The sequence below is a fragment of the Saccharopolyspora sp. ASAGF58 genome, from assembly GCF_012277335.1.
In the GTDB taxonomy this organism is placed as follows: domain Bacteria; phylum Actinomycetota; class Actinomycetes; order Mycobacteriales; family Pseudonocardiaceae; genus Saccharopolyspora; species Saccharopolyspora hattusasensis.
This window is the reverse complement of sequence record NZ_CP040605.1, coordinates 6,193,232-6,421,105: the sequence shown is the minus strand read 5'-3', so window position 1 is coordinate 6,421,105 and position 227,874 is coordinate 6,193,232. Positions and strand designations below refer to the sequence as shown.

General features: G+C 66.8%; 228 protein-coding genes, 1 tRNA gene and 10 pseudogenes (2 of these 239 only partly in view). 132 read left to right on the top strand and 107 right to left on the bottom strand.

All coding sequences use genetic code 11. The features are described from left to right. From FDZ84_RS30020 to FDZ84_RS39560, 3 genes are all read right to left on the bottom strand, one after another. Positions 1–183, bottom strand: the 5' portion of a protein-coding gene (locus tag FDZ84_RS30020; protein ID WP_246868535.1) for a hypothetical protein. It extends 39 nt beyond the left edge of the window; the window shows 183 of its 222 coding nt (coding positions 1–183); its start codon is at positions 181–183; the stop codon falls past the left edge of the window. A 97-nt stretch (positions 184–280) separates the two neighbouring features. Then, positions 281–901, bottom strand: coding sequence for an L-threonylcarbamoyladenylate synthase (locus FDZ84_RS30015; protein ID WP_168588609.1), 621 nt, complete (start codon positions 899–901; stop codon positions 281–283). A gap of 181 nt (positions 902–1,082) precedes the next feature. After that, entirely contained in the window at positions 1,083–1,328 is a 246-nt protein-coding gene (locus FDZ84_RS39560) for an SHOCT domain-containing protein (RefSeq protein WP_246868534.1), read from the bottom strand. 259 nt (positions 1,329–1,587) lie between these two features. Here FDZ84_RS39560 and FDZ84_RS30005 point away from each other — a divergent pair, with 259 nt between their 5' ends. Both FDZ84_RS30005 and FDZ84_RS30000 read left to right on the top strand, forming a co-directional pair. Further along, positions 1,588–2,598 (top strand): NAD(P)-dependent oxidoreductase, encoded by a 1,011-nt coding sequence (locus tag FDZ84_RS30005; RefSeq protein WP_168588608.1) that lies wholly within the window; start codon positions 1,588–1,590, stop codon positions 2,596–2,598. After that, positions 2,595–3,605, top strand: coding sequence for a DUF1015 family protein (locus tag FDZ84_RS30000; RefSeq protein ID WP_168588607.1), 1,011 nt, complete (start codon positions 2,595–2,597; stop codon positions 3,603–3,605). Before FDZ84_RS30005 ends, FDZ84_RS30000 begins: the two co-directional genes overlap by 4 nt. 156 nt (positions 3,606–3,761) lie before the next feature. Here FDZ84_RS30000 and FDZ84_RS29995 read toward each other — a convergent pair whose 3' ends face one another. Next, positions 3,762–4,703 carry a LysR family transcriptional regulator gene (locus tag FDZ84_RS29995; RefSeq protein WP_168588606.1) on the bottom strand — a complete coding sequence of 314 codons (942 nt, stop codon included), beginning with the start codon at positions 4,701–4,703 and terminating at the stop codon, positions 3,762–3,764. Positions 4,704–4,833: 130 nt separating this feature from the next. Here FDZ84_RS29995 and FDZ84_RS29990 point away from each other — a divergent pair, with 130 nt between their 5' ends. Continuing rightward, entirely contained in the window at positions 4,834–6,090 is a 1,257-nt protein-coding gene (locus tag FDZ84_RS29990; protein ID WP_210435208.1) for an aromatic ring-hydroxylating dioxygenase subunit alpha, read from the top strand. After that, the gene (locus tag FDZ84_RS29985) at positions 6,087–7,160 is read left to right on the top strand and encodes a hybrid-cluster NAD(P)-dependent oxidoreductase (protein ID WP_168588605.1); all 1,074 of its coding nucleotides are present in this window, start codon (positions 6,087–6,089) and stop codon (positions 7,158–7,160) included. The genes FDZ84_RS29990 and FDZ84_RS29985 overlap by 4 nt, the downstream gene beginning before the upstream one ends. A gap of 83 nt (positions 7,161–7,243) precedes the next feature. Here FDZ84_RS29985 and FDZ84_RS29980 read toward each other — a convergent pair whose 3' ends face one another. The 3 genes from FDZ84_RS29980 to FDZ84_RS29970 form a co-directional block, all read right to left on the bottom strand. Further along, the gene (locus tag FDZ84_RS29980) at positions 7,244–7,627 is read right to left on the bottom strand and encodes a TraR/DksA C4-type zinc finger protein (RefSeq protein ID WP_168588604.1); all 384 of its coding nucleotides are present in this window, start codon (positions 7,625–7,627) and stop codon (positions 7,244–7,246) included. Positions 7,628–7,887: 260 nt separating this feature from the next. Further along, the gene (locus FDZ84_RS29975) at positions 7,888–8,574 is read right to left on the bottom strand and encodes a DUF2064 domain-containing protein (RefSeq protein WP_371812926.1); all 687 of its coding nucleotides are present in this window, start codon (positions 8,572–8,574) and stop codon (positions 7,888–7,890) included. Continuing rightward, entirely contained in the window at positions 8,568–9,212 is a 645-nt protein-coding gene (locus FDZ84_RS29970; protein WP_168590446.1) for a glycosyltransferase family 2 protein, read from the bottom strand. The genes FDZ84_RS29975 and FDZ84_RS29970 overlap by 7 nt, the downstream gene beginning before the upstream one ends. A gap of 152 nt (positions 9,213–9,364) precedes the next feature. Between FDZ84_RS29970 and FDZ84_RS29965 the strand changes: the two genes are divergently transcribed. Both FDZ84_RS29965 and FDZ84_RS41150 read left to right on the top strand, forming a co-directional pair. Further along, a complete protein-coding gene (locus FDZ84_RS29965) occupies positions 9,365–10,690 on the top strand; it encodes a hypothetical protein (protein WP_210435207.1) in 1,326 nt (441 codons plus the stop codon). Continuing rightward, complete coding sequence (locus FDZ84_RS41150; RefSeq protein WP_371812705.1) at positions 10,579–10,866, top strand: ATP-binding protein; 288 nt, start codon at positions 10,579–10,581, stop codon at positions 10,864–10,866. The genes FDZ84_RS29965 and FDZ84_RS41150 overlap by 112 nt, the downstream gene beginning before the upstream one ends. Here the strand turns inward: FDZ84_RS41150 and FDZ84_RS29955 are convergent. Then, on the bottom strand, positions 10,828–11,892 hold the full coding sequence (locus FDZ84_RS29955) for an NAD(P)-dependent oxidoreductase (protein WP_168588602.1): 1,065 nt from the start codon (positions 11,890–11,892) through the stop codon (positions 10,828–10,830). The genes FDZ84_RS41150 and FDZ84_RS29955 overlap by 39 nt on opposite strands. 137 nt (positions 11,893–12,029) lie before the next feature. Here FDZ84_RS29955 and FDZ84_RS29950 point away from each other — a divergent pair, with 137 nt between their 5' ends. The 4 genes from FDZ84_RS29950 (at position 12,030) to FDZ84_RS29935 (ending at position 15,899) form a co-directional block, all read left to right on the top strand. Then, positions 12,030–13,550, top strand: coding sequence for a molybdopterin-dependent oxidoreductase (locus tag FDZ84_RS29950; RefSeq protein WP_168588601.1), 1,521 nt, complete (start codon positions 12,030–12,032; stop codon positions 13,548–13,550). A 682-nt stretch (positions 13,551–14,232) separates the two neighbouring features. Next, positions 14,233–14,541, top strand: a complete 309-nt coding sequence (locus tag FDZ84_RS29945; RefSeq protein WP_168588600.1) for a hypothetical protein — start codon at positions 14,233–14,235, stop codon at positions 14,539–14,541. 186 nt (positions 14,542–14,727) lie between these two features. Next, complete coding sequence (locus FDZ84_RS29940; RefSeq protein ID WP_246868533.1) at positions 14,728–15,573, top strand: endonuclease/exonuclease/phosphatase family protein; 846 nt, start codon at positions 14,728–14,730, stop codon at positions 15,571–15,573. Positions 15,574–15,653: 80 nt separating this feature from the next. Beyond that, positions 15,654–15,899, top strand: a complete 246-nt coding sequence (locus FDZ84_RS29935) for a hypothetical protein (RefSeq protein ID WP_168588598.1) — start codon at positions 15,654–15,656, stop codon at positions 15,897–15,899. Between the two features lie 198 nt (positions 15,900–16,097). On the opposite strand, the gene FDZ84_RS29930 is transcribed toward FDZ84_RS29935, so the two are convergent. From FDZ84_RS29930 to FDZ84_RS29915, 4 genes are all read right to left on the bottom strand, one after another. Beyond that, positions 16,098–17,141, bottom strand: a complete 1,044-nt coding sequence (locus FDZ84_RS29930; RefSeq protein WP_168588597.1) for a 2,3-butanediol dehydrogenase — start codon at positions 17,139–17,141, stop codon at positions 16,098–16,100. Positions 17,142–17,320: 179 nt separating this feature from the next. Further along, on the bottom strand, positions 17,321–18,139 hold the full coding sequence (locus FDZ84_RS29925) for an APH(3'') family aminoglycoside O-phosphotransferase (protein ID WP_168588596.1): 819 nt from the start codon (positions 18,137–18,139) through the stop codon (positions 17,321–17,323). A 142-nt stretch (positions 18,140–18,281) separates the two neighbouring features. Further along, positions 18,282–18,731 (bottom strand): DUF3574 domain-containing protein, encoded by a 450-nt coding sequence (locus tag FDZ84_RS29920; protein WP_168588595.1) that lies wholly within the window; start codon positions 18,729–18,731, stop codon positions 18,282–18,284. 74 nt (positions 18,732–18,805) lie between these two features. After that, positions 18,806–19,609: an alpha/beta fold hydrolase gene (locus FDZ84_RS29915; protein WP_371812704.1), complete on the bottom strand. Its 804-nt coding sequence runs from the start codon at positions 19,607–19,609 to the stop codon at positions 18,806–18,808. Positions 19,610–19,787: 178 nt separating this feature from the next. Between FDZ84_RS29915 and FDZ84_RS29910 the strand changes: the two genes are divergently transcribed. The 6 genes and pseudogenes from FDZ84_RS29910 (at position 19,788) to FDZ84_RS29885 (ending at position 26,233) form a co-directional block, all read left to right on the top strand. Next, positions 19,788–19,949 (top strand): hypothetical protein, encoded by a 162-nt coding sequence (locus tag FDZ84_RS29910; RefSeq protein ID WP_168588593.1) that lies wholly within the window; start codon positions 19,788–19,790, stop codon positions 19,947–19,949. 276 nt (positions 19,950–20,225) lie between these two features. Beyond that, positions 20,226–21,656 carry an NF041680 family putative transposase gene (locus FDZ84_RS29905; protein WP_210435628.1) on the top strand — a complete coding sequence of 477 codons (1,431 nt, stop codon included), beginning with the start codon at positions 20,226–20,228 and terminating at the stop codon, positions 21,654–21,656. Between the two features lie 13 nt (positions 21,657–21,669). Continuing rightward, on the top strand, positions 21,670–23,343 hold the full coding sequence (locus FDZ84_RS29900; protein ID WP_168588592.1) for a hypothetical protein: 1,674 nt from the start codon (positions 21,670–21,672) through the stop codon (positions 23,341–23,343). A gap of 100 nt (positions 23,344–23,443) precedes the next feature. Further along, positions 23,444–23,661: pseudogene (locus FDZ84_RS29895) on the top strand (acyl-CoA synthetase); the annotation flags it as partial. Between the two features lie 158 nt (positions 23,662–23,819). Further along, positions 23,820–25,394 (top strand): apolipoprotein N-acyltransferase, encoded by a 1,575-nt coding sequence (gene lnt / locus FDZ84_RS29890; RefSeq protein WP_246868532.1) that lies wholly within the window; start codon positions 23,820–23,822, stop codon positions 25,392–25,394. 53 nt (positions 25,395–25,447) lie between these two features. Next, entirely contained in the window at positions 25,448–26,233 is a 786-nt protein-coding gene (locus FDZ84_RS29885; RefSeq protein ID WP_168588591.1) for a polyprenol monophosphomannose synthase, read from the top strand. A 55-nt stretch (positions 26,234–26,288) separates the two neighbouring features. On the opposite strand, the gene FDZ84_RS29880 is transcribed toward FDZ84_RS29885, so the two are convergent. The 3 genes from FDZ84_RS29880 to FDZ84_RS29870 form a co-directional block, all read right to left on the bottom strand. Then, the gene (locus FDZ84_RS29880; RefSeq protein WP_168588590.1) at positions 26,289–26,633 is read right to left on the bottom strand and encodes an RNA polymerase-binding protein RbpA; all 345 of its coding nucleotides are present in this window, start codon (positions 26,631–26,633) and stop codon (positions 26,289–26,291) included. A 497-nt stretch (positions 26,634–27,130) separates the two neighbouring features. Further along, a complete protein-coding gene (locus tag FDZ84_RS29875) occupies positions 27,131–28,540 on the bottom strand; it encodes an MFS transporter (RefSeq protein WP_168588589.1) in 1,410 nt (469 codons plus the stop codon). Between the two features lie 104 nt (positions 28,541–28,644). Then, positions 28,645–29,433, bottom strand: coding sequence for a glycerophosphodiester phosphodiesterase (locus tag FDZ84_RS29870; protein WP_168588588.1), 789 nt, complete (start codon positions 29,431–29,433; stop codon positions 28,645–28,647). 68 nt (positions 29,434–29,501) lie between these two features. Between FDZ84_RS29870 and FDZ84_RS29865 the strand changes: the two genes are divergently transcribed. Both FDZ84_RS29865 and FDZ84_RS29860 read left to right on the top strand, forming a co-directional pair. Further along, positions 29,502–29,855: a hypothetical protein gene (locus tag FDZ84_RS29865; RefSeq protein WP_168588587.1), complete on the top strand. Its 354-nt coding sequence runs from the start codon at positions 29,502–29,504 to the stop codon at positions 29,853–29,855. Between the two features lie 76 nt (positions 29,856–29,931). Then, complete coding sequence (locus FDZ84_RS29860; protein ID WP_246868531.1) at positions 29,932–30,570, top strand: VOC family protein; 639 nt, start codon at positions 29,932–29,934, stop codon at positions 30,568–30,570. A gap of 114 nt (positions 30,571–30,684) precedes the next feature. Here FDZ84_RS29860 and FDZ84_RS29855 read toward each other — a convergent pair whose 3' ends face one another. Continuing rightward, positions 30,685–31,650: a tyrosine-type recombinase/integrase gene (locus FDZ84_RS29855; protein ID WP_168588585.1), complete on the bottom strand. Its 966-nt coding sequence runs from the start codon at positions 31,648–31,650 to the stop codon at positions 30,685–30,687. Positions 31,651–31,710: 60 nt separating this feature from the next. Continuing rightward, the gene (locus tag FDZ84_RS29850) at positions 31,711–33,066 is read right to left on the bottom strand and encodes a M20/M25/M40 family metallo-hydrolase (protein WP_168588584.1); all 1,356 of its coding nucleotides are present in this window, start codon (positions 33,064–33,066) and stop codon (positions 31,711–31,713) included. Between the two features lie 124 nt (positions 33,067–33,190). Between FDZ84_RS29850 and FDZ84_RS29845 the strand changes: the two genes are divergently transcribed. From FDZ84_RS29845 to FDZ84_RS29830, 4 genes are all read left to right on the top strand, one after another. Then, positions 33,191–33,276: transfer RNA gene (locus tag FDZ84_RS29845), tRNA-Leu, on the top strand. Positions 33,277–33,387: 111 nt separating this feature from the next. Beyond that, positions 33,388–33,870: an AbrB/MazE/SpoVT family DNA-binding domain-containing protein gene (locus FDZ84_RS29840; protein WP_246868530.1), complete on the top strand. Its 483-nt coding sequence runs from the start codon at positions 33,388–33,390 to the stop codon at positions 33,868–33,870. Continuing rightward, on the top strand, positions 33,867–34,898 hold the full coding sequence (locus tag FDZ84_RS29835) for a site-specific integrase (protein WP_168588583.1): 1,032 nt from the start codon (positions 33,867–33,869) through the stop codon (positions 34,896–34,898). The genes FDZ84_RS29840 and FDZ84_RS29835 overlap by 4 nt, the downstream gene beginning before the upstream one ends. 515 nt (positions 34,899–35,413) lie before the next feature. After that, positions 35,414–37,237: a hypothetical protein gene (locus FDZ84_RS29830; RefSeq protein WP_168588582.1), complete on the top strand. Its 1,824-nt coding sequence runs from the start codon at positions 35,414–35,416 to the stop codon at positions 37,235–37,237. A gap of 222 nt (positions 37,238–37,459) precedes the next feature. Here the strand turns inward: FDZ84_RS29830 and FDZ84_RS39555 are convergent, their stop codons facing one another. The 11 genes from FDZ84_RS39555 to FDZ84_RS29765 form a co-directional block, all read right to left on the bottom strand. Then, positions 37,460–38,023 carry a DUF4277 domain-containing protein gene (locus FDZ84_RS39555; RefSeq protein ID WP_246868529.1) on the bottom strand — a complete coding sequence of 188 codons (564 nt, stop codon included), beginning with the start codon at positions 38,021–38,023 and terminating at the stop codon, positions 37,460–37,462. A gap of 86 nt (positions 38,024–38,109) precedes the next feature. Further along, on the bottom strand, positions 38,110–39,300 hold the full coding sequence (locus FDZ84_RS29815) for a sensor domain-containing diguanylate cyclase (protein WP_246868528.1): 1,191 nt from the start codon (positions 39,298–39,300) through the stop codon (positions 38,110–38,112). A gap of 445 nt (positions 39,301–39,745) precedes the next feature. Beyond that, complete coding sequence (locus tag FDZ84_RS29805) at positions 39,746–41,125, bottom strand: NAD(P)/FAD-dependent oxidoreductase (protein ID WP_168588579.1); 1,380 nt, start codon at positions 41,123–41,125, stop codon at positions 39,746–39,748. Further along, complete coding sequence (locus tag FDZ84_RS29800; protein ID WP_168588578.1) at positions 41,104–42,720, bottom strand: class I adenylate-forming enzyme family protein; 1,617 nt, start codon at positions 42,718–42,720, stop codon at positions 41,104–41,106. The genes FDZ84_RS29805 and FDZ84_RS29800 overlap by 22 nt, the downstream gene beginning before the upstream one ends. Then, positions 42,717–43,484, bottom strand: a complete 768-nt coding sequence (locus tag FDZ84_RS29795; RefSeq protein ID WP_168588577.1) for an SDR family NAD(P)-dependent oxidoreductase — start codon at positions 43,482–43,484, stop codon at positions 42,717–42,719. The genes FDZ84_RS29800 and FDZ84_RS29795 overlap by 4 nt, the downstream gene beginning before the upstream one ends. Then, complete coding sequence (locus FDZ84_RS29790; RefSeq protein WP_168588576.1) at positions 43,481–44,029, bottom strand: TetR/AcrR family transcriptional regulator; 549 nt, start codon at positions 44,027–44,029, stop codon at positions 43,481–43,483. The genes FDZ84_RS29795 and FDZ84_RS29790 overlap by 4 nt, the downstream gene beginning before the upstream one ends. Positions 44,030–44,112: 83 nt before the next feature. Next, positions 44,113–44,640: a hypothetical protein gene (locus FDZ84_RS29785; RefSeq protein ID WP_168588575.1), complete on the bottom strand. Its 528-nt coding sequence runs from the start codon at positions 44,638–44,640 to the stop codon at positions 44,113–44,115. 68 nt (positions 44,641–44,708) lie between these two features. Then, positions 44,709–45,980 carry an ABC transporter substrate-binding protein gene (locus FDZ84_RS29780; RefSeq protein WP_168588574.1) on the bottom strand — a complete coding sequence of 424 codons (1,272 nt, stop codon included), beginning with the start codon at positions 45,978–45,980 and terminating at the stop codon, positions 44,709–44,711. A 25-nt stretch (positions 45,981–46,005) separates the two neighbouring features. Then, complete coding sequence (locus tag FDZ84_RS29775) at positions 46,006–46,713, bottom strand: ABC transporter ATP-binding protein (RefSeq protein WP_168588573.1); 708 nt, start codon at positions 46,711–46,713, stop codon at positions 46,006–46,008. Next, positions 46,710–49,445 carry an ATP-binding cassette domain-containing protein gene (locus FDZ84_RS29770; RefSeq protein WP_168588572.1) on the bottom strand — a complete coding sequence of 912 codons (2,736 nt, stop codon included), beginning with the start codon at positions 49,443–49,445 and terminating at the stop codon, positions 46,710–46,712. The genes FDZ84_RS29775 and FDZ84_RS29770 overlap by 4 nt, the downstream gene beginning before the upstream one ends. 75 nt (positions 49,446–49,520) lie before the next feature. Then, positions 49,521–50,486 (bottom strand): cyclase family protein, encoded by a 966-nt coding sequence (locus tag FDZ84_RS29765; RefSeq protein ID WP_168588571.1) that lies wholly within the window; start codon positions 50,484–50,486, stop codon positions 49,521–49,523. Between the two features lie 214 nt (positions 50,487–50,700). On the opposite strand from FDZ84_RS29765, the gene FDZ84_RS29760 reads away from it, so the two are divergent. From FDZ84_RS29760 to FDZ84_RS29735, 6 genes are all read left to right on the top strand, one after another. Then, entirely contained in the window at positions 50,701–51,231 is a 531-nt protein-coding gene (locus FDZ84_RS29760; protein WP_168588570.1) for a nuclear transport factor 2 family protein, read from the top strand. Between the two features lie 11 nt (positions 51,232–51,242). Next, positions 51,243–52,463, top strand: coding sequence for a cytochrome P450 (locus FDZ84_RS29755; RefSeq protein ID WP_168588569.1), 1,221 nt, complete (start codon positions 51,243–51,245; stop codon positions 52,461–52,463). After that, the gene (locus tag FDZ84_RS29750; RefSeq protein WP_168588568.1) at positions 52,460–53,302 is read left to right on the top strand and encodes an SDR family NAD(P)-dependent oxidoreductase; all 843 of its coding nucleotides are present in this window, start codon (positions 52,460–52,462) and stop codon (positions 53,300–53,302) included. Before FDZ84_RS29755 ends, FDZ84_RS29750 begins: the two co-directional genes overlap by 4 nt. Continuing rightward, the gene (locus FDZ84_RS29745) at positions 53,299–53,781 is read left to right on the top strand and encodes a nuclear transport factor 2 family protein (protein ID WP_168588567.1); all 483 of its coding nucleotides are present in this window, start codon (positions 53,299–53,301) and stop codon (positions 53,779–53,781) included. The genes FDZ84_RS29750 and FDZ84_RS29745 overlap by 4 nt, the downstream gene beginning before the upstream one ends. Before the next feature lie 38 nt (positions 53,782–53,819). Then, positions 53,820–54,428 carry a TetR/AcrR family transcriptional regulator gene (locus tag FDZ84_RS29740; protein WP_168588566.1) on the top strand — a complete coding sequence of 203 codons (609 nt, stop codon included), beginning with the start codon at positions 53,820–53,822 and terminating at the stop codon, positions 54,426–54,428. Positions 54,429–54,647: 219 nt separating this feature from the next. After that, complete coding sequence (locus FDZ84_RS29735; protein WP_246868527.1) at positions 54,648–55,604, top strand: cyclase family protein; 957 nt, start codon at positions 54,648–54,650, stop codon at positions 55,602–55,604. A gap of 52 nt (positions 55,605–55,656) precedes the next feature. Here FDZ84_RS29735 and FDZ84_RS29730 read toward each other — a convergent pair whose 3' ends face one another. After that, positions 55,657–55,938: a transposase gene (locus tag FDZ84_RS29730; protein WP_168588565.1), complete on the bottom strand. Its 282-nt coding sequence runs from the start codon at positions 55,936–55,938 to the stop codon at positions 55,657–55,659. A gap of 253 nt (positions 55,939–56,191) precedes the next feature. On the opposite strand from FDZ84_RS29730, the gene FDZ84_RS39545 reads away from it, so the two are divergent. The 5 genes and pseudogenes from FDZ84_RS39545 (at position 56,192) to FDZ84_RS39535 (ending at position 58,323) form a co-directional block, all read left to right on the top strand. After that, a complete protein-coding gene (locus FDZ84_RS39545) occupies positions 56,192–56,641 on the top strand; it encodes an IS3 family transposase (protein WP_246868526.1) in 450 nt (149 codons plus the stop codon). Positions 56,642–56,691: 50 nt separating this feature from the next. Further along, entirely contained in the window at positions 56,692–57,054 is a 363-nt protein-coding gene (locus tag FDZ84_RS38165; protein ID WP_246868525.1) for a transposase, read from the top strand. Between the two features lie 82 nt (positions 57,055–57,136). Then, on the top strand, positions 57,137–57,835 hold the full coding sequence (locus tag FDZ84_RS29720; protein WP_246868524.1) for a DUF5753 domain-containing protein: 699 nt from the start codon (positions 57,137–57,139) through the stop codon (positions 57,833–57,835). A gap of 137 nt (positions 57,836–57,972) precedes the next feature. Continuing rightward, positions 57,973–58,047: pseudogene (locus FDZ84_RS40190) on the top strand (DUF397 domain-containing protein); the annotation flags it as partial. A 72-nt stretch (positions 58,048–58,119) separates the two neighbouring features. After that, positions 58,120–58,323, top strand: coding sequence for a DUF397 domain-containing protein (locus FDZ84_RS39535; RefSeq protein ID WP_246868523.1), 204 nt, complete (start codon positions 58,120–58,122; stop codon positions 58,321–58,323). 320 nt (positions 58,324–58,643) lie between these two features. Here the strand turns inward: FDZ84_RS39535 and FDZ84_RS29710 are convergent, their stop codons facing one another. The 4 genes and pseudogenes from FDZ84_RS29710 to FDZ84_RS41140 all read right to left on the bottom strand — a co-directional run. Further along, a complete protein-coding gene (locus tag FDZ84_RS29710) occupies positions 58,644–59,315 on the bottom strand; it encodes a TetR/AcrR family transcriptional regulator (RefSeq protein WP_168588564.1) in 672 nt (223 codons plus the stop codon). Positions 59,316–59,391: 76 nt separating this feature from the next. After that, complete coding sequence (locus FDZ84_RS29705) at positions 59,392–60,153, bottom strand: 3-hydroxyacyl-CoA dehydrogenase (protein WP_168588563.1); 762 nt, start codon at positions 60,151–60,153, stop codon at positions 59,392–59,394. 1 nt (position 60,154) lies between these two features. Next, on the bottom strand, positions 60,155–60,334 hold the full coding sequence (locus tag FDZ84_RS41145) for a hypothetical protein (RefSeq protein ID WP_371812949.1): 180 nt from the start codon (positions 60,332–60,334) through the stop codon (positions 60,155–60,157). A gap of 124 nt (positions 60,335–60,458) precedes the next feature. After that, positions 60,459–61,079, bottom strand: a pseudogene (locus FDZ84_RS41140) (NAD(P)H-dependent flavin oxidoreductase); the annotation flags it as partial. Between the two features lie 220 nt (positions 61,080–61,299). On the opposite strand from FDZ84_RS41140, the gene FDZ84_RS29695 reads away from it, so the two are divergent. Genes FDZ84_RS29695 through FDZ84_RS29675 form a run of 5 tightly spaced genes read left to right on the top strand, consistent with a single transcriptional unit; the run spans position 61,300 to position 66,708 of the window. Next, positions 61,300–62,496, top strand: a complete 1,197-nt coding sequence (locus FDZ84_RS29695) for a thiolase family protein (protein ID WP_168588562.1) — start codon at positions 61,300–61,302, stop codon at positions 62,494–62,496. A gap of 49 nt (positions 62,497–62,545) precedes the next feature. Further along, entirely contained in the window at positions 62,546–63,745 is a 1,200-nt protein-coding gene (locus FDZ84_RS29690; RefSeq protein WP_168588561.1) for an acyl-CoA dehydrogenase family protein, read from the top strand. Then, positions 63,742–64,755 carry a phosphotransferase family protein gene (locus FDZ84_RS29685; protein WP_168588560.1) on the top strand — a complete coding sequence of 338 codons (1,014 nt, stop codon included), beginning with the start codon at positions 63,742–63,744 and terminating at the stop codon, positions 64,753–64,755. Before FDZ84_RS29690 ends, FDZ84_RS29685 begins: the two co-directional genes overlap by 4 nt. Next, the gene (locus tag FDZ84_RS29680) at positions 64,752–65,489 is read left to right on the top strand and encodes an SDR family NAD(P)-dependent oxidoreductase (RefSeq protein ID WP_168588559.1); all 738 of its coding nucleotides are present in this window, start codon (positions 64,752–64,754) and stop codon (positions 65,487–65,489) included. The genes FDZ84_RS29685 and FDZ84_RS29680 overlap by 4 nt, the downstream gene beginning before the upstream one ends. Positions 65,490–65,547: 58 nt before the next feature. Further along, complete coding sequence (locus FDZ84_RS29675) at positions 65,548–66,708, top strand: acyl-CoA dehydrogenase family protein (RefSeq protein ID WP_168588558.1); 1,161 nt, start codon at positions 65,548–65,550, stop codon at positions 66,706–66,708. A gap of 179 nt (positions 66,709–66,887) precedes the next feature. Here FDZ84_RS29675 and FDZ84_RS41135 read toward each other — a convergent pair whose 3' ends face one another. Next, on the bottom strand, positions 66,888–67,136 hold the full coding sequence (locus tag FDZ84_RS41135; protein WP_371812702.1) for an IS3 family transposase: 249 nt from the start codon (positions 67,134–67,136) through the stop codon (positions 66,888–66,890). A 178-nt stretch (positions 67,137–67,314) separates the two neighbouring features. On the opposite strand from FDZ84_RS41135, the pseudogene FDZ84_RS29670 reads away from it, so the two are divergent. Continuing rightward, positions 67,315–67,461: pseudogene (locus tag FDZ84_RS29670) on the top strand (RNA polymerase sigma factor); the annotation flags it as partial. 305 nt (positions 67,462–67,766) lie between these two features. Here FDZ84_RS29670 and FDZ84_RS29665 read toward each other — a convergent pair. Then, on the bottom strand, positions 67,767–68,969 hold the full coding sequence (locus FDZ84_RS29665; protein ID WP_168588557.1) for an NAD(P)/FAD-dependent oxidoreductase: 1,203 nt from the start codon (positions 68,967–68,969) through the stop codon (positions 67,767–67,769). A gap of 264 nt (positions 68,970–69,233) precedes the next feature. Beyond that, complete coding sequence (locus FDZ84_RS29660) at positions 69,234–69,440, bottom strand: ferredoxin (protein WP_168588556.1); 207 nt, start codon at positions 69,438–69,440, stop codon at positions 69,234–69,236. A 225-nt stretch (positions 69,441–69,665) separates the two neighbouring features. On the opposite strand from FDZ84_RS29660, the gene FDZ84_RS29655 reads away from it, so the two are divergent. From FDZ84_RS29655 to FDZ84_RS29595, 13 genes are all read left to right on the top strand, one after another. Then, on the top strand, positions 69,666–70,292 hold the full coding sequence (locus FDZ84_RS29655; protein WP_168588555.1) for a TetR/AcrR family transcriptional regulator: 627 nt from the start codon (positions 69,666–69,668) through the stop codon (positions 70,290–70,292). Positions 70,293–70,544: 252 nt separating this feature from the next. Continuing rightward, entirely contained in the window at positions 70,545–71,021 is a 477-nt protein-coding gene (locus FDZ84_RS29650; protein ID WP_168588554.1) for a hypothetical protein, read from the top strand. Beyond that, positions 71,014–71,472 (top strand): MaoC family dehydratase, encoded by a 459-nt coding sequence (locus tag FDZ84_RS29645; RefSeq protein ID WP_168588553.1) that lies wholly within the window; start codon positions 71,014–71,016, stop codon positions 71,470–71,472. Before FDZ84_RS29650 ends, FDZ84_RS29645 begins: the two co-directional genes overlap by 8 nt. Continuing rightward, positions 71,469–73,022, top strand: a complete 1,554-nt coding sequence (locus FDZ84_RS29640; protein ID WP_168588552.1) for an acyl-CoA carboxylase subunit beta — start codon at positions 71,469–71,471, stop codon at positions 73,020–73,022. The genes FDZ84_RS29645 and FDZ84_RS29640 overlap by 4 nt, the downstream gene beginning before the upstream one ends. Next, positions 73,019–74,377, top strand: a complete 1,359-nt coding sequence (locus FDZ84_RS29635) for an acetyl/propionyl/methylcrotonyl-CoA carboxylase subunit alpha (RefSeq protein WP_168588551.1) — start codon at positions 73,019–73,021, stop codon at positions 74,375–74,377. Before FDZ84_RS29640 ends, FDZ84_RS29635 begins: the two co-directional genes overlap by 4 nt. Positions 74,378–74,404: 27 nt before the next feature. Then, positions 74,405–74,620, top strand: a complete 216-nt coding sequence (locus FDZ84_RS29630) for a biotin/lipoyl-binding carrier protein (protein WP_246868521.1) — start codon at positions 74,405–74,407, stop codon at positions 74,618–74,620. Between the two features lie 46 nt (positions 74,621–74,666). Further along, the gene (locus FDZ84_RS29625) at positions 74,667–75,833 is read left to right on the top strand and encodes a hypothetical protein (protein WP_168588550.1); all 1,167 of its coding nucleotides are present in this window, start codon (positions 74,667–74,669) and stop codon (positions 75,831–75,833) included. Next, positions 75,834–76,301: a Zn-ribbon domain-containing OB-fold protein gene (locus FDZ84_RS29620; protein ID WP_168588549.1), complete on the top strand. Its 468-nt coding sequence runs from the start codon at positions 75,834–75,836 to the stop codon at positions 76,299–76,301. After that, the gene (locus tag FDZ84_RS29615; RefSeq protein ID WP_168588548.1) at positions 76,298–77,263 is read left to right on the top strand and encodes a hypothetical protein; all 966 of its coding nucleotides are present in this window, start codon (positions 76,298–76,300) and stop codon (positions 77,261–77,263) included. The genes FDZ84_RS29620 and FDZ84_RS29615 overlap by 4 nt, the downstream gene beginning before the upstream one ends. Continuing rightward, positions 77,260–78,246 (top strand): phosphotransferase family protein, encoded by a 987-nt coding sequence (locus FDZ84_RS29610; protein ID WP_168588547.1) that lies wholly within the window; start codon positions 77,260–77,262, stop codon positions 78,244–78,246. The genes FDZ84_RS29615 and FDZ84_RS29610 overlap by 4 nt, the downstream gene beginning before the upstream one ends. Further along, a complete protein-coding gene (locus tag FDZ84_RS29605; protein ID WP_168588546.1) occupies positions 78,239–78,685 on the top strand; it encodes a hypothetical protein in 447 nt (148 codons plus the stop codon). Before FDZ84_RS29610 ends, FDZ84_RS29605 begins: the two co-directional genes overlap by 8 nt. A 43-nt stretch (positions 78,686–78,728) precedes the next feature. Continuing rightward, positions 78,729–80,249: a class I adenylate-forming enzyme family protein gene (locus FDZ84_RS29600; RefSeq protein ID WP_168588545.1), complete on the top strand. Its 1,521-nt coding sequence runs from the start codon at positions 78,729–78,731 to the stop codon at positions 80,247–80,249. Further along, positions 80,249–81,046, top strand: coding sequence for an enoyl-CoA hydratase-related protein (locus FDZ84_RS29595; protein WP_168588544.1), 798 nt, complete (start codon positions 80,249–80,251; stop codon positions 81,044–81,046). The genes FDZ84_RS29600 and FDZ84_RS29595 overlap by 1 nt, the downstream gene beginning before the upstream one ends. A gap of 70 nt (positions 81,047–81,116) precedes the next feature. Here the strand turns inward: FDZ84_RS29595 and FDZ84_RS29590 are convergent, their stop codons facing one another. Both FDZ84_RS29590 and FDZ84_RS29585 read right to left on the bottom strand, forming a co-directional pair. Further along, positions 81,117–82,268: an acetyl-CoA C-acetyltransferase gene (locus FDZ84_RS29590; RefSeq protein WP_168588543.1), complete on the bottom strand. Its 1,152-nt coding sequence runs from the start codon at positions 82,266–82,268 to the stop codon at positions 81,117–81,119. A 104-nt stretch (positions 82,269–82,372) separates the two neighbouring features. Further along, entirely contained in the window at positions 82,373–83,269 is an 897-nt protein-coding gene (locus FDZ84_RS29585) for a MaoC/PaaZ C-terminal domain-containing protein (RefSeq protein ID WP_168588542.1), read from the bottom strand. Between the two features lie 160 nt (positions 83,270–83,429). On the opposite strand from FDZ84_RS29585, the gene FDZ84_RS29580 reads away from it, so the two are divergent. Beyond that, positions 83,430–85,229, top strand: coding sequence for a GAF domain-containing protein (locus FDZ84_RS29580; RefSeq protein WP_168588541.1), 1,800 nt, complete (start codon positions 83,430–83,432; stop codon positions 85,227–85,229). A gap of 27 nt (positions 85,230–85,256) precedes the next feature. Here FDZ84_RS29580 and FDZ84_RS29575 read toward each other — a convergent pair whose 3' ends face one another. Together FDZ84_RS29575 and FDZ84_RS29570 are read right to left on the bottom strand one after the other, a co-directional pair. Beyond that, positions 85,257–86,195 (bottom strand): SDR family NAD(P)-dependent oxidoreductase, encoded by a 939-nt coding sequence (locus FDZ84_RS29575; RefSeq protein ID WP_168588540.1) that lies wholly within the window; start codon positions 86,193–86,195, stop codon positions 85,257–85,259. Continuing rightward, positions 86,192–87,025 (bottom strand): mycofactocin-coupled SDR family oxidoreductase, encoded by an 834-nt coding sequence (locus tag FDZ84_RS29570; protein ID WP_168588539.1) that lies wholly within the window; start codon positions 87,023–87,025, stop codon positions 86,192–86,194. Before FDZ84_RS29570 ends, FDZ84_RS29575 begins: the two co-directional genes overlap by 4 nt. A 261-nt stretch (positions 87,026–87,286) precedes the next feature. Between FDZ84_RS29570 and FDZ84_RS29565 the strand changes: the two genes are divergently transcribed. Further along, on the top strand, positions 87,287–89,092 hold the full coding sequence (locus tag FDZ84_RS29565; protein ID WP_168588538.1) for an NAD(P)/FAD-dependent oxidoreductase: 1,806 nt from the start codon (positions 87,287–87,289) through the stop codon (positions 89,090–89,092). 49 nt (positions 89,093–89,141) lie between these two features. On the opposite strand, the gene FDZ84_RS29560 is transcribed toward FDZ84_RS29565, so the two are convergent. Further along, positions 89,142–90,518, bottom strand: coding sequence for an MFS transporter (locus FDZ84_RS29560; RefSeq protein ID WP_168588537.1), 1,377 nt, complete (start codon positions 90,516–90,518; stop codon positions 89,142–89,144). Between the two features lie 313 nt (positions 90,519–90,831). Here FDZ84_RS29560 and FDZ84_RS29555 point away from each other — a divergent pair, with 313 nt between their 5' ends. From FDZ84_RS29555 to FDZ84_RS29525, 8 genes and pseudogenes are all read left to right on the top strand, one after another. Continuing rightward, positions 90,832–92,646 (top strand): helix-turn-helix domain-containing protein, encoded by a 1,815-nt coding sequence (locus FDZ84_RS29555; RefSeq protein WP_168588536.1) that lies wholly within the window; start codon positions 90,832–90,834, stop codon positions 92,644–92,646. 273 nt (positions 92,647–92,919) lie between these two features. Next, a complete protein-coding gene (locus FDZ84_RS29550; RefSeq protein ID WP_168588535.1) occupies positions 92,920–93,153 on the top strand; it encodes a ferredoxin in 234 nt (77 codons plus the stop codon). A 42-nt stretch (positions 93,154–93,195) separates the two neighbouring features. Further along, on the top strand, positions 93,196–94,437 hold the full coding sequence (locus tag FDZ84_RS29545; RefSeq protein WP_168588534.1) for a cytochrome P450: 1,242 nt from the start codon (positions 93,196–93,198) through the stop codon (positions 94,435–94,437). Next, positions 94,434–95,153: an LLM class flavin-dependent oxidoreductase gene (locus FDZ84_RS29540; RefSeq protein ID WP_210435204.1), complete on the top strand. Its 720-nt coding sequence runs from the start codon at positions 94,434–94,436 to the stop codon at positions 95,151–95,153. Before FDZ84_RS29545 ends, FDZ84_RS29540 begins: the two co-directional genes overlap by 4 nt. Positions 95,154–95,372: 219 nt before the next feature. Beyond that, positions 95,373–97,202, top strand: a complete 1,830-nt coding sequence (locus tag FDZ84_RS29535) for an NAD(P)/FAD-dependent oxidoreductase (protein WP_168588533.1) — start codon at positions 95,373–95,375, stop codon at positions 97,200–97,202. A gap of 5 nt (positions 97,203–97,207) precedes the next feature. Beyond that, complete coding sequence (locus FDZ84_RS29530) at positions 97,208–98,122, top strand: alpha/beta hydrolase (protein WP_168588532.1); 915 nt, start codon at positions 97,208–97,210, stop codon at positions 98,120–98,122. Positions 98,123–98,166: 44 nt separating this feature from the next. Further along, positions 98,167–98,439 (top strand): annotated as a pseudogene (locus FDZ84_RS41130) (SDR family NAD(P)-dependent oxidoreductase); the annotation flags it as partial. After that, the gene (locus FDZ84_RS29525) at positions 98,358–98,969 is read left to right on the top strand and encodes an SDR family NAD(P)-dependent oxidoreductase (RefSeq protein WP_371812925.1); all 612 of its coding nucleotides are present in this window, start codon (positions 98,358–98,360) and stop codon (positions 98,967–98,969) included. The pseudogene FDZ84_RS41130 and the gene FDZ84_RS29525, both read left to right, overlap by 82 nt. A gap of 392 nt (positions 98,970–99,361) precedes the next feature. Here FDZ84_RS29525 and FDZ84_RS29520 read toward each other — a convergent pair whose 3' ends face one another. Together FDZ84_RS29520 and FDZ84_RS29515 are read right to left on the bottom strand one after the other, a co-directional pair. Beyond that, complete coding sequence (locus FDZ84_RS29520; RefSeq protein WP_168590438.1) at positions 99,362–100,183, bottom strand: ISAs1 family transposase; 822 nt, start codon at positions 100,181–100,183, stop codon at positions 99,362–99,364. A gap of 24 nt (positions 100,184–100,207) precedes the next feature. Further along, positions 100,208–100,447 (bottom strand): transposase family protein, encoded by a 240-nt coding sequence (locus FDZ84_RS29515; RefSeq protein WP_168588531.1) that lies wholly within the window; start codon positions 100,445–100,447, stop codon positions 100,208–100,210. Between the two features lie 635 nt (positions 100,448–101,082). Here FDZ84_RS29515 and FDZ84_RS29510 point away from each other — a divergent pair. From FDZ84_RS29510 to FDZ84_RS29500, 3 genes are all read left to right on the top strand, one after another. Continuing rightward, positions 101,083–103,398 (top strand): LuxR C-terminal-related transcriptional regulator, encoded by a 2,316-nt coding sequence (locus FDZ84_RS29510; RefSeq protein WP_168588530.1) that lies wholly within the window; start codon positions 101,083–101,085, stop codon positions 103,396–103,398. Between the two features lie 185 nt (positions 103,399–103,583). After that, a complete protein-coding gene (locus tag FDZ84_RS29505) occupies positions 103,584–104,018 on the top strand; it encodes a hypothetical protein (protein WP_168588529.1) in 435 nt (144 codons plus the stop codon). A gap of 291 nt (positions 104,019–104,309) precedes the next feature. Beyond that, entirely contained in the window at positions 104,310–104,795 is a 486-nt protein-coding gene (locus tag FDZ84_RS29500) for a hypothetical protein (RefSeq protein ID WP_210435203.1), read from the top strand. A 65-nt stretch (positions 104,796–104,860) separates the two neighbouring features. Here the strand turns inward: FDZ84_RS29500 and FDZ84_RS29495 are convergent, their stop codons facing one another. Together FDZ84_RS29495 and FDZ84_RS29490 are read right to left on the bottom strand one after the other, a co-directional pair. Next, the gene (locus tag FDZ84_RS29495; protein ID WP_168588527.1) at positions 104,861–106,399 is read right to left on the bottom strand and encodes an IS66 family transposase; all 1,539 of its coding nucleotides are present in this window, start codon (positions 106,397–106,399) and stop codon (positions 104,861–104,863) included. 131 nt (positions 106,400–106,530) lie between these two features. After that, positions 106,531–106,848, bottom strand: a complete 318-nt coding sequence (locus tag FDZ84_RS29490; RefSeq protein ID WP_256413587.1) for a response regulator — start codon at positions 106,846–106,848, stop codon at positions 106,531–106,533. Between the two features lie 96 nt (positions 106,849–106,944). Between FDZ84_RS29490 and FDZ84_RS40185 the strand changes: the two genes are divergently transcribed. After that, positions 106,945–107,148 (top strand): amidase family protein, encoded by a 204-nt coding sequence (locus tag FDZ84_RS40185; RefSeq protein WP_168588526.1) that lies wholly within the window; start codon positions 106,945–106,947, stop codon positions 107,146–107,148. A 25-nt stretch (positions 107,149–107,173) separates the two neighbouring features. Continuing rightward, positions 107,174–107,410: an amidase family protein gene (locus FDZ84_RS40180; protein WP_168590436.1), complete on the top strand. Its 237-nt coding sequence runs from the start codon at positions 107,174–107,176 to the stop codon at positions 107,408–107,410. A 145-nt stretch (positions 107,411–107,555) separates the two neighbouring features. Here FDZ84_RS40180 and FDZ84_RS29470 read toward each other — a convergent pair whose 3' ends face one another. The 9 genes and pseudogenes from FDZ84_RS29470 to mftA form a co-directional block, all read right to left on the bottom strand. Continuing rightward, a complete protein-coding gene (locus FDZ84_RS29470) occupies positions 107,556–108,125 on the bottom strand; it encodes a glycosyltransferase (RefSeq protein WP_246868520.1) in 570 nt (189 codons plus the stop codon). A gap of 362 nt (positions 108,126–108,487) precedes the next feature. After that, positions 108,488–108,934: pseudogene (locus FDZ84_RS29465) on the bottom strand (creatininase family protein); the annotation flags it as partial. A 238-nt stretch (positions 108,935–109,172) separates the two neighbouring features. Beyond that, on the bottom strand, positions 109,173–110,414 hold the full coding sequence (locus FDZ84_RS29460; protein ID WP_168588524.1) for an IS4 family transposase: 1,242 nt from the start codon (positions 110,412–110,414) through the stop codon (positions 109,173–109,175). Between the two features lie 46 nt (positions 110,415–110,460). After that, a complete protein-coding gene (locus FDZ84_RS29455; protein ID WP_168588523.1) occupies positions 110,461–110,733 on the bottom strand; it encodes a creatininase family protein in 273 nt (90 codons plus the stop codon). A gap of 73 nt (positions 110,734–110,806) precedes the next feature. Continuing rightward, positions 110,807–111,502, bottom strand: a complete 696-nt coding sequence (locus FDZ84_RS29450) for a mycofactocin-coupled SDR family oxidoreductase (RefSeq protein ID WP_246868519.1) — start codon at positions 111,500–111,502, stop codon at positions 110,807–110,809. A 97-nt stretch (positions 111,503–111,599) separates the two neighbouring features. After that, complete coding sequence (mftD, locus tag FDZ84_RS29445) at positions 111,600–112,775, bottom strand: pre-mycofactocin synthase MftD (RefSeq protein ID WP_168588522.1); 1,176 nt, start codon at positions 112,773–112,775, stop codon at positions 111,600–111,602. A gap of 26 nt (positions 112,776–112,801) precedes the next feature. Next, positions 112,802–113,995, bottom strand: a complete 1,194-nt coding sequence (gene mftC, locus FDZ84_RS29440; RefSeq protein WP_168588521.1) for a mycofactocin radical SAM maturase — start codon at positions 113,993–113,995, stop codon at positions 112,802–112,804. 29 nt (positions 113,996–114,024) lie between these two features. Beyond that, complete coding sequence (mftB, locus tag FDZ84_RS29435) at positions 114,025–114,297, bottom strand: mycofactocin biosynthesis chaperone MftB (protein ID WP_168588520.1); 273 nt, start codon at positions 114,295–114,297, stop codon at positions 114,025–114,027. Further along, a complete protein-coding gene (mftA, locus tag FDZ84_RS29430) occupies positions 114,297–114,404 on the bottom strand; it encodes a mycofactocin precursor MftA (RefSeq protein ID WP_168588519.1) in 108 nt (35 codons plus the stop codon). Before mftA ends, mftB begins: the two co-directional genes overlap by 1 nt. A 78-nt stretch (positions 114,405–114,482) precedes the next feature. Here mftA and mftR point away from each other — a divergent pair, with 78 nt between their 5' ends. From mftR to FDZ84_RS29415, 3 genes are all read left to right on the top strand, one after another. Further along, positions 114,483–115,121: a mycofactocin system transcriptional regulator gene (gene mftR / locus FDZ84_RS29425; RefSeq protein ID WP_168588518.1), complete on the top strand. Its 639-nt coding sequence runs from the start codon at positions 114,483–114,485 to the stop codon at positions 115,119–115,121. Positions 115,122–115,484: 363 nt separating this feature from the next. Then, on the top strand, positions 115,485–115,673 hold the full coding sequence (locus FDZ84_RS29420; RefSeq protein WP_168588517.1) for a transposase: 189 nt from the start codon (positions 115,485–115,487) through the stop codon (positions 115,671–115,673). 97 nt (positions 115,674–115,770) lie between these two features. Next, positions 115,771–116,286, top strand: coding sequence for an integrase core domain-containing protein (locus FDZ84_RS29415; protein ID WP_168588516.1), 516 nt, complete (start codon positions 115,771–115,773; stop codon positions 116,284–116,286). 138 nt (positions 116,287–116,424) lie between these two features. Here the strand turns inward: FDZ84_RS29415 and FDZ84_RS29410 are convergent, their stop codons facing one another. Continuing rightward, positions 116,425–117,783, bottom strand: coding sequence for a helix-turn-helix domain-containing protein (locus FDZ84_RS29410; RefSeq protein WP_168588515.1), 1,359 nt, complete (start codon positions 117,781–117,783; stop codon positions 116,425–116,427). Positions 117,784–118,069: 286 nt separating this feature from the next. Between FDZ84_RS29410 and FDZ84_RS29405 the strand changes: the two genes are divergently transcribed. The 10 genes and pseudogenes from FDZ84_RS29405 to FDZ84_RS29365 all read left to right on the top strand — a co-directional run bounded on the left by FDZ84_RS29405 (position 118,070) and on the right by FDZ84_RS29365 (position 122,566). Continuing rightward, positions 118,070–118,483: an NAD-dependent epimerase/dehydratase family protein gene (locus tag FDZ84_RS29405; protein ID WP_168588514.1), complete on the top strand. Its 414-nt coding sequence runs from the start codon at positions 118,070–118,072 to the stop codon at positions 118,481–118,483. 108 nt (positions 118,484–118,591) lie between these two features. After that, positions 118,592–118,801 carry a hypothetical protein gene (locus FDZ84_RS29400; RefSeq protein ID WP_168588513.1) on the top strand — a complete coding sequence of 70 codons (210 nt, stop codon included), beginning with the start codon at positions 118,592–118,594 and terminating at the stop codon, positions 118,799–118,801. Continuing rightward, positions 118,798–118,929 carry a hypothetical protein gene (locus FDZ84_RS40175; protein WP_256413586.1) on the top strand — a complete coding sequence of 44 codons (132 nt, stop codon included), beginning with the start codon at positions 118,798–118,800 and terminating at the stop codon, positions 118,927–118,929. Before FDZ84_RS29400 ends, FDZ84_RS40175 begins: the two co-directional genes overlap by 4 nt. Further along, the gene (locus FDZ84_RS29395; RefSeq protein WP_168588512.1) at positions 118,926–119,438 is read left to right on the top strand and encodes a hypothetical protein; all 513 of its coding nucleotides are present in this window, start codon (positions 118,926–118,928) and stop codon (positions 119,436–119,438) included. Before FDZ84_RS40175 ends, FDZ84_RS29395 begins: the two co-directional genes overlap by 4 nt. A 5-nt stretch (positions 119,439–119,443) precedes the next feature. Continuing rightward, a complete protein-coding gene (locus tag FDZ84_RS29390) occupies positions 119,444–119,794 on the top strand; it encodes an RNA polymerase-binding protein RbpA (protein WP_246869248.1) in 351 nt (116 codons plus the stop codon). Further along, positions 119,752–119,895 (top strand): annotated as a pseudogene (locus tag FDZ84_RS29385) (helix-turn-helix domain-containing protein); the annotation flags it as partial. The gene FDZ84_RS29390 and the pseudogene FDZ84_RS29385, both read left to right, overlap by 43 nt. Before the next feature lie 35 nt (positions 119,896–119,930). After that, on the top strand, positions 119,931–120,554 hold the full coding sequence (locus FDZ84_RS29380) for a helix-turn-helix transcriptional regulator (RefSeq protein WP_168588510.1): 624 nt from the start codon (positions 119,931–119,933) through the stop codon (positions 120,552–120,554). Between the two features lie 173 nt (positions 120,555–120,727). Next, the gene (locus FDZ84_RS29375; protein WP_168588509.1) at positions 120,728–120,913 is read left to right on the top strand and encodes a hypothetical protein; all 186 of its coding nucleotides are present in this window, start codon (positions 120,728–120,730) and stop codon (positions 120,911–120,913) included. A 563-nt stretch (positions 120,914–121,476) separates the two neighbouring features. Next, entirely contained in the window at positions 121,477–121,770 is a 294-nt protein-coding gene (locus tag FDZ84_RS29370) for a hypothetical protein (protein WP_168588508.1), read from the top strand. A 235-nt stretch (positions 121,771–122,005) separates the two neighbouring features. After that, positions 122,006–122,566 carry an NUDIX hydrolase gene (locus FDZ84_RS29365; protein WP_168588507.1) on the top strand — a complete coding sequence of 187 codons (561 nt, stop codon included), beginning with the start codon at positions 122,006–122,008 and terminating at the stop codon, positions 122,564–122,566. A gap of 151 nt (positions 122,567–122,717) precedes the next feature. Here FDZ84_RS29365 and FDZ84_RS29360 read toward each other — a convergent pair whose 3' ends face one another. From FDZ84_RS29360 to FDZ84_RS29285, 16 genes are all read right to left on the bottom strand, one after another. After that, a complete protein-coding gene (locus FDZ84_RS29360) occupies positions 122,718–123,356 on the bottom strand; it encodes a disulfide bond formation protein DsbA (protein WP_305852021.1) in 639 nt (212 codons plus the stop codon). 53 nt (positions 123,357–123,409) lie between these two features. Continuing rightward, on the bottom strand, positions 123,410–124,039 hold the full coding sequence (locus FDZ84_RS29355; RefSeq protein WP_210435202.1) for a PolC-type DNA polymerase III: 630 nt from the start codon (positions 124,037–124,039) through the stop codon (positions 123,410–123,412). A gap of 159 nt (positions 124,040–124,198) precedes the next feature. Next, positions 124,199–125,161, bottom strand: a complete 963-nt coding sequence (locus FDZ84_RS29350) for a phosphoribosylaminoimidazolesuccinocarboxamide synthase (protein WP_168588505.1) — start codon at positions 125,159–125,161, stop codon at positions 124,199–124,201. A gap of 28 nt (positions 125,162–125,189) precedes the next feature. Next, the gene (locus tag FDZ84_RS29345; protein ID WP_210435201.1) at positions 125,190–125,948 is read right to left on the bottom strand and encodes an HAD family phosphatase; all 759 of its coding nucleotides are present in this window, start codon (positions 125,946–125,948) and stop codon (positions 125,190–125,192) included. Positions 125,949–126,001: 53 nt separating this feature from the next. Further along, positions 126,002–126,874: a thymidylate kinase gene (locus FDZ84_RS29340; RefSeq protein WP_168588503.1), complete on the bottom strand. Its 873-nt coding sequence runs from the start codon at positions 126,872–126,874 to the stop codon at positions 126,002–126,004. Next, the gene (locus FDZ84_RS29335; RefSeq protein WP_168588502.1) at positions 126,862–127,974 is read right to left on the bottom strand and encodes a DegT/DnrJ/EryC1/StrS aminotransferase family protein; all 1,113 of its coding nucleotides are present in this window, start codon (positions 127,972–127,974) and stop codon (positions 126,862–126,864) included. The genes FDZ84_RS29340 and FDZ84_RS29335 overlap by 13 nt, the downstream gene beginning before the upstream one ends. After that, positions 127,971–129,008 carry a radical SAM protein gene (locus FDZ84_RS29330; protein ID WP_168588501.1) on the bottom strand — a complete coding sequence of 346 codons (1,038 nt, stop codon included), beginning with the start codon at positions 129,006–129,008 and terminating at the stop codon, positions 127,971–127,973. The genes FDZ84_RS29335 and FDZ84_RS29330 overlap by 4 nt, the downstream gene beginning before the upstream one ends. After that, on the bottom strand, positions 128,998–129,720 hold the full coding sequence (locus FDZ84_RS29325) for a hypothetical protein (protein ID WP_210435200.1): 723 nt from the start codon (positions 129,718–129,720) through the stop codon (positions 128,998–129,000). Before FDZ84_RS29325 ends, FDZ84_RS29330 begins: the two co-directional genes overlap by 11 nt. Next, the gene (locus FDZ84_RS29320; RefSeq protein ID WP_168588500.1) at positions 129,717–130,544 is read right to left on the bottom strand and encodes a class I SAM-dependent methyltransferase; all 828 of its coding nucleotides are present in this window, start codon (positions 130,542–130,544) and stop codon (positions 129,717–129,719) included. Before FDZ84_RS29320 ends, FDZ84_RS29325 begins: the two co-directional genes overlap by 4 nt. Next, complete coding sequence (locus tag FDZ84_RS29315; protein WP_210435199.1) at positions 130,528–131,034, bottom strand: phosphoribosyltransferase; 507 nt, start codon at positions 131,032–131,034, stop codon at positions 130,528–130,530. Before FDZ84_RS29315 ends, FDZ84_RS29320 begins: the two co-directional genes overlap by 17 nt. Next, positions 131,031–131,786: a 7-carboxy-7-deazaguanine synthase QueE gene (locus tag FDZ84_RS29310; protein ID WP_168588498.1), complete on the bottom strand. Its 756-nt coding sequence runs from the start codon at positions 131,784–131,786 to the stop codon at positions 131,031–131,033. Before FDZ84_RS29310 ends, FDZ84_RS29315 begins: the two co-directional genes overlap by 4 nt. After that, positions 131,783–132,202 (bottom strand): 6-carboxytetrahydropterin synthase QueD, encoded by a 420-nt coding sequence (gene queD / locus FDZ84_RS29305; protein ID WP_168588497.1) that lies wholly within the window; start codon positions 132,200–132,202, stop codon positions 131,783–131,785. The genes FDZ84_RS29310 and queD overlap by 4 nt, the downstream gene beginning before the upstream one ends. Further along, complete coding sequence (gene folE / locus FDZ84_RS29300) at positions 132,199–132,837, bottom strand: GTP cyclohydrolase I (protein WP_246868517.1); 639 nt, start codon at positions 132,835–132,837, stop codon at positions 132,199–132,201. The genes queD and folE overlap by 4 nt, the downstream gene beginning before the upstream one ends. Before the next feature lie 46 nt (positions 132,838–132,883). After that, a complete protein-coding gene (locus FDZ84_RS29295) occupies positions 132,884–134,095 on the bottom strand; it encodes a hypothetical protein (RefSeq protein WP_168588495.1) in 1,212 nt (403 codons plus the stop codon). 130 nt (positions 134,096–134,225) lie between these two features. Then, positions 134,226–134,420: a hypothetical protein gene (locus tag FDZ84_RS29290; RefSeq protein ID WP_168588494.1), complete on the bottom strand. Its 195-nt coding sequence runs from the start codon at positions 134,418–134,420 to the stop codon at positions 134,226–134,228. Between the two features lie 819 nt (positions 134,421–135,239). Further along, positions 135,240–135,575 carry a hypothetical protein gene (locus tag FDZ84_RS29285; RefSeq protein WP_168588493.1) on the bottom strand — a complete coding sequence of 112 codons (336 nt, stop codon included), beginning with the start codon at positions 135,573–135,575 and terminating at the stop codon, positions 135,240–135,242. Between the two features lie 542 nt (positions 135,576–136,117). On the opposite strand from FDZ84_RS29285, the pseudogene FDZ84_RS29280 reads away from it, so the two are divergent. Beyond that, positions 136,118–136,529, top strand: a pseudogene (locus FDZ84_RS29280) (HAD family hydrolase); the annotation flags it as partial. Between the two features lie 270 nt (positions 136,530–136,799). Here the strand turns inward: FDZ84_RS29280 and FDZ84_RS29275 are convergent. The 5 genes from FDZ84_RS29275 to FDZ84_RS29255 all read right to left on the bottom strand — a co-directional run bounded on the left by FDZ84_RS29275 (position 136,800) and on the right by FDZ84_RS29255 (position 140,227). Next, entirely contained in the window at positions 136,800–137,573 is a 774-nt protein-coding gene (locus FDZ84_RS29275; RefSeq protein ID WP_246868516.1) for a transposase family protein, read from the bottom strand. A gap of 95 nt (positions 137,574–137,668) precedes the next feature. Next, entirely contained in the window at positions 137,669–137,986 is a 318-nt protein-coding gene (locus FDZ84_RS29270; RefSeq protein WP_168588492.1) for a hypothetical protein, read from the bottom strand. A gap of 51 nt (positions 137,987–138,037) precedes the next feature. Further along, the gene (locus tag FDZ84_RS41125; RefSeq protein ID WP_168588491.1) at positions 138,038–138,196 is read right to left on the bottom strand and encodes a helix-turn-helix transcriptional regulator; all 159 of its coding nucleotides are present in this window, start codon (positions 138,194–138,196) and stop codon (positions 138,038–138,040) included. 118 nt (positions 138,197–138,314) lie between these two features. Continuing rightward, positions 138,315–139,043 carry a 5-formyltetrahydrofolate cyclo-ligase gene (locus FDZ84_RS29260; RefSeq protein ID WP_168588490.1) on the bottom strand — a complete coding sequence of 243 codons (729 nt, stop codon included), beginning with the start codon at positions 139,041–139,043 and terminating at the stop codon, positions 138,315–138,317. 11 nt (positions 139,044–139,054) lie between these two features. Then, entirely contained in the window at positions 139,055–140,227 is a 1,173-nt protein-coding gene (locus FDZ84_RS29255; RefSeq protein WP_168588489.1) for a transcriptional regulator, read from the bottom strand. Positions 140,228–140,440: 213 nt separating this feature from the next. Here FDZ84_RS29255 and FDZ84_RS29250 point away from each other — a divergent pair, with 213 nt between their 5' ends. From FDZ84_RS29250 to FDZ84_RS29230, 5 genes are all read left to right on the top strand, one after another. Then, positions 140,441–141,295, top strand: a complete 855-nt coding sequence (locus tag FDZ84_RS29250; protein ID WP_168588488.1) for an SAM-dependent methyltransferase — start codon at positions 140,441–140,443, stop codon at positions 141,293–141,295. Between the two features lie 928 nt (positions 141,296–142,223). Next, the gene (locus FDZ84_RS29245; protein ID WP_168588487.1) at positions 142,224–142,616 is read left to right on the top strand and encodes a response regulator transcription factor; all 393 of its coding nucleotides are present in this window, start codon (positions 142,224–142,226) and stop codon (positions 142,614–142,616) included. 151 nt (positions 142,617–142,767) lie between these two features. After that, on the top strand, positions 142,768–143,352 hold the full coding sequence (locus tag FDZ84_RS29240; protein ID WP_168588486.1) for an adenylate cyclase: 585 nt from the start codon (positions 142,768–142,770) through the stop codon (positions 143,350–143,352). Positions 143,353–143,484: 132 nt separating this feature from the next. After that, positions 143,485–143,826: a hypothetical protein gene (locus FDZ84_RS29235; protein WP_168588485.1), complete on the top strand. Its 342-nt coding sequence runs from the start codon at positions 143,485–143,487 to the stop codon at positions 143,824–143,826. Positions 143,827–143,910: 84 nt separating this feature from the next. Next, positions 143,911–145,062, top strand: a complete 1,152-nt coding sequence (locus FDZ84_RS29230; protein WP_168588484.1) for an NUDIX domain-containing protein — start codon at positions 143,911–143,913, stop codon at positions 145,060–145,062. A 161-nt stretch (positions 145,063–145,223) separates the two neighbouring features. Here FDZ84_RS29230 and FDZ84_RS29225 read toward each other — a convergent pair whose 3' ends face one another. Further along, positions 145,224–145,595, bottom strand: coding sequence for a histone-like nucleoid-structuring protein Lsr2 (locus tag FDZ84_RS29225; RefSeq protein WP_168588483.1), 372 nt, complete (start codon positions 145,593–145,595; stop codon positions 145,224–145,226). An 863-nt stretch (positions 145,596–146,458) separates the two neighbouring features. Between FDZ84_RS29225 and FDZ84_RS38160 the strand changes: the two genes are divergently transcribed. After that, on the top strand, positions 146,459–146,815 hold the full coding sequence (locus tag FDZ84_RS38160) for a hypothetical protein (protein WP_210435198.1): 357 nt from the start codon (positions 146,459–146,461) through the stop codon (positions 146,813–146,815). Positions 146,816–147,321: 506 nt separating this feature from the next. After that, the gene (locus tag FDZ84_RS29215; protein ID WP_246868515.1) at positions 147,322–147,780 is read left to right on the top strand and encodes a hypothetical protein; all 459 of its coding nucleotides are present in this window, start codon (positions 147,322–147,324) and stop codon (positions 147,778–147,780) included. A 375-nt stretch (positions 147,781–148,155) separates the two neighbouring features. On the opposite strand, the gene FDZ84_RS40170 is transcribed toward FDZ84_RS29215, so the two are convergent. Continuing rightward, on the bottom strand, positions 148,156–148,572 hold the full coding sequence (locus FDZ84_RS40170; RefSeq protein ID WP_256413781.1) for a WhiB family transcriptional regulator: 417 nt from the start codon (positions 148,570–148,572) through the stop codon (positions 148,156–148,158). A 197-nt stretch (positions 148,573–148,769) separates the two neighbouring features. On the opposite strand from FDZ84_RS40170, the gene FDZ84_RS29205 reads away from it, so the two are divergent. From FDZ84_RS29205 to FDZ84_RS29190, 4 genes are all read left to right on the top strand, one after another. Next, complete coding sequence (locus FDZ84_RS29205; RefSeq protein WP_168590431.1) at positions 148,770–149,189, top strand: helix-turn-helix domain-containing protein; 420 nt, start codon at positions 148,770–148,772, stop codon at positions 149,187–149,189. Positions 149,190–149,414: 225 nt separating this feature from the next. Then, on the top strand, positions 149,415–149,828 hold the full coding sequence (locus FDZ84_RS29200; RefSeq protein ID WP_246868514.1) for an ImmA/IrrE family metallo-endopeptidase: 414 nt from the start codon (positions 149,415–149,417) through the stop codon (positions 149,826–149,828). Next, on the top strand, positions 149,828–151,402 hold the full coding sequence (locus tag FDZ84_RS29195) for an MAB_1171c family putative transporter (RefSeq protein ID WP_371812924.1): 1,575 nt from the start codon (positions 149,828–149,830) through the stop codon (positions 151,400–151,402). Before FDZ84_RS29200 ends, FDZ84_RS29195 begins: the two co-directional genes overlap by 1 nt. A 104-nt stretch (positions 151,403–151,506) precedes the next feature. Continuing rightward, entirely contained in the window at positions 151,507–152,697 is a 1,191-nt protein-coding gene (locus FDZ84_RS29190; protein WP_246868513.1) for an amidohydrolase family protein, read from the top strand. An 820-nt stretch (positions 152,698–153,517) separates the two neighbouring features. Here the strand turns inward: FDZ84_RS29190 and FDZ84_RS29185 are convergent. The 4 genes from FDZ84_RS29185 to FDZ84_RS29170 all read right to left on the bottom strand — a co-directional run bounded on the left by FDZ84_RS29185 (position 153,518) and on the right by FDZ84_RS29170 (position 155,642). Beyond that, entirely contained in the window at positions 153,518–153,853 is a 336-nt protein-coding gene (locus FDZ84_RS29185) for a hypothetical protein (RefSeq protein WP_168588479.1), read from the bottom strand. A 163-nt stretch (positions 153,854–154,016) separates the two neighbouring features. Further along, the gene (locus FDZ84_RS29180; RefSeq protein WP_168588478.1) at positions 154,017–154,193 is read right to left on the bottom strand and encodes a hypothetical protein; all 177 of its coding nucleotides are present in this window, start codon (positions 154,191–154,193) and stop codon (positions 154,017–154,019) included. Between the two features lie 90 nt (positions 154,194–154,283). Continuing rightward, positions 154,284–155,255 (bottom strand): 3-oxoacyl-[acyl-carrier-protein] synthase III C-terminal domain-containing protein, encoded by a 972-nt coding sequence (locus FDZ84_RS29175; protein ID WP_168588477.1) that lies wholly within the window; start codon positions 155,253–155,255, stop codon positions 154,284–154,286. Positions 155,256–155,303: 48 nt separating this feature from the next. Continuing rightward, complete coding sequence (locus FDZ84_RS29170; protein ID WP_168588476.1) at positions 155,304–155,642, bottom strand: hypothetical protein; 339 nt, start codon at positions 155,640–155,642, stop codon at positions 155,304–155,306. 328 nt (positions 155,643–155,970) lie between these two features. Between FDZ84_RS29170 and FDZ84_RS29165 the strand changes: the two genes are divergently transcribed. The 16 genes from FDZ84_RS29165 to FDZ84_RS29090 all read left to right on the top strand — a co-directional run bounded on the left by FDZ84_RS29165 (position 155,971) and on the right by FDZ84_RS29090 (position 169,327). Then, entirely contained in the window at positions 155,971–156,483 is a 513-nt protein-coding gene (locus tag FDZ84_RS29165) for a WhiB family transcriptional regulator (RefSeq protein WP_371812699.1), read from the top strand. A 26-nt stretch (positions 156,484–156,509) separates the two neighbouring features. Next, positions 156,510–157,154 (top strand): prepilin peptidase, encoded by a 645-nt coding sequence (locus tag FDZ84_RS29160; protein WP_168588474.1) that lies wholly within the window; start codon positions 156,510–156,512, stop codon positions 157,152–157,154. A 13-nt stretch (positions 157,155–157,167) separates the two neighbouring features. Beyond that, positions 157,168–157,701: a hypothetical protein gene (locus tag FDZ84_RS29155; RefSeq protein WP_168588473.1), complete on the top strand. Its 534-nt coding sequence runs from the start codon at positions 157,168–157,170 to the stop codon at positions 157,699–157,701. 733 nt (positions 157,702–158,434) lie between these two features. Beyond that, on the top strand, positions 158,435–158,620 hold the full coding sequence (locus FDZ84_RS39515) for a hypothetical protein (protein ID WP_246868512.1): 186 nt from the start codon (positions 158,435–158,437) through the stop codon (positions 158,618–158,620). A 106-nt stretch (positions 158,621–158,726) separates the two neighbouring features. Further along, positions 158,727–159,491, top strand: a complete 765-nt coding sequence (locus FDZ84_RS29145) for a transposase family protein (RefSeq protein ID WP_168588472.1) — start codon at positions 158,727–158,729, stop codon at positions 159,489–159,491. Between the two features lie 152 nt (positions 159,492–159,643). Beyond that, the gene (locus tag FDZ84_RS29140; protein WP_168588471.1) at positions 159,644–160,240 is read left to right on the top strand and encodes an SAF domain-containing protein; all 597 of its coding nucleotides are present in this window, start codon (positions 159,644–159,646) and stop codon (positions 160,238–160,240) included. Positions 160,241–160,275: 35 nt separating this feature from the next. Beyond that, on the top strand, positions 160,276–161,088 hold the full coding sequence (locus FDZ84_RS29135; protein ID WP_168588470.1) for a hypothetical protein: 813 nt from the start codon (positions 160,276–160,278) through the stop codon (positions 161,086–161,088). Next, positions 161,085–162,470, top strand: a complete 1,386-nt coding sequence (locus tag FDZ84_RS29130) for a CpaF family protein (RefSeq protein WP_168588469.1) — start codon at positions 161,085–161,087, stop codon at positions 162,468–162,470. Before FDZ84_RS29135 ends, FDZ84_RS29130 begins: the two co-directional genes overlap by 4 nt. A gap of 47 nt (positions 162,471–162,517) precedes the next feature. Further along, positions 162,518–163,315 (top strand): type II secretion system F family protein, encoded by a 798-nt coding sequence (locus FDZ84_RS29125; protein ID WP_210435194.1) that lies wholly within the window; start codon positions 162,518–162,520, stop codon positions 163,313–163,315. Then, complete coding sequence (locus tag FDZ84_RS29120) at positions 163,312–164,205, top strand: pilus assembly protein TadB (protein ID WP_168588467.1); 894 nt, start codon at positions 163,312–163,314, stop codon at positions 164,203–164,205. Before FDZ84_RS29125 ends, FDZ84_RS29120 begins: the two co-directional genes overlap by 4 nt. Positions 164,206–164,253: 48 nt before the next feature. Further along, positions 164,254–164,487 (top strand): hypothetical protein, encoded by a 234-nt coding sequence (locus tag FDZ84_RS29115; RefSeq protein ID WP_168588466.1) that lies wholly within the window; start codon positions 164,254–164,256, stop codon positions 164,485–164,487. 18 nt (positions 164,488–164,505) lie between these two features. After that, positions 164,506–164,925: a TadE/TadG family type IV pilus assembly protein gene (locus FDZ84_RS29110; protein WP_168588465.1), complete on the top strand. Its 420-nt coding sequence runs from the start codon at positions 164,506–164,508 to the stop codon at positions 164,923–164,925. Next, entirely contained in the window at positions 164,922–165,356 is a 435-nt protein-coding gene (locus tag FDZ84_RS29105; protein ID WP_168588464.1) for a TadE/TadG family type IV pilus assembly protein, read from the top strand. Before FDZ84_RS29110 ends, FDZ84_RS29105 begins: the two co-directional genes overlap by 4 nt. Next, on the top strand, positions 165,353–165,772 hold the full coding sequence (locus tag FDZ84_RS29100) for a hypothetical protein (protein ID WP_168588463.1): 420 nt from the start codon (positions 165,353–165,355) through the stop codon (positions 165,770–165,772). The genes FDZ84_RS29105 and FDZ84_RS29100 overlap by 4 nt, the downstream gene beginning before the upstream one ends. Continuing rightward, on the top strand, positions 165,769–168,714 hold the full coding sequence (locus tag FDZ84_RS29095) for a LysM peptidoglycan-binding domain-containing protein (RefSeq protein WP_168588462.1): 2,946 nt from the start codon (positions 165,769–165,771) through the stop codon (positions 168,712–168,714). The genes FDZ84_RS29100 and FDZ84_RS29095 overlap by 4 nt, the downstream gene beginning before the upstream one ends. Positions 168,715–168,937: 223 nt before the next feature. Further along, complete coding sequence (locus FDZ84_RS29090; RefSeq protein WP_168588461.1) at positions 168,938–169,327, top strand: hypothetical protein; 390 nt, start codon at positions 168,938–168,940, stop codon at positions 169,325–169,327. A gap of 144 nt (positions 169,328–169,471) precedes the next feature. Here the strand turns inward: FDZ84_RS29090 and FDZ84_RS29085 are convergent, their stop codons facing one another. Beyond that, positions 169,472–170,023: a histone-like nucleoid-structuring protein Lsr2 gene (locus FDZ84_RS29085; RefSeq protein WP_246868511.1), complete on the bottom strand. Its 552-nt coding sequence runs from the start codon at positions 170,021–170,023 to the stop codon at positions 169,472–169,474. A gap of 144 nt (positions 170,024–170,167) precedes the next feature. Here FDZ84_RS29085 and FDZ84_RS29080 point away from each other — a divergent pair, with 144 nt between their 5' ends. The 6 genes from FDZ84_RS29080 to FDZ84_RS38155 all read left to right on the top strand — a co-directional run bounded on the left by FDZ84_RS29080 (position 170,168) and on the right by FDZ84_RS38155 (position 175,938). After that, the gene (locus FDZ84_RS29080) at positions 170,168–170,509 is read left to right on the top strand and encodes an Lsr2 family protein (protein WP_168588460.1); all 342 of its coding nucleotides are present in this window, start codon (positions 170,168–170,170) and stop codon (positions 170,507–170,509) included. 699 nt (positions 170,510–171,208) lie between these two features. Beyond that, positions 171,209–172,426: an AAA family ATPase gene (locus FDZ84_RS29075; protein ID WP_168590429.1), complete on the top strand. Its 1,218-nt coding sequence runs from the start codon at positions 171,209–171,211 to the stop codon at positions 172,424–172,426. 40 nt (positions 172,427–172,466) lie between these two features. Further along, on the top strand, positions 172,467–174,224 hold the full coding sequence (locus FDZ84_RS29070; RefSeq protein ID WP_168588459.1) for a VWA domain-containing protein: 1,758 nt from the start codon (positions 172,467–172,469) through the stop codon (positions 174,222–174,224). A 116-nt stretch (positions 174,225–174,340) separates the two neighbouring features. Beyond that, positions 174,341–174,694: a hypothetical protein gene (locus FDZ84_RS29065; protein ID WP_168588458.1), complete on the top strand. Its 354-nt coding sequence runs from the start codon at positions 174,341–174,343 to the stop codon at positions 174,692–174,694. A gap of 195 nt (positions 174,695–174,889) precedes the next feature. After that, a complete protein-coding gene (locus tag FDZ84_RS29060) occupies positions 174,890–175,327 on the top strand; it encodes a hypothetical protein (protein WP_168588457.1) in 438 nt (145 codons plus the stop codon). A 200-nt stretch (positions 175,328–175,527) separates the two neighbouring features. Next, positions 175,528–175,938 carry a hypothetical protein gene (locus tag FDZ84_RS38155; protein WP_210435828.1) on the top strand — a complete coding sequence of 137 codons (411 nt, stop codon included), beginning with the start codon at positions 175,528–175,530 and terminating at the stop codon, positions 175,936–175,938. Here FDZ84_RS38155 and FDZ84_RS29050 read toward each other — a convergent pair. The 8 genes and pseudogenes from FDZ84_RS29050 to FDZ84_RS29015 all read right to left on the bottom strand — a co-directional run. Then, positions 175,901–176,074: pseudogene (locus FDZ84_RS29050) on the bottom strand (IS256 family transposase); the annotation flags it as partial. The gene FDZ84_RS38155 and the pseudogene FDZ84_RS29050 sit on opposite strands and share 38 nt — an antisense overlap. Continuing rightward, positions 176,074–176,373 (bottom strand): hypothetical protein, encoded by a 300-nt coding sequence (locus FDZ84_RS29045; protein ID WP_246869293.1) that lies wholly within the window; start codon positions 176,371–176,373, stop codon positions 176,074–176,076. The gene FDZ84_RS29045 and the pseudogene FDZ84_RS29050, both read right to left, overlap by 1 nt. A gap of 1,191 nt (positions 176,374–177,564) precedes the next feature. Continuing rightward, on the bottom strand, positions 177,565–178,323 hold the full coding sequence (locus tag FDZ84_RS29040; protein ID WP_168588456.1) for a helix-turn-helix domain-containing protein: 759 nt from the start codon (positions 178,321–178,323) through the stop codon (positions 177,565–177,567). Positions 178,324–178,540: 217 nt separating this feature from the next. After that, positions 178,541–179,476 (bottom strand): M23 family metallopeptidase, encoded by a 936-nt coding sequence (locus FDZ84_RS29035; protein WP_168588455.1) that lies wholly within the window; start codon positions 179,474–179,476, stop codon positions 178,541–178,543. Between the two features lie 27 nt (positions 179,477–179,503). Next, positions 179,504–180,535: a replication-relaxation family protein gene (locus FDZ84_RS29030; protein WP_168588454.1), complete on the bottom strand. Its 1,032-nt coding sequence runs from the start codon at positions 180,533–180,535 to the stop codon at positions 179,504–179,506. Positions 180,536–180,622: 87 nt separating this feature from the next. After that, on the bottom strand, positions 180,623–183,112 hold the full coding sequence (locus FDZ84_RS29025; protein WP_168588453.1) for a type IV secretory system conjugative DNA transfer family protein: 2,490 nt from the start codon (positions 183,110–183,112) through the stop codon (positions 180,623–180,625). Positions 183,113–183,161: 49 nt separating this feature from the next. After that, on the bottom strand, positions 183,162–185,051 hold the full coding sequence (locus FDZ84_RS29020; RefSeq protein ID WP_168588452.1) for a VirB4 family type IV secretion system protein: 1,890 nt from the start codon (positions 185,049–185,051) through the stop codon (positions 183,162–183,164). Continuing rightward, on the bottom strand, positions 185,048–186,160 hold the full coding sequence (locus FDZ84_RS29015; RefSeq protein ID WP_168588451.1) for a PrgI family protein: 1,113 nt from the start codon (positions 186,158–186,160) through the stop codon (positions 185,048–185,050). Before FDZ84_RS29015 ends, FDZ84_RS29020 begins: the two co-directional genes overlap by 4 nt. Positions 186,161–186,162: 2 nt before the next feature. On the opposite strand from FDZ84_RS29015, the gene FDZ84_RS29010 reads away from it, so the two are divergent. Continuing rightward, positions 186,163–186,414, top strand: a complete 252-nt coding sequence (locus tag FDZ84_RS29010) for a DUF5372 family protein (RefSeq protein ID WP_168588450.1) — start codon at positions 186,163–186,165, stop codon at positions 186,412–186,414. A 118-nt stretch (positions 186,415–186,532) separates the two neighbouring features. Further along, positions 186,533–188,614: a recombinase family protein gene (locus FDZ84_RS29005; RefSeq protein WP_210435192.1), complete on the top strand. Its 2,082-nt coding sequence runs from the start codon at positions 186,533–186,535 to the stop codon at positions 188,612–188,614. A 29-nt stretch (positions 188,615–188,643) separates the two neighbouring features. On the opposite strand, the gene FDZ84_RS29000 is transcribed toward FDZ84_RS29005, so the two are convergent. The 4 genes from FDZ84_RS29000 to FDZ84_RS28985 all read right to left on the bottom strand — a co-directional run bounded on the left by FDZ84_RS29000 (position 188,644) and on the right by FDZ84_RS28985 (position 192,146). Further along, positions 188,644–189,699, bottom strand: a complete 1,056-nt coding sequence (locus FDZ84_RS29000; protein ID WP_168588449.1) for a hypothetical protein — start codon at positions 189,697–189,699, stop codon at positions 188,644–188,646. A gap of 27 nt (positions 189,700–189,726) precedes the next feature. Beyond that, on the bottom strand, positions 189,727–190,674 hold the full coding sequence (locus tag FDZ84_RS28995; RefSeq protein WP_246868510.1) for a hypothetical protein: 948 nt from the start codon (positions 190,672–190,674) through the stop codon (positions 189,727–189,729). 48 nt (positions 190,675–190,722) lie between these two features. Further along, on the bottom strand, positions 190,723–191,022 hold the full coding sequence (locus tag FDZ84_RS28990) for a pilin (RefSeq protein WP_371812698.1): 300 nt from the start codon (positions 191,020–191,022) through the stop codon (positions 190,723–190,725). A gap of 116 nt (positions 191,023–191,138) precedes the next feature. Beyond that, on the bottom strand, positions 191,139–192,146 hold the full coding sequence (locus FDZ84_RS28985; RefSeq protein ID WP_246868509.1) for a hypothetical protein: 1,008 nt from the start codon (positions 192,144–192,146) through the stop codon (positions 191,139–191,141). Positions 192,147–192,676: 530 nt separating this feature from the next. Between FDZ84_RS28985 and FDZ84_RS39510 the strand changes: the two genes are divergently transcribed. From FDZ84_RS39510 to FDZ84_RS28945, 8 genes and pseudogenes are all read left to right on the top strand, one after another. Then, positions 192,677–193,570 carry a hypothetical protein gene (locus tag FDZ84_RS39510; RefSeq protein ID WP_246868508.1) on the top strand — a complete coding sequence of 298 codons (894 nt, stop codon included), beginning with the start codon at positions 192,677–192,679 and terminating at the stop codon, positions 193,568–193,570. Positions 193,571–193,623: 53 nt separating this feature from the next. Continuing rightward, the gene (locus tag FDZ84_RS28975; protein ID WP_246868507.1) at positions 193,624–194,679 is read left to right on the top strand and encodes a TRM11 family methyltransferase; all 1,056 of its coding nucleotides are present in this window, start codon (positions 193,624–193,626) and stop codon (positions 194,677–194,679) included. Then, positions 194,676–195,206, top strand: a pseudogene (locus tag FDZ84_RS39505) (DNA cytosine methyltransferase); the annotation flags it as partial. The gene FDZ84_RS28975 and the pseudogene FDZ84_RS39505, both read left to right, overlap by 4 nt. A gap of 630 nt (positions 195,207–195,836) precedes the next feature. Further along, on the top strand, positions 195,837–197,471 hold the full coding sequence (locus tag FDZ84_RS28965) for a site-specific integrase (RefSeq protein WP_246869246.1): 1,635 nt from the start codon (positions 195,837–195,839) through the stop codon (positions 197,469–197,471). Further along, positions 197,471–199,558 (top strand): hypothetical protein, encoded by a 2,088-nt coding sequence (locus FDZ84_RS28960; RefSeq protein WP_168588448.1) that lies wholly within the window; start codon positions 197,471–197,473, stop codon positions 199,556–199,558. The genes FDZ84_RS28965 and FDZ84_RS28960 overlap by 1 nt, the downstream gene beginning before the upstream one ends. Then, positions 199,555–201,756, top strand: coding sequence for an integrase (locus FDZ84_RS28955; RefSeq protein WP_168588447.1), 2,202 nt, complete (start codon positions 199,555–199,557; stop codon positions 201,754–201,756). Before FDZ84_RS28960 ends, FDZ84_RS28955 begins: the two co-directional genes overlap by 4 nt. A gap of 1 nt (position 201,757) precedes the next feature. After that, the gene (locus tag FDZ84_RS40385) at positions 201,758–202,192 is read left to right on the top strand and encodes a hypothetical protein (protein WP_168588446.1); all 435 of its coding nucleotides are present in this window, start codon (positions 201,758–201,760) and stop codon (positions 202,190–202,192) included. 735 nt (positions 202,193–202,927) lie between these two features. Then, positions 202,928–203,938, top strand: a complete 1,011-nt coding sequence (locus tag FDZ84_RS28945; protein WP_168588445.1) for a site-specific integrase — start codon at positions 202,928–202,930, stop codon at positions 203,936–203,938. 233 nt (positions 203,939–204,171) lie between these two features. Here the strand turns inward: FDZ84_RS28945 and FDZ84_RS28940 are convergent, their stop codons facing one another. Together FDZ84_RS28940 and FDZ84_RS28935 are read right to left on the bottom strand one after the other, a co-directional pair. After that, positions 204,172–207,708 carry a DEAD/DEAH box helicase gene (locus FDZ84_RS28940; RefSeq protein ID WP_168588444.1) on the bottom strand — a complete coding sequence of 1,179 codons (3,537 nt, stop codon included), beginning with the start codon at positions 207,706–207,708 and terminating at the stop codon, positions 204,172–204,174. 7 nt (positions 207,709–207,715) lie between these two features. Further along, complete coding sequence (locus FDZ84_RS28935) at positions 207,716–208,480, bottom strand: Hachiman antiphage defense system protein HamA (RefSeq protein WP_168588443.1); 765 nt, start codon at positions 208,478–208,480, stop codon at positions 207,716–207,718. A 341-nt stretch (positions 208,481–208,821) separates the two neighbouring features. Here FDZ84_RS28935 and FDZ84_RS41120 point away from each other — a divergent pair, with 341 nt between their 5' ends. Next, a complete protein-coding gene (locus FDZ84_RS41120) occupies positions 208,822–209,409 on the top strand; it encodes a DUF6444 domain-containing protein (RefSeq protein WP_371812923.1) in 588 nt (195 codons plus the stop codon). Beyond that, the gene (locus FDZ84_RS28930) at positions 209,297–209,953 is read left to right on the top strand and encodes a transposase (protein WP_168588442.1); all 657 of its coding nucleotides are present in this window, start codon (positions 209,297–209,299) and stop codon (positions 209,951–209,953) included. Before FDZ84_RS41120 ends, FDZ84_RS28930 begins: the two co-directional genes overlap by 113 nt. Before the next feature lie 391 nt (positions 209,954–210,344). Here the strand turns inward: FDZ84_RS28930 and FDZ84_RS28925 are convergent, their stop codons facing one another. From FDZ84_RS28925 to FDZ84_RS28900, 6 genes are all read right to left on the bottom strand, one after another. Further along, positions 210,345–212,162: a recombinase family protein gene (locus FDZ84_RS28925; RefSeq protein WP_168588441.1), complete on the bottom strand. Its 1,818-nt coding sequence runs from the start codon at positions 212,160–212,162 to the stop codon at positions 210,345–210,347. 150 nt (positions 212,163–212,312) lie between these two features. After that, the gene (locus FDZ84_RS28920; RefSeq protein WP_168588440.1) at positions 212,313–214,457 is read right to left on the bottom strand and encodes an FtsK/SpoIIIE domain-containing protein; all 2,145 of its coding nucleotides are present in this window, start codon (positions 214,455–214,457) and stop codon (positions 212,313–212,315) included. Then, positions 214,447–215,145, bottom strand: coding sequence for a hypothetical protein (locus FDZ84_RS28915; protein ID WP_168590422.1), 699 nt, complete (start codon positions 215,143–215,145; stop codon positions 214,447–214,449). Before FDZ84_RS28915 ends, FDZ84_RS28920 begins: the two co-directional genes overlap by 11 nt. A gap of 32 nt (positions 215,146–215,177) precedes the next feature. After that, on the bottom strand, positions 215,178–215,510 hold the full coding sequence (locus FDZ84_RS28910) for a hypothetical protein (protein ID WP_168588439.1): 333 nt from the start codon (positions 215,508–215,510) through the stop codon (positions 215,178–215,180). After that, the gene (locus tag FDZ84_RS28905) at positions 215,507–215,857 is read right to left on the bottom strand and encodes a WhiB family transcriptional regulator (protein ID WP_168588438.1); all 351 of its coding nucleotides are present in this window, start codon (positions 215,855–215,857) and stop codon (positions 215,507–215,509) included. Before FDZ84_RS28905 ends, FDZ84_RS28910 begins: the two co-directional genes overlap by 4 nt. Next, a complete protein-coding gene (locus FDZ84_RS28900) occupies positions 215,857–216,069 on the bottom strand; it encodes a helix-turn-helix domain-containing protein (protein WP_168588437.1) in 213 nt (70 codons plus the stop codon). Before FDZ84_RS28900 ends, FDZ84_RS28905 begins: the two co-directional genes overlap by 1 nt. A gap of 182 nt (positions 216,070–216,251) precedes the next feature. Here FDZ84_RS28900 and FDZ84_RS28895 point away from each other — a divergent pair, with 182 nt between their 5' ends. The 3 genes from FDZ84_RS28895 to FDZ84_RS28885 all read left to right on the top strand — a co-directional run bounded on the left by FDZ84_RS28895 (position 216,252) and on the right by FDZ84_RS28885 (position 218,728). Continuing rightward, complete coding sequence (locus FDZ84_RS28895) at positions 216,252–216,635, top strand: XRE family transcriptional regulator (protein ID WP_168588436.1); 384 nt, start codon at positions 216,252–216,254, stop codon at positions 216,633–216,635. Between the two features lie 150 nt (positions 216,636–216,785). Beyond that, positions 216,786–218,372, top strand: coding sequence for a transcriptional regulator (locus FDZ84_RS28890; protein ID WP_168590421.1), 1,587 nt, complete (start codon positions 216,786–216,788; stop codon positions 218,370–218,372). Continuing rightward, entirely contained in the window at positions 218,357–218,728 is a 372-nt protein-coding gene (locus FDZ84_RS28885) for a signal peptidase I (RefSeq protein ID WP_168588435.1), read from the top strand. The genes FDZ84_RS28890 and FDZ84_RS28885 overlap by 16 nt, the downstream gene beginning before the upstream one ends. Here FDZ84_RS28885 and FDZ84_RS38150 read toward each other — a convergent pair. Beyond that, on the bottom strand, positions 218,725–220,398 hold the full coding sequence (locus FDZ84_RS38150; protein ID WP_210435191.1) for a transcriptional regulator: 1,674 nt from the start codon (positions 220,396–220,398) through the stop codon (positions 218,725–218,727). The two genes, FDZ84_RS28885 and FDZ84_RS38150, sit on opposite strands and share 4 nt — an antisense overlap. 252 nt (positions 220,399–220,650) lie before the next feature. Between FDZ84_RS38150 and FDZ84_RS28875 the strand changes: the two genes are divergently transcribed. From FDZ84_RS28875 to FDZ84_RS28865, 3 genes are all read left to right on the top strand, one after another. Then, a complete protein-coding gene (locus FDZ84_RS28875) occupies positions 220,651–221,127 on the top strand; it encodes a hypothetical protein (protein ID WP_168588434.1) in 477 nt (158 codons plus the stop codon). Next, positions 221,124–221,330, top strand: coding sequence for a hypothetical protein (locus FDZ84_RS28870; RefSeq protein WP_168588433.1), 207 nt, complete (start codon positions 221,124–221,126; stop codon positions 221,328–221,330). The genes FDZ84_RS28875 and FDZ84_RS28870 overlap by 4 nt, the downstream gene beginning before the upstream one ends. A 289-nt stretch (positions 221,331–221,619) precedes the next feature. Beyond that, positions 221,620–222,156: a hypothetical protein gene (locus tag FDZ84_RS28865; RefSeq protein WP_168588432.1), complete on the top strand. Its 537-nt coding sequence runs from the start codon at positions 221,620–221,622 to the stop codon at positions 222,154–222,156. A gap of 318 nt (positions 222,157–222,474) precedes the next feature. On the opposite strand, the gene FDZ84_RS28860 is transcribed toward FDZ84_RS28865, so the two are convergent. The 3 genes in view from FDZ84_RS28860 to FDZ84_RS28850 are tightly spaced (at most 34 nt apart) and all read right to left on the bottom strand, a layout consistent with a single transcriptional unit that may run on beyond the window. Beyond that, positions 222,475–225,915 (bottom strand): DEAD/DEAH box helicase family protein, encoded by a 3,441-nt coding sequence (locus FDZ84_RS28860; RefSeq protein WP_168588431.1) that lies wholly within the window; start codon positions 225,913–225,915, stop codon positions 222,475–222,477. A gap of 34 nt (positions 225,916–225,949) precedes the next feature. Further along, positions 225,950–227,152 carry a restriction endonuclease subunit S gene (locus FDZ84_RS28855; RefSeq protein WP_168588430.1) on the bottom strand — a complete coding sequence of 401 codons (1,203 nt, stop codon included), beginning with the start codon at positions 227,150–227,152 and terminating at the stop codon, positions 225,950–225,952. Continuing rightward, positions 227,149–227,874, bottom strand: partial view of a class I SAM-dependent DNA methyltransferase gene (locus tag FDZ84_RS28850; protein ID WP_246868505.1) — the final stretch only. 789 nt of this gene lie beyond the right edge of the window; only the last 726 of its 1,515 coding nucleotides appear in the window; the start codon falls outside the window, past its right edge; the stop codon is at positions 227,149–227,151. The genes FDZ84_RS28855 and FDZ84_RS28850 overlap by 4 nt, the downstream gene beginning before the upstream one ends.

The following is a 227,874-nucleotide window of genomic DNA, read 5'->3' as shown; positions in this document are numbered from 1 at the left end:
GTCGTCGTCGGTGAAGCCCTTGGAGCCGATCACCTGGATCTCGAAGCTCCAGATGTAGCGCAGGTCCTCGGTCGGGTCGTAGCCCGCCGTCGCGCCGCAGACCAGGATCTTGCCGCCGAGCTTCACGCAGCGCAGCATCGGCGCCCAGGTGTCCCCGCCGGTGTAGTTGATCACCCGCAGCACCAGGCGCACCGCATCGGGGGCGGCCTGGGCTGGTCAGAGCAATGAAAAACGGCTCCCATCGGATGGCGGGAGCCGTGCACTCGTGGTGTTCGGGGCGTTACTCGAAGCGAGAGGTGTCGCCCGCACCGCGGCGGATGATCTCCGGCTCGGGGCCGGAGAAGTCGATGACGGTGGTGGGCTCGGTGCCGCATTCGCCGGAGTCGATCACAGCGTCCAGGACGTGGTCGAGCTCGTCCTTGATCTGCCAGCCCTGTGTCATCGGCTCCTCCTCGCCGGGCAACAGCAGCGTGCTGGACAGCATCGGCTCGCCGAGCTCGGCCAGCAGCGCCTGCACGACGACGTGGTCCGGGATGCGCACGCCCACGGTCTTCTTCTTCGGGTGCATCAACCGGCGCGGCACTTCCTTGGTGGCGGGCAGGATGAATGTGTAGCTGCCCGGCGTCGACGCCTTGATCGCTCGGAACACCGCGTTGCTGATGATCACGAACTGCCCCAGCTGCGCGAAGTTCTGGCACACCAGGGTGAAGTGGTGGCGGTCGTCGAGGTGCCGGACGGACCGGATCCGGTCTATGCCGTCCTTGTTGCCCAGCTGGGCACCGAGCGCGAAGCACGAGTCCGTCGGGTACGCGATGAGCCCGTTGTCGCGGACGATGTCCACCACCTGGTTGATCGCGCGCCGCTGCGGGTTCTCCGGATGCACGTCGAAGTACTTCGCCATGCACCGAGCTTAGGATCACCCGCGAGCCGGGGACCACCGGCATGGCGGATTCGATCGACCGGCGGGAATGCGACGTCGATGTGGTTCGCCGACCGGCCGCCGATCGCGTCCAGTCCGCCCTGAATCCCCTTGGCCGGCAATGCGCTCGGCCGCCGGAAACCACTTCCGGCGGCCCTCGGGATCAGCCCAGCTCATTGAGTCGCTCGCGGTACTCGTCGGAGCTGATCTCGCCCCGGGCGAAGCGCTCGGACAAGATCTCCTTCGCCCGCTCGACACCGGAGCGGTGCCGGCCGCGAACCGCCAGCCAGATCACCGTGGCGATCAGGGCGACGATCAACAGCAGGAAGAACAACCCGAAGATCCAACCCGGGCCGCCGTGCGCTCCGTGCCAGCCGGGGCCCCACTGCGCCAAGAACTCGGTCAACATCACTACCACCTCCGAAACCGGATCCACTTGCTGCTCAAGCTTCGGTTCGGCGCCCCCGGATGTCGTCGGTCGGCGAGCGGCAATTGGTCTACCGCGCTCGACGTAGTGCGCGTACGCAGGACTACGTGCGCATCACCGCGGCACGACGCCTTCGGTCGGGTGTTGACTGCACTCCGGCCCGACCGCCACCATTGCGCCATACGCAGCACGGTGCGCAATGAGCAACAGTTCCGGGACGCCAGCTGGTTGGGAGTTACCGATGAGGATCCTGCTCGCCGATGCCTTCCCCGCTGCTCACCTGGCCGAGCTGACCGAACTGGGCCACGACTGCGACTACCGGCCGGACGCCACGACCGATCAGCTCGCCGAGCGGCTCACCGGATGCGAGGCACTGGTGGTCCGCAGCACCCGTGTCCCCGCCTCTGCGCTCGACGGCGCCGACGCGCTGCGGCTGGTCATCAGGGCCGGATCCGGCACCAACACGATCGACTGCGAGGCCGCGTCCAGGCTCGGGATCCACGTGTGCAACGTGCCCGGGCGCAACGCCGTCGCGGTGGCCGAGCTCGCCTTCGCCCTGCTGCTCGCGTTGGATCGCAGCATCTGCGACAACGTCGCAGACCTGCGGGCGGGGCGCTGGGACAAGAAGCGGTACTCGCGCGCACGGGGAATCCTCGGCCGCCGGGTCGGCGTCATCGGACTGGGCCAGATCGGGCTGGCGTTCGCCGAACGCGCGGCCGCATTCGGGATGGAGGTGCACGCCGTGGCCAAACCCGGGCGCTCGCAGGAGACCCTGGACCGCGCCAGTTCGATCGGCGTGCACTTCGTCGACGACCTGCACACCCTCGCGCGGACCTGCGACGTCCTTTCGCTGCACGTGCCTGCGACCGACGACACCCGGCACCTGATCGACGCCGGGCTGCTCGCCCAGGTGCGGCCGGGCACGATCATCCTGAACACCTCCCGCGGCGATCTCGTCGACGAGGACGCGCTCATCGAAGCCATGGAGGACAAGGACATCCGCGCCGGTCTCGACGTCTACGCGGACGAGCCCGCGACGAGCACGGGGCACCTCGAGTCCAGGCTCGCCAAGCACCCGAACGTCTACGGCACCCATCACATCGGGGCCTCCACCGAGCAGGCGCAACAGGCAATCGCCGCGGAAGTGGTGCGGATGGTGGAGGCCTTCGCCTCGGGCACGGTGCTGCACTGCGTGAACCTCGACTACGTGCGTTCCCCGCAGCCCGCAACGCATTTCGGCGACGGCTCATGAGCACCACCCGGCAGGGCGCATCGGAGACCACCGGGATCACCGCACGGCCGCCGCGCGTACTGTTGCACGGGAGCACGCTGTCCGAACCGGCGGTCGTGGTGTACCGGTTGGAGACCGATCGGCACCGGCAGACCGGGGTCGTGGTCGAGGTCTCGATCGACGACTACCGGCAGGGCCGGATCCGCCGCCACGAAGCAGCCCAACCGTCCCGCGTGCGGGAACTCGACGAGCAGACCGAGACCACGGGGATCGAGCGGATGCCCGTGATGCTGGTCCACAGAGGACATCTGCACGCCCGGATCGCCGAGATCACCGCCGATGTTCCCACCGCGTGCCTGACCGGCGGCGGCGTCACCCACACCGTCTGGGTCCGGCGCGACGAGACCTGCGCGCGGGCGCTGTGCGATGAGATCGGCCGCATCGGCGACCTCTACATCGCCGACGGCCACCACCGGATGCTGGCCGCAGAACGCTACGCCGCACGGCACGGCCACCTCGGTCCCGACCACCCCAGCGCCTTCACCCTCGCTGCGCTGTTCCCCAGCGACGAGATGCGCATCCTGGGGTACCACCGCTGTTTCGCGCTGACGCCGGGCACGTCCACCCGGGATGTGCTGGATCGCCTCGCCGACCACCCGCTGACCGAGCGGATCGAGGAATCCCCTGCAGCGCAGACGGAATCCGGCGTGGTGGCGGTCGGTCTCGGCGACCGGTGGTACCGGCTGCGGCTGCGCACCGCGGGAGTCCTCGACGCCTTCGCCGTCGAGCAAGACCTCCTGCCGAAGCTGCACGACCTCGTGGACCACCAGATCGAGGCGATGCCGCACTTGCACCACGCCGTGGAAACCTGCTGGTGCAGCAACGAGAACGCGCTCCGGCTGATCCCGCACCCACCGACGGTCGACCAGGTGATGGCGACCTCGGACGCGGGCCGGCCGATGCCGCCGAAGTCCACCTGGTTCGACCCGAAACCCGCCCCGGACCTGTTCCTCCGCCCGCTCACCTGACCAGGCGCGTGCGAAGCGGGTGGTGAACCTGGCGAGACGAGCCGGAACACCCCTACACCTGCGGCGGAAACGGCACTACGATCACGCGTCGGCCGGCGTCGATGGCCACCCCTACGAGTGATCGTGGGCATGAGCTCCGGGACCCCCGCCTCGCCGTCAAAGCGGCGAGTTCGCCTCCGCCGCCGGGACGACGGGCAGAATCCCGGCCGCGGTCTTGGTGATCGCCTCGTGCGCACGGGCGATCGTGGGGTTGTCCCGGCCGCCCGACCGGGTGACGGCGAGGATCCGGCGGGCAGGGGCCGGCTCCCCGTGCAGGCGGATGCGCGCGACCGGCCAATCGCGGTGCAGCCGGGCCAGCCGGGGCACCAGGATGACGCCGAAGCCGTGGGCGACCATGGCAGTGCCGGTGTCCCATTCGTCCGCGTAATGTGCGATGTCCGGGCTGAAGCCCGCCGCCATGCACGCGATGATCACCAGGTGGTGGTAGGTGCTGTCCGGGCGGCCCACGATCCACGACTCGTTCGCGGCGTCGGCCAACGTCACAACCGGGCGAGCCGCCAACGGGTGACCCGCGGGCGTGACCAGGTCGAGCGGGTCGTCGAGCAGCGGCAGCTGGTCGAAGCGCGAGTCCGACAGCGGCGGGGTGTCGGCGGTGACGACCACCAGAGCGAGATCGGCATCGCCGGCGAGCAGCAGGTCGAAGCAGCGGGCAGGCTCGGCTTCGATCAGCCGCACGCGCAGGTTCGGGCAGCTGTCGCGCAGTTCGGCGGCCGCAGGTGGCAGCAGATGCGTTGCAGCGGTGGAGAAACCGCACAGCGTGAACGATCCGCCGGGCTCGTCGGCGACTGCCGCCAGATCGGCTTGGGCGCGCTCCCACTGCGCGAAGAGCAGCGCGGCGTGGTCCAGCAGCGCCCGGGCGGCGGACGTCAGCCGAATCCTGCGACCCTGCGGCACCACCAGCTCCACGCCGAGCTCGGCCGACAGCTGACGGAGCTGGTACGAGACGGCCGAAGGCGTGTAGTGCAGCGCGCGAGCCGCAGCCGTGACGGTGCCGTGCTTGGCGACGAGCTGCAGCACCCGGAGCCGACTGTCAATCATGCAACCAGTTTGCACGATCCTTTGCATGAACGTTTGATTGTCCGCCGGCCGTTCGAGCCCCACGCTTGCGGTGTGCCGGTCTCCGGCAGCGCGTGCTCTTCAACCCGAACGGAATTCGTGAGGAGTAGAAGTGACTGTACTCCCAGACATCGCGGCAACACCGGCGGAACTGATCGATCGCCGGGCCGTCGGGCGCAGCCTGGAAGCGCCTTTCTACACCAGTCCGGAGTTCTTCGACCTCGACGTCGCGGCGATCTTCGCCGAGCACTGGATCTTCGTGGCGACCGAGGCCGAACTCCCCGAACCCGGCGACTACGTCACCATCGCGCTCGGGCCGTACTCGATCGTCGTCGTGCGCGACGACGACGAGAACCTCCGGTCGTTCCACAACATCTGCCGGCACCGCGGCGCACGGATCCTGGAGCAAGAACGCGGATCGGTCGGGAACATCGTCTGCGGATACCACAAGTGGACCTACGGCACCGACGGCACGCTGCTGCACGCGCCGTCCCAGCCGCAGGGCTTCGACCCCAGCTGCTTCGGCCTCAAGCCGGTGCACGTCCGCAGCGTCGCCGGGCTCGTGTTCGTCTGCCTCGCAGAACAGCCGCCTAGCGACTTCCCCGACGTCGCCGCGCGAATCGAGCCCTACCTGCTGCCGCACCAGTTGCGCGGCGCAAAGGTCGCGGCGCAGGTCGACCTCGTCGAGGAGGGCAACTGGAAGCTGGTGATGGAGAACAACCGGGAGTGCTACCACTGCGACGGCCATCCCGAGCTGCTGCGCTCCTTCTTCCCGACCTACGGCTACACCGAGGAGAACCTCCCGCCGCGGCTTCGCCCCGTGCACGAGCGCTACCTGCGGGTGGACGCCGAGCTGCGCCAGACCTGCCAGCGCCTCGGGCTGCCGTACGAGCTGATCGAGGAACTGGACACCCGCGTCACCGGGTTCCGGATCCAGCGCGACGCGCTCAACCTCGCCGGTGAATCCTTCACCGCGGACGGCAAAGCCGCGTGCCGACCGCTGCTCGGCGACTTCCCGACGCCCCGCCTCGGCCACCTGGCGCTGCACCTGCAGCCCAACTCCTGGTTCCACTTCGTCAGCGACCACGCGATCACCTTCGCCGTGCTACCGCTGGCCGCGGACCGGACGCTGCTGCGCACCACCTGGCTGGTGCACCCGGATGCGGAGGCCGGCGTGGACTACGACCCGGACGAGCTCCTCGCGGTCTGGACTGCCACGAACGACCAGGATGCGGAGCTCGTCGCCCGAGCGCAGCGCGGGGTCGGCAGCCCGGCGTACGAGCCCGGGCCATACGCCCCCACCGAGTACCAGGTCGAGGCGTTCTGCAACTGGTACATCACCCGCCTCCGAGCGCACCTGACGCGATGAACGGCGCGCCAGCCTTCCGGTCCCTGGCCGGCCACCGCGACTGGGATGACGCGGCGGATCAGCAGTTGGTCTGCAAGCAGGTCCAGCAGATCACCAGCGACGTCGCAACGTTCGTCCTCGAACCCGCCGAGCCCCGGCTGTTCCGCCACGACCCGGGGCAGCACCTCGTCGTCGCGGTCGAGATCGACGGGCGGGAGATCGAGCGGTGCTACACGATCTCCTCCCCACCGACGCGTCCGCACCTCGTGTCGATCACCGTGAAGCGGGTTCCCGGCGGGCCCGTCTCGAACTGGCTGCACGACCACATGACACCCGGCGCGGTGCTGCGGGCGCGGGGACCGCTCGGCGAGTTCGCGATGGTCCGCCACCCGGCGGACAAGTACCTCTTTCTCTCCGGCGGCAGCGGCGTGACTCCCCTCATGTCGATGACCAGGACGCTGCACGACCTGGCGTCCCCGGTCGACGTGGTTTTCGCGCACAGCGCCCGCACCCCGGATGACATCGTCTTCCGGCAGGAGTTGGCGTTCTTGGCGGCGACCTCGGAGCGGATCCGGGTCAGCCACATCTGCGAGGCAGACGGGCCGACCGAGCGGTGGGACGGGCATCGCGGGCGCCTGACCACCGACGTGCTGCGGCAGATCGCCCCGGACTTCCTCGACCGCGAAGCGTTCGTCTGCGGCCCGGCGGGCTACATGACAGCCGTGCGGCTGATGCTCGCCGAAGCCGGTTTCCCCATGGACCACTACCACCAGGAGAGCTTCACGATCACCCCGCCCGAGCCGGAGCGTGCGGTGCCCGGTGTGGACGAATCCTTCTCGGTGGAGCTCGCCCGCAGCGGGCTGACCATCGAGTGCGCCGCCGGCACGTCCGTGCTCAACGCCGCCGCGCGGTCGGGCATCAGCCTGCCGTCGTCCTGCGGGCAGGGCATGTGCGGCACCTGCAAAGCGACGCTGCTCAAGGGCTCCGTCGACATGCAGCACAACGGGGGCATCCGTCCCCGCGACCGAGCCGAGCAGAAGATCCTCCTCTGCTGCTCCAAACCGTTGGAGGACCTGGTCATCGACGCCTGAGGACCGCCGGTTCCGCGCTGCTCCGGACCGTGAGCACTCCGCCGCACCTTCTCCCGTACTGCCGTCGCGAGCTCGGAAGGTGTTCAGCGGCGGGTTGCGCAAGCAATGCAGGTCGTCGCCGCAGGTAGCGCCTCCAAGCGCTCCGGCGCGATAGGCTTCCCGCAGCGCTGGCAGCTGCCGTAGGTGCCCTTGTCCAACCGCGCGGTGGCCCGCTCCAGCTCGTCGAGCTCCCGCCGGACGTCCGCGAGCAGGCCCTGCACCTGGGCCCGCTCGTACGCGAGGGTCGCACCCTCGGGGTCGTGCTCGTCATCGGTGCCGGTCCACGTCGACACCTCGCCGATGGACTCCAGGTGGCGTTCCAAGGCCTCGATGCGCGCCATCGCACCGGCGCGCTCCTCGGCCAGCAATTCCCTCGCCGTCCGCGGTTCGAGCGGGGACGGCGCGTCCTGCGGCACCCGCTTGCTCATAACGAGGTGAACGCCGCCACTCGGTCGGCTATTCCGCCGGTTCACGCGTTTCCCGGGGCTCGATTACCGCGTCCGCCGACCGCAGGATCCGCACGTCGGCGTCGTCGTCCGTGCTGCTGGCGGCTGCAGCAACGAAGCGATCATCGCATCCGGCCTGTCATGCGACCGGCTGAGGTCATGCGCTGTACCGGTTGATCATCAACGCCCGCACGGGTGGCGGCAACATTGTCCCGGACACCGGCACGGCCGTTCTCCCCGCGTTACCCGTCGGCGACGTTCCGGTACGTCGACGGGGCCGGCAAGCTCGCGACGAATCGCGAATTCGGCACCAGACCCGCGACGCGGACCGCGGCCTCCATGGTGTCCACATCGGTCAGCCGCGGCAGTGCGGCCACGCGCAGACCTGCGGCACGCAGCGTGGCCAAGGTTCGCACACCTGTGTCGGAACGAGACGTGGGAACCCCGCGCAGGAGTTGCGCATCGGCGGCCGACCGGAATCCCGCCACCCACCAGCCGCCATCTTCGGCCGGGCCGAGCGCCGCGTCCGCGCTGTCGAGCGCTTCGGACGCCGCGGCGAGCAGCTCGGGTGTCACCTGCGGTGTGTCCATCCCGATCTGCACGATCGAAAAGCCGGGATGCGCGGCGGCGGTGTCGGCGTGCGCGGCGGCCAACCGCGCGGGGAAACGATCGCCACGTTGACCGAGCACCGTCCATCCGCGCAGCGCGTTGCGCAGCTCAGCCGAGCAGGTGGCCTCCGCCAGATCCCCGGCCAGGGCGACTACTGGCCGGACGCCGGGAGTGCGCCGCACAGCGTCCACTGTGTCCAACAGGCTCGCGGCGGCTATGCGGGCCGCTTCGGCATGCGTCGCAGGCGGGCACAACCGGGTCTTGACCAGGCCCGGCACGGGAGCCTTCGCCACCACGAGGAGCGCGGTCGGGGTCACCAGAGCGCCCCGGCCATGTCGCGGACCGCGCGGACCGTGCCAAGCACCGAGCCGGATACCTTCGACCGGGTTCCCGACGCGCGGGGCCGGTACACGACGTCCAGTTCCCGCACTCGCCAGTCCGCCTCCCCCGCCTTGCACAGCAGTTCGAGCGGGTAGCCGAACGCGCGGTCGGCTACCGCCAGCCGCAGCAGGTCGGTTCGCCTGGCGGCACGAATCGGGGCGATGTCGTGGACCGGCAAGCCCCGACGCCGCAGCAACCCGGCGATCACCGCGTTGCCCACCCTCGCATGCCACGGCCAGGCCTCGGCCGACACCGGAACCCGCCGCCCGACCGCCAGTTCCGCATTCCCCTGACGCACCAGAGCGACCAGCGACGGCAGCACACCCGGGTCCAACGAGCCGTCGCAGTCCAGGAAGCAGACGAATTCCGCGGTCGCCGCCATCAACCCGGCGTGCACGGCGGAGCCGTAACCGCGCCGGGGCTCCCGAACCACGACCGCACCGTGCGCCGCCGCGACCTCTGCGGAGCTATCGGTGGAACCGTTGTCCACCACCAGCGGCCGGAAGCCGGGCGGCATAGCAGCAAGCACTCCGGGCAGCGCGGCCGCTTCGTCCAAGCACGGCAGCACGACGTCCACATCGTCCACGGCAACCAGTGAAACCCAGAGCGGACGACTCGGAAACTCAAGCCAGGCTTAAGGAATCATTACGTCCGAGAAGTTCTTACGATGTTCTGACGGACCGCACCGCCGAGTTGGCCGACAGGCCCGGCGGGATTACCTTCGCAGGGGTGCGGCTCCTCCCCCAGCGCCCCGGAATCCAGTCGGCGCGCGCCGATCTGATCGCGTTCGTCGTCGCAGTCGCCGGCACCGCGGCAGCCGCGGTCGCCGGTGCCCTGCTCAACGATGCGGGCTTTCCGCTGCACGCAGACGCGGCACCGCTGTTCGGGTTCTGGCTACCCCGCATCGGTCCTGGCACACCTCTCGCGGTGGCCACCGCGGGCGTCGCCATCGCTTGGGGACCGCCGCTGGCCGCGCGCCTGCCCTGGAGGAGTCTGCTGGCGGCCGGATACCTCGCCGCGTTGTGCTGGACGTTCTCGCTGGCGCTGATCGACGGCTGGCAGGACGGCATCGCCGGACGACTCACCGACTGGACCGAGTACCTGCACGACGTCCCGCGAGTCACCGACATCGGTGCGATGCTCGGTTCCTTCACCGAACACATCCTGGCCGGACGGCCTGATTCCTGGACGGTGCACGTCTCCGGACACCCGCCGGGAGTCCTGCTGTGCTACGTGTGGCTGGACCGGATCGGCCTCGGCGGCGGCGCGTGGGCCGCGGTCGTGACAGTGCTGGTCGGCACGCTCGCGGTGGTCGCGGTACCGGTCACCGTGCGGGCCCTGGCCGGGGCGACCGCGGCGCGGGCCGTCGTGCCGTTCGCGGTCCTGTTCCCGGGCGCGGTGTGGGCCGGGGTTTCCGCCGACTGGATGTTCGCCGGCATCGTGGCCACCGGAGTGGCGCTGCTGGCCGTCGCGTCCGTCCGGACCGGTCCGGATGCCTGGGCGACTGCGGTGTTCGCCGGTGTCCTGCTCGGATTCGGGCTGTTCGTGAACTACGGCCTGGTGCTGATGTTCCCGCTCGTGTGCGTGGTGCTGCTGAGAACTCGTGGGATTCGTGCGGTACTCCTCGCGTCGGTGGGCACCGCTGGTGTCGTCGCCGCGTTCGCGCTCCACGGGTTCTGGTGGCTCGATGGCTATCACCTGGTCATCCAGCGCTACCAGCAGGGAGATTTCGCTCAGCGACCGTACGGTTACTGGGTAGGCGGTAACCTCGCCGCGCTGCTGATTTCGGCTGGCCCGCTGGCGGCAGTGGCCGTCCGGCGCGCCATCCTGGACCGGGGCGCGGCGGCGTGGCTGGTGTTGGCCGCCGCGGTGGCGGTCCTGGCTGCCGACGTCTCGGGGCTGAGCAAGGCCGAAGTGGAGCGGATCTGGCTGCCGTTCGCGGTGTGGTTCGCTGTCGGGGCCGCGCTCCTGCCCGCCCGGCACCACCGCTGGTGGCTGGCCGGGCAGGCGCTGACCGCGCTGGCTGTGAACCACCTGATCGCGACGAATTGGTGAGCGGATGGAGCACGAGGCCGAGGCGGGACGAGGCGGGCGCCGGGCTCGGCCTGGCGATCGCACGAGGTCTGGTGCAGGCGCACCACGGCACGATCGCCGCCCGCAACGACGGGCCTGGCTGCCGCTTCGAGGTCCGGCTACCGCTCGCCCCCGCCGACCGCGGCGGAATGGCGTAGCGGGGCGTTCGCGAAAGCCTCCACGCCCTCGGCGAAATCGACCGACGCCCGGAACCCCAGTACCCGCGCCGCCTTCGCTGGATCGGCGACAATGTGGCGCACGTCGTTGGGCCGCGCACCGCCCACGACGCGCGGTGCCGGCCCGCCGCAGGCCCGCGCGAGCTCGACCGCGAGTTCGCCGATCGTGTGCGGCCGGCCGGAGCAGATGTTGAGCGCGTCCGGACCGCCTGTCGGCGGCTCGGTTTCCACCGCCGCCACGTTGGCCGCGGCGACGTCGGCGACGTGCACAAAGTCCCGCCGCTGGCGGCCGTCTTCCAGCACGACCGGAGCTTCGCCGTCGTGCAGGGCCGAGCGGAACAGCGATGCGACGCCCGCGTACGGCGTTCCGCTGGGCATCCACGGCCCGTAGACGTTGTGGTAGCGCAGGGCCCACACGCCGCCACCGGTCTGCCGGGCCCATGCCGCCGCGAGGTGTTCCTGGGCGAGCTTGGTCGCGGCGTAGGTGCTGCGCGGGTCGAGCGCCGCGTCCTCCGGCACCAGTTCGGGCGCCAGCGGCGTACCGCAGGCAGTGCATCGCGGCTCGAACTGCCCGGCGGCGATGTCGTCCGCGCGTCGCGGAGCGGGCCGGACCAGCGCGTGCCGCGGGCAGCGGTAGCGCCCCTCCCCGTAGACGACCATCGAAGAAGCCAGCACCAGGCGACGCACCCCTGCATCGTGCATCGCGGCGAGCAGCACCGCGGTGCCGAAATCGTTGTGCGAGGCGTAGTCGGGCATGTCGGACGGGTCGACGCCGTGGCCGACCATCGCGGCCTGGTGGCACACGACATCCACCCCATCGAGCAGCCCGCGCACCACGTCGAACTCCCGCACGTCGCCGCGCACCATCCGGTGGCGCGACCGGGGCTCGATCCCGTGCGCCTGAGGCAGGAACGCGTCGAGCAGCACGACTTCGTGCCCGCGGTCGGCTGCTGCGTCGGCGACGGCCGATCCGATGAACCCGGCCCCGCCGGTTACCAGAATTCGCACGCCCCGAAGGTAAGTGCGATCGGCGCCGACCGGCTCGCCGAGCGCCTCGACGTCATTGTTCCGTCAGATCTTGCCGTTGTCTTACGAAGCCTTTCGGCCGGTCGCAAATGCGGGGCGGGCGGCGTCGAATGGGAAGCATGACCTCGGTACCGATTCCCCGGCTGCGCGCCGCCGTGGCCGGCCTGCTCGCCACGGGCGCCGCGCTTGGCGCGGGACACCTCGCGGCAGGCCTGGCCGGCGGCCCGTCACCGTTCGTGGCGGTGGGCGGCGCGCTCATCGACCTGACACCCGACCCGGTGAAGGAACTCGCGATCTCGCTGTTCGGCACCGCCGACAAGCTGGCGCTGCAGACCGGGATGGTGCTCGTGATCGCGCTGCTGGCAGCGGTCGCCGGGCTGCTGTCCCGGCGGCGCTGGTGGCCGGGGGCGATCGTGATCGGCCTGTTCGGGCTCATCGGAGTGGCCGCCGCGATGTCCCGCCCCAGCGACGGCGTGGCGGCAGCGCTGACGTCATTGGTGGTCGGGGTCGTCGTGTTCTGGTTGCTGCACCACACCGCGGAGATGGCCGGTGAAGCCCCGGCCGAGGTGGACGCGGGCCGTCGGCGGTTCCTGATCACCTCGTCGCTGGTGGTGCTCGCCGCGGGCGCGGCCGGAATCGTCGGCGGGTTCCTGCAACGGGGCGCGGGCGTGATCTCCTCGCAGCTCGCGGCAGCCGCCCGCATCCCGAAGGTCTCAGTGCCGCCCATCCCGCCCGGCGCCGACTTCGTCGCCTCCGGCACACCAACGTTCCTGACCTCGAACCGGGACTTCTACCGGATCGACACCGCGCTGGTAGTGCCGCAGGTCCGCGCCGAGGACTGGCGGCTCCGGCTGCACGGCCTGGTGCGACGGGCACTGGTGCTGAGCTACGACGAACTGCTGCAGCGCCGGGTCGAAGCCCGCACGATCACGATCACCTGCGTGTCCAACGAGGTCGGCGGGGGACTGATCTCCACGGCCACGTTCGTCGGCGTGCCGGTGCGTGATCTCCTGCTGGAGGCCGGGGTTCGGCCAGGAGCGCAGCAGCTGTTCACCACCAGCGTCGACGGCTACACCGCAGGCACGCCGCTGGACGTCCTGCTCGAACCGGACCGGGGCGCGCTGCTCGCCGTCAACATGAACGGCGAACCGCTGCCCACCGAGCACGGTTTTCCGGTCCGCATGGTCGTTCCCGGGCTGTACGGCTACGTGTCGGCGACCAAGTGGCTGGTCGACGCCGAGGTCACCACCTTCGACCGGCAGCACTACTGGGAGCGGCGGGGCTGGGCCCGGCAAGCGCCGATCAAGACCGAGTCCCGCATCGACCGCCCGAGGGCAGGGTCGGTGGTGCCCGCCGGGCCGGTCACGGTGGCCGGCATCGCCTGGGCCCAGCACACCGGCATCGACCGGGTCGAGGCCCGCGCCGACGGCGGCCGGTGGCAGCCCGCCGAACTCGCCACCGACGTGAGCCGGGACACCTGGCGGATGTGGCGCGCCACCCTGGACCTCCCGCCCGGTGGTCACGTCGTGGAATGCCGCGCCACCGACCGGACCGGCAGGACGCAGACGCCGGAGCGCCGCCCGGTCGTCCCGGACGGCGCAACCGGCTGGCACGCCGTGGAGTTCACCTGCACCAGTTGACCTGCTGCCCCAGGAGCTCCCGGGGCAGCGCTGAGCTGGCGGACGCCAAGCGCCTCATCACCGACTGAGCCGCGGCTCACCGCCGTAGTTCGACGCTGGTTCAGCAGCACATCGCATCCGCCCGGTGGCCGTTGATCAGGTCGGCAGTGGCCAGGTCACAGCTGCCGACCACGTTCCGTTGCCGCCTGGTCGCGACGGTGCCGGTGCGCTGTGGCCTCGATTGTCGACACGTCTTCCGCGCCGTTTTTCGGGTTCCGCGCTCGATGAGCCGATTTCACCCCGTCGCCGGGTTCTTCTCATGTCCTGGCGGTTGGCCGGAAAGATTGCATGAACCGAATTTCGGCGCGGGATCCGCTCATTCTCGGTAATCTACTGCTGGTTTGTCTCGTGCTGATCCTGACCGTCTTGGCACTTTTCCTGAAGGTCGACCTCTCGGTTTATCGAGGACAGGCGGGCGGCGGTTGTGTTGGTGTCCGAAATTCGATACGCGCGCGTGCGCGGGCCGATCTGGTTGATCACGTCTCGATGTCACTCTGCGGTGGAAGTCAGTCATTCCGCTGGCAGATATTGGCCGTCGTCGATTCGTGTCAACCTTTTACCGTTCCGGGAACGTCCGGAACGAACGCCTTTGCAGCATATTTGGCGGAAATGTTGCCCTTCAACGGGGAAAGGGAGTGCAGTCATGCCCAGCATTCGCATCGGGGCAGGGTCGACGCAGCCAGGATCCGGTTGGCAGGAACACGGAAACGGTGTCACGCTGCTCGTCGACACCACCAGCGCGAAATTCACGGAAACGCCCACTTACACGATCTCGTTGAGCGGCCCCGGCGGGAACATGTGGATCGCCGGCGGCGGCGCCGCTTCGGTCTACTCGCCGACCGCAACCAGTTTCAAGGTCTACATCCTGCGGTCGGACGGTCAGAAGCTCAGCGTTTCCGACGTAATCAACAACTGGCAGTGGTACATCAACTGGATTGGTGTCCAGGAGTGAAATAAGGACTTCCCTCCCCGGGGAGCACTAACACGCACCGAACCAAGCCCGGCGACCGACATGCGCTTCCTCGGCGGCGGACGGCGAAACTCCGTCACGACTCCGACCACGATGTCAGCACTCGCTAGGTATCGGCGAGGCGAAGTCCACGACACCGTCATCGGGGGCTCGTATGCTGCCGGAGTTGTGACCGCTTCTCGCCGGACCAATGTCGTGATCGCCCTCGCCACCGCCGTGATCGCGCTACTGCCGCAGGCGGCGCAGGCGGCACCCGGCCACGACCTCGACGTCCTCGACTTCAACATTCACACCGGGATCGGGACCGACGGACGGCTCGACCTGGCGCGCACCGCGGACGTGATCACCCGCAACGGGGCGGACGTGGTCGGCCTGCAGGAGGTCGACGTGCACTGGTCGGCGCGCAGCGGCTACGCCGACCAGGCCGAGCAGCTGGCCCGGCTGACCGGGATGCACGCGTTCTTCGCGCCGATCTACGACCTGGACCCGGAGCCCGGGCACACCGAGCGCCGCCGGTACGGCGTCGCGGTGCTCAGCCGGTTCCCCATCATCCGCACCGAGAACCACTGGATCACCCGGCTTTCCACGGTGGACCCCGCTCCGGTGCCGAAACCGATGCCGGGCTTCGCCGAGACAGTCCTCGCCACCCCAGGGGGCCCGACGCACGTCTACGCGACCCACCTCGACTACCGGCCCGACCCGGCTGTCCGGCGGACCCAGGCCGACGAGACGATCCGCGTCCTGGACCAGGACCCGCCCGGCTCCCGGCAGCTCCTGCTCGGCGACTTCAACGCCGACCCCGGCGCCCCGGAGCTGGCACCGCTGCTGGCCCGCATGCGGGACGGCTGGGCCGCCACGAACGGACCGGACGGCGGCCTGACCTACCCCGCATCGGCGCCGCAGAACCGGATCGACTATGTGACCTTCGCCGGGCAGTTGCGCGCAACCCGCGCCGAAGTACCCGACACGCGAGCGTCGGACCACCGACCCGTGGTCGTGACCATCACGAGATAGGTCTTTCCGCCCTGTCCGACCGGCCGCACCGCTGGAACACTCGGCGAACGCCGATGACGTCGGGAGGGGGTTTGGGGGACATGCCCGACGTGCGTGTAGAGCTCAACAACCGGGAACGCGCCACCTTGCGGGCGGTCGCCGCAGGCCGCGTTCAAGTCACCTACAGCTGCGAGCCGGACCTGTACATCGATGGCATGGCGTTCTGCGACCAGCAGACCGCCCACTGGCTCGTGCACCAAGGTCTCGTACGCCCGGCCGTGCCCGGCGAGCCAGGAGACGTGGTGGCCGCCGAGCTCACTGAACCGGGGGCCGAACAACTCGACTGACCGCAAGCCGTCACCGCGCGACGGCCGGTGGCCCCGCGTGAGCGCGTGGAGCAGTTCGACGGTGCACTTGGCCACTCGGCCGCCGGGTGGTCGGCATGCTGACCAGAAGGCCGCGCTGCGCAACGTCGACGGCATGATCGCGATCTGGCTCGGCTGCCTCGTCGCCTGGTGGCTCAGAACGACCCATTGGGCGGGGGCTCACGGGTCGACCAGGACCTTCATCTTCCGGCCGGCGCGCAGCGCCGCGAAGCCCTCCTCGACGACCTGGTCGATCGGGACGTGGGTGACCCATCCGGTGGTGTCGTAGTGGCCGCGGGCCATCAGGTCGATCACCGCACGGTAGTCGTCGGAGGTGTAGCACAGCGAGCCCTGCACCATGGCCTCGCGCATGACGAGTTCAAGCAGGTTCGTGGTCAGCGGATGCTCGTAGATCGCCACCGCGATCAGCCGCTTGCGGGCACCCAGGCAGGAAAGGCCAGCAGCGACACTACTTTCCACGCCCGCAGCGTCGAACGCAGCGTCGACACCCCGCCCTCCGGTGCGCTGCAGGACGTGCCGCACCGGGTCGGTCGCGGTCGGATCGATCACGTCGGTGGCGCCCAACGTGGAGATTGCGTCGCGGCGCACCGGCGATGGTTCGACGATGGTGATGTCCTCGACGCCCAGCCCGCGCAGGGCGAACCAGGCACCGATGCCGATCGGCCCCGCGCCGAAGACCACGGCGGTGTCCCCGTCGCGCGCCTCGCTGAGGCGCACCGCGTGGTAGGCCACCGACATCGGCTCGACCAGCGCGCCGAGCTCCGGGCTGATCGACTCCGGGAGCCGGTGCGCCATAGATGCGGGCACCACGGTGTACTCGGCCATGCCACCGGAGGCCATCAGCCCGTGGAAGCCGATCTGCTGGCAGATGTTGTAGTGCCCGCTGCGGCACGGCGGGCACTCGCCGCAGCGGTACACCGGCTCGATCGCCACGTGGTCACCGACGGAGATGTCCTGGACGCCCTCCCCCACCTCCACGACCGTCCCGGCGAACTCGTGCCCCAACGTCAGCGGCAGCTGCTGCCCGGTCAGCGGATGCGGTTCGGTCGGCACGAAGATCGGCCCAGCGTAGTACTCGTGCAGGTCGCTTCCGCAGATCCCGTTGTGCTCGACTTTCACCTTGACCTGCCCGTACGAGCACGAGGGCTCCGCCACGTCCTGCACTACGACGTCCTCGCGGCCTCGGTATACAGCTGCACGCATGTCTCCTCCAGAAGGCTCCGTTGCCGCCCCTCCAGAAGGCTCCGTGGCCTCTCCTCCAGCACACTCCCTCCGCGCTGCCCGGGCAACCGTTGCAAGACGTTCGGGTCACCGCCGACGAGGCTCGCCTGGTCGGCTGCAGTGCTACGAGGGCGTCGACCGGGCCCGCCGGGTGTTCCGGCTCACCCCCAGGTCAGCGGGTCGAGGTGCAGGTAGAACCGTCTCCGGTCCTCGTCGAGCTCGATCCCGTACCGCCGGGCGAAGGCCTCGTCCGCGACACGGGCTTCGGCTTCGCCCGGCCAGGTTTCCCGGGCGTTGGCGAGCAGCAGCGAGATGTCGGCGTACGGGTCGGCCGTGCCGAGCCGGCCGAGGTCGATGAAGCCCGCGACGTCCAGTGTGCCCGGGTCGAGGATGATGTTGGGCAGGCACAGGTCTCCGTGGCAAACGACGGATTCCGCAGCCTCCTGCTCGAGGCGCTGCTCCAGCTGCGGGGCCAAGCGTGAGAGCAGCAGCACGGGCTCCGTCCCCTGCTGCTCCACCGGCAGGAAGCCGGGACTGACCGCGCCGCGCGCGACGACGTCCTGCGCGGTCGCGAACATCTGCGCCAGATCCCGCGAGAACTGGCAGGTTTCGGCGGGCAGGTCGTGCAGCCGCCGCACGGCCTCCGAGATCGATTCCCATGCCCGGGCGAGAGTCACGGCGGGAACCGCATCCGCGGACACGCCTGCCACCACCCTGGTCACGAGGCATGCGCCCGCGTCATCGGCGTGCCAGTCGAGGACGGTGGGGCCCGGGATGCCGTTGGCGCACAGCCATTCGGCCCGGTCGCGCTCCTGCTGCAGCTCCGCCACCTGATCGATCGCGACGCACTTGGCGAAGCACGAGCCGTCCGAAGACCGGAAGGTGCTGGCGCCCGACTCCCCGCCCAGGACCGGCTGCCACTCGCGGTCGGCCCGGTTGGCGAGGAGGACAGCGGGAGTCGGAACCGGCGAACCAGACATATGCCCGACTGTATCGGCACCCGGCAGCGCCTCATCGCCGCCTCCTCGACACCGTTGTACCGAAGCCCCGGAGCGGCCCGACGCAGTCACCGGGATCCGCGATGTCTGCCACCACGAACTCCGCTGTTACAGCGGCCGGGCCTCAGAAGTCGACGGCGGTGTGGTCGTCGATGCGAGCCACCGATTCCTGGGCGAAGCGCTTCTTGTACTCCTTGCGGATCTGCTCGATCTTCGGGTCGTTGACGTCGTGCTCACCGGCCGGGTAGAGCAGGGTCAGTTCGAAGGAGCGTTCCCGCTCGATCACGCCGTGCGAGTCCCGGTACTGCCCATACCCGTCCTGCACCGTCAGCCCGGCCGGGAACTGCGGCGTGACGACCTCGTCGACGAACACGTGGAACTGCTCGTCGGACACCGGCTCCCCTCCACCGGGCATGGCGGTGCCGAAGAGCAGGCTGGTCTCCAGGTACGCCGCGCCGACCGCCCGCTCGGCCGGCGTCTCCTCGGCGAGGGCGCCGTAGGCCACGGGGCCACCCACTCCGATGAGCCCAGCAGCCAGCACCGCGGCGGTCAGGCGAACAGGCGACTTGATCATCCGGGTCTCTCCATCCACAGTGGATACACGTGTCCGCAGGAGAATATCGACCCGGATGCATCCACGCACCGCGACTACTCGACCCCCGCCAGGAAGGTTTCGATGCTGGTGGCGAGGGCGATCGGGGTTTCGTCGATCGCGTAGTGGCCCGCGTTGCGCAACACCTCTATCTCGCAGCTCGGATACCACTGCTCGAATGTCGCGCGCATCCTCGACTCGCCGAGCGCCGGATCGTGCTCGCCGACGATGACCTTGACCGGCAGTTCGCTGCCCTGGATCTCGCCGTGGAAGTCGGACTTGCCCCACGCCACCAGGTAGTCGCCGAAGGCCTGCGGATCGGAGGTGTCCAGCGAGTGGCGCACCACCGCGTCCAGCCACACCCCGGTCAGCCGGTTGCCGGTCGTGAAGTCGACGATGGCCCGGCGGTTCCCGGCTTCGGTGACCGCACCGGAGAACAGCGCCCAGCCGTCTTCGTCCAACTCCCCGCCGCTGGCCGGCACCGGCGAAACCCCCACCAGGGCCCGAACCCGTTCAGGTGCATCCGCCAGGACGCGCTGCATCACCGCACCGCCCATCGAGTGGCCGACCAGCGAGAATCGGTCGAAGCCGAATTCGTCGGCGAGCGCGAGCACGTCCCCGGCGGCCTCTTCCAGGGTATGCGAACCAGGTTCGGCGATCCTCGAGCCGTATCCGCGGTAATCCGGGAAGACGTACCGGAAACGAGCGCCGTCCAGGTACGGCTGCAACGGCCGCCAAGCAGCCCCGGAGCCGAACCAACCGTGCAAAGCGATGACCGGGTGATCCCCGTGACCGACTTCTTCGAGCCCAGCAGGCACTTCCCACCTCCAACACCGATGTTCCCCAGCAATAACCAGCATGGCGCACCGGTCAACCTCGGGTGGGCGGATCCGAGCTGGGAAAACAGCGTATCCCGTCCACGTAAGTCGCAGAACGGCCAGGCTCACCCCATCCGCGGTCCTGCCGAACGACACGGCCGCACTCCCCGACGTCTACGCGAAAACGCTATTCAACATCTCCAGCGAGCTGCCGCCAACGATGCTGGAGGCCACGGCTGTCGCCGGCTACGAGGTCAAGGCCGGTGCACGGGGCTTCGTCTACAACGCCGAAGCCCACATGGTGGTCGAGTTCCTCGACATCGGAACCCGGGCCGTGACCCCGACCGGGCTCAAGGAGCTCACCGACGGTCGCGAGTCGTAGGTTGCGGGCAGGCATGGGCCTGCGGCTCCACGCTTCGGCGCAGACCGTGCCGAAGCGTGGCCGGATCGCAGCGGAGAACGAAGACAGCGTGTCGTGCGAGATGGGAAGTGGCCGTTTCGCGGTGGCCGACGGCGCGTCGACCTCGGCACGCCCTGAGCTTGTTGTTTAACCAGGTAGCACCGTGGTGGGGCCCCGGTTGATCATAGATGAAGCCCTTGGTTGATCATTCCTCTTGCGACAGATGGAAGATCACAACCAAGGGCTTCGATGATGAGTGTGCACGACACCGGCCAAGCTGATGCGCTCGGGGAGCTGTCCGGGTTCCGCCAACGGTTCTACGAGTGTCTGACCGGGCGGGCGGATGCGTTGTTCGAGCTGACCGACGCGGTGTTATGCAGCGATGGACCGGTCACCAGCCTGGCCGAGCTGTCCCTGGCCGCGGAGCACCGGCGCGGGCATGGCGCCGGCTACGACGCGATCAACCACGGCCGCGTCGAGGTCGACCGGTTACGCACCACCTTGGCCAGGCTGCCATTACCGCGTGCCGCTGACGGGCGGATCACCCTGGCCGTGGACGTCTCGCCCTGGCTGCGCCCGGACGCCGCGTGCAGCCCCGAGCGGCTGTTCTGCCATGTCTATGGCCGCTCCCGTAGCGCCTCGCAGCTCATCCCGGGCTGGCCCTACTCCTTTGTCGCCGCGCTGGAGACGGGGCGTACCTCGTGGACGGCGATCCTGGATGCGGTGCGGCTGGGGCCCGCCGACGATGCCACCGCGGTCACCGCCGCTCAGCTACGTGAGGTCGTGGGCCGGATCATGGACGCCGGACACTGGCGGCCCGGCGATCCGCGCATCCTGATCGTGACCGACGCCGGCTACGACGTGACCCGGTTGGCCTTCGTCCTCGCCGATCTGCCCGTGGAGCTGGTGGGCAGAATCCGCTCCGACCGCGTCCTGCTGCGGCCCGCACCGCCCCGACCGCCGGGTACCGTCGGGCGGCCACGCAAGCACGGCGGCGTGTTCACCCTCGCCGAGGAGAACAGCTGGCATGCCCCCGACCACACCACCGGCACCGACACCACCCGCTATGGACACGCCCAGGCACGGGCCTGGGACCGGCTGCACCCCCGCCTGACCCACCGCGGTGCCTGGCTGGACCATGAGGGCGAGCTACCCCTCGTCGAGGGCACCCTGATCCGCTTACAGGTCGACCACCTGCCCGGAGACCGGGACCCCAAACCGGTGTGGCTGTGGTCCTCGGTCACCGGCGCCAGCGCCGAGTTGGTTGATCTGCTCTGGCAGGCATTCCTCCGCCGATTCGACCTCGAGCACACCTTCCGACTGCTCAAGCAGACCCTCGGGTGGACCCGCCCGAAACTGCGGGCACCCGGCTCGGCCGATCGCTGGACCTGGCTCATCGTGGTCGCCCACACGCAACTACGCCTCGCCCGCCCCATCGCTGAAGACCTTCGACGGCCCTGGGAAAGACCGGTCACCGAGGCCCGTCGGCTGACGCCCGCCCGCGTCCGGCGGGGGTTTCGCAACCTCCACGCGAAGACCGGTTCCCCGGCAGCCGCACCGAAACCCTCCCGACCCGGTCCCGGACGCCCAACCGGCTCCCGCAACACCCACCGCGCCACCCGTCACGACGTCGGCAAGACCATCAAACGCGACCTCACCCTCGAACAGCACCAAAACCGCAAAGGTTAAACAACAAGCTGAGGTGTGGAGCGAAATCCTCGTCAACGCCTTCACCCACGAAGGCGTTGATCCGCTGGCGCCAGACATTCTGGACCGGCCGCGCCGGTCATGGTGGCAGCAGGTTGCCCGGCCCGGCCTGCCGTGGTGGGCGCTGGAAAAGCTGCCGCAGGGTGGGGCGGCAGCCTTCGTCGGGCTCACCACCCGCAGGTCTGACTACCAGGTGCGTGCGGTCGGGACTCCTGCTTCTTCCACCTACGTGGGCCGGAGATGCTGCTGGCGGGACCGCTCGACAGAGCGGACCTGTTCTCGCGTTTCCCCACCCTCGTCAGCACTCGTCCCGGTGCGTCGGCGACCGCCGACGCCATCTGGGACGGAGAGCGACTGGATCGATGACTATTTCGACGAACCCGATGCGCTCGGCGTCGCCCGGCGACGCATCCGCGAAGCGGTCGCCGCGCTGCGCAAAGCGGGCGTGGCACACGGCGACCTCCAGCACGGCAACATCCTGGTGGGATCTGACCACCAAGTACGGTTCGTCGATTACGACGGGATGTTCTTGCCAGCGCTTCGCGAACTCGGCGCATCCGAGCGCGGCCATCGCAACTACCAACACCCAGATCGGGCGGACCACTACGACGAGTCCATCGATCTGTTCGCGACTTTCGTGATCGATCTGTCGCTTGAGGCCCTCCAGTACGAGCCGGGCCTTTGGGACAAGTTCCACACCGGTGAGAATCCGCTCTTCAGCGCAGCTGATTTAGTCAGGCCAGAGGAGTCCGAGGTTTTCGCCGGCCTCGCCGAGATCGGCCCACTCGCGGACCGGTTGCAGCGGCTCAGGGTAGCCTGCACGGTCGATTTCGCCGCAGTGCCGGAAACCTTGCGAGGAACGGGAAACGCACGCGGAAATGGCCGGACGCCGTGCAGCCACTACCACCTTCCGCGGCCGGTTCCGGCTGCCGAGCGCGAGACGCTGCTCGCATGCCAGGGCGACGAAGTCACCACATTCGGGCAAGTTACCGATACGCGCGTATGGCAGACCGCGTACGGCAAGATGGCCTTCATAAACCTCGGTGACTGGCGACGAGGAGACTTCGCGATCATCGCCTTCGATCGCACCTGCGTGGAACTCTGCCAGGAGTACGACGCGGATCTGACCGGGCTGAGGGGGCGGTGGGTGTCGATCACTGGTTTGGTCACCGCGTATCGAGGCAAGCGTCCATATTGGACCCCTCAGATCGAACTGAGCCGGCTGCGGGCACTTCGCATGCTGAATGCGCAACAGGTCAAGGAGTTCGAAGAGGCCGCCGACGGCGACCTCCCCGATGAACCCGAGCAGGTGTGCGAGCCTCCCAAAGCACAACGCTCGTGGAGAGATGTTTCCGAACCGCCGCAGACGCGGTCGGCACCAGCCTCGACTTCTGCCGTGCCGCTGCACGGCAGGCCGGCCGTATCCGCTAGCGGCGCGGCCGACCTGCAGCAGCGTCTCGGCAAGCTGTATTCCTCCCCTGGGTTCGCCGCACAGGGTCTCTCCGCGTGGAGAGAAAGATTCAACAGGATCGGCAACTCGGTCGCCGGTTGGCGAGCTCTCCAACCGGCCACTCGAGCCGCCTCCGCCAACGCAATCTTCAACGGCTCGCCCCCCGTTGGTGCCAGGACCAGTTCCGCCGCAGCATCGGGTCTACCGGCTACCGCCTGAGCCGGTCTCACCACCGCCACCACCGAACCCGCCGCCATACCTCCAGTCACCCCACCGCTACTAAACGACGCTCGCACACGGACTGGTCGCAGGCTTCGTCGACGACGCCGGCGCACCAGTGCCGCGCGTCGGGGCCAGGCCATCCGCGGCGTCGGCCTGATGCACGGCTACTTCCGCGATCCGGAGGCCACCGATCGCGCCTTCCGCGCAGGCTGGTTCCGCACCGGCGACCTGGCCCGGATGGACGACGACGGCCGCGTCTACTACTCGGGACGCACCAAGGACATGATCCGCCGCAGCGGCGAGAACATCGTCGCGTCCACTTCGGGCGTTTGTTCGGATTTGCCCACTGCCGTCCCGGCTCGGCCGCCCGGCGTACATTTGTTTGAGTGCGCGCCGGGCTGCCCACGCACGAACACGACAGAACGTTTCCGTCCTGGCCGGTCCGGGACCGCGGCACCGAGAAGGTTGATCGGGTGGTTGTCCCCACGGCTCGTCTGCAGCGCGCTGAGCGGCAGGGCCGCAGCAAGGCCAGAGGCCGATCGTTCGGCGCGGTCTGGCTGCGCATGCTCGCGGTCGTCGCCGCCGGGTTCGCGCTCTACGCCGGATCTCCCCCGCGCGACCTCTGGTGGATCGCGCCGATCGCGTTCGCGGTGTTCGTGGCGGTGCTGCGCGGCCGCAAGGCCCGCGCCGGGTTCGGCTACGGCCTGCTGTTCGGTTCGGCGTACCTGCTGCCACTGCTGGGCTGGCTGCAGGACTTCCTGGGGGCCGACTTCGGTCCGTGGCCGTGGCTTGGGGTGGCCGCCGTCCAAGCGCTGTTCGTCGCGCTCGGCGGGGCCGGGATGGCGCGCGTCAGCCGACTGCAGGGTGCCCCGGTGTGGATGGCGGCGGTGTTCGTCGCCGCCGAGGCGCTGCGCTCCGCCGTGCCCTTCGGCGGATTCCCGTGGGGCAGGCTGGCGTTTACCCAGGACACGGGCCTGTTCCTGCCGCTGGCGGCGCTCGGCGGCACCGCCCTGGTGTCATTCTCCGTCGCGGTGGTCGGCGGCGGCCTGGCCGAACTGGCCCGCCGCGCGCGCACCCCGCGCCGCTGGGCCGCCCCAATAGCCGCGGTCCTCGTGCCGCTGGTGGCCGGCCTGGCAATGCTGCCGTTCATCGGCACCGATCCCAACGCCGGCACCGCCCGGGTCGCGATCGTGCAGGGCAATGCGCCCAACCTCGGGCTGGGCCTGCTCTACGAGGACAACGTGCTGCACGCCAACCACATCGCCGCCGCGCAGCAGCTCGCCGACGACGTGAAAGCGGGCCGGGTACCGCAACCGGACTTCGTCGTGCTGCCCGAGCAGGTCGGCAGTTGGGGCCCCAGCCGGACCGATCCGGACCTGTCCGGCATCGCCGCCCAGCTCGGCGTCCCGCTGGTGGTCGGCGGTCTCGGCGAGGACGCCGACGGCCAGCTGCACAACCAGATCATCCGGTGGGATCCGGCATCGGGCGCGGGCGACCGCTACATCAAGCAACACCTGGTGCCCTTCGCCGAGACGATCCCGATGCGGCCGGTGGCTAGACTGGTCAGCCCGTTCGTGGACCGCTTCCGCCAGGACATGGTGCCCGGCGACGAGCCCGGTGTCCTCGACGTCGGAGCCGTCCAACTGGGCGTCGGGATCTGCTACGACGTCGCCTACGACGACGTGTTCACCGGCGCCGCCCAGCAGGGCGCGACGCTGCTCGCGGTGCCGACCAACAACGCCTGGTACGGCCACTCCGAGATGAGCTACCAGCAGCTGGCGATGTCGCGCCTGCGCGCCGTGGAGCACGGGCGGGCGGTCCTGGTGGCGGCCACCAGCGGGGTCAGCGCAGTCGTCCAACCGGATGGCACCGTGACCCAGCAGACCGAGCTGTTCACCGCGCAGAACCTCGTCGCCGACGTGCCGCTGCGCTCGACGCAGACGCTCGCCACCGAGCTGGGAAGCGCTCCGATGTGGACACTGGTCGTGCTGGGCGTCGGCGCGGTGGTGCTGTCCTGGTGGCGGCCCCGGCGCGAAGCGGACGTCTGAACCCGAACAAACGAATGCGCAGCCGGCCGATCGGACCGGCTAGGAGGACATGGATGGCGAACCGGCAATCCCCCGGAGCCGGTGCCGACTCGGCGCTGGTGGTGATCCCCACCTACAACGAGCGGGACAACCTGGAACCGATCGTGCGACGGCTGCTGACCGCGCTACCCATGGCGCACGTGCTGGTCGTCGACGACGGCAGCCCGGACGGCACCGGTGACGTCGCCGACGAGCTCGGCGTCGAGGATGAGCGGGTGCACGTGATGCACCGGACCGAGAAGGCCGGGCTCGGCGCCGCGTACGTGGCGGGTTTCGACTGGGCGCTGGCGCGGCACTACGACGCGGTCATCGAGATGGACGCCGACGGCTCGCACTCTCCCGAGGACCTGCCCCGGTTGATCGGCATGCTCGGCCCGGATGGCACCGGCGCAGACGTCGTGCTGGGGTCGCGCTACGTGCCCGGCGGGCGGACGGTGAACTGGCCCTGGTACCGGGAGCTGCTGTCCCGCGGCGCCAACGTGTACTCCAAGCTGGCGCTCGGCGTGTCGATCAACGACATCACGTCCGGTTACCGCGTGTACCGGCGGGAGGTCCTGGAGACGCTGCAGTTGCACAACGTCGCTTCGCAGGGTTACTGCTTCCAGGTTGACCTGGCGTGGCGCGCGGTGGAGGCCGGGTTCGTGGTCGTCGAGGTGCCGATCACGTTCGTGGAACGCGAGATCGGCAGCTCGAAGATGGACGCCGAGGTCGTGCGCGAGGCCCTGGTCCGCGTGACGAAGTGGGGCCTGCGCCGCCGGGGCAACCAAGCGGCGAACCTCCTGCGCGGCTTGAAGCGCTGAACACGGCGAAGCGCCAGGGACTCAGCGTCCCAGGCGCTTCGTCGAACGCTCTTGCTCAGACGGGCTGCCCGCGCCGCTCCCGCAGCAGGTCGAGGCGCTCGTTGAGCAACTCCTCGAGTTCCGGGATGGTGCGCCGCTCCAGCAGCATGTCCCAGTGGGTGCGCGGCGGCTTGGCCTTCTTCTGCTCCGGCTCGTTGCCGTCGATGATCTTCGACTCGGCGCCGTGCAGGCGACACTCCCAGGTCGGCGGCACTTCGGCGTCGTCGGAGAACGGCACCTCGAACTCGTGGCTCTTGGGGCAGGCGTAGCGCACCGTCCGGCGCGGTGCGAGGTCGTGGTTACGGTCGGTCTCGTAGCTCACGGCTCCGAGCCGGCTGCCACGCAGAACGCGGTCGGCCATGACGGTTCCTTTCACTTCGGCCCGGGACCGAGCCCGGGCGATTGTGCTCACCGTGTGCAACGACGGGGGACCCGCCGTATGTTCCCGGTGTGGTGGTTCTGGTTGCCGTCGGTGACGTTGTTCACCCATCAACGACAGCTTGTCTACCTAGAGATGCAGCCGGTCTGCGTTCGTGACGCGTTATCCCACTCGCAATCTATAGGTGCGGTCGAACGGGTGATAGTGCCAGATGTTGAGTCACTATGGCCAAGCCAGGTCTCGGGAAAGTAGCGATAGTGGGACGTAGATCACGACACGATCGGGCGCGGTAGGACGAAAATCGGTAACTGAATGTAGCACCATTTGGTTCTCTCTTGTAACAACGCTGCGTACCGGCATATTCCGATCACACGGACAACCCCGGCAGCGCCTGTCACCAGCATGGAGCAACGCGGCCGCCTTGGCGAGGCGGCCGCAGATCGTCACGCGCCGCGCACGCAGCGTCGCCGCAAACCGACTCAGAGGACCTTCGGCGCGGGGTTGCCGACCGCCTCGATCGCCCGCCGCACCGGCACCAGCGAGACCAGTACCAACCCGACCGCGAAGAACACCACCAACGAGATGATGGCCAGCCGGAACGACCCCGTCGCCTGCCCGACCCCGGCGAACACCAGCGGGCCCAGCCACGAGGTGGACCGCTCCCCCACCTCGTACAACGAGAAGTACTCGGCCTCCCGGCCGGGCGGCACCATCTGGCTGAACAGCGACCGCGACAGCGCGTTGGTGCCGCCGAGCACCAGACCGATGCCCACCGCCAGGCCGTAGAACTGCATGTCCTGCCCGGCCTGCACGAAGTACGCGGCGACGAGCACCACCAGCCAGGTGGCGAGGCTGATCAGGATCGTCTTCTTCGCGCCGATGCGCCGTGCCACCACCCCGTGCAGCATCCCGCCAACGAAGGCGATGAACTGCACGATCAGCAACGTGATGATCAACGAATCCTGCGGTAGCTTGAGCTCCAGGCTGCCGTACTGCGCCGAAACCTGGGTGACCGTGGAGATGCCGTCGGTGTAGATCCAGTACGCGCCGAGGAACGCCAGCGTCAGCGGGAAGTGCTTCGCCTCCCGGAACGTCGTGACCAGCTGCTTGAAGCCGGCGGTGACGGCGGACGCGCCACGCTCGGTCTTCTCCGGGTTCCGGTGCTGCCGCAGGGCCGCCAGCGGCAGCAGCGTGAACACCGCCCACCAGACGCCCGAGGACAAGAAGATCAGCCGCACCGCGGCTTCCGTGCTCAGGCCAACCGAGTCGTGCCCGAGGTAGATCACCAGGTGCATGGCCAGGGCGGCACCGCTGCCCAGGTAGCCGATGGCCCAGCCGCGGGTCGAGACATCGTCCCGCTCGTCGACGTCGGCGATCTCCGGCAGAAACGAGTAGTAGACCACCACCGACGCGCCGAAGCAGATGTTGGCGATGATGAACAGCACCACGCCGAGCTGCCAGTTCTGCCCGCCGACCAGCGCCAGCAACGCCGTCATCGCAGCGCCGCCGAAGGCGAAGATCGCCAGCATCAGCCGCTTGCTCTGGGTGCGGTCCGCGATCGCGCCAGTGATCGGCAGCACCACCACCTGCACGACAGTGGCCACCGACAGCAGGTAGCCCCACAGCGAGCCGGCCGGGAACACCAGCCCGAACGCCGAGATGTCGCATTGCACCAGCGCGTTGTCCTGGGGACAAGCGTTCGGGCCGTTGCGCGCCACGTCGGCCTTGGCGGCCTCCGTCGCCACCGAGGTCAGGTAGAGCGAGAGGAAGACCGTTGTCACCGATGTCGGGAACACCGAGTTGGCCCAGTCGTACCAACACCAACCCCGCTGTTCCCGGCGCCGCCTCCGCGCGGCGTCGGGCGCCAGGTCGCTGTCCATCACGCTCATCCGTTCGGTCCTCCGGCCAAGATCACTCGATTGGGGGGTTAACCGGACCTTACTGGCTCAAGGAATGCGGTGGAGGTCCGTGCGGGGACAATGCGTAGTTCTGCTCATCCACCGATTTCCGGCTGCGGCTCGCCGGACCGCTCTCGCAACACCTCCTGCAGCACGTCCGGCCGATCGGTGACCAGCCCGTCCACGCCGAGATCCAGCAATTCCCGCATCTCCGCGGCGTCGTCGACGGTCCACACGTGGACCTCGATCCCCCAGCGATGAGCCTGGCGCACGAAGCGGGAGTCGATCAAGTGCAGCGGCCCGAATTCTCGCGGAACCTGGGCCGCGCCACCGGCGACCGACGACCGCAGCGGCCAGCCGCCCCACCGCGAGCCCAGCCACAGAAACCCGGCCGACCGCCGCCCCGTCGAGGTCATCAGCCGCGGCCCGACGGCCCGGCGCAGCTCGGCCAACCGGTGCTCGGCGAACGACGCCAGGCACACCCGGTCCCAGGCGTTGTGCGCGCGCAGCGTCCGCAGCACGGGTCCTATCGCCGAGTCCGCCTTGATGTCGATGTTGAAGAACGTCTCCGGCAGCTCCTCCAGCGCGGCGTCCAGGCTGCACACGGGTTCCCGACCGCCGATCAACGCCGATCCGACCACGGACCAGGGCAACCGCTCGATGGCGCCACGACCGTCCGTGGTGCGGTCCAGCGTCGCGTCGTGGTTCACCACCACGACCCCGTCGGCGGTCGCGTGGACATCCGTCTCGATGTAGCGGTAGCCCTCGTCAGCGGCGCGGCGGAACGCGGCCAGCGAGTTCTCCAGATCGTGCAGTTCCCCCAGGTGCCAACCGCGGTGGGCGAACGCGCGGGGCCGGGGGCCGAGGAGGAAAGGATGCGTCACGCGAGCAACTCTGCCTGATCGGCGTGCCTTCACCGCGCAGGCGGGGCCCTTGGCTAACGTGATCGATCGTGGAAACCTCCGTCCCACCGCCCCGCCGCCAACGCCAAACCCGGCACTGCGCCTGGTGCGGACGTCGCGTTCCGGAATCGGGCCGGCAGGGACGTCCCCGCCTGTACTGCGCGCAGTCCTGCCGCCAACGCGCCTACGAACGCCGCACCGCAGTCCAGCGCGGCGGCCTCCCAGAGGACGCGGTGGTGCTCTCAGCGGCCGAACTGGCAGACTTGCAGGACCGGCTGTTCCAGCTGCGCTGCGCGGCCGAGGACGTAGTCACCGCGGTCGAGGACGCCGCCGACCAGGCCGAACTGCGCAAGCTCGCCACCCAGGTCGTCGCCGTGGCCGAGGAGCTCGAACGGCTGCGGTGAGGACGAACGGAGCATTGTGCCCACCGGTCTGGGTGACCAGGATGGGTTGGTCCCCAGCCGTGGCAAGGAATCGACGGTGCCCGCACGTCCCGTAGTCCGCGGCCTGCGCCGCGCCGACCTGATCAGCCAGGACCCGATAGCTTCGGCAGTCTTCTACCGGGCCCTGCTCGACTGGACCCCGGCACCGACCGGCGCCGGCTTCGACTGCTGGGTGGGCAACCGGCGCTGCGCCGCGATGCGCACTCCCCGCGGCGGCGAACGACCCGGCTGGCGGCTGGTGTTCGCCGGAATGACCCAAGACGGCTCGCTTACCGGTCCTGATGACGCGGTCGCGCTGGTCGTCAAGGGGCGGGCCCAGCACGGCCCCTGGGCGCCGGGCCCGCGCCCCGGCGAGCCCTGCTGGGTCGAGCTGAGCACGCAAGCGCTGGAACGCGCTGACACGTTCTGGGCCGACATCCTGGGCTGGTCGGTGCTCGCCGACCAGTACCTCGTCGGCGAGCGACCGCTGGCATCCCGCACGACGCGCCAACCGGCCGGCTGGGGTTGGCTGTGCTACTTCGCGGTCAAAGATGTCGAAGCGATCAGCTCCCGCGCGCCGAAGCTGGGCGGCAAGACCATCGACCGCAGCGATCACCCCGTACTGGGCACCACAGCCGTGGTAGCCGACCCGACCGGTGCGGCAATCGGCCTGGCAGCCGTCGACACTTGGGGCTGAAGAGGGTTTCGCTCCGCAGACCCACCCACCACGGCTGGGGTTATCGCTCCGAGAGGCGTTCCCGATAACCACTGCTGGGGTTATCGCTCCGGGGGGTCGTCCCCGATCAGAACACTAACCGCCGGAGAGCTCGCCAAGCACCTGCAACGTCCGGTTCGCGCGCACCGACAACCGCTGTTCGCGAGCGGTCACGTCGATGTAGGTCTGGCTGGAATTGATCGAGGAGTGCCCGAGCAGCTTGGCGATCTCGGCGGCACTTGCCCCGTCCTCAGCAAGCCGCGTCGCGAAGGTGTGCCGCAAGGCGTGCACCATCGCACCCGGCTGCACCCGATCGGAAACGCCCGCAGCCCGCAAAGACTGCCGCACGAGATACTGCAGGCCGCCCCGCCGCAGCGCATCACCGTGGTGATCGACGAACAACGGCTCGCCACCGGGCAGCCGCTCACCGAACCGCGTCCGCCTTGACTGCAGGTAGCTCTGGATCAACGCGTCCAGGGTGTCCTCGATCGGGATGGACCGGTTCTTGCCGCCCTTGCCGTGCACGTGCAGCCGCCGATCCCCAGGCCGCCCCGCCAACGACGCGATGGTGAGCTCCAACAGCTCGGCCGACCGCACCCCGGTGCACAACAACGTGGCGAGCACGGCCAGGTCGCGCTCCGGCCACGGATTCCGCGTACGACGCGCCCCGGCGGCCACCGTGCGCAGCAGCCGCTCGGGCGTGTCCTCGCCCTGCAACGGCTTCGGCGTCGAGGGGGCATTGCGCGGCTTCGGCACCACCTGCATCGGGTTGCCGGACACCGCGCCCTCGACCACGAGGAACCCGAAGAAACCGTTCCAGGTCGACCAGGCGCGGGTCACCGACGAAGCCGACCGCGAAACGGCGAACCGCGCGAACGCCGACCGCAGCACCGAAGCCGTGACCCGGTCCACGGCCAACCGGTCGGCGCCGGTGCCGGTGAGCTCGACCAGCTGACCAGCCACCGACTCCAGGTCGCGGCGATAAGCGCGCAGCGAGTTCGCCGCGAGCTTCCTGGCCTGCAGGTGCTCCAGGTAGACCTCGATCAAGCGCGCCACGTCCACGCCACACCTCCCCGGTGATCATGATCAACTCGGGTAGATGAAACCAGACGGCACCGACAATCAGCTGTTGCGGATGAACCGGTCGAGCACGCGGGTCCCGAACTTCAGCGACTCCACCGGCACCCGCTCGTCAACGCCGTGGAATAAAGCGGCGAAATCGAGGTCCGCGGGCAGCTTCAACGGCGCGAAGCCGTAGCAGTTCATGCCCAGCCGGCTGAACGACTTCGCGTCGGTCCCACCGGACATCATGTAAGGCAGCGCCTTCGCACCCGGATCCTCGGCGAGCAGCGCAGCGGTCATCGCATCGACGATGCGCCCCTCGAACTTGGTCTCCACCGGCGGCAACCCGACCCACTCCCGCTCCACGTCCGGCCCGAGGAGCTCGGCCAGCTCACGGTCGAAGGCCTCCTCCCGACCGGGCAGGATCCGGCAGTCCACGGCGGCCTCGGCGACCGACGGGATCACGTTGTGCTTGTACCCGGCGGTGAGCATCGTCGGGTTCGCGGTGTCGCGCAGCGTGGCGCCAACAATCCGCGACAGGTTCCCGAGCTTGGCCACAGCGCCCTCGATGTCGTTCTCCGGGAAGTCCCAACCGGTGATCTCGGTCACGCCGTCGAGGAACTCGCGTACCGAGTCGGTCAAAACCAGGGGGAAGCGGTGGTTGCCAAGCTTGGCCACAGCCTCGGAGAGCTTGGTCACAGCGTTGTCGTCGTGCACCATCGAGCCGTGTCCGGCGCGAGCCCGCACCCGCAGCTTCAACCAGCGAATACCCTTCTCGGCGGACTGGATCAGATAGGCGCGCACGCCGTCCTTGAGCGTCACCGAGAAGCCGCCGACCTCGCTGATCGCCTCAGTGCAGCCCTCGAACAGCTCCGGCCGATGATCGACCAGCCACTGCGCCCCGTGGAAGCTGCCGGCCTCCTCGTCGGCCAAGAAAGCGAAGACGACATCCCGCGGCGGAGTGATGTCATCGCGCTTGAGCCGCCGCGCGACTGCGAGGCTCATGGCCAGCATGTCCTTCATGTCGACGGCGCCCCGACCCCACACATAGTCGTCCTGCACAGCCCCGGAGAAGGGATGAACGGACCACTCGGCAGGATCCGCGGGCACGACGTCGAGGTGCCCGTGCACCAGCAGCCCACCCCGCGTCGCGTCGGCCCCTGGCAACCGGGCGACGACATTGCCCCGCCCGGGATGATCCCCGGACTCGACGTAGGTGACGTCGTAGCCGACCTCGCTGAGCTTGGCGGCCACGAACTCGGCGGCGGCCCGCTCCCCCACTAGTGTCTCGGGGTCGCCCGTGTTGGTGGTGTCGATGCGGATCAGGTCGCTGGCCAAACCGACGACCTCGTCCTCGGCCCGCAGCAACCCAGCGTCGTGATCAGTGCCGGAGATACCCTCGTTATGTGCGCTCACCAGGCATTTCTATCACCCGACCAGCAAAGAGGGGGGTGCCGTTCAAGCATGTTTGACCATGGGCTAGTCTATCTACACAACACAGCGGGACGGCCCAAAAGGAAAGAGGGGCCGAACCGAAGATGTCCGAGTGGCGGAATGGCAGACGCGCTAGCTTGAGGTGCTAGTGCCCTACTAATGGGCGTGGGGGTTCAAGTCCCCCCTCGGACACAAAAACGTGGCATCCCTGCTACATCTGACGTGCCAGTGCTCGAAGGCACTCCAACACGCTGATTCAGCGTTCTCATGGCTACCCCACCGCGTGTGGCGGGGGTGGTCGATGTGACCGGTCCCGTGATCAAGCCGGTGGTTCCCTCTACGACACCTGTCCGACAGGACAGTGCGTCGGCGGTAGGGCATCCCCGGAGCATCGGCACCCGTCGAGCGCTTCCCCTTCCCGTCGTCCCGGCACCCCGCGAGCGGGTCGTGGTGTATGGGCTGGCGGCTGTCGATGGCCGGGGCCGGGTCGCCGATCAGGCCGTGCTCCGCGCGCTCAGCTGGGCCCCAGACACACGACTGGCGTTCCGCGAAACCGACCACCTCCTGATCATCCGCCGTGATGCCCATGGCGTGTTCAAGATCACTAAGCAGGGACATCTGCGGCTTCCCGCGCCGATCCGGCATTGCTGCGGCCTACTGCCCGGCGACCGTGTCCTGCTCACCGCCGAGCCCGCCCGCGGCCTCCTCGTCGTCCACCCGCCCGCTGTGCTGGACGACATGATCGCCCACTGTCACGCCACGCGGCTGGACGGTGATCTCCGATGACGACACCCCAACACCAGCTCTCGGGCGCTAATCAGGCCGATCTGGACGCCGCACGGTTGCTCCTGGCCCGCCTGGGCGTGTCGGCCGAGGACCTTCTCTCCACTCCCGCGAACCGGGCGCCGGTGCCCACGTTCGCCGAATACATCCCGATCGTCTCGGCCGCGGTCACCGACGGCACCCGCCGTGTCTACAGCTCCTACTGGAACCGAATCGAGAACCACTGGGGCCACCGCCGCCTCGACGAGCCCACCCCGTCGGAGATCAAGCAACTCGTCGAACACATCAAGACCCACGTCGTCGCCCGCCGCAACGCCCGCAGCGGACGCAGCGCCGGCGAGCACCTCATAGCCGCCCTGCGCTGCCTCTACCGACACGCCGAAGACGACGAACTCATCACCCCGGCCGACAACCCCGCCAGCAAGGTCGCCAAACCCCGTCGACTGCCCTCTACCCGGAGAGCCGTCGCCGACACCCGCCTGGCCGAGATCAACCACATTGCTGCCAGCACCGGCAACGACCCGGCACTCGACACCCTCATCCTCCGGCTACACACCGAAACAGCCTGCCGCCGCGGCGGCGCACTCGCCCTACGACCCCAAGACCTCGACCCCACCCAATGCCTCATCCTCCTGAGAGAAAAAGGCGAAACCCACCGCTGGCAGCCCATCTCCCCCACCCTTATGACCCACCTCCAGCACCACGCCGAACAACGCGGGGCCCCGCGCACTGGGCAACTGCTGCGCTACACCAACGGCAGGCCGATCACCACCCGCCGCTACGACCACCTCTGGAACCGCATCGGCACCCGCCTGCCCTGGGTCGCCACCCAACAGATCTCCACCCACTGGCTCCGCCACACCACTCTCACCTGGGTCGAACGCAACTACGGCTACGCCGTAACCCGCGCCTACGCCGGACACACCGACAGCGCAAGCGACGGCACAACCACCACCTACACCCGCGCCACCATCCAGGAGATCGCAGCCGCACTCGCAGCCCTCACCGGCGAACCCCACCCACTCGCCTGACGACCAAGGGCCAGCACACCGCAAAGAATTCGATCAAAACTGAAAATATCGTTTGAATTGACATGTGGGACCGGACGCTCTGACGAACAGCGCGCGGCCCGCCCTGTCAAACCTGACAAGAGTCTTCCTTCACGAGCCCGAGGCAGGCCCGCATCACCCCCACGACCCCTTGACCCCTTGACCCCTTGAGTAGTCCACAAAAGACAGTCACGTGCGAAAACGTAGAAACCGCAGCACAAACCGGTGCAGTCCAATGCTGTTCAGTGCAGTACGACGCTGTTCAGGCCAACACGATCCTCCCGTTTTCCAACCTCGACCGGGTGGCCGTTTCCACCAGCTCCCGGGAGGAGGCGAAGGGACTCGTGAGGGAAGCACTAGTCTGGACATCTGAGCAGAGAAGACTGGTGAGTGCTGACGCCACCGGTCCCCGACCGTTGAACGTCGCTGCGGCGTCCGAATGGCAGACCACGATCGAGGCGTCCACGTCGATCACAAGTCGGTTCCGGGGAGGACAGATGACCGGAGAATTGGTCACCCGGGGGGCCGACCTCTGGAAGCAGCTCGTCGAGCGAGGCGATCTCCGAGAGGAGGACCAGGACCGAGAGCTCGTCACTGAGCTGGTGCAGCGGCTAAGGCTGCCCACGGACATCCCCATTCGCGAGGCCCTGGTGGACGTCTCAACCGAACGATTGGTCCGCGAGTTCTTCGCCGTCGCAGAGCCGTTCGCCGCCATGTGGGCAGATCTCCTGGCACTGTTCGAGCGAGCTACGGCGATCACCGGCGCGGACCAGCTCGACATCAGCTTCGACTTTTCCGGCGAGGACCCGAAGCTGACCTTCGACCTGCAGCACTTCCGGCGCACCGTTGAGATCGTCCGTGAGCTGATGTCGCCGTTCGATCTTCACCGGACGGATCAGGCCGGGCTCTGGAATATGGTACGGGCGTTCGGCCCGAACCGCCCCGAGAACAACCGTTCGTCTCGGTGGCCGCAGGTCACCGCGGAGGTACTGCGCGAGGGGCCGTTCCCGGAGGAGCTCCCGGAGCGCCCCAGTTCCGACGAGCCTCGGCTGGACGCACTTCTCGAGGAGACCTGGCAGCTCACGGCCACGGTGCTGCACGACGCCCGCACGGTCTTCGGCCGACGTGCGGCCATCTACGGGGACCGTGACCCGCTGCCTGCGGTGCCGAGCGGGTTTCCCGGGAACGATCTCCGCGTGGTCATCAGTGACTACTGGTTCTCCTCCCTGCTGCAGGCGATGGCCCGCGCCATGGACGCCAACGTCGGACCGGAACTTGCGGATGTCCTCGAGGAGGCGCTGGCGCCGCTGCGCAACGCCGACCCCGGTCGCCGCAGCGCCCAGCGTCGTCTGGAGGAGCTGCTGTCCCTGCCTCTGTGGAAGCACCGATATGACCTTTACTCCAACTGGGTGACCACTCGGCTGGTCGCGGCGCTCGAGGACGCGGGACCGGTGATTCACTCGGCCCGGGGCCGGATCGAGTTCCTGTTCAGCGGCACCCACCTGGCTACCTTCGACAAGCTCCGTCCGCGCGCTCACCTCTGGTGCGAGTACCGGACCCCGCTCGCCGATCCTGTCGGAAAGCGCAAGGGGAACATCCAGCCCGACATCGCGCTGCGGCAGGACCCGATCACGGCGGACCTGGTTCCTCTCGTCGTCGAGTGCAAGCAGTACGCCAAATCCGACAGCAGGTCCTTCGCCGCTGCGTTGACCGACTACGCGCACGGGCATCCCGCGGCGCGCGTCGTCCTCGTGAACTATGGGCCCGGAAGGGAGAAGACGATCGTCGACAAGGTGGCTGGCGACGTCCAGGATCGGACGGCTTTCATCCCCTTCTTCCGGCCGGGGAGCCCCGCCGCGCTGGACCTCTTCTGCAGAGAGGTCCGCACTGCAGTAGGTCTGCCCACGTTGAGGGATGACCTGGCCGAAACCGAACGCGATGGCGCGGGCACAGTCACCCTCACATGGAGTTCCGCGCCGAGCGACCTCGACCTCCATTTGCTGATCGGCAACCCGCCGCGCTGGACCGTCGACTACCGAGACTTCGGCAGCCTGGACGCCGAGCCTTTCGCGCAACTGGAGGGCGACATCCGATCGCCGGGCGGTGGAGAGGTGGTCCGCATCGGCAAGTGGTTGGCGACCGAGTACTTGGTAGAGGTCGTCAACTACTCCCGCGAGGGCGTGCTGGCCAATGCCGTGCCCACTGTGGAGGTCACTGTGGATGGGCGACTGCACCGGTTCACCTGTCCGCAGGACGTGCCGCTCGACCGATGGCGGGTCTGTCGAATCGACGGCCGCACCGGTGAGGTCACTGGCCCCTGACGTCCAGTGGAATGGGGAACGCTCGTGGGTAAGAACGTCGTGATGTGCCTGGATGGGACGAACAACAAGATCCGGGCGGCGGGAAACACTAATGTCGTACGGCTCTTCGACCTCCTCTACTCAACCTGATCGGTACCCTATTACGAGCCCGGTGCCGGGACGTTCAGCTCGCCTGCTGCCTGGTCTCCGGTCGCACGCAGCGTGTTCCGGCTGGCCGGCTGACTATCCCCGTGAGGTGCTCCACTGCACGCCAGCGGCCTCGCATCGATCGATGAACCGCACCGTCTCACGAACTTCTGCTAGAAGCAGCTGAAGGTTCAGCAGCTGTGCCTGGTGAAGCGATAGGCCCGCACCTGCATTAACCATTGCGTCATGGTGGCGCTGCTTGTCTGCATCAAGGTGCCAGATACTTCCGTAACCCCCAAGATCAACAAGGTCTTCCGATGTGACCGGCCCCGCGCTCTGATCACGTCCCGGCCGACCGACCAACGCGCTTCGACCTCGGCCGCACCTCTGGTGGATAGGGCAGGTGGGAAGTGTTCCCAGTTCGCGTGCCCAGTCGGTCACCCGGACCAGCGGTGCCGGTGAGGTCAACCGGTTGGAGACCAGTGCTTCGATCACATGCCCGTGGGTCAGATGGGCAAGATCACGTATCGGGCACGCCCGGTCGATAATGTCGGCCAGGTCCAGACGGCGACAGTAATCAGCGATCATGGGCAACGCGCCCAACTGCTTCTCGATGCTCGCCGCGACGTACCGGGCCCGTCGCCGTTCACGTTGATCCACGACCGAACACCCTGGCAGAGCCCTTGATCGGGAAGACACAGGCCCGGCCGATCAACTCACCTCTGCCCATGTGCGGAGGACGGGGGCTAGCGGCTGGCTAGTTTGTGGGTGTACATGTCGAGGTCGGCGGTGTGTAGCAGTTCAGAGGCTGGTGTGGTGGCGTTGCGGGTGGTGGCGAGTCCGACGCTGGCGCTGAGCTTGACTTCGTGGCCGGCTATGATGATGCCGCTTTCCAAGCGTTGTGACACGTCGTCGCGGAATGTTTCGGCCTCGTGGAGGTTTGGCTTCCGCGTGAGCACGACGAACTCATCGCCGCCGAGACGGGCCACCGTGTCACCGGGCCGGACGGCTTTCAGCAGCTGATCTGCTGCAGTGATGAGGAACTGATCTCCGACGGCGTGGCCGTAGCTGTCGTTGATCGGTTTGAGCCCGTTGAGGTCAGCCAGCAGGACGGTGAGGACGCCGCCGCATTGGGGGAGCGCGGCGAGCTCTTGGTCGAGTCGGTCCATGAGCAGTGCGCGGTTGGCGAGGCCGGTCAACGGATCGTGCAGGGCTATGTGTGCCATGTGGCTGTCTCGCATTACGGGGTCGCCGATGGCTTCATACTGTCCGACCAGGTAAGCCGGCTGGTCGTCGGCTCCCGGGATGACGCTCATTCGGAGGAGGATCCAGATCGGGTGTCCGACTTTGTGTCGGTAGCGCTGCTCCAGGCTGGCGGTGTCCCGTTGGCCTGCGGCCAGGTCGGTGAGAAGGTCCGTTCCGGACGTGTCGTCGGGATAGGTCAGGTCGGCGTTGCGCATGGTCAGCATTTCTTCGCGGGTGTATCCGACCATGTCGCATAACTTGTCGTTGACCTCCAGCCAGCGTCCGGTGAGGTCGAGCATGGCCATGCCGATAGGGGCGTTGGCGAAGGTTTGGTGCCAGCGCAGTTCGGCCGCGCGTCGATCGGTGATGTCCTGGTATTGCGCCAGGACAAACTGAGGTTCGCCGTCGGAGTCCCTGATGAGCGCGTTGCTGATGAGCACCCAGACCACCTCGCCGTCCGACCGCACGGCGCGCCACTCCGCGCTGAACGTGTCGCGGCCCTCCGCGATCATGTCCTGGACGAGGTCACGATCCACTGTGGGGTCATCTGGATGAGCGAAGTCTCGCGCTGGGCGGCCCAGCTGCTCCGCAAGGTCGTAACCGAGGAGATCGCATGCCGCCGGGTTGGTGTAAACGACGCATCCCTGCAGGTCGCACACCGCCACTGGGGCGGCGGCTTGGTAGAAAATCATCTGCCATGTCAACCCATGTGGCATGGCCGAGCCTGGCGTTGCCATCGCGGCAACGGTAATGGTGTCGTGACGGCATCTCTACGGTCGTCACTCGTTCCAGTGAAGAGAATGCCAACAGTGGTCACAGAAGGCTCAATCAGTCACAACTACTGCACAGCTGGTCATCAGACCGGGGGCAGGAAGCAGGCCTGACGTCGCTGAAGGCTACTACGCCGTGTGAGGCCTTGATCGAGTTCGTTCGTCACATCCGCATCCCGCTGAGCACGATGTCGATGCCCTACGTCCTCGGAGGATGACGTCGAGTAGGGCGGGGGAGGGGCTTGCCGTTGCGGGGCGGCATCAGTTCTTTCTGGACGAAAGTCCGCACCCAGCCCCTGACTTCGCGCTGCTCGTAGGTGAGGGAGAAATCCACTACGTGCTCCAATCTGGGATGGTGACGTTCGAGTCACCCGATGGTCTCGGCCTCGAACCCAGGAGGGACCGTGTGCTCCTTCTCGCCGATAGACCCGAGGTCATGCCCGGCGCAGAACGACCGGTCGGCCCCGGCGAGCACCACGCGGGACTGCATCTCTCTCCATGCGGTCGGCGCGCCGGACGTCCCGTTCATGTTCGGACCGTAGAGGCAGAAGAAGTTGGGGAAGTCGGGAACGGTCATACCGAGGTACGCACGCGGCCCATCCTCCGCCCATGCCTCTCGCAGTGAGCCGGACGGACCGCGGACGTCCAGTTCCGAGAGGAAGTCGGCCGCCGCGAACCCCGTCGCGAACACCAACACGTCGAGCTCGTGAAACGAGCCCGACGCGCACTCCACGCCGTCGGGCGCGATCTGGACGACGGGATCGTCGACGAGCGACACGTGCTCCTTGAGCAGGGCGGCGAACCAGCCGTTGTCCTTCGGCAGGCGCTTCGCCATCGGGGGGTAGTCCGGCGTGCACTTCCGTACGAGTTCGGCGTCGCCGCCCAGCTGCCTCCGCATGTACCGAAGGAGCTGGTCACGAAGGTCGGCGTTGCGCTTGCTGACCGTTCCCGGCTCGCGCCACGCCGGGTCGATCTCCAGGATCGACTTCCGCGCGTCGCCGATCTCGTAGATCTGGGCGAGCCGGAGCCAGTTGAGGTAGTACGGCACGTGATCGAGTAGCCATTGCTCGTCGTCACCAACCGGCGTGACGTAGTTCGGGACCTCGGAGACCCAGGTCCCGGAGCGCTGGAAGATCGTCAGGCGCCCGGCGACCTCGCTCAGCGGGTTCGCGATCTGGACACCGCTGGAGCCCGTACCGACGAGTCCCACCGACCGTCCCGCAAGATCGACGCCAGCGTCCCATGCCGCTGTGTGCAGGACCGGACCGGTGAAGGTGTCGATCCCGTCGACGTCCGGCGGTTTCGGCCTGCTGAACAGTCCGACCGCGCTCACGAGGATCCGCGCGGAGTGGACCTCGGTCCGGTCGCCGTGCCGTGCGGTGACGTGCCACTGCCGGGACCGGTCGTCCCACTCCATCCCGGTCACGAGCCGGTCGAACAGAATATGGTCGCGGACCTCGTACTTGTCGGCGCAGTGTGACAGGTACTCCTTCACCTCGGCGGCCGGAGCGAAGTGGTGGCGCCATCGGTACGCGGGTTCGAAGCTGTACGAGTAGCTGCGGCTCCCGACGTCCACGCGAGCGCCGGGATAGGTGTTCTCATGCCAGGTACCGCCGAGATCGGAGTTCCGTTCCAGGATCAGGTACGGAACGCCGGCCGCACCGAGATGAACTGCGAGGGAGATGGCGCTCATACCCGACCCGACGATGATCACCTCCGGGTCGGTCACGTCGGTCCTGTCTCCCATCCCGTCGTCTCGCGATCCCGCAGGACGTTGCGCCGGATCTTTCCCGACTGCGTCTTCGGAAGGTCGTCGACGACGTGGACCTCCTTCGGGACCTTGTAGGCCGCCAGGCGGTCCCGGACATGGGCGATCAGCTCCTGCTCGGTCGCTTCGGCGCGAGCGCGCAGCGACACGTAGGCCACCACGCTCTCTCCCTGGTAGTCGTCGGGGCGACCGACCACTGCTGCCTCGTGCACCGCGGAGTGCTCGTACAGGCTGTCCTCGACCTCCCGCGGCCAGACCTTGTAGCCGGAGACGTTGATCTGGTCCTTCAGCCGGTCGACGAGGTAGATCCAGCTGTCCTCGTCCATGACCGCGCCGTCCCCGGTACGCAAGACGCCACCGGGGATGGCGGCTGCGGAGATCTCCGGCTTCTTCCAGTAGCCCGGCACGACCTGGGGTCCGGCGATCACCAGCTCACCCTGGGTCCCGGGAGGCAACTCATCGCCGTCGGGACCCACGACGCGGGCGTCGACATTCGGCAGCGGGCGGCCTACCGAAAGCATCCCACTCGGGCCGTGGACGGGCGCCTCGGTGTTCGGCGGAACGGCGATCACGGCCGACGACGTCTCGGTCATGCCGTAGACGTTGTGGATGTAGACGCCGAACCGCTCGCGGAACCGGGTGACCGTCGAGGGCGGGATCGGCGCCCCGCCGGAGTACACCAGCCTGAGCGACGACAGCTCGGCCGGGCCGGCGTCGGGCAGCGCGTCGATCGCGTTGAACGCCGTGATGGAGCCGATCGCGAAGGTGACGCCGTGCTCGGCGATGGCGGACACGGCGACGTCGGGCCGGAACCGGTCGATGAGGACGAGTTGGCAGCCCGTGAGGAGGCTGATGGTCGCGTTGATCACGGCACCCGTGATGTGGAAGATCGGAGCGACCGCCAGGACGACATCGGTCTCGTCCAGCGACAGCAACGCGGCATAGCTGTCGACCGCGGCCAGTACGTTGCGGTGTGTGTTCATCGCGCCCTTGGGCGGGCCAGTCGTGCCCGAGGTGTAGGTGAGGAGCGCGATGTCGTCCGGCCCGACCTCGACGGGGGCCGGCCGCGAACCGGACCTCCGGTCGAGGATCGCGTCGAGAGCGTCCGCCGTGATGTCCGCGGTTTCCTGGCGCTCCTGCGCGGTGATGAACCATGAGACGGACGTGCCGGCGAGATCGGCCTGCAGGTCCTCGCGTGCCGATGCGGCGCAGACCATCCCGACCGGCCGGGAGTCCTCGACGAGCTTGCGCAGCTCGAGCTTGCGGTACATCGGGTTCAGCAGCACGGCCGCGGCGCCGCACTTCCACAGGGCCAGGAGGGTGAACACGTAGGCCGGGACGTTCTGGAGGTAGATGCCCACCCGGTCGCCGCGCCGCACGCCGCGATCCTGCAGCTCGGCCGCGAGCGCCTCCGCCCGTTGCTCGACGTCGCTTAACGTGAACGACGCGTCGAAGTAGCTGACGCCCGGCCGCTCGCCGACTTTCTCGATGATCGCCCGCCACGCGTCGACCAGGGACTCGTCCCTGACCGGCAAGGTGTCGGACCCGCTGCTGCCGTCATGCCTGCTGGTCACAGGCTCACCATCCCTCCGTCGACGATCAGATGGGCGCCGTTCACGAAGCTCGCTTCCGGGGAGCAGAGCCAGACGACGGCCGCCGCCACCTCGGACGGCTCCCCCATCCGGCCGGCGGCCCATCGCGACGAGACAGCGCCGCGGGTACGGGGATCGTCACCCATCGTCTCGCGCAGCATCGGCGTGTCGATGCTTCCCGGCGCCACCGTGTTCACCCGTACACCGCTCTTCGCGAACTCGATCGACGCGCTCTTGGTGAGGCCGAGCACCCCGTTCTTCGACGCCACGTAGTGCGGCAGTCCGGGGGGCGGGCGGTACGCCGCGGCGGAGGACAGGTTCACGATCGATCCGGCCCGGGCATCAAGCATCACTCGCAACTCGGCCCGCATGCAGAGGAACGCCGAGGTCAGGTTGACGTCCAGGGTCCGGCGCCACGTCTCGAGCGAGACGTCGACGAAGGACTGCTGCCGGCCTGCGATCCCCGCGTTGTTGACGGCGAAGTCGAGCCGGCCGTGAGCCCGGACGACCAGCGCCACCATCGCGTCGACGTCGCCCTCGGAGGTGACGTCCACGCGCATCGCCGACGCCGAGCCGCCCAGCTCGGACGCGACGGCGGTCGCGGCGTCCAGATCGAGGTCCGCGACCAGGACAGCGGCGCCGGACTCGACCAGAGACCGACATACCGCCCGGCCGATCCCGCCGGCCCCTCCCGTGACGAGGCCGACCTGCCCGTCCAGGTCGCGGGCCGGCTGGGGGGCCGTCATGCGGGCCGCCGCTGCAGGCCAACGAAGAGGGAGTCCGCGAACGCGTCGGCGACCTGCTTGACGTCGGTTCCCGAGCGATCGAACCACTGGTAGGACCAATTAGCCGCCCCGAAGATCGTCATGGCGGCAAAGTAGGGGCTGGCGGCTCTCAGCGTCCCGTCGGCGATGCCGTCCTTGACCAGCTCCACGACGGCTTCCTCGTACTCCCGCCAGCGAGCCGTGATCCGTCGGCGGTCCTCCAGCGGCGTCTCCCGATAGCGCTCGAACAACGAGCGGACGTAGGGATGGTGGGTGGTCATCAACGACACGATGTCGTTAATGACGGTACGCAACTTCCCTTCGGCCGAGAGGTCGCTCGACCGCGCCCTACGCAGCTTGGGGAAGAGCAGGTCCATGAAGTCGCTGTGGCTCTGGACAAGCAGATCGGACTTCGAGTCGCAGTAGTGATAGAGCGACTCCTTCTTCAGGTTCGCGGCATGGGCGATCTGGTCGACGTTCGTCTGCTCGTAGCCCTGGCTGTCGAAGAGTGAGGCCGTAACCCGCACGATTTCCGAACGACACTGCTCGCATGCCGGACCACCTGCAGCAGCACGTGGATGGCTCACGGCCCTCATCACTTCCCCTTTGTTCAGCGATCCCGGACGAATGTTCGGATACGGAACGGCACCCCGTCGAGATCCATCACGGTCGAGACGTACAAGTCGCCGTCCTCCGCCATGCGTCGCAACATCACCGACTGGGCGCGGTTGGTGTTCGGGTCCTTGCTCACCCGGTAGTGAGAGCGCTCGTCCACGTAGACGGTTCGCACGAGCCCGTACGGCTTGCCCACCACGAAATGGCGCTCGCGCTCCCCCTGTGCCGCGTGGATCCGCGCCTTGAACTCGGCGACGGCTTCCTCGTCGGTCCGCTCCGCGGTGTTCTCGATGCTCCTGACCAGGTACGGGACCCACGTCGGATCGTCGTAGCGGCTCGTGTACCCCATGCGTATGACCGGCGAGTCGCCGTACAGCACCTCGTAGTCCTGCACTCCCCGGTCGACCCGCAGGGTGATGATCTCGTCCCCGACGAGGTCCGGGACGTGCTCTTTCGTGGCGTCGTCCCACACGAGGCTGCGAGCCGCGTCGATCCGCCAGCGTCCGTTGAAGAGCTCACTCATGACCAATCAACTCCAACTTCGAGTGCTCGGGCAGGCCGAGCGACGAGACCTCGGCCCGCCCGCGCCGGTCATCCCGTCACCGGTTGACCCGTGTAGATGTGGAAGAAGTCGCCCTCGGTCACCGCGGCGCCGTTGACCCACTTCACCGCGACCCCATACGGCGCGAACATCCGGCTGGGCACCGGAGCCGCAGCCGGCGCATTGAACGAGACCAGCGGGCTGGTTCCCGGGTCGTACCCGGTGAAGGTGTCGAGCTGCTCCTTGACCTTCGCCGCGGTCACGTCACCGGTCACCTGCTTGATCGCTCGCGCGATGACGTGCGTCTGCGACCACATCACGGCGCTGTTGTTGTCGAGCTGGTTCGGCTTCGGGGCGAACTTCGCGATCTCCTCGGCGAACTGCTTGACGCCGGAATGCGCCGCCTGCGATTGCTCGGACGAGTCCCAGACGAAGCTGACGCCGGTGATGCGGTCCAGGATCGAGCCCAGCGACTTGATGGTCTGCGGCGACACCAGCGACGGCGTCGTGAACAGCCTGATCTTGTTGGACGGGTCGGCCTGGGCCACCGCCTTGATCAGGGACACCTCGTCGGCCCCGTACCCGACGACGTCCATGCAGTCCGGGTTGAGACCGACCGCCTTCGCGGCGAACGAGGACATGTCGGCCGATCCGGGCTGGGCCTGGACGATCTCGGTCGGGATGCCGACGGTCGCGGCCGCCTTGCGCCAGTTGTCCGCGTACGCGGCCACCGCCGCGGCGGGCTGGGGGTCCGCTCGGAGCAGGACGAGCTCGCGGCAGCCCTGGCTCTTCGCCAGCCCGAAGACTCCCTGGACACCTGCTGCGCCCGCCGACGCCGTCGAGTACGAGATCGGGCTGGTGAACATCGTCGGGTCGACCATGAATCCCAGCGCGGGGATCCGTTCCTTCTCCAGGAAGGGCAGATAGGCCTGCTCGTTGCTCAGCATCGTGAGCGCGGCGACGGCACCGTTGCGCACGGTCTTGCTGCCGCATGCCGCTGCGGTGTTGGCGTTCTGCTGGGCGTCGCAGATGTCGAGCTTGATCTTCCGATCACCGGCGGCACCGCTGGCGTTGATAGCCTCGACGGTGCCCTTCACGGCGTTCACCCAGGGCTCGTACGCACCGTTCGAACCCGTCAGCGGTGCGATCACCTGCACGAGGACTTCGCTGCCTGCCCCAACACTGGCGGTGGTGCCTCCGCCGCACCCGGCGAGCACAACGGCCGATGCCCCGGCCGCGACGAGCCCGACCGCCCGGCGCCACCGCCGGGCCGGGAGGGAGCTCGGGAGTCGGCGCAGGAATGAGATCGTCTTTGATTGCATCGTGGCCTTCTCTCTCAGGTCTGGCTCAGTTGTGAATCGACCCCGACAGGTACGCCCGCTCGATCTCCGGCAATCGGTCGTGGAGAGCGCTCGAGGTGTCGGTGATGGCGATCCCGCCGTTCGCCATCACGTAGCCCCGATCGGCCACCGCCAGCGCGGCGGCCGGATGTTGCTCGACCAGCAGGACGCCCGTCGCCCCGCCGAACACCGCACCCCGCAGGGCTTCGAGCAGCCTGCGGACGATCAGGGGAGCGAGGCCGAACGACAGCTCGTCGATCAGCATCAGCCGCGGGTCCGTGCCGAGGACCCTGGCCAGGACGAGCATCTGCTGCTCACCCCCGGACAGCAGACCGGCCGGCCGGCGGGCGAACTTCGCGAGCTCCGGGAAGTAGCCGAAGCCCCGGTCCGCGTCCACCCCCGCAAGACGCAGGTGCTCGAGCACCGTCAGCTTCCGCACGATCGCCCGGGTCTCCGGGATGAACGCGATGCCGTTGCATGCGCGCTGGTGGAGCGCGCCCGAGAGCGGCCTGCCGAGATAGGTCACGGATCCTCCCAGTGGCGGGATAGCCCCCGCCAGGGTCAGCAGGGTCGTCGTCTTCCCGGCACCGTTCCTCCCGAGCAGCGCCACGATCTCGCCCGCACCGACCTCGAGATCGAGGTCGCGCACGACGGTCGCCTGGCCGTATCCGGCCGAGAGCCGGTCGGCGCGCAGGACGGTGGAGGCGTTGGTCATGACAGGGCCTTCCCGCTGGTGGTCGGCTCGCCCACTGGTTCGCTCCGGTCGTCGAACTGTGGGCCGAGATAGGCCGCGATGACGTCGGGATCAGCGCGGACTTCCTGGGGAGATCCGGCGGCGATGACGCGCCCCGAGTCGAGCGCGACGACGCGGTCGCACAGCGAGAAGACGAGGTCGACGTCGTGCTCGACGAGCAGCACACCCACGCCCGAGCGCTGCACGACCTCTCGGAGAACGGAGCTCAGCTCGGCGCGACCTGTCGCGTCGAGGCCGGCCGCGGGTTCGTCGAGCAGCAGGGCCGCGGGCTCGGCGGCCATGGCACGCGCGATGGCCACGAGCCGTCGCCGAGCGAAGTCGACGTCGGCCGGGTACTGGTCCATGTGCTCCGCGAGCCCGAAGTCGCGAATGGCAGCAGCGGCGACGGGTGAGACCGCGGCGTTCTGCGGCCGGATCACGTCCAGGAGGTAGCGGGACGGGGCCCGGTCGTCGGCGGCCGTCCGGATGTTGTCCCGGATGGTCATGTCCTCGAAGAGCTCGAGGTTCTGGAACGAGCGGACGACGCCCTTGCGGGAGCGTTCGGTCGGCGACAGGCCGTTCACCGGCTCCGTGTCGAAGGTCACCGTGCCGTGCTGCGGGCGGATGAAACCGGAGACGACGTCGATGAATGTGGACTTCCCCGCGCCGTTGGGACCGATCAACCCAAGGATCTCGCCGGGACGGATCTCGACCGACACGTCGTCGAGCGCGAGCTGGCCGCCGAATCGCACCGTCGCGCCGCGGACGTCGACGGTGAACTTGGCCCGCTGCTCACCGGACGGCGCCGCCACGTCGAGCGGCTTGTCACGACCCCGTCGTGGTTCACCCCGGCCCGGGAGCAGCTTGCGGACGAGCCATCGCGCCTGGTCGATCCAGAGCGGCACGAGGCCGTCCGCGGACTGCAGGACGACCACGATCGCCATGAAGCCGCTGACGGCCAGAAGCCAGTTACCGGGCGGCACGAAGGTCGCCATCGCCTGGCTGACCGCGCCGCCGTTCGAGATGGCCCCGCCTACCAGAGCACCCGACGGGGACCCGATCCCTCCCAGCACTGCGCTGAGGAGGACCTCGATCGAGCCCAGCACGGTGAAGAGGGTGAAGTCAGCGAATAACAGCTGGGCCTCCAGCATGGCACCCGCCAGCCCCGCGACGAACGCTCCCAGGGCGAACGCGTAGATCTTCGCTCCCGGGACCGAGATCCCCAGTGCCATCGCCGCTCGCTCGTTGGAGCGGACCGCGAGGAGCCGGCGCCCGGAGATGCCACGCCGGACGTTCGCGATCGCGGCCAGGCAGAGCGCCAGCACGACGACGCACAGGATCGCGAAGTTCCGTGGGTTCTCGAAGCTGTCGAACCCGATCCCGAACAGGCTCAGCTGGCGCATGGGCTGCTCGGACACCATGGCCACGGCGTCGCCGTTGTCCAGGACCAGCGCGTCGATCACGGCAGCCATACCGAGCGACGCAATGGCCAGGTTGGACCCACGGGTGCGGAGCGCTGGCACCGCGACCACCATGCCCAGCAGGACGGTCGCGAGCGCCGCGATCACGATCGCCATCCACATCGGCAGCTCGGTCTTGGCCACGATGAACGCCGTGAAATAGGCCGACATCCCGGCCAAGGAGAGCTGCATCAACGAGATCTGGCCGGCGTAGCCGGACACGACGACCACCGAGAGCGCGACCATCGCGAACAGCAGCGACAACGTGGACGACGTCAACCAGTCGAGCGAGGTGAGCAGGATCAACGCCAGCCCGGCGACCGTGAGGACGATCCCCTGCGGCCCGATACGACCGGGACCGACCTTCGCGACCCGTTGGCTCGACTCGGCCTTACCGGGGATGTAGGTACCTCGCGTCACGAGGATGACGATGATCACGAGCAGGGGCACGGCCGTCGACCAGCCACGGTTCTCGACGAACAAGCTGGTCTCGGACTGCAGGATCCCGATGGCGACACCGCTGACCAAGGTGATGAGGAACGACTCGAACCGGCCGATGAGGGCGGCCGCCATCGCCGGGATGATGAGCATGGTGAGGTTCGTCGACTCGAGCCCGCCGATCGGGGTCACCAGGTAGACGCCCACCATTCCCACGACGCCACCGATCGCCCAGTTCACGGCGGCGACCACGTTCGGGGATAGGCCCATCGACGCGGCGATGACGGTGTCCTCGGCGACCGCCGCCGTAGCGAGTCCCAACCGGGTGCGCCGCTGGACGAGCACAAGAGCGACCGTCGCAACGACAGCGATGACGACTGTCAGGATCCGGTCGAGCCCGATGTATATGTCCCCCACGACGTTGACCGAGACGTCGGGCAGGGCAGCCGGCACCGCGACGGCATCGCCGGTCGGTTGGAATAGGAGGTTCGCGACGCCGATCAACCCGATCATCAGCCCGAGAGTGGCGACGATCCTGGTCGCGAGCGCTGCCTTGATCAGGCGCTTCATCACGAGGAGGTGGTGGGCCGCCGCGATCGCCGCGCTGACGGCGACGCCGACAAGGAACGAGGGGACGACCGGCCAGTCGAGACCGATCTGGAGCTCGAACGCGACGAACGTGCCGAACATGCCGATCGCGGCCTGCGCGAAGTTGAGCACGCCGGAACCGCGATGGGTCGCCACGATCCCCAGGGCGATCAGCGAATAGACCGACCCGATGCTGACCCCGATGATGGCGAACCGGAGAACGTCCATGTCAGATCTGCTCCTTCGCAAACGACGGATCGATGACGCCGAGCGGGTCGGCAGCAGGGACGTGCAGGGCAGCTGTCACTTGATCGCGAGGGCGTTGGCAGGCGCGCCGAAGCTCGGGTAGTTCATTGGCGCGCTGGTCAGGAGGAACTCGGACACACCGTCCGCGGCGCAGTCGTCGGCCAGCTCGTCGAGCCACCAGAGCTCGCCGATCGCCATGCCGAACTGGCCGAGCAGGATCTGGTGGAGGCAGCCGAACGGGAAGGCTTCCGGCGAGTGGTCCATGGGCCAGACCTCCAGTGAGGGGCAGTCCGACGCCACCGCGGACACGTGGCTGTCCCACAGGTAGGCGGCCATCTCCTCGGTGTGGGCGATGCCGCACGCGCGTAGCTCCTCGCGCGAGGCGACACGCTGGCGCGTCTCGGCGTTGGCATCCGCGTACCACGCGGTGAACCCCGTTCGGAGCAAGAGGACGTCGCCCGGCCGGAAGGTGACGCCGTGTGCCCTGCGGGCCTCCTCCAGGTCGTCGACTGAGAACGCATGCGACGAACCCGGGTCGTACGACCGTCCCGCCGCGTCGGCGACGCGGGCCAGGTCGAGCAGCAAGCCCCGGCCGACGATGCCTCGCCGCGCCCAGTGAGCGACTGTGTTGCGGCCGCCGGAGAGCACGTCGTCCAGCGAGGCGTCGTTGTAGAAGTGGTCGGGTCGGTAGCTCACATGCGAGAGACCGTCCCACTGCGTCGAGGACTGCGGGTTGAAGTTGTCGATGACCTCGTTCAGTCCCCACCACTCCCTGACGGGCTGTACCTCCCGCGAGAGGGAGGGTCGCCCGAAGAGGGCCGGCGTGTAGAAGTCGAGCGGTGCGTTGAGCGAGAAGACGGTGCCCTTGCGCACGAGGGACGCGGCGCTCTGGACGACGTCACCGGTGAGCTGGTTGAACAGCCCCACCGAGTCCGCCGCGTCCCCGAACACGCCCCACGCCGTCCGCACGCCATCGGCGTTCGTCGGAAGATTCTCATAATTCGGCAGACGCACGTTGCTCACCTCCCACTACATACCGTTGATCCGACCGGTCGGTCGGATCAACGGATGGCGTACGTTACTTCGCGCCGAGACGAGCGGTCAAGGAACGCGATCGGGATTCCAGATATCCCCACGTCATGGGGATATCTCGGCCAGAACGAGGCTCCGTTGACAGAATCTCGGCTTCATGCCTAGATTCGAACGACCGGTCGGCCGACTCCCCGAGAGGTGCCCCGTGACCGTCACCACCGCCCCCCGCACCGACTGGCTAGCGGCGCATCAGGAGATCCTTCGTCGCAAGACCCTGGCTGCACCCGTCGAGGGCCACGCCGAGCACGCCCACGCGATCACGGACCTGCTCGTCGCGTACGCCGTCCACTACGACGCGGGCGATCTCGACAGCATGATCGAGCTCTTCGAGCCGGACGCGACCTATGAGAGCCTGCTCGGCAGGTGCGAGGGGCACGACGCGTTGCGGGCCAACTTCGCCCCCCTGATCGCGCGCTACGCGCGGACCGCACACCTGGTCGTCAACTCGACCGTTCACGTCACGTCAAGCACGGCCGCGGATGCGGTCAGCTACCTGCACGCGCTCGTGCAGACGAGGGACGGGATCGCCTACGGGTTGTGCGGCAGCTACCAGGACCAGGTCACCCGCCGGTCGGGCACCTGGCGGATCGCGCGCCGGTTCGTGGCCGACGGGCTCGCCTACCGCACAGAGCAGATTGAACCGGCGGACCGGCTGCCGCCTGCACCGACGCAGTGAACGGAGACGCCATGCTGGCAGAGCAAGTGCACGATCAAGACTTCGATCCGTGGGCCGACGAGCACTACGACGACCCGACCCGGGTTTACGACCAGATGCGCGAGACGGATCCGGTCCACTGGAACCGGAAGCGGCGGATGTGGTTTCTCACCAGGTACGCCGACGTCATGGCGACGCTCAAGGACCGCACCAACTTCTCGGCGGCCGCGTGGCAGGCCACCCGCCCGCACATGGAGAACGCGAAGACCAACCAGTCGCGCGAGTTCGCCGGCGGCACCATGCTGACACGGGAGACGCCCGACCACCCGCGCCTGCGCAAGCCTGCCAATCCGTCGTTCTCACCGAAGGCAATGCGGCAGATCGAGCCCGTCATCGAGCGGCTGACCGACCGGCTCCTGGACAACGCGCTCGCGAAGGGCACGTGGGACGCGATCCACGAACTCGCCCATCCCCTCCCGGTCCTCGCGATGGCCGTTGTGCTCGGCATCTCGGCCGACGACCAGGAGGAGCTGATGACGCTCGTGCGCGCCGACAACGCGCTGCTCGCCATCGACCCCCGAGCCTCCCAGGAGACGCTCGACCAGTACACCGAGCTGGGCAGGGGGATGGACAGGTTCGTCCACCGGATCGTGGAGCAGAAGCAGCGCGAGCCGGCGACCGACGACCTTCTGAGCGTGCTGGTCGAGGAGGAGCGCGCGGGTCGCTACTCGACGGAGGAGTTGCTCGCCACGGTCCACCTGATGCTGGAGGCCGGTCACGTGACGACCGTCAACCTGATCGGCAACGGCATCAAGCTCCTCCTCGAGGACCCCGACCGGCTCCGCCGCATCAGCCAGGACCCACAGCTGGCGCGGACCGCCGTGGAGGAGTGCCTCCGCCTCGACGGGCCGGTCCACTTCGCCGGGAGGTGCGCGCTGCGCGACACCGAGATCGACGGGCACGGCGTCGCCGAAGGCGACATCATCATGCTGCTGTTCCCCGCGGCCAACCGCGATCCCGCCCAGTATCCGGAGCCGGAGCGCTTCATCATCGACCGCACGCCGAACCTGCCGACCGGCTTCGGCGCCGGCGCTCATCACTGTATCGGGGCGAACCTCGCCCGGACGGAGGCGACCGTCGCCTTTCGCAGGCTGGCCGCCCGCGCACCCGAGCTCGAGCTGCGCGGCGAGGCCCTCCGGCAGCGCACCTTCGAACTCCGCGGGTTCAAGGTCCTCCCGGTGGGCGCCCGATGACCGCCGTGCGCGATCACGATTCGATCTTCCGGCTCGACGGTCGCGCCTACGTGATCGCAGGGGCCGGCGGTGGCGGGATCGGGACCGCCACCACCGAGCTGGTCGCCTCGCTCGGGGGCCGCGTGCTCTGTGCCGACCGCGACGAGCAGGCCGCGGCGGAGGTCGCCAAGGATGTCGGCGGTGTGCCGTTCGCCGGTGACATCACCGACGAGCGCGACGTCGAGGCCATGTTCGACAGGGCCGTGTCCGAGTTCGGACGCCTCGACGGAGTGATCGACGTCGTCGGTGGGTCGCGATTCACCTCGATCCCCGAGCTGTCCCTGGAGGAGTGGCATCAGCAGTTCGCGTCCAACCTCCAGCACGCCTTCCTCATCGGGAAGGCGGCCGGCCTGCGCCTGGCCGAACGCGGCGGCGGAAGCATCGTCTTCGTGTCCTCGATCGCGGCCTTCTTCGGGAGCCGGACACACCCGGCGTACAGCGCCGCGAAGCTCGCGCTCGTCAGCTGGGTGCGATCGCTGGCCGAGGAGTTCGGTCCGCAGGCGGTGCGCGTGAACTCGGTCGCCCCGGGCGCGACGATGACGGCGCGGCTGGGGTCGATCTGGAGCGCGGAGGGCCAGGCGGGGATGGCGCGGCCGGCCGTTCTCGGGCGGATCGGGTCAGCGCTGGAGATCGCTGGCCCGATTGCCTTCCTGCTGTCGGACGCCGCCGGCAACGTCACCGGGCAGACCCTGCTCGCCGACGGCGGCGCCTCCGTCAAGGACCCCGTATACGGGTCCGGCACCAATCCCGGCGGACTCGAGATCCGCCGGCGCCACCACGGAGAGGACGAACGTCGATGAGCTACGACAACGACGCCCTCGCGCGACTGGAATCGCGAATCGAGATCGAGGAGCTCAAGGCGCGATACTTCCGTTATCTCGATACGAAGAACTGGACCGGCCTGCGCTCGGTCTACACCGACGACGCGACCTTCACCGCGCGCGGAGTCGTCCATCGTGGGGCGGATGCGGTGGTGGCCTTCATCGAAAGCCAGCTGCGCCCTGACGTGACCAGCATCCACCACGGCCACATGCCGGAGATAGAGATCACGAACGACCGGGCGACGGCGATCTGGGCCATGGAGGACACGATCAACCGACCGGACGGAACGGGTTTCCACGGCTGCGGCCACTACCACGATAGGTACGAACGCACGGCCGACGGCTGGAAGATCGCCGAGAGCACGTTGAGCCGACTCGTCTTCGAGCCCGCAGCCGGCCGACTCGCCGACGACGAGCGGCGGCCGCCCGAGCTCGCGAATCGCGCCACACCCGCCTGAACGGCCTCCCCGCCTCACGGGTTGCAAGAATCTCCGTCATGGAGCAACAGACCGGTTCGGCGGCGACGTCGACGGCCGCATTCGAGCAGCGCCGCGCCGAGATCGTCGAACTCGCCGCGCAGCTGTTCGACGCCAACGGCTACGCGCAGACCAACATGATCAGCATCGCTCGCGCCGCCAGCCTACGCAAGGCGTCGCTCTACCACTATTTCCGATCGAAGGCCGAAATCCTCGTCTACATCCATCGCGCGCACACTGAAGCCCTCTTCGCCGACCTCGAGAAGGCGTCGGTGCCCGGGACCGCTCCCGAACAACGGCTGAGGTCGGTCACCCACGCGATCGTGCACCGCATGCGGTATCACAAGCACTCGGTCAGGGTCTTCTTCGAGCACGATCGCGAGCTCCCACCCGACGCAGCGCGCGAGATCAAGGCCCTCCGGCGCAGGTACCGCATGGCCGTCATCGGGATCATCGAGGATGGGATCCGCGAGGGATCGATCCGCCCGATCGATCCCTACTACGCCACGATGGCGGTGTTCGGGGTCACGAACTGGGTCTACCAGTGGTTCGAGGGAGATCCCGGTCACAACCCGGACAAGCTCGGTGCCATTCTCTGGGACTTCGTCTGGCACGGTCTTCGGTCTTGACTGCTCCCCGCCCTGAAGGACTCTGTTGCTCAATTCCGCACCTGTAACTGCACCAGCAGTACCTCGCACGCAATATCAACGGCTACCGGTGCCACAGCACCACAGGTGTGCCGTGCCCTACCTGCGGACCGGCCGACTGCTGGCCCGCTGATCTAGTGTCATGCCAGTTCAGCGGGCCGTGGTGCCTCGAACCGCGTGACCGGAGGAGCCGATGCTGGGATGACGGCAGGGCGACCGATGCCCACACAGGACGACGTGCTCGGGTACTTCAGCACGCTGTCGAACTGGGGACGGTGGGGCGACGACGACGAGCTCGGCACTCTGAACCACATCACCGACGACGTCCGATTGGCGGCGGCGCGGGCCGTGCGCCACGGCAGGAGCGTGTCGTGCGCATGGGAGGTTGCCGTACCGGAAGACATGGAGCGGTCGACGACGACGTGCCCGTGCGCCGCCGACATGCCGGGTGCCGAGGACATGCCGGTGCCCGGATTCCGCAACGACCGGCGCTGGGGCTTTTCGTCCGAGCGGCTCGGGATCACGTTCCACGGCAACACCCTCACCCACGTCGACTCGCCGTGCCACATCTTCTGGGACGGCACGATGTACAACGGGCGGTCGCACTCGTTGGTCGACGCTGCAACGGGATCGGCGTGGGCGGCTGTCACGGCGGCGGCGAACGGGATCATCACGCGTGGTGTCCTGCTGGACATTGCGAGGGTCCGCGATGTGCCGTGGTTGGAATCGGGGCAGGGTGTGTTTCCCGACGATCTCGAGGAGGCCGAGCGTCGCCAGGGTGTGCGGGTGCGATCCGGCGATGTGGTACTCCTGCGGACCGGCTATGGCCGCGTCCGGCACGAGGCCGGTGAGGCCAGCGGTTTCACGCAGGCCGGCTGGCACGCGTCCTGCCTGCCGTGGCTGCATGAACGGGAGGTCGCGCTGATCGGCGCTGACACCCCCCAGGACGTTCAGCCGTCGGGGTACGAAGACGTGTTGATGCCGGTTCACGCCGTGAGCCTCGTTGCGATGGGTCTGTGGCTGCTCGACAACTGCGACCTGGAGGTGTGCGCGACGACGGCTGCCGAGCTCGGCCAGTGGGACTTCCACCTCGCAGTCGCGCCGGTCCGCTTCGCCGGTACGTCCGGCAGCCCGGTCAACCCGATCGCCACATTCTGACCGCGGGACTCGCGCCCGACAGTGTCGGCACCCTTCACCGTCTGGGAGTCGATCAGCCTGCGCTGGGCTGCGGGTTACGGCCTTCGGCGATCCGCAGCTGTGCACGCACCACCGGGAGGATCTGCTCGGTGACCTTGTACTGTTCCCAGCGGTTGACGTACCAGTACACGGTCTGCCAGGGCGGGAAGTCGGCCGGCAGTTGCCGCCACGCGCATCCGGTGCGCACCACATAGAGGATCGCGTCCACCAACGCGCGGTGGGGATGCTTCTCCGGTCGGCCTCCGGTCTTCACCTCCGGCAGCAGCGGCTGGATCAGAGCCCTGTGCCGTGCCATTATTCAGAGCTGGCACGCTGACCTGCCGTTTTTGCCTCCCCTGCGGTCGTCTTCCCTGAGGTCGTGCGATGCTCACCGACCGTGCTGTTTTCGACCGTCCTACTTGATCACAGTCAGGCTGTTCAGCTGGCTGGGTTCACTCCTCCGCCGCTCCGCCACCAAGGACGTCGAAATCCTGGTACTCCGACACGAGGTCTCAGTCCTGCGCCGCCAGGTCGGCACAGCCCGCCCCTCATGGCCCGACCGTGCGGTCATGTCCGCACTGGCGCGCCTGCTCCCCCGCGACCTCCGCCACCACCGCATCGTCACGCCCGGCACCCTGCTGGCATGGCACCGCCGCCTGATCGCACGGAAATGGACCTACGCTAACCGACCTGGACGCCTACCAATCGATGCAGAACTTCGTGAACTGGTCATCCAGTTGGCCCGGGAAAACCCCCGCTGGGGCCACCGCCGCATCCAAGGAGAACTCACCCGACTCGGGCACCACATCGGCGCTGGCACCATCCGCCGTATTCTTGCCGCTGCCCGCCTGGGCCCCGCACCACGACGAGAAGACACCAATTGGCGCACCTTCCTACGCACCCAAGCGGCAGGACTGCTGGCCACCGACTTCTTCCACCTGGACACCATCAACCTACGCAGGCTCTACGTCCTGTTCGTCATGGAAATCCCACCCGACGCGTCCACATCCTCGGCGTGACAGAGCATCCCACCGCAGCCTGGACCACACAGGCCGCACGGAACCTCCTGATGGGGCTCGGCGAACGGATCAACCGGTTCCGGTCTCTCGTCCACGACCGCGACACCAAATACGCGGCCTCATTCGACGCGGTGTTCACCTCCGAGAACGTCGACATCGTCAAGACCCCACCCCGAACTCCCCGAGCAAACTGCTATGCCGAGAGGTTCGTCCGGACGGTGCGATCGGAATGCACCGACCGGATGCTCATCTACAACGAACGCCACGCCATCACGGTGCTTGACCAGTTCGCCCGACATTACAACGATCACCGCCCGCACCAGAGCCGCGAGCACCGCCCACCCAACCACGATCCCGACACCGTCATCCGCTCAACGCCCCGATCCACCGCTACAGCGTCCTCGGCGGCGTGATCAACGAATACCGACGAGCCGCCTGACCCAACCACAAACCCCCAGCTCACAGGCAGAGTTGCGAGTTTTGGCACGGCACAGGATGGACGTCAGGACCATCACGGACCTGCTCGGCTTTTCACGCAACTACTGGTCCGCCGTCGAGAACGAGCGCAAGATCCTCGCCGAGGACAAGCTGCGGTCCGTGCTCGATGCGTTCGATTTCGACGACGAGGAACAACGGGAACTGCTGGCCTTGCGCGCGACCTCCAAGGAACGCGGCTGGTGGGCCCGGTACTCGGCGCTGTTCGGAGAAGAACTGCTCAGGTTCTACGGCCTCGAACACGGCGCGCACAGCATCCGAACATACGAGAGCCTGCTGATCCCCGGACTGCTGCAGACGGAAGACTATGCCAGGGCATTGATCGCCTCGGACCACACCAACATCCGCCGGGTCGAAGTCGACCAGCGCGTGGACGTACGCATGACGCGGCAGCGGCGGCTCACCGACGATGATCCGCTCCAGCTGACCGCAGTCGTCAGCGAGGCGGCACTGCTTCAGCAGATCGGCGGACCAGACGTTCTACGGAACCAACTCCTGAGCATGGCCTCGCTCCTCGAGGAACACCCCGACACAGTTCAAGTGCTCGTGATTCCGTTCAGCGCCACGGCCGGCGGCGTGTTCGGCGCATCGACCTTCCACCTGGTCGACTTCGACAATCCCCGACTGCCCACCCTGGCATGGCAGGAAACCGTGACCGCCCAAAGCCTGATCGACAACGACGACCAGGTCCGGACCTGAGCATGACCCACGCTCAGGCGATGACCCACACCCTGGAGGCGAAGGAATCGCTGGTACTCATCCGCGAATGCGCCCAACGACTAGCATGACCAACATGAGCGTCACCCACCTGGACGACACCGGCGTTCAAGAGCAGCTTCAGCAGCTCGACCGGATCTTGTGCTGAGATCAAATTCGACGGCGATCGCGTCGCCATCCGAGACAGCAAATACCGCCGTGATCCAAGCAACGACCTGCTCCTGGAGCCAATTATCTCGGTGCCAGCAGTCGATTGGCCGGTAGTTTTGGCCGAGGTCGCCGGCCGAGCACCGGCTGGATCCAACCGCGCGATCAAGGTCGCACGCCATCCTGACGGCGGCGCGAGCATCCGGGTTATGCCTGTTGGCGAGTTCACGCTGTCGTATACCGCGAGCGAGTGGGATGCCTTCGTGGCCGGCGTCCGCAACGGAGAGTTCGACCTGCCGACCAAAGCCCAGCCAGGTGCATGACCTGCCGACACCCGGCGCGGCATCGCGAGACCAACGGGTGCTCCCGTAAGTGTGGTATCGCCAGCCGTCAGACTCCGAAGAGGCATGATCCGTTCACGGTTGGGGAAGTCCCACCTTACAGATTTTGGCCGCGCACTCAGCGTGGCTTTGAACTGCCGACAGATCCTCGACTATTCGCCCCGCACAAGACCTGAGCTGAGACCTCGATGCTCGTTGGTCCTACCATGGCACAACACGGCCGCAGTTCCGTATTCCATGTCCGCGCGGGTAATGCTCCCAATCTTGAGGGCATACCCACCCGACTGCAGCGTTCTGCGGTGTCAGGCGGCTTTGCGTAGTGGCGGGGCATCGCGCGGACGTTCGGAGATTCCGACCGTCATCAGGGCGATGTCGACGTAGCGGTCCGCGATCTGCTCCGGCGTGAGCGGGCCATCCGGCAGGTACCAGCGGGAGATCGACTGGCACATGCCTAGCAGTGCTCTTGCGGTTTCGGCAGGGTCGACGGCTGCGAACATGTCTTGCTTGAGCCCGTCCACCACGATGTCGGCCAAGGCGTTCTCCACGGCCTTGCGGCGAGTTGCGTATCGGCGCCGTTTGGGAGGTGAGAGGTAGCGGAGCTCCGTGTCGACCTGCGCGAGCCGAAGGCGACGCGTCACGTGCAAAACGATCGCCTGGACGACATAGACGAACTGCAAGTCCGGTCGACCGGGAGCCTCCGCCGAAGCCGCCCGGACCCGCCACGCGACGTCCTCGGTGCCCACCTCGAGCAGAGCTACCAGGATCGCTTCCTTGTTCTCGTGGTGGTAGTAGAGGGCTGGAACCGTCTGTCCCACGCGGCGCGCGATCTCCCGCACCGAAGCGCCGTGGAAGCCGTGTTCCTGGAAGACCTCGAGCGCGGCGGTCAGGATAGGGCTGAGGCCGAGCGGCTCGAAACTCCGCCAGTTGCGATCGCCAGCGTGGTTCGTCGCAGTCTCGGCGCGAGATCGCGTCATCGGCCTTCCCTGTCCTTCGCCCTCGACCGTGCGGCCGAGGGTTGCGAGCCGACGTGACGATCGCCTGGTGTACAGGTCAACGCGGAGCCATCCGAATTGCTCCGTCCAGCCGGATGGTGTCGCCGTTGAGCATTGGGTTCTCCACTATATGACGCGCGAGCGCCGCGTACTCCATCGGGTCACCCAGCCGCGACGGGTGCGGGACCTGCGCGCTGAGGGAAGCGATGGCCTCCTCCGACAACGTCGCAAACAACGGCGTGTGGAACAGCCCGGGGGCAATGGTGACCACCCTGATCTGCAGATTCGCCAAATCACGCGCAATCGGTAGGGTCATCCCCGCGATACCGGCCTTGGATGCGGAATAGGCTGCCTGCCCGACCTGGCCGTCGAAGGCGGCGACGGACGCGGTGTTGACGACCACCCCGCGCTCTTCACCGACGAGATCGGCCTGCCCAATGCGTTCGGCTGCCAGCCGGATGACGTTGAAGGTCCCGATCAGGTTGACGTTGATGGTCTTGGCGAACTCGTCCAGCGGAAACACACCGCGCTTGCCGACGGTCTTGACACTGCTGCCGATGCCGGCGCAGTTCACCACGATCCGCAGCGGTCCCAGGGCCTCGGCCTTGTCCAAGGCCGCGCCGATTTGGGCTTCATCGGTCACGTCCGCGGCAGCGAAGACCGCGCCCTCTCCGAGTTCCTTTGCCACGGCTTCACCGCTCGATGACGGGAGGTCGACGATGACGACCTTGGCCCCGGCACCGTGCAACTCGCGGACCGTGGCCAGGCCCAGGCCGGACGCGCCGCCGGTGACGATTGCGGCGACGTTGCGCACATCCATTTCAGTTCTCCTTCGTCGGGTTCAGGACACCTGCCAGGCGGTCCGAGATCAGGCCGGCCGCTTCGGCGATGATTCGATCGATCAGTTCGGCGACGGTGGGTACATCGTGAATGAGGCCCTGCACGAGTCCGGCGATCCAGATCCCGTGCCAGATCTCCGGTTTCCAGCACCTGCCTGCCACGCACTCCGGCGACGAGCTCGCGGACGTCCTCGAAGACTCCCCCGTCCTGGAGGATGGACACCACCTTCGTCGACACGTCGTTACGAGCAACCCGAGCAGTGTTGCGCAGCGAACGAAAGATCAGTTCGGTGTCGCGTTCGGTGGCTTCCACGAGACGTTGTTTGACGGCCTCGTGCCCCGGGGCCTCCCGGGTGGCGACGAACCGCGTGCCCATGTTGATGCCATCGGCGCCCAGCGCCAGCGCGGCCATGAGTCCTCGCGCATCGCCGAAGCCGCCCGAAGCGATCACTCGAATCGAAATATGTTGTGCAGCAGCTGGAATCAGCAAGAGCCCAGGGATGTCGTCTTCTCCCGGGTGCCCGGCGCACTCGAAACCATCGATCGAAATTCCGTCGACACCTAGTTCCTGCGCACTTGACCGCGTGACGCACGCTGGTGCATTTGTGCAGGACCTTGACACCACCCCCTGGAACGCGGGCAGGTGCTCCGCCGGGCTGGATCCCGCCGTCTCCACCACCGGGACGCCTGACTCCACGATGACATCGCGGTATTCAGCGTAGGGATGAGGCTTGATCGACGGCAGGATCGTCAAGTTCACCCCGAACGGCTTGTCCGTCAGCTCGCGGTAGTGTGCGATCTCAGCAGCCAGCGCATCCGGGGACGGTTGCGTCAATGCCGTGAGAAAGCCCAGCCCACCGGCGTTTGCCACCGCGGACACCAGCTCGGCGCGCCCGATCCATTGCATCCCACCTTGAACGATCGGGTATTCGACCCCGACGACCTCGCAGAACCGTGTCCGCAACACCGTTCGCCCCTCCCTGGCCGTCTCGGCCGACTCAACATAGCTATCGATCGCTAAATACCAAAGTGACGCTGGTCACCCTTCAAAACCACTGATAACCACATGCTCTTGACGAGTCCGGCTAGTTTAGCGATCGTTAGGTAACCAATCCAGGGAGGACTTCATGGTCGACTCCGCAGTCATCGTCGACGCGATCCGAACCCCATCAGGCAAGGGCAAAACCGAAGGGCAGCTGTCCGGGGTACACCCTGCCGAACTGCTCTCACACACGCTGCAGGCGCTGCTGAGCCGTACCGGCATCGACGCTGCGCTGGTCGACGACGTCATCGGCGGGTGTGTCGGCCAAGCCGGCGAGCAGGCGTTGAACATCACGCGGCACGCCGTACTGGGCGCGGGATTCCCCGAATCGGTGCCCGCCACCACGATCGATCGCCAATGCGGATCTAGCCAGCAGGCGGCACACTTCGCCGCCCAAAGCGTGCTGGCAGGGGCACATGACATCGTCATCGCCTGCGGCGTGGAATCAATGAGCCGGGTACCGATGGGCACGGCACCCATGGGGCAGGACGCAGCTGGACCAGCCGTAGCCGCACGCTATCCCGAAGGACTGGTCAACCAGGGTGTTTCCGCCGAACTGATCGCGGCCCGCTGGAAACTCGACCGCGCGGAACTCGATGCATTCGCCGCGCGGTCGCACTCACTCGCCGCAGCCACCGCCGCCAATGGCGGATTCGACCGCGAAATCCTTCCGGTCCCGATCATCGGAACCGACGGCGGCTCCTCCCTCGCATCATCCGACGAGACGATTCGTCCCGAGACGACAGCCGAGGGCTTGGGCAATCTCAAGCCATCATTCCGGAGTGACCGGATCGGCGCCCGGTTCCCCGAGATCGGCTGGCAGATCACGCCGGGCAACTCGTCCCCGCTGACCGACGGCGCGTCCGCGGTGCTCATCATGAGCGAGGAAAAGGCCAACGTGCTCGGTCTGCGCCCGCGAGCCCGGTTCCACAGCTTCGCGGTCACCGGGAGCGACCCGCTGCTGATGCTGACCGGCGTCATCCCGGCCACGCGGATGGTGCTCGAACGCGCCGGCCTGACCATCGACCAGATCGACGCCTACGAAGTCAACGAAGCGTTCGCCCCGGTTCCCATGGTGTGGCAGCGCGAGCTGGACACCGACCCCGACAAGCTCAACCCCCGCGGCGGAGCGATCGCGCTCGGGCATCCCCTCGGCGCATCCGGGACGAGGCTGCTGACGACCCTGGTCAACCACCTCGAAGCGACCGGCGGTCGGTACGGGCTGCAGACCATGTGCGAAGGCGGCGGCATGGCCAACGCCACCGTGATCGAGCGGTTGTGAGCGACACCGTGGAGCAGTCACTGGTCCCCCAACTGGAAGGCACTGTCGCATGACCACGCAGCCAGGTATTTCGTTCCAGCACGACCCGCAGGTGGTCGATGCGGTACGGCGTACCGAAGACCTCGTCCGGAAGGTGGTGTTGCCGGTCGAGGACGAGCACGGCGGCAACGCGCACATCCTGTCCGAACCCGCGCGTCGCGACTTGCAGGAGGCGGCCCGGCGGGCTGGGGTATTCGCGCCGCACGCGAGCACCGAGTTCGGCGGGCTCGGGCTGGACATGCGGGACCGGGCACCGGTTTTCGAGGCCGCCGGGTACTCGCTGTTCGGACCGCTCGCGCTCAACTGCGCCGCGCCCGACGAAGGCAACGTGCATCTCCTGGAGGCCGTGGCCACTGGCCAACAGCGGGATCGCTACCTCAAGCCGCTGGCGGCGGGGGAGGTGCGCTCGTGCTTCGCTATGACCGAGCCCTCCCCCGGCGCCGGCTCCGACCCGACCGCGCTGGCCACCACCGCCACTCGCACCTCGGCCGGCTGGGTGCTCAACGGCCGGAAATGGTTTATCACCGGGGCCAACGGCGCGAGCTTCGCCATCGTGATGGCTCGCACCAGCGGCGAACCCGGCGATCGGGGCGGTGCGACGATGTTCCTCGTCGACACCGCCGCTGCGGGGCTGACCCGAGTTCGAGACGTCGACACGCTCGACGAAAGCATGTTCGGCGGGCATTCCGAGCTGGTCTTCGACAACGTCGAGGTCGGTGAAGAAGCGGTTCTCGGTGAGGTCGACAAAGGCTTCGAGTACGCCCAGATCCGGCTCGGGCCCGCACGCACGACGCACTGCATGCGCTGGCTCGGCGCCGCCCGCCGTGCCGCCGACCTCGCCATCGAACGGGCGAACAACCGGCAGGCCTTCGGCGGGAAGCTGGGTTCGCTGGGCCAGGTGCAGGCGTTGATCGCCGACTCGGAGATCGATATCGAGGCGTCGCGTGCGCTGATCTACAAGACCTGCGCCGACCTTGACACCGGTGAGCCGGCCGCCCAGATCACCTCGATCACCAAGACCTTCGTCGCCGAAGCGGTCAACCGCGTCGTCGACCGGTCGCTGCAGGTCCACGGCGCGCTGGGCATCTCAGCCGACGCGCCGCTGGCCCGGCTGTACCGGGAAGTACGACCGTTCCGGATCTACGACGGCCCCTCCGAAACACATCGCTGGGCCATCGCCCGGCGCGCCCTGCGCAAGGCACGCCGATGAGCGCCCCCGAAGGCCTGGACCTGGCCCCGCTGCAGCGGTTCTTCGATGCTCAGGTGCCCTCTACGCAAGGTCCGTTGTCGGCGTCGCTCATCGCGGGCGGCAAGTCCAACCTCACCTATCGCCTCACCGACGGCATCCATCAGTGGGTGTTGCGGCGACCACCGCTCGGGCCGCTCACCCCCACCGCACACGACATGGCCCGCGAGTACCGCGTCATCGCCGCCCTCTCGGAGACCGACGTCCCTGTCGCACAACCGGTGGCGTTGTGCGAAGACCCCGACGTGCTCGGAGTCCCGTTCGCCGTCGTGTCCTACGTCGACGGTCTGACCATGCGCAGCGCCGATGACACGCAGCCGCTGCCGGTTTCGCACGCACAGCGCTGCTCGCACGCACTGGTGGACACGCTCGCCTCCCTGCATGCCGTACCCCATGACGAAATCGGGCTAAACGATTTCGGCCGTCCGTCCGGCTACCTCGAACGACAGGTCCGACGCTGGCGCAGCCAGTGGGACCGGGTCGCCACCCGCGAGCTACCGGACCTGCAGCAGCTGCACGACGCCTTAGCTCGTGCGCTGCCAACGCAGGCGGGGGAATCGATCGTGCACGGTGACTTCCGGCTGGACAACACCCTGCTCGATCACACCGACCCCGGCGTGGTGCGGGCCGTCGTCGACTGGGAGATGGCCACCCTCGGCGATCCGCTGGCCGATCTCGGACTGATGCTCGTCTACTGGGACCCGGTCACCGAGCCAGTGCTCGGCGTGCGGCACGCCATCGCCGCCAACCCCGGGTTCGCCCGTCCGGACGAGCTGGCCCAGCGCTATGCCACCCGCTCCGGCCGCCCCGTCGACAACCTCGGGTTTTACCGAGCGCTCGCGAGCTTCAAGCTCGCGGTGATCGCTGAAGGCATCCATCAACGATATCTCGCTGGGAAGACCGTAGGCAACGGATTCGACACCGTCGGCGCCGCCGTACCCGCCCTGCTCACCTTCGGCCTGGAGGCGCTTTGACCAAGACCGCTCTCGTCACCGGTGCCTCCCGCGGCATCGGAAACGCCATCGCCCACCGACTTGCCGCCGCCGGATACCGGCTCACGGTCTCCGCCCGCACAGAACCAGGACTGCTCACCGCAGCCGAGGAACTTCGTGCCCAGCACGGAGTCGACGTGCACCCGGTCGTGGCCAACCTCGCCGAGCCCGAGGCCGTGCAGCGGCTCGCCGCCGAACACTCTGCCCGCTACGAGCGCCTGGATCTGCTGGTGCCCTGCGGAGGTGTCGGCACCGCAGGGCCAATCGCCGAAGTACCGCTCAAGCACTACGACCTCACTCTCAACGTCAACCTCCGCTCGGTGTTCTTGCTGGTGCAGGCGACGCTTCCGCTGCTTCGAAAGACCTCCGCCGCCAGCCCGGAGAACGGCGCGAAGATCGTCGCGCTGTCGTCGATCACCGGCGTCGCCGCAGAACCGGGGATGTCAGCCTACGGCGCGAGCAAGGCCGCACTGATCTCCCTGTGCGAAACGATCACTCTCGACGAGCACGCCCGCGGGGTCACCGCCACCGCTATCTCCCCTGGATACGTCGATACCGACATGGCCAGTTACGCACATGACCAGGTCGATTCAGCCAGCATGATCCGCACCGGCGACATCGCCGAGATGGTCCTCGCTGTCTCCCGGCTATCAGCCAACGCCACGGTGCCGAACATCGTCATCACCCGACCAGGCACCGCGATCTGGCGTCCCTGAATCGCCCTGGCATCTACAACCCACGACAACCGCCTTCAAGACTAAGCAGGAGTGCACTGTGGAACGGTTGCTGTTCACCGCAGACCACGACGCCTACCGCGAGCTGGTCAAGGAGTTCGTCACCCGTGAGGTCGAACCGAACCTGCAGCGTTGGGACGACGAGCACCTGATCGACCGGGCTGTCTGGCGCGCAGCCGGCAAGCAAGGGGTCATCGGACTGAGCGTCCCCGAGGAGTACAACGGCGGAGGCCAACCGGACTACCGCTACCAATCAGTTGTCATGGAGGAGTTCGCAAAAGTCGGGGCAGCATCCCTGATCTCCAGCTTTTCGCTTCAGGACAACATCGTCATTCCCTACATCAACGACCTCGGCACTGACGACCAGAAACGGCGCTGGCTGCCGGGCATGGCCACCGGCGAGCTCATCGGCGCCATCGCCATGACCGAACCCGGCGCCGGCAGCGATCTGCAAGGCGTGCGAACCACCGCCATGCGCGACGGCGATGAATGGGTGATCAACGGGCAGAAGACCTTCATCACTAGCGGCATCAACGCCGACTTCGTCATCGTCGTCGCCCGCACCGAGACCGAGGCCAGCGCTCAAGGACTGAGCCTCATCGTCGTCGAGACCGGCACACCCGGATTCACCCGCGGCCGCAAGCTGGACAAGGTCGGCCTCCACGCACAAGACACCGCCGAGCTCTTCTTCGACTTCGCCCGCGTACCCGCAGGCAACCTCCTCGGTGAAGAAGGTCGCGGCTTCGTCCACCTCATGGAGAGGCTGCCACTGGAACGCATGTCCATCGCGACCTCTGCGCTGGCCAGTGCAGAAGCGATCTTCACGGAGACGAAGCGGTACTGCTTCGAGCGCAAAGCGTTCGGGCGGGCCATCGGTGACTTCCAGAACAGCCGGTTCGTCCTCGCCGAAATCGCCACCGAGCTCGACGTCACCCGCGCCTACCACGACGCCGCAGTGGTGGCCCTCAACAACGGCGAGCTGACCGGAACCGACGCTGCCAAAGCAAAGTGGTGGGCCACCGAACTGCAGAAACGTGTCATCGACCGCTGCCTGCAGCTGCACGGGGGCTACGGCTACGTGCTGGAATACCCCGTCGCCAAGGCATTTGTCGACTCACGCATCCAAACCATTTATGGCGGAACTACCGAGATCATGAAAGAGATCATCGGCCGTGACCTCGCGCGCTCAGAACACAACTAACGCACCAGACCTTCGCCAAACGCTGGCCGATGGACCCTGCAGCCGATGTGTGTGTCCGGCGTCCGGCATACGTGTGGTGCTGTGGCCGCGGTCCCACCTTGGCGGCCACAGCGCAACCCTCTACGGTTCCAGGGGATTGCCAGTCCCCCCCGAAATGTTGACAGGGGGCTTGTGGGGTTTCAGGCAGCCGCTCGGAGTGACTTCTCATAGTTGTTGGGACTGAGCATCCCGATCGCGGAGTGCCGCCGGGTGGTGTTGTACAAGATTATCCAATTGTCAACTGCGGCAACGAGTTCCGTCTTCGTTGCGTAGGCGTGGGTAGTATTCCTCGTGTTTGAACGTGGACCAGAACGATTCCGCGGGGCTGTTGGTCCCAGACACCACCAGCACCTATTTCGAGACCGGGCAGGCCGACGAGGCGGTGCCACGCGATCAGCACGGCAGGCGGGTCGAGCCGGATGCTCCTTCTTGCGGCCGCAGGCGAGACGGGGTTCCGCGCCATCCCCCAAGCCTAGTGACACGCCCCGCCACCAGGCCAACCAGCATTTCCCCAGCTCACACCCTTGATTCGCGGACTAGACCGTCACCACATCTGCGGAACGCGGGTGTATCGTGCTCCGGTTTTTCGAGGGGCTTTCTGTTGAGGAGACCGCTGAGCGGATGGGCCGGAGCCGGCAGTGCGTCCGCTCACTGCAGTTCCGCGCGGTACGAACCCTGGCAAAGATCGTCTCGCCGGAACTTGCCATCGCGTGACAGTCCGCATCCACCACAACCAGGTGAGCGCCCCGCGGAACTGGACACGCCCGGCAACGTCGCGTGTACGCCCACGGCCGGCCGACACGCCTTCCTTGCTTTCTCGTGGCGGTAGTAAAACGAAGGCACAGTGAGCCCGACCCGGCGCGAGATATCACGCAACGTTGCCCCGTGCTCGCAGGCGACACCGAAAGCCGTTCGCACTGGCCTGTTTGGTTCGTAGGGCTGACCGGCGAGCACGTCGCTAGCGTGCAACAGTTCGGCAGGCCGGCGCCAAGGTGCCACCGAGTGACCCTGCATCTCGGCTAGAAAGACCTCGCGAACTCCACCGCAGCTGTTCGGTCCGTAGACTGCATGAGCAAGGCGCGGCAACGGGCGACATGGCGCGCCGCGCCGAAGCCAGCCACTGCGACCAATAGCCCCTTCCACAGGTAGCCCACCACGGTGCCTTTAATCAGCCCGCCGGCAAGACCTTCACCGCGCAGAGCGACGATCTCATCAGCGATGTCCGGCCGACCGATGAGTTGGATCTTCAGCCCGAACTGATCCGACCAGAAATACGGCACCGCGGGCGGGGGCACCTCGGCACCAGTGATCGCCCGCGCCACGACCAGCGCCTGATCCGAAGTTGATGTCCAGTGCTCATGCCGCCGATGCCCACCCAGCGCGGGATCGGTCCAGGCGGCCATGTCGCCCACGGCCCACACGCCGTTCAGCCCCACGACCCGGCCATTGGCGTCGCACGGCACGCCGTCGACCAAGTCAAGCCCGGTGTCCGAGAGGTAATCAACCTCCGGCCGACCGCCGATCCCGACTACCGCCACATCCGCTTCGACCCGGCTCCCGTCCGAGAGATCGACGGCTGCTCCGGCGTCGCTGTTGGCGAACCCGGTGATCGCAACACCAAGACGCAGTTCCACACCGCTCTCGGCCATCAACCTCCCGGCGATCGCACCGACTTCCTCGCCCAACCCGCGCAGGAGCGGCACCGGGGCCGCCTCGACGATCGTGGTGGCGATGCCCTTTGCCATGGCCGTGCTGGCCACCTCGGCCCCGATGAAGCCTGCGCCGACCACCAAGAGCGTCTTGGCCGTGGCCATGTCCTCGCGGAGGGACAGCGCGTTGTCGAGCGTGCGGAGCGTGTGCACCGAATCCGGCTGTCCAGGTAGCTTGCGCGCCGATAAACCGGTGGCAAGTACGATTGCGTCCGCGGCCATGATTGAGCCGTCCGCGAACTCAACCTCGCCCGGGCGTAGTGCCACGGCTCGGAGCCCGAAGCAGGTGCGTGCTCCGAGTTCCTCGAGCGCCGCCGCATCTTTCAAAGCGATCCGCGCCGGTTCCCAATCGCCCGCGAGCAGCTGCTTGGAGAGCGGGGGACGATCGTAGGGCAGGCGCTCCTCAGCCCCAACGAGGGTGATCGAGCCCTCGTAGCCGACCCGCCGCAACTGCTCCACCGTGCGGATTCCGCCGAGCCCCGCTCCGACGACCAGCACGTGTTCCGGACTCATGTCCGCTCTCCTCTGTTTTCTCGATCAGATCAGCCGGCAAGGGTGAACCCGACTCGAAACGTCCGCGGTCCCGCGGTACCAGGAAGACCATTGCACCGGTGAACTCCGAATCGGGCGTCTCGAAGGAATCCCCCTTGCGGAGTACCGCGCTCGGGACCTCCCCGTGTTAGAGCACGCTGGAGATCCGTCCGAGGAACTCGCACGCCCCGACGGCTGTTTCAGAGACAGGGGCCGGGCCCCAGTCCGTAGCAGTGGTCAAGCGGGTCACGACCGCTCGGACGAGATGCGGATGGCTTCCGCCGGGCACATCGTGGCCGCGTCGGTGACCGCACCTAGATCCTCCTCCGGAACGTCGCCCTCCCGTAGGAGGATTACCCTCCCCTCGCTCCCAAGGTCGAAGTAGCCGGGAGCGACCGTGCACAGCCCAGCTCCAACGCATTTGCCGGAATCGACGGTGATCCGGGTGGTCATGCTCGTGCCTCCGCGAGGTTGACATTTGTTGGACGAAACGGTGGTGCCCGACGTTAGGCGCTCCGGGAGCGAAGGGGCCCAAGCGTTCTCCCAGCGTTTGTGGCGATGCCCAAATTCCGGGTTGATGCGCGAACATGTGGATGTTCGGGTCTCAGATGCGGACTAGCTGCTAAGCTGAGCGAACGCTAGGTAATGGAGATGCCACCATTGAGAGGGGTTCCGGGCATGTCCCAGGTGCAGGGCGGGCCGCGCGGCGATGTACGTTGGGACGAGTATCCGGAATCGGAACTATTGCCAGTCCTGCGGCACGCCCGGGACGCGTTCGTCGCGAACGGTTACAACGGCACGACGGTCCGGGACATCGCGAGCCGGATGGGCCAGACGGTACCTGCCATCTACTACTATTACGAGAACAAGCAGGCTTTGCTTGTCGCGCTGCTGCACCGCTCCATGGACGACCTGCTCGAGCGATGTCGGCTCGCCCAGCTCGAGACGCGGGATGACCCCGCCGAGCAGTTGACCGTCCTCGTCCGGTGCATCGTGCTCTACGTGGCCCATCGCCGAGAGATGGCGTTCCTCGACGCAGAGATCCGGAGCCTCGAGCCCGCGAACCGCGAGGCCTACGTCTTCAAGCGCGACCAGATGCAGGCGATGATCACCCGGGTCATCACGATCGGGATGGAGCGCTCGGTGTTCTCTCCCGGTGACCCGCACTCCGATGCCCGTGCGCTGATCATGATGCTTCGCGGTATCGCCAACTGGTACCGGCCGGGCGGCCACCTGGGCCCCGAGGATCTGTGCAGGCAGTACGTCACCTACGCCCTGCGACTCGTCGGCCACCAGCCCGTCTGAACGGCTCCGCTCGACGCTCCTCCCGTTGGTTCACTCAGGTGTCTCGGCGCACCTGCAGGTGCGCCGAGACACCTGACTTTGGGGATCACACCAAACTGCCGCTAGCGTCGATTGACCCCTGTCTCGCGTCGCCCTAACTTCCGAAGCTATCGAACGCTAAGTCGCTCAGATCAAGTGCGGCACTATTGCACGGCCTCGGCCGAATCCGCCGCCGCGACTATCCGAGATAGTGGAGTCGAAAGACATGACACGATGACAGAACTCCTCGCTTACCGGATGGCGGGGGCGTCTGCACCGCCGGAATGGTTCGAAGACTATTCGGCGGGCATGCAGTTCTCGAGCCCCAGCCGTGTCGTGACCGACGACGACGTCCGGGCCTACGTTCGGTTCTCGAACGACGTGCGGTCGGTGCTCGGCCAGACCGAGCCAGGCCCTCTCCCAATTCCCCGGCTCTACCTGTTCTGTCTTGGCGTCGGTCTGCTCCTGCACGCGGGCGGCGGCTACATCCCGACTGGCTTCGTCGCCTTCAGCGGTTTCGACGAGATTACCTACGGCCGGACGGCATCGGGGGGCGACGCGGTGCGGAGCAGTGCTGTCGTCACCGAGCTGGTCCCGCGCAACACGACCGGGATGGTGGTCTACCGACAGCAGACCACAGCCCTGGACGGAGAGGTACTCACCTCGTCGGTGCAGCGCATCCTTGTGCAAAAGAGGCCGACCGATGGCTGATCCCCTCCCGAGCGTTAGCGAGACGGTGACGACGCACGGTCGGACCGTCACCGACGCCGATCTGCTGGCCTGGGCAGGTCTGGTCCACGACTTCACCCGCCTGCACGTGGACGCCGAGTACATGAAGGACACCCCCTTCGGTCGGCCGATCGCGCATGGCTACATCGCGATGAACCTGTCGGTCGGGCTGATGTTCCCCGAGTTCGCCTCCTGGTACAGCCCCGATGGGCAGGACCGGGCACTCGGCTGGGCGAACGTGCGCTTCGTCGCCCCGGTGCACGTCGGGGACACCCTGAGCTGCTGCCGGACGGTCACCGCCGTATCGGACGACGAGATCGCCCACCGCGTCGAGGTCTTGAACCAAGACGGGACTGTCGTGATGACTGGGACCGAGCGGCTGGCCCCGCCGCATGCCGCCATCGAGACCGCAAGCGAGAGGAGCACGTGGTGACATCGCGCGAACAGGCAATGAAGCAGCTCGAGCAGCGCCGTGCCCGGATCCTGGAGCAGGGGGGCGAGGAGAAGGTCCGCCGACACCACGAGCGCGGTCACCTCACCGCACGGGAACGGATCGACCTGCTCTTCGACGCGGGCACGTTCGTCGAGATGGGCATGTTCGCCCACTCCGACCGTCCCGAGGTCGGCGAGGATGCCGCGGCCGATGGCGTCGTCACAGGGGTCGGTGCCATCGACGGGCGGAAGGCCGTCGTGGTCGCCATGGACGCGACCGTGCTCGGCGGCAGCAACGGGCGCATCGGCCTGCGCAAGCAGGGGCACATGAACTACCTCGCCGAGAGCAAGGGCGTGCCGCTGGTCGTGCTGGGCGACATGAGCGGGGGCCGCATCCCGGACATGCTCGACGCCACGTTCGCCGAGGTGAACGGGATGTACGAGGGCGAGTCGATCTTCGGCCTGCGGCACCGCCGTGTCCGGATCCCCCGCGTCACCGCGATCATGGGCACCGCGTACGGCGACCCGGCCTTCTATGCGGGTGCGTCCGACTTCGTGTCGATGACCGAGAACGCCTCCATCGGGCTCAGCGGCCCCCCGGTCGTCGCGGGTTCGATGGGCATGAAGATCACGGACCAGGAGCTCGGCGGACCCGCGGTGGCGGCCAAGGAGTCCGGCATCGCGCACACAGTGCTCCCCGACGACGCAGCGTGCATCGCCGCGCTGCGGACTTACCTCGGATACCTCCCCGCGAACGACACGCTCCCGGCTCCGCGGGTGGCCGACTGGCGGGAGCCGGAGCTCGACCCGGCCCGGCTCGTCGACCTCGTCCCCGAGGACTTCAAGCGCGCGTACGACGTCCGCGCCGTCATCGAGGGCGTCGTCGACGCGGACACCTTCTTCGAGACCCGTCGGGACTACGGGCGGGCCGTCGTGACGGGGCTGGCGCGCATCGAGGGCAGGTCGGTCGCGGTGATCGGGAACCAGCCCAAGTACCGGGCCGGTGTCGCCGACGCCCGCGCATTGCACAAGGCACGAGACATGGCCCGGCTGGCGGAGTCGTTCGACCTGCCGATCGTGTTCTTCGAGGATCTCCCCGGCGTGATGGTCGGGCCTGACTCGGAGCGCGAGGGCATCTTGCGGCACGCGATCGAGCTGCTCGACGTCGTGACCAACGCGACCGTCCCCCGCGTGACGGTCGTCCTCCGCAAGGCCTACGGATTCGGTTGGGTCCTCTTCGGCGGGTACCCCTCCGGAGCCGATTACGTCGTCGCCTGGCCGGACGCCCAGGTTAACTTCATGGCGCCCGCCACCGGGGCGATCGTGGTGAACAAGCGGCGGCTGGAGGAGGCGCGGGCCCACGGCGGAGACGAGGCGTACCGCGCTCTCGCGGCCGAAGTCGCGTCGGAGATGAACGACGGCAGCGCGGTGTGGCGCCCCGCGGGGCGCGCGGCGATCCACTCGGTCATCGACCCGGCTCGCACCCGCCAGGCCATCGTCGACGGCATTTTCGTCGGCGAGAGCTTCGTGCCGAAGGAGCGCCGCCGATGACGGAGTGGCCCTTCCCCGCCTCCGTGCTGGTGGCGAACCGCGGTGAGATCGCACGTCGGATCCTGAGGACCGTGCGCGAGCTCGGCCTGCGCAGCATCGCGGTGTATGACCCGGACGACCGCGACCTGCCGTTCGTCCAGGAGGCCGATGAGGCCATCGAGCTCGTGGGCTCGGCATTGCCGTCGCCCTACCTGGACGTCGCCCTCCTCCTCCGGGCGGCCCGGGACAGCGGCGCGGGTGCCGTCCACCCCGGGTACGGCTTCCTCTCCGAGCGCGCCTCCTTCGCACGGGCGGTGACCGATGCCGGCCTGCGGTGGATCGGGCCCGACCCCGGGGCGATTGAGGCGATGGGCGACAAGATCAACGCCAAGGCGCTGATGAGCAAGGCGGACATGCCGCTGCTCCCGGGTTCCGATGGCCCAGTCTCCGACCTGGCCGCGGCGCGGGAGGTCGTGGCGACAACGGGTTATCCCGTGATGGTCAAGGCCTCCGCCGGGGGCGGCGGCATGGGCATGGCGATCGTGCGGAACGACGCGGAGCTGGCCGTTCGCTTCGAGAAGGCCCAGGACCGCGCCCGGCACCTTTTCGCGGATCCGGCAATGCTCGTGGAGCGGTACGTCGAGCGCGCCCGCCACATCGAGGTGCAGATCTTCGGGCAGGCCGACGGCACGGTCGTCGCGCTCGGCGAACGCGACTGCTCGGTGCAGCGACGGCACCAGAAGGTCGTCGAGGAGGCGCCGTCCCCGCTGGTGAACGGCGAACTCCGACAGCGCCTCTGCGCCGCGGCGGTCCGGGCGGGCGAGGCGATCGGGTACCGCAACGCGGGGACCGTCGAGTTCGTGCTGGACACCGACACCCACGAGTTCTTCTTCCTCGAGATGAACACCCGGCTCCAGGTCGAGCACCCGATCACCGAGTGCGTCGCCGGCGTCGACCTGGTGGAGGCCCAGATCCGGACCGCCTTCGGCAGGGAAACCGTCGGCATGCCGTCGGCGCCGGAGCCCCGCGGACATGCGATCGAGTGCCGCGTGTACGCCGAGGACCCGGTGCGATTCCTGCCGTCGCCCGGCACCATCACGCGCTGGCGCGAACCGGCGGGCCCGGGAGTCCGGGTCGACGCGGGTTACGTCGAAGGCAACACCGTGTCGCGGCGCTACGACCCTCTGCTGGCCAAGTTGGTGGTGCACGGCGAGGACCGCGCGCAGGCGCTGGCCCGCGCCCGGACGGCGGTGGGTGGGTTCAAAATCGCCGGGGTCCGGACCAACCTCGAGTTCTTGAAGCGGGTGCTCGACCGCGCCGAGTTCATTGACGGGGCGTACGACACCTCGCTGGTGTCGCGGATGACGACGGGCTGAACCCGTCCCGAACCAGGAGGAATGCACGTGGCCACGATCCACGCGGAGATGACCGCGACGATCTGGAAACTCACCGTCGCCGAGGGCGACAGGGTGGAGAACGGGGAAACGATCGCTGTCCTCGAGTCCATGAAGATGGAGATCCCGGTCGAGGCGACAAGCGCCGGAACCGTCCGGTTCCGGGTCGCCGAGGGCGCCGATGTCGCCGAGGGTGCCGTGATCGCCGAGATCGACGGCTCATGACTCTCCTACGTGCCGCACTGACACGACCGGAAGGAAAGGGGTGACGATGTCACTGCAAGCCGTCATCGCCGGAGTAGGAGAGGTCCCGCTCACGGCTGACGGGTCGGGGCGTTCGCCCGACCAAATGACGTACCAAGCCGCCCTCGCGGCGTGTGCGGACGCGGGGCTCGAGCCGCACGAGGTCGACGGGGTCGTCAAGTACACCTACGACGGCTCACTCTCCGGGATGGCACTCCTCGCCACACTCGGCGCGAAAGACATGAACGCCGTGCTGGAGGTGCCCTCCGGCGGCGGCTCGTCCGTGGCGCTGATCGACGTCGCCCGCTCGCTCGTTCTTGCCGGGCGTGCCCGCGCGATCCTGTGCTTCCGAACCCTCACGGGCAAGGAATGGCTGGCCCAGATGACGCAACCGGACCCGCTCCGCCCGTATTACCTCGACGGGGCCAACTACCTGCGTTCCTCGGGCTGGACCGGCTACCTGCACATGTTCGCGGCTCTGTACCAAGAGTACGCGGCCCGTTACCCGATCTCGCGCGAGACGCTGTTCTGCTCGGCCAACCTGATGCGCCGCAACGCCGCACGCAACCCCGAGTCGCTGTTCACCGACCAACTGGACCGCAACACGTACTTCGACCCGGCCGCCCGGACCGTCGGACCCTTCACCAAGTACGACGAGTACGCCTCGGCGGACCTGTCCTGCGCAGTGCTCGTGACCGCCGAGGGGACGAGCGGCACAAGGGCACGGGAGATCGGGATCGTCGCGAGCGCGCAGTCCCACGGACCGGATCCCAAGACCTGGTTCGACCTGCGTCCGACGTCGAGCTCCTTCCCCGACAGCCCGAGCAGCGTGGCCGCCGACAAGCTCTACGCCGAGGCAGGGATCGGTCCCGAGCAGATCGACGTCGCCACGCTCTACGACTGCACCACCTTCACCTACCTCGACCTGGTCGAGACGTTCGGACTCTGCGGGCGGGGTGAGGTGGCCGGGCTCGTGGAGGACCAGGCGTTCCTGGCCGATGGCAAGCTGCCCGTCAACCCGCACGGCGGGGATCTGACCTGCGGGTACAGCGCCGGTTTCCGCCACGTTCTCGAGGCTGCCCGCCAGCTGCGCGGTGAGGCGAACAACCAAGTCGCCTCACCTGAGTACGCCTTGGTCTCGGCACCTCAGATCGGACCGACGTCGGCCGCGATCCTCCGCCGATTGGAGAGCTGAATGACCACGACCTCCTCCGCCCTCGCCCAGTGTTCCGTGGCGCGCGGCGTGCAAGGCCTCGCCGACGAGTTCCGCGAGATCGCCGAGGCCCACAAAACTCCGGTCGCTCAGCGGTGCGACCGGTGCGGGGCGGGGTTCTTCCCGCCCCTGCTCGGCTGCCGCGAGTGCGGGTCGCCGGAGCTGAGCTGGGTGTCCTGCGGCGTCACCGGCACCGTGGGCACCTTCGTGACCGTGCACACGGCCGAGGCGACTCCGAGCATGGCCATCCCCCGACGGCTGCTCGACAAGGTGCCCTACACGTCCGTCTACGTCGTGCCAGACGCGCTGCCCGCCGTCCGGTTGCCCGCCTTGATGCTCGGCGCGCAGCAGGAGCGCCTCGCCGTCGGGGCTCGGGTGCGGCTGCACGACGCGGACGGCCGGACGGTGCACGCCAGTATCGCGGACGACGACGCCAAGGAGGGGCGATGACTTCCACGACGACCGCTGCGGTGGAAAACGAGCGCACCGACGAGCTCCACATCCCGAGCGAGGAGACCAGCCCGTGGCTCACCGAGACCGCGTGGTACTCGTTCTGGTCGACAGACCTCGAGGTCGCCGTCCACATCTACCTGCGGTTCCGCCCCAACCTCGGCGTGCTGGACGCGTTCGTATACGGCTGGGGTCCGGGCGGGTCGGTCCCCTGGGACACGGCGTACTGGAAGGACGTCCACGTCGCGATGCCGGCGTCGATCCAGGACATGGAGCTCCCCATCGGGCTGCGCCACACGGTGGTCACGCCGTTGGAGCGGTACCGGCTGTCCTATACGGACACCCGCGGCTACAACGGCACGTTCGGCTTCGAGATCGACGTCGATGCCGTCTCACCGCCGTCCTACTTCGGCGGCAAGCACTTCGACCAGCCGGTCCGGATGACCGGCTGGATCGAACTCGACGGTGATCGCCGCGAGGTCGACTGCCTCGCGATGCGGGACCGCTCGTGGTACCGCCGAGGTGACTTCACCCTCTTTCGCTCGGCGTACTCCTACGCCTTGACCTCCGCCGACGCCGGGTTCCTCGCGCTCTACGCCGCCCCGCGCGACCGCGACATGCTGGTCGACGACCTCCCCCTCGTGGGCGGGCACCACGCGACGGCCGCCGGCCCCGCCGGTCTGACCTCCGGGGAGCGCCGGGTGCTTGAGCGGGATCCGCAGACCGGGCGCCCGCTGCGGCTCGCCGTCGACTTCGCGTGTGAGGACGGCGAGCGGCGCGAGGCACTGGGCCGGGTCCGCAACGGCATTGCCCTCGCCGCTAACACCAACATGCTGTCGTGGATGAGCATCGTCGACTGGAAGGTCGACGGCCGGACGGTCGTCGGCGAAGACCAGGAGATCTGGTCGCCGAGCCTCTGGCGCGCCTTCCGACACGGTGACGCCGCCGAGGTGTCACCGTGAGCGACCCGACCGTCGCCGCAGTCGCGGCCTACCTGCAGCAGGAGCTCGGCTCAGCGGTGCGCTACGTCGGCCGGGCACCTGGCAACTCCCATGACGGCCTGATCTTCGAGCGGGCGGGGGCCGCGGGCGGGAAGGTCCTCGCCCGGCTGGACCCGGCGGACGGTCCGTTCCTGCAGTACGACCCGGTCGGCGAGGAGTTGCTCATCAAACAGCTCGCCGTGGCGGGGCTGCCGGTCCCCCGTGCGCTGGCCCGAGCCGGCGCGGACGTTTGCGGCACATCGTTCCTGGTGCTCGACTGGATCGAGGGCGACGTCGTCTCACCCCGGGAGACCTCCCGGCTACCCGACACGGAGCGCAGGCGACTGGCCGGGGAGATGGTGGACACCCTGACCCGCATCCACAGCGTCTCCCCGGACGACGTCGCGGCTCTGCCCCGCCCTGATGGCCCGGGACCCGAGTCGTTGCTCACCGAGTTCGACCGGACGCTGGACGCTGTCAGCGTCGACACCCTCGCGCTCGACTACGCGAGGGTCTGGATGCAGCAGCACGTCGCCGAGTTGACCGGCGAGGTCGCGCTCGTCCACGGCGACTTCCGGCTGGGCAACGTCGTATGGGAGGCGGACCGCATCACCGGCGTGCTGGACTGGGAGACCGCCCGACTCGGCAACCCCCTGTTCGACGTGGGTTGGATGTGCATGGGCACCCGGCGTGGGACCGACCCAGTCATGGGCCTGCTAACCCGGGACGAGTTCCTGGCGCTCTACCGCGAGCGGTCTGGACGCGAGATCACCGGCCGGTCCCTGGCGCTGTGGCAGCTCGTCGCGACATGGGTGCGCGGCTGCACCGAACTCCGCCTCCTCAATCTCGCCCTGCGGACCGACGCCACTGCGGTGGATCCGCGGGACCTGTCGTGGCGATTCGGGCGCCACCGTACCGAAGCCGAGCTGTTGAGCCTCATCCAGGAGGTCGAGGACGATGATTGACGCCGCGAACGACTGGCTCGTCGAGCGGGTGGTGGGCTTGCTCGAGCACCAGGTGCTGCCTGCCGTCGAGGACCGCAGCGCCCGGACGGCGCTCCAGCTCGTAGTCGGGTTGCTGGACAATCTGGCTCCGAGGCTTGGCGCTGCCGCAGACCTGGCCTCGCGCGAGGACGGCCTGCGCCGCCGGCTCTGCAGGGACCTCCCACCCGATCTCGCCCGCCGGACCGTGCTCGATCCGGAGCAGGGCGGCGGCGGTCCAGACGAGGTCTCCCGGGCGCGGGTCTCCCGCGCCTTGCGCCTGGTGCGCGACGATCCGGAGGCGCTCAGCGAGCCCTCGACGCAGGCCTGGCTGTCGGCCTGTCGCCAGGAACTCGCCAGGACGAGCGCGCTCGAGATGACGCTGATGCGTTCCACCCGCTACTACATCTCTATGAGCAGCTGAACCGGGCGCGAACGCCCGAGTTCCCTTTTGAGGAGTGGACGGCATGTCACCCGTCTCATTGTCGAGAATTCTCCGGGACAACGCTCGCAGCCGACCGGACACCCCGGTGGTCACCGAGTCGGAATCGCGGCGCGTGAGCACCTGGGCGGAGCTGGATATCCACGCGAACCAAGTCGCCGCCGCGCTGCGGAGCGAAGGGGTCGGGCGCGGGGACCGGGTGGTCTTCTGGGGGTACAACTGCCTCGAGTTCTTCGAGCTCTACTTCGCGACAGCGCGGATCGGCGCGACGCTTGTCCCGCTGAACTGGAACCTCAACGACGACGAGATCGAGTCGCTGATCGAGGCCATGGGCGCGGCGTTCTGCGTCATCGACCCCCGGTTCGCACCCCGGCTCCGCCGTCCCGTGCTCGTCGTCGGCGAGGCGTTCGACGCGTGGCGGGATGCACAGCAGGCCGAAGACCCGGGCGACACCGCTACGGCGTCCGACGTCTTCGTGCAGCCCTACACCTCGGGCACCACGGGCACGCCGAAGGGCGTGATGCTCACGAACGACAACCTGGGCGCCTTCGTGCGAGCGAACGAAATGCTCGGGTACGACGAGGAGTCGGTGCAACTGCTGTCGTTGCCCAACTACCACATCGGCGGCTGCGTGTTCCCCCTGCTGTCGCTCATCGCGGGCGGCCAGCTCGTGATCGTCAACCGCTTCTCGGCGAGCACGGTGCTGGACACGATCGACCACTTCGGCATCACGCACCTGAACCTCGTGCCAACCATGATCAACATGGTGATCGACGCACAGGAGGAGCGTGCCCGAGACGTTTCCAGCGTGCGCTTCATCATCTACGGTGCCGCGCCCGTGACCGAGAAGACGGTCGCCCGGTGCCAACGCGTGCTGGGCGTCTCGCTGCTGCAGCAATACGCGTCGACCGAGTGCCTGTCGATCACCTACCTCGGCCCGGACGACCACGTACCCGAGGCGCTGCAATCCGTGGGTCGCCCCTACCCGGGCGTGACGCTGGAGATCAGGGACCCGGTCACCGACGCTCCGGTACCTCCGCTCGAGCGCGGCGAGATCGTCGTCCGGTCCCCCCAGTCCACCGTCGGGTACTGGCGGCTGCCGGAGCAGACCCGGCGCTTGATCGGGCACGACGGGGCGGTCCGGACCGGTGATATCGGCTACCTCGACGAGCAGGGGAACCTGCACCTCACCGGACGGGTCGGCGACATGATCGTCACCGGCGGCGAGAACATCTACCCCACGGAGATCGAGACCGTCCTGGACGCCCACCCCCACGTGGCCGAGGTGGCCGTGGCCGGCGCGCCGGACGAGCGTTGGGGAGAGATCGTCGTTGCCTTCGTCGTGCCGACGGTGGACAGCCAGCTGTCCGAGAGCGAGCTCCTGGACTGGAGCCGCACCCGGCTGGCCGGCTACCGTCGTCCCCGCCGCGTCGTCTTCGTCGACTCCATCCCGCGCAACCCGACCGGGAAGATCACGCGCGCCGCGCTGCGGACCCTGCCCGGACTCGACGAGGCGTCGGTCCCGAACCCCACGGTGGTGTCCTGATGGCCCCGCTCGTCCTGCGCACCCGGCGGGGAGCGGTCGAGGTCATCACGTTGAACCGTCCGGAGCGCCGCAACGCGTGGACCGACCAGCTCAGCATCGACTACGTCGAAGCTCTGCGTAGTGCCGAGCGGGATCCGGAGGTCCGCGCCGTCGTCGTGACCGGGAGCGGACACTCGTTCTGTGTCGGCGGCGACGTCGAGAACCTGGAGAGCTTCGCGCAGGACGGCACGTTCGAGACCGAGGGGCCACAACGGCAGCCCGCATGGCTGACGACCACGATCGGAAAGCCTGTCATCGCCGCGGTCAACGGCGCCTGCGCCGGGATCGGCCTCGCCCAGGCTCTCACCTGCGACATCCGGATCGCGGCGGAGGACGCGCGGTTCACCACGGCCTACGCCCGCCGGGGCCTGCCGGCCGAGTCGGGCCTCGCCTGGCTCCTGCCCCGGATGATTGGGGTACCCGCTGCCATCGACCTCCTCGTGTCGGCACGGCTGGTCGATGCGGCCGAGGCGGAGCGCCTGGGTCTGGTCAACCTGGTGGCGCGCGGCGAGGACGTCGTCGAGGCCGCAGTGCGGTACGCGGCGGACCTCGCCGAGCACTGCTCCCCGACGGCCATGGCGACGATCAAGGAGCAGATCTGGGAGGAACTCGGGGGCGACGCGCTGCGCGCCGCTTCCGACCGGGCCGACCAGCTAGCCGAATCCTTCATCGCCGACAGCGCGGATGTCCTGGAGGGGGTCCGGAGCTTCGTGGAGCGGAGACCGCCGTCCTTCGCGCCCCTGGCCCCACGTGCCTGACCTGCACCATTTCGGCCGCTCACCCGAGGGTGAGCGGCCGAAATCGTTCGCGGGGCTGTCCTGCGTCCGGTCAGAGGCGCTCGAGGATCGTCACGTTCGCTTGACCGCCGCCCTCGCACATCGTCTGCAGGCCGTAGCGGCCGCCGGTGCGCTCGAGTTCGTGCAGCAGGGAGGTCATCAGCCGAGCGCCGGTGGCGCCGATCGGGTGGCCGAGGGCGATCGCGCCGCCGTTCGGGTTGACCTTGGCCGGGTCCGCACCGATCTCCTGCAGCCAGGCGAGCACCACGGGCGCGAACGCCTCGTTGATCTCGACGCTGTCGATGTCGTCGATGGCCAGTCCGGTCCGCTCCAGTGCTCGGCGCGTCGCGGGGATCGGAGCGGACAGCATCATGATCGGATCCGCGCCCGTCACTGAGAGGTGAAGGATCCGCGCGCGCGGGGTGAGGCCGAGCCTCTCGACCGCGTCGCCGGAGGCGACGAGCAGGGCGGCGGCCCCGTCGGAGATCTGGCTCGAGGTCGCGGCGGTCAGAGTGCCGTCCGGGAGGAGCGTCGGCAGCTTGGCCATCTTCTCCGCGCTGGTGTCTGGCCGGGGGCCCTCGTCGACACGGTGCCCGCGGAAGTCGATGATCTCCTCGTCGAACAGTCCCGCCGATACCGCGGCAACGGCACGTCGATGGCTCTCCAGCGCGAATCGCTCGTTGTCCTCGCGGGTGATCTTCCAGTGCTCGGCGATCAGCTCGGCACCTCGGTACTGGGAGATCTCCTGGTCCCCATACCGCTGCTGCCAGCCCTCGCACCCCTCCCACGGGTCCGTCGGCCCGTACTGGGCGCCCGCCGCGAAGCCGCTCATGATCGGGTAGCGGCTCATGTTCTGCACGCCACCGGCGATGACGACGTCAGCCGTCCCGCTGAGCACCGCCTGCGCGGCGAAGTGGACGGCTTGCTGACCGGAGCCGCATTGACGGTCGATGGTCACGCCCGGCACTGTCTCCGGCAGTCCCGCCGCCAGGACTGCGGTCCGAGCGATGTCACCGGCCTGGGACCCGATCTGGTCGATGCAACCGAGCACGACGTCGTCGACCTCGGCGGGGTCGAAGTCCTGCTTGCTCAGCACCGCCTTGAGGACGTGCGCAGCCATGTCCGTCGGGTGCGCCTCGGCGAGCGCGCCGCCGCGGCGACCGACCGCAGTCCGGACAGCATCGATGATGTACGCCTCGCTCATGATCTCCCTTTCTGGCGTCTCCTGCGCCGGACGCCGCACTGGGCGACGTCCCGGCTCCCAATCTATCGCCCGATAAGTAATACACCTATCGACCGATAAGTAATTCAGCCCAGCGGTGAGGACAACGACACAACCCCATCTGAGAGCCCGAGGACGCAGTCGGCAAGTACCCGACGGTCGCCCACCGACGCCTCTGCGACGATTCCCTCAGGCTCCCGCCAGGCCCGCAGCCGAAGGGTCTCGCCCGGGTACACCACGCCAACGAACCTCGCGGCGAAGGAACCGACGGCCTCGACACGGCCGTCGAGGAGCCAGTCAACAATCTCGCGCAGCGCGACAGCGTACGTGCACAGCCCGTGCAGGATGGGGCGCGGAAGTCCCGCGGCCCGCGCGAAACCCGGGTCGACGTGCAGCGGATTGCGGTCCCCGCAGAGGCGGTACAACATGGCCTGCTGCGGAGCGACGACGAAATCCGCGTCCATGTCCGGTGCCCGGCCGGGAACGGGGAGCGCCGGGCGCGGCGGACGATCGCCGCCCCAGCCCCCTTCCCCTTTCACGTAGATCACATCCCGCACGGTCCACAGCGGCGAGTCTGCAGAGTCGAACGCCGTTCCCTCGCGCACGACGACCGCGGCCTTGCCCGTGTCCCACACCTCCGCAATCGAGGACCGGAGCACCGCGGAGCCCTCGACGGGCAGCGGTTCCCGGACGTACACTTCCTGACCGGCGTGGAGAACCGACTCGAGCTCCACCTCGCACCCGGGCAACTCGAGGCTGGGCGGCCTGGTGTCGCGGAGGCCGGGAGCGACGACCGCGAAGGACGGCAGTACCTTCAGGCCTGCCCCCTCATAGGTGTAGGCGAGCATCCGAGGGTCGTTCCAGTCATCCGGCCGACCGCCGACACCTGTCGCGAGGTGATACAGCAGAACGTCCGACTCCGTCCACTCGAACCGGCGCGACGGAAGCTCGGCGCCGAGCGCCCTGGAGACGTCGATGGGCAACGGAACCCCTCCCCTGAAGCTAGGCAAAATCGCAATACCTAGCAAGCGATAAGTATTGACACGAATTTACGGTACGAACGATGCTTAATCCCCAGGCATGCCGGGCTCCCCTTCGTGGGCACCGGCAGCCTCCACCCGCGAATACGGGAGGTATTCCGACATGCGGACCCGCAACGGTGCGGGCCACAGTTCGCTGCACGCAGCGGTCACGGCCCTTTTGGATCTGTCGGAGCTCACTGCGGACCCCCGCGTTCTCGCGGGCGCCGTCGCCGCGAAGTTCAAGGACCTCGTCCAGGTCGACCGGTGTGCGGTCTTCCTCCGCTCGGCGGCGGACGAGTACCGCGTCGGTTCCTGGGCCGGCCGGAGGGACTACACCTCCCACCTGCGAGGCATGGTGAACGGCCACGACCCCTTCACCCGCGAGATCCTGGAGCGACGCGAGCCTGTGGTGATCCGGGACAGCCGGACCGACCCCCGCGTCGCCCAGCACCTCGAGACGACGCTGCGGTGCGACGTTCGGTCCATGGTCGGTGTTCCGGTCGTGTTCGGCGGGCAGCCCTCGGCGATCGTCTACCTGGACGACGAGGGGACCCCCACCCGCTTCTCGGACGTCCAACTCGACACGGCCCAGGAGTTCGCCGCGCTGTGCGGCCTGTTGCTGGGGCGACGCCGCGAGGACACGCGCTCCGCAAGCCGTCCGCCGGCCGATTCGCCCCGCAACCTCGAGCTGGCCACGGAGAACCTCGGCAGGCTCGCCCAGCGCGGGGCGACGCTCGGCGAGTTCGCGTCGGCCGTCGCCGCGACCCTGCACCGCCCCGTTGCCATCCTCGATTCTGCCTGGCGTGAGGTCGCCACGGCACGTCCGCCGCAGGGCCTGCGACGGCCTGTGGGCAGGTTGAGCGACCCGCTGGTGAGGGCGCACCCCCGGGTCGCCGAGGCGCTCCGGCACGTCGCGACAGGCGAGACACGAACCCTGCCCCCGCTTCCTCCCGTGGGCCTGGACCTGCGGTGCCTGATCACCCCCATCCCGCTCGGCGCCTCCCCCTGGGGCCAGATCGTGGTGCACGAGGCGGGCAGGCCGTTCGACGAGTTCGACCGACAGATCGCCGGAAACGCCGCGCTCCGCATCGGTCTCTCGCTGTCGACCGCCCACCTGGTCGCGACCACGCCCGCCGAGCTGCGGGAGGCGCTCGTCGGCGATTTGCTGTGCGGGCGGGTCGCCAACGACACCCTCGACCGGCGACTCGAGATCGCCGGCATCGCCGACGGACCCCACCTCGTCGGCGTCTTCTCCACCCTCAGCAGCAAGACGGCGGCGGACCAGGGCCGACGGATCCTGGACCGGCTCGCGCCGGACGGGAGCGCGCTCAGCACCGAAATCGACGGCCAGCTGGTCGGTCTGATTCCGCTCCCTCCCGGCGCCACCGACGGCGCGGACACCGTCGAGGACCTGCGAGGGGCCGTCGACGCGCACACGCGGCGCGGAGCGGACGGCGAACCGTCCGTCATCGGCGTGTCCTCCCCGGTGACGGGACTGAGGCACATCGCCAAGGCGTACCGCGAGGCGCGCCACGTGGTAGGCACCCTCCGCCGTTTCGCTAACCCGCGCCTGCCGCGGGTCGTGACCGCCGGTGACATCGGCGGTGGCCTGATGTTCGTGTCCTCCGCCGATCCAGCTGACATGGAGACCCTCGTCCAGGAGCAGCTGGGCGAGCTGCGGAACACGCGGCATGCACGGCTGCTCGCCACCCTCCGCACGTTCCTCCGGACCGGCACCGTCATCCGGTGCGGGCACGTCCTGGGCGTGCACGAGAACACCGTGCGGTATCGGCTGGCGAAGATTGAGGAGCTGACCGGGCTCTCGGTCGTCGGCAATCCCGACGCACAGATGCGCGCCTCCCTGGCGCTGCTGGTACTGCGTCTCCGCGGGGACTGCGAATGGCACGACCCCGCAGCGTGAGCCGCGAGGTCGGGTAGGCCGGGACATTCAGGACATCGCCAGGCGTTGCCGCAGCCGGGGCATGAGGTCGTCAGAACCCGCGGCTTCGAAGGGCTCCGACACGTCCGAGAGCGCGGTAAGCCGCTCCTCGATCTGTTCCGGAGTCGGTACATCGTCGAACACGACGCCCTCGCCCTGCACCACCGCGACCCGCGAGTAATAACCACCCCCGAGTTCAAAGATCCGTCCGTTCTCGGCGCAGTTCTCACTCGCGAGGAAAGCGACCATGGCAGACACGTATTCCGGCCTGAACCGCTTCTGCAGTTCCTCGTCCATGATGCGTTCGGTCATCCTGGACACCGCCATCGGGGCAATCACATTCACGTGGATGTTCCGCCGCGCACCTTCGACGGCCAGAGTCCTCGTGAGCCCCACAATGCCCATCTTCGCCGCGGAATAGGCGCTCTGTCCGAAGTTCCCGTACAGGCCGGCACCCGCCGCGGTGTTGACGACCCGGCCGTACTGCGCGTCACGCATGTGCGGCCAGGCCGCCCTGGTCACGTTGGCCGTGCCGATGAGGTGGACACGCACCACGTCGGCGAAGTCGTCCGCGGTCAGCTTCGCGAAGGTCTGGTCGCGGATGATGCCGGCGTTGTTGACCACGACGTCGATTCGCCCAAAGCGCTCGAGCGCTGCGCCGACGATGGACTCCGCACCCTCAGTCGTGTCCACTGTGCCCGCGTGGGCGATGGCCGTGCCACCGCGTTCCTCAATCTCCGCGACGACGCGCTTGGCCGGGGAGTCGTCATCCGATCCGTGGCCCTCGGTGTCTCTGCCGATGTCGTTGACGACCACCGCGGCTCCGCGGGCCGAGAGCGCGAGCGCGTGGCTGCGGCCCAGACCGCCGCCCGCACCGGTCACGACGGCGACACGGTCGGCCAGCGAGACCGCGGGGGCACCCGAGCCTGGGTTCACCGCGTCACTCATAGCAGGTTGCACCCCGCGTCGACCGGCAGCGCGGCACCCGTGATGTAGCGCCCCTCGTCCGACGCCAGGAAGAGCAGGGCGTTCGAGACGTCCACCGCCTCCACCCACGGCACCGGCAGGGCGTTGCTCGCACCGGAGGCGACCTTGAAGTCGGCCTCGGTCGGCGATTCCTTATCCGGGCAGAACAGCCTGTACATCGCGGGGTTCTGGATCATGGGGGTGTCCACCTGGGTGGGGTGGAGGCTGTTCACCCGGATGCTGAACGGAGCGAGCTCGAGGGCGAGCGCCTTCATCAGCCCCAGCACACCGTGCTTGGCCGACACGTAGTTCGCCGCGTTCAGATAGGCCTTGAGCCCCGCCATCGAGCTGGTGAGCACCATCGAGCCGCCACCGCGAGCCTTCAGGTGGCCGATCGACGCCCGCGCGGCGTTGTAGACGCCGGTCAGGTTGATGTCGACGGTGGTCTGCCACCCCACCGGATCGAGCTCGTCGGCGGGAGCGAAAGGCCCAGCGATACCCGCATTCGCCGACACGATGTCGAGCCCGCCGAGCTGGGCGACCGCGTCATCGAGCACCGTCTGCAGCGTCGTCAGGTCGCGGACGTCGACCTCGGCGGTTACGACGCGGCGACCGAGGGCCTCGACGGCCCGGGCGGTCTCCTCCAGGTCCGCGGAATCCGACATCTCGTAGGGAACACCCTCGACCGGCTTGCAGAGGTCGACGGCGATGATGTCGGCGCCCTCCTCCGCCAGCCGGATCGCGTGGCTGCGGCCCTGACCGCGCCCCGCTCCGGTGATGAATGCGATCCGATCCTGCACCCGTCCGGTCATGGAATCCCGCCTCGTCGCTCGTTCCTGGTGCCTTGCGCGGTGCGGCCGCACCGCTGTCCCGGAACGTAACAACAATCCGGCGAACGCAATTCGGAACTTTGTGGTGTCCCACAAGACGGCGGCTGATTCGCCCGTCACCGCTCGCGAGATTTGCTAATTTCCGGCCATCCGGGACGTGCCACGACGCACGGCCACTCCATTCTCGGCCGCCCGGTGCGCAAATCCGCCGGTCGGGCCCTCCGCAGCCGAAGGCGAGGAAGCATGGCCACTCCTGACATCACGACGGATCCGGCGACGACTGGGGGTGACGCCAGGGAGATCGCCGCGAACTGGCTCACCGAACTGGACGACGCGGTCGGCCGCCGCGACGTCGCGGCGATCGAGACCCTCCTCATCGACGAAGTCTGGTGGCGTGACCTCCTCGCACTCACCTGGGACATCCGCACCTTCCGCGGCCGGGCCGCAATCGGATCGATGCTCACGGAGTACCTGGACACGGCGTCCCCGTCCGGCTTCGTCGTCGAGGACGGGACAACCCCGACGCTCACGGAGTTCGCGGGCCGCCGCACGGTGGAGGCGTTCTTCACGTTCACCACGAGGCTCGCGCACGGGCGGGGGGTCCTGCGCCTCGTCCCGGACGGCGACCGCTGGCGTGCGTGGACCGTCCTGACAAGCATGCAGGACATCAAGGGCCACGAGGAGAAGAGCACGTCGATCGCCGACGTCGCCTTCGACCAATACAACACCGCCGTGAAGGACCGCCCGACCTGGTACGAGACGCGAGCGCGCGAACGCGAGTTCGCGGACTCGGAGCCCACCGTGGTCATCGTCGGCGCGGGCCACTCCGGGCTGATGCTGGCCGCCCGGCTCCAGAAGCTCGGCGTGTCACACCTCGTGGTAGACCAAGAAGAACGCCTCGGAGACAACTGGCGGCGGCGCTACTCGGGTCTGTCGCTGCACGACACTTCGTGGTTCTCGCGCTTCCCGTACCTCGAGTACCCCGCGAACTGGCCGCTGTACACGCCCGCCGAGATGATGGGCGACTTCATCGAGTCCTACGTCAACCTGATGCAGCTCAACGCCTGGGTGCGGACCACCGTCACGGCCGCGAGCTTCGACGAGGCCGTCGGCGAGTGGACGGTGACCGTCGACCGCGAGGGCACGCCGCGGGAGCTGCACCCCCGCCACCTCGTGTTCGCCACTGGCATGGCAGGCAAGCCGAAGGTCCCGTCAGTGCCGGGGGAAGACCGCTTCCGGGGCGAGATCCTGCACTCGAGCGCGTTTCCCGGGGGGAAGTTCTATCCCGGCAAGAACGCGGTCGTGGTGGGCGTCGGCTCCAGCGGCCACGACGTGGCACAGAGCCTGTACGAAGGCCGCGCGGACGCCGTCACCCTCGTGCAGCGCAGCGGCGCCTACGTGATGTCCGGCAAGAACGGGATCCCAGTCTTCCACGGGCAGCTCTGGACCGAGAACGGGCCCGCACTCGACGAAGCCGACCTGATCAGTGTCTCGCTGCCGTGGGAGTTCCAGCTCGAGGAGCTGGTCCCGGGGGCAACGAGGCTGATCGCTGAGGCCGACCGCGAGCTGATCGACGGCCTGACGAAGGCGGGCTTCGAAGTGGACCTCGGCGCCGCCCACGTCGGCATGCTGGGCGCCGCACTCAACGGCACCAGCGGCTACTACATCGACAAGGGCTGCTCGCAGCTGATCATCGACGGAGAGGTCCGGCTTCAGCGGGGCGAAATTACGGAGTTCACTGAGACGGGGGTTGTGTACTCGGACGGGACCGCCGAGGAGACCGATCTCGTCGTGTTCGCGACCGGCTGGGAGAACGCCAGGGAGACCGCGCGAGCCATCTGCGGGGACGAGGTGGCGGACCGGGTGAGTCTGGTCTGGGGCCTCGGCGAGGACGGCGAACTCCGAGGCACGTTCCGCCGGTCGGGCTACCCGAACCTGTGGTTCGTGGTCGGCTCGACGGGCGTCGTTCGTGGTCTCTCCAAGCACGTCGCTCTGCAGATCCTGGGCTCCGACCTCGGTCTCCTGCCCACGGGGACGCCGTCAGAGTGATCCGATGCATCGGGGGCCGGTCGCGGCGCGACCGGCCCCCGATGCATCGTCAGTCGGCGGCGACGGCGCCCGCGTCGCGCGCCCGCACTCCGATCATGCAGACCAGGCCGACGACGCTGACCGCGATCGCGAAGTAGGCCGGGATGATCCCGTCACCCGTCGCCTGCACGGCGGCGCTGATCAACAGCGGCGCAAGACCTCCCGCGAGCACGTTCCCGAGGTTGAACGAGATCGCCGCCCCGCTGAAGCGAACCTCGGGCGGGAAGAGGTCGCGGGTCATCGTCAGGTAGGCAGTGGCGCTCTGCAACGCGACGAGAACCATGAACCCGAAGTAGGCGATGCTGGCGACGACCGCGCTCGTGGTGGTCGTGAGCACCATGACGAGCGGGGTGCTGAAGACCGCGAACAGGCCCAGGCCTATACGCATCAGGCGCTGGTGGCCGAAGACGGTGGCGAGACGCGCGAACCCGAGAATGACGCCGCAGGTGAGCAGCAAGGCTCCGGCGTTCCACCAGCGCAGGGCGCCACCTTCCTCAGGCAGCCGAGCGGCCAGCATCACCGGAAAGTAAGCCAGCGCCAGGTAGCCGGTGCCGTTGACCGCGACCGAGATTCCGAACGCGCGCAAAATCGCCATGCGGTGCTCGCGAACCAGCGCCCGCAGGGGGGAACGTTGCACCGTACCGTCGCTCTTGGCATCGTCGAACTCGGTGGATTCCGCCAGCGAGCGCCGGAGCAGGAAAACACCGGCAGTCAGCGGCAGGCACAGTAGGAACGGGACGCGCCAGCCCCAGGACGCCATCGCCTCGTTGTCGAGCCCCAGAGCCACGAGAGCCGTGACGAGCGGTGCCAGCGCAAAACCGAGGACGGAACCCGTCGTGGTCAGTGCACTCGAGAGCGTCCGCCGCCCTGAGGTGCTCGACTCAGCGACGTAGGTCACCGCGCCGATCAGCTCGCCCCCGGCCGAGAGACCTTGGAGAAGCCGAAGGACGACCAGCAGGACCGGCGCGGCGAGGCCGATCTGGGCATAGGTGGGCAGCAGCCCCATCAAGGTGGCGAATGTGCCCATCGCTAGAACGGTGGCGATCAGGACCCTCCGTCGTCCGAAGCGATCACCGAGCCATCCGGCCAGCAGTCCGCCGACCGGACGAGCGACGTAGCCCACGCCGAAGCTCGCCAGCGCGATCAGCACGCTGTTCCCGCCAGGGAAGAACAAGGGAGCGAACAGCAACCCGAGGGTCGCGTAGATGCTGAACTCGTAGTACTCGAGCGCTGTGCCTGCGGCACCGGCAATCGCAGCCCGCCGATGCTGGGCCTCGGTCGACAACGTCGGCCCGTCACCCGTGCCCCGAGCCACCTCCGTCACGTGCGCGGACGCAGCGCCGCCGGCCGCCCGCACCTCCCCCTTGCCCCGCAGATCCTCACTCATGGCACAGCTCCTTTGTATGAACCTCACGGTGACTGTCTCGCCATCCCATTTAGCGAACGTTAGGAAATCTGCCATGCAGATTCAGATGGTCAACGCCGCTCGAAAAGCCGCAGCACGATTTCCCCAGCTTCAGAGCGGGCAAGGCTTGACCAGGAGCGGTTCATGAGATAGGCAATCCAGACCTATCTATCGATAGGTATTGACACCTACACAAAGCGTGATGAGCATATGTGATGCCCGGTACACCACGCGGATCCTTTGTGGACTTCGCAGAGGCGGGCCGGGGCACCATAAAGACCGGAGGGAGCCTCCGATGCAGACCCGCAACGCCGCGGGTCGCCCTTCGCTGCGATCAGCCGTCGATGCTCTCGGCGATGTCGTGCGGGTGATCGCGGATCCCTCGATGCTGGCGACCTCGATGGCGGAGACGTTCCGGAAGATGGTGAGTGTCGACCGATGTGCGATCTTCTTCCCCAGCGGGCGGGACGAATTCCGCGTGGGCTGCTGGTCGGGACAGGCGGACTACACACCCCACTTACGGCACCTGATCACCGGCAAGGACCCGTTCACCGCGGAGATCCTCCAGCGAAATGCACCTGTCGTCATCCCGGACAGCCGGACCGACTGGCGCGTGGCAGACGAGTTGGACACCACGCTGCGCTGCAACGTGCGATCGATGGTCGGCGTTCCGATCTTCTCTGGAGCTGTCCCCGTGGCGATCGCCTACCTGGACGACGAGGGCAGCGCGACGCGCTTCAGCTCCGCCCAGCTCGACACGGCCCGTGAGTTCGCGATGTTGTGCGGACTCGTCCTGGGCCAGCGGGAGCGGCCCGACTCCGTCGCCCGGGCACGCGAGACCGGGCTGGCTCTGGCCCGGCGAACTCAACTCCTGTCGGAAGACCTGGGCAAGCTGGCGTACCGCAATGCGTCGCTCGCCGAGTTCGCCTCCCTCATCGCGGATGCGCTCAATCGGCCGGTGTCGATCTATGACTCGGAATGGCGTCGAGTCGCGCACGGCCAGCCACCTCGCTGCCTGCGCCGCCCGGCCGGGGAACTGAGCGATCCCAGCGTTCGTGCGCACCCCCGGGTCGAGGAGGCAATCGCCCACGTCACGGCTGGGAAGGCGCAGATGCTCCCACCACTGCCGGCCCTCGGCCTCGACCTGCGGTCTCTCGTCACCCCGATCCCGCTCGGGGCCACGACGTGGGGCGGTCTGGCAGTGTTCGAGGCCGGGCGACCGTTCGACGAGTACGACAACCATGTGACTTCGGTGGCCGCGTTGCGGGTTGCGCTGGCGCTGTCGACCGCCCACCTGAGCCACCGGACGACCGAGGAACTGCGCGAGGCGTTTGTCGTCGACCTGTTCCGCGGCGCCATGGCCGCTGAGGCGATCCCTCGCCGGGCTGAGGCGGTGGGGCTGCGCGACGGGCCCCATGCGGTGTGCGTGGTCGGCACGTCCGGGCCGCAGACGTCGGCCCGTACCGCACGGACGCTCCTCGAGCACCTTCCATCGGCCACTGCTCTGGTCGCCACCGCCGAGATAGACGGCTGGCTGGCCTGTCTGCTCCCGCTACCGACCGGGCCGGAACCCGGGCGCGCCGCGGTCGAGGCCCTCCGTGACAACCTCGCATCCGTGGTGTCCGCCTCATCGAACTACGGCAGGACGATGGCCGGCATCTCCACCCCTGCGAAGGACCTGGCTCACTGTGAGCGCGCCTACCGAGACGCCCGGCAGGTGGTGCTCACACTGCAGCGGTTCGACAACCCGCACCTCCCCCGCGTCGTCTCCGCCGACGAAATCGGCGGAGGCCTAGCGCTCCTTTCCACGGCACAGGTCGACGAGATGCGGGTCTTCGCGCAAGACAAGCTCGGGCCGTTGCACACCGCGTCCCGCCACGCCGACCTGCTGGCGACCGTGCACACCTTCCTCCGCACCGGAAACGTGTTGCGGTGCGCGCACGTGCTGGGCGTTCACGAGAACACCATCCGCTACCGCCTCACCAAGATCGAGGAGCTCACCGGTCTCGCCCTCGTAGGCGACCCGGACGCTCAGGTCCAAGCCTCGCTCGCGCTCCTGGTGCTCCGCCTGACCGGAGAGTGCGACTGGAACATCGGCCTCCCGAAATAGGGAGAGCGCGGCGATTCGCACGATCGCCCCGCGCAGCGCTTCGTCGCACCGCAGCAGACGCTTCATTTTCGCGTTTGTCAGATCTGACAAACGCCACAACAAAGTGCTCCCACGCGTTTTGCGGACCTACGTCTATGCAGGGCCGCGCTGCGCCGAGAAATTAGAGTCTTCGCAGTTCCAGACGTTGTCGGATACCACAACGGTCTGATTGACCGCCTGCGATGCGCATCACAGACTTCTCTCGTCTCGAACGGACGGAACGGAGGGGCAGACATGGGCAGCAGACCCGTCGTCGACCTTGACAAATGCATCGGCGCAGGATTGTGCACGGTCGCATCCGCGTACTTCCAGTTGAGCGATGACGGAAAGGTCATGCTTCTTCACGATGGCGACGTACCGGAGAGCGATCTTCCCCTCGTCTCGGATGCCGCGGTCGTGTGCCCGGCCGAAGCGATTCAACTCCAGAAGAGCGGCCCGTCGGACGGAAGCGCCAACGGCAAGGACTGAACCTTCCCGACCGTCCATTGAGTTCCCTGGCAAGGAGGCCACATGACGACCCAGCCTGTATCGACCACCACCGAGGTCCTGATCCCGCAGATCGACTGGCAGTCCGAGGAGTTCCACTCCGGCATCGATCGCGCCGTCGCCGCCATCGCCGACCACCAGCGTGGACCCGGCATCGCCCGCAGCCAACGCGGCATCGAGGTCGTCGCCTACGAGGCCGCTGCCGAGATCGTGAAGAACACGGACTTCACCCTCGGTATGGCGGCACGGCTGGACTCCCGAGGCGTAGAGGGCACAGCGACCCGCGGAGCGTTCCTCAACTTCCTCTTCAGCCGGGACGGCCAGGAGCATTTGCGCGCCCGCAAGGCCTGTGCGCCGTGGTTCGCCTCGTCGAGTGCCGAGCGGGTTCGAGGGCACGTTAGCGAGTGGCTGGACTCCTGGCTCGACGAAGCCGCCTCGCAGTCCAACGACTACGACTTCCTTGGGGGCATCGCCAACCGGCTGCCGTCGACGCTGTTCTGCCTGCTCGTGGGAGCTCCGCTGACCGACGCGCCACTCGTCGCCCACCTTTCCCAGGAGTGCATGCTCACCTCGGCGCCGCCCCAGCCGGACCACCCCGACCGGCTGGAGATCGCCGCTACCCTAACGACGGCATACCTGCTAGGGCTGGCGGAGCTGCGCCGCCAGCAGCCCGGGGACGACCTGCTGTCCTTCCTCGTCGCCGCGCAGGATCGCGGCGAGATCGATCTGGACGACATCCTGGCCGTGGTCTTCAACGCGCTCGTTGGTAGTACCGACACCACCTCTGCGCAGATCTGCTGCAACGCGGAGGCCCTGGCCGCCAACCCGGAACAGTGGCAGCTTCTGAAGCAGGAGCCCGACCGGGTCCCGCACGCCGTCACGGAACTGATGCGCTACAACCCCGGCGCCTGGTCGATCACCCGTTCCTCCCGAACGGCGACGACCTACAAGGGCCTGGACATCACGCCGGACGACATCATCTTCCCGGACATCTTCGCGGCGAACAACGACCCCGCTGTCTTCGAGGACCCGCGGCGGCTCGACATCACCCGACCCCACCCGAAGCCGCCGCTGAACTTCGGCGCCGGGGTCCACGGCTGCCTCGGCCGCATGTTCAGCCTGCTCGAGCAGGAGGAGGTGCTGCGGGCGATGCTGCGGCGCTGGGACTCCTACGAGGTACTCGAGGCGGAGTTCACCGGTGCGATGTTCTTCCTGGTGCCGCAGAAGCTCCGGGTGTCCTTCACGGCCACCTCCGCACAGTCATGACCACTCCACTCACCGGCGTCGGCATTTTCGAGGCGGCGCTGCGATTCGGGCCAGAGCAGCAGGCCCTCGACTGCGCCGCCGAGCTTGAGGAGCTCGGCTACTCCGCGCTGTGGATCCCTGACATCGGTGGCGCGCTACTCGACCGCCTGGAAACCCTGCTCGCGAGCACGTCCCGGATCACAGTGGCCAGCGGCGTGCTCAACCTGTGGTTCCAGGACTCTGCGGAGGTCGCCGCCCGCCGCGCCGCGCTGGCCAAGAACCTTCGGGACCGGCTCCTGCTCGGCATCGGTGCCAGCCACGCGCAGATCGTGAACCCGCGGCACCCAGGCAAGTACACGCGGCCGCTGGCGGTGATGAACCACTACCTCGACGCGCTCGACGCGGCCGATCCGCCGGTGCCCGCCGACCGACGGCTGCTGGCAGCGCTCGGGCCCAAGATGCTCGGCGTCGCACGGGACCGCAGCGCGGGTTCGCTCACGTACCTGGTGACCCCGAGCACACGGCGATCGCGCGAGAGGCCCTCGGCCCGGACCGGCTGCTGGCCCCCGAGCAGGGCGTCGTCCTCGAGACCGACGCGGATGCGGCCCGCCGGATCGCGCGGAAGAACATCGACATCTACTTCGACTTCCCGAACTACGTCAACAACTGGCGCAGACTCGGCTTCACCGAGGACGAGGTCCGACGCCCAGGGAGCGACCGGCTCATCGACGCCCTGATCGCGTGGGGCGACGAACAGGCGATCGCCAACCGGGTCCGCGCCCACACGGATGCGGGAGCCGACCACGTCTGCATCCAGATCATGATCGACAGGGACGACCAGACGACCATGCCCCGGCCGCAATGGCGCACTCTCGCGCCAGCACTCGTCGAAGCGGTGACCTCACGATGACGCGGCGCAGTGAACGACCAGGCACATACAAAGAGGGTGATGCACGATGACGATGACCGATGTGCAGTCCGCTGAGACCTCGGCCTGTGCGTCCGAGATCGTCTCGGGATGGCTGGCGGACTTCGGCGAAGCCGTCGCGCGACGCGACTTCGAGACCGTTGGTGACCTTCTGCTCGACGACGTGTGGTGGCGCGACCTGCTCGCGCTGACCTGGGACGTGCAGACCTTCCGTGGCCGGGAGAAGGTCGTCGCGATGCTCGGCGACCGGATCGCCGGGGTCGAGGCCGCAGGCTTTGCGTTGGAGGGTGCGACGCCGGAGTTCTCGGAGCTCCTTGGCGAACGGATCATCGAGACCTTCTTCACCTTCACCACCCGCGAGGCGCACGGGCGCGGGGTACTCCGCCTGGTCAACCACAATGGACAGTGGCGCGCCTGGAACGTTCTCTCGAGTATGCAGGACCTGATCGGCCACGAGGAGGCCAGCACTTCGATCAACGACGTCAACCGACCCGAGTACCGGACCCCCGTGCCCAACCGGGCCACCTGGAGCGAAAAGCGGTCCGCGGAGCGCGAGTTCGCCGACTTCGAACCGACCGTCCTGATCATCGGTGCCGGGCACGCGGGGCTGATGCTGGGCGCCAGGTTGCAGCACCTCGGCGTCTCGCACCTCATCGTCGACAAGGAGGAGCGGCTGGGCGACAACTGGCGTCTCCGGTACGCCGGCCTCTCGCTCCACGACACCAAGTGGTTCTGCCGGTTCCCCTACCTCGAGTACCCGGACAACTTCCCGCTCTACATCCCCTCGGAGCTGATGGGCGACTGGATCGAGTCGTACGTCAACTTCATGCAGCTCAACGCCTGGGTCCGCACCGAGGTGAAGTCGGCGACGTTCGACGAGCGGGAGCGGAGGTGGACCGTCACCGTCGTGCGGGAGGGCATCGAGCGCGTGCTCCGGCCGTCCCAGCTGGTCTTCGCCACCGGGATGGCGGGCAAGCCGAGGGTTCCCGAGACGCCCGGCGCCGACCGCTTCCGAGGCGAGGTCCTGCACTCCAGCCGCTTCCCGGGCGGACGGGCCTACGCGGGGAAGAAGGCTGTCGTCGTCGGGACCGGTTCGAGTGGGCTCGACGTCGTGCAGAGCCTCTACGAGGGTGGTGCGGAGGCGGTCACCGTCCTGCAGCGAGGCAGCACCTACGTGATGTCCGGTGTCCACGGGGTGCCGATCTTCTTCGGACAGTTCTGGAGCGAGACCGGTCCGCCGCTGGAGGACGCGGACCTGCTCAGCAACTCCTTCCCACTGGAGTTCATGCTCGAGAAGGTCGCCCCGCCCGCGACCCGCGCGATCGCCGAGCTCGACGCCGACCTCCTGGCGGGCCTCAACGCCGCCGGTTTCGAGGCCGACACCGGGAAGGGGGACGAGGGCCTGCTGGGCGCCGCGCTGAACCTCTCCCGCGGGTACTACATCGACAAGGGCTGCACCCAGCTCATCATCAACCGTGACGTGCGGGTGCAGCGCGGGGAGATCGCGAAGTTCACCGAGAACGGCGTCGTCTACTCGGACGGATCGTCCGAGGACGTCGACCTCGTGGTCTTCGCCACCGGCTGGGAGAACACCCGCGAGATGGCGCGGCCGATCTGCGGTGACGAGGTGACAGACCGGCTCAGCCCGGTGTGGGGCGTCGGCGAGGACGGTGAGCTGCGCGGGACATTCTGCCAGTCCGGATACCCGCACCTGTGGTTCAACGTCGGGTCGACCAGCGTTGTCCGCGGCATGGTGAAGGCCCTGGCCCTGCAGATCCTCGGCGTCGAGAAGGGTCTGCTGACACCGAAGGGTCTCACCGAGGGGTCGGCGACGGATTCCGTTCGAGTGGGGGGTTAAGTCCGGTGGTGAGCAAGCAGGCCGAGGCGCATGTCGAGCTGTGGTATCGCATCCGTGACCGGCTGATGTCCGAGCCGCCCGCGCCGTTGGCGGACGTCCGCAGCACCCTGGCGGAGCTGCAGCACATGTCGGCCGAGCCAACGGGTGTCACGTACGAGGACGTCGACGTCGCGGGCGTCCGGGGGAAGTGGTGCATCCCGGTCGACGCGGACACCGACCACGCCGTGATCTACCTCCACGGCGGCGGCTACGTCTTCGGCTCAGCCGCCCAGTCCCGCAAGGTGGTCGGTCATCTCGCGAAGGCGGCGAACGTCCGGGCGCTCGCCCTCGACTATCGGTTGGCCCCCGAAAACCGGCATCCCGCACAGGTCGAGGACGCCCTGGCCGCATTCCACTGGCTGCGCGAGCAGGGCGTGGACGCGGACCGGATCGCCTTCGCGGGGGACTCGGCGGGCGGCTGCCTCGCAGTGACCGCCGCCCTGCGCCTGCTGCGAGACGGGGGTGCCGTGCCGGGTGCCGTCGTGTCCATCTCCGGGTGGCTCGACCCCGCGTTGGAGGGGAGCACGCTCGACACGAACGCTGAGCACGACCTGGCGGTCTCCCGCGAGTCCCTCACGGGGTGCCTCACGATGTGGCTCGGCGAGGACTACCTACAGCACGTGAAGGACCCGTCGCTCAACCCGTTGCACGCCGACCTGACCGGCTTCCCGCCGGTATACCTCACGGCGAGCACGGCGGAGACGCTCTACGACGCGTCCGAGCGGTTCGCCGCGAGCGCCCGCGAGGCGGGCGTCGACGTCGCCTTCGACACGGTCGACGAGCTGCAGCACGTGTGGACCGACCTGGCCGGTCTGGCGCCGGAGGCCGACGAGTCGATCGCGCGGATCAGCAGCTTCCTCCGCACACACCTCACCGGCTGACCGAGATCCGTTCCGGTGGGCCGGAACCTGACCCCGGCCCACCAATGCTCCTGCGAACCGACTCCCGACCGTTGGAAGGTGGCATGCGGCTCACTAAGCAGGTGGTGCTCGTCACGGGTGCGTCTTCAGGCCTCGGACGCGCTTCCACGGAATCGTTACTCGCCCGCGGAGCACAGGTCGTCAGAGTGGACCTCCCCGACGCGGCGGGCCGGGAAAGCCTCATCCGCTCGGACGCCTGCTTCGTCGGCGCCGACGTGCGCGACGAGGAGCAGCTGAACGCGGCGCTCGACGTCGCCGAGGAGCATGGGCCGCTGCGCGCGGTCGTGCACGCCGCCGGCCGAGGTGGCGATCAGCTGCGGATCCTGGACGCCGACCGCAGGCCAGCCCCCTCCCATCCTTCAAGACCATCGTCGAGACGAACCTTGTCGGCACCTACAACGTCCTGCGCCTCGCCGCCGCGCGCATGGCCCACAACGACGAGGAACCCGACGGCGATCGCGGTGCCTTCGTGCTCACCTCCTCCGTGGCTGCCTTCGACGGTCAAGCCGGACAAACGGCTTACACCGCGTCCAAGGCGGCAGTGCACGGCATCACCCTCGTCGCCGCCCGCGACCTCGCCCGCTGGTCGATCCGCGTGAACACGATCGCCCCAGGCCTGTTCGCCACGCCCATGCTCGGCAAGCTCCCGCCCGATGTTTTCGACACGCTCTCCGCGGCGGTCCCCCATCCCCGTCGACTAGGCCAACCGCCCGAGTTCGGGCGGTTGGCCGTCGAGCTGCTCGAGAACCCCTACCTCAACGGCGAGACGATCCGCCTCGACGGCGCGGTCCGGGTCCCGAACCGGTGATCCCGATGTCGACGGTTCGCGAAAGCCAGGCGCTCACATCGGTACCGACCACGGAACGCCCGCGACGTGGCGCGGTAATCGGCACGGACCGTCGCAGTAGGGACCCGTCGAGTCCCTACGGAGATCGGCGACCCGCATCGTATAACCGCCTTCGGCTTTGGTCGAGCGGTGAAGCCTCCCGGTAGCTGCGGAGCGCAGCCCACCGGGCCGGGGCGCAGTTCGGTGACCGCTTCTGGCGTACTGGCCAAGAATGTCTCAAGGAGCTGACTGGGCTCCATGACGCTATAGCTTCGCTATAGCTGGGCCGACCTCACGGGCGCGCAGATATTCAACAACAACTCGACGGCACGAGCCGGATGAACCAGGGTCTGTGTAAAGTTGACCTGTCCGGTTTAGGCCGTTTCGGGTAGTAGGTTCAGAAGTCGTTCAGGTCTGCGGTTGCCGGCGCGGAGGGCGGGTTGGATGCCGGTGGCTCCGTTCTGGCGGTGCAGGGTGATCGCGGTGTTGCGTAAGACAGCGAGGTTCTGCGGTGCGTTGCCCATGCGGGCGCGGTGATGGTCTTCGTTGAAGGCGACGTCACGGACCAGGTGGAGTCGCGCCTCGATGCCCCAGTGCCCCCGGATCAGTCTGGCCAGGTCATCCGGGGTGGTGTCGGCCGGTGGCAGGTTGGTCAGGTAGTGCACCGTTTCGATGCTGGCGGGTTGCCTTCCGGTCGGCGCCAGCGGCGGATCGCCGACGGCCTGCCGGGCCCCGAGTAGCTCTGATCGCAGATTGTCGTCCAGGGTACGGACTTTCAGGCTGCGGGTCTCGGCCCGACCGTGCCCGCGGGTGCGATCATTGGTGTCCAGACGCGCGTTGTTCCAGGGCAGGGTTTTCAGCCGCTGATGCGTACCAGGGCGGTTGCCTTTGACCGGCAGGAGCCAGCATGCCCCGGCGGCCTCGGCTTCGGCGATGAAGGCGCTGCTGGCATGTTTGGCATCGGCGGTGATCACCTTGCCCTCCAAGGCTTTTCGTCCCAGCCGGGACAGAAGATCCCGGGCCGCGGCGTTCTCATCACCACCATCGGCCGCGACCTGGCCAACAACCTCGCCGCGGGAGTTCATCGCGGCGGCACCTGCGTTTGCGGCATCTCTTCCTGCCCGGTGACCGCGGCCCGCATCGTCTTGCCATCGACGGTGACCGCCTCCGACGGCTCGCTGTCCTACAACATCCAGCCGGACAACGCCTGGTCGAGCTCGTCATGATCGACCCTGGCCAGCACCCGCGCGAAGGTCCACCCCCGACGGGGTGCCCGACCACGAACACACCCCGAGCTCGGCCACAAACCAGACCGGCAGATCCGCGGCGTACTCGGCGATCTCGAGGAACGTCTTGGCCCCGGCGGCCACCGCCAGCACCGCCAGGGCCAGCAGCAACGGCAGCCGATACCGCAGGCTGCGGGCGTTGCGGGGATCGGTTACCACATCAGGGCCTGCCACAGGCCGTCGATACGGCCCCCGCAGCGACTCGACAGTGCGGGCGGGTTGATTCAGCGCAGTCGGGATCGGGGAAGATAAAGACACAAGGGCGCGGCTTTCGGGTAGACCATCATGGACTCAACACCCCGATGATCTCCCATCAAGGTCGCGCCCTCGTCCTGTGTCCTGCCTGGTCAGAGAACCGCCGCAGCCCTCAGATCAACCTTCCACACGCCCTGCCGGATGAACCGAGAGGTTCAGGTCCGGATCTGTGGGGTCGGGGAGGGGCAGATCCTCCCCGCTACCCGGCGCCTCGGTCACCAGCATCGCGGGCGGGCGGGCCAAACGACGCCGCCGCGTCCACGCCCTGCTCGACAACCCGACTGTGCTCACCGACGCCGGCACCAGGGGCCACGCGTTGTTGCCGAGCTGCTCAGCGCCCTTCCCCGAAGCCGGTGCCGTGAGCATCTCCGCGCTGTATGCGTCGAGTGCGCCAAGCAACTGCGTACTGCCGGATCGCGAAGGACAGCCTCGTTGCGTCAAGGCCCGCCCAATGACGGCTGCGATCCTGATCGCCAACCTCATTACCTCGTATACATAGCAGGCTTATCCTAGCTAGACACATAGGGCTGAACGTAAAGCCGAAGGTGATTCTCATGGCCACGAAGCTCACGAAAACACGCGGCAACCTCCCCGAGGACACCACGAGCTTGGTCGGCCGCCGCACCGAGGCCACCGACATCAGGGACCGCATGGTCAGCTCTCGGTTGGTGACCTTGACCGGAATAGGCGGCGCAGGCAAGACCCGGCTCGCGATCTCCGTGGCACGGGGGCTACGGCGGTCCTTCGACGATGGCGCGTGGCTGGTTGAACTGGCCGAGTTGACCAAACCAGACCTCCTAACGCTAACCGTGATGCGCGCCCTGGACATACCGGCCAACAAACAAGAACCGCTCGAGGACCTTGTCGCGCACCTCGGCGACGAGCGCCGATTGATCGTTCTCGACAACTGTGAACACCTGATCGATTCATGCGCCAAGCTAGTCCGCGAACTGCTGAGGGCCTGTCCTCACCTTCGGATCCTGGCCACAAGTCGGGAACCGCTTCGGATCACTGGCGAGGTGGTGTATTCAGTTCCGCCGATGTCGTTGCCCCACATCGCTGAGGTCAAGGCTGGCGACGAGATCCGTTTCGATGCGGTCAACCTCTTCGTCCAGCGAGCGATCGAGGCCGCCCCGCATTTCGCTATTTCCGACGCCAATCGGTCTGAGGTCGTGGAGCTATGCACGCGTCTCGATGGTCTGCCACTGGCGATCGAACTCGCGAGTGTACTGATGCGCTCGATGTCGGTGCACGAACTACTCATGCGACATCGCGCCAGCTACGACATCCTGCCCCAGGACGATAGGGCAGTAGCCGATCGACATCGAACGGTGCGGGCCGCGATGGACTGGAGCTACGACCTCTGCACCGAAGACGAGCGCCGGCTCTGGGCCGATTTGTCGGTCTTCTCTGGACCGATTGAGCTGGCGGCAATCGAGGCAGTGTGCGAACCCGTCAGCGCCGACCACGGGAACGTGGTAAACGCATTGGTGGGGCTCGTGGACAAGTCCATCGTCAGCTACGACGGCACCGACTACCGAATGCTGGAAACCATTCGCCACTACGGCGCGGAACGACTCGCCGAAATCAATATGGAGCAGGAGGTCGTAGCACGCCATCGCGATCACTACCTCTCCGTCGCCCGTTACTTCGAGTCGGCCTGGTTCGGTCCGGAGGAGATCAGGCTGTTCGAAGATATGCAGCGGCGCCACGCGAACCTTCGAGTTGCGCTCGAGTCCTCCCTCTCCCAACCCAGTGCAGACCGCGAGGGACTTGCCCTTGCCAGTGCACTCTGGGCCTTCTGGATCGCCTGTGGCCACCCGCGGGAAGGCGGGCGCTGGCTGGACCAGCTCCTGAAGGCAAACAGGGACCCTTATCCGGAGCGAGCTCCTGCGCTCTGGGTGAAGGGGTATCTTCTGACCGTTGAAGGCGCTCCCGACCAGGCTCTAGTGGTCCTCCACGAGTGTCTCAATCTCGCTCAGGAAATCGGCGACCCACTCTCCTACGCTCATGCGACCTACATCTGCGGCCTCGCCGAGCTGTTCCGCGCAAACGTCGACGAGGGCACCGCCTATCTCCAAGAAGGTGTCGCCCTTGAAGCCCAGGCGAAGGGGTTCAACCTGCACCTCACCCTCGCCAAGCTAAATTTGGGCATCGCGGCGATCTCCGGCGACCGCGTCGATCGTGCCCTCGAGATCCTCGAGGAATGCCGGATTGCGTGTGCGGCCCATAACGAACAATGGATGATGTCGTGGAGCCAGCTGTACCTGGGGATAGCGCGCTGGCTCCGCGGAGACCAGACGAAAGCGGAAAAGACTGTCATCGACGCTCTCCGGTACAAGCAGACGCTCGGAGACCCTCTCGGCGTGGCCATGGCGCTCAACGTGCTCGCTTGGACTGCAGAGGCCAACGGCGACGCCACAAAGGCCGCGAAATTCCTGGGTGCGAGCCGTGCTCTGTGGGAGCCGCTGGGCTCGCACATGGCAGGATTCACCCGTCTACAGGAGTGGAGCGCGCAGTGCACCGCACGTGCCGAGAGCTCACTCGGCTCCGAAGCCTTCACCGCGGCCTTCTCCGCCGGCGAGCGAAAGCCCGACGACGCGGTCGAAATCGCTTTAGGCCACACCCATGGTGCCGCCGCACCCCAAGGTAAGAGGCAAGACGTCGACCACGCTCTGACGAAGCGGGAAGCCCAGATCGCCTCCCTGGTCGCCGATGGGCTGACCAACAGGGAGATCGCTGACACACTCATCGTCAGTGTTCGCACAGTCGAGGCGCACGTCGAACACGTCCTCCGCAAGCTCGGCTTCACCTCCCGCGCACAAATCGCCACATTCGTCACAGCGCGGAATGTGGATCGTTCGGTGTGACTGCGGCGTCTGACAGGCTCAGACACAGCTGGTCTCGCCAAGAAGGTTGTTACCGCCGTGGTTGGAAACCGAGATCGCAATCACGCCGGCGTCAACCGCACGCCCTTCTTTGTCAGGATGAGATGAGACACCTGGTGTGAGTGCCGGGTACCGGAGCCAGGGCGGGATCGGAGATCCTGGTAGACGTGTCCACTTCATCCGACAGGCCCGGCCAGCCCGCTCAGCAGCCTGATCCTGCCGCACGGCCCTCACGGCGGGTGTTCAGCCCGGAGTACAAGCTGGCGATCGTCGCCGAATATGAGAACGCCCCGAACGGCGAGAAAGGCGCGATCCTCCGCCGGGAGGGCTTGTATTCTTCCCACGTCATCGAGTGGACACGCGCCCGTGATGCCGGTGTCCCGACCGCCCGGTCCGACAAGGCCGGCGGGGCGGCGCCAAAGCGGGCGAAGAAGACCGCGGTACAGCTCGAGTTGGAGAAACTGCGCCGGGAGAACAAGAAACTGAAGTCTGATCTGGGCAAGACCCGGATGGCGCCGCCGCCGACGATGGCGAGTAGGACCGCCTGCACGATCAGGCCGTCACGATCCTCCGGCACCAGCGGCCAGCTGGCTGTCCCGTGACACGCAGGTCGGCTCGTTGCCATTCAATGCGGCCCGTTCGGTGACTGTGCCAGTATGGTTGGCCCAAGATCGTGCTCGTTGAGCTTGGGTGGTTGGGTGGCCAGTGCTACTGCTGCGGCGTGTGGGGCTGCGGACGGCCGGTTCGTGCTGGAGTTCCGGGCAGCCGTGGCGACTGGCGCGCCGTGATGTCCCTGGTGAGGTCGGCGTGGGTGATCCCATCTTTGTCAGGCTGAGGTGAGACACCCGGTGTGAGTACCGGGTACTGATCAGAGGACGGGATCGGAGATCCTTGTGTCCGTGTCCACACCGTCTGATGACCAGTCTGGCTCCTCGACGCCACCGGGTGCCGATCCGGCGCCGCGGCCTTCGCGGCGGGTGTTCAGCCCGGAGTACAAGCTGGCGATCGTCGCCGAGTACGAGAACGCCCCGAACGGGGAGAAAGGCGCGATCCTGCGGCGGGAAGGCCTGTATTCCTCCCATGTCATCGAATGGACACGCGACCGTGACGCCGGTGTTCTCACCGCCCGGTCCGCCGATGCGGGGTCACCGCCGAAACGCCCGAAGAAGACCGCCGAGCAACTCGAACTGGAAAAGCTACGCCGCGAAAACGAGAAACTGAAATCCGACCTCTCGAAAACCCGGATCGCGTTGGACATTATGGGAAAAGCTCACGCGCTTCTGGAAGAACTCTCCGGGAGCGCGGAGAACGACGAGCCGCCGAAGTCTCGGAAGAACCGTGAGGTGATACTGAGTAAACATTCAGTTGGATTGCCGTGAGTGGTCTGCGTGATGGCATGGCGTGATCGCCCGATGGGTTTGGTGCCGGTCGGGGTTGGCGCGGGTCAGGCTGGGGTGGGGTCCGGTGGCATCCAGGGGTGTCCGCGGATGGCCTCGCGGAGGGCTTCGATCATGTTGCGGCCGTGCTTGCTGGCGGTGGAGAGGTATCCGCGGATTCGGTAGCGGTCTTTGGTGCGTTTCTCGCTGGTCAGCCGCCCGGAGATGTTCTGTTGCACCTTGGCGGGCCGTAGGTCGCGTTCGGCTTGGTTGGAGGTGGGTGGAACCTTCAGGTCGTGGGCGAAGCGCAGCACGTCGGGCTCGCGGTCGCGCAGGACTTCCAGCAGTAGCCGGGTCTTGCGCTCACCGGGCCGGTTTCCGTGGCTGGTGGTGTCGGACAGCCCGACCCGAACACCGTCCCGGAACCGCTTGATCAGCTCGTTTTTGATGGTCTGCTCGATCGCGTCCCGGCCGGTGGCGCGGGCGAGGTTGGCTTCGTGGATCAGCCCGCGCAGTGCGTCGGCGATCTGGGTGGGCCAGTGCGCACCGGGATAGACCTCGCCGGCACCATCGAGATCACGACCCAGGTGAGCGCAACACAGTTGGTGGGTCAGCTCGCCCAGTTCGGCGGAGTCGTAGTTTTGGTAGCGGTCGTGCACGATCACCGAGCCGGCAAGATCCTGGATCACGAACGCCTTGAACGTGGCGAGGTCCCGGTCACCGAGCAGGTAGTGGGTGAACAGTTCGGTGCAGGCGACCAGCAGATACTTCTCGGCTTTCTTCTTGCCCGGTTTGGGTGTGCGCGGCCCCACTCGCAGCGGGGTTTCGTCGCAGCAGACAGCGTAGGCCAGGGTGATCAGCGTGCGGATCCGCGTGTCGACCTCGGTCAACACGCCCGCAGCGCGGGTAAGCATGCCGTGCACGAAACCCACGCTGGGCGCGGCGCCGGTCAGCGATGCCAACAGCTCGACGCAGCGGTGCACGGGAATGAAGTGCACGACCATGAGATACACAGCGAAAGCCTGCAGGTTCGGGCCGTAGCCCACCGGCCCGGGACGGGCGCCTTCCGGGCGCGCAGCGGTGTGCACCCTGCCACAGCCACAGCGCACCGCATGCTGGTCGTACTGGGTGATCTTCACCGACACCGGGGGGATCTCGTGCTGCTGGTAGCGATCCACCACCCCCAGATCCCGTGCCCCGGCCAGGTCAGTGCCGCACTCGCATACGCCCCGGAGAAACCGGTCCTTGTGATCTCCCGGGGAATCGGTCCAGGCCAGGTTCGCCCCCGGAGTCCCGGGCTGCTTGCCCCTCCGCTTCGACGCGCCGCCGCGTTTCGCCTTCGCCGGAGGCGGTGTCCTGCCCGGGCCGTCGTCTTTGGACGGAGGAGATGACGAATTCTTGCTGTTCCGGGACAGCACATGCTCCAGCTTCGCCAGTCTCTCGCCCAGCGTCTCGTTGACCTCCGCCAACTCGGCCATCTGCGTGGCCATCACTGTGATCTGCCGGTCTCGCACCGCGATCTGCTCGCCTAGCGCCGCGATCCGCGCGCCCTGCTCACCCACGAGCTCGATCAACTCGTCACGGGTCATCGCCTCGGGCACAGGCACCCCAGCATCACAGCAGTTCCGAACCAGAAGATCAGCCAGCGACACGCCGACACAGAAACCACACAGCCCCAGCAGTCACAGACCGCTACGCCAGCACCGCTGGCACTACACACAGTGCACCAGCTGAATGTTTACAATACTGATTCGGGACTCGGGTGTAGTCGATCACGAAGGATGGTCATGCGGAATTTCTTTGTCGAACAACGACTGTGGCCAAAGCAGCGTCGGCTGCATGTGTACGCGACCCCCGGGAATGATCTCCGCGATGTAGTGAAGCGTTCCGCCGCCACTTCGAGCCCGGTTCGGCCTGGCATTTCAATGTCCGTGAGCAGGATGTGCGGCCGGTGCCGCTCGACCGCGGCGAGCGCTTCGTCGCCAGTTCCCGCAGTCGCCATCACCGTGATGTCCGGCTGCAGGTCCAGCAGCGCGGCGAACGCGCCGAGGAACAATCGTCGCGCGGGAACCGTCGCGATAGCCGATGATCAGCCACGGCGCGCAGACGCGACGCGCAACACCCCGAGCTGTTCAACGATGACGTGCGGGAAATGCTTGCGGTCGGCGAAGCCGTCCTGGCAACCGACTACATCAACACGATGCGGCTACGCACCCAGATCCAGCAGGACTGGTGCCGGATGTTCGACCAGATTGATGTCCTTTTGGCTCCGTCGTCGCCAGGACCGGCCCTTCGGCGAGACGATCTGTACTTTCGCTGGGACGACGGAATAGTGGAGGGAGCCACCTCCGCATAGTCCCGCATGTGCATTCCGGCGAAATATCACTGGTCTGCCGGCGTTGCAGGTGCCGACGGGGTTCACATCCACTGGGCTTCCGATGGGCGTACAGATCGTCGGAAAGCCCTTCGCTGAGGACGAGGGGCGCAGTAAACGCGCCTGTGGGTGCTCGGTCTGGCTGAGGCGGCTTATCAAGCCACCTCAGCCGCCACACTGGAGGCTGGTGACCCGAACTCTGCGAGGATTCCATAGAGCACCAAGGAGTTTTGTGCGGTGCTGACAAACCTGTGTGGCGCGCCGACCGCAGACGATGACTATCCACTTAGGATCGACCTGAATCTCCTGATCCCCAACCACTTTGGTGGTGCACGGTTCAAGTGGGCTGAGGAGCTGCCGGGGGCCTTGGAAGGTGAAGGCATCCGAGATCACCAGCTTCGGGCCTGCTGGCAGGAGAGACGGGCCAGCCCGTGTCCGGGCAGACGTCGCGAGGGCTGACGACCTTGCCCGGCTCGGGCGACGCGTGGAGTCACCGCGTTACCCCTCTCCGGATTCGGCCACGTGGAATCCACCGGTCCTGGCACGGCTCCCAAGTCCAAGGGCGATCGCAGGTATTCGTAGCGAGCCAAGATCGTGTCACCATCCATACTGCGGACGCGGGGAGCCACCGCGACCACCGTGGGATCTTCGAAGTGACGCAGCAGAGGTTCCAGCCAACCGCGTTCCAAGGCGGTGTCGGCGTCCAGGAACGCCACGAGGGCTGTTCGAGCACGGCGCCAGCCCGCATTGCGTGCAGCGGCAGGCCCGCGAGCGGTCTCGTTCCGCAGGGCCGCACCATCAATCGGTATTTGAGACCCGTCGTCGACCACGATGACCTCGGCGACGTCACCCGCGGCCATACGCAGGTCGGCAACCATGTCGGCGTCGTCCCGCACCGGAACGACCACGGTCACGTCCACCGGTCGCAGTTGCCCGTCCCCATAAACGGGATGCGCCATCCCTGCACGGACGAGACGTTCAGCGAGGCCACGACTAGCCGGGTCGGCAGGCACCGGAGTACCCCTTAACCATCCGTCCACGCGCCGGGCACCCGCTTCGCTGAGGCGCACCACTCGGAGTGGGGATCCGCCGACCAGTGTCCGACCGCCATCCCACCTCTGGAGGCTGGAGTCTCCCCTCAAATGCAGAGTGCTCATGCCGTAAACCTCCTATCCGCGTGAGCAAGGATCCCGGTGATCACCGCAGCCGCCTCACCGCACAGGCGGCACATGGTTGCCGCATCGGTGTAACTGCGGGCCGTCATAGCGATTCCTCAACCTGGCACTCGGAACCCGGTTCACACTCCCTTCGTCAGCAATGCCTACAGAGCTGCCGACGCATCACGCCATATCCGGCTCCATTTCTCCACCGCGGTCGTCAGTTGTTCGGTCCAGCGTTCGAGGATGGTGGCTCCCTGGTCCGCGCTGGCGTGCGTGGGGTCGCCCAACACGCCGTCAGGGCTGACGGCTGCGACTCCGTCGGCACGCAAGCGGTCGATCAATTCGGGAAGCGGCGTCGTGTTTCCCTTTCGCATCAAGGCTGTTTCGACGTGATCAGGCTGGAGGTGGAGCATGACGGACGTTTCGGTGTGACCCGCGTGCGAGTCGGTGTTGGCTCCGCTAGGCATCCAGGCGTAGATGCGGCGCCCTTCAGAGCGGAGGGTGCGCAACACAGCCTGGAGCGGTTGAAGATTGCCGCCGTGGGCGTTGACGAGGATGACGCCCGCGAAAGCGTCGGCGGAGCGCACCAGCTCGGTGAGCACGAGTTCGACCGCCTCCTGACCACAATGCCGCTTAGCCTATTTTGATCATGATGCTGTGGGGGCGAGTTGGATGCTGGGCGGGCTGTCGTGGCGGGTGCCGGTGTCGGTGGGTTTTTTGACTCGGTAGGCGTTGTGGCGGCCGCGTTTGATCACGCGGGGGTAGCTGCGGTGGCGGCGGCGGGGATTGAGGTTGCGGGCGGCGGTGATGTCGGAGGTGATAGCGGCCAGAGATCGTTTCTGGTGTTCAGGGGGAAAAAGCCGCCGGATCGGCGATCCGGCGGCGGACGATGCGGACGGTGCGGGTGAATTTGACCCGGTCGGGGTCGATGTCGGCTTCGGTGGCCGCCCGGCAGATCAGCGCGCTGATCGCGTAGTGGGTGAGCAGGTAGCCGTAGAGCTCCTGGCGGACCATGTCGGGGCTTTTCGACCGCAGCACTCTTCCCGGTCCGCGCAGGACGGTTTTGATCTGGCCGTTGGCGGTTTCGTGTTCCCAGCGGTGGTGGTAGCTCTCGGCCAACGCCGCCGCCGGCGCTGCGGTGGGGTCGGTGATAGTGGTGATCAGCCGGATCAGTTCGCCCTTGCCGTTGCCGTCGCGGTCGGGCACCGTGTATTCCACGACCCGCACAATCCTGGCCTGATCAGGAGGGAGATCCTCGCCGCGGGCGGCGGCGTCGATGAGCGCTTGCCGTGCCCTGCCCCGGATTTTCGCCTCGATCAGCACCGAGCGGTAGGAGCCGTCATACAGCGATCCCAGCACCGGCAGCCTCGTGTTGGACTTGACGCGCCACAATAGCTCCGCACCCGTGTCAGCCGCGGTGCACCAGTCCTGCCAGGTGTAGAAGTTGCGGTCGGCGATCAGCAACCAGCCAGGCTGCAGGCGCCGGTACAACCGTCTCGCCAGGGTCTGTTCCCCGCTGCCCTTGCCGGTGACCCCACCGATTTCAGCGTCCACCATCGCATGCGAGCCGCACTCGCTGACCGACACCACACGGACCTTCGGAAACGCCGACCGGCTCTCCCCCGAGCCGCCGTAGCCGAACTCCGCGCCGTTGGCCTTGGTGTCCGGTGCATCCCACTCGAACCCGTCGATGGCCATCAACCGCCACGGCCCGAGAAACGCACCCCGGGTCAGCTCCCCGGCCACCGGGACCGCGACCCGGGCGAACAACTCCGCAAGCGGCTCAGCCCCCAAACGCTGACGAGCCTGAGTGATCCCACCCGAAGTAGGCAGACTCCACTGCTGATCCCAGCAACCCCACGCCGCCAGCGTATCGGTCAGCCGGGCCGCGACTTCCTCATAATCCTCCGAGGCGAACAACGCCATCGCCATCACGAAATACACCATGACGTGCGGCGGAAGCTTCCCATCCGAGCGCTTGGCCTGCCGCCCCGCCGCGACGATCACTTCATCGACCACATCCCGAGGAACCGACGAGGCCAGCACCCCCAGCGAAACCAGATCCGTCAACCGGGCACCAGCCACCACGCCATATCCACCACACCCGAGATCATCCCCGCCACCAAGGGCAAGATCAACTCAAGCTAAGCGGCATTGCCTCCTGACCGATCGACAAGGTACCCGGAAACCCGGCGTGTTCGCCGCTGGAACCGTACGGGATGGCCGGAGCCACAAGGATTTTTGGCATGCGCTGGGCAAGTCTTCGGCACAGTTCTTCGGCAATGGTGGTGTCGGTGCCCAGGGGCAGATGTGGGCCGTGCTGTTCTGTTGCACCCAGCGGAACCGCCAGCAGGTGCTCGCCGCGGCCGGCAGCCAGGTGAGGCCAGTGCTTCGTGGCAAGGTTCATCGTCGGTGCCTGGGTGAGCCGGTGGACTGCGGGACCAGCGGCACCGGAGTGCCTGTCGGAGAACCGGAAGCGCTCACGCGGTGAAACCTCCGTCGGCGTGGATGACGCTACCGCTCACCGCGGAAGAGTCCGCTGAGCACAGCCAGCAGATGGCAGCGGCGACCTCGTCCGGCTCCAGCAATCGTCCAACCAACTGGTGCTGCGCGAGTTCCTCGGTGGACTCCAACCCGTAGACCTGCGCGGTCGCGTCCAGCATCGCGGTCCGAGTGGAGCCCGGGGAGACCGCGGTGGCGCCGATCCCAGTACCGCGTAGGTCGTGGGCCAAGCCCTTGATGAGGCCGACCACGGCGTGTTTGGCCGCGTTGTACCCAGCCAGGTTCAACAAGCCGCGATGCCCGGCCGCTGAAGCGAGCGCGACGAACCTGCCCGTGCGGGGCTCCGGGTGCCGCAACATACTCGGCACCGCAACGCGCGCGAGGTTGGCCACCCCGTCGACGCAGACCGAGAACAAGACCTGCCACTCGTCGTCGTCGGCTTCCCACAACGGTTGCCCGCCGGCCATGACCGCCGCGCACGCGACCGCCGCGTCCAACCCACCGAACTCGTGCTCGGCGACCGCAACAGCGTCCGCGAGAGCGGCTCGGTCCTGCACGTCGGCCACGACATCCGTGACCGCCCCGGGAAACTCCCCGACGAGAGCAGCCAACTCCTCCCGCGTGGCCAGGTGGTAGGGAACCCGCTTGTCATCGGAGCAACGGTCAACAGCCACCACACGCCACCCCGCCGACGCCAACCGGCGAACGGTGGCCGCACCGATTCCCCTTTGCGGCGCCGGTGACAACAGCGACTCGTGGTTCCCTCATGTCTCACCGCATCCCACGGGTGAATCCGTCGGGGATGACGAGATCACCGCGATCCACCTCGTGCACCGAGGACTTGGCAAGCCCGAGCAGCGCGGAGTCGATGCCGCTGCGCAGGATCTCGATGACGTTGTGCACCCCGCGCTCGCCCCCGGCCGCCATGCCCCAGAGGTAAGCACGGCCGATCATCACCGCGCGGGCGCCCATCGCGAGTGCCTTGACGACATCACTGCCCCGCCGAATACCGCCGTCGAGCAGCACCTCGATCTGGTCGCCGACGGTGTCGACGATGCTGGGCAACACCCGGATGGTCGCCGGGGTGCTGTCGAGGTTGTTGCCGCCGTGGTTGGACACCGAGATCGCGGTCGCGCCGATGTCCACCGCGCGGCGCGCGTCATCGGGGTGCGTGATCCCCTTGAGCAGGAACGGCCCGTCCCACTGCTCCCGGAGCCACGCCAGATCCTCCCAACTCGGAGGCGCTGTCTGCATCCATTCCCCATAGGCGCCGAAGAACGTCGGCCCCTTCTCCTCCGGATCAACCAGATTCGGGGTGGTCAGATCAGGCAGACTGCCGCTGCGCAGGTACTGCACCAACCAACCGGGCCGGGCCAGGACCTGAGGTGCGAACTTCAGCATCGTCTTGATGTCGACCCGCTCCGGCAGCGGCGGGCTTCCCCAGTCCCGGGCGGTGGCGAATGTCCAGTCCAGCGTCACGATGAGGCCTTTCGCGCCCGCGCGCTTGGCCCGGTCCAGCCGCTGCTGGATCGACTCCCGGCTCCCGAGCCAGTAGGCCTGGAAGAACGTCTTCGGATTGGCCGCGACCACATCCTCGACCGGTTTGCTGGCAAAGGAAGACAGCCCCACGGCAGTGCCGGAAGCCGCAGCCGCCTTGGCGACGGCGATCTCACCGTCGGGATGCACGGCCTGCACCCCGGTCGGCGACAAGATCACCGGCAACGACAACTCCTGCCCCAAAACCTCGATAGTCTGGCTCCGCATGGCCGGGAGATCCGCGATTCGGGGGCGAAACCCTAGCTCGGCAAATGCCTCTACGTTGTCGTCGAGCGTGGTTCGACGTTCCGAACCCGCCAACAGAGCCAAATACACCGACTTCGGCAGCCGCTTGCGCGCCCGCTCCCTGGCTTCGGCAACGGTTTCGAACCACTGTCTAGTGGATGCCATCGACGGCTTCCTTCCTCTTGCTTAGGTCAGCTCGCCAGGGGGCTGGAGTCGCAGGGTTTGGCGGGGACGCCGGGCATGCCCAAGCTCACCTTGCGCCGAGAGGCGCGGGAGTGGTTCTGCGAGGCTTTCGGCAAGCCGGAACGGTCTACAACGGACAGTGCCTTCTGGCCATGTCCCTTCACACACTCCGGATCCGGGCCATCCAGCGGCAGGCCGGTGAAGAACTTCGCCGCCATGCACCCGCCCTGGCACGCGTCGAACGCCGAGCACGACTGGCACGCGCCGCCGGACTGCGGCCGACGCAGGTCCTCGAACAGCGTCGACTCCCGCCACACCGAGCCGAACCCACCCGGTTCGCGGACGTTGCCCGCCTTGAACGCATCGTGGATCGCGAACGGGCACGCATACACATCGCCCACCGGATCGATCAGGCACACCACACGACCCGCCCCGCACAGATTCAACCCCGGCAGCGGCGTCGAACCCAAAGCGTTGAGGTGAAAGAAGGAGTCACCGGTGAGCACCTGATCACCGTGCTCCACCAACCACGAGTAGATCTCATGCTGCTGCGCATCGGTGGGATGCAGCTCGTCCCACACATCCGCACCCCGACCCGACGGACGCAACCGCGTGATGCGCAACTGCGCGCCGAACCGATCGGCGATGACCTTGAACTCGTCGAGCTGGGAGACGTTCTGCCGCGTCATCACCACCGAGATCTTGAAATCCCGCATACCCGCCTCGGACAGGTTCTCCAACGCGCGCATCGCCATGTCGAACGAACCCTCACCCCGCACCGCGTCATTGACCTCGCGCGTCGCGCCATCCAGCGAGATCTGCACGTCCACGTAATCGGTGGCCGCCAGCTGCCGCGCCCGCTCACGATCGATCCGCAACCCGTTGGTGGAAAACTTCACGCCCACCTGGTGCTCGACCGCGTAGTCCAGCAGCTCCCAGAAGTCCGGACGCACCGTCGGCTCGCCACCGCCGACGTTGACGTAGAAGACCTGCATCCGCTGCAACTCATCGATCACAGCCTTCATCTCGGCGGTGCTCAGCTCCCGGGGATCCCGCCTACCCGACGACGACAGGCAGTGCTCACACGCCAGATTGCAGGCATAGGTCCACTCCCACGTCAGGCAAATCGGGGCATCCAGCCCGCCCTTGAACTGCTCGACCAACGCCGGAACAGGTGCGGGTTCGCAAACAGCAGTCACCATTCACTCCACTTCATGCACATCTCTCCGGATCACCGGGGCCGGATCATGTCCGTAGCCGCCAGCGAGGCCAACGCACGCCGGAACTGCGCCCGCCGGCCCTCCGAGACTTCCTGCAATGCCTCCTCGACGCTGGCGTGGTCGGCCAGACCGCGCACCAAGTCCACCAGCTCCGGGACTTTCAGAAACGACAACTTCCGGTTCCCGAAGTGATACGCAAGCGCCCCGAACGGCTCAGGACGCAACGCGACCTGCGGATTCAACCGGTAGCCCAGACTCGTGTCGAACTCCACCGCGGCAGTCATCAGTAGACCCCGCACATCCCGTCGATCGAAACCTCCTCAACCAGAAGTTCTTCCTCGATCGCCGGTTCGGCGGACACAGTGCTCGCTTCGCGCATTTCATCAGCCATGCGATGCTCCTTATCGCGGGGGCCGACGGCCGTCGGCGTGACAGTGAGAGTATATGCACCGAGTGCACCTATCAAGGCATGGAGCGAATCCCGTTGGCGCACAACACTGCTGACAAGAACACACGCCAGGTTGGGCGCCGGAAGGTGACCACCGCGGCGGAGCTCGAACACATCGCGTTCGAGCTGTTCGACGAGCAGGGCTTCGACAGCACCACCATCACGGACATCGCCCAGGCCGCCGGCATCTCGCGCCGGACGTTCTTCCACTACTTCCCCTCGAAGAACGACATCCCGTGGGGCGACTTCGACCATGAGCTCGCCCGCATGCGTGAGGACTTCCGCGCCCTGTCCGCCAACACCCCGTTGATGGACGCGATCCGCCACTGCCTGGTCAACTTCAACCAGGTCGCTCCCGAGCAGATCTCGGCGCACCGGCGCCGCATGCAACTCATCCTCGGCGTGCCGGCTCTGCAGGCGCACTCCACGTTGCGGTTCCGGGCTTGGAGGCAAGTGATCGCCGAGTACGTCGGCACACGCCTCGGCCAACCCGACAATGCCCTTGCCCCGCAGACGATCGCCCACGCCACCCTCGGTGTCGCCCTCGCCGCCTACGAACAATGGCTCAACGAAGACGAATCGGAGCTCACCGAACTACTCGACACCGCCATGCGCCAACTCGGGACCGCATTCGCCGACATCTCACCAGCGCAGGACTGAGAGCTCGTCCCGCAGCCCGCACCAAGAAAGGCGGCGCTCTTGGACGGGACACCTGAAATTGATGGCGACGGCTGCCGGCGAGACTGTTCTCATGCCTGCACCGCTGCACCTGCCGAAAACCACATCCGTGCAAGGTCATGCTGCGCGGTGGCACCTCGAAGGCGACGTCGAACCGAGCCTCGTGCCCATGCGAAACCCATGCTTTATGACCGCGCACCCCTACGAGTGAGCCATCGTGTACCAACCCCATCGAAGAGAACGACCTGGTCAGGCACGGTCCAGCACACTCTCCCACAGCAAGGTCCAAAATCCGGCCGGCGGGACTGTAATTTTAACGGTGTAACTCCTGAGATGTAGGCGGCAGTGACTGAGGTGAAGGCCGAGCAGGCCAGCGAGGCCGCCGCGGCAGACCTGGCGGTAATGGATGAGCAGATCCAGCAGCTGGCCGATCGGGCCCGTGCTGAAGGGCTGCGGCTGACTGGTGAGGGTGGGCTGCTGGGCCGGCTGACCAAGCTGGTCACCGAGGCCGCGCTAGCCGGCGAGATGGAATGATCATCTCGGCTACGGCAAGCACGACCCGGTCGGCCGCGACGGCGGCAACTCGCGTAACGCACACGGGCCAAGACGGTGCTGACCGAGGGCGGTTCCGGTGGAAATCAGCGTGCCGCGGGATCGCGACGGGAGTTTCGAGCCGGCGATCGTGAAGAAGCGGCAGCGCCGCCTGTCCGGGGTGGACGATCTGGTGATCTCGTTGTCCCAGGTCCGCAACCTGCTGATGGACCTCGGCGATGACGTCACCGAATTCCGATTCCTCATACGGGACCGGGCCGGCCAGTTCACCGCGTCTTTCGATGCGATCCTCGCCGATGTGGACATCCGCGTAGCCAAGACTCCCCCGCACTGCCTGCGGGCGAACTGCTTTGCCGAACGGTTCGTGCGCACTGTCCGAGCCGAACTCACCGACCGCATGTTGATCTTCGGAGAACGACACCTACGTGCGGTGCTCGCAGAGTACGTCCGGCACTACAACGGCCGCCGACCACACCGCGCCCGCGAACTCCGCCCACCACGATCAAGCCACCCAGTCGCGAACCTCAGCCATAAGCGGATCAAGACTCGACCTGTGCTGGATGGCCTGATCAACGAGTACGAGCGTGCAGCGTAAAGCTGCTGATCAGCGCCTCCAGCCGACTTCTGGAACCCCACAGGCAGGTCGAAGCCCACGTACCGAAAGTTGTGGTGACCCGAGACCTCCGACTTGAGCTCGGCAATTATCGCATGTGTGTTGGTGCCGACTCCCGTGTTATGCGGGCACCCCGACGCGGGCGGCTAGCCCGCGCAGCTCGGCGGTGGTGTGTCCGGAGACCAGCAAGCCGGTGACCAGGGATTTGACTGCTGGTCTCAGGTGGGTCTCTTCCGGGGCGTGGGATTCGGCGGTCAGGAGTGCACGCAGGCACTGTTCACGCCGTCCCCACTGAGCGAAGGCGGTGGCGACGTCGGTGTAGTAGCGGGCGCGGCGCTCAGTGCTGGGCAGTGTCTGCGGGGCCACCATGCGTGCGGCTGTAAGTGCGGCGGCGGGGTCGCCGGCGGATAGTTCCGCTGAGATCAGGTGCAGCCGCACCGTGGTCGTGCTGAAGCCGCCGTGATCAGGTAGGAGCGTTCTGCCGAGACCGTCGGCAATGGTGGCGGCTTCGGTGGTCAGTTCCCGCATGCCTGCTGCGTCGCCGCATTTCGCGGCGGTGTACGCCGCCGACTGGATGAGCAAGCCGCGTCCGGCGGCGTGTTCCGGTCCGCCGGGTCGCAGTTCTGGGTGCTCGGCTGCGGTCAGGGCGATGTTCATCGCTTGCTCGTACCAGCGGGCTTTGCGTGCCAGGACAGCGAGATGGCGGGCGGCTTCGGCGACGAAGAGTGCGTCGCCGGTGGCCTCGGCGTACTGCCGGGCACGGTCGGCGGCCATCCACCCCAGTTGCTGGTCGTCAAGTTTGATGAGCACGCGCACCACTAGCAGGTAGGTCTGCGCGAGCAGCGTATTGCCATCACCGCCAGCATGGGCATGGCCCGCGTGCAGGAGACGGGGTAGGCGGGTGGCGAGGCTGCCGTAGCGGCATGCGCGGAAATCGGTGTAGGCCCGTGTGAGATCCACCTCGGGCGGGAGCGGGTTATCCGTGCCGGGGTGCAGGCCGAGCATGGCGTCGCGTAGCCGCGTAATGAGCACGGGGCCCAGTGCCGCTTCGCTTACCGGCCCGCCGGTGGTTGTTAGTAGGAGCGGGGCGCCTGCGGCGGTTGCGGCGGTGACTGCGAGGTTCGCCAGCAACTGCCGTCTCCGCACCGGGTCCTCACCGTCCTCTCGTCCGGATCTCTCCTGCACCTTAGACGTGGGAAGGCGCGGATAGTCGGCCGGTGCGATCGCGTGTCCGTTCCCGGCCGGACCGGATGTGAGTCCGAGCGCCTGTGGTGCGATTCCCAGAGCGTCGGCGAAGCTCCGCAGCACCGCCACGTCCGTCAACGCGGACACACCACGTTCATAGCGGGAGACCTGCGCGGCTGAAAACCCGGCCAGTTTACCGAGCTGGACTAGCGTTAGACCCTTTTCCTTGCGCTTGCGGCGGATCAGCTCGCCCGGAGCCTCGCTCGCCGCCCATGAGGTTCTGCCCGCACCCATTCGTTTCCGCTCGTAGCCGAGATCGCGCCGCCGACCAACCCTAGCCCCGTGAACGGGGAGTGGCCAGAGGTTTTGCACCGCATGCAAACCGGTTTGCACCTGATGTGAGCACCCCTGCCGCCGGCGAGGACGGGTGCGGTCTCCTCACAGGGCGGGAGGCCGGTCCCTCGGTTGCAACCACGGCAGGTGCGAAGGGAATTGGCAGCTCTTCTCGCCGCGAACGGGCCGGGTTCACATCCACACCCGCAGGGTATCCCGCGGATTCATCGAAACAAGGAGGTCCACGATGTCACCGCCACAGCTTCCCGCGCTGGATAGGCAACTCGGTGGTCGCCGTGTCCTGGTGACCGGTGGATCAGGGTTCATTGGATCCCGGGTGGTCGAGGAACTGTGCCGGCCGGGGGCGCAGGTGGTGTCGGTGGATCGCCGCCGGCCGTGGTGGCGCTCTCCGGTGTCCTGTCGTGTCGAGGAGTGCGACATCCGAACCAACCGGCTGGCCGAGCTAATCGTCGAGTTCGCTCCGCATGTCGTCGTGCACCTGGCTGCGCAGGTCGGTGTGCCGGAGTCGGTGCGGTGCCCCGCGGTCGATGCGGAGGTGAATGTGCGCGGCACGATCACTGTCGCTGAAGCCGCCGCTGCTTTCCACCGAGACGTGTCGTCACGGTTCATGCCGTGGTTTCAGCATCGATCGCCTGAGTAGGCAGCCACCCGCGTCGTTCTTCCGCGACGCGGGGAGATCCCCGAACGCGGCCGGGATGCCGGTGTCCCCGTCCCTGGCATCCCGGCCGTTTCCCAAGGAGAGGAAAGCATGTTGAACGAGCTGAGAGCCGTGACGTGCCGTGATCGCACTGGCCAGGATCGTGACGTCGTGGTCGGGCATACCCCGTCGACCGTGTGGCTACGTGTGGCAGGTGAAGAGCGGCTGCTGGACACCACTCAAGCTGAGGCGTTGTACGTCGCGATTGGCGTCCAGATCGCTGCCGTTCAGAGCGCACGACGCAAGGCGGTGGGGGCGTGAACGATCTGGCGTTCACCTTGTTGGTCGTGGTGGGCCTTGCCGGAGCTTTGGGAGCGGGTTTGTGGTGGTTGATCACCAGCCCAGCTGAAACGGAAACCCAGCATCTGTTTGCGGAGGGAAAAGAATGAACCGCCTGCTACCGTCCCTGCCTCGGTCGTTCTCCGAGGAGGCAGCCGAGATCGAGACAGTGGAGTGGGTGGTGAGCCCGAGTGAGTCCGTGGTGCACTGCCGCCTCCCCGGGACTGGGGACCTGGCGTGCGGCCACAAACTGGCAGATGAACTGGAGACCTGCACCGGGTATCTCCCAGCGGCCCGCTGGCCGCGCTACCAGCCGCATCTAGCGTGTTTGGCCAGCGCTCCGACATGGGTCGATGATCTTGTCGAACCGCGCGCTCTACTTCCGTACGCGGAGGAATCGGTGTCGGGGCGTCACGCCATCGAGACGGTGTCGACGCTGCGGATACCGAACCTGGTGCGGCACATCAAGGCACTTGAACTCTCGATGACCGGGCCGCCAACCAGGACCGGCACAGAGAACGTCCCCGGCAGCAGCTATCTGCCGGGGACGTGCCGAAAGTCTAGCGATACGTCGGTCGTGGAGTGCACCACGCTGCACGAACTGGGGGAGGTCGCGTGACGGCTGTGACCGGGAATCGTGGCTACCACACCAGTCTTTCCAGACCTGGCGATCAGGGTGCGGCCCCATGTCGGACGGTCCAGTACTCCTGTCCCCAGAGCCACAAGTTCGCGGTGCCGTTCTCCGGCGACGCCGACGTGCCGCCCACCTGGGAGTGTCGCATGCACGGCACCGCGTCGAAGCGCATCGACGGCAGCGAGCCGGAGCAGAAGAAGGCCAAGCCACCGCGCACTCACTGGGACGTGCTGTTGGAGCGGCGCACCATCCCGGAACTTGATGAGCTGCTCCACCAGCGGTTGGCCGCGCTGCGGGGAAAGAAAACGCGCAGTACGTCGGCGCCTCGCGGGAGACCGTGAACAAGGCGCTAGCGGACTTCGCGCGCCGCGGTTGGCTGCGGCTCGAGGGTAAGAGCGTGCTCATCCTCGACCCCGAGCGGCTGGCCCGCCGCTGCCACTGATCAGCCCCACAACAGGAACGACAACATCAGAACAAATGACCGGAATGCATATCCACAAACGCCCCTCATGGAAGCCCGATGAATGGGGCCCGAGCCAGCTTTCTCGTCTGACTCCCGCGCGACGCCGTATCGCCCTGAGCCTCCTTCGTGACTACAACATCGACGAGACCGCAAGAGACACATATTTAAGCGCGTACACAGTCAAGACCCATCTTTGCAGAATCCGCCGCGACCTTAGGGCACGGGACCGCACCCACCTCGTCGCGGCACTGTACGAGACTGGGTTCGCATTCCCCAGTTGGGCACACCAAAAGGTCAACGTAACGTACATGCGCGCAGTTTTCGACGCCCCCTTCAACTTGATTGACACCCCTTTTGATCCAGGTCAGGTAAACCTCTTGCATGATCGGGAAATAAGAACAATCAAACTTGTCACCCAAGGGCTGACCAACCATGCAATCGCAAAACTCGAATACATTGAAGAGGATAGCGTCAAATCGCGCCTAAAAGAGATCAGAAACAAACTGAACCTCAAGAATCGACATTATTTTTCCGTGTTCGCCTACGAGTCCGGATTAGAGCACGTCGAGCTGACGCTGACTCGGTCATCAAATCGACCTGCACCAGCAGGCAGGGGAACATTGCCTATTTCAAAATGAGCCAATCGATGAGGGGCTACTTTTATTCTTCATCGCTACCGACGCGCCCGCCTGCTTCGCGTGGATCGTAGAAACGACCGCTAGGGGGCGCTACCCCTTCGATTTCAGTAGTTGATGCGCGCCAGCGCGGAGCGCAGTGCTCCGCGCTGGCTCTCTAACCGAAAACAGGTCGCATGCTTGAGAAAGCCATCGGAGCCGTGATCTTCGTAATGGTTCTGTGCGTGGGCATACTCGCCCTGGTCGCGCAGGTGCGAATGAACATGGGGGAGTTCTACTCCTTCGCGCGAGCGTTCTCCGCCACCACCTACGACGCGGCACAGCTCATTGCTCCTATCGGGGCGCTTTTACAAAAGCGCTGAGGTGCGGATCCCGCATCACTGGCGCACGCCTGTGAGGGTCGAGTCGTCTCGTCGCGCCAGGTCCTGTCGGCGAGACGGCTCCCCGCCTGATGGCCGCTCGATGTCGGTACCTCCGGGGTCCGGCATCACGCGGCACCCGGCCGACGCGGGCGAGCTGGTTCGATCACCAAGGCCGAGACCCCGTATCTCCCTGCCGCGTTCACAGCACAAGGCCATCCGGTCCGGTGCCCCGTCGTGGTCGGTTACGTCATTGGCGACCGCAACGACCAGGCCAGCGTGCCGCCTTCTTCTTACTTGGCTACCCGGCCAACACTGCGAAGAGAAAGCGAACGAACGAACTGATGGGAATGAGACTGAGAGGGACGTTACCCGCGTTGAAAATCGTTCCGCTGGTTGCCGGGCTGTACGGGGCCTCGGCCTGCATGCCCGCGCAACCGTCCCTACCGGCCGTGCCGCCACTGCCACCACCGTCAAGGAGTGCGCCGGCTCCGCCGGTCACGCCACCACAGCCGCGCGAGTATGACTTCCGATCGATCTGCGTCGACCCTCGGAGCGAGAAACGCTTGGACGACTCCGACTGTGACACTGCACCCGCGCAATACACCGGCAGCACACCGGTGTTGGATGTGCACCCGTCACCGCAGCGGTTCTGGTATTACTACCGCGCCAACGGCCAGACCGCACCGAAGGTCGGAGACCGGATCACTGGCGGAGGCACCTTCACGACACCGGTCGCGGCTCCTGGTGAACCGGCCCCGGTGATCGGTCGAAAGGGCAGCATCCCGGTCTCCGGTGGCCCCGTACAACGCGGAGGCTTCGGCATCAATACCAATCCCGGCACGACCTCCGGAACATAGCCACCAGAAAGCGGTCCGCCCGGCGATCGCTGCGACGGCCCCCGCAGACCCGACCTCGCCGTCGACGTGAGCCGCTCAGCGTGGCAATTGTGCACCGATAAGGCCCGTCTTGTAGGCTGCGCCTTCTCGCACGCCGCGCGCCTTCTATGGAGTCTGACTGTGCCGGTTCTCGTCTTTCACATCCGTGCCCGATGGCTCGGAGAGCTTTGCTCTCGGACTGGTGTGGGGGTGCCCCGTGGCGATCAGTGACGGCGACATCTCGAGCGTGCTTGCCGCCTACCTCGAGTGCTATCCGGAGGAGGCCGCGCTGCTCTCGGAGCCGGCGCGTTTGCTGTCTCAAGGTGGGGATTTCGCCTCGCGGCGGAGCTTCCCGATGCACGTGACTGTCGGTGCGCTGCTTGTCCGCGGTGACGCTGAGATCCTGCTTGTCGAGCACCGCGCGTACGGGATCACGTTGCAGCCTGGAGGCCACCTTGAGCCGACCGATACCGCACTGATCGACGCGGCAGCGCGCGAGTTGACGGAGGAGACGGGTGTTGACCCCGACAGGGTCTTCCCAGCCTTGCAGACTCCCGTCTACATCGAGTACGGCCCCGTTCCGGCACGACCGGAGAAGGACGAGCCGGAGCACTACCACCTCGACATCGGATACTCCTTCACGACGGCACATGCGGACGTGGGGCGCATCCAGGAGTCCGAGGTGACCGGTGCCGCCTGGTACCCGCTCACCGCGGCCGAGCGCCTAGTCGGGAACCGCATTGCACGAGCGGTCAGCGCGCCGGCCCGGATCGGCTGACCGGACCCATTAAGCCCTTCCGGTCGACAGCAGCCCCGGCTCACAGTTCGCACGGCCGAGGCTGCGCGATCCGTGTTCGCCTCTGTTGGACCGAACGCGGAGCATCGACGATCGCAGCCTCAGCCGGCGTCGGCCGTGCTGTGGTGTCTACTCACTCGAAAGACGGTTTGCGGTCCCGGCTCCGCTTGAGCTCGAAGAAGCCGTCCGTCGCGGCGACCATGACCAGGCCGTCCCAGAGTTGTCCGGCAGCTTCACCGCGGGGGGCCGGTGTGATCACGGGGCCGAACAGGGCCGTGCCGCCGATGCGGAGAACCGGGGTCCCGACGTCGAGGCCGACCTCGTTGAACGCCTCGTCGTGTGAGTCCTTGATGACCTGATCGAACTCCGTGCTCGTCGCGGCCGCAGCCAGCGAATCAGGCAGGTCCGCCGCCGCGAGAGCTTCGGTCATCACGGTGGGATCGTCGCGACGTCGTTGGTTGTGAAGCCGGGTGCCAATGGCGGTGTACAGCGGCCCGAGGACGCCGCGGCCACCGTACTCAGCGGCTGCCGCGCAGACCCGCACCGGACCCCAAGCCTTGACCATCAACTCCTGGTAGTCCTCGCTGAGGCCCTTGCCTTCGCGCTGAACGAGGTTCAGGTAGGCCAGGGACATGATCCGCCAATCGGCGCGCACCGGTCGAACCTGCTCGACCTCCAGGAGCCAGCGCGAGGTGATCCATGCCCAGGGGCACAGCGGATCGAACCAGAACGGGACCCCGTCGCGGTCCGCTTGTTGCTTGATCATCGACATGAACACCCTCCTATCTCAGACCGCTTCTGCCTGTGCCCTCCCCTACTGGGAGGCTAGATCTCGAACAGTCCACTTTGGACTGGGATGTTGCACTGAATGTTGCATTTGGCCGTGCGTCCGGCGATTGTGACCAGGGCCGCGAGATCGCTGGGCTGAGCGTTCTCGTCCGCGGTGTTGACGAGCCGGAGGAATACCTGCGCGGTGACGTCGACGTCAGCGTAGGCCCTGTGGCGATCCGCCGGATGCTGGATGGAGAAATGCGCCAGCAATGTGTCGAGTTTGTAGTTCGGCAGACCGGGGACGAGGTGTTTGGCAAACGGGATCGTGTCAAGGAAGTCTACGCGGGCTAGCGCGGGGCAGTGCTCGCGCTGGTTGTGGATGATGTTTGCCTCGGTGGCGGCGTGTTGAGCCACCAGCAGGTACCGGTTGTCAGCCGTGAATCGCCGGTCCAGTGCGCCCAGCGCCTCGGCCGGGGTGGGGGCTTGCCTCAACTGCTCGGGTGTCAGGCCGGTTTGGGCCGTGCTGGCCGGCGTCACCGGGGCGAACGCGGGCGGCCGGATGAGGGACGAACTTCTGCCGACCGCCGTCCACGCGCCTTCTTGGTAGCGGAGTGCGAGAGCGGCGACCTCGATGGGCTGGGCCGGGTGGCCCGCGGGGGTCGTCGTCTCGAAGTCGATGACCACGAAGGTCGTCGCCAGGAAAGCGGGGTCTTTTGTCAAGCCGCCCATCTATCCACCGTTCTTTGTTGATTCCGTGGCGTTTACCGGCCCGCGCCCGCCACATCGACGAGAGCATGCCGGGTTCCAGCCGCCGTGGTAGAGCCGTCACGACGTGGTGTGCCGTTACTGACTGATGAGTCGGGTAACGGCCTGCGTGGCGGCTGGCAGGTCCGGTGCGTTCCAGAGGCGCTCGCCCGTCCAGGTTTCACTCAGGGACCGGTACAGGTCCGACATCACCGGCAGGAACTCGGGAGGCAGTGGTGCCGGCTGCGGCCACCTGCTCCTGGGCAGGCCCTCGGCGATCAGCTTGCTGACCGGCACCTCGAGCCCGTTGTCCACGTACCAGTTCCGGAGAACCTGCTTGCCGCAGTGCACTCCGTTGAACAACAGGCGGCTTTCGTCAGGTGTACCGGGACTGTCGGCAAGCACGATGCCCGCATCGCTGGACACCAGGAACTCGACCTTGCCGTCGGAGTGGCTCAGCCCGAGCTCGCGTGCGTGCCCGGTCAGCACCTCGTTGACCTTGACGGTGGTGTCACGCATCGCCTGGAACTGCTCGTCGCTCAGACCAGCGAGACGCTGGGCCTCGGGCCCGCCGATGAACCGGTTGACGTCTTCCAGCATCGTCGCGTACTCGATGAGCGGATGCCGCAGCTTCTCGCCGATCGCGGGAATGCCGCGGAGCCCGAGCGCAGCCGGTGTCAGCGCCCCGGCCGCGAGCCGGCGGTGAACGGAGCTTCCTTGAGGGAGCTCGTTGCGGAAGAGGAGCTGCACGGGAACGAGGTAGTTTCCAGCGTCCAGCGCGAGCGGCCCGGCGTCCGGGACGCGCGCGAGATCGAACTCGATCCGGTTCGGGGCGATGAAACGGCGGAAATGGGTTGGCACGCCCGCCGCTTCCAGCATCGTGAAGTTGAAGACGGCCATGCGGCAGATGGCCTCGCCTTTCCCGGGGATCAGGTCCGGCATCCTGCCGTAATGGAACACCGTGTAATTGTCGGTGTACTCGAAGACTCCGACTCCCTCCCTCGTTGCCGTGGGAGGTTCGATGATCTCCAAGTTCTTGGTCGAGTGGAGGACGGGCATCATGCTCCTCTGGTGCGACGGCCTCACGCCGTCATCTGGCGGAATCTGCTGATCGTGGCGGCGTGGTGTCCAGCGCAGCGTCGTGTGGTGCCGCCGCCGTCTCGCTGGCGGCGGCCGCCCCGAGCCCGCCGAGTCGCGGCCTCCCGCGCGGCATGGGCGCCCCAGTGGCCGAAGCACAGCGCGCGGTTCCCTCAGCGACTTCGTCGGCGGCGGCCAGGTGGCCGTCGACCACCGTGATCACGCGCATGCCGGCCGCTCGTGCGGAGGTGACGCCGTCGGGAGCGTCGTCGACAGCCAGGCAGCGCTCCGGCGGGACGTCGAGGCACCGGGCAGCCGCGAGGTACAGGTCGGGGGCTGGCTTGCCGTGCGTGACGTCCTCTCGTGCGACGACGGCTGCGAATTCGTGCCTCAGACCCAGAGCGTCGATCCCGGGGTGGACGAGAAGTCGGCTGGCGCCCGAGGCCACGGCGCAGGGCAGTCCAGCACGGCGTGCGGCGTGCAGGAGCGAGACGACGCACGCGAAGGGGGTGGTGCTATGCACGGTGGTCAACAGGTGGGTGCGGCTCTGTCGGATGATCTCGTCGTGGTGCAGCTGCTGGCCGCCCGGTAGCGCAGTCAGCAGGTCGTGGATGGACAGGCCGACGTGTCGGCGATACCAGTCGTGGTCCAGGTCGAGGCCGTGTGGTCGTAGTGCCGCTCGCAGTGCCTGCTCGTGGGTGGGCGTCGTGTCGGCGAGCGTTCCGTCGAAGTCGAGGATCAGGGCCTCGATGCCGTCGGGGATCGCGGGCACGCAGTTCCTCGCTGAAGCCGGATTCGGACAGGTCAAGGGGCGGGCGGCCTCGTTCATGCCGGCGCCGATTCCGCGCGGTGGCCGCAGCACATGCACCGGGCTCCCTGGCTCTGCCACGGCTCGCGGACGCAGCCCAGGTCGGCCGCGGCGCCATGGATCCATGCCCGGATCTGCTCGGCCGCCTCGTGCTCGTCGACACTGCGCCGGTCCACAACCCGGTAGCGTGCCGGATCGGTGGCGGCGAGCCGCTCGAAGAGCGCACACGCCTCACGCATGAACGTGACCTGCTCGCCGGTGAAGACACAGCGGTCGCGCCGCTGCGCGCGCACGACGGCCTCGGAGGCATCGTCGGTGACGAGGATCGTGAGGTCGGGCAGCGGCCGGTAGGAGGACGCGAGCTCCAGCAGGGCGGTTGCCGTCTCAAGAGCAGCGTCCGGGTCGTCAGGGTGCAGCAGCAGCGCCTGGCACACCGCTGTGGTGTCGACGCTGCGGCCTTCAACGACGGCACGCCCACTGGACAGCTCGGGAATGACGATGTCCAGGTCATGCCGCTTGATGGCCAGCAGGATCAGGGCCTCGGCCATGGGCGTGCCCCCGCGCAGGAACGGGTCGCCTGCGCTGGCCTCGCGCAGCGCGCGAAACAAGTCTTCGCCCAGTCCCGGGCGCCCGTTCGCGCGCTGGGAGAACTCGTCGAGCATCAACGGCTTGTCGTCGAGGGCCTCGACGGCGCGGTTGGTCAAATAGGTTTTGCCGACTCCGTTGACGCCTTCGGCGGCGATCAGCGGGCCGCGGGTGCAGAGATGGCGTACCGGTGTGGTCGTCGTACGGGAAAGCCCGTTCGGGGGCGAGGGCTGGGCGCTGCCGGAAGGGGCTGTTCTGGAGGCGTTTGTCGGCGCTGGTACGGGATCGTCGGTCAGGTGGCCCATGCGTTGGCCTCTCGGGCGATGGTGGCGGCGTAGTGGTCGAGTGCTGTGTCGGTGTCGCGTTCGGTGAGGATCACGGCGAGCGTGTGGTCGAGGATCTGGGCGGCGCCGCGGCACGGCGTCCGGTCCGGGCTGGTGAACATGGGCCGGGTGTCGCAGGGCACGAGTCGGAAACTGCCGGTGGAGTTCGGCACTCCTTGCCGCGCGAGGTGTTCGGCAAACGCCTGGGGATTCGGCAGGTCGATGTGAAGCAGCGGGGCGAAGCCGTTCCATTCCTCGCATGTGGCTGGGGCGAGAACGTTCAGGCCGGGTGCCTGCTCCAGGGCGTGCAGCAGGTGGTGGGTCTGTGCGCGGCGCAGTTCCACCAGTGCGGAGCACCGGCGGAGGTTGGCCAGGGCGATCGCGGCAAGGGGCGCGGCGAGGCGGGTGTTGGTTGCCAGGCGGCTCTGCGGGGCTTCGTTGGGAGGAGCCGCCTGCCAGTGGCTGCGGAACGCGGCCGCGTGCTCTGCGATCTCGCGGCGGGTGGTGACCAGGAAACCGCCCTCGCCGCTCCAGAGGATCTTGCCGTCTTTCATGCTGAAGCAGCCGACTGCGCCGACGGTGCCTGCCGGTTGCCCGTCGCGGGCGGTGCCGACGGCCTGTGCGGCATCCTCGACGATGGCGAGCCCGTGCTCGGATGCGAATGCCGCCAGCGCTGCTGGGTCTCCCATCCGGCCCCACAGGTGAACGGGCATGATTGCCCGGGTTCGCGAAGTGACCTTGCTGGCCGCGTCGTCGTAGTCCAAATCCAGAGTGCTCGGATCACTGTCGACGAACACCGGCACCGCCGCCAGCGCGGCGAGGGGTGCCACGGTCATGACCACGGTCAGCGCCGGGACGAGGACTTCGTCGCCCGGGCCGATGCCGCAGGCCGACAGTCCGGCGTGCAGGGCCGCGGTGCCGGAGGAAACTGCCACGACGTGCGGGACGCCAAGGGTTTCGGCCAGTTCGTGTTCCAGTTGCCCGACGACCGCGCCGCCGCTCGGATCGGGCATCTGCTCGATCACCGAGGTGATCTGCTCCGTGATCAACGGGGTGTTGCCGGGGACGTGAGGCGGCGTCATCGGGATGCCTCCTCGTTCAGCATCCGCGGCATGTCCAGGACGAGGGGCCACATGTTCACGCAGTCCCGGCTGAACAGCCCGCAGTCCGTGCACGTGGGCCTGGTGGCGAACACCGTGTGCGCGTCGCTATCGCGGATGGTGCGCCGCCGCTCGGGTGCGGTGGCGGCGATCCGGCGGTCGGACGGGCAGTCCCAGACCGAGCCGTCGGGCTGGACGAAGAACAGGCGGGCGCCGCCGAAGCAGTCGGGCACATGCCCGCTGTCCTGTGTGGAGATCGCGGCGACGAAGCGTCGTGCGTAAGAGGGATCCGGAAGCGCCAGGCTGCTCGGTTCGTCGTAGAGACGGTCGAGTTGTTCGGCCACGGCCGGTACGTCTTCGCGGCGGTGGGTCCGCTCCTCGAAGAGCGTGTGGTCGGGCGTCAGGGAAACCGGTTGGGGGACGTAGTAATCCACGCCGAGCTGCTCGGCCAGGTGGGCCATGTCGGTGATCTCCTGCGGGCGTTCCCTCATCACCACGGTGTAGATCCCCACCCGCGGCGCGTGCCGGGAGCCCCGGGCGTCCAGCAGGGCGCGGATACCGGCCAAGACATCGTCGTAGCCGAAGCGACCCGACCGTGAGGGGCGCAGCCGGTCGTTGATCTGCGCGTCCGCGCTGTCCAGGGAAACCGAAACGCCGTCGACGTCCAAGGCGATGAGCCGTCCGACCACCTGCGGGCGAGTGAGCGGGATCCCGTTGGTGGCGATCACAACCTCACAGCCCGCCTCCTTGATGAGTTCGATCACCCCTAGCGTGGCGGGCCAGTCCAGTGGCTCGCCGCCGGCGATGACCACCCGCTCGATCGTCGAGCCGGACAGGGTCCGTGCGAACGCTTTGAGCGCCTTGGGCGGCAGGTCGTTGCGCGACAGGTGCGATAGGACACCGACCTCGTCGGGCGGGGCCTGTTTGTGCTCCTCGATCGTGCCGAAGTAGCAGTGCGGGCAGGCAAGCGCGCAAGGCGAGCGCAGTGCCCAGAGCAGGGTCGCATCACGCGACATGGTCGGCCTCCCGCTGCTTCACGAGGTCCTGCACGACTGCGCCCACCTCGTCGGCGACGGCTTCGGCGGGCTTCCCGGTGGCGTCGATCACGGTGTAGCGGTCGGTCTCAACGGCGGCCAGCCCGGTGTAGAGGAACTCGGCCTGCTCGATCACGCGTAGGTCCCGTGGCGCCAGCGTCCGTCCGATCCGGTCGGCGAAGCGCCGCGTGCACACCTCCCGGTCGCCGGTCAGCAGGACAGTGGCGTCAGGCAGGCGCCGCCACCGCGACACCGTCGCGAGCACGTGCCGTGCGATGTCCGTGGGGTCGGCACCCGACACCTGCGCGGAGAGGATCGCGGCCTGGTAGACGGCCACGGAGTCGACACCACGGTCCTCGATGACCACCTCGACCTCCGGCGGGGCCGGGATCGCGGCGAGGCGTTCTGCTTCGCGGACCTTTAGCGCCAGCAGAGCCAACGTCTCCACGACCGGGTATCCGGTGCGCAAGAACACGTCGTCGTCTGCGGCCAAGGCGGAGATCACGCGTCCGGGCAGCGTGTCTCCGGCCTGGTCGGTGAGTTCGTCCAGCAGCAGGCACCGCCCATCGAGGGAGGCGGAAAGCGCTCGGGCTGCCGTGGTTTTCCCGATGCCGTTGATGCCCTCAACACTGACCCACAGCGGCCGGGAAGGGGCGGGTTCACGGGGCGCCGCGGGGACGGCGGCGGCACTCACGCGGGCCTCCGGCAGACGTACAGCAGCTCGGTCGCGTTCTTCGGCACCGACACCGCCGAGACGGTGTCCAGCAATGCCCGGGGAACGCGCGCGGCCAGCTCGCGGTACCAGTTGGCCGCACCCTGCCCGTACCGTTCGGTGAGCTCGTCGGCCACCACTTCCGGCTCGGGCGGCAGCAGGCCCATCACGTCGTCGACGACCAGGCCCGCCTCGCCGACGACCTGCTCCACCTCTTCCCGCGACCACTCGTAGACGTGGACGCGGTACTGCAAAGGCCGCGGCGGCGGGCCGAACGTTGCTGGCGTGGACAGGAACAGCATTCCGCCGGGTGCGAGCGCTTGCGCCGTGCTGTGCAGGCTGCGCGAACCGAGTTCGAAAGGCAGGTGCTCCAGTGCCGAGGTGTACAGCGCCACGTCGAAGTCGGGCAGTTGCGGCCAGGGTTGGGCGACATCGCACTCGACGAGCTCAATCGGGAAGAGCTCGCCGTAGGTCTCGCGCAGGAACGCGATCCGTTCTCGGGCCTCGTTCAGGTTGTCGGAGCTGATGTCCAGCCCGACATACCGTTCGATCTCCGGCGTGTACCGGCGCAGCAGCGGCAGCGCCAGCCCACGGCCGCAGCACACGTCCAGCACCTTCGCGCCCGGCGCGCACTGCTCGGCGACGATGAGGTGCTGCATCAGGTTCATCAGCCCCGATGCCTTGACCTCCCCGCGGTGCAGCGCCGCGTAGAAGTCATCCATCTGGTTGGTGCTGTAGGGCCCCATCATGGGGGTCCCGGGCCGGGTGCGGAATTGCTCGGGAAGCTGATCAGTGCTCGTGCTCATCGTTGCCCTCCCATGGGAAGACCACCCATCCGCGGGTGGTCGTGCCGATGTAGGTGACGGTCGCCTCAGCCGGGAGGCGGCCGGTCCAGTTGTCCTCGTTCACCACACACACCGCGGTCCGAACCCGACTGGCTCCTGCGTCGGCGGCCAGTTTCACTGCGGCGGCGAGGGTGTGTCCGGTGCCGGCGACGTCGTCCACGATCAGGACGTCCCGGCCGGTGAGGTCGCCCAGCGAGGCCGCGTTGACGGCCACTGGTTGCGGGGTTTTCGCGGCGTTGGTGCTGTCGTCCGCGGTGTGGGTCACCTCGACACCTCGGACATCCCGCAGCCGGAGTTTGTGGGAGATCCAGACGGCCGGGATGCCACCACCACGCAGGACTGCTACCAGGATCTGGGGAGCTCCGTCATCACCGATCTCCTCGGCGATCCGGTTGACCAGCTCTTCTATTCGGGGCCACGTCAGGTGAGTGACCCCCCGCTCGTCGGTCACACTCCCCTCCGATCGCCCCAGATCAGCACGTGCATGCGGGTCGTCATGTTCAAGCCGCATTTGAGTACCGCATCAGCGAGCGTGGCCTGCTTGGCGAGGATCTCGTCTCCGGTTCGTCCCTCGGGCATGATCCACACCGCCGAGCGCGGTAGTTGGTGCTCGGCAACGAGGTGGTCCACTTCCGCCAGGTCGCCATGGTCGGATACGACGAACTTGAAGTTCGCGCGGCCCGCCATGGCCAGCTCAACGAACGCCCGAAGCACGCACGGCTTGACGCGTTTGTTGCACGGGTCCGCGCCGTTGTTCGACAACTTCGGCGACACGGTGAAGTGCTCGACACGTTCGCGGGTGTGCTCGGTTGGCGGGATGGTGCCGTTGGTCTCGACGTGGATTCCGCCATGCTGCGCAAGCCTGTTGAGCAACTCGATGAAGGCCACCCGCCCCTGGTGAATCAGCGGCTCTCCCCCGGTGATGACGGTCAGTGGGGTGTTGTGGCCGGCAACCTGGTCGCAGACAGCGGTGACGTTCTGTTCGGGACACTCTGCGCCGACGTCGAATCGGGCCCGGTCCCAGGTGTACGGGGTATCGCAGAAGACGCAAGCCAAATTGCACAGGCCCAGGCGCACAAACGAGCAGACCCGCCCAGTGTGCGGTCCTTCGCCCTGGAAGGTGGGGCCGAAGATCTCGGCCACGGGGAGGTGGGTTTCGTGGAGCGCGCGCCCAGTGCTGCCGACAGTGTCGGTGTTGGTCACGAGATCACCTCGGCGACGCTGGTATGTGTCTCCACCGTGGCGGGCCGGTACTCAGCCCAAGTCGTGGCGGTTTCGCTCACCCGGACCGCGGTGATGACGACGCCCTCCGGCAGCGGAATGTGCGTGCCGCACCAATCGAAAACCAGCTTGGCGAGGTTCTCGCTGGTCGGCTCGACGTCGAGGACCTCGTTGAGCAGCTGGTGATCGTAGCACTCGTCCAGGTGTTCCTTGAGCGGGGCCAGCTCGCCGAAGTCGACGACGAACCCGGGCCCAGTCAGCTCAGCTGCGGCCAGCAGCACCTCGACGGCGTAGGAGTGACCATGCAACCGGCCGCACTTGTGCCCGTCAGGAAGCCCCGACAGCCAGTGCGCGGCTTCGAAGTTGAAGCGCTTACCGATCTGGTAGGCGCCGCTCATGCTGTCCTCCCCGCAGCGGGGCGCACCAGCTGAAAGAACTCCGAGCGCGCGGTGTGGTCGTCGCGTAGCCGCCCGCGGGTGGCGATAGTGATGGTTCCCGAACCGTAGGCGCGTACACCGCGGCGCGTCATGCATACGTGTTCAGCCGAGAGCATGACCGCGACACCGCGGCAGTCGAGCTCTTGCTCCAGAAACGCCGCGATCTGCTGTCCGAGCTCTTCCTGGATCTGCATGCGGGCGGCGAACATCTCCACGACTCGGGCCAGTTTGGACAGTCCCGCGATCTTCTCGCCGGGCAGCACGCCGATCTGGGCCGTCCCAGAGAACGGCAGCACGTGGTGCGCACACACCGACGTGAACGGCACGTCGCGGACGAGCACTAACTCGTGCTGATCCTCCCAATTCGGGAACGTCGTGAATTCCCACGGCGACGCAGTGAGGAGCTCGGCTAACCCTGCGACCATCCTGGCCGGGGTCCGGACCGCGGCCTCGCTGCCCTCCGGGACTCCGAACGCCGTCAGCAGCGCCGCCGCGGCACGCTCAGCTGCGTCGACGTCGATGACCGGGGATCCCGGAAGGAGTTTTGTGGGCGGGCGCTTGGATTCCTGAACTTCTGTGGGCGCTGCTTCGAGCAAGTGATCTCCTCCTGCGTCATTGCGTGTGGTGCCATGGAGTTGTTCGTCAGTGGGAAGCGGTGACATCCCGCAAGAAGCTCAACTTCGAATACACACCGCGCTGCACACCCGGCTCCCGGTGCCCCAGGAACGTTTCGAGCCAGCACGCGACGGCCTCCATGTCCGAGAAGACGTCGTGTTCAGTGGGAGGCGACAGAGTGCGGCTGCGGGTGTACTCGAGTTCGCACTGGACCAACGTCCGCTCTGGAGCGTCCAGTAACGTGCAGCGGTCGAACATGATGCCGAAACAGGTGCCGGTGCGAGCAGATTCGAGATTGACGTCGTAGCGCACCCGCCGAAAACTCGGCAGAGCTCTGGTCTGAAGCCCGAGTTCAGATTGGACGTAGTCCTCGAGGCTAGTGTCGAGCACGACGCCGTAGGTCACTCGCTCGCGGCGCCTCACAGCATCATCGGTGAACCACTTCTGCTTCTGGACGTAGGCGCCGTCGCTAGTGGGGATGAAGGAGACGTAGCCGCGTTGATCCGGTGGACCGGTAACCTCGAACAAGACGTTGAGGACGTCCCAGCACTCGAACTCGTGGCGGTACCGGAGCATGAAATCCGGCAGCTGCCCATCGTGTATCGCGTGCCGGACATCGACGGCCAGCCGGTAAATGTCCGCCTCGGCATCGAGCGTGTACTTGAACTCCAGTTCCTGTTCTGGCCGCCACTTCTGGAAGTGACGTTCATGGCTGTTGAGGAACTGAGCATGCTGCTGGTGATATTCGAGGACGGTCGGTAGCCAGTCGAGATCCTCGACATTGCTGGTGCGCAGCGGCTTGTCGGTGATCCGCAGGAAGCAGGCATCGGGGCCGGGAAACCGGATCTGGCTGTAGACATGGACTGCGAAGCCATCGGCATCCGGGTCAACAGCGAGGTAGAACAGCGGAACACAAGTCGATCGAGCCGGCGCGGTGGCCGCCTGCCTGATCATCTGCACAAGGCCGGGTGCCGGAAGACCATCGCAAAACAACTCAGCCAGGTGGTCCGCGGCCTGCTTTTCTCCAGCGATCGTCCTGGTCGCCACGAACGCCGGGTCGAGGTCGGACCAGGACACGACGACGGTGTTGCCGGTCGCGGAGCTCCCAGAAGGCGGGATTGAGACCAGACTGATGGCATCGTCAGCGGCCAATGCAGCTGTGCCGTGAATGAGGTGGACCGGTCCGAGAACGAGCCATGCCTCGTCCTGGTTCTGCGGATCAGTCCGCTGGTCGGTCATCACTCGGTCCCTTCGGTCGGTTGTGTCCATACCCCTGTGCGCAGCGGTGAGTGAGGAGAGCGCATTGGGCGCCCGGGCCCGGATGCCCAAGGCTGGGGTCTCCGGGCCGTGCTGAGGGCGCCAGATGGCCTTAAGGTCTGATGACCTGGGTTGTTTCCGGATCGCGGTCGGCCTCGCGGGTCTTGCGTACGCGCAGCTGCGCGACGGTTTCGGCCACCGTCGGTGGCTGCTGGTGAGCGCGCTGGTGGCGCAGCCAGAGCAGCAGGTCCGCCAGGGCGGCGACGGTGATCGCGGCGACCAGCGCCGCGAGTCCCAGGCGCGTCATCTCCGATGCCTGAAACGACGTCGGCGAGCGCGGAGCCGACGCGGCAGGGCGAAACCTGTGCCCTGGGCACGGAGAAGGGCCAGGCCGACGTCACGAGCGCCAACGGTGGACCAGCGCCCGCTTCGGCACGACGTGACCCCCGGGCATGGGTTGGGATCTGCTCGTCGGCGACATCAGTCCGACCGAGTGTGTGCCGAGCCGGAGCTCGCCACTTGCGGTTTCTGATCACCATTCTTCGGATGTTGCTTCTTGCAGGAGGCCGATTGCTGGGTTTCCTACACGGAATGCTGCGAGAATGTGCGTCAGTTGTTGCGACCCTGCATGCTCGCCACATGGTGGTCCCCGTGCTCGGGGTGCTCGGCAACCGCTCGACCTCTCCGTTCGGGCCCAGGAACGCGATGTGGTTGTTGCCCTGCTTCGCCACCACCCACGGCGACCCCGACGTCGCCGAGATCGCCGCGTTCACATCCCTGTTGTTGGTCCGGGGAAGCTTCTGCCCCTGCAACCGCTCAGCCTTCGGCCCGAGCGAGGGAGACACGGGAGCCGCCGCCTCCCCCGCACCGTCCTCTGTGACCAGCTCAGCTGCCTTCTCCTCAAGCGCTTGTTTCGCCATACCTGACAGCTCATTGAGTTCCCCGATCAGCGAGGTACGAAGCTGTCCCAGTACCCTCAAAATCTCGTCGTGCCGGATGCTGGTGGCCAGCACCTCCGACACCAACGCCAGGCACGCTTCCAAGTCGTCGTCGAGCAGAGCGATCGTGCTGGGTGGGAACTGGCGCGCGACGGCCCGCAGAGCGTGGGCAGCCTGCCGTAACCGGCTCACCGGTCGATCACCGCACCAGGACCGCCCATGACGGCTGCCATCGCCACGCCTTCGTCACTTCCGGCGATCAGTTGGCCAATGGTGAGGCGATTGGCGTGCCACAGTTTCATCAGCTCGTAGTGCTCGGTCGTGATGTGCACCGGCAGGAGCGGGTGCGCGTCGCCGCCGAGAAAGATCGGGCGCGGCAACCCCGTGTTCGCGCGATGCTCTCCGACCCGGGCCATGCGGCGCGCTCGCTGGTCGCGCTCGTCGCCGCTGATGACCACCGTCAGATACCGCACCGCTCCCGTCCGATGCCGCGCCACCGCGACCTTCTCGTAGGGGTCATCCACCACCGGGGTCCTCCAGCGATCGAGCCCAGCGGGCGTCGCAGTTCTTCTTGCGGCGTAGCAACGCCACCAGGCATCGGATCATCGTGGCCCCCGCACGAGCGAAAGGCGCTCTACCGCGAACGTCGCGACACCAGGGTGCTTGATCAAGGCTGTCTCGTTGGCTCCCAGATACAAAACCGGCCCCCAGTTCCAGTGGCTTACCGAACTCGGAGTAGACCGCGATACCGATGTTGAGGACCAGAGCGTTTCCAACGCATTCCGGCGAACATGATCGAGACGCTGAGTCATCTTTCGCGTAGCGAAGGCGTGGCTTGCCACGCTCGTCATGCCGGCCACGGTGCCGTGGAACCCCGCACGCTCGGGTCGTTGGCGGCCCAGCTGATCCCACCGGTCGCCGCTGGTGGCCATCGGCACCGTTGCGGTAGGGAGAATGCGTCATCCCTGCGAGCGCCGAGATGGTCTGCGGGAGTCACTGTCTGGATCGTGCCCGTTGTGTGTGCGTAGGCTGGGGGTTGCTTGGAGGTGTCGATGCGACGAGCTTGATGATTCGGTCGGTAGTCTTCGATGTCGGGGAGACGCTGCTTGACGCCACACGGGAATGGGGAAAGGTGGGCGGACTGGATTGGTGTACCTCGCCACACGTTTTCGGCTGTCTTGGGGACCGTGACGGCGGAAGGGCGCAACAACGCCGAGACATTCCAGGTCTTTCACCCAGGGTTCGATCTGGACGTTGAACGACAGCGGCGCGAAGACGCGGGAGTCGGTGAGCAGATTGACGAAGCCGACCTGTACCCAGATGTGCGGCCCGCGTTACAGGCACTGCGTAAGGCGAGCCTTTGGGTTGGGAACGCTGGAAATCAGACCGCGCGAGCCGCTGAACTGCTGCGCGCTTTACGGCTGCCAGCCGATGCGGTCGCCACGAGCGGGGAGTGGGGTGTGGCCAAACCTGATCCCCGTCAAATGGTCTTCGGCGTACTCGGACAGGCCAGCACGGGCAGCGATCACGGCGGCGCGCATGTGTAGCGCCCCGTAGGCCGCGGCGGCGTGTTTGGATACTCCTGGCAAGACGTTGTTGGCGGCCTGCTCGAGCATACGTCGACCGCTAGCAAGTTGACCACTGGCGAAGAAGGTCTCAGCACGGACGTAACTGACTACCGCAGTCGCGAGCAAATCGCCGGACTTCTCAGCCGCCCAGCGCATGATCTCAGAGCGTTATTCTGGCTTTTACCATCCACGGCGGTAAAATTCGAGTGATGTGACGATCCGGATGATGTTGGGAAGTTCCGCGAGGCGTCCGCGGTATCCGGTTGCGAGTATTTTCCAATTTTTGAGATGTGCGATGCATCGTTCAACGGCTGATCGGATCGAAGATATTGTATTGTTGCTTTCCTTGTCGCGCGTGGAGAGCTCACCGTTTTTCGGTTTCTTGCGTGGGGTGGTGGCGTGAGTTCCCTGATAGGCGGGATCGGCGATGGTCGGTGTCTCCGCGAGAAGATCTTCCCATCCGCACTCGGTGAAGGCTTTACGGTCGTGCATGGAGCCGGGCAGCGGTATGGACACGGCCAGCAGGCCGCCATCGGTGTCGGCCGCGACCTGGATGTTGAGTCCCGCGCGGCGGCGTTTGCCGGAGTAGTTGTCCTCGTGACCAGCACGGTTGCCGGTCGGCACATCGGTTCCGTCGACCAGGACGAGCCGACCACGAATGGCCTCCTCGAGGTCTGGAACATGCAGGCACAACGCCTCTCCGATCAGCGGCAGTATGCCCCGATAGACCCTCGATACGGTCGGCTGGCTAAGTCCGAATAGATCGCCCACAGCCGCCTGATTCAAATTCTGCCGGACATACACCAGGGTGAGCACCACCGCGCGATACAGTCCCACCACCGGAGGCCACAGTTGTTCCTCACGACACTGGACGATTTGCCAGACGCGGACGACGAGCTCCTCGATCTGGTCTGCAGCAAGCCCCGTAGTAGACTGGTAACGCAACGGCTCCACCTGTAAGTCGTGTTCTTTGGTCGGAAAACGATCTTACTAGGTCGGGGCCGTTGCCCTATTGTCCGGTATTCAAACCGCCAGAATAATGCTCTCAATTAGACGACCCGATAGATCAAAAACCCAAACTTGTCCGCGATCGCGTCGGCCGCGCGGTACGCCTGCACCAACATGCTCGCGATCTTGCACCGATAAGCACCGCTGCTTTGCAGCATCGCCCTCGTCAGCTCGGGAATCAGATCAGGTAAATGGTTCAATAGGAATGTATAGTCGGAGTTTAGGCGAGCAGACACCGTCCTGCTGGTCGCGCGAAGCAGCTCCGGCACTTCACGGGTTGGCCCGTCCTCAGGCATGTCATATACGTCCGCCAGGCAACGCAACACCGCGACATCATTCTCTACCGCCGTCTTGTTCAAGTCCGCGGAATCTAACAATTCGTCTATCTCGACAACCGAGATACGCAACTCTCATGCAAAATGCGGCCGTTGCCAGGGGCGGGGATCGCTCTCGCCTCTCTCCCACTGGGCAACGGTCGAAACAGCGACCTGCAGTGCCGCCGCCAGCGACTCTTGCGAATGATCCACCGCCTTGCGTCGCCGAATCAGCGAGGTTCTTCGCGCGGTCATGTAACTACTTCCCGTGATGTTGCTCGGTTATGCTTCCTGGGAGGCCTCGCTACAACATGTGCAGTAACGGCGGTTCTCCAGGAGGACAGAGGAATCCTGGTCTGCGGCGGATGTGTGGTCAGCTCTTGCGGTGGAAGGACTGGAGCACAGGCATCGCAGCGAGCTGTTCTGGTGAAAGTTCGTCCCAGATGAGGCCGGTGGGACGGCGGGCTGGCTCGCAAGTGATGATCTCGTCGGCGGTGACGATGAAGTCGACGCTGAAGTCGTGGCGGGTCTCGGGAATGTCCTGGTCGAGGACCTGCAAGCTATGGACAGTTGTGACGATCGTGGTATGCGGTCCGATCAAACCTGCTTCAGCGAGTAGGGCGACTTCGATGTCGGAGTAACCAGCACCTTTGCCCAGGCGTACACCTTGACGGTTGACCGCGACGCTGCCACAGACGATCAGGTTTACCGGTCGTAGCTCGTCGACGCCGACCGTTCGCGCTACGGCAGCCGCAGTGTGGCTGGATGCGGCCTCCTCGGCTGGAACGGTCAGCGTGGCGGGGTCGAGCAGGTAGAAGGGTTGCTGGGCAGCTAGTTTCGGCACCGCCATGTAAACGATTTTGCCGGCCCGCAAGGCCCGCGCGCGCGCCGGGAGTTGGGCCTTGTCAGGGACTGCCTTGACCACGGCCGCGTCGTACCACGCTGCCACGGTCGCGAGTTGAGCAGCTGCGTGGTCGGCGCCTACGAAGTTCGGAATACGGCCGTGCGAGCTACCGCCAAGGACGGCGCCTTCGCGATCCAAGAGATCCCAGACTCGCTGTCGGATCTTGTTCTTTCGGTCGTTCACGTCGGTGTTCGGCACGGCCTCACTCCTCAGGGCGTAGCAGTCATCAAGGAAAGAACCCGATCGTAAATGTCGCGGACTACGGGTTCGGATTGCCAGCTGCGAAGCTTACGGACTGCGTCGGACACGAGATTCAAGCCACCGCCACCGCGGTTGGCTTCCACCACGTCGATTGCCTCGTGCAGTGTCACCACCGCTGCATCGAGATCACGTTTGTGCAGGTAGGTGAGACTGAGATTGCCCAGCACGATAGCTCGGGACTTCGTTGGTGCTCTCGTTGCCGTGGCCGCGGTACCGAGAAATCGCTCCGCTCGGTGGTGATCACCGAGGAACAAGTAGCAGGACCCGGCGAGCCGATCGAACTGGACCGGCGAGAACAGGCGTGCGGCCGCGTCGGTGTCCGCGACGTGGCCGAAACTGGTCTCCGCTGCAGCCAGTGCCACTTCGCAGAGACGGGTTTCACCGACCATCGCGTGGGCCTCAGCCGAGTGGAGCTGAGCTAAGCCAGTGATGACATCGCTGGCCCCGGTTGCAACAGCAGCGGTGTGTTCGGTCAACCGCAGCCCTTTGACCGGGTCATGCTCGCCGTAAAGCGCCAGGTAGCTGTTCCGGAGCAGGGCATGACCTTCAGCTACCGGATCATTGACTTCTCGGGCCGCACGCTCCGCTTGCTCAAAGTAGCGGCGTGCTGTCTGGTGATCGCGGCGTTGGGAAGCGTCCCACACCAGTTGGCCGAGCAGGGTCGCCGCAGTCGCTTCGATCCGCTGCAGTTCACGGCGAGACGAGGAGCGGCTGTGCTCGGCGAGGACGTCAATCTGCCCGAGTGCCTGTGCCGCATCCGTCAGTAGGGAGAGAGACGGCATGTGGTCGTAACGTCCGTCGAGGTCATACACCCTCCGCCGAAGCTGCGCCACGGTGACCACATCGCCATGCTTCGGCTGGCCGTCGATCAATCCCCCGTCTGACCTAGCGCGCATGCCGCGCTCACTTGGTGAAGCGCCAGGTACCAACTCGTCGAGTTCGGCGGTGGAAAGCCGCAGTTCGACCTCTAGCTTGGGACGTTGCCAGGGTCGGGGATCGCTCTCGCCTCTCTCCCACCGGGCAACGGTCGAAACAGCGACCTGCAGTGCCGCCGCCAGCGACTCTTGCGAATGACCCACCGCCTTGCGCCGCCGAATCAGCAAGGTTCTTCGTGCGTTCATGCGACTACTCCCCGTGACGCCACCTGGGCAGGATACTCGAATGGCCCGCCGCGAAATGCGCAGTAAACGCTCTGGTCCGCTCCGCACAGATCAGATTGGCTGTGGATGTACACCAATGGAGCAGCGCCGATCGATCTCGCGCGGGACTCCGGCACTGCTCGCCCCCTTTTCGGAGTGTCGACCATTTCCAGGAGCAGACGTTGGAGCAGACGGATGGCAGTATCCGGCCATGAGGGCATGTTGCCCACACGGATCGACACGCACGTGGCCAGTATCGCGCGCGTTTATGACTGCTTCCTGGGAGGCAAAGACAACTACGCGGTGGATCGTGAAGTCCACCAGCGCATTACGGACATCGCACCGGAGGCAGGGCCGCTGGCGCGGGACTGCCGCCGGTGGCTGGTCCGCGTGATTCGCTACCTGGCCAACATCGTCGGGATCGACCAGTTCCTCGACCTCGGTTCCGGTTTGCCCACCGCGGAGAACACCCACCAGGTGGCGCAGCGCATGAATCGCGACGCGGTCGTGGTCTACGTCGACAACGACCCGATCGTGGCCGCGCACGGCCGAGCACTGCTCGTCGAAAACGAGCGAACCCATTTCCTTGTCGCAGATCTGCGTGAGTCGCGCGATCTCCTGTGGCACCCAGCGGTGACGCGGCGTCTGGACTTCGAACGTCCTGTCGCGTTGTTGCAGTGCTGCACCCTGCATCACCTGGAGGACGACGACCGGCCGCGGGAGATCATGGCCGCCTACATCGATGCGCTGCCGACGGGATCGTATGTCGCGTTGACTCATTTCTACGATCCCGCCGACGGAAGTGCCCTGTCTGCGTTGGCGCATGAGATCGAGCGTCGCTTCCGCACCAGTTCGATGGGAACGAGCCGGTTCCGCACACGCCAGGAGATCGAATCCTACTTCGACGGACTGGAACTCGTGCCTGCCTCGCCCGACTCTGACCTACCGCCCGTCGGGCTCGTTCGTGACTGGTGGCCCGAAGGGCCACGCCAGCGGGAGCCGCACGGCATGGAGAACCTGATCCTATGTGGACTCGCCCGTAAACCGTAGCCGTACCTGACCCTGTCGCGCGGGACCGAGGCGGCTCGTGGCAGAGAACCTATTCAATTGGCTGGGGTCACTGTGAACGCCACTGATATTGCCTTGGCAAAACAGAAGATACAGGAAGGCATATACACCCGTGATCTCAACGAGAGGCAGACCAATGGGACATCTGCCGTTCATCGGAACGCTGCAGCCAAGCTCAGCTCGGCGGCGGCGGGCAACCAAGTCCGGGCACTGCTGCTCCAGCTGGAAATCCCAAGGCCCCGCAGGGTTGGAGTGCATTCACGGATTTCCACTGCTCCAGCGCGACGTATGCGCCGCTGAGCGGAGAGCCAACGAACCGACCCCGGAGGCCGCCGCGCCGGAACCGGCCGAGTGCGTGTGACGATGAGCCAGCCCTTTCGACCTCCGGTGTCGTCTGAATCTCCGCGCCGCTATTCAGTGCCACCAGTAACCCCGCGCGGCATATGGATCGCGCGGAACGGCGATCAGGCATCTCCTCAGCCGCGAACCGCTGACCGCCACACGGCTGATGGATCGCCAAGACGCCACCGGATTACTTCCCAGGATCCCGCTCACCGACAATCTGGTATTCGAGGTCGATCGACATGCTCGTGATGGAGCACCCGTCATCCGCGCTGGAAGAAGCGTGAGGGCAGCAGCACCACCGTACGCTGCTGCCTCCGGTGTACCTCGGCGACTTCCGCACAGCGCTATACAGAGCGATGCCGAATGTGCGGTACCACAGTTGTTCCGACGACGGCGGGATCGCGCACATGTTCATCACCCACTCCGGAACTGCCGACTCATGGGTGGTCTGGTGGCGAACACCTGTTCGCCGCAGTCGCCGACACGAACGTCGACCGCATGACCGCCGCTCTGGCTGCCCCGAAGCGGAAGCGTCCTTCAGCACATATTGCGAAAGGTAAAACCAGTGACGCACTCGTCCCAGGTCGAGCAGATGAGCTCTGCAGCCCGCGATTCACGAAGCCGTTTTCAGCCGTGGCACCTTAGTAGAATTTCACCAGCGGAGAAACTGGTGATTTTCGCCGTCGTTGCCGGCATGAACAATGCGGAAATCGCAAAATCGCTCTTCCTTACTCAGCACACAATCAAAACGAAAATTTACAAGTTGCTTCGGAAGTTTGACCTCCACTACAGAGCGGAGCTCGTCGTTCTCGCCTACGAAGTAGGAATTTTCCGTCCGGGATGGGCTGGTCGTCAGCTCGACCTGCACCAGGTGAAGCTAGGAAGGGATCATTTCCCGTTTCAAAGAAAGCAGCAAGCCAAATCGCCAGAACCAGAACTGGACCTCGAATTGACATGAGTCCGGGGAAGAGGACCGCGGTTTAGCCGCACTCGGGCCGCCGCCCCTCGGATGACCGCCACGCTGCACGCTCTAGCCAGTCGGCGAACGCATCTCTCCAAGGCCGCTGCAGGCTGCTGCTGCACTCCCTGTGACCGCAAGGGCGACATCCATGTTCCATCGCGAGCGCACGCACGAACTGACCGGCGGTGATGGCAATGCCTTCACCCAACGGTTAACCGAACTCCACTTTCACCGCCTGTATCGCGCCTTCGAGGTCGACACCTACTACAGCGACGGCACCCGGGTTCGCCAGCGCAACGGCTACGCCGAGATCACGCGCACCAGGGCAGCCGCGGAACACGACCACACCACTGGGGTCACGCACCTGACGGCCAGCGTCGTGCTGCTCTCCGGAGACCAGGCTGTGGCCGCCAACGAGCTGCTGTGCGCACTCGGCCTTCACCGCCTGGTCCGGGTCCAGAAAGTCCGAACATTGTTCCAGCACGTGCGAGAGACCATCACCGTCACCGTCGACGAACTCACCGACCTCCACAGCTGCTTCACCGAGACCAAGGTCACCGCCTCCACCGTGACGAACGCGGAACAGCGGCTGGCCGCCGCCGAGCACTCGCTCGGCCTGTCCGACTGCCGGATCGAACCCCGGCCATACCCGCAGCTCGTACTGGAACATCTCACCGCCCACGAACGCGAACCAGCAGAGACAGGAGTGCTTCCTTGGACGGCAGTTCATTGATCATCCCGCTGATCATCGATGACGGCGGTCAACAAGCCGGCTGTCGTGGATGTGCGATCGGCTGCGGAGTGGCATTGCTGGTGAACGCGATCGCACGGGTCGCTGTCTCCCTGACCACGAGGTGATGCGGCGATGCCACCCCCTCCCATCCCCGCCGAGGAACGCGCCAGGATCGAGCAGTTACTGCTTGACGGCGTCCGGCCTTACCACATCGTCAAACAGGTCGGCCGGTCCGAATGGGCCGTCTGGCGAATCCGCGAGATGTTGTGCGACCAGGTCCACGCCGACGACATCGACACGTGGCGAATGCGGGGCCCTGGGTGGCTCGGCAACAATCTCGGGCACCGGCTCGCCGAACCCCGATTTCCCCACGTCACCGAAGCCGTCCACGGCTGGCTCTCCGACCGCGTGCAACTCCACCAGGTGATCAACGCGATCGAGAAGGCTGCCCTGATGCGGAAAAAGCGATCCTGACGACTCCCACGCCGGATCTTCCTGCAATGGCCGGCTGGTCAGCAACCTCACCAGCTCACCCACCCACGAGAGAAGGAACCACTGATGCCGAAGCGGCTTCTGTCCATTGACGTCGGCGACACTCTTGCCACCGGCCCCAGCCTCACCGCCGCCCTCCGCGACGCAGCCGATCTGCCCGGGGACATCGTGGCGAAAACCGTCCGCACTCGCCTGCACTGCGCCCCCGAGATCACCGACCAGGTGATCGGCACGGTGGCATCTGACCTCGAACTCGACATCAGCACCGTCCGTGACATCGTCGATAACCAAGGCGATCTGCGTGTGAATCCGAGTGCCCAGTTCGCACTGATGGCAATCCGCGATGCGTTCCCCGACATCCGGATCGTCCTGAACTCCAACGCCACCGCAGCCGCCACACACCAGACGATGACCGTCAAGCGCGCGTTCGCCGGGATCATCGACGACTACTACATCTCCTGCGAGACCGGCTTCGCCAAGGGAGTCCACTACCAGGCCTTCACTCACATCGCCGACGATCACCAAGTGTACCTCGACGAGATCATCCACATTGGAGACCAGCTCGAAGACGATGTCGAAGCCGCGTTGAAGCAAGGGTGCGCGGCGATGCTGGTCCACCCCGATCACGCCGACCTAGTCGAGTACGCCCCCGCAGGACCCGACCGCTACCGCGCCGCGGCGACCATCATCGACGCCGCCCAGACCCTGCGGACCTGGATCTCCGAGGACCACGACACCAACCCCAGGCTCACCGTACGAGGGGCGATGCTCATCCGAGACCTCGACGACCGCATTCTGATCGCCACCGGCCCCAGCGATCACGGCAAGTACTACCTACCCAGTGGACGTTGCCACCCCTTCTTCCCGCAAGATCCCGCTGCCACCGCCGTCCGCGAAATCCACGAAGAGCTCGGCATCACCCTGAACCTCAGCAAACACGACCTGCTCAACACCGCCTGGTCACACAAAGAGACCCGACGCGACGGCAGCAACAAGATCATTTTTACGTTCGATGCCGGGCACATCGACCCCGAGGAACTCACCATCAACCCCGATCACACCGAGATCGCCGACTACAAGTGGGCCACGCCTGAAGAAGCCGCGGACGCGCTCGACCCCAGAGAACTCGAACGACTCAACGACATCGAACAGGGCGAACACATCACCTTCCAACACGGCATTGGAGTGAGCTCCACGCCACAGCGAGCAGCCGCGTGACGCGTTGACCAGGATCGCGACGCGCATTGTCACCGAAAGGCCAGCCGCGTCAGACATCCTCGATGCCCCCAGAGAATGGAATTCGATGATTCCTCTCCTATGGCGCTCCTATGGCTAGCTCAGCAAGCATCGCGCACCAAGCCCCCAACATCGCGCGAAACTTAGTGCTGGTTCTCGTAGGATTCGACGACCTCGACCGGAATTCGGGCTCGAGCTAAAACCCGCATCCCCTGTTTCCGGTCCCGATCCCGAATAGCCTGGCTACGTTCCCGGCCGGCCGTAGTCGCCGTCGCTGCGGACTTGCCGGTCTTGGCGACGGCGCGCTTGCGGCCACCGGCCTTCCGCGCATTTGACCACGAAGACGCCAGCGAGTCACGGAGTTTGGCAGCATTCTCGGAGGACAGGCCAATTGCATAGTTCGCTCCATCTGAACTGAACTCGACAATACTCTCAAACCGCTGTGCCGTCGATGTCGCCGAAGGAGCTGAATTGCGACTTGCCGAGCCAAGACGGTCTCCCTTTTCACCGTGCACAACACGACTCCAAACGCTCTAAGAGTTCAAATGTGGATCCCCGCGGAAACAAGTTAACCCAATTAGGTCCTAGCCAACATGAATCCTTGAGATTTATGGTTTCATTGCGAATGCATCAAACATAGACGGAGGCCGACTCCCCGTTTAAACGATCCGATGTCCACAAAGGAGTTCAAGATGGATGCGAAAGCATGCAAGGAAGTCCGATGCACGGACGCAATGGGCTGTAGTCAGGGTTCGCGAATTTCGCCGCTCGCTCATGGCCGTGTAGCTGTGCAACCGCCGCCCGGTGAGTGGTTCGAGGTGAACGCCGAGGAGCTTCGTGACTTGCTCGCTGCGGCCCGGGAGGCGATCTGGGAGTCACACGCGGACTACGACCCCACTCCTCGAACGACCGTGGTGGGTGGGACGTGTTTCTGAGGGAACTGTATGAATCGGTGCGGCAGCGTCTGGACGCCGTGGCGAGGGTCGTGAGCGATGGTGATGACCGGGCGGTGACCGCGGTTGCTCGTTCCGAGGTACCGCACCTCATCGACGCCGTGCGAACTTTGATGGCCGGACACGAGCCGAACGAGATCGGTGAGTGCCCGGCGTGCTCTCGAACCTTGTGGCGGTGGCAGAAACCGTGGCGGCGACCGACATCGCCGTGCAAACCCTACCTCGCGGCACGGCGGGCCCTGTTCAACGAGACCGACGAGCCTCGTCACGCCTTGCGCTGACCCCATGATCTGGCTCGGCTCCCAGCACTCCCCCGGCCCGGGAGCCGAGCTACCGGCTGGCGACACGTCGCCGGGCTGTACCCCCGAACAGCCATGACTTCGACGCCGTGTCGCCGGCCGGGCCCTTTCCGCAAGGAGCACGCATTGATTTCCGTTCAGCTTGCCCAGGAGTTCGTGGAACGGCTGGTCGAGGACGTGCTGTTCGACTGGTGGCCGGACATCACCGCAACCACCGTGCACATCCCCGGCGTCGACGACGGGTATGCGCGGGTGATCGAGGTACAGCCCGGCGAGTGGAAGCCCGTTGCGCGGTGCCAGGTCTGGATTCAGCCGCCGTGTGCGATGAAGCCGCCCAGCAGCCCACTGCCCCGGTGCGAGCAGTGCGTCGGCTACCTCACGAACGCTGGCCTCCCGGATCCCGCCGAGCTCGCCTTGCACACCAAACTGCGGCTCCCGCCGGACGGTACGCGTCCTGTGTTCTCGCGTGCCCCCAGCCACTGATCGCGAAGTCGTGTCAAAGCTTCCGGCGGACCAACGGTGACCCCGACGCCTGCGGTCCGCCAGGTTTCCAGCAGAGGAGTGAGGCCGATGAGGCGCCGAAACCAACGGCTTTCAGTACTGGCCGTCCTCTCCCGCCTCGGGCGTCCACCCGACCGCTACACGTGGACGATCCCCTGCCGCGACGCACGAGGAAGGCGGGCTCGGCTGCGCGTGGGACTGGCCCCGGGCGGCGTGACGCTGACGGTCACCCGGCATGGGCCGATCATGTTCACTCCGCTGGAAGCCGGCCGGCTGCGGGCCGCCGTGCGCGACGCCATCTCTACACACGCTCCGCTGGCAGCACCGGGAGCCCGAACTCGGCATCGCCGCACCGGACCACCGCTTTTCGGGGCGTTCTTTGCCTTCAGCACGGACTACCAGGCCGTACCCGCGAAGGCCGCGCCGGCCATCGTCAACCGAGGAACAGGAAGACAGTCATGCCACCCCAACACGGAAGGATTCTGGGTATGCCGCCGCAGGAAGCCGCCGATGCCCGGCAGCGTGATCTGGCCGGCGCCGCGGACTGGTACCGGCTGAAGTTGGGCTGGCCGGTGACCTTCGATGCAGTCCATCGCCGCTTGATCCTGCGCACCGGCGAAGCGCTCGATGCCGTCGTCCTGCCGGACTGGTTGGCCGACACCGTCGTCCAACACCTCGAACAGAACCTGCAAGCAGGGCCGGTGTGCATCGACACCACCACAACCTGGTGGACCATCCTCACCGAACCCTCCCCACGAGCCCACGCCGACATCGCCCCGAAGTTGCGCAGCCGCCGGGTCTACGCCATCCCACGCGGCGGGCAGGTCATCGTTGCCCACCCACTGGACGCGCCCCACTGGCGTCGGCCACCGGAACCCGGCAGCCGGCTCCCACCGTGGACAACCGTGATCACCGCAACCAACCGCGCCATTGATCGTCCCTGCTAAGCCCGCGATCACATCGCTGAACGTCGAGCGTGCGCGCGTCACTTCCCCGCAGCGCACGCTCCGCGAGGGTCGAGCCGCCCCAACGCGCCCCTCCACTGGGGCGGCTCCCCACCTCACCGGTGCTCCCACACCGAGCACCGTCCGCCGATTGGGCGACCTTGATCGAAGGTGCCCTGCAGACATGATCGCCAGGAGCGTCGGTTCCAGTCTCGTCGCCCTGGCCCAGCGCGCATTCGCCAGCTTCGGGCTACCCAGCAGGCAAGTTCGAGGTTGAGCGGTACTCATGTTGCAGCAAGGGCGAGGCAGTTGATGTCGGATTTCATAGTGGACCGTGACCGCGGCAAACCTGCACCTGACAATTTCTGGGAGTTCCGCTCAGGCGATACGTTCGTTCGGGTGGCGATGCCGTTCAGCAGCGCCCACGGCCGCTGAGTCCTGATCGAACTCGGTTGGGGGAACGAGTTCGGACTCCTCCCGAGCTTCCCCAGCGTCTAGCGTCTCGAGTAGCTGGCGTGCCACGCGGATGGCATCCGGCCTACGACCAGGATGCTGTGTGGCATGCCGGATGGCTTGCCGTCGGTCCCGCGCGCATACACCACCCCAGATGCCCCAACTCTCGCCTTCGTCGATTTCGTAGGCGAGGGCGACCACAAGGCAGCCTGTCCGAACCGGACAGTCAGCACACGCCCACTTCGCTTGACGCCGCTGGCGGCTCAAGGAGTCGACGCCGCGAGCTGGCTCAGGAAACCACTCGCCTTGGATGCCGTCGACGCATCGACCCTGCCGATGCACTCGTCTTTCTAGATCGCGAAACAATGCGACCCCCCGATGATCAAAGCCCTTGTGTAGCTTGATCTTGTCCGCTATAGAGGACTTGGAGCTTCGAACGTAAGCCGTCGAGGACCAGGTGTCAACTTCACTGAACTCGGGGCTTGCGCATGTCCCCTAAAGAGGACACCCTGGACTGGCGGTGGAAGGAGGTGTCGTCGATGGGGACCGAACGGGGCAAGGTCCACCACACGTTCGCCGAGAAACTTGATCTTCTGTTCGGCAGCGTCAGACGTGAGGATGGCGAGCGGCACACGGTCCGGGAAGTCGCCACGGGCTGTGGCATGTCCAAGACGCATCTCTACAACCTCCTCAGCGGCGACCGTGAGCCCAGCCATGCCACGGTGAAGGCTCTGGCGGAGTTCTTCGATGTGCCATTGGACTACTTCGCCGACACCGAACGCGGACGCGAGCTGACGTCGCAGTACGCGTTGCTCGCGAAATTCGGCGAGGGGAAGCTGCGTGCATTGGCTCGTGGCGCGGAGCAGCTGTCGGTGGAGTCGATGAACAACGTGCTGGCTTTCATCGAGTTCGAGGCCAGCCGCCAGAAGAAAACAGCTGACGATCACTCACCTGAGTGACGATGTGTCTCTGTCCCTGTTGATCGGTGATCGCGAGACGACACTGGATCTCCGTACTCGGCGTTAGTGCCGCGCTCTGGGGGTGAGCTTGCTGTGGGAAGGTGGCGGGAGTCGCGCCAAGGCTGGGCGTCGGAGCGGGCGCTGCGACGGCGCCTTCGCCGGGACCTCGCTGGTCTTGGCATCGACGAGCCTGTGGACATGGGCGAGGTCTGCAGGCGACTAAGTGTGCAGCGCGACAAGCCGATTCGGCTTGTCGCTTATCCGTTTGCGGTTCCCGGGCCCTTTGGTTGGTGGGGCGGTACGCCTGATACCGACTTCATTCTTTACCAGGCTGAGACGACACCCGCGCATCAGCAGCACATCATCGCGCACGAGCTGGGGCATCTACTCGCCGACCACAAGCCCGACCCGGACGAGGATCCGTTGTGGGCGACGATGATGCCTGACATCTCGCCGGAGGTGATCCGTCGCGCGCTGCGCCGTACGTCCTATGACACCGTGCAGGAACAAGAGGCAGAGATCGCGGCCACGATGCTGCTGGAAGCAGCGGCAGTCGTTGAATGCGTCCGACTTCCCGGTCTCTCACAGCGCGCTGGCCGGGCGCAGCGCGCTCTCGGCGACCGGATGGTCTGGCTGTGATGCTGGAAGAGCTCGTGGCCGCGGCGCTCAGCCTCGCCTTGCTGTGGTGCTTGCATCGAGCGTGGCGCACGCCAGGAGACCCTGCGCTGTGGATGGTCTCCGCCTGCTTGGCCTTCATGGCACTCAGCTATCCGCTGGGTTGGCTGGCCAGAGCGGCCGAGGCGGATCCCGCTGGCCAGCACGGCATCCCGAAAGTGCTGCTCAACGCAGTGATCATGCTCGGGTACTTCTTCTTGATGCTGTTTTTCCTGTTCTCGGCAGCATCAGCGGGCAAGGGCGTCAGGCACCAAGCTTGGCGGGAAGTCATCCCGCTAGCTGCTGCGTTGATCGCTCAGACAGTGTCGATGGCCCTGACTCCCGACCACCTTCGCGATCACAAGTTTTCCACCACGGACCTGCAGATTCCCGGTATCGCCAGCTTCTACTTCGCCGGAGCAAGCTACCTCGTCTACGTACTCGTGCAGGCCGCCCGCTTCGCGTTGCGGTATGCCGCTGAGTCCAACCGGCGCGTGCGGATCGGCTTGCGGATGGCTGCCGTCGGACTCGGAATCCGTGCTCTGAGTGGCTCATTGCGGGTGCTGCTCGTAGTCGTGTTCTGGCTCGGTGGAAATGTCCCAGACGCGGTGCGGGAGATGACGGCGACGCTGGCTGTCATCGGTGGCGGTCTGTTCGTGACGGGCGTGCTCTGCCCGGCGGTTTTGCTGCGGATAGCCACCATGCGGGTGTGGTGGCAACATCGACGCGCCTACCGCGAGCTGCGCCCGCTGTGGGAGGTCCTCAACTCGGTCTATCCGAAGGATGCTCTTGATCGCCGGACACGAAGCCTGTGGCGGGAACGAGTGTCTCCTCGCCGAGTCCGCCGGCGCTACTGGCGTCGTGTCATCGAGATCCGTGACGGACTGGTCCAGCTCAGTCCGCACCTCGCGGACTTCGGTTATTCGCCGAGCCGCCCAGCAGACCAGCAGATCACCACCTTCCAGTGCGCCCTGCGGCATCGGTACGAAGGCTTGCCCGCGACGACTTCCTCAGCGGTCCTGGTGGCGGCGCCGCCAGTCGGCAACGTCGAAAGTGACGTCGCCGAGCTGCTGGCCTTGACACGGAAGATCGTGTTGCAACAGGGCGATACACCCCACAGGCGAGACACGGGGCTACGCGCACGCAACGCCTTCATGATCGACCGGATCCGGGCGCAGGATCTCGCTCCCTACGCTGAACGGCGCTACGTTCTGCGTGTTCTCGCCATCAGCGGACGCGCGACGGGCGAGATTCGGTCGGTCCCGATCGCGGTCACCCAGCTCGACGGCCAACGGTATGTGTGCGCCCCGCATCGCCAGCGCGACTGGGTTCGCAATCTTCTGGCCGCCGGCCAAGCACAGATCGAGCGCGACACACATCCTACGCATCGTGCTGTGCTCGTCGAAGGCGATGAGGCGGCAAGAGCCATCCATACCTACCTGCACGATCTCGGGAACCCCTCCATGATCTGGCCGTTCCCGCCCAACGCTCCGGTCAGTGAGATCCTTGCCCATACCTCCACAACCGCGGTCTTCCGTCTTGAGCCCCACCCAGGATGATCCGCCCGCCCCTGTTGCGGCCCAGGAACAGGCGATTCGCATCACTTGAAGCCCAAGCCACCCTGCTCGGTCAATGTACGACGCAGCGCGGAGAGGACGATGACGTGCAGCAGCTGATCACCGCCAGTCAGGTGCTCATCGGGCCAGCCCAGCAGCGGATCCAGGAAGGCGCGGTCCTGATCCAAGACGACACCATTCTCGCCGTGGGACATCGACATCACCTCGAGCAACAAGCCGACGAGAATGCCCGGCGGCGGGACTACCCGAACTCCACCGTGTTGCCGGGACTCATCAACGGCCATGTCCATCTCTGCTTCGACACCAGCCCCCGATTCCTCGAATCGGTGCAGCAGGACAATGACGCAGATTTGCTCCTGGGCATGGCCGCGCGGGCACAACAAGCTCTCGCCAGCGGGGTTACCACCGTTCGCGATCTCGGTGACCGTGGCGGCCTCTCCATCCGCCTCCGCGATGCCATCGCACGCGACGAACTGCCGGGACCACGTATCCTCGCCGCCGCGGCACCGTTGACTATCCCTAACGGACATTGCCACTTCCTCGGTGGGACCGTCTCTGGAGAGGCCGAGATCCGCCGGCTAGTGCACCACAACGCCGCCCTGGGAGCAGACGTCATCAAGGTTATGGCCTCCGGCGGTCAGATCACCCCGAACTCGCCCCCGATGTGGGCGTCACAGTTCACCGCAGAGGAACTATCGATCATCGTGGAAGAGGCATCGCAGCTGAAGCTACCGGTAGCCGCGCACGCGCACGGCACCGAAGCCATCGCCGCCGCGACCGCCGCTGGGGTCTCCACCATTGAACACTGCTCCTGGCAAAGCGCCAACGGACCAGACCGGCGCGACGACGTCGCGAAACAAATGGCTGACAGGGGAATCTATGCCTGCACCGCGCTGAGCGGAAACTGGCGCTCGATCATGAAACGCCTCGGCCCCGAGGGAACGGAGGCGATGTACGGCCGACTGGTGTGGCTCGCTGAACTCGGCGTGCCCCTGATCATCGGCACCGACGCTGGTCTACCCGGCTCATGGTTCGACGACCTCGTCGGAACCATGGAACTCTTTGAGTACCTCGGCTTCGCCCACGACCGGATCATCGACATGGCAACGTTCATCAGCGCCACAGCGTTCGGCATCGCCAACAACGTCGGCCGGCTGCAGCGCGGCTATTCCGCCGACCTGATTGTCGTTGACGGCGACCCCCTCACACGCCTCGCCCACCTTCGAAACCTGCAACTCGTTCTCGCCCGCGGCCGCGAGTTCCGAGCCTCGAGCTGACAAGAACCCGGCACAGATGCCAGCGACCGGCACCGCTGAGGATACGGGCTACGCGAAGCCTCCTCCGTACCTACGCTGGCGTCATCACCGAACTCGCCCTGGCGCGAGATCGCAGCGTTCACTGACCCAGCGGAACCGGCCGGATCAGCGTGCCCGGATCCTTACTTGGTCTCGTGCTTGGCGAAACTGGGGGCTGGATTCGCTTGTCTTTCACAAGCGCCCGAAACCCGCACGACCGCGCGGACCTCGAAAAGGATCAAGGTCCGCGTGGCCGGTGCTGGGCTAGCGGCAATCCAAGTAGAGGCTGTCAGGAGAGACACCGTTCTGGCGTAGGCGGAAAGTCGTCCAACCGTTTTGGTCTAGCTTCTGGCATGGATCGAGGCCGTACATGTTGATACCGACCCATCGGCCGGGTGCGCATGAGTGGTGTACGTGGACGAAGTAGTCGAACAGTCCCGCTGACTCCGTCCACCAGGAGAAGCCGCAGGCGGCTCGCTGCTGCGTGGGGCCGTGTCCGGAATCGGATGCTGCCGTGGCATGGGCGGCACCGGTAGTGAACGCGGCCAGCATGCTCATCGCGGACAGACAAAGCGCGGCGGACCGCCGACGTCGGCGGCGGGTGTCTGAAGCTCCTGTGGTTGCACCGGTTTTGCCCTCAGAACGAGAATGATCGGTTCTCTTCATTGTCAGTCTCCTTCTAATGTGGACAGCTTTGACCCATGGGAGGAATGTGGATGGAAGGAAAGATCAAGGTTTCTCTGGACGCAGCGGGTTATGAAATGGTTCTTTACCGCTTGGCCCGGGCTAGGCTTGGGCCTGGCTAGTTCGACCTGCTCGGTGAGGTAAGGGCGAAGCAGGTTGCGACGCTGCCGTTCACCCAGCCGGACACACCGGTGGTGACATCGGTCAAGTTGACCCAGTCCGGCGTCGTGGATGTACCACCGAGGAACTGGTGGACGCGGTAATCGTGGTTTGTGTAGTAGATGCCGTCGACGGGCGAGGTCAGGCCGCTGGACCGGTGGATACGGGCACCATCCTCGATGGAGAAGACGTATCCGGCCGGGCAGGAACCTTCCGCGTACGCGGCTCCGTCCACACCTGACATCAAGAGTCCGGTAAGGACGATGATCAAGGTGGTAAACCCTTTTGTTCTCATCGAGATCTCCTAGTCATGGCGGATCGCTGGGGCAATGAGCGAGGCGGTCGGGGGACGTGGATGTTCGCCGGGCGAGAGGAACGGTCGGTCGGCGTGGGCCGGGGTTACCCGTGCGGCGAGCAACCCCGGCCGGTGGAGGGGCGTGGCGTTGTGCGCGCGGCGACTACCTGGTGTGGGGGTGGTGCGGCGCTTGGGTTGGCCAGCTAGCCAGGCCGCAGGTGCCGCCAAGGTAGCCATCGCCGGGTCCGGCATCGGCGGCCGCGGTTCCTGCGGCGGCGGGCAACGCCACGACCACGCTGAACCAGGCCGTGATCAGGACTTGTCGCGCGAGTGTGTTCATGGGTTTCTCCTGACTTCTCGGGTTTTCTTTTAGTCCGCATTCCGGGCACACGTGTCCTGATGCGGGAATTCGAGGGGAGGCAGCCGCGGTTCAGTTCGGGTGGATGCGGAGGACGGCCGCGGTCCAGGTCATGCCCACACCGATGCCGAGCAGTACGACGTGGTCACCGGGGTTGACCAGGCGGCGGGTGAGGAGGTGGTGCAGGTCGACGATCTGGTCGGAGGCACCCAGGTGCCCAAGGGCTCGGGCGAGGAAGGCGGTCGTGCGGTCCTCGGGGATGCCCAGGGGCGCGAGGCAATGACGTTGGGTCAGGTTGTCTCCGTAGTGCGGGCACAGCACCCAGCTGATGTCGTCGAGTTCGAGCTCGGCGTCATACAGCGCGGTCTTGAGTACGGCGTTCACGCCGGTGGTGTTGATGCTGTCGACGCTGTCGGATCCGCCGTGAGCGGCGAGCCATTGTCCTTTCCGTTGGCGCAGTTGGATCGGTGGCCGGTCGGTGTCGCCGCTGTACCACTGGGTGGAGCCGCGGTGCAGGGCTTCCAGGCCGGGTGAAGCGTGGGAAGCGGTGGAGATTAGGTCTGCCACGGCTTTCGTGTGGGTGTCGCGGTGCAGGAGGATGGCGGATCCGGCGTCGCCGTAGACGATGCCGGCATCTGCTTGCCACCGGTCGAAAAGCGGAGAATGGAAAACATCCCCAGCCGTAAGCAGCGCGCAGTGCCCGGATTGGCCCGCCAGGACACTGGCCGCCAGTTGCAGGCCGGCGACCATGCTGTTGGACATCGCGTTGATCGACAGCGTTATCGGGGTGTCGACGCCGATCTGGTCGGCAACGAAGGAGGACGCGGACCAGAAGTCGATCGCTGGGTCATGGATGGTGGCGTGCAGGTGCAGATCCAGGTGCCGGGTTCCCGCCTGGAGTACTTGTCGTCCGGCTTGCGCCGCCAGCTCTGGGCCGATGCGACCGTGAGCGACGGCGACGGAGTCTTGCCGGTTCCGGTGGGCTTGCTCTGCGCTGTAGCGGCCGGCGTTGATGGCGTCGGTGGCTTTCGCAAGATCTCCCACGACAGCGCCGAGTCCGTTGATTGTGATCCCGTGGTGTCGCATCGTGGATCACGCTCCGAGCTGGGTGCGGGGGCCGGTGAACCAGACTTCGCGGAAACCGTCGGCGCAGCTGGTGCAGTCCTTGCCCAAGGCGTGGAAGAAGTCGATCTCGCGGTGAATGAACCCCAGGAACACCGGCGGTTTTCCGGGCTTGTTGACCACCGACAGATAGCCCCATTCCTCGCCGTCCAGCCACCGCAGACTAAAGAACCTACGGGAATAGCCGTTTCTTTGAACTTTTCGCATAATGATCACTCCGTCCCGCGCGCAGCGCGAAACCAGAAAAGAAGAAGGGGTGCGAGAAACGCAGATTTCCTGCTTCAGGGAGAAGCTTTCGACGCTGAACAACCTCACCGTGACACGACCGGAAGGGCGCTGTCAGATTTTGGCCGCACTCAACGACCAGGTGCACCAAGACGGGTGAACACCGCAGCAGCGACAGCCCTGTGACCAGGCACTCCAAGGGTGCGGCCGTCTCGCGAGCGAGGCTCCCGGCCGTTCTGAGCGCACAGTTTCGACGCTGCTCTCATAGCGACCTCCACCCGAATGGGTGCAAGACAGCGATGTGGCGGCCAAAAACTGACAGAGCCCCCTCCGCCGTGTCAGCCTCAATTCCCCGAAGTCGCCGACCAGTCGGCGCCCCGGGCTCTTTTTCTACGACTCACATGACAAGGGAATGCACATGTTGCAGAACAGCGTCACTTCGGCCGCGACCAATCCCAATGCAACGTCACGAGGACATGCGAATGGAGATCACTCGCCCCGTGTCTTGCTCGATCGGATCTATCGATACGGCCGGTGTGTCGAGACCCGGGATCCTGACGCGTGGTACTTCCGGGGCGATTCCTGCGGCAAGGACTTCGAGCTCCTGCAACGTTCCGATGCCCGGTCGTTGTGTGCTGACTGCAGCGTCCGCACAGAGTGCTTGAGGGTGGCGCTGCTTCAGGAAGCCGATGCCGGATCCTGCTGGGGCGTATGGGGAGGGACGTCCGCCCGGGACCGAGCGCAGGCACTCAACCGTGCCCGACGTCAAGGCGTCGATCCCGCGGACATCGTCGACGACCTCATGGCGTGGCTGATCTGGATCACTGACTGGTCGGCCGCACCCCGACGGAGACAACGACGCCACCGGCCGCCGGATACGTCCGGCGATCGAGCGGAATCCACGCGCCAACGTCCCGCTGCCTGATTACTGCGCTCCCAGAGGTGGTGTGCATGCTCGTCAACGCTCAAGCTGTGCTCGTCGGCGCCTTCGCTGCCATGGGCTTCACGGCAGGTCTGCTGTTGGTCCGCCTGCTTCGTCCTTGGAGCGTGGGACTCTCCCGCCCGGCACAGGTGATCGCGTTGGCCACGTACCTGGGAATGCTGTCCACGCTGATCGCGTCGCGCTTTGCCGGCGACCCGGCGCTGCCCGCGTGGTGGTGGCTTGCCATCACCGGTGTGGCACTGTCATTGATCGACCTGGCCTGCCATCGTCTCCCACACACCTGGGTACTGGCGATGGCCGGCGGCGGACTGGCGGTGTTCACAACTGTCACCGCAACCACCGAACCCACCGGCACCGCCATGGTGCGCTCGCTTCTTGCCGCACTTGTCGTCTTCGGAACCGGGATCGTCGTCTTCCTGCTGATTCCGAACTGGATGGGATTCGGCGACATCACCACCAACGCAGCACTGGCATCGTATTGGGGCTGGATCGGATGGCACACGGTCCTCATCGGACTCGTCTCCTCCATCCTGCTGCTTGGCATCACCTCCGCCCTGACATGGATCCGTCTCCGCGACGCCGCCGCACGCATCGCCGCCGGCCCCAGCCTGATCCTCGGATCCTGGATCGGCATCCTCCTCCACACCTCCTGAAAGGCGATCACGAATGCCCTCAACACCCGTGTCCATCACCGCGCACGCCGTGCTGTGCTCAGTCGGGTTCGTCCTGGCCGGTTGTGCGACGGCACCGCCGGCCACGCTGCCTGCTGACCCGGGCATCGCTGCGCCTCCGGGCCCGCCCTCTGACGAACGCGCCGAGGTAGAGCGCGCGTATCGCGACTTCTGGCGGATCACCTGGAACTCCACAACCGAGCGCGATACAGCGTGGGACACCCAGATACGCCAGGTGACCGGGCAGGAGCTAGCGGACCAGATCACCTCACGTGCTCGCGAGCAACTCTCCGGCGGGACTCGGCTCTACGGCGCGGTCGTGGCCCATGTTTCGTCGATACAGATCACAGGGGATCAGGCGATCCTGCAGGACTGCCAGGACGCGAGCCGGGCCGGCCAAGCCGACCTCGCGTCCGGGAAACCGAAGAACGTCGGCATCCCCCGAAACCTCGTCCACGCCACGGTGGCCAAAGGGCCCGACATGGTCTGGCGAGTCACTCGCATCGAGTTCCCAGGAGGTGAATGCTGATGCGCTCCACAGCCCATGTGCCCTGCGTCCTCTCCGCATTGCTCGTGCTGGCCGGTCTCACCGCACCCGTGGCCCAGGCCCAGAATGGGGAAGTCGGCGTCGAGCCCGGCGACGTTGGTGGCTGGTACACCCCGCCCTCGATCGGTCTCTCCGCTAGCGCTCCAGGACGGCCGGGACGCCCGGCCACCTCCGCACCCGGGGCCACCAGCACGCGTCCGAACGGAAGCTCGACAGCGACGCCGGTGCCGTCGTGTCCGATCGTGATGTGCGATGCCCCGGGACAGTCACAGGATCCGGGGTTCATGCCCGCCTCACGGCCGCTGTGGTGCCGGGGACCGCTGTATGACGGACGGTGCATGCGGCCAAAAGCCGCACCACCGTCGACAGGATCACCCGCTGCCCCGACGTCAGATTCCGCTGTCCTGGCACAGCAGGCGACGCAGCGTTTGCGGTTGCCGTTACCGATGCCTCGGCATTCCCCGGATGTGCGGTTGCCGGATGGTCGTTCGGCGACGGTGGTCGGTGAGCACACCTGGTTCTGGACGGCTCCGGAGGACTGGCGTCCGCAGCGGGAGCGGGTGCAGGCCGGCGTGGTGTGGGCCGAGGTCACGGCGGTGCCGGTCCGGTTGTCGATGGCACCGGGAATGGGTGGGCCGGTGGCGTCGTGTAGCGGCCCGGGACACCGTATGACCGGTCGTTTGGTCTGCATGCGGCGTCGCCGGATTGCGATGTGGTGTACGAGCGTTCGTCGATGGATCAGCCCGGCGAGCAGGTCACAGCGCAGTGGTCGATCACATGGCGGGTGGTGTGGCAGGGATGGGACGGTAGCGCGCCTGTTGGTGGTGAGCTGGCGCCGATGACGTCGCGGGCGGTGGCGCGGTTCGCGGTGGCCGAGGCCCAAGCACTCCGCACCCGCTAAAACACAGAGCATTATTCTGGCGGTTTGAATACCGGACAATAGGGCAACGGCCCCGATCTAGTAAGATCGTTTTCCGACCAAAGAACACGACTTACAGGTGGAGCCGTTGCGTTACCAGTCTACTACGGGGCTTGCTGCAGACCAGATCGAGGAGCTCGTCGTCCGCGTCTGGCAAATCGTCCAGTGTCGTGAGGAACAACTGTGGCCTCCGGTGGTGGGACTGTATCGCGCGGTGGTGCTCACCCTGGTGTATGTCCGGCAGAATTTGAATCAGGCGGCTGTGGGCGATCTATTCGGACTTAGCCAGCCGACCGTATCGAGGGTCTATCGGGGCATACTGCCGCTGATCGGAGAGGCGTTGTGCCTGCATGTTCCAGACCTCGAGGAGGCCATTCGTGGTCGGCTCGTCCTGGTCGACGGAACCGATGTGCCGACCGGCAACCGTGCTGGTCACGAGGACAACTACTCCGGCAAACGCCGCCGCGCGGGACTCAACATCCAGGTCGCGGCCGACACCGATGGCGGCCTGCTGGCCGTGTCCATACCGCTGCCCGGCTCCATGCACGACCGTAAAGCCTTCACCGAGTGCGGATGGGAAGATCTTCTCGCGGAGACACCGACCATCGCCGATCCCGCCTATCAGGGAACTCACGCCACCACCCCACGCAAGAAACCGAAAAACGGTGAGCTCTCCACGCGCGACAAGGAAAGCAACAATACAATATCTTCGATCCGATCAGCCGTTGAACGATGCATCGCACATCTCAAAAATTGGAAAATACTCGCAACCGGATACCGCGGACGCCTCGCGGAACTTCCCAACATCATCCGGATCGTCACATCACTCGAATTTTACCGCCGTGGATGGTAAAAGCCAGAATAACGCTCACATTTCTCCTTTTCTCGTTCTTTCTTTGTATGCATTCATTTCTGGGAGTATCTATGTCCAGTAGTGGGATTTTCGCGGTCACGGAACCGGATTCCAGTCCGTCTGAGAAACAGGTGTCTGCGGGTTCGCCTCGGGTGCCTCGGCGACGGCGGTGGTGGCTGCTGGGTGCCTCGCTGGGACTGGTGGCTGCGTCGACGGTCGTGACAGTGATGGTGGTGTCGGCTGCGTGGCAGCGTGAGCCGATGCTGCTGCTGGCCCGCGACGTAGCCTGGGGCCAGCCGGTCACGGGCGCGGATGTGACCACTGTGGATCTTCCCCCGAGCGCTCGCCGGTATGTGGTCGCTGATGCCGATCGCGGCCGGGTGGTAGGTCAGGTGGCAGCGGGCAATTTGCGTGCCGGGCAGCTGCTGTCTCACAGCGACGTGATGGCCCAGAGGGTGCCTGCGGCAGGGCAACAGGTGATCGGTGTCCGGCTGCCGCAGGGCCGGTTTCCCGCGCGCGGGCTGTTTCCCCATGACCCTGTCGAGGTCGTGACGCTGTCGACCGCCGGCGTAGCGGCGGAGACGGTCCCGGGCGGGAGCGGGTTCCGGGCGCGGGTGGTGCAGGTGTCACCGCCGGATGCCGAGGGCACGATCGTCGCGGACTTGCTCATTGCTGACTCGCTGGCCGAGCAGGCCGACGCTGCCGCGGCCGGCGGAGCGCTCGTGAAACTGCTCGGCCCCTCCTCGTAGATCCGTGGTTTCTGTTGATGGTGAAGGGAATTGTTATGGCTGTGATCACGATGCTGTCCGCGAAATGCTCCCCCGGTGTGACCACGGCGGTTGCCGCGTTGGCCACCGTGTGGCCGCATCACCTCCTCGTGGTCGACGCGGACCCAGGCGGAGGTGATCTGCTGTCGGGCTGGGTCGGCCAGTGGTGGGTCGATGGGCGCCTCACGACCAGCCGTGGGGTGGTGAGTTTCGCCGCCTCGACCCGGCATTTGGATGCGGTGCCGTCGGAGGGTTTGGCGGGGCATGTGCAGGAGGTTCCGGGGCACGATCACCTCCGGCTGCTGGCAGGGGTGACCAACCGGGCCCAGGCGGGTGCGATCGGCGAGGACGGCTGGCGGCGGCTGGCCAGCGCCGCCCGGGACCTCACCGCCCACGACAGGCCCGACGTCCTCATCGACGCGGGCCGGTGGGTGCCCGAGACGCCCTGGGCCCTGGTCACCGAAGCCGACCTTGTCCTGGTCGGTGTTCGCCCGAGCTTGCGGCACGTGTCGGCCACCCTGCCGTTGATCACAGCGTTGCGGGAGCTGGTGCCGATCACCCGGCTGGGGGCTGCGGTATCGGCAACCACAAGCCGGGAAGCCGACGGGGTGGCGCGGGCGTTGGGGATCCCGGTCGGGCTGGAGTTGCCGGACGACCCGGCCGCGGCGCGTGTGCTCTCGGAGGGGTGCACGCACTCCCTCAAGCCTCGCCACTCGGCGCTGGCGCGCACCAGCCGCATGGCCGCGCATCGCCTCCACGTCCGTCTCAACCCGCCTCCGCCGCCGAACACCACGGTCACCAGCGGCGTCCTTCGGGAAGGTGCGGCATGAACACGGGGATCAACGAGCACCGGCAGCCCCCGATCGGTGTGGATCGGCCGGGGTTCGTGCCCGATCAGGCGACGGTGCGGGCGTTGCGCGCGAGGGTGGCACGGCGGCTGCAGGGCGAGGGTTCGCACGGGGTGGAGCGGGCGTCGCTGGTGGGAGAGGAAATCACCGCCTGGGCTCACGAACGCGCCTCTCGCGGGGATCCGCCGTTGTCCGAACAGGACGAGCGGGTGCTTGCTGCCGCGGTGCTGGCCGCGTTGGCGGGGTTGGGTGGGCTGCAGCCCTTGCTGGAACGCGGCGATGTGGAGAACATCCACATCCACGGCCACGACCAGGTGTTTTTGGAGTTGGCCGATGGTCGTCTGCAGCGCTGGCCGCATGCGGTCGCTGCCTCGGATGCGGAGCTGGTGGAGTTGCTGGAGGCGATGTTCGCGCGGTTGGGGCAGACCAGCCGGGAGTTCTCACCGGCCAGGCCGATCGGGAATCTCCGCCTTCCCGCAGGTGGTCCGTTGGGTGCGCGGCTGGCGGCGGTGCGGGAGGTCAGCGGCCGGCCACGGGTGGCCATCCGCCGCCACCGCCTGGCCCACGCCACCCTCACCGACCTGCACCACCAGGGCAGCCTGGATGCCGGTCTGCTGCATTTCCTGCAGGTCGCTGTGGCCGCCGGGCTCAACCTTGTGGTCACCGGGGGCCCGTATGCGGGCAAGACCACGTTGCTGCGGGCGTTGTGCGACGAGATCCCGGCCGGGGAGCACATCGTCACCGTGGAGGACGACTACGAGCTCGGTCTGCACCTGAACCCGGTGAAACATCCCCTGGTCACACCCCTGGAGGCGCGTACCGCGAACGCCGAAGGGGTCGGTGAGGTCAGTCTCGACGACTTGCTGAAGCAGACGTTGCGGCATTCGCCGTCGCGGGTGGTGGTGGGTGAGGTCCGCGGTGGTGAGATCACCGCGTTGCTGCGTGCGTTGGGCAACGGTGCCGCCGGCGGGATGGGCACCCTGCACGCGGCCTGCGCGCGGGCCGTGCCCGATCGCATCGCCGCGCTCGGTCAGCTCGCTACCCCACCTCTGCCGGTGGAGGCCGCGTATCGGTGGACCGCCTCGGCGTTGGATCTCATCGTGCACCTCGCCCGCCGGGATTACGCAGGCAGGCGGGAGCGGTTCGTGACCGAGATCGCCGAAGTCGGCCAGGTCGGTGACGCGGCGATCCCGGATCTCACCAGCCTGTTCGGGCCCCGGCCGGGTGACGGGCGCGCTATACCGGTCTCTGCCCCCAGCCGTGTACTGCTGGCCCGGTTGGAAGCCCGCGGCCTGGACCGCGGCATCTTCCAGCATCACCACGGTAGGTGGGACACCCACCACTGGGGAGGCGAGGACCGGTGATCCCCGCCTTTTCTGTCCTGTGTGGACTCATGCTCGGTGGTGGGCTGGTGCTGGGGTTGTTCACCTGTGCCGCGCCGCCGCGTCTCGACTGGCGTCCAGCGGGGCGCTTCCGGGTTTCGGTGTGGCGGCGTGTCCGCCGCTGGTGGCGACGTGGACTGCTCGCCACGGCCGTCGCGTGCGGGGTGTGGTGGTTCAGCGGGTGGCCGGTCGCGGGTCTCGCTGCGGTCGCGGCTGTCGTGGGTTTGCCGGTCCTGTTGGCACCGGCCGGGCCGCGGGATGCGATTGCGCTGCAGGACGCGCTGGCAGTGTGGACTCGGCGGGTGGGAGATTTGCTGGCCTCCGGTGCCGGCGGCCTGCATCAGGCGCTCGCCCGCTCCGCGGACACCGCGCCCGAACCTCTCACCGGGGCGCTGCGACGGTTGGCTGACCGGCTTTCCAGTGATGGACCGGAGCGGGCGTTGCGGGTCTTCGCCGACGAGGTTGCCGACCCGGCTGTGGACGAGGTTGTGCTGGCGTTGCTGCTGCGCGTGCGTTCCGGTGGCCGCGGTCTGGTGGAGAACCTGCATGCCCTTGCCGGTGGGCTGAACACGCGCGTCGCGGCCCAACGGGAGATCGAGGCCGACCGCGCCAAACCCCGCACCACGGTGCGGACTCTGGTGGCCATCACCGCGGTCATGGCCGGTGGGCTGCTGGTCTTCGCCCACCCCTACCTCGCCCCGTTTTCCACGTGGGAGGGGCAAGCAGTGCTGGCCGGGGTCGTCGGGATTTTCGCGGGAGCGTTGTGGCGGATGCACCGCCTGTCCACCACGCCGCCCAGGTCACGCTACCTCGGGAGCCAGCTATGAACCCCGTACTTCAGATCGCCGCCGGCCTGGGGGCGGTGCTGGGGCTCGGGCTCGCCGCCTGTGTGCGGGTCGTGGCCGGGCCGGCGCCGATGGACCTCGCCGCCGCCGTCCGCCACCTCACCACGCGCACGCGCGCGGTCGTCGGCTGGAAAGCACGGCGGGCTGGTCTGCTCGCCCGCGTGACCGAGCGTGCTCACCGGGCCCGGCACCCGTGGCTGGGCATTCCCGTGCACGATCTCGACCTGCTCGACCGCACCCCCGCCGGCTACGTGGCCGCGCGGGCGCGGTGGGCGGCCGCAAGCCTCACCACCGCAGCCTTCTTCGCCCTCGGTGCGACCGTCGTCGGGGTGGTGTTCCCGCTGGGTGTGTCGGTGCTGATGGTGTGTGTCGCGGGTGGTGTGGGGGCGATGGTGCCGGTCTGGCAGATCCGGGACCAGGCGCGGCGGGCGCGGGAGGACGGACGTCGTGCGCTGGCGGTGTACCTGGAGCTCATCGCCCAGCAACGCGCCGCCGGCCACGCCCCCGGCCCGGCGCTGCGCGAGGCCGCCAGTGTGGGCGAGCACTGGCTATTCGCGCGCCTGCACCGCACCCTCACCCACGCCGAGCACAGTGGACACTCCCCGTGGGATGCGCTGCGCGACCTCGGCGAGCGGGTGCGGGTGCGGGAGCTGGCGGCGGTCGCGGACCTGGCAGCCACCGCCGCCGACGGTGCCGCGATCTCCACCAGCCTCACCACCCAGGCCGCGAGCCTGCGCGCCGCCGCCATCAGCGCCGACAAGGCCGATGCCAACACGCGAACCGAACGGCTCACGCTCCCGGTCACCGCGCTCATGCTCGGGTTCCTCCTCTTGGTCCTCTACCCCGCCGTCGTCCGTCTTCTCACGGGATGAACCCAGAGTGTGCCGTTGTGCACCAACAGAAACAGGAAGGTAAACGCCATGCTGATCACACACCTCCGTCGCCATGTCATGACCGCAGTGATGCTCGTGACCGCCTGGATCGTCATCGCCGGCCAGGCCGTCCAGGACCGCTGGATGCGGGCACGCTTCGATGACCGTGGCTCGGAAAGCACCGAGAAGGCGGTGCTTACCGCGATCGCGCTCGCCGCCGCACTCGGCCTCGGTGCCGCGATTACCGCGGTGGTCTCCAAATACCAAGGACAAATCCACTAACCACCCCGGGATGCGCTCATGAACGCCACGTCTCTCCACATCAGACATCCGGGATCCCAGCGGGACACCGGATCAGTGACGGTCGAGCTCGCCGTGCTTGCGCCGCTGGCGCTGCTGCTGCTCGCCACGGTGCTGCAGGCCGGATTGTGGTGGCACACCCGCACCCTCTGCCTCGCCGCCGCCCAGCAAGGAGTCCAGGCCGCCCGCACCGTCACCGGCACCGCCCGCGACGCCCACACGGCCGCTACCGCGTTCCTGGCCCGCGCGGGCACGGTCGTGGACGCCCCGGTGGTCACCGCCGAGATCGGTGACCGGTCGGTCACGGTGCGGGTGGCCGCCACCGCACCCCGCCTGCTGCCCATCCCCGGGCTCGATCGCGTCGAGCAGGAAGCTAGCGCCGTCAAAGAGCGCTTCACCACCCCCGGGAGCACACCATGACACTGGACCCATTCGATGAGGAGGGCTCGGCCAGTGTGGAACTGGCCGTCCTGACCCCGGTTGTGCTGCTGGTGTTGGTGCTCATGGTCGCTGGTGGCCGGATCGTCACCGCCCACACCGCGCTGGAGCACGCCGCCACCGCCGCCGCCCGCGCCGCATCCCTGGCCCGCACTCCCACCGCCGCTCACGCCGCGGCCGTCGGCACCGGTACACGAGTGCTCGGCGACCAACACCTGCCGTGCACGGACATCCAGCACACCCTGGACACCAGCGGCTTCGGTACCCGCCCGGGACAAGCGGGGGTCGTCACGATCAGGGTGCGCTGCACGGTGACGCTGTCCGACCTCACCAGCCTGCCCGGCCTGCCGGGCACGGTCGGGCTCGATGCGGCCAGTAGCAGTCCCGTGGACCCGTACCGGACACGGTCATGACCAGCCACACCCAGCGGCTACCCGATGAGGGGTCGGTCAGCGTGCTCATCGCCGTGCTCGTGCCGTGTCTGCTGCTGGTGTTCGCGGTCCTGGTCGACGGCGCCGACCGGCTCCGCGTGCTCGCACGCGCCGACGCCATCGCCGCCGAAGCCGCCCGTGCCGCGCTCACCGCTCTGGACACCCGCGGCCCGGCCATCACCCTCGACCCCGTTCACGCCGCCGCGGCCGCGCGCCGCTACCTCACCACCACCCACCACACCGGCACGGTGACCCTGGAGGGCGCCGGGACCGTGCACGTCACCGTCTGGCATTCAGAGTCGGCCGCGATCGGGCTGCTGTGGAACACCCACACCGTCACCGGCGCCGCGACCGCGCAACTCGCCGTCGGCACCAACACCCCCGGCAGCACACCATGACCCCCATCCCGCCCCGCGCCACGACGGCCGGCCGGATTCGCGCCGGTGCCGCCGTCCTCGGCCTCACCGTGCTCCTCATCGGACTGCCCGTCGTTTTGACCTTCGCCGGGCAGGTCATCACGATGCCGACGCTGTCGTGGCCGGTGCTCGACGATTCCCCGTGGGCGCCGCCGCTGATCGACCAGCTCCTGCCCTGGCTGGAGGACACCTGGCACGCCCTGCGCCTCGACCTCGGCTACGACGGCGCCCTCCTCCTGCTCATCGTCGCTACCGGGTGGGGCAGCTGGCTGGTGATGCTGTGGTGGAGCCTCTGCGATCTCCTGCTCCTCCTGCGCTACGGCGCCGGCCGGGCGCGTGAGCGTGTCGCGGCGATGGGACCCCGCGGGTGGATCACCACGCTCGTGACCGCCGCGACCTTCGCCAGCACCCCCTCCACCGTCTCCGCTGCCCCGGTGGCAGATCCGGTGGCGGTCACCGCACCCCAGTACCCCGGTGGTGTCCTCCCGATGCCCCACGAGAAGGGCACCACCGTCTCGCTGGGTTCGGGCGGGCCCCCCGGCCTGCCCGAACCCAGCACCCCCACCACCATCAGCGACGACCTGCGCCCGGACTACCCCCGCTACGAGGTCGCTCGCGGCGACACCCTGTGGGGCCTCGCGGCACGCCACCTCGGCAATCCCCACCGCTGGCCCGACATCGCCGACCTCAACACCGACCGCATCGGCGACGACCACTGCCTGCTCACCGGTTCGGTCCTCCTGCTGCCCGGCGACGCCACCCATCTCCCCGCCCCCGCGGTCATTGCCGAGGACGCGCGGTGGATCACTGTCGGACCCGGTGACACGCTCACCGCGATCGCCGGACGCGAGCTCGGCGACCCCGACCGATGGCAGGAGATCGCCGATCTCAACGCCCACCAGCCACAACCGGACGGGCGCGTTCTGCGCGACCCGGACATGCTCTTCCCCGGCTGGCGGCTCGCACTGCCCCCGGCGGAGCACACTGCGCCCGCACCTGTCGATCACACGCCGCCCGAGACCACGTCACACCATCAGGCTCCGTCACCTGAGGATCACGGCCGGTCGGCTGCACAGCCGGTCGCTGCGCCGGAACAGGGGCCGGGGGTGGAGATCGCGCCCGGGGTGTTCCTCGGCCTGGGGCTGGCCGCGGCCACGAGTGCCGCACTGGTCCTCGCCCGCACACGCCACCGCCGCACCCAGCGCCCCGGGGCCGCACCGACGCCGGATTACCCCGTTGCTCCCACGGTGTATCAGCTCAAACTCGCCCACCTTCGCGCCACCCAACCCAGCCTCGACACCGAATCCCCCACCGCCGACCACAACCACGAGCACGAGACCGGTGATAGTGCCGCCGCAGCAGGCGAAGTAGTCGCGGAGCTCGGTGTCGACGACAACGCGACCGTGCGGCTGGACCTGACGGCCCTCGGTGGGCTCGGGCTCACCGGGCCGGGCGCCGAGGACGCGATGCGGGCGCTCATCCTCGATCTCCAGCACCGCCACGGCCCGCGGATTGTGCTGCAGAAATCCCTCGCCACCGAACTGTTCCCGAACTACGGCGGGTTGCCTCACCCGATGGAGGTGACCGACGACCTCACCACCGCTACCAGCGGCCCCGGCGAGGACGACCAGCGCCTCGAGGTTTTCGTGGTGCGCGCACCACTGCCGGTCCAGACCGCTGCCCTGTTGCGGCGATCGCACACGACCGCGGGCGGTGTGGTCGTGCTCGCGCTCGGACCGTCGGTCTCGGGAACCACGCTGACCATCGACGCCGGCGGGATCGTGACCTCAGCGATTCCCGAGGGCACCAAGGGAGATCTGGTGGGCGTCCGGATGTTCACAGCGACTCCGCCCGCCGCCGACGACCTCCTCACCCTCGCCCACCACGTCGCACCCCAGCAGCCACGAAGCAATGCGGCCGAGGCGGGAACGCCGTCGACGGCTTCCGTATCAACCTCTCTGCCAGAGGTTGATGGGACCTGCCGGTCCAGGGACAGCGGCGCCGCTGGCGGCACGGAGGACCCGGTATCCAGCACGGAATCCTTCGGGATGACCGAGACGCCGGACACCAACGCTGGGGTGCTGTCGCTGCGGGTTGTGGGTTGCTTTGCCCTGTCGTGCAGCGACGAATCCGGTACCGGGTGGGAGATCACCGGGGAGCTCGCGCCACGCCAGCAAGAACTCCTCACCTACCTCGCCGTGCATCCCGAGGGTGTTGCCCGCGACACGCTGATCGCCGACCTGTGGCACACCAGTCCCCCGGCGCGGCCCACCAACGCGCTCAACACCGCCCTCTCCCGGCTGCGCGCCACCCTCACCCGCGCTACCCACGGCCTGGCCGGCGAGATCGTCGACACCCACAACCGGCATCTACGGCTCAACCCTGATCTCGTCGACGTCGACTACCACCACTTCGCCGACGCCGATTCCGAGAGCCGCCGTGCACGCAGCACGACGCAACGACTCACCGTGCTACGCGAGATCGTGGATGCCTACCGGGGCGAGCTGGGTGCGGGCATCGACTCCGAATGGATCCACCCCGTGCGGCACGCCGCGCAACGCACCGCCATCAATGCCATCAGCGAACTCGCCCGCCACCACGTCGCCGACGATCCCCGGCACACCCTGGAACTGCTGGAAACCGCCACCGGGTTCGACCCCTACAACGAACATCTCTACCGCGACATCATGCGACTGCAAGACCGTCTCGGCATCCACGACGGCATCCCCCGCACCCTCGCGCTGCTCGAAGTGCGGCTGCGGGACATCGACTGCGAACCCGCACCAGAAACCCAGACCCTGGCCACCGCGCTGCAACACCGCCACGCCCAGCACGTGATCCGGTCGGTTCCCCCACCACCGCACGCCGACACCGTCATACGCCACACCGGTGCAGTTCACCCCGCCACGCCACACCCCGGTTGACAGCGCCCCTGACGGGAGCGTCCATATACCACTGGCCCCTACGAATCGAATGTCACCAATGGAGGTAACAGAAATGTCCTCAGTAGACCGTTCGCGGCTTCACACACCACCGGCACAGCAACTGCGTGCCCCTGGCCCACGGCTGAACCGGGCGCCGGCACCGCCGTGTCCCTCACCTGCCGCGCGTACCCGGCTCACCTGCACCCTGGGTCCCCCGCCGCCCATGCGTATGCCCCGCAACACCGGCGGCATCGTCATCACCTCCACCGACCGAGACCCCCACCAGGCCCTCACCGGCTTCACCGGGGCCTGGAAGCCGAACCTCAGCCCCGCCACCCTCCCCGCGGGAACCGTTGTCCTGCAGCTCCTTCCCCCCGCCGACGGCGACGATCCCGACCTGGTCGACGTCTGGCTGTGGCTCACCCGCCACGGACGCTGGCTGATGCTGGGCTGCTGGAAGAACGCAGGCCCAGGCTGGACCTACCGCGCCGCACCACTGATCCACGCCGCCCTGCCCGCACCACAGGCCAACACAGCACCCCAGAACACCGCAGCACCACAGGACACCGCAAGCTCACCACGACTGCGCGCCGTACCTGCCCGCCGCACATAAAAGCCCGTCGCCATGAAGAACCCGGCCAGCGGTGCCGACGGTCAGGCCGCCCCAGTGTCGAGGGGCGCTCTGACCGTCGGCACACCAAGTCCACCCGGCTCCGGCAGCGCCCCGCGCCGCCAGCAGGGCAGCCTGCCGGAGCTGCTAGACCGATGAAAACTGCGGAGGCGCCAACTCAGGGGCACGCATGGGATTGCGCGGCTCTTTCTTGGTGGTGTGCGAGTCCACCACCGTGAACTCCGCGATCCCCGCCGGGGGCTGTGGATCGGTCTGGTCTGTTTTCTCCGAGGCAGGCTTGTGGCTGAGGTGCTCGCGGGTACGCTGGGCCGCCTGTCGAATCTGCACTGTCAGGCCCCTGTTGGTCTCGCGGGCCTGGCGTTGATCACGCTCGCCGCGCCGGTTTCGGCTGTGGGCTGGTTCCCGACGCGCGTGGGTGATGTAGCGCTGAAGCAGGGCCCGAAGGTGCTGCGCGTGGTGGGCGTTGAGGTCGATCTCATAGACCACCCCGTCCAAAGAGAACGTCATGGTCTCACTCGGCGGGTGAGCCGTCGATGTCATCGACGAACTCGACCACGGTCTTTTCAGCCACAGCACCATCCACATATCAAGTCCAGAGATCCATGACCGGGACCCTGAAGTCAGCACGTACTCCTTGCCGCGAAAGCATAGAACACCGCTACCCGCGACAGCCAGCACCTGCGACACTTCCGGAAAATGCCGTGACCGTAATCCACCCGGACGCGGCGGCGCTCCGTGGGTTTTATTCCCGGGCGTTGCCCTACAATCCGTTTCCGTACCGGCGTCCGGCATTCACGATACCGGACAAACGAAAGGAACCACATGGCTGAGAAAGTCACCGTTGCGCTCGTCGACGACATCGACGGCACGCCCGCTGAGACCACCGTCGAGTTCAGCCTAGACGGAGTCAACTACACGATCGACCTGTCCCAGGACAACGCCGCCGAACTTCGGGACGCACTCACACCCTATGTGTCTCATGCCCGCCGGACCGGAGGGCGAAAGCGCGCGACCATCAAGCCCACCAAACCTGCCGCGCCGCAAGTCCCGGACAAAGAACGCAACCTGGCCATTCGCATCTGGGCTCGCGAACAAGGTTTTCAGGTGTCCGACCGGGGCCGTATCCCCGCCGAGATCGTCGAAGCCTACGACAACGCTCGATAATCGAAGGCGGGGCCGCCGGCCACAGGTCCGCGGCCCCGTCTCGCGCCACGCGGTGGACGGCGGGGCCGCGGGTCTGCGCCGGGGATATGGGGGTGCATAGGGAGGATCACCAGGGGGATCCGCAGGAGGTGGCGCTTAGACGACCACCCCTCGGGCGGCGGTCCCGCGCTGCGTAGCGTGCCTTACCGGGGATCCGCGGGTATCCCCGACTGGCCTGGCCACAGGCCGGGAGAAACATCGAGACGGGCGGGCGGCCAGGCATCACGTCAGGAACTTCCACCACGCCTTTCACTGCCCGTCTCCCGGTAAATAACCTCCCCCCACTATTATTGTTTTCATTTCATTTTTCAGAAACTGTTCAAGCCACCGCTTTCAGTGACTTATTCGCCGGCGCTTGGGATTGAATTGGAAATGTGGGCGATTTCGAAATAACGGCAGGTCGGCCCCTATTGGGTGATTCGAGAAGAGTCTTTGAAAATGGGGCGTTATTTGTTGAATCGTGCGCGGCACAGAGCTATCTTTGAACCATCACCGGGGGAACCGGGAAATCACCGAAATGCCGCCCCTGGCGGAGCTATGTTCACCGAGGGAGCTACCGTGCTGATGGCCGCGATCCACCCTGCCGCCGAAACCTGCGAATCCGGCGATGCCGCCGAAACCGGGACGCCGATTGTGTGGCCCACCGAAGGGGAATTGCACATGACACCGCCCGGTTCGCCAGCAACGCCCGCGCCCGCTCCGGTGCCCTCGGGTACTGCGGCGGGTGGGCGGTTGCGCAGTGGCGAACTGCGGCGGATCGTCGCCGAATGCCTCGCCGATCACGCGGGAACGGAATTCACGCCACGCGACATAGCCAAAAAGCTGGGTCGCTCGTCGGGCGCGGTCGGTAACGCGTTGCAGGTGCTCACCGATCGCGGGGAGGCCGAGAGGACCTCCCTCATGCCGTTGCGTTACCGGGCGACGGCCGCGACCGCCGGTGCCGCCTCCGCCCCCAGCACACCAGCGGGAAGCACCGCCAAGGCCCCGCGCCGCCCCCGGAAAGCCGCACCCGCACCCGCGCCAGCCGCACCGGAACCAGAGGCGCCGCACCCGACTCCCGTGCCGCCGGAGGAGGAGCCCGTGTCGGGTCCGGTGACCCGCCCGAACGGGCAGACCTACCACCCCCGGCAATTGTCCGGGTTGCCGGATGTCACCGCGTTGCGCAAGCTCCGCGCCGCAGGCGTGTCCTCCCTGCTGTACGGGCCCCCCGGAACCGGGAAGACCTCGGTCGTCGAGGCCGCCTTCCCGGACCTGATCACAGTGCAGGGCGACGGGGACACCACGGTCGCGGACTTCGTCGGCGAATACACCCAAACCCCGGACGGCCGTTACGTTTTCGTCCACGGCCCCCTGGTCACCGCGATGCGGGAAGGCCGGTGCCTGTTCATCGATGATGCCACCCTGATCCCGCCCACTGTGCTGGCCGTGGTGTACCCGGCCATGGACGGACGCCGCCAGATCACCGTGAAAGCCAACTGCGGCGAAGTGGTCACCGCCGAGCCCGGTTTCTACGTCGTCGCCGGACACAACCCCGGCGTGCACGGCGCGGTCCTCACCGACGCCCTCTCGTCACGGTTCTCCGCGCAAATCCAGGTCTCCACGGACTTCGAACTGGCCAAGCAACTGAACATCGACCGCCGCGCGGTGCGCGTGGCGCGCAATCTCGCGACGCGCCAAGGCAAAGGCGAGGTCCGCTGGGCCCCGCAGCTTCGCGAACTGATCGCGTTCGAACGCATCTCCGCCGTACTCGGCCCAGACGCTGCCGCCGCCAACCTCGTAGGTATCGCGCCGGAAGAGGACCGCGACACCGTAGCGGCGGCCGTACGCGACGCCTTCGGCACCGTGATCGAACCGCTCGCACTCGGCGCACGCATCTAACCCACCCGCCACGTTCGGAAGTCCTGGAAGGACGATCCCCATGAGCACGCATCTGATCACCGATACCGGTGTCGGCAAGACCCGCCTCGATTCCTCCCGTGACGCCGTGTGGTTGCGCCTGTCCGCCACACTCACCGACGAGGTTCCGGTCATAGCCGACCGGGAAGACCTCCTCGTCACCATCGCGCCCGGGGCGGGGCACGGGTCGCCCGCCTGCTACTTCCCGCACCACGCCACGATCGAAATCGACGGCACCCACCTCGGCACGGTGGACCCCGCCACCATGACCCCCGACCGCCTCGGCGACCGAGCCCGCTACGCCACCGCGTGGGGCCTGCTCACCCACGAATGCGCCCACGCCCGCCATTCCGTTTGGGAACCGCCCCGCGACGCCCCACCCGGCGCGGTCAACGCCGCGATGCTGCTCGAAGAATCCCGCATCGAAGCCCACCAGATCCGCCGCCGCCCCGACGACCGGCACTGGCTACGCGCCTGCGCCACCCACCTCATCCTCGCCGACACCCACGCCAACGACCCCACCCGCGCCCCCCGCATGACACCGCACGCGGCCGCCCACGCCGCCGCCCTGCTGCTGGCCCGCACCGACGCCGGAATCCTCACCCCCGACGAAACAAAAACCGTCGGCAACGTCGTCGACTCCCTCCTCGGCACCTCAACCCTGGACGAGCTACGAGTTTTGTGGCTGGCCGCCCACCACGTCGACGACAACGACGCCGACACCATGATCGACCTCGGCCGCCGCTGGTGCGAAGTCCTCGGCACCGACCCAGATCGTCCCTCCCCCACCAGCGGGGCAGGCGGCACGGAAGCCACCCCCGGTGATACGGGGACTCCCTCACCTTTGGCCAGCGCCATCGCCACGGCCGCCCGGCGAACCGCCGTAGCCGTCGCCGCCGAAGAGGCTCCCGCCGACCCCGCGACGGCCGAAGCGGACGCGGCGGGCGCCGAACGCCAGGCACAACAAGACGCCGCGAAAGCCGCGCGGAAGGTCTTCTCCGCCATCGGCGGGCCGCGTAGAGGGAAGACCACCATCACCGGGACACGACCGCCCACAGGGCAGGAACGCGCTGCCGCGCGCGGCCTCGGTCGCGCACTGAGCACCGCTGGAATCCGCGACCGTGTAGCGACGAAGACAACCTCGCCCACGCCACCCGGGCGGCTGCGGATGCGCGGCGCACTGGCCGCCGACGCGCAACGCGCCGCCGGAGCGCTACCGACCGCCGAACCGTTCACCCGCACCACCCGGCGCATCGCACCGAGCCCGCCACTGCGGCTCGGTATCGCCTGCGACGTGTCCGGATCCATGCGGGCCTTCGCCGGGCCGGTCGCCTCCGCCGCCTGGATCCTCGGCCACGCCGCCCACCACGCCCAGATACCGGCCGCCGCCGCGACCGTGATCTTCGGGAACCGGGTGCGCGCCATCACCCGCCCCGATGCCGCCCCCGCGCACGTGACCGAGTTCGACGCCGACGACAACTACGAGGACATCCCGCGCGCCATCGACGCCCTCGACGGAGCCCTGGACCTCTCCCGCCCCGCAGCCGCGCGGCTGCTGGTGATCGTCTCCGACGGCCGGTTCCGGGACGCCCCACGTGCAGAAGGACAGCGCCGCGTCGATCGGTTGCGCGCCAACGGATGCGCCGTGCTGTGGCTCGCACCCGACAGCCCCCGCGTAAACCCACTGCACGGCGTCACCGTTCACCCGCTCGCCGATCCCACCGCCACCGCGCACGCCATCGGCCACGCCGCCACCGCAGCACTGCGCGCCGCCCGCTAACCGCCCCGCCAGGTGGCCGGACACCCGGCCACCTGGCACCCGGTCGCCACCCCAAGCGAAAGCCAGTTCCACGGCACCAACTGACCACAGTGCAAACCCCAGGACAGGAGAGAGCGTTGCCAGAGAACCGTGTCAACAGCACCGACAAGATCCTGACCGAAGTCGCGGGTATTACCCGCGCAGAACTCGACGACACCCACCCCGTCGACATCGTGCTGAAGGTGATCGCAGAGAACTTCGCCTACCATCAGGACGCGGCCAAGCGAATCGCCGACGGCATCTCCCGCTACCTACACGGTGTCGCCGACGGCAGCCGTCACCTCTTCAGCCTCGCATCGTGTTCGGACTCGGGAAACTACGACGCCGCCGTCGCGAGCATGCAAGCCCTGCGAGAACCCCTCTCGGCCGCTGTCTACGCCTACCGGCAGGCGCACCGCACCGGGCCCCAGGACACCAACCCCGCGACCTGACCGAACACACCACGAACCCAATGCGGGGAACACAGTCGTGTCGCACAGCATCATTGTTGAAACCTGCCGTAGTACCTGGGACTTCTACGAATACCAACGAATCGCACGCATCGCAGACCGGACGGTCCGCGTACGAATCCATCGCCATCTCGACACCCCCAGAGCTACGCCATCGCCGAAATCCTCGCCGACAACGTGACCTGGACCCACCTCACCGACGACGCCCCGGAAAACTGGCTGACCGGCACCACACACCCCCGGACAAGCCGTCTCTCTCCCACAAACGAGCTCGGCCACGCAGCCGACCGGCTTCTCCACCGTGCCGAGGCGATCCTCGCCCACTCTCCCGGAGTCAACCTCCCCACTACCGAGCTGATTGCCACCCTGCACGCACTGTTCGCCACCACCTACGGCTACACCGGCGAGACCACGATCGAGCCCGACGACATTGCCTGGGCACAGTCACACGGACATCCCTTTCTGATCATCCCGCACATCAACGGCTCGATCACGCTCACCACAGCACACGAGAAGCAGTGCGCCTTCATCACCAGCTTCGGCCGGGACGAATGCAGCGACTGCCCCACACCCCTGCTCAACGACAGGGACACCAGCGGCGTTCTTGCCCCATGACAATGTCCGACTACCACCAGCCGGGAAGCCACGAGATGCCCCACACCGCCCCATCCCCCGCACACGGCCGTTGCGGGCTTGCTCTGCGTGCAGTCAACGTCGCACGGTCTCTGCGCGCAGCCGATCCAGACGGCTTCGACCACCGTCACGATAGCCCACCACAGTGGACCCTGTGGAAACGGCGCGCACGCGTGGCCCGCATGATCGCGGCCGCGCTGCAAGTCCCGGTGGCGTGGGTGACCGTCACCGACGATGCCCACCGCACCTACCGCGCCCGAAGCGGCCCCGTCCCCGGTGACCTGATCATCATCACCGACATATCACGCTCCTGGCGGTTCGTCCCCGACCTCACCACGACCGGCGACGGATGGCTCCTCATCGACGCCTGCCCCAGCTGCGGCGCGGACGTGCCGACTGCCCGCATAGCGACACTCGCCGACCTCGGCGACCACCTCGACCCCGACCACAACAAGAAACCCGTCCACGAGTTCTACACCGACCCCGCCCACCAACCAGGCTGCCGAAACACCCTCAGGGGCTGTCAAGTTTTCGGTGTAACTGTTGATTTCGGTTTCATCGGCGTCCGGCGGACAGGCGTCCGTCGAAGGTGATCTCGAAGGTGTTGAGGGCCTTCTTCCAGCGGTTGGACCAGCGCTTGCGGCCCGTCCCGGCGGGATCAAGACTCATGATTGCGAGATAGACGCACTTCAAGGCAGCCTGCTCGCTGGGGAAGTGGCCGCGAGCGTTCACCGCGTGGCGGATGCGCGCGCGGGAAGGGGGATCCCGGGGACCACGGCGACGAACGCCGCCAGGGTGAGCGCCCACACGGCGACCGCTACGGCGGGAAACCGCCGTGCACGGCCGACGATGGTGTCGATGCTCCAGTTGACGACGACGATGTTCCCGGCGGTAAGGGCGAGTGCGAGGACGAACCCCAGCGCCGCCGCCGGTGCCGCGAGCTTCGCCCCCCGGGGGTGCGCCCGGCCATCAGCGCGGCGCCGACGAGCGTGGTGACCGGGACCGTGACAGCGGCGTAAGTCGACCAAGGGACGAGCAGGGCGAGCGAGAACAGGCCCGCGCCTTGGTACAGGGGTGTGAAGTCGGTGCCGCCCAGGGTCGGATTGTAAAAGCGGAGCAGGTTCGTGACAGAGTGTCACGGATCATGGGTTTACTCCGCGCCCCGCACGGGACAGGCATGACAGATGTCATGCATCGACGGTTCGCGACACGGCGCGGCGGCTCTCGCCGTTGTTCGCGTGGACGTCACGCTCTCCCCCAGTCGACCGCACTCGTCATCTGGAGCTTCACGCGCTTCTCATGGGCCTCGGCGAGGTCATCACGCAGGCACTCCACCCCGATCTCCTCAAAGAACGCTGAGTGCAACAGCTTCCAGGATTCCCGCCACTGGGAGCCTGGCTTTCATGGACATGGGCGCGCCACCGCACCCATGTCCATGTACGGACACAGCAAGTGATCAGCGGGTCCGGGTGCGCGAAACAGCACCAAGATCACGATTCGACAGGGCTCAGCGTTGGTTCTCGGCGCCTGCCACCGGGAGGCCCACAAGTCCATCTCAACGGCCCGCTGCCCCCTCGACGGCAGCGGGCCGTTCTGCGCAGTGACGTCATTTCCCATGCACATCCCGGACAACCGAACCGCCTCAGCCGCCTCCCGAACCGATGAACAAACGCTGCTGCTGAAAGCGAACGAAGCCAATCACAGCATGGAAATGAGTGGCAGCGCTGCATCGCGGGTGCTTTGCATGGGATTTCGCATGAGACCTGGTGGCACTCCCGTCGGTGCAGCGCCGACCAAGTGAGAGCACTGGCTGTGGGCGGAAGGCTGTGTGCCCTCCACCCACAGCCCCCGAGCCCACGGCCCTTTCCTCCTGCGGTGAGTTCACGGTTCGGCACGGCAACGGCAGTCATGGCCAATCAGCCGTAGGCCGTCTTCTACCGGGGACACCCACGAATCCGCTGTGCCGGGTCACCGGCGATCCAGCCCATGCTGGCGCCACCGGGACGTCGCCGAGCACAGCGCGTCCAGTCGGGCATCAGCCCCTCGGGGTCGACGTGCCCTACCGGCGGGCAAGGCGACGCTCATTCCAGCCCACGGTGTCCCATGATTCACCCTCGCAAATTCGGCCGTGGCGGCTGTCGGCGGCCAATGCACCGCAGGGCCAGGCTCCCCTCCGGGGGCCTGGCCCTGCTACGTAATTTCCGTCGTCGGTGAGTGGTTTAGCTGGCGGGTGCGTCGGTTTGTTTGGCGGCGAACCGCTTGGGTTTGTCTTGGGTTTGCACTGCGTAGCCGTCGGCGACGAGCTTTTCCAGTGCGTTGTTGACGGCTCCGGAGGAGCGGTTGAGTGCTGTGCCGATGGTGTTGGGGCTGAATTCTTCGCCGGGGTGTTCGGTGAGGTAGTCCTCGACCATGCCGCGCAATTCACCCTTGCTCAGGCGAGGCCCCTTGATGATCGGGCCAGGGGCATCGTCGATGCCGCTGGCCTTTCGTGCGTCTTCCGCGGATTCCTTTTCCTCTGTAGTAGATGCGTCGTTCTGGTCGGGGCTTTGCGGCTGGCTTGGCTCCTCCACGGCAGCCGGTTGTGGCGTGGTGTCATCGCGTGCGGGGGAAGCTGCTCCGCGCGGGGGCGTGATCTGGTCGGTGTGGGTGATTGTCCAGCAGTCGGCGCTGCGGCGTCCGCCGTCGCCGATGCCGGAGATGCGGGTGACGCTGCCGTCTTTGGCCCACGTTGCCAGGATCTTTCCGGCTGTGGACCGGCCGACTCCGGCAGCGTCGGCGATGTCGGTAGTGGTGGCGCCCGGGTTGGCGTGGAGTGCGGCCCACACCTTGTCCTGGGATTCGGTGCGCGCGGGCGTCGGGTTGCTCTCGGTGTCGGCTGTGGGAACGGCTTTCAGGGGGCGCTGCTTGGCTGTGGTGCGGGCGTTGTCGTTCTTTCTGGGCATGACGGTTCGCTCCTGTTTGGGATCGGTGTCGGTCATGCCCCCCGGGGGGCGGTTGCAGCCCCCGGTGCGCTGCCGGTCGAGCGGGCTACACAGACATGGACGCTTCGTTGGACCGGTTCTGTCAAGCGGATTCCGAAACACGATGACTGTCTTGTGTAGACATTCCTCCGATCGGGCGCGCCGGTGCCCATTCCGCCGGTCGCAGCGAATTGCGATCGGCCCGGGGCGTGGTGATGTTCTGGAGGCACGGGTGTCATTGGTCGCACAGGGCCGGCCCGCCGTGCCGCTGGAAGAATGCGACCGGATCGGTTGGCTCCCCGTGCTCTTCGATCTGGAAGTGCAGGTGTGGTCCGGTTGATTCGCCTCGGTTTCCGACCTCGGCGATGAGCGCTCCAGTGCGGACTTGCTGGCCCGCTTGGGTGTGGTTGCGGTTGTTGTGTCCGTAGGTGGTGATGGTCCCGTCGGGGTGCTGGATGCGGATCCACAGGCCGTAGCCGGTGGCGGGTCCGGAGTCGAGGACGGTGCCGCTGCCGGCGGCGAGGATCGGAGTACCCAGTGGTGCGGCGATGTCCAGTCCGCGGTGGAAGCCGGTGCCGCGGGGCCCGAAGCGTGAGGTGCAGTGCCCCTGCACGGGTACAGTCCACTCCCCCGCTGCTGGTGTCCTGGTGCAGGGGTGTCCGTGCAGGGCGGTGAGGAGTTGTCGTGCTGCGGGTTCGTGGCGGGCGTAGGCGTGCGGGAAACCGGAGCGCTGGACTTTTTGTGCGGCGTCGTTGATGCTCATCGCCGGCCAACCGGGCACGGCGAGTAGGTGCCGGTAGAACTGGGTGGCGCTGTAGGCGGGGTCCAGGATCTGTTCTCGTTTACCCCAGCCTTGGGATGGGCGTTGCTGGAACAGTCCGAGGCTGTCGCGGTCGCCGTAGTCGAGGTTACGCAGCCGGGACTCCTGGATGGCGGTGACCAGCGCGATAATCCATCCGCGTTCGGGCACGTCGAGTTGTTTGCCGACCGTGATGATGGTTGTGGCGTTGGCGAGTTGCTCAGGCGTGTAGCCGGGTACGGCGGGCGTCTCGTCCCCGGCGAATGTGCAGCGTGTCTGATGGGTACCGCCGAGGACTGTGGTGACGACGCCGGCAGCGCCAGCGGCCATGAACACGATGAGGACGACGAGCCCGCCCACGACGGCGAGCACGGTCTTGACAAGGGCGGACAGGGCTAATCACCTCGAGACCCGGCGGGGCCCGGGTGCTGGCGGCATGGGCTCGGGCGGCGGGAGCACGCCCTTCGGAGTCACGCCCGCCGACGGGTCGTTCACGGTGCTGGGGGCCGGAAGACTCCACACATCAGCCAAGTCCTGCAAGGGGTACCGAGCGTCGCCTCCGGTGGTGGTGGTGAGGGGCGCCCAGATGGGTTCTGCGGGGCTGGGGTGGCTGGTACCGGGGTCGAGACGATCGGCTGCGGCGGTGGCGACGGGGACTCGGTGGGGTTGGTCGAGGTCGCGCCAGATGCGGTGGAGTTGGCGGCGGACGGTGACTTCGCGGCGACTGGTGGGCAGCCACACCAGCACGGGGGTGGTGATGGCGGTGGCCGTGGCGAGGTGGGCGTAGCCGTGGAGTTTGCGGGCGACGCGGGCCACGGTCTCGGTGCCGAGGTCGAATTCGAGGAAGAACTCGGTCTCCCCGCTCGCGGTGCGCCAACGGCCGTAGGCATCCGGGCGGACGAGGTCACCGAAGTGACGGGCACAGCGGGTTTCCGACCACCACGCACGCAGCACTTCCCCAGGGTGGTAGTGGGCGCGGCTAATGAGGGTGGTGAACCATTCGTTGACGCCGACGGTGTGGGCCAGGCGCTGGTGGTGGGAGATGCTCATGGTCCGATCACGGCGGTAGCCGAGGTCTTTAACGTCCAGCCCGTATTCGCCGGCGAGAACGGCAGCGCCGGCGGGACCGAGGACGTAATGCATGGGTGCGGTGCCGAGCACGATCGCGGGCTGGAAGCGGTCGATGACCGACCACTGGAACAGCTCGCGCAGGCGCTGGCGGCCGGAGCGGAACGACGGGAACGCGCAGGCGGTGATCTGGGTGGCGGTGAGCACGCGGTGTTCGTGCAGCATCCGGATGATCCACTTGTCGCGGGGCGTCAGCCGCCAGGCCAAGATGGCTTGGTGTTCAACGGAGTTGGCGACGCGCGGGGTCGGGCGTGCGGGTTTGAGTCCGTGCAACGCGTGCTGCCGGGTGGGTTTGGTGATCACGGGAAAAGCACCTCCAGACCAGAGAGTCATGGGCAGGCTGATATCGCCGCGACGTGTGCGGAGTCGCGTCGAAGGCTCGTGTGGTGGTCAGGTGTTGCGGCGGGGATCCGCGCTGCGCGCCTGGTGCTCGTCTTCGGTGGTGGGTTGTGGTGCCGGTTGGTGGTTGGTGTTCCGGGCGATGCGGCGGATCTCCCGGGCGCGCCCGGGGATGGGTGGTGGGAGTGGTTGGGTGAGCAGGGTGAAGGGCTCGGCTTCGGCGCCGTGCAGGACCAGTCGCGCTGCGGCGTGGTACACGTCCAGGTGCGCGAGGTCGTGGTCGGACAGCCGTGGCGACGTGTGGCGGGCGAGTTCGCGGGCGTCTTCGGGACTGGCGTTGAAGAAGATCTTGCTGCGGGCGTTGGTGGAGATCCCTTCCTTCAGCTCGCGTGGGAGTTGGCCGAGGTGCTGGTGCGCCAGGGTCATCGCGAGGCGGAATCCGCGGGCTTCGGCGAGCATGTCCTCCATCGGGTAGGGCAGGTTGAGGAAGTTGTGGCACTCGTCGATGACCATGCCCGCGTCCCGGCGCTGGGCTTGCGGAATAGCGGCGCGGGCGGTGGTGGCCTGCCAGACCCGTGCCACCACCAGCGAGCCGACCAGCCGGGTGGTTTCCTCGCCGAGCGTGCCTTTCGGGATCCGCAGCAAACAGATCCCGCCATCGAGGACCTGTGTCATGTCGATGGTGGAGGGTCCGGCGGCGATGGCGTCACGCACGAACGGCCGCAGCAGGAACGCGCGGAGTTTGTTCATCAGCGGCGAGATGACCTGGCTGCGGGAGGCGTCGGTAAGGTCCTCATACCAGGACCAGAATCCTGTGAGGACCGGGTCGGTCACGGCGGCGGTGACCCGGGCGCGGAAGGCGGGCTCGGACAGCAGGGTGGGCAGGTCGGCGAGGGTGGCGGTGCCGTCCTGGGCGCGCAGGGTAAGACACGCGGCGCGCATCACGTCGTCGGTACGCGGGCCCCAGAACGCGGAATAAACCCGGCGGAACACCGACACCAAGTTGTCGACGGTCAGGTCGGTTTCCCCACCATCGAGGGGGTTCAGGCAGGGTGGACGGGTGCGGGCGTCGGCGTCGAAAAGCACCACCCTCTCCGCTGCGGCGCGGGGTAGGCGGGAGAGGACGTCGGTGACCAGGTCGCCTTTGGGGTCGATCACCACGGTGCCGCGGCCGGCCTCGGCGTCGGCGAGGATCATGGAAGCCAGCAGGGTCGATTTCCCGGATCCGGTGGCGCCCAGAACATGCAGGTGGTGCCGGGCATCCGCCACCCGCAGCGCCACCGGGCGGGGATGGCCGGTGTTGGTGACGCCCAGTGGCTTGGCCTGCGGGCCGGGAGTGGCCACGCCCGGTGGTGGGGCGATGGCTTTGGCCCCGGCCCGCTGGATTCCGGGGATGGCGTCATCGGTGGGCAGGTGTGCCAGTGCCGCGAGCTCCGGCACCGACAGCACATCGCCCCGTCGCAGAGATCGCTGGGCGAAGGCGGTATCGGGGTGGCGGAGTCGGCGGCGGGTGTAGTGGTTGTGGCCGGTGTAGGAGGCGAACGAGGCCGCCAATGCGTGCGCCCGGCCCCGTGCCGCCGCTCTCGCCGCGTCGACCTCCGTCGTGGTCGCGGTGCGGGAAAGCAGGGTGGCGGCGGCGTAGCGGATGACGGTCTCGTACTGGCTGCCACGTTGTTTGGTCACGATCGCCCGGTTGGCCGCGGAGTGTTCCAGCGACGTCTGCGGATCACGACGCGCCACCTCCCGGCCGCTGCCGCGATGGCGGGTAGCCCTGCCCGGGGTGATGAGGTCCAGGACCCGGCCTGCCAGGTGACTGCTGGTGTGGGTGTGCCGGGCGGCGCGGCGGGCTTGGGTCAGGCGGCGCCCGGTCACGGGGCGGGCGAGGATGTGCACGCAGGCGTGCTCCTCGCGGTCCAGGCCGACCGGTGCCCCGATCAACGCGCGGATCGGGTCGGCGTCGAAGTCGGTCCGGATCGGCAGCGCGTCCGGTCGCGCGAGCCGGAGCTCTCCGCCGACCAGCACTCGCCGCTGCCCCGCACTGGGCGCGGGCAGGGGTGGTTCGGCGGGGCTGGTGCGGGTGTGTGCCCCGGGCCAGGCCGCTTCCACCGCCCGCTCGACCAGCCCAGGGGGAATGACGCCGGGCACCCACAACCGGATCGCGACACCAGCCTGGGAGAACACGTACTCACACGCCAGGTGAGGTTGGCCGGTGAGAAGGCGTTTCCATCGTGGGCGCAGCAGGCCAACGAGGTGCGCCCACAACGCCGCTCCCCCCGCGGGGTCCACTGTGGGCGGTGCGAGGATCGTCACCATGCGGGCGTTCTCGATGAGGCGCCGACGGCAGCGACCACGCCACCACCAACGCCCGCCCACCACACCGACGAGCCCGACGACGAGACCAGGCGCGGCGATAGGAGCGGCGGCGATCGCCACGTCACCGAGGTACCCGAGGGCGAGCTGCAGAGCACCCCACGGGTCCCGTAAATAGTCTTCGATCCCTCCACCGACCAGGCTGATCACTGCAGACGGCAAGGCGGGCATACCGCACCTCCTCGAGGTGACATGTCCAGTTCAATCGGCACGCGGGTGGTCAGGTTGAGCACGGGAGGCGAATGTCGCCCGCGCCAGTCCCGGGTTCATCGCCGACGAGGTGCGTCGTGGTCTGACCGAGCTCGACGTATCCGGAGTCCATAGTGGATTCCGAGTGTGGGGTGTCGGCGAGTTCGGCGGGATCAGTGGTGACGAGGGCGTGTTCGGTGGGTGAGGCGACGGTGTGGAAGGCCACGCGCTGGGTGCCAGCGGCCAGCAGCCCTTGCCCTTGCTCGGCTGCGAGCAGGAACTGGCGTTCACCGGCGGACAGATCGAAAGTGCGGGTGATCTCCTCGATCGCTTGCGGGGCCTGCCGCAGCAGGATCTGGGTGGCGGCGTTGGCGATGACGGCTTTGCCGAGATCGCTGCCGAGCACATCGGCGGTGTCCTGGGTCGCCACGGTCAACCCGGCCCAGTGTTTACGGGACGCCTTGGCCATCCGGAACAAAAACTCCGCGCCCGCGGGTTGCCGCATCAGCAGCCAGGCCTCATCGACGACGACCAGCCGCGGCCGGCGGAGCACGGGGTGGGTGACCCGCCGCCACACCGCGTCCAGGGTGAGCAGGGTGCCGATGGGTTTGAGTTCCGCAGGCAGATCCCGCAACGAGAACACCACAAGGTGCCCGTCGGGGCGAGTCGTGGTGGGCCCGTTGAACAGGTCCTGGAACGCTCCGTCGACATAGGGGTGCAGCCGCGCAGCGAGATCGGCCGCGACAGTGTGGCCGGTGGCGGTGAGGGTGTCGCGAAGATCGCGGAGGGTGGGGGCGGGGCGGGTCCAGGTGCGGGCATCCGGGGTGATCCCGGCCTGGCGGTAGGTGGCGGCGATCGCCTCATCCAGCACTGCCCGCTCCCCCGCCGACAGTGGCGCGTCGAGGAGCACACTGATCACGGTCTGCAGGAACAGGCTTGCACGCACGAGCGCGTCTCTCGGCGCGGTGCGCGTGCCATCGGCACCGGTAGTGACGGGGAGATCGAAGGGATTGACGCGGACACCGTCGGCACCGAGGTGGAGATAGGTGCCACCCACGGCCTCAGCCAGACGCCGGTATTCATCTTCGGGGTCGATGACAGCGACCTCGACCCCGCGATACAGCGAACGCAGCGCCTCCAGTTTGACGAGGTAACTCTTCCCGGAGCCGCTGCGGCCAAGGATCACACTGTTGTGGTTGTCGGCGGCGAAGCGATCCCAGTGCACCAGCCCTTGACTGCCCACATTGAACCCGTAGAGCACCCCCGCCGGCGCGGACACCGACGTCGGATCGGCCGGAGGAAGGTCGGCGCTGGTGAAGGGGAACGCCGCGGCCAGCGCGCTGGTGTCGAAGGTGCGACGCATCCCGAGTAAATCGAGTCCCATGGGGAGGGTGGACACCCAGCCCTGCAGGCTGCGGTAGGTGGCGGGTGCGGCGTCCAGCAACAGCGACGCCGCCAACGCCCGGACCGCGGCAACCTCATCAGCCAACGCCTCCTGTGTGCTGGCGTGGATCGTGAGGTAGAGGCCGAGGCGGAACAGTTTGCCTTCGCCGCGGGCGATCCGGGCGGAGAGCTCGTAGGCGTCCTCGGTGGCCGCGTCCATCTGCGGGTCCGCGAGGCGGCCATGCTCGGCGGTGTGCCGGCGACCGGATTCCAGTTTCGCCAACTGGTGTCGCAGGCGCCTCGCGGCGGTCGTGGGATCGATCGGTTCGACGTGCAGCGACACATCCAGCCGGCCGGGATAGGTCAACAGGGGCTGCAGCCACCCCGGGTGGACTTCGCGGGGATACCCGGTGATCGCGAAAGACGCAGCCCAGTCCCCGCCGACGGTCACATGCCGAGCCCCGATACTCAGCGCCTCCGGCGCGAACACCACCGAACTCGCTTCCTGTGCGGCACGCTGCCGTGTGCGGGCCCTCATGCCACTCGCCCCCACTCGTCCTCGCCGGCGATATCATCGTGCCGCTCGGGCGGGGTGGTGATGATGTCCTCCGCACCGGCCACAGCGGCGGCGAAAGTGGGCAGGACGCGGTCGGGGTTGCAGGCGGCGGCCAGCACACTGGTGGCTTGCCCCGCATCCAGGACCGTCACCACGATCCCGGCAGGCGCCAGGAGATCCGTGGCTTCGTCCAGCCGTCGTACCAGGCGTGCTTCGGCGGCCCGCCGCGCCGCATCCCCGGGGACGCTCGTGGTGGTGCGCTTGTGGCGCCGCCAGGTGAGAAAACCGGGTTTCGTGGTGGCGTGTTGCAGGGGTTCACGCAGGACGAGCAGGACCTGGCGGCGGAGCAGGTCGGCGTGCCCGGCGAGATAGTTGAGGTAGTCGGCGTGTTCGGCCGCGGCGGCTTCCAGCGCGGGATGTGGCAATCCCCCGGCACGATCTCGAAGGTCGGCGATCTGCGTGGTCAGGTCGAGACGTTCAGCGCGGACGAGCACCTGAATCGGGGAGGTCAGGGAATGCAGATACCGCCCGAAACCGGCCACCAGACCGGCCTGTTCGGCCGGGGTGCGCAGCGCGAAGTTGACCGTCGAGGCCACGGCCACCACCGCCAGCCCATCCGCGCCGAGATCCACCACACCGGCCTCGGCAGCAGATGCGCACCGCACTCCTGTCGCGGGCAACTCCACCGCCCCAAGCCGGGACGCGTCCAGCCCCGGGTGGGAGACGTGGTGCGCGCGGGCGGTCAGCCAGTCCGGGGCGGGCTGCACCCCGTCCGGGGCGGTCACGCGACGCGCGGGGGCCATGCGTTGCCGGAGGGCGGCCACGGCCAGCCGGTCCAGCGACACTCCGTCGCGCTGCCCCAGCACCAGCGCCACGACGAGCGCGGCGATCGGCAGCGCCAGCACCACAAAGACCGGCAGCGGCACGACAGTCCGGGTCGTCAGCCAGCCGAGATACAGCGCCGCGCCGGTGACGGCGAGGATAGCCAGCTGCCGCGCGGTCAGGTTCGCCAGGATGCGGTCTTCACGGTCCACATCAGACGGGATGCGAACCGTATACGACCCGCTTGTCCGGGTCTCGTGGAAGCTCATTGGTGGTCACCCATCCCTTTCATCCGTTGCTGGGTCGCGAGTTGGTGGTGCTGTTCGAGCGCCACACACGGCGCGGGCTGTGGTTCGTGTGTGAGGTCGACGGTCAGCGGCGGGTGACGTTGCGGCAGGAGTGGACCGATCGCGGGGTTCTGGCCGCCGAGCAGCGGCTCGCGGTCGAGGGCTTGGGGGCGTTGCGCGAGGTGATCGACGCGGTGCTGGGCCGCCGTTCAAGCACCACTCAGGCGGGTGAATGATGATCTCGGTGATCAAACTCGACAGCGACGGCTCGGCTGGGCCGGGAGTGAGGCGTGGTGGCCGCGGCCTGGTGTGGCGAGGCGGTGATGGCCGTGGCGAACATGGTCGAATCGGTGCTTGGTCGCGACTCCCGCAGCGGCGGTGGTGCTGGTGAACGGGGCGTCGAAGATCAGCACGGACCACCGGTCGCGGACGGCGGTGGTGTATGTGCGGCAGTCGAGCGTGATGCAGGTCCGCGAGCACGCCGAGTCGACCGCCCGCCAGTACGGTCTGTCGGGCGTGGCGGTCGAACTCGGCTGGATGGCCGAACAGGTCGTCATCGTCGACGCCGACCTCGGAGTGTCGGGCCGGTTCGGCTCGGAGCGCGATGGTTTCCGCGAGCTGATCTCGCGGGTGTGTCTGGGCGAGGTCGGGGCGATCTTCGGGCTGGAGGTGTCCCGGCTGGCGCGCTCGTCGGCCGAGTTCGCGCGGCTGTTGGAGCTGGCGCGGTTGACCGACACGCTGCTCATCGACGGCGACGGCGTCTACGACCTGGGCGACGTCAACGATCGCCTGTTGTTGGGGCTGAAAGGCAGCATGTCGGAGGCCGAGCTCCACCTGCTCGCCGGCCGCTTGCACGGCGCGAAGCTGGCCGCCGCGCACCGCGGTGAACTGCGCGCCCAACTTCCCGTCGGGTTTGTCTACGACCTCGACGGGCAGGTCGTGATCGACCCCGATGAGCAGGTCCGCACCGCGGTGGAACACCTCTTCGCCGAGTTCGCTCGCACCGGCTCGGCGTTCGATGTGGTCAAGGCGTTCGCCGAAACCGGGCGGCTGTTCCCGCAACGCGCCTACGGCGGTGCGTGGGCAGGTCAGCTGAAGTGGGGAAAGCTGGGCCACCACCGCGTACTGCAGGCGCTGAAGAACCCAGCCTATGCAGGGGCCTACACCTACGGGCGCAGCTACGACAAACGCCGTGTCCAGCCGGATGGCACGGTGCGTTCGGCGCGGCGCAAACGCACCCGTGACGAGTGGACCGTGCTGATCCCCGACCATCACGAGGGCTACATCAGCTGGCAGCAGTTCCTGGACAACGAGGCCAAACTCGCTGCGAACCAGACCAACGCCGGCGCCCGCCCACCCCGCGAGGGAAACGCGTTGTGCCAGGGCATCGTCTACTGCGGGGCATGTGGCGCACGAATGGGCACCCGCTACGGCAAGCGCCACTACGTGTTCTACGTCTGCAGCAGCGCCCGCGACCACGCGAAATCGGAGGAATGCCGCTCGGTCGCGGTGTCCACCGTGGACGACGTGGTCGGTCGGTTGCTGCTGGACGCGGTCACTCCAGAGCAGATCACTGCGGCGTTGGCCGTCGCCGACGAGGTCACCGACCGGCACGTGCGTTCGCATCGGGCTGCCGAGCTCGCGGTTGAACTCGCCCGTTATGAGGCTGACCGCGCCGAACGCACCTTCAGTCAAGTTGACCCGGAAAACCGTTTGGTCGCAAGGAGTTTGGAGTCCCGATGGGAGGCCAAGCTCGCCGCGCTGGCCGAGGCGGAGGCAGCGCTGGAGACCGCACGGGCAGCCAAGCCGCCCTTGCCGCCCCGCTCGACTCTGGAGGCGCTGGCGGCGGATCTGCCGCGGCTGTGGGACGACCCGGACACCAGCCCCCGCGACCGCAAACGCCTGCTGCGCACCCTCATCGCCGACGTCACCCTGCTGTCCACCGAGGATCCCCGGCAGGTCCGGATCGGGGTGCGCTGGCACACCGGCGCCACCAACGAGATCACCATCAACCGCAAGGGACCCGGACGCACCCCCGCCACGGCACTGGAGATCATCCGCCGCTATGGTGCGACAAGGACCAGCGAGCAGCTCGCCGAGCAGCTCAACGTCGCCGGGTTGACCACCGGCAAGGGACGTCCCTGGAACACCGAGGCCATCGCGCGAGTCCGTGACACCTACAGCATCCACGCCGCACGCACCGTGGCAGTCCGCGAAGGCGAGGTCAGCATCGCCCAAGCTGCCACGAAGCTGGGTGTTTCGGCCCACGCAGTCGGTAACTGGATCCGCAAAGGATGGCTGCCCGCCCGCCGCGGTGCGGCCGGCCGTTGGTGCATCCCCTGGGACGAAGCCACCCAAGACCTCTACCGGCAACAGGTCGCGAACTCGACCCGCGTCAAGCGAACCCAACCAACACCCGCAGGAGGTGCAGTATGAAACGACCGTCGGGATACGGATGGGCTCGGTCATGTGGGATCACCTTCCCCAGCTGTCGATGCCGGTGGTGGAGCGGGTAGGTCCAGAGGGAGTTCAGGCTGGCTCGGATCCGCTCCAGCCGGGCTCGCGCCGGTGCCGGTGGTGGCCGGCCGAGGGCGGCCGCGGGCGGGGCGCGGAAGGTCGAGCGGCAGGGCGTATTGGCCGTGCTTGCCGGGGCGAACGCCCTTGTATGCCGAGGGCGCCGTGGGTTTCGGGGGAACGCGGCGCGGTCGGCGGGCGCGTGCGTGCGGGTCCACCTCACCGCCGGGGGTGAGCAACGGGCGCTGCCCCGGCACCCGCACCGACCCGGGCTCCGGCTGAACAGCAGGTGGTGGTGGTGTCGGGACGGACTGCGTGATGAACGGTCCCACCAACGGCAGCGGGTACTGGCCGCCCGGCGGGATCTGGGTGGGGATCGCACCGGGGTTGCCCGGTTTCGGCGGCAAGGTCTGCGATCGCGGTCGCCCCGAACGGGTGAACAGCGGCAGCTGCACCGCGCCCGCCGGAGGGCCGGCCTCGGAAACGGGCGGGGCATCAGGGGCGGTGCGGTCGGGATCGTGGCGAGCGTGGATCGGCAGCATGCGCTGCTCACCCGGGCGCGGATTCAGGCGCATCCCGGACGGCCCCAAATCCGGTGGCAGCGCCGAACGCACCGGTTTGCCATCCACGGAGAACAAGGCCCCTTGCCGGACCCCAGCATTGCGCGAAGAGCGTGCCACCGGGGCAGGTTTCGTGCGGTTCTGGAATGGCTGCCGCAAACGGCCCCGCGTAAGTCCGGACAGCGGCAACACATACTGGCCGTCCGCGCCGGCACGGGAGTTCTCATAAGGATCCGCCGCGCTTGCCGTTGTCGCGCCGCGAGAACGCTGGAATCCGGCGATGCTCGCCATGCCGCCCCGGATCAGACCGAAGGTTTTGTAGGCGAGGAATCCTTTGATCAGCGATCCGACGTGGGACCGGCCGCCGCCACGAACAGTGCTTAGAACCCAGAACGGGATTTTGATCAGGATGTAACACATCGCGATAGCGACAAGGAAACTCGACATGCTCAACCACCCTTTTCTCGAGGGGTGTCAGAACAGTGTGACTCCGCCAGGGAGATAAAAGATCTTGATGGTGGCGATGAACGCCAGCGACTGGCAGACCTGAATGGCCAGCAGTCCACCGTAGGCTTTCCACCACCACAAAGCGATCGATTCGACCGGCGCCAACGCATGACACATCAACGCCAACGGCGCACCCACAAGAAGCAGGACAATCAACGCGACCCGGACAACATAGGTCAGCAACACCACGATGATCATGACCGCCAGCACCAATGCCGTGAAAACGGCATACAGATCGCTATACTGCGCCTCTTCAATCGGCAGGTTTCCCCGGAGCGTGTCGGTGAACGCTTGCGCGGTCTGATCGATCCCTGCCTGATCACCACCGAGCACAGCCCCCGAGAGGGCGTTAGCGAACTCGATTCCTTTCCCACCGAAAAACAGCGATAAGTTGGCGGCGGTGAATCCCACCACCAACCGAGGCAGCGTTTCCTTCAGCGAGGTACGACTCTGCACCGACTGATACGCCATGACCACCAGCCCGGCGATCATCACCACCAGCACCGAGGCGGCAATCATGATGCGCTGCGAACTTCCCCAAACCTGCCCCACGACCGGAATCTCATCCAGCCGGGGCGTGACCAGCAGCGAGGTGCCAAGCCAATCCAGCACCCCGTTGAGCGCGGAGGCGGCCAGGTCGGAGAAGAAATCCCAGAACCAGTCCGTCAGAAAGTGCTGCAGCCACCCGCCATGATCCTCACCCTCCCCCGGAACCGCAGGCGCGGTCGGTGCTTCGGGAATGCAGTACTCCCCGTCACATGGTGGCGGCTCCGGGGCCGGCAGTACGGGAACTGGCGGCAGGGGTGATTCCGCCGGTGACGCGGTAGAGCTCGGGCTCGGGGATTGGTCGAGGGACGGCTGTGCCTGTGCGGTGATGGGGCTGCCGGTCAGCGCACACCACCCCACCGCATGCACGACAGCGACGCCTCGCCAGGTGGCTGGGGGTGGGGTCGACACCGTCGCTCACATCCCCAGAATCCCGCGCAGGATCTCCACGACCACCGGTGCCAACGCGGTGAGCCCGAAGCCGATGCCGGCGCTTTTGAACGCCTGCTTGGCCTTTTCCACCTCGCCCGGGTTGCCGCCGGCCATCAGGTAGCGCAGTCCGCCGACGGTCAGGAACACCGTCGCCACCAACGCGAGAATCCCCATGATCCAGTTCCGGGCGTTGGTCAGCACCACCTCCAGATTGGGCGCCAAAGCGAGCACGTGTGTGGTCTCGGCCTGCGCCGCCGACCCCGTCAGTACAAGCCCGACAGCCACGATTTCGACGACCGGCAGCCACCGGTGCGTCGATGCCCGGCGGGCACGCCGACGGGGATCTCGGGGTACTGAAGCGGGTGGGCGGGGCTGGGACTGGCGGGAGCGTGAGGGGGTGGTCAGGCGCATCGGGGAGCCTCCTGCGTCGAAGGAGCCGGCGACGAGATCGCGGAGGGAGCTATTGGTTGTCCCCCGCATCCCTGAACTCCGCTGTCACTGCCCCGCCGGGACATACGTCCCCGGGATTTCTGCGCGAACCCACCGCCACGGTGTGTCACGGCGGCGGGCGGCTCAGTGGTGGTGCGTGCGGCGGCGGTGACGGCCAGGGTGTCCGCGACCTGCACCGCGACGTCCCCGCCGGCATCCCGCGCGCCGTCGGCGTTCTCCGCGCAGAGGTAAGCCAGCAGGCGCAGCTCGGCACGTCGCCGGGTCTTCTTGATGGCCTCGTAGGTGGCCCCGCGCTGCTGGGCGGCCTCGGCGAGCGGAAGGCCTTCCAACCGGGTGGAGCCGATCAGCTCCGCTTCCTCCGCGGTGAGCACAGCGTCGGCGACCGCCCGGGCGAGCACGAAGTCCGGATGCCCCCACGGCTGGCTCGGCGGCGCCGGCAGGAAACCGCTTCCCGACGGAACCGGCGCATCCAAAGCCTCACGAACAGTCGCGTGCCCGGCTCGATAGGCCGCCCACCGCAGCCGCAACATGATCCGCGGCCGACGCAAATCAACACGAGGGAGCTCGGCGAGGAACCCGACGAGTACGGCGGCGTGAATGTCGGCGGTATCGCCGGCGAACCGGGCCGACAGACGCGCGGCGATCCGGGTCAACCCGGGCAGCGCCACACCCACACAGCCGACCGTCCACGTCGCGCCCTCGGTGCGTGAACGCAGCACCAGATGCGCCCACACCGCATCCCGCGTGGCCTGCCCGCACCGACGGCGCAGCAACAGATCCCGCACCTCGTTCAACGGCACCAGACGATCCGGCAACCCGGCGAACAAACGCCCGTCCACACACACCGGATGCGGGCCCGTCACCAACCACGAAAACGCCGACCGCGCCGTATCCAGCGGCATCCCACCACGTCCAGCACCCAACGCCGTGAATCCCTGAAAATCCTTATCCCTGACCATTTCGCGACTCCTTGCAGCGAGCCGATACAACGACCCGGCAAGGACGCCACACCCGGTACTACCGAATTTCTACGACACTACTACCTAACACCGCGTGCACTACTACCTCCGATCTTCATCGGTTCCTTGTCGCGAGTTCCTCGAGCCTTATCCCATCACGAGATTGATCATCACGCGCTGAGTCGGCTTGATCGCGAGATCGCGCCGGTAGTAGCCGGTACGCTGGGCCAACACCCTGCGGTAGTAGCCGTGTAGTAGCGCGAGCGCGCGTCCGCAAGGACGGGATCTCGCGGAAATTCTCGGAGTTCCCAGGAATCGTGCCCGCGTTCCAGGAATCGACGTCGCAGTCTCCCCCCACACACGTCCCACGCGCCGGTGCCGTGCGTGTTCAGCACAGGAGCTACCTGTGAAATGCCGGAAAGAGATACCGCCCGACGCTGATCTTTCTGTGAAAATTCCGGGCGCGTTCTGTCCCTATCCGGGGCGTAGGACGGAGTTCAGGAATGTCACCAGCACCGTGGAGGCATTCCATGAACCCATCACAGCCCACCCCACACACCCCCCGCGCACGCCGCGCGCAGCCGGACCTCAACGGCCCGGCCTATCCATCAGCACCCCGCCGAACCCCACGAACCCCGCGCGAGCGGACGGGCGCGAGCACACCAGCGACCGTGTGGGCCTGCCAGACGCCCCCGATCGATCCCGACGATCCCTGGCCCACCGCGCTCCTAGACAAGATCGTCACGTCCTTCACCACACCGCACGACGAGGTCGTCTTGCTCGACCTGCAGGCCACCACCCGTCCCAAGCCCGCGACCCGCTCCGCTGAATCCGGCGGCCTCGCGACAGCACAAGCCGCCGTCAGCCAACTCGACCGCACCGTCAGCGTCACCCCCACCACCGCCGAGCCCAGCACCAGGCACTCGCCCGGCCAGCCCCGGCCCGGCTTCGCACCCGACGGCATCCCGGACACACCGCTGCCCCGACTCGTGTCAGCGGAAGGCGCAGGCAAGCGCCGCGCGCACTTGGTCATCGCGAGCCTGCCACCGCAGCACGCTGACGCGCGAACCTGCGATCACCTCGCCCAAGTCGCGGCCCGGCTACTGCGCACCGGCGGGATCCTCGCCGTACTCACCCACACCGGCACCGCACAGCGACAGCTCATCGACCCCACCGGCTCCGTCGTCGCGGCGGCACAAAGCGCGGACCTGCTCTACCTCCAGCACATCGTCGCCCTGCTCGTCCCGATCCGGCACGGCCGCCTCCACACCGATAACGACCACCCACACGGCTCCGCGCCAAGCGCCTCCGCAAGGCCGGTGCGGCATCGCCGTGTCCACTCCGACGTCCTCGTCTTCGCCCAACCACATCAGCACGCCGACCCGCTCCCACAATCCGGGCCCGACACCGGCGCCATCCGATGACGTACCCCCACCAACACCCCACTGCCGACCACGTCGACAAGAAGGACATCCCTATGCGCGATCACACCCCCGCCGGGCACCGCACCCCGTCCGCGCCGCACCGCCGGATCACCGTGACACCGCCCGCCCCGTGCCCGCCGGCGGTGTCGGTCTGGGCGACCGCGCAAACCTCCCCCGCCACCCAACGCAAAGGCCGCTACAGCCCCGACTCCACCGCACACCCCGCCAAAATGCTGCCCGCCGTGGCCGCCCACGCCATCGCCCACTACACCCAGCCCGGCGACCTCGTCCTCGATCCCATGTGCGGCATCGGCACCACCCTCATCGAAGCCCTCCACCTCGGACGCCACGCGATCGGCGTCGAATACGAACCCCACTGGGTCACCCTCACCCAAACCAACCTCGACCTCGCCCACCACACCAACGCCACCACCGCCGCCGGCCGCGTGGTGCACGGCGACGCCCGCCAACTCACCACGCTCCTGCCAGCCGAGCTTCACGGCCAGGTCGCACTGGTCGTCACCTCACCCCCGTACGGACCGTCCACCCACGGCCAGGTCACCACCGGCACCGCCGGCGTCCACAAACACCACCACCGCTACGGCAACACCCTCGACCGCGGCAACCTCGCCAACATCGGCCACCACCGACTCCTCGCCGGCTTCACCCGCATCCTCACCCACGCCGCCGTCTACCTGAAGCCCGGCGGGCACGTCGCCGTCACACTGCGACCGTGGCGCGAACACGCCGAACTCATCGACCTGCCCTCCCACATCCTCACCTGCGGCCGCCAAGCAGGACTCATCCCCACCGAACGCTGCGTCGCACTGCTGGCCCGCATCGCCGACAACGACCTCGTCGCCCGCGGCAGCTTCTTCCAACGCGACTTCATCCGCAAACAACGCGACAACGGACTCCCCCTGCACCTCATCGCCCACGAAGACGTCCTCATCTTCACCAAACCCACGAGGTCCTTGAGTTCCGTGGCACCACGGTGTTCTGAACACCCTCCCAGCTCAAGGAGCCGCCAACTTCCCTTCGTGAACACTTCCATCGGAGAACGGGTCGCAGCGGTGGCCGGCGGCGAGCCCGACGGCCGGGCCGCATGAGCACCCCGCCGGTAGCCACATCCGCGGCGACGTTGTCCGTCACAGCCACCCCGGGGCCGGTCCTGGGATCGTTGTGCACCGGCTATGGCGGACTCGACCTCGGCGTCCTCGCCGCGCTCGGCGGAGGCAGCATCGCATGGTGCGCCGATCCCGACCCCCACATCGCCGCGTTGTTGGCGCACCGCATGCCCACCGCCCCCAACCACGGGGACCTCCGCTCGATCAACTGGCGCACGGTGGAACGAGTCGACGTGGTGACCGCCGGATTCCCCTGTCAAGACATCTCCGCCGCGGGGCGGCGCAAAGGCATCGAGAAAGGCGAACGCAGTGGCCTGTGGACCGACATCATGGCTGGTCTTCGCCTACTACGACCACCGCTGTTCGTCGTGGAAAACGTCGCCGCGCTCCGCTGGAAAAACGGTGGCCTGCACCGAGTACTCGGCGACCTGGCCGAAGCAGGGTATGACGCGGCATGGCGAAGCGTCCGCGCCAGCGACATCGGCGCCCCACACCGACGAGAACGCGTCTTCCTCCTCGCCTGGCCCCACCATGAAAACACCGATGATGCCCACACCCACCGCACACGACGGAAACTCCAACGGCATCAGCGCAGCCAGCCGACAGGGTGGCCCCTCCCTACTGGACCATCTACGGCTACTGCCGACGGCGTCGGACGCCAAGAACCGCACCCAACGAACGCAGCAGAGCGGCCCTACACAGCCCGACCAGCCACCGCTTCTCCCCACCCCACGAGCCTCGGACACCGGAACACCCGGACGGCAAGCCGGAACCGGATTCCGACCGCCGCTGTCGCAGCAGATCCTGCCGCTGGTCGCGCCCGAGGCTTTGTTGCCGACACCGCGAGCGACCGACGGCACGAAGGGATGCCCGGCACAACGCGGCTCCAAAGGCGACCTGATGCTGCCCTCCGCAGTCATCCATCTCCTCACCAACCCTGGCAACAACCCCTGACCGATGACGACGCCACACGAAACGATGAGCTGCCGACCACAACCGACGATCACGCGGTGGACTGGGGTGTCTATGCCACCGCGATCCACCGGTGGGAACGAATACTCAGACGCGGCACACCGTTTCCCACCCAGCCGGGCAGACGCGGCCGCCCCGTCCTCTCACCAGCCTTCGTCGAACACCTCATGGGACTCCCACCCGGCTGGGTCACCGACCTCCCGCTGCCCCGCACCGCCCAACTCCACGCACTCGGCAACGGTTCGGGCAAGGGGTTGGTGGTTGTCTCAGCGTGGATGAATCGGCGTCCTGTTGGTGCTGCTCAGGGCGGTTATGGTCCGGCCTTCGTCGTCGTCGCGAGGAAGGCTGTTGTGGATCACTTCTTTGTTTCTGCCGCGAAGGTTCGTCGGTACTTCGCGCCACTGGCGGGCATCGATGTCGACGGGGTGGCGGTGGTCGAACGGGCTGGCGCGCTCGCCGAGGGCACCCCATTCTTCGTGGGACCGGACATGCTGCCGGCCGAACCGTTGTGCTCGTTCTTCTTCGAGATCTCCAAGTCGTTGCAGCCCTCGACGATGGCTGACTACGCGTCCGACCTGATGGACCTGGTCAGCTTCCTGCGCGAGCTGGACCCGCCGACGGATCTGCTATCGGCCACCGAGAACGACCTGATCGCCTACCGGGAGGCATGCACCCTACGCGGGACACGGCCGTTGGCCCCGGCGACCTGGCATCGCCGCCGTGCGGCGATCAACAACTTCTATGGGTGGGCCGTGGCTGCCAAGTTGCTGGCGCAGCGACCGTATTTCCGGCGACCGAACGGCCGGGACGCCCTGTCCTGGGGGTCCGCGCTCGATCTGGACGTGCGATGCCTGACGTTCGACCAGTGGCGCTGCCTCAAACGAGTGGGCCTGCGGGGCGAGTCGCCGGACGGCACGGCGGACGAGTCGTTTCGTGGCGCCGATCCGCTGCGCAACAGCGCGGCGGCGGAGCTGGCGGTGACGACCGGGATGCGGCTTCGGGAGTTCACGTCGCTGTTGAACATCGAGCTGCCCCAGCCCCGTCCGGACGGCGGGCCACATCGGCTGCGGCTGCAGGCGATCGCGAAGTACCAACTGCCCCGGGACGTGCTCGTGCAGCACCCCACGGTGCGGGAGATCGAGTTGTATCGCCGCACCGAACGGGCCGCCGCGGTGCGGCGCGGAGCGGGCGCGTTGGCCCGGCGGCGGGATGAGTTGTTCGTGGTGGACGAGGTGGACACCGACCGGATGCGGCTCTCTGGGCGCCTATGGGGACGCCGCCGCACTTTCGCCGTGCACCTGCTGCCGCCGGTTCTGCGGCGCATCGCGGTCATCGACGGCGAGCACGGGTTGGAGCCGATGGCGCTGTTCGTCGGTCGGGGCGGGCGGATGCTGTCCAAACAACGCTGGGAACAGATCTTCGCCGCCGGGTTCACCCGCGCCTCGCATTTCGCCGCTGGTGACGGATCGGTGGTGATGCCGCGCCGATTCCGGATCCACGATCTACGCCACACCTTCGCAGTGTTGATGTTGCGCGAGCTCACGCGCCTGGTGATCGAGCGGGAGACGAAGCGCCGCGAGGCCGGCGGGCACGGCGGCTACCTGACCGAGCACATCGCCAGGAACCCGCTGCTGAAGGTGCAGGAGCTACTCGGCCACCGCCAACCGTCCTCCACGATGCGCTATCTGTCCTATTTGGACGACACCGATGAGTTGGTGGCCCAGGCGATCGCGCAATGGAACGCCCACGACACCACCTGGGCCGACTACGCGGCCGTTTTGACCGAGCAGGGGGTGCGGTGATGTTGCGACGCGGAAACCGCGGCTCGGCCCGCCGCGCGGCCGGCACGGATATGACCGTCGGCGACCAGCCAGTGCGTGGGGTGGGGGTGCGGCAGGTGATCAGCCGGCACCGGGAAACCCAGCGCTGCTACCGGATTGACCCGGCGGCGTTCGCCTGCCCGACGATGGTCGGGCAGTTGGCCGATGAGTGGGTGGCCTACGCGCGGGCGATGGCGCTGGCCGACGCGGCTCGTTACGCGGCGGCGATCCGCGGATTCGGGGCGTTCGTCGCCGATGCCGCCCATGGCGCGGGGCTCGACCCCACGCTGGCTCGGCTGGAAGACGGGCCGGTCGACCTGACCGAGGCTCTGCATGGCTGGGAATTGTCACTGCAGCAGCGCTACGGCCCGACGTCGAGCCGTCCTTACGAGTTGGTCAACGCGATCCTGACGTTGATCGCGCACCGCGGGGCTCGCGGCGCGGCGGTGAGTGAGCCGTTGCGGGCGCGGGCCGCCGGACGGCCGTTGTCCGGGCGAGGCGCCATCGTCCCGCTGGATGAGTTCTCCAATGCCGAGCGGCTGCGGTTGCGCCGCTGGGCCCGCGCCGACGTCACCGCGTTGGAAGACCGGCTGGCCCGTGGACGGGCACTGTTGGCCCAGGGCGTTGACCCTCGGCTGGGTGGATGGAGTCAACCGGCGAATCTCGTGTGGGCCGCGCGCCACGGCCTGCTGAACACCCAGGCGCTGGCCGCCGAACTGCCCGCGAAGGTCACCGCGTGGCCACCGGCGCTGCGGGCCATGCTGCCCGCCGGCACCGGCACCTATCACGGCCGCTACGGCCTGCTGATGACGGTCGCCGGGTTGCTGTTCCCATCCGAGACGGACCTGCAGCCCTTCCGGGTACTGCTGCTGTTGGCCACCAGCCGGATCACCCCGGAAGAATTGCACGACCTGCGGCTGGACGACATCGAGTTCACCGACGGCGGGGTACGCCTGCTACAGCGCAAGGCACGGGCCGGACGCCACCGTGTCCGCCTGCACCGCGACACCCCCAACCTGGCCAGCCCCGCCGCCGGCGGCGCCCCGTCCGCCGGGCAGGCCAGCAGCGACAGTGACGAGCACGGTGACGGTGAGGGCGAGCCGGAGATCGAAGCGCATCGCGGGCACGGCCGCTGGGACGTTCCTGGTCTACTGCGGCGCCTGCTCGCCACGACCGCCACCACGCGCGAGGCGTTCGACGCCCAGCCGTGGCTGTTTCTGGCCGTGGAGTCCCGGGCTCGGCGCACAATGCTGGGCGCGGCGGTGGCCCGGTTCAAGCGAGAACCGCGCCGGTTCACCCACTGGATCGTTGCCCACCAGCACGCCGAGCCCCCCGGACCCCAGCCCGACGCATCGACCACCGCCGCCGAGTCGGCGGACGAGTCACCTCAGCCGGTGATCTCCCTGCCGCACGACGTGCGGCGCTTGCGCAAGACCGCCAAGACCGCACGGGTGGCCGCGCTGGGCGGCACGCTGTCGGATCTGGCCGGCGACGACCACCACGTGGAGGTCTTCCGCGGCCACTACGCGCATGGCACCACCGCCCACGTCCTGGCCGCCAGCGCGATCAATCAGGCGCAGGACAAGGTGTTCCGCCGCGCCGCCGATCACCCCGTGTTTCTCGACACCGACGTCCAGGACCGGCTAGGCAGCCCGAACACAGCGCCCGACACCGCCGCCGAGGTCGGGTTGACCGCCGAGCAGGCCACCGCCATCGCCACCGGGGCGGCGGATATGGGGCTGACGCACTGCCGCGATCCCTACGACTCGCCCCACACCCCCACCAGCGGCGTCTGCCATGTCGCACCGGCGATGTGTTTGCTCTGCCCGAATGCGGTGGTCACCACCGCGCAACTGCCCCGGCTTCTGCGGCTGGCCGAGCACATCGATGTCCAGCGCACGGCGCTGGACCCGCGGCAGTGGCAGGCGTTGTGGGGCCGGCAAGCCCGCGCCCTGGCCGAACTGTTCGCCGAGATCCCCGACCTGATCGAGGCCGCCCGCCACCTGCCACACCGGCCCGAGGACGAGCTGGACCTGCCGTTGGGCATGAGGACGGAGTACCACCGATGACCAACAGCAACGACACCGCCACCGCAGCCGCCCCTCCGTCGCCGGCCGCAGGGATCGCCTCAGCCCACTTCGGCGCCGACGAACCGATCTTCGCCACCCACCCGGACTGGTCGACCAAGGAGACCGGGCCTCGCTTCGGCGACCCGGTCTGGGCCGCCAGCGCGCTGCGCCGCCCGGCCAACAAGCTGGCCAGCGCCTGGACACTGCGATTCCCCCAGGAAAATCCGATCTGGAACCTGCGGCTGCGCGAGATCGCGTTCAGCCTGCTCAACCCGCACCACCGGGTCCTGCGCCAGGCCGGGGTGTTCCCCGCAGCGCGACCGGCCCGGTTCGGGACCGTGGCGCAAACCTGCCACCAGCTCACTCTGCTGACCCGGTGGGCCATCGCCACCCACAAGCCCGCCGACCTGCGGCACTGGGCCGACGAGGACTTCGACGCCTTCCGGGATCATCGCGCCGGCCAAGTGGGACCGTCCTCGGTGACCAACGCGGTCACCGCGATCCGGCACCTGATCGCCCTGGCACCGGTGCTCACCCACGGCGGGCCAGCGCAGGACCCGTGGCCGGGACGGTCGGCTAACCAGGTCGGTCGCCGCCCGGCCCGCATCGACTTCGCCACCCCGTCGATCCCGCCGGAGACCTGGTGGCCGCTGCTGCACGCGGCCTGGACCTACATCCACGTCTTCGCCGGTGACCTGCTCGACCTGCGGGACCGGATCACTCAGCCAACCCCCGCCCCAACCAACGCACCGCGTCGGGCAAGCCAGGCGATCAGCCAGGACTACGACCAGATGCTGCGCGCTTGGCTGGCCGAGCCCGCCAACCTGATCCCCGTCCGCGGGCGTGCTCACAGCCGTAACGGCGCGGCTGGCACCGTGCTCTGGGAATCGTTGGCACGCATGGTCTTTGGTCCCGAGTCCCTCCATGCCTTCAACCCCAGCAGCCCCGCCGCGCAGCGACGGCGAGAGATGGTCAAGCCCGTCGCCGCGTCCGGCCGCACCCGCATCGCCGACAACGACAAGGATTCCGCGATCGTGTCGTTGCCCTGTCCCGGGTTCGCCACCGTCACCCGACCCGACGGCACCCAAGGCCCGTGGCACACCAGGATCACCCGGGAACAACTCGCCCAAGAGCTGCGGATGCTGCGCGCCGCCTGCTACGTGTTCATCGCGGCACTGTCGATGATGCGCGACTCCGAGCTCCAGGAGATCCAGCGCGACGCGGTGACCACTCACTACGGGTCACCCGCGGTGATCTCCCGCAAGACCAAGCACGACCCGGCCACACCCGAGTCACGGTGGTGGATCATTGAACCGGTCGCCGAGGCGATCGCGGTCGCCGAACGTCTGTCCGGGCACCCCACGCATCTGTTCGCAAACCTCCGTCACCCCGTCGCGTCCTCCTCGCGCAGCCGCGCCAACGGCGACCCCGGTATCAACGCGGCCAAAGCGATCGACACGTTCATCAGCCACGTCAACACCCACCAGCACCGCACCGGTCTGCACCCGATTCCCGCATCCCGAGTGCGGCCCCACATGTTCCGCCGCACCATGGCCATCCTCGCGGGCGCTGAACCCGACTCCGAGATCGCGTTGGGCCTGCAACTCAAGCACGCCGCCCGCCGCGCGCTGGCCAACCGCACCACCCCCGGCTACTACAGCGCCGATGAGAACTGGATCGCCGAGTTCGACACTCAACTGGAGACCGCCGCCGCCCGCAGACTTGTCGACCTGCTCCAGCGCCGCCGCAACGGCGAGGCCGTGGCGGTCGGCCCCGGCGCCGCCCGGCTGCACTCCGGGCTGGATAACACCCTGGCCCAGCTGAACACCCAGCCCGAGCTGCGGGCGCACCACGCCGACCATCGCGCCGAAATCACCTTGCTGCGCGACGAGTTCACCGACCTGCACTTCGGCACGATCAACCACTGCATCTTCGACCCAGCACAGGCGGCCTGCCAAAACGCCCTCCCCACTGAGAAACGCGGCCACACACCGCTACTGGGCGCCTGCCAGCCGGCACGCTGCCGCAACTCCGTCGTCACCGACGCCCACACGCCGATCTGGGTGGCCGAAGAAGCCGACCTCACCCGCATGCTGACCCACCGGCGGCTCGCGCCGCCTCGACGCGAAGCCCTCCAATCCCGGCTCGCCGACGTCCAGCTCATCACTCGCGCCCTCACCCGGCAGGAGAACAACTGACATGGCCGTGTCGAAAGCCACCGAAACCAAGCTCCGCGACGCCATGCGGCGCCTGCTCGACGGCACACCTACCCGCACCGACGGCGCGCTGACCAAGGAAAACCTCGCCCGCGAGGCCGGTGTCAGCCATGCCACCGTCCACCGCGCCGAGGCCGTGCTGGCCGACTGGAACACCCACGTCCCCCGCCCGATCATCCGCACCGCCAGCGAAACCCGCCGCGACCAGACCATCGACGACCTGCGCGGCAAGCTACGCGAGGCCAACCAGCAGATCACCACACTCAACGGCAAGCTCGACGCCCTCGCCGCGGTCACCGCGAACCTCTACCGCGAAAACCAAGCCCTACGTCGACAACTGGGCCACCACACCCGCCTCGCGCTGCTGCCCGTCCCTCCGGAACCGGACAACCCGACACAGGAGGAGGACAATCAATGATCACGATCGAATCTCGATCACCGGCCACACATCGGCGCTCACTGAGACACCGCAACGGCTTCTCACCGACCTACACAGGCCAAACCTATCCACACGAGACACCCAAGCCTATGAGACACCGAAATTTCCCTAACAACGGCGTCGTCCCCCAACAAGCCACCCACGCGATAACACTGCTCCTGGCCGACTTCGCCGCCCTCACCGACGATCACATCGACGATGCGCGGCAGGTGAGGGCCGCATGACTCACCGAGCCGATGGCCCATCAGAACAGCCCCAATTTCAGCGAAGCCTCGGAGATCAACTCGCATCGGCAGTCAGCATCGGCGAAGAGGAGACACGACCGCGAACAAGCGGGCTCCCAGTCGCGCGCCTGCTCCCCTGCGTTCACGACAGCGGCATGTATTTCGCCGTGACAAAGATCGACAACCGTGGACGGCTCGCCGACCGATCGCCGATACGGGTCCTGGGCTGGTCACCGAACCGATCGGTCACGATCAGTGTCTTTAACGGGCTCTTTATCGTTGTCAGTCGATCCCATGGGCCTAACACCATCACCCGTCAAGGCCACCTCCGACTGCCGGCGGACGTACGGCACTCATGCCGTCTCGCACCCGGCGCCCAGCTTCTCGTCGCCGCCTGCCCGGAACGCGACCTGCTAGCGGCCTACACAGCATCCGCGCTTGAGGCGATGCTGTCCGCCTATACCGAATCTGTACCAAACGAGTCTCGGCCATGAAGGATGCCGACATCGAGGCGGCCCGCCTCCTACTCGCCCGCCTCGGAATCAGCCCCGAGCAACTTCTCAAGACGCCAGCGGAAACCAGGGCCGTTCCCACGATCCGTGAGTACATCAACCGCGTGTCGGACGCCGTCCCAGCCGGAACTCGCCGCGTCTACGACCCCTACTGGCGGCGCACCGTCGAACTCTGGGGTGACAGACGAATCGATGAACCCACCGCCCTGGAGATCAAGCAACTCGCCGAGCACATCAAGCTGAACGCCGTTCTCCGAAAGAACTCGCGAGGCGGCCGTACCGCAGCCGAGCATCTGATCTCCGCACTCCGATGTATATACCGGCACGCCGTTGCAGACGGATTGATCGCCGAACAGGACAACCCTGCAATACGCGTTGCCAAACCCAGACGGCTGGTCAGCACGCGACGAGCATTACGCGACACACGCCTCGCCGAGATCAACAAGGTCGCGGGATCGACCGGCAACGATCCCGAGCTCGACTCGATGTTGCTACGACTGCACACCGAAACAGCCTGCCGCCGAGGCGGCGCGCTGGCACTCCATCCCAAAGACCTCGACACCGAACAATGCCTCATACGCCTACATGAGAAAGGCGAGACGCTGCGATGGCAACCAGTGTCGCCAACCCTTATGCAGCATCTCGTCACCCACTGCGAGCAACGCGGACCAGCCGAAACCGACCAGCTCCTGCGATACCGCGACGGCCGCCCCATCACCGCGCGCCGCTACGACCACCTATGGCAACGCCTCGGCAAACACCTTCCCTGGGTCGCAACACAACAAGTCAGCACCCACTGGCTCCGACACACCACACTCACATGGGTCGAACGAAACTTCAGCTACGCCGTAGCACGCGCATACGCCGGCCACAACGGCAATAGCGACGCAGGCACCACCTCCACTTACGTCCGCGCCGACCTCCAAGAAGTCGCCACCGCGTTAGCCGCACTCACCAACGAACCGCACCCGCTTGCAATAGACAGGTAGCTACGCGCGGTGAGGTGACGAACGCCCTGATCACAATGTTTGTGTGCTCCGAAACCGCACCGTCGTAGCGCTAAATTAATCCATGTCCGCCCGCCAACCGCATGAACGCTGTAGCGCGATGGAATCGACCGAACGACACTCCTAGACCCCCGTAACTCCAGAGTACAACCGATCATCGGTGGATCCGACGAGGTCTCCAAATTCCCTCTGGCGGCGGTGAATACAGGGGCGTTCTACTGTTCGTCGTTGAACGGGTCATCAGGTCCCCAGAAGTCCAGTTCGACCCCTGGTCCGTCGCTGAGCCGTCGCGCGTGGAGTATGCCCTGCCTGGATGGGTTGACTCGAACTTCAGCCGTGCCCGCCGGGTCGTATCCCGGAGACCAGAGCTCGATCTCTCCGTTCCGGCCATTCGTCACACGCAACCAGGAACGTTCCTGCGGAACAGGGCCAGTCCACGTGACGTCGTCGAGCCGCTTCGTCTGCTTCCGCCATCGCCGACTCTGGGGCCAAATTGCCCGATTAGCAAAATTCAACCAGGCCTCGTGGGACTCCGTTGTCGGCCAGTCAGGTGAACTGGTGATCTCGGGGTCGAGGTGGGCGATCCAGTCCCGCATAGCTGCCAACGAGTCGAACGTTGCGTTGGCCGCCTCAACAGCGGAGATTGCGGCGCCACGGTGGTCAAAACCGGCTCGGATCAAGATGGAGGCCGGTCGCAGCAGAGTGCCGGTCTCGATCGCGGTCAGTGCCGACCCGTCGAGTGTGGCAGCGGCGGGGTTGCCTTGCGCGTCCTCGTACACGCGGGCAGCCTCCATGCCCCACACCAGCCGGTAGATCAGGTCCGATTCGATGAACTGGGCGATCGTGACACGGTCGGCCGGGCCACTGGTCTCGAATTCGCCGAGGGGGCGGCCACCTACCCAGCGGGCGAGGATCTCTCGCCAGTCCCTGAGCCGAGTCTCGGGCTGGAAAGGGGGCAACGAGAAGATCGTGGTCGCGATCTGTTCGAGCCAAGCTGTCGCGGTTGCGTAATCCTCGTCGGCTATCGCGGCCTCGGCCAGGGCGATGAGCCCAATGACGTCGCTTGCGACCTGAGCGAGTTCTCGTCCTGCGTTAACGCCGAGTCCAGCGAGATACCACCCGCGGCGCTGGGCTGGTGTGGAAGTGCTCCAGATGAACCGAGCTCGACTGGTAACTACCTCACGCAGGGCTGCAGCTTCTGCCGCGTCGAGACGCTGAAGTTGTCGCTCCCACAGGGAGCCCCTGAGGGCGTCTGCGATCAGTTGGGTGATCTCGTCGGGATCGGAATCGTCGTCGCCGACGATGCTCAGGATTCCGGCGTCAAGGAGGGCGAGATTCGACCGCCAGTCCTGAGCGGCTTCCTGCTGCTGGTCCGGTGTCACGCCTTCGACAACCGGTAGTGTCCATTCTGGACCGCCAGTGAGGTAGTCGAGGAAAGGCTGCAGTTCTTCAGATCTGATTGACGCGGTTATACGTCGGACGAGAGCGATGCTCACTTCGATCAGTCCGGATCGAAGCGTCTTGCTGGCGTCGCCACTGGTGAGTTGAAGCCATTCTCGCCGTCGCCGGGCGGCGGATTCGAAGATGGGATAGAGCACGAGTCCTTCGGTGTCGACGAAGGCGCGGCCTGCTCGTCCGATGACGTTGGAGAACTCTGCGCCGGTGAGGAGAGCCTGACCACGACGGAGTCCGTGGAACAACACGACGGATGCCGATAGGTTCAGTCCCTGGGCAAGAGTCGGTGAGGCGACGGTGACCTTAATGACTCCGGCGTGGAGGAGTCGCTCGACCTCGCGGCGGAAAGGTCCTGGGAGTGCGCCGTGATGGATCGCCACTCCCAGCTTGAGGCACTCCAAGATCGGATGACCGTCACCGAACCATTCGGCGCCGATCATGAGAGCGCCGGAGAGATCGACGTCGGCGGGCAGCACCGAGTCGATGAAGCCTTGTCGTCGAAGCTTGATGACCTCACGCGCGTAGGGCTCGACTGAGTTCCGTTGAGGGCAGAAGATCAGGGCGGTCTGGCCCTCCTCGACGAGTCGCCACGCGGTAGCGATGACAAGTTCACGTTGGTCGGCCGGGAAAGGCTTCTGTCGGGGGCGAGTAGGCGCCGTCGCCTCCAGAAACCTGGGGATGTACGGCCGGTCCTCCCCCACAGTCATCGACAGGCGGGCGTGATCCCCGCGCCATTCCACCAAGCCAAACCGCTGCAGGGTGGGACGCCATTCCTCGCGGTGGAGGCCATCCGGGGTCTCGTCGGTGATCCAGGAAACGAAGTCATTGAGGTCCTCGCCCGAGGGGAAGACAGCCGAAAGGCATACGATGCGGCGCGCGTGTGCATCGGGGCGACGCAGTAGACGCTGGATCTGAGCTTCGTAACGGATCTCGCGCTCGGACGGCCCGATCATGTGTCCTTCATCGAGGACGATCAGGCCAACGTCATCGAGAACGGCCGGATTCAATCTGAGCGCGAAGTCGAGCTTCTCCGGAGTCGCTACGACGATCTGACTTGTACGGAGAGCATCCTCATCAACGTCGCTTACGCCCATACTCCCATAGAGAGACGACACGCGGACTCCGAGAGGCGCGAAGGTTCGATCCAGAACCTGCTCGGTTTGAGCGGAGAGTGCCCGCAATGGGGTCACATACACGGCTCGCCGACCTTGCGCCAGACAAGACAAGATGCAGAGTTCTGCGATCCGAGTCTTGCCCGCACTGGTAGGGAGGGCAACGACCAAGTCGTGGTTGCCGTCAAAGATGCGGTCGACAACGTGCAACTGCGATGGCCACAGGTCGATCTCGGAGCGCCTGCGGGCAAAGAGGGTCGCCACGAAGGTTCGACGCAGATAGCGCCACCGACGCTCGCGTCGGTCGTCGAAGACTTCGAACGTCGCAGCCCCTACCGGGGGCAGCTGGGTGGGAATGTTGGCGCTGATACTGGTCTGAGCGAGGTCGTCGAGCAGTCGACGCGTGAGGCGATAGACCCACCATGGCCCAGGGGCACTCATGTCGTGCGACGCGCGCTCCCCCGTCTGCAGATCGTCGAGTGCCGCCGTCAAGAGGTCCGGCTGCCCGTGCGCCAAGGCGAAGAGAGCAGTGGCGACAGCCGACATGTAGTTCTCGCTGAGTAACAACGCGAGGGGGCCCAATTCACCTGTGGAGGCAACGGGCTCCACGTACCTGGATCCCTCCTCGCGTGGGTCTAGGAGAGCGGCTAACACGGCATCATCCGTCAAATTGGGTGATGACCTCAGACGTCGCGCCCGTTCCTCGATGTCATCGAGGGCGCGCGTGATCAAATCGGCCAGCGTCTGTTCCATCGGTGTTAGCCGACCGGATCGCATTCCCGTCTGGACCAGTGAGTAGGCACGTGCGGCATAGCCCCCTAGGTGGCTGGCCGCACCGGCGATCAAGCGGTGGAACGCGGTAAGCTCAGCGTTCGAGGCATTTCTGGTCGCCGCCTCGAGTGCGTAGGAGGCGTGAATAAACCCATCGCGGGCAAGATTTTCGTTACTGTCGGTCGCTGTTCCTCGCGTCGGCTCTTCCAGGTCACTGTTCTCAATGATCCGCAGGCTCGTGGAGATCAAGGAGTACCCGTAGCCGAGGAGGTCCTCGTCCAAGAACGCGTCGAACGAAGGGGCACCCTCAGGCAGAGTCCCATCGCGACGGATCATGGACTGGGCCTGGCCCCTTGCGAGGAGTCGACCGCGGAACTGGGGTGCGATGGCGGCGGCCAGGTCGTCGGACAGCATTCTACGGTCACGCACCATCTGCGATCGCCTTCTCGAAGGCTGTGCGAACGAAGTCCTGGTGCGCCTGGACCCGCAGGATCACCGCCTGCTGGGCGATCAGACCCCTATAGGTAGTCAGGTCGGCCCTGACGTGGCTACTCGGATCGTTGCCTGAAAACAGGAACATTAGGTGCGAGACATTTCCAGGCCGGACGCCATGTTCGAGCTGAAGCTTGATGATGGCCTCGCCCAAGTCGTCATCGACAGTGCTCAGCAAGCGTTCTGCAAACTGAGTCAACGAATGCGTTGAAGGCAACCCGTCCTCTCGCTGCAGACTTTCGCGCGCCTCTTTCACAACTGAAGCCGCTGCTCTTGCGCGACTCTTCGCCTCGCCCTTGATCAGGAGGACGTTCGACGCAGAGTCGAACTTAGCCCCGAGCACATCGTCGCCACGCATTGCCCACTCATGGTGGTCGCGCTGGATCAAACGACTGGGGCCGACAACGTATCCGCAGTCTTCCTCGAGGTAAGCGGAGGCAAGGATCTCGCCAAGATCCCCTGACCGTGCGCCTTGTGCCGGAGGAAGCTTGTTTCGTAGGAACGCAGAGACCTTGGCCTTCCCGAACCGTTCCGCGATGCGGGCCAGCGCCTCAGTTGCGGCATAGCGACTAGGCAGGTGCGCAGCGACGGCTCTGATGCCGGCATCGTCATCAACCGACACAAGGAGACCGACGGTGTGAGAGCCGACGGATACAACCTTGACAGGCTCACACCACTGCTTATAGCTCGTCACCTGGCCGCCCCCACAAAAGGCCGTTCACAACGTCGACGTGTCGCCCCGCTTCCGAGGACCAGTAGGGTCCGCCCTGCTCACTCATATACAAGACCAACCGCACCAGGCCCCGAAGGGCTCTTCTCGAGTGATCAGAAGCATAGCAAACTTGGAGCACCGTAATGCTGCTTCACGCGTCAGGCAGGTGTCCATTCATGGCTGAGGTTGAGCTGGGGGTGGTCTAGCTTGATCTTGCAGGCTTGATCGTCGATCATTGCGGTTGTGTCCGCGCCCGAACAGCCTGCGCCCTCGTATGAGGAGCTTGCGTGCCTGGTTGAGGGTTTGGTGGCTCGGGTTGAGGCCTGGAGGCAGAGAATGCCCAGCTGCGGGTGGAAAACGCTGAGCTGAGGCGCAAGCTGGGGATGGATTCGACGAATTCCTCGACCCCGCCATCGCAGGATTCGGCTGCGGCGAAGGGGAAACGCCGCTCGCAGCGGGTGCGCTCGAAGAATCGTAAGCCGGGCGGCCAGCCCGGGCATGCGGAGTCGGTTTTGCAATCCGCGGCGAAGCCGGATCAGACCGAGACCGCAGCCGAGCCTGCGCAGTGTGGTGCGGATCTGGCCAGTGGCCAGGATGCGGGGATGTCCTGGACACAGGTCTGGGGTATCCCGCCAATCCAGTTGCAACGGGTGCACTATCTGCTGCCACGGCGCCGGTGCGGCTGCTGCGGGAAGACCACGACCGCGGCGGTGTCCTCCGGGCAGGCCGGGGCGGGGTGCTTCTGGCCGAACGTCCACGGCGCGGCGATCCTGTTGTCCGCGGCCGGGAATGGGCCCGGTGGGGCGCACAGCGATGCTGGTGGAAGCCCTCCTTTCCGCTCCGGTGTCGACCGGGTTCGTCGCGCGCGCCCACGAGCGCGTCGCCGACACCCTGGATCAGACAGGTTTTGATGCGGCGATGCGGTCCGCGCTGGCCGCCGAACCGGTGTTGTGCGCGGACGAAACACCAGGCAACATCGCACGCCCCGATACCGACGAGGACGGACAACCGGTCCCGGGCGCACCGCTCGTGGTCTGTGTGCACACCCCGGAGCAGAGGCTGGTGTGGTACCGGCAACTGCCCGCCCGTACCAAAAAAGCGCTGCGTGCTCTCGGTCTTTTCGCTGATTACACCGGGTATCCCGTGCGGGATGACTACACGGCCTGGCACCAGTTCGATCCCACCCTCGCCGGGGTGCAACACTGTGTGGCTCACCTGTTCCGCCACCTGCAAGGCGTTCTCGACCTGCATCCCACTCAGCTGGGATGGGCCGGTACCGTCCGCGAGGTGCGCCGCGAGGCGCACGGGGCCGTCGAGGATGCCGTCACCGCCGGGCAGGATCGTCTCGACCCCGACATGCTGGCCGACCTGCGCGCCCGCTACGACAAAGCCGTGGCCTGGGGAATCGCGACCAACCGCCACCGCGATTGGGCAAAGGCAACCACCCCGGTTTAGCGTCCGACGATCGCACGCGACGCGCCAGATGGCTGATGGTCACGTCCGCCGGATGCCTCTTGCTGGTCAGCATTGGTGTCGCATTGCTGTTCTACGGTGTGCCGCTCTTCGGTACTGGGATTTTGAGCGCCCTTCTCGGTACTGCGGCGTTGCGGAGACGAGAAAAACCATGATGCGCACCTGCTCACTCTGCATGGCGCTTGCTCTTGAGCTGACCGCCATGACCTTGTCGAAGGTCTGCTTGAGCCTCAGCCTCGGAAGTTGCCGATCCTGCCGGGCAGCTGGCGCGTGAGAGCATGGGCGTCGTCCATTCTCCCAGATTTACTGGGATATACTAACTTTCGTCAGCGGCTGTAACCAGGAACCAGCTGGTACTTGATCACGGACGCAGCTATGGTCCGTCGCATGAACACCTGCATTGCGCAGGGATGCCACGAATACGTGTTCGATTCCCCCCTCGGACACGCACACTATTCACCCGGCTCGCCGGGTGAATTTTTATTTGGGCGGCCCGATCGGCCGGTTCGTAGCGAACTTGCAGGTCAACGGCCTGGTAGAGGTTGGCGAGCCGGTCCGGCTTGGCACCCGACAGCGCTGCGCCGACGTCGCCGAGCGAATCAATCATGGCGTAGATCTCAGCGTCGGTAAGCACGTTGGGCGCTGGCCGGTTCTCCAGCTCAGCGCGGGCGGCGGCGCGCTCGGCTTGCGCCTCGTTGATCACCTCGGTCAGTGCCTCGGGATCAACACCCGCGCCGATCGCCGCCTGGAAGCGACGCAGCCGCGCTTCGGCGTCAGCGAGCCGCTTCTTAGCCGTCTCCAGCGTGCCTGATGTGGCGCTGGGCGTGTCCTGCGACGCCACCAGTGCCGCGACGGTCTGATCGACGTTCTTAGGGGCGAACAGGCCACCGAGCCACCCGTTGATCTCGTCCCGGATCAAGTCCTCGCGGAGGTACACGGCGGGCGGGTGCTCGGCCAGCGCTGGCGAGCCGGGCGCGAGGGTGCGGGCCGGGCATCGGTAGTACATACCGTGGGCGCGCGGGCTGGCCTCCATCTTCCGCGTGCACACCCCGCACCGGATCCGGCCACGGAACAGATACGGCCGCTTGGTCGGGCGTCCGCTGCGCTCGGCCTTGCGGGCGGTGCGCAGTCCTCCCGCGCCTTTCGATCGGCGGAGCAGCTGCGCTTGGGTGAAGTCCTCCACACTCACGATCTCCGGGTGAGCCGGTCGCCGCGAACGCACCACCCGATCCGACTCAGCGCGCTTGAACCTGATCACGTGCCCTGCCGCGACGTCGTCCGGGTCGAGCAAGGTTTCCCGCCGCGTCCAGCGCCCGAAGAACGCGTATCCGGTGTAGCGCGGGTTGTCGAGGATCGATCGGACCGTGCTGCCCTGCCAGCCATCGGCGAGCCGGTGCCGGTTCTGGTCCGGACGCCGCGCCGACGGGCAAGGAACGCCGTCGCAGTTCAGCCCGTTGGCGATCGCCCGGTCACCCCTTCCGCTCAGATACTCGGCGAAGATCCGTCGAACCACCTCGGCCGACTGCTCATCGATCGCCAGCACCCGCAGCCGGTAGCCCTCGGCCGCTTTGCGCAGATTCGGGTGCGGTCCGCCATCGACGACGTTGTAGCCGTAGGGCGCCCGGCCGCCTTGGTGGCGGCCCTCGTTGAGCACCTGCGCGTCCATCGCAGCGCGCACCCGAGCCTGCACGTGCTGACGCTCGGACTCGCTCATGCCGCCGAGCATGCTCATCAACATCTTGTGCGATGGGTTTCGGGCGTCGAACTTCCCACCCAGCTCGGGCACCCACAGATCCACACCGTAGGCGGCAAACTTCGGAGCGATCAGCGAGAACTGGTTGCCGAACCAACACCGCGTGCCCTCACCGACGACCACGGCATTCCAGCCCCGGTTCGGATCCTTCAACGCAGCCAGCAGCCGTCCAGCCTCCCGGCGACGCTCCCACGGCACCGAACGGGACTGACCGACGTCGAAGTACTCGGCTGCGATCATCCCGCCCAACGGCTCGACGAACTTCTGCGCGTTGTTCAACTGCCACCCGCGCGACGTTTCCGGATCCTGGTTGTCCTCAGTGGAGCATCGGCCGTAGAAGGCGATGGGTCCGATCCCCACATCGACGGTGTCGAGCACCTCGACGCCGAGCAGATCGTCCAGCGTTGCCCACGGGTCGTTGCTGATTTCAACAGTCATGGGTTCCCTTCTCTGGAGGCCCACCGGGGACCTCGATCTCGGTCAGCTCGACCAGTATGCCAAGCAGTATGCGGCTTACTTCTGTCGTTAGTACAGGTAGTTCCGCCGGTAGATGCACCGTGACGTTTTCCCCTTCGGGCGCATCGGCGGTCATGGCTGATCAGCTTCCGGCCCATCGGAAGCGCTGATTTCATGGGTTACTCGATCGATCGCGGACCGGATGTCAGCCGTGAAGTACCCGCGCACCCGGCGAACCTCGCCCTCTTCGTCCGGAACGCGATGCCTGGTCGGTCGGCACTCCAGCTGCCCCATCTGCTTGGCAAACGTGCCGGGGTCGACATCGAGCGCTTCGGCCAGCTCGGCCGTAGGCACGAACTCACGCTGGTCCAGATCGTCGCCGAGGTGTTCCACGACCGATGCGAGCGGTTCCGGCAGGTCGGCCGGCGTGCTGTCCTCGGCGTCGGCGCCGAGCGCCTTCACCACAGCCGCTTGGTCGATCACTCGCGGGCTGTCGTCGCCAGCTGCGTGTCCGGTCAGCGTTCCAGCTGCTTCCCGGAGCGAGCGCCCGCGCTCGCAGATGGTCCGCCATTCCGCGTTGTGCATGTAAAACGTCCGCACGGTCACCGCGACCGTGTCCGCTCCGGCGTCGCTGTCACCGTCCGGCCGCAGGATGCCAACGCCCTTGTGACTTGGCAGCAGCGTGGAGGCATCGAACCCGCGTGTGTTCATCTGCTCGCCGAGCACAATGTTGGAGTCCCGCCAGTCCATCACTCGCAGGGCGAACCGCGAACCGAGCACCGCCCGCAGCCGTGATGGAATCGTGTTCGAGTCCGGCCGCTGCGTGGCGAGGATGACCACGATCCCGACCGCTGGCCCCTTGCGAGCGAGGTAGGTCAGCAGATCCGCGATGTACGCGCCGAGCGTGGCTTTCTTCCCCTCAATCTCCAGCCTCGTCGGGTTCTCCAGGTACACCTGAACTTCGTCGATGATCACAGCCGTGATTGGCATGCCCAGGTCACGATCCCGGGAAATATCCGGCGTGATCTTCGACTCCGGACAGATTTCGTCATCCAGCGTGGACATCCGAGAGAACCGCGCTTGCACCTCGGCGACCAGTTCGACCAGGTAGTCCTGGACGGCTTCGGCGTGTTCCTGCTCGTCGCCGCAAACGTACCGATGTGCGACCGCCTCGGCTGCTTGCCAGTCCTTCCCGCCCTTGCCGTCGAAGACGTACAGCTGCGTGTACGGATCGAGAATCAGCCCGGCCGCCGGTAGCCGGCTGGCGCAGGTTTTGCCCTGCCGAGGGATGGCACCAACGACCAGCGACGTCCACACCAGGGGCAGATCGATCCGGCGGTTCCGCGCGTCGCGCCCGAACGGGATCGGCCGCCAGGCGTCCCAGAACTCCACATCGAGAAGCGGGAACCGAAGCGGCGGCCCGGAGTACGGATCTTCATCGGCAACCCACAGGAAGGCTCGTCCGGCGTGACCGCTCCGCCCGCGCACCCGCTCGACGATCAGCTGCAACTCATCGACCGCCAGCGCCGACGCGAGCGCCTCCCGGTGCTTGATGACGTCGGCAGCTTTGCGGGTGGCAGGCAGGTCAACGGTGACAGCCCAGCCTGCTCCGTCGTGCGCGGCACGCTCCACCAGGCGCAGCGTTTCGTCCTTGCCGATCAGCTTCGCGTCCCGGAACGCATCGACCAGCACCTGCGGGTCCATGGTCCAGGTCAGCGTCCGCGGACCGGCCAGCACCGGTTTCCGGCCCGGTGCGCCATCCTTGCGGCGTCCGAACACGGCCAGCGCCGCCGAGCCGATGCCGGCTGCGACCCACAACGCCCGTCCGCCGTACACGACATAGGCCACGGTGACCGCTGCGGCAGCGGACAGCGCCACGACGCCAGTCACCTTCCAACGGAACAGCGTCAGCGCGCGAATCTCGGTGAACTTGTCCGCGAGTTTCTCCGACTGCTCGGCGGCGTCCCGGTAGTCATGAACGCGCACCCACCGACGCCAGCCCCGGACGGCCGTTGCTGCTCCCCTGCCGACTGCGGCCAGGAACCGCCACGGCGACCTCAGCACGAACGCCAAGGCGTCCATGGCCGCGTGCTTCGCGGCCTGCCACGACTTCAACATCGCTGGTATGCGCGGTGAACGCTGCCACCAGTTCATGAACCGTCGCAGCCAATTCGGCTGCGGCTCGGGCGGCAAGCCATCGTCGATCAGTTCGGCGTCGAAGATGTGCCGCTCGACATCCTGCGACTGCGCGGGAGCAGGAAGCGTCTCACCGCTCATCGCCGCTCACCTTCGCCAACAGCGAGCCAGCCAGCCGCGACGACAACCCACGCGAGCAGCCCGTGACCTCCCGAATCCAGGCAGGCGTCACCGTCACGTCCGGAGTCCACGCCTCCCGAGCACGGCTCAAGTACTCATCGAAGGACGTCCGCCGCTTCGCTTCCGGCGACCGCTCAGGAGCCGATTCGGGCGGTCGCTCGGCGTCCGCCTCCTGACCGGTGTCCGGGCAGCTGACCGCCGCGTTCGTGAACGCTGCCCGGACTGCATCACTGAGCTTGTCCCGGAGATCGGTCACGGCCTCGGCTGCGACGAACACGACCAGCGGCGGCACGGAATGCAGCACCACCATGTCCGCCGATCCGGACGCATACGCCTCCCAGGTGTTCATCACGTACGTGGCTGCGAGCGTGAACCACTTCGCGCCCCGCACCCATCCACGGGTTCGGATGCCGTACCGGGCGGTGACTTGCTCGGCCCGCAGGATTGCCAGCAGCACCAGCGACACCATCGGGTCCAGCAGCCACGCCGCCAGCCACGGCAACGACCACACGGCCGCACCGTTCGCGGCGAAGCTCTGAACGTTGGTCATCGTGAACGCCAGGCCGAGCAGAATCCCGGTCCAGCACAACCGGTCAACCTGCTTACTCGCCTGCTCGACGGCTTCGGCCTCGGCGAGGGTGGGCGGCATCCGCCGCCCACCGCCGAGCGTCGGCGACGCGCTCATTGCCGCCGCCCTTTCCGCTGCTGCGGCACGTCCATTGTGGTCACCGTCAGTGCCTTGGTCAGCGTGTACGACGCGAACAATGCAGGGACGCCGAGCACAGCAAGCAGCAGCGTCGTGTTGCCGGGGTGCGTGATCACGATCCATTGCACGCCCACGATCGCGGCGGCCGTGACCACGACCCGACCAGCCAACGACATCAGCCGGACACTCGCCCGAGCTGCTTCGGTCGCTCGCCGCGTGGCACGCGCACTCGCGCGCCACACCATGACCAGGGCAATCAAGCCACCGAGCGCGGCCAGGATTTCAACGGGGGTCAGTTGCAGCATCATCGGGCACCACCCCCTTCGGCACGCTCCCCGCGCTGAAGCCAGTGCGGATACAGCGCGCGCCGATCGTCCTCGGGCAAAGCTCCCCAGACGCCGACGGTGCTCTCCCCAGCGACGCGGAGATCAAGTTCGAGGCATTCGTCCTGGACCGGGCAGCCCGCACACATCCGCGCTGCCAGCTCGCGATCAGTCATCGGCTGGTCAGCCCAGGCGGGCTCGTCCTCCGGGATCCCTGCCATGCAGAGGCCGTTGCGGAGCACGGCATCGGCGAGCACCGCGCCCGGCACCCATCGCACGCGATCCAGCCGCCACGCGATGCCGGTCAAATGGACGTCGTTGAACGGGGTCATCACTGCCGACCCCCGGCTTGCGTCGCGCCGTTGTCGGTCGGCTCACCGAGCAGGCGAACCAGCTCGCTGGCAGGGATCAAGGAGCGACCGTTCCGTTGCACGGTGCGCAGCGTGCCGAGCCGGATCGCGCGGGAGATCATCGACGGATCGACGCTGAGAAGCCAGGCGGCCTTGCGGACGGTGAAGTACGCCGGTCGTCCGACGTTGGACATATCGGTACCCATTGGAGAAAGCCCTTCAGAAAAGGAATAAATGCTGATTTCAGTAACATACTGATGATTTCAGCGCACATTTGGCGCGAAAAGTCTGCACCGCGCGATAAGTGCGCGGTCATGTCACGGAATGCGGCACGTAACGGCTAACCTCTGCGCTGAGGCGGAGCGCGGAGGAATACGTGTCGGAAGATTGGGCGGCAGTCGCCAGAGCCATTAACGAGCGCGTGAATGAGCTCGGCTGGCGACAGCGAGAGCTTGCCGAGCGCTCGAATGTCTCGCAGGCGATCGTGCGCGAGATCCAGCACCACGTCGTGGAGCGCCGCCGAAGTTCGCGGACGCTGGAGTCGCTGTCGGTGACGCTCGGCTGGCATCCGCAGCACCTGATTTCCGTGCTGCACGGGCGAAAGCCGCCTGAGCCCGACGAACCGGTCACGGCCAGCGCCGACACCATCTGGTCCCGTTTGGACGCTCTCGAACATCGCATGATCGAGATCACCGAACGCCTCGACGACCTGAAGGACGATCTCGCGACGGTGATCGAGCATGTCCGCAAGAACCGCTAGGGCTGGGTGGTTTCGCTTGCTGGCTCGGACGTCTTTCATGCCTTCAATTCCAGTGCGAAACCGCTGGGCAACCCATGCATCAGCGACGCACATCCAGTGCATGAGCGGTGCAGATCCGGTGCACAAAGCAGCGGCAGGGGGCGCGGCTCGATGGATTTGGTGACCGGCTGGACGGGCCGCACCGCGTGCGCGCTACAGGCGGCGTTGCGAATGAGCAACGAGACGTTTGCGGAACATTTGGGAATTGCCGTCCGAACAGTCAGCGGGTGGCACAAGAAGCCCACTTTGGTGCCGAAATCCGAGATGCAACAGCTGCTCGACACAGCGCTTGAGCAGGCATCGCCGCCGGTCAAAGCACGGTTCGCCCAGCTGGTCAACGATGCTGCCGATGCCGGCCCCGCCGATCCGCCTGTCGACGACCAGGCGGCAGCTGATGCCGAGCAACGCCTGAGCACAGATCCCAACATCGGCACGGCACTGGAGTGGCTGGACGAACACGCGGGCTGGGAGCCGGGCACCAGTCGACGCGACGTTGCTTCGCGGCTGGCGCGGCTGGACGTGCGGGAGCTCCAGGGAAGGGCAAGCCTTCGCGGGCGCGTGGATCAACGGAGCGTCGCGCAAGTCCTCGGAAAGTACTACGGAGAGCGGACGGCAAACCACGGCAGGTACGCCGCGCGCTACGGCAGCGACACCGAGGCCGAAACAAGCATCTTGACCAGCGCTGACTGGCTGGACTTGGAATGTCCGCTGATCGCTTCCCATGACCGTCTCAAAGTCACCAGCGCGGCGGACGCTGACATGTCGCTGGACGATGACGCAGCTGGACGTGCGGCTCAGCGGTTAGCCGAGACGCTGGCTATGGGGACCAGGCTCGTCGACATGCCGCTGTACAGGCTGCTTGGCATAGATGTATCCCCAGGTTCGATCCGTGGATCGGTCGGCGTCACGCGGTTCGTCGAGTACGCCGTGACCATGGACCTACTCGAAGGCGAGCTGATCGACGCGATCGCAGCCGACGCCGACTCGGCGCACGAGGCGCTGCCGCTGCGCGACAAGTACCTACCGGACATCGCGTCCGTGGTCGACGTCTCCAGTCGGCTGTGTGCGGGCGGCCCGCTCGCACTGTGCGCGATCGCTCGCCCAGCAAGCCCATTCCGGGGCGAATCGGACTACGTTCTCCTGGTGCAAGAACGCTCGGGCCACGTACTCAACGCCGCGCGTCGACTGGCGGTGATCCCCAAGGGCTTCCATCAGCCGATGACGGACCTGCGCGTCGACGCGCAGGTCGGCGCGACGCTGCGGCGGGAGATGGAAGAGGAGCTGTTCGGACGCGAGGACATCGACAACACCTTCGGCGACCAGCGGACCGCCGATCCGATGCACCCGAGCCGCTTATCCGAGCCGATGCGTTGGCTAATGGAAAACCCAAGTGGGCTGCGTATGGAATGCACCGGTTTCGGCCTGAACCTGCTCAGCGGGAATTTCGAATTCCCCAGCCTGATCGTCATCGACGACGAAGAATTCTGGTCCCGCTACGGCGGCCAAGTCGAAGCCAACTGGGAATCGGCAGGACTCCGCCAGTACTCCAGCCTGGATGGGGACCTGCTAGGCGAACTGGTCCGTGATGTAGCGTGGAGCAATGAAGGACTGTTCGCACTGCTTCAGGGCCTTCGGCGACTCGGCCAAATCGGCGGCGGGCGAGTGAGCTTGCCACCGATCGAATGGGAGGTACGATAGTGAGCCGCAATTGGCACCACGGAAACGCAGCCGAAGACGGCAGCGAAACCCGCGGTTGGGTGCTCGGCCACTTCATCGACCCATCCGAAGGCGTCCGATCAACGAAGGACGTCGAAGTTAAATGGGGCATCCACCCAGCGGGAGAGAAACGCCCCAACGGGTGGACGACCGACGACCAGCGAACAACCATGCTTCTGCTGGTGCAGGGACACTTCCGCCTACACCTCACGGAAGGCAGTGTCGATTTGGCCAAGCAGGGCGACTACGCAGTCTGGGGACCGGGAATCGATCACTCCTGGGAAGCGATCTCGGATTCGGTCGTCGTCACCGTCCGCTGGCCGTCGGCATCCAACTAGCTCCACGTCACGAAGGGCAGGTTCACGCCGTCGCCACCAAGCTCACGCAGTCGGCGAATCCCTTGCGACAGCGCGAAAAGCCCTTCGTCGCTCCAGCACTCGTCAGCGACCAGCTCGGCGACCAGATGATCGTCCAAACTGGAGTACAGGCGCAGCCCCGACGCCTCCCAGTTTGCTTCGACCTGCCCGCCGTAGCGTGTCCAAAACTCATCGTCATCAATAACGACGAGGCATGCGAACTCAAAGTTTCCACTGACTAGGTTTAGCCCGAATCCAGTGCATTCCATCCGCACGCGGCCAGAATCCGCCATGAGCCATTTCATCGGCTCGGACAAACGACCAGGATGCAGCGGCGCAGCCGCGCGAGGCGCTCCAATCGTGCTGTCAACCTCGCTCCGCCCGAACAGTTCCTCTTCCATCTCACGCAGCAATGTGGTTCCCAACTGCGCATCGGCCTGAATATCGGTCATCGGCTGATGGAAACCTTTCGGAATCACAGCGAGCCGCCGCGCAGCGTTGAGAACATGACCGGAGCGCTGCTGAATTAGGAGCGCATAGTCCCGTTCACCACGATACGGGTCAGCGGGACGCGCAATAGCGCACAATGCAAGCACGCCACCCGCACACAACCGACCAGACAGATCGAGAACGGACGCAATGTTCGGCAGATACCGATCTCGCAGCGGCAGGTCACCGAGCCGATCCGTGGAAGCGTCACCAACAGAATCGACCAGTTCTTTTTCGAGAAGATCCATGGTCACGGCGTACTCGACAAACGGAGCGACGCCGACGGAACCCGTAATCGTCCCGTCCTCAACGTTGATACCCAGAAGTCGATAAAGCGGGACGTTCGCGACTCGTACGCCAAGCGCGGCGGCTTCGGCGAGCCGATGCACCGCATGGCCTATCCCTGTGTCATCCGGCGCAAGACGGCTTCCGGGTTCGCTGCTCAACGTCAGACGATCATTGCCCTGTCCGAGCGGACACGCGAGGTCCAACCAGCTCGGCCGCGTAAGGACGCTCGTCTGGATCGTCAGGTGTCCACAATGCACGCGGTAGGGAGCATGACCCTGCCTCTGCACATCGTCCGCGTAGTACGCCATCAGCGCATTCGCGATCTGGCTTCGGTGCACCTTGCCACGCCGCGCATGCCGGTCGAGCAGATCATCAGTGCTCAACTGCCCAAGGCGGGACATCACCTTGCGTCGAGTCGTCTCAGGGCTCCACCCAGCGTGGTCGTCCAACCAAGCAAACGACATGGCCATGTCGACACGCGTTTCCGGCGTCTGAACAGCTGGTGTCGAAGTTTCACGACGGCCCAGCCAGCCGATCTCAACCTGGCCGAACGCCGACTGCGGGACAGGAGTGGCTTCCGCGCGACGCTCAGCGGCAACCTCCACGTGCGTGGTCATCTGTCCCGGCGGAACTAGCAGCTCGTCAATGCCGAGACCGAAGATTCGTTCGAGCAGCCGGGCGGTTGCCGGTCGAAGCTGGCCAAGCGGCTGCCCGTCCCGCCCGCGCCCGGCGGTCAACCGCTGTAGGTGGCGAACGCTGAGCGTTCCGGGTTCGTCGTGTTCGCGAGCAAAGGTCTCGGCGAACTCGGCGAACTCCTGTAGCGTCTGCCGCCGTTCTTTGATCTTCAGTTCGAGCACTGTGCGTGCCGTCTGCATCGCTGTCTCCCGTCCGCGCTACCGGGTCGCCTTATGTCCTCAGCAGGTCGTGTCCAGGTCGTTCCGCTGACCGAGCGCTGATGTAAGCATGATTTCAGTCTGACACGAACCGCTTACACGCGGTCACCCCCAAGTCGTCCGGCGGCGTTGCACCCGCGCCCCCCGACCGTCGCCGGACACGGACCACGGCCAGAGCCGGCGGGCTCGATCCGCTCGGTTCTGGCCGTGGTCCTCCAGGATTGGAGATCACCCATGGATGCATCGACGGAACAAGCGAAGTGGTTCCAATTCAAGCCCGGCATCGTGGTCGATTCGCTGCGCGTCACTCACTGCGCCGCACCAACCTGCGACAATGACGAGATCCAGTCGTGGTGTCACCTGAAATTCCACCCGACGGACATCGAAGAGGCCACCGATCCGACTAGCCCGCCGGATTCCGGCAAACCTCCAGCGTGCGCACCCTGCAGCGCCTGCTTGCTGAAGCTCGCGGCAGCAGCCGACACAGCCACGGACAATGGTCAGCCTGCGGCAAAGTCCTCCGATGACAGCAAGCTCGCGGTCATCCTGCGCAAGGCGCAATGGCTTCTTGATGACGCCGCCTACTACCTGCCCCAGGGCCGATGCATCGCCGAGGACCGCGAAATACTCGCGACCACGCTGGACCAGCTCGCCGCGCTGGTCCGCGAGCAAGGCGCGCAAAACCTTGTGATCGAGCAGTCCGGCGCATGACCGCAATCGCGGAACCGGTGGGTAGACACAGCCTCAACCGCGAACCGGACAGCTACGTAACCGCCTGGAGCGGAGACCTGAACCCGGACCTGCCGACAAAGATCCTATCCCTCGCCGAACTGAAAAAGCCTGCGAACAGGGACTTCTCGACACCGTCGATCGAGACCCTGCAAGCCGTGCTTGATGGGCTCCGACGGCTGTAAACGAAGCAACCAGCGCCCGCCGCCACCCCCCTCATCGTTACGAATTTCGTGACGCATTCCGTGACGGCAGCGACTACACTTTAGGCCGCGTCACGGAATGCGTCACGATTGGGGACGACCGATGTCTGCTGACGTGTGTTTAGGATGCGGTGAGCCGCTGCCACCTGGTTCCCCGCGTGGACGGCGGGCTCGGTACCACGGAGCAGCATGTCGCCAACGCGCCCGCCGAGCCCGGCTACAGGCTGGAGGCTCGCGTTCCTGGGAAGCGGTAGAACGCGCCGACGCCGCGATGGCGGCCGTTCGGCGAACCCTGAGCAGTGGCACCGATCCCCAGCAGGCAATTCAAGACCTGCTGACTGCCGTGACCGACCTCGCCGAAGCCCACGGCATTGCCGCGCGAATCCCAACGGAAGACACCCCCGCTGCGGACACCCCCGAGCCGGATGTCACGGAATGCATCACGGAACCTGTTCCCAGCGACAGCCGGAGCGTTCCTGCCAAGGACGAACAGGAAGAGATGACAGCGGAAACCACCGCCTTGCCGCGGTCGCGGCAGCTGCCGAGACCGATCGGCCGAACGGAGATGGTGGATCTGGACACGGTCCGCATGGAACGATCATCCGATTTCGAGCAGACACGCAGATGGATCGTCCTATGTGGCGCCGGAGAGAATGTACGTTTAATCGGGTACTTGGACTCGGGCGGCACCAAGGCGAAGAAGTGGCAAGCGCTGGGGCCGATGCTGACTCGGGTCAGCGGCGGACCGTGCCGAACGAAACAGGATGCGCTGCTTCGGCTTCTGGACCCACACGTGCCCAGGCGCTGATCCAACCGTCAACGCCGAGAGGGGACAGGTCCCGCGTCCCACCGCTGGTCCCAACAAACAGGGCTTGGCAAGTGCGTTGGGGGACAGCTCGGGACAGCGGCCACCGCCCGTCCCACCCCGATCTATCGGCTGATTTACCAGGTCAACAGGTTTTCCGCCTGTCCCGCCGAGCCGTCCCAGGAGAGGATCCGGCGGGACACGAGGGACGGCCGAAACTCGGGTCTACGCCCTGTCGGTTGGCGATAGCGTTCTCACGAGCGCGACCGCAGCATGGTTATTGGGCTACCTGGTCGCCTCGCCTAAGCAGTTGCCTATTTTCTAGGCCACCTCGTCCGTCGCAACAGCAGTCTTCTTCACGGACTGGATCACCGACACGATGTCGTCGACCTCAGCATCGGTGAACAGGTCTTCGGGTCCGGACGGAGCCCTCGACGTGAACGGCGACTTGTACAACGCTTCCACCTCGACGATGCCGTTGCGGCACACGTGGTCGATGATCTCCTGAAGGAAGTGCAGTTGGTTCGCAGTGAAAGTCTTGCCTTGCTGGAAGCGGTCGAACGCCCGCACCGCAGCTTCCCGCTCCAGTCCGGTCAGCGAACGCAAGAAAATTCCAAGGCCACCGCGTTGGTGCACGACGTCAAGTTCCACGGAGGTCGCCAGACCGTTGTCAACGAACACATTCTGCAGCTCGTCGAGGTCGGCCGTGGTGATCTGTCGATTCCTGCGGATCTTCTGCACGACCATGTTGTCCTGGTGGGTGTTCAGGTAGATCCGGATCTTGTGCTCGAACAGGCTGAAGTCGTTTCCGAGGTTCATCCCGCTCAGCGAGGCGGCGGTCAGCTCCCCCAGCTCGTCTTCAAAGTCGGTGTAGACCGGGTTTCGCTTGGACTTGTCGATCAGCCGGACGAGGCCGCGCAGCTTGCGCCGCATGTTCTCCAGCATCGGCAGCGTGACGTTCTGCCACCACTCGTCGCCCGCGACCTCGTCGAGCAGCAACTGCTGTGCCTGGATCGCCGGAATCGTCAGCTGGTCGAGCAGCGCCGAAGCGATCTCCCGCACCTGCTCGCGCAGCCGGTCGTATTCGGAGTCACCGTGCAGGCTCCCCAACTGCAGCCGCAGCGCGAGCAGGTCGAAGCGCTTAGCTTCCTCCCCGTTGTCGTCGGTTTCGCGGAATGCAGTCGGCAGCCCGGCGAGGTGGTCAACGACCTTCGCGTGTGCTTCGGGCGTGAACTCCAACCACGCAGCGAAGTTCGCGAAGATGTCGAAGTATTCGCGGTGTGGCCGGACGAGGAAGTTGTCCGGGTTCATCTGAACGACCTCGTCGTGCAGCCGCTTCGCCAGATCCCACCGCAGTCCGGCATCGCTGTGCGCGCCGTCGGAATCCGGCTCGGTCTCCCGCTGGGAGTCTTCGACCTGACCGTCGAGCATCTGCAACAGGTCCGCGCGCTTCTCAAACAATCGCTGCGCGAGCGACGGTGCGATGTTGCCCTCGGCGGGCATCATGTCCTGCCGGAAGAATTCCAGATTCTGGCAGACGTCGAAGACGTAGAACCTGTCCTTGCTCTTGTTCGGCCCGAACAGGTCCGGCGCGAGCCGGGTCCCCCGCCCGAGCATCTGCCAGAACTTCGTCTTCGACCGCACGAGCTTGAAGAAGACCAGGTTGACGACCTCGGGAACGTCGATGCCGGTGTCGAGCATATCAACCGAGATCGCGATCTGCGGCTGCTTCGCCGGGTCGGAGAAGTCATCGATCAGGCTCTGCGCCTTTTCCTTCTGATAGGTGATGACCTGCGCGAACGAGCCCTTGCCGTCTGGGAAGTTCACGTCGAACCGTTCCGCGATGAACTCTGCGTGCTTGCTGTTCGCGGCGAAGATGATGGTCTTGCCGAGCGTGTCGCCACCGTCGACCTTGAGGCCGTACGTCATGAGCGTCTGCAAGACCTTGTCGACGGTGTCGGCGTTGAACAGGTGCTTATTCAGGTCACCGGCACTGACCTCGGTCGGCGGGCCATCGTCGCCCCAGTCGAGGTCTTCCCACTCTTCTTGTTCCTCTTCGGACAGGTCGTCGTACTTGATCCCGTCACGCTGGAACTTCAAGGGCACCTCGACCGCACGGGGCGGCACGAGATAGCCCTCGTTAACAGCCTCATCGAGACTGTAAACGTCGGTGGGAACGCCGTTTTCGAGTTGGAACACTCGGTATGTGTTGCGGGCGATCTCGTCTTTCGGCGTAGCGGTCAGCCCGACGAGCAGCGCGTCGAAGTAGTCGAAGATCGACTTGTACTTCTGGAAGATCGACCGGTGTGCCTCGTCGATGACGACCAGGTCGAAGAACCCTGGCCCGAACATCCTCCGGCCCTCGTCGTCGCCCTTGTCGATCAGGTTCATGATCGTCGGGTACGTCGAGACGAACACACGGGCGTGCGGGTCCTTCTCCTGCAGCAGGTTGACCACCGGCGTACCGGGCAGGTGCTGTTTGAACGCGTTGGTGGCCTGCTTCACCAACGCGGTGCGGTCGGCGAGGAACAGGATGCGGCTCGCCCAACCGGACCGCATCATCAGGTCGGTCAACGCCACGACGGTGCGGGTCTTGCCGGTTCCAGTCGCCATGACCAGCAGCGCATGCCGCATCGAGTCCCGCTCGAACGATTCGGAAATCCGCCTAATGGCACGGGATTGGTAGTAGCGTCCCGCGATGTCTTCGTCGACCGGCATTGTCATCAAGCGGCGACGCCCCGCTCGACGCTGGACCAGCTCACGGAGCTGGTCCTTGGTGTAGAAGCCTTGGACCTGGCGCGGCGGATAGTTCAGATCGTCGTGCAGATATGTTCGGTATCCGTTGGTGTAGAAGATCAGCGGGCGTTGCCCATAACGGTCTGTGAGAGCGTCAGCGTAGAGCTTGGCCTGATGCTGGCCGGCCCTGGCGTCTCTCGTGGTGCGCTTAGCCTCGACCAGCCCAAGCGGCTTGCCATCGTCGTCCCACAGCACGTAGTCGACCTTGCCCTTACCTGACGGCGCGGCGGATACCGGCAGCCCGGACACCGGAAATTCGCGATCTTCCGGCTTATCCAGATCCCAGCCCGCTTCCTTGAGTAGCAGGTCAATAATGTGCTTGCGAGTATCGTCCTCGTTGTAGTCGTGGGTGTCCGGTGCGGACTCATTGGCAGCCTTGGCCGCCTTGATCTGTTCTTGCAGTTCGGCGATCTCGGCGCTGAGGTCCCGATTCTTTCGTCGTTCCGCCGCCAGTGCCTCGGCCTGCGCAGTGAACTTCTCCGCCTGCTCCTTGAGCTCCCGCTGCTTCGCGATGCGCACGTCAGCGGGCACCGGCCGCGGGATCACCGACGTGTCGAACTGAAGCCCCGGCGCAGGCAGGTTCTGCTGGTCGCGACTGTAGGTGCGGGCCATCCAGTACAGGACGTGGAACAACTCAGCGAGCACGAGCACGGCATCACGGTTCGCTACCGGGGCCCTCCGGTGCACGGCGTGGTTCCCCTGGAGCCGGATCACGTCCATCTTCGCCCGTAGCCCCGGACCCGCGACCTTCACAAACGTCGGCTCCGTGATCAACGCCGACAAGTCCGAGCGGTACGGCCGCTCCACCGATGCGTCGGCGTCGAAGATCCACTCCACCGCGAGTTCGAGTACCCGGCGCGCGTAGAACGCCGACGCCCGAGGGTCAGCGAACGCCAACCGTTCGGCGTGCACTGCCTCCCGATGGAGATCCGGCCACTCGGCCTGCAGGAACCCGAAGTTACTCACGGTCGCGACCCCCCACTTCAGCGTGACGTGCCGATCAGGCTACCGGAGCGATCTCCTCAGCCCACAGCTCCCCACGAAACGCACGGTACTGAAGTGAGGCGAACAGGGCGTCGAGCTCGGCGAGGTGCGCCTCGTACTGACGACGCACCTGATTAACAGCTATCACCTTCTTGTCGAACTCCCGCTGGAGATCGACAGGTGGCACCAGAACCATCACAGAAGTGAGCGCTTGCTGGTTGATCTTGAATGTGCCGTTGGTTGTACGAGACAATGACTCAATTTGATTTCTAACAAGTTTTGAGGACCAGATAAATTGAAGATACTCTCGCATCAAACGCCGCGAGGGAGACACGGAAAACATTGTGTCCGGAAATGTTACTTCTGGCATATCAAACACGGGGAAGTAGCCGCGTCCAACCAGGTTAATATTTCCATTTCCGCGACACACTAGAAAACCCGAAGATCGAACAGACTTCGCCGGCGGTGGCACCACCTTGAACGTCGACGTTTTCCAAGAATTCGAATCAAATCTATCGCCCGTGATTGCAGACAATGTCAAAACTTTAGCTTCAACCGATCCGGCCTTCGAGGGAGATAATCCGTTCTGCGGCGACGATTCGAGCAAATCGCCGAACCGAACCTCTGGCCAGTCGAACGGGTTTTGGAGAGGATCCCCGAACATGTCAAGGAAGATGGACTGAGCAAGCTCGTCAAGTAGGGCAATCGCCTTACGCCGCTTGACTCGCAGCGAGTCCACCGCATCGAGGGCGCTTGCTATCCGCTGCTGTTCTCTGACCGAGGGAACAGGAATGAGTGAATTTTTGATTATCCGATCAGAAACGGCCGGATAACTTTGTCCAGTCGACTTAAGAGACATATCTGCAACGAACTCGGGAGACCTGACCCAATGAAAAAGGTACGCGGAAACAAGCTCGTCAGTAGGGCGAAGTACAGAAAAACCAGTAGACGCTGTCGCTTCATCAAGATTTCCGGAAACGCGAGCTACCCCATTCAGGTTAGGGCGTACCGTAGAAACAAGAACATCGTCTTCGTGGATTATCTGTCGCGCCCGACTTGGAGCGTCAGCCGTTGGCAACCGACGAGGTCCGACAATCTCTTTCAAGTCCTGATCAATCGAGCCCAAGTCAACATACGTGAAATCGGCTCCATCCTGGTCGCTCTGCGGGGTCCAGGATGAAATCGGTTTCGTCAGGTCGCCAATTCGCCTCATCTTCATCCCAGCATCCCCTTGAGCTCGCTCATGCTCTCCTGGATCTTAGTCTCGATTCCGTCAAGTTCGTCCAGGATCTCGCCGGGTGCTCGGTGTGCGACCTCGTCGTGGACGATCTCTTTGTAACGGTTGATGCTGAGGTCGTAGCCCTGCTTGGCGATTTCGTCTTTAGAGACACAGAAGCTCTGCTCGGTACGTGCCCGCTGCTGTTCGCTGCCGCTGCGGCGGTGCCACCTGGCGAGGACATCGGGAAGGTTGTTCTTGGCGTGCTCATCGTCCGTCAACCCGCCGTCGACCACCGGACCGAGTCTCTCAATCTCGAGCAGCGGCGTGCGCTTGTCATCGAGGCTGAATCCGTCGGCGGCGACGTCGTAGAACCAGACCTTGTCCGTGCCGCCGCTGTTGGTCTTGGTGAAGAACAGGATCGCGGTCGACACCCCGGCGTAGGGCTTGAACACACCGCTCGGCAGCTTGACCACAGCGTCGAGTTTGTGGTCGTCCACCAGTAGTTTCCGCACGGTCTTGTGCGCGTTACTCGACCCGAACAGCACCCCGTCCGGAACAATCACCGCAGCCCGGCCACCGTTTTTGAGCAGCCGCAGGAAGAGCACGAGGAACAGCAGCTCGGTCTTCTTGGTCTTGACGATCTTCTGCAAGTCGTTCGCCGTCGCGTCGTAGTCGAGGCTGCCCGCGAACGGCGGGTTCGCGAGGATCATCGAGTACCGGTC

Bases quoted from the DNA above. Each gene is read 5' to 3' on its own strand.
- FDZ84_RS29400 (WP_168588513.1), top strand. From the start codon at position 118,592: ATGTTGAACGAGCTGAGAGCCGTGACGTGCCGTGATCGCACTGGCCAG.
- FDZ84_RS29230 (WP_168588484.1), top strand. From the start codon at position 143,911: ATGCCGAAGCGGCTTCTGTCCATTGACGTCGGCGACACTCTTGCCACC.
- FDZ84_RS28975 (WP_246868507.1), top strand. From the start codon at position 193,624: ATGCGCGATCACACCCCCGCCGGGCACCGCACCCCGTCCGCGCCGCAC.
- FDZ84_RS29815 (WP_246868528.1), bottom strand. From the start codon at position 39,300: ATGATTTTCTACCAAGCCGCCGCCCCAGTGGCGGTGTGCGACCTGCAG.
- FDZ84_RS29375 (WP_168588509.1), top strand. From the start codon at position 120,728: ATGCTTGAGAAAGCCATCGGAGCCGTGATCTTCGTAATGGTTCTGTGC.
- FDZ84_RS29075 (WP_168590429.1), top strand. From the start codon at position 171,209: ATGACACCGCCCGGTTCGCCAGCAACGCCCGCGCCCGCTCCGGTGCCC.
- FDZ84_RS30000 (WP_168588607.1), top strand. From the start codon at position 2,595: ATGAGCACCACCCGGCAGGGCGCATCGGAGACCACCGGGATCACCGCA.
- FDZ84_RS29920 (WP_168588595.1), bottom strand. From the start codon at position 18,731: ATGATCAAGTCGCCTGTTCGCCTGACCGCCGCGGTGCTGGCTGCTGGG.
- FDZ84_RS29250 (WP_168588488.1), top strand. From the start codon at position 140,441: ATGGCAGTATCCGGCCATGAGGGCATGTTGCCCACACGGATCGACACG.
- FDZ84_RS29555 (WP_168588536.1), top strand. From the start codon at position 90,832: ATGCAGACCCGCAACGCCGCGGGTCGCCCTTCGCTGCGATCAGCCGTC.
- FDZ84_RS28960 (WP_168588448.1), top strand. From the start codon at position 197,471: ATGTTGCGACGCGGAAACCGCGGCTCGGCCCGCCGCGCGGCCGGCACG.
- FDZ84_RS29730 (WP_168588565.1), bottom strand. From the start codon at position 55,938: ATGGCACGGCACAGGGCTCTGATCCAGCCGCTGCTGCCGGAGGTGAAG.
- FDZ84_RS29105 (WP_168588464.1), top strand. From the start codon at position 164,922: ATGACACTGGACCCATTCGATGAGGAGGGCTCGGCCAGTGTGGAACTG.
- FDZ84_RS29165 (WP_371812699.1), top strand. From the start codon at position 155,971: ATGCACATGTTGCAGAACAGCGTCACTTCGGCCGCGACCAATCCCAAT.
- FDZ84_RS29340 (WP_168588503.1), bottom strand. From the start codon at position 126,874: ATGGGCCACCTGACCGACGATCCCGTACCAGCGCCGACAAACGCCTCC.
- FDZ84_RS29720 (WP_246868524.1), top strand. From the start codon at position 57,137: ATGGACGTCAGGACCATCACGGACCTGCTCGGCTTTTCACGCAACTAC.
- FDZ84_RS28890 (WP_168590421.1), top strand. From the start codon at position 216,786: ATGGATTTGGTGACCGGCTGGACGGGCCGCACCGCGTGCGCGCTACAG.
- FDZ84_RS29255 (WP_168588489.1), bottom strand. From the start codon at position 140,227: ATGAACGCACGAAGAACCTTGCTGATTCGGCGGCGCAAGGCGGTGGGT.
- FDZ84_RS28920 (WP_168588440.1), bottom strand. From the start codon at position 214,457: ATGAGCGGTGAGACGCTTCCTGCTCCCGCGCAGTCGCAGGATGTCGAG.
- mftA (WP_168588519.1), bottom strand. From the start codon at position 114,404: ATGGCTGATGAAATGCGCGAAGCGAGCACTGTGTCCGCCGAACCGGCG.
- FDZ84_RS30015 (WP_168588609.1), bottom strand. From the start codon at position 901: ATGGCGAAGTACTTCGACGTGCATCCGGAGAACCCGCAGCGGCGCGCG.
- FDZ84_RS29770 (WP_168588572.1), bottom strand. From the start codon at position 49,445: ATGGACGTTCTCCGGTTCGCCATCATCGGGGTCAGCATCGGGTCGGTC.
- FDZ84_RS29240 (WP_168588486.1), top strand. From the start codon at position 142,768: ATGTTCCATCGCGAGCGCACGCACGAACTGACCGGCGGTGATGGCAAT.
- FDZ84_RS39510 (WP_246868508.1), top strand. From the start codon at position 192,677: ATGAACCCATCACAGCCCACCCCACACACCCCCCGCGCACGCCGCGCG.
- FDZ84_RS29755 (WP_168588569.1), top strand. From the start codon at position 51,243: ATGCTGGCAGAGCAAGTGCACGATCAAGACTTCGATCCGTGGGCCGAC.
- FDZ84_RS29295 (WP_168588495.1), bottom strand. From the start codon at position 134,095: ATGACCGACCAGCGGACTGATCCGCAGAACCAGGACGAGGCATGGCTC.
- FDZ84_RS29470 (WP_246868520.1), bottom strand. From the start codon at position 108,125: ATGGCGCATCCCGTTTATGGGGACGGGCAACTGCGACCGGTGGACGTG.
- FDZ84_RS28910 (WP_168588439.1), bottom strand. From the start codon at position 215,510: ATGATGCTGCAACTGACCCCCGTTGAAATCCTGGCCGCGCTCGGTGGC.
- FDZ84_RS29595 (WP_168588544.1), top strand. From the start codon at position 80,249: ATGGCCCCGCTCGTCCTGCGCACCCGGCGGGGAGCGGTCGAGGTCATC.
- mftR (WP_168588518.1), top strand. From the start codon at position 114,483: ATGGAGCGAATCCCGTTGGCGCACAACACTGCTGACAAGAACACACGC.
- FDZ84_RS29350 (WP_168588505.1), bottom strand. From the start codon at position 125,161: ATGATGCCCGTCCTCCACTCGACCAAGAACTTGGAGATCATCGAACCT.
- FDZ84_RS29650 (WP_168588554.1), top strand. From the start codon at position 70,545: ATGACAGAACTCCTCGCTTACCGGATGGCGGGGGCGTCTGCACCGCCG.
- mftC (WP_168588521.1), bottom strand. From the start codon at position 113,995: ATGGTGACTGCTGTTTGCGAACCCGCACCTGTTCCGGCGTTGGTCGAG.
- FDZ84_RS29930 (WP_168588597.1), bottom strand. From the start codon at position 17,141: ATGCGTGCAGCTGTATACCGAGGCCGCGAGGACGTCGTAGTGCAGGAC.
- FDZ84_RS29320 (WP_168588500.1), bottom strand. From the start codon at position 130,544: ATGAGCACGAGCACTGATCAGCTTCCCGAGCAATTCCGCACCCGGCCC.
- FDZ84_RS29535 (WP_168588533.1), top strand. From the start codon at position 95,373: ATGACGATGACCGATGTGCAGTCCGCTGAGACCTCGGCCTGTGCGTCC.
- FDZ84_RS29660 (WP_168588556.1), bottom strand. From the start codon at position 69,440: ATGACCACCCGGATCACCGTCGATTCCGGCAAATGCGTTGGAGCTGGG.
- FDZ84_RS29935 (WP_168588598.1), top strand. From the start codon at position 15,654: ATGCCCGACGTGCGTGTAGAGCTCAACAACCGGGAACGCGCCACCTTG.
- FDZ84_RS28940 (WP_168588444.1), bottom strand. From the start codon at position 207,708: ATGCTGTCCGACGACCTGGCCGCCGCCATCGCACCCCAGTTCCGCGGT.
- FDZ84_RS29405 (WP_168588514.1), top strand. From the start codon at position 118,070: ATGTCACCGCCACAGCTTCCCGCGCTGGATAGGCAACTCGGTGGTCGC.
- FDZ84_RS28925 (WP_168588441.1), bottom strand. From the start codon at position 212,162: ATGACTGTTGAAATCAGCAACGACCCGTGGGCAACGCTGGACGATCTG.
- FDZ84_RS29735 (WP_246868527.1), top strand. From the start codon at position 54,648: ATGACGGCAGGGCGACCGATGCCCACACAGGACGACGTGCTCGGGTAC.
- FDZ84_RS41125 (WP_168588491.1), bottom strand. From the start codon at position 138,196: ATGACCGCGCGAAGAACCTCGCTGATTCGGCGACGCAAGGCGGTGGAT.
- FDZ84_RS28875 (WP_168588434.1), top strand. From the start codon at position 220,651: ATGGATGCATCGACGGAACAAGCGAAGTGGTTCCAATTCAAGCCCGGC.
- FDZ84_RS29655 (WP_168588555.1), top strand. From the start codon at position 69,666: ATGTCCCAGGTGCAGGGCGGGCCGCGCGGCGATGTACGTTGGGACGAG.
- FDZ84_RS29750 (WP_168588568.1), top strand. From the start codon at position 52,460: ATGACCGCCGTGCGCGATCACGATTCGATCTTCCGGCTCGACGGTCGC.
- FDZ84_RS29985 (WP_168588605.1), top strand. From the start codon at position 6,087: ATGAACGGCGCGCCAGCCTTCCGGTCCCTGGCCGGCCACCGCGACTGG.
- FDZ84_RS29995 (WP_168588606.1), bottom strand. From the start codon at position 4,703: ATGATTGACAGTCGGCTCCGGGTGCTGCAGCTCGTCGCCAAGCACGGC.
- FDZ84_RS29100 (WP_168588463.1), top strand. From the start codon at position 165,353: ATGACCAGCCACACCCAGCGGCTACCCGATGAGGGGTCGGTCAGCGTG.
- FDZ84_RS29025 (WP_168588453.1), bottom strand. From the start codon at position 183,112: ATGCCCGCCTTGCCGTCTGCAGTGATCAGCCTGGTCGGTGGAGGGATC.
- FDZ84_RS38165 (WP_246868525.1), top strand. From the start codon at position 56,692: ATGGGGCTCGGCGAACGGATCAACCGGTTCCGGTCTCTCGTCCACGAC.
- FDZ84_RS29510 (WP_168588530.1), top strand. From the start codon at position 101,083: ATGGCCACGAAGCTCACGAAAACACGCGGCAACCTCCCCGAGGACACC.
- FDZ84_RS29195 (WP_371812924.1), top strand. From the start codon at position 149,828: ATGCTGGAAGAGCTCGTGGCCGCGGCGCTCAGCCTCGCCTTGCTGTGG.
- FDZ84_RS29645 (WP_168588553.1), top strand. From the start codon at position 71,014: ATGGCTGATCCCCTCCCGAGCGTTAGCGAGACGGTGACGACGCACGGT.
- FDZ84_RS29095 (WP_168588462.1), top strand. From the start codon at position 165,769: ATGACCCCCATCCCGCCCCGCGCCACGACGGCCGGCCGGATTCGCGCC.
- FDZ84_RS29090 (WP_168588461.1), top strand. From the start codon at position 168,938: ATGCGTATGCCCCGCAACACCGGCGGCATCGTCATCACCTCCACCGAC.
- FDZ84_RS29580 (WP_168588541.1), top strand. From the start codon at position 83,430: ATGCGGACCCGCAACGGTGCGGGCCACAGTTCGCTGCACGCAGCGGTC.
- FDZ84_RS28965 (WP_246869246.1), top strand. From the start codon at position 195,837: ATGGGACTCCCACCCGGCTGGGTCACCGACCTCCCGCTGCCCCGCACC.
- FDZ84_RS29775 (WP_168588573.1), bottom strand. From the start codon at position 46,713: ATGACCAACGCCTCCACCGTCCTGCGCGCCGACCGGCTCTCGGCCGGA.
- FDZ84_RS29110 (WP_168588465.1), top strand. From the start codon at position 164,506: ATGAACGCCACGTCTCTCCACATCAGACATCCGGGATCCCAGCGGGAC.
- FDZ84_RS29880 (WP_168588590.1), bottom strand. From the start codon at position 26,633: ATGGCCGACCGCGTTCTGCGTGGCAGCCGGCTCGGAGCCGTGAGCTAC.
- FDZ84_RS39545 (WP_246868526.1), top strand. From the start codon at position 56,192: ATGTCCGCACTGGCGCGCCTGCTCCCCCGCGACCTCCGCCACCACCGC.
- FDZ84_RS29740 (WP_168588566.1), top strand. From the start codon at position 53,820: ATGGAGCAACAGACCGGTTCGGCGGCGACGTCGACGGCCGCATTCGAG.
- FDZ84_RS38155 (WP_210435828.1), top strand. From the start codon at position 175,528: ATGATCGCGGCCGCGCTGCAAGTCCCGGTGGCGTGGGTGACCGTCACC.
- mftB (WP_168588520.1), bottom strand. From the start codon at position 114,297: ATGACTGCCGCGGTGGAGTTCGACACGAGTCTGGGCTACCGGTTGAAT.
- FDZ84_RS29620 (WP_168588549.1), top strand. From the start codon at position 75,834: ATGACCACGACCTCCTCCGCCCTCGCCCAGTGTTCCGTGGCGCGCGGC.
- FDZ84_RS29780 (WP_168588574.1), bottom strand. From the start codon at position 45,980: ATGCAATCAAAGACGATCTCATTCCTGCGCCGACTCCCGAGCTCCCTC.
- FDZ84_RS29910 (WP_168588593.1), top strand. From the start codon at position 19,788: ATGCTGGAGGCCACGGCTGTCGCCGGCTACGAGGTCAAGGCCGGTGCA.
- FDZ84_RS29160 (WP_168588474.1), top strand. From the start codon at position 156,510: ATGCTCGTCAACGCTCAAGCTGTGCTCGTCGGCGCCTTCGCTGCCATG.
- FDZ84_RS29115 (WP_168588466.1), top strand. From the start codon at position 164,254: ATGCTGATCACACACCTCCGTCGCCATGTCATGACCGCAGTGATGCTC.
- FDZ84_RS29795 (WP_168588577.1), bottom strand. From the start codon at position 43,484: ATGACGGCCCCCCAGCCGGCCCGCGACCTGGACGGGCAGGTCGGCCTC.
- FDZ84_RS29410 (WP_168588515.1), bottom strand. From the start codon at position 117,783: ATGGGTGCGGGCAGAACCTCATGGGCGGCGAGCGAGGCTCCGGGCGAG.
- FDZ84_RS29915 (WP_371812704.1), bottom strand. From the start codon at position 19,609: ATGCTGGTTATTGCTGGGGAACATCGGTGTTGGAGGTGGGAAGTGCCT.
- FDZ84_RS29830 (WP_168588582.1), top strand. From the start codon at position 35,414: ATGACCGGAGAATTGGTCACCCGGGGGGCCGACCTCTGGAAGCAGCTC.
- FDZ84_RS29360 (WP_305852021.1), bottom strand. From the start codon at position 123,356: ATGTCGATGATCAAGCAACAAGCGGACCGCGACGGGGTCCCGTTCTGG.
- FDZ84_RS28905 (WP_168588438.1), bottom strand. From the start codon at position 215,857: ATGACCCCGTTCAACGACGTCCATTTGACCGGCATCGCGTGGCGGCTG.
- FDZ84_RS29335 (WP_168588502.1), bottom strand. From the start codon at position 127,974: ATGACGCCGCCTCACGTCCCCGGCAACACCCCGTTGATCACGGAGCAG.
- FDZ84_RS29710 (WP_168588564.1), bottom strand. From the start codon at position 59,315: ATGACGCGATCTCGCGCCGAGACTGCGACGAACCACGCTGGCGATCGC.
- FDZ84_RS29695 (WP_168588562.1), top strand. From the start codon at position 61,300: ATGGTCGACTCCGCAGTCATCGTCGACGCGATCCGAACCCCATCAGGC.
- FDZ84_RS29575 (WP_168588540.1), bottom strand. From the start codon at position 86,195: ATGAGTGACGCGGTGAACCCAGGCTCGGGTGCCCCCGCGGTCTCGCTG.
- FDZ84_RS29785 (WP_168588575.1), bottom strand. From the start codon at position 44,640: ATGAGTGAGCTCTTCAACGGACGCTGGCGGATCGACGCGGCTCGCAGC.
- FDZ84_RS29835 (WP_168588583.1), top strand. From the start codon at position 33,867: ATGACGACACCCCAACACCAGCTCTCGGGCGCTAATCAGGCCGATCTG.
- FDZ84_RS29330 (WP_168588501.1), bottom strand. From the start codon at position 129,008: ATGTCGCGTGATGCGACCCTGCTCTGGGCACTGCGCTCGCCTTGCGCG.
- FDZ84_RS29885 (WP_168588591.1), top strand. From the start codon at position 25,448: ATGGCGAACCGGCAATCCCCCGGAGCCGGTGCCGACTCGGCGCTGGTG.
- FDZ84_RS29015 (WP_168588451.1), bottom strand. From the start codon at position 186,160: ATGAGCTTCCACGAGACCCGGACAAGCGGGTCGTATACGGTTCGCATC.
- FDZ84_RS29690 (WP_168588561.1), top strand. From the start codon at position 62,546: ATGACCACGCAGCCAGGTATTTCGTTCCAGCACGACCCGCAGGTGGTC.
- FDZ84_RS29000 (WP_168588449.1), bottom strand. From the start codon at position 189,699: ATGTCGAGTTTCCTTGTCGCTATCGCGATGTGTTACATCCTGATCAAA.
- FDZ84_RS29805 (WP_168588579.1), bottom strand. From the start codon at position 41,125: ATGGGAGACAGGACCGACGTGACCGACCCGGAGGTGATCATCGTCGGG.
- FDZ84_RS29945 (WP_168588600.1), top strand. From the start codon at position 14,233: ATGCCCAGCATTCGCATCGGGGCAGGGTCGACGCAGCCAGGATCCGGT.
- FDZ84_RS38150 (WP_210435191.1), bottom strand. From the start codon at position 220,398: ATGCAGACGGCACGCACAGTGCTCGAACTGAAGATCAAAGAACGGCGG.
- FDZ84_RS29290 (WP_168588494.1), bottom strand. From the start codon at position 134,420: ATGACGCGCCTGGGACTCGCGGCGCTGGTCGCCGCGATCACCGTCGCC.
- FDZ84_RS29455 (WP_168588523.1), bottom strand. From the start codon at position 110,733: ATGAACCTTGCCACGAAGCACTGGCCTCACCTGGCTGCCGGCCGCGGC.
- FDZ84_RS29685 (WP_168588560.1), top strand. From the start codon at position 63,742: ATGAGCGCCCCCGAAGGCCTGGACCTGGCCCCGCTGCAGCGGTTCTTC.
- FDZ84_RS29540 (WP_210435204.1), top strand. From the start codon at position 94,434: ATGACCACTCCACTCACCGGCGTCGGCATTTTCGAGGCGGCGCTGCGA.
- FDZ84_RS29235 (WP_168588485.1), top strand. From the start codon at position 143,485: ATGCCACCCCCTCCCATCCCCGCCGAGGAACGCGCCAGGATCGAGCAG.
- FDZ84_RS40385 (WP_168588446.1), top strand. From the start codon at position 201,758: ATGGCCGTGTCGAAAGCCACCGAAACCAAGCTCCGCGACGCCATGCGG.
- FDZ84_RS29215 (WP_246868515.1), top strand. From the start codon at position 147,322: ATGCCGCCGCAGGAAGCCGCCGATGCCCGGCAGCGTGATCTGGCCGGC.
- FDZ84_RS29615 (WP_168588548.1), top strand. From the start codon at position 76,298: ATGACTTCCACGACGACCGCTGCGGTGGAAAACGAGCGCACCGACGAG.
- FDZ84_RS29565 (WP_168588538.1), top strand. From the start codon at position 87,287: ATGGCCACTCCTGACATCACGACGGATCCGGCGACGACTGGGGGTGAC.
- FDZ84_RS29600 (WP_168588545.1), top strand. From the start codon at position 78,729: ATGTCACCCGTCTCATTGTCGAGAATTCTCCGGGACAACGCTCGCAGC.
- FDZ84_RS29185 (WP_168588479.1), bottom strand. From the start codon at position 153,853: ATGAGAACAAAAGGGTTTACCACCTTGATCATCGTCCTTACCGGACTC.
- FDZ84_RS29205 (WP_168590431.1), top strand. From the start codon at position 148,770: ATGGGGACCGAACGGGGCAAGGTCCACCACACGTTCGCCGAGAAACTT.
- mftD (WP_168588522.1), bottom strand. From the start codon at position 112,775: ATGGCATCCACTAGACAGTGGTTCGAAACCGTTGCCGAAGCCAGGGAG.
- FDZ84_RS29070 (WP_168588459.1), top strand. From the start codon at position 172,467: ATGAGCACGCATCTGATCACCGATACCGGTGTCGGCAAGACCCGCCTC.
- FDZ84_RS29380 (WP_168588510.1), top strand. From the start codon at position 119,931: ATGACCGGAATGCATATCCACAAACGCCCCTCATGGAAGCCCGATGAA.
- FDZ84_RS29925 (WP_168588596.1), bottom strand. From the start codon at position 18,139: ATGTCTGGTTCGCCGGTTCCGACTCCCGCTGTCCTCCTCGCCAACCGG.
- FDZ84_RS29745 (WP_168588567.1), top strand. From the start codon at position 53,299: ATGAGCTACGACAACGACGCCCTCGCGCGACTGGAATCGCGAATCGAG.
- FDZ84_RS28945 (WP_168588445.1), top strand. From the start codon at position 202,928: ATGAAGGATGCCGACATCGAGGCGGCCCGCCTCCTACTCGCCCGCCTC.
- FDZ84_RS28955 (WP_168588447.1), top strand. From the start codon at position 199,555: ATGACCAACAGCAACGACACCGCCACCGCAGCCGCCCCTCCGTCGCCG.
- FDZ84_RS29560 (WP_168588537.1), bottom strand. From the start codon at position 90,518: ATGAGTGAGGATCTGCGGGGCAAGGGGGAGGTGCGGGCGGCCGGCGGC.
- FDZ84_RS29040 (WP_168588456.1), bottom strand. From the start codon at position 178,323: ATGACCGACACCGATCCCAAACAGGAGCGAACCGTCATGCCCAGAAAG.
- FDZ84_RS29950 (WP_168588601.1), top strand. From the start codon at position 12,030: ATGACCTCGGTACCGATTCCCCGGCTGCGCGCCGCCGTGGCCGGCCTG.
- FDZ84_RS29875 (WP_168588589.1), bottom strand. From the start codon at position 28,540: ATGAGCGTGATGGACAGCGACCTGGCGCCCGACGCCGCGCGGAGGCGG.
- FDZ84_RS29180 (WP_168588478.1), bottom strand. From the start codon at position 154,193: ATGAACACACTCGCGCGACAAGTCCTGATCACGGCCTGGTTCAGCGTG.
- FDZ84_RS28915 (WP_168590422.1), bottom strand. From the start codon at position 215,145: ATGCCGCCCACCCTCGCCGAGGCCGAAGCCGTCGAGCAGGCGAGTAAG.
- FDZ84_RS28855 (WP_168588430.1), bottom strand. From the start codon at position 227,152: ATGAAGATGAGGCGAATTGGCGACCTGACGAAACCGATTTCATCCTGG.
- FDZ84_RS28900 (WP_168588437.1), bottom strand. From the start codon at position 216,069: ATGTCCAACGTCGGACGACCGGCGTACTTCACCGTCCGCAAGGCCGCC.
- FDZ84_RS28885 (WP_168588435.1), top strand. From the start codon at position 218,357: ATGGGAGGTACGATAGTGAGCCGCAATTGGCACCACGGAAACGCAGCC.
- FDZ84_RS29605 (WP_168588546.1), top strand. From the start codon at position 78,239: ATGATTGACGCCGCGAACGACTGGCTCGTCGAGCGGGTGGTGGGCTTG.
- FDZ84_RS29135 (WP_168588470.1), top strand. From the start codon at position 160,276: ATGGCTGTGATCACGATGCTGTCCGCGAAATGCTCCCCCGGTGTGACC.
- FDZ84_RS29665 (WP_168588557.1), bottom strand. From the start codon at position 68,969: ATGAGTCCGGAACACGTGCTGGTCGTCGGAGCGGGGCTCGGCGGAATC.
- FDZ84_RS29545 (WP_168588534.1), top strand. From the start codon at position 93,196: ATGACGACCCAGCCTGTATCGACCACCACCGAGGTCCTGATCCCGCAG.
- FDZ84_RS40185 (WP_168588526.1), top strand. From the start codon at position 106,945: ATGCTTGCGGTCGGCGAAGCCGTCCTGGCAACCGACTACATCAACACG.
- FDZ84_RS29980 (WP_168588604.1), bottom strand. From the start codon at position 7,627: ATGAGCAAGCGGGTGCCGCAGGACGCGCCGTCCCCGCTCGAACCGCGG.
- FDZ84_RS28865 (WP_168588432.1), top strand. From the start codon at position 221,620: ATGGCGGCCGTTCGGCGAACCCTGAGCAGTGGCACCGATCCCCAGCAG.
- FDZ84_RS29705 (WP_168588563.1), bottom strand. From the start codon at position 60,153: ATGGATGTGCGCAACGTCGCCGCAATCGTCACCGGCGGCGCGTCCGGC.
- FDZ84_RS29635 (WP_168588551.1), top strand. From the start codon at position 73,019: ATGACGGAGTGGCCCTTCCCCGCCTCCGTGCTGGTGGCGAACCGCGGT.
- FDZ84_RS29020 (WP_168588452.1), bottom strand. From the start codon at position 185,051: ATGAGGGCCCGCACACGGCAGCGTGCCGCACAGGAAGCGAGTTCGGTG.
- FDZ84_RS29395 (WP_168588512.1), top strand. From the start codon at position 118,926: ATGAACCGCCTGCTACCGTCCCTGCCTCGGTCGTTCTCCGAGGAGGCA.
- FDZ84_RS29570 (WP_168588539.1), bottom strand. From the start codon at position 87,025: ATGACCGGACGGGTGCAGGATCGGATCGCATTCATCACCGGAGCGGGG.
- queD (WP_168588497.1), bottom strand. From the start codon at position 132,202: ATGAGCGGCGCCTACCAGATCGGTAAGCGCTTCAACTTCGAAGCCGCG.
- FDZ84_RS29625 (WP_168588550.1), top strand. From the start codon at position 74,667: ATGTCACTGCAAGCCGTCATCGCCGGAGTAGGAGAGGTCCCGCTCACG.
- FDZ84_RS29155 (WP_168588473.1), top strand. From the start codon at position 157,168: ATGCCCTCAACACCCGTGTCCATCACCGCGCACGCCGTGCTGTGCTCA.
- FDZ84_RS29550 (WP_168588535.1), top strand. From the start codon at position 92,920: ATGGGCAGCAGACCCGTCGTCGACCTTGACAAATGCATCGGCGCAGGA.
- FDZ84_RS29130 (WP_168588469.1), top strand. From the start codon at position 161,085: ATGAACACGGGGATCAACGAGCACCGGCAGCCCCCGATCGGTGTGGAT.
- FDZ84_RS28985 (WP_246868509.1), bottom strand. From the start codon at position 192,146: ATGGTCAGGGATAAGGATTTTCAGGGATTCACGGCGTTGGGTGCTGGA.
- FDZ84_RS30005 (WP_168588608.1), top strand. From the start codon at position 1,588: ATGAGGATCCTGCTCGCCGATGCCTTCCCCGCTGCTCACCTGGCCGAG.
- FDZ84_RS28870 (WP_168588433.1), top strand. From the start codon at position 221,124: ATGACCGCAATCGCGGAACCGGTGGGTAGACACAGCCTCAACCGCGAA.
- FDZ84_RS29080 (WP_168588460.1), top strand. From the start codon at position 170,168: ATGGCTGAGAAAGTCACCGTTGCGCTCGTCGACGACATCGACGGCACG.
- FDZ84_RS29590 (WP_168588543.1), bottom strand. From the start codon at position 82,268: ATGAGCGAGGCGTACATCATCGATGCTGTCCGGACTGCGGTCGGTCGC.
- FDZ84_RS39560 (WP_246868534.1), bottom strand. From the start codon at position 1,328: ATGTTGACCGAGTTCTTGGCGCAGTGGGGCCCCGGCTGGCACGGAGCG.
- FDZ84_RS29120 (WP_168588467.1), top strand. From the start codon at position 163,312: ATGAACCCCGTACTTCAGATCGCCGCCGGCCTGGGGGCGGTGCTGGGG.